187 protein-coding genes, 5 tRNA genes and 1 pseudogene are annotated in these 198,978 nt (G+C 64.6%); 126 read left to right on the top strand and 67 right to left on the bottom strand.

The annotated features are described in order from the left end of the window. Positions 1–172 precede the first annotated feature (172 nt). From GPL20_RS15180 to GPL20_RS15190, 3 genes are read left to right on the top strand one after another with little or no spacing between them, the layout of a single operon-like run. Positions 173–931, top strand: coding sequence for a M15 family metallopeptidase (locus tag GPL20_RS15180; RefSeq protein WP_157330277.1), 759 nt, complete (start codon positions 173–175; stop codon positions 929–931). A 23-nt stretch (positions 932–954) separates the two neighbouring features. Further along, positions 955–2,598, top strand: a complete 1,644-nt coding sequence (locus GPL20_RS15185; RefSeq protein ID WP_157330278.1) for an acyl-CoA dehydrogenase family protein — start codon at positions 955–957, stop codon at positions 2,596–2,598. A gap of 23 nt (positions 2,599–2,621) precedes the next feature. Continuing rightward, entirely contained in the window at positions 2,622–3,386 is a 765-nt protein-coding gene (locus GPL20_RS15190) for a CPBP family intramembrane glutamic endopeptidase (protein ID WP_157330279.1), read from the top strand. 113 nt (positions 3,387–3,499) lie between these two features. Here GPL20_RS15190 and GPL20_RS15200 read toward each other — a convergent pair whose 3' ends face one another. Continuing rightward, positions 3,500–4,423 (bottom strand): AEC family transporter, encoded by a 924-nt coding sequence (locus GPL20_RS15200; protein WP_157330281.1) that lies wholly within the window; start codon positions 4,421–4,423, stop codon positions 3,500–3,502. Between the two features lie 3 nt (positions 4,424–4,426). Beyond that, entirely contained in the window at positions 4,427–4,918 is a 492-nt protein-coding gene (gene ruvX, locus GPL20_RS15205) for a Holliday junction resolvase RuvX (protein ID WP_167533044.1), read from the bottom strand. 47 nt (positions 4,919–4,965) lie between these two features. Here ruvX and GPL20_RS15210 point away from each other — a divergent pair, with 47 nt between their 5' ends. Together GPL20_RS15210 and GPL20_RS15215 are read left to right on the top strand one after the other, a co-directional pair. Next, positions 4,966–5,178, top strand: a complete 213-nt coding sequence (locus tag GPL20_RS15210; RefSeq protein WP_157330283.1) for a hypothetical protein — start codon at positions 4,966–4,968, stop codon at positions 5,176–5,178. Between the two features lie 318 nt (positions 5,179–5,496). Beyond that, positions 5,497–7,710, top strand: coding sequence for a DNA/RNA non-specific endonuclease (locus GPL20_RS15215; RefSeq protein ID WP_157330285.1), 2,214 nt, complete (start codon positions 5,497–5,499; stop codon positions 7,708–7,710). A gap of 112 nt (positions 7,711–7,822) precedes the next feature. Here the strand turns inward: GPL20_RS15215 and GPL20_RS15220 are convergent, their stop codons facing one another. Further along, on the bottom strand, positions 7,823–8,758 hold the full coding sequence (locus GPL20_RS15220; protein WP_157330286.1) for a cyclase family protein: 936 nt from the start codon (positions 8,756–8,758) through the stop codon (positions 7,823–7,825). 207 nt (positions 8,759–8,965) lie between these two features. Then, entirely contained in the window at positions 8,966–9,856 is an 891-nt protein-coding gene (locus GPL20_RS15225; protein ID WP_157330288.1) for a LysR family transcriptional regulator, read from the bottom strand. A 95-nt stretch (positions 9,857–9,951) separates the two neighbouring features. Here GPL20_RS15225 and GPL20_RS15230 point away from each other — a divergent pair, with 95 nt between their 5' ends. The 8 genes from GPL20_RS15230 (at position 9,952) to GPL20_RS15270 (ending at position 17,617) form a co-directional block, all read left to right on the top strand. Next, the gene (locus GPL20_RS15230; RefSeq protein WP_157330289.1) at positions 9,952–10,995 is read left to right on the top strand and encodes an NAD(P)H-dependent flavin oxidoreductase; all 1,044 of its coding nucleotides are present in this window, start codon (positions 9,952–9,954) and stop codon (positions 10,993–10,995) included. Further along, positions 10,985–12,061 (top strand): NAD(P)H-dependent flavin oxidoreductase, encoded by a 1,077-nt coding sequence (locus tag GPL20_RS15235; protein WP_157330290.1) that lies wholly within the window; start codon positions 10,985–10,987, stop codon positions 12,059–12,061. The genes GPL20_RS15230 and GPL20_RS15235 overlap by 11 nt, the downstream gene beginning before the upstream one ends. A 77-nt stretch (positions 12,062–12,138) precedes the next feature. Then, a complete protein-coding gene (gene gatC / locus GPL20_RS15240; RefSeq protein WP_157330292.1) occupies positions 12,139–12,426 on the top strand; it encodes an Asp-tRNA(Asn)/Glu-tRNA(Gln) amidotransferase subunit GatC in 288 nt (95 codons plus the stop codon). A gap of 18 nt (positions 12,427–12,444) precedes the next feature. Further along, the gene (locus GPL20_RS15245) at positions 12,445–12,657 is read left to right on the top strand and encodes a hypothetical protein (protein ID WP_027547180.1); all 213 of its coding nucleotides are present in this window, start codon (positions 12,445–12,447) and stop codon (positions 12,655–12,657) included. Continuing rightward, entirely contained in the window at positions 12,654–14,129 is a 1,476-nt protein-coding gene (gatA, locus tag GPL20_RS15250) for an Asp-tRNA(Asn)/Glu-tRNA(Gln) amidotransferase subunit GatA (protein ID WP_157330293.1), read from the top strand. Before GPL20_RS15245 ends, gatA begins: the two co-directional genes overlap by 4 nt. Further along, entirely contained in the window at positions 14,120–14,422 is a 303-nt protein-coding gene (locus GPL20_RS15255) for a hypothetical protein (protein WP_254125963.1), read from the top strand. The genes gatA and GPL20_RS15255 overlap by 10 nt, the downstream gene beginning before the upstream one ends. After that, positions 14,419–15,897 (top strand): Asp-tRNA(Asn)/Glu-tRNA(Gln) amidotransferase subunit GatB, encoded by a 1,479-nt coding sequence (gene gatB, locus GPL20_RS15260; RefSeq protein ID WP_157330294.1) that lies wholly within the window; start codon positions 14,419–14,421, stop codon positions 15,895–15,897. Before GPL20_RS15255 ends, gatB begins: the two co-directional genes overlap by 4 nt. Before the next feature lie 1,453 nt (positions 15,898–17,350). Further along, positions 17,351–17,617 (top strand): hypothetical protein, encoded by a 267-nt coding sequence (locus tag GPL20_RS15270; protein ID WP_157330295.1) that lies wholly within the window; start codon positions 17,351–17,353, stop codon positions 17,615–17,617. Between the two features lie 64 nt (positions 17,618–17,681). Here the strand turns inward: GPL20_RS15270 and GPL20_RS15275 are convergent, their stop codons facing one another. Both GPL20_RS15275 and GPL20_RS15280 read right to left on the bottom strand, forming a co-directional pair. Beyond that, positions 17,682–19,703: an O-linked N-acetylglucosamine transferase, SPINDLY family protein gene (locus GPL20_RS15275; RefSeq protein WP_157330296.1), complete on the bottom strand. Its 2,022-nt coding sequence runs from the start codon at positions 19,701–19,703 to the stop codon at positions 17,682–17,684. Positions 19,704–19,853: 150 nt separating this feature from the next. Beyond that, positions 19,854–21,863 (bottom strand): O-linked N-acetylglucosamine transferase, SPINDLY family protein, encoded by a 2,010-nt coding sequence (locus GPL20_RS15280; protein ID WP_157330298.1) that lies wholly within the window; start codon positions 21,861–21,863, stop codon positions 19,854–19,856. Between the two features lie 300 nt (positions 21,864–22,163). Between GPL20_RS15280 and GPL20_RS15285 the strand changes: the two genes are divergently transcribed. From GPL20_RS15285 to GPL20_RS15300, 4 genes are all read left to right on the top strand, one after another. Then, positions 22,164–22,257: transfer RNA gene (locus GPL20_RS15285), tRNA-Ser, on the top strand. A 376-nt stretch (positions 22,258–22,633) separates the two neighbouring features. Beyond that, positions 22,634–25,246 carry an O-linked N-acetylglucosamine transferase family protein gene (locus GPL20_RS15290; RefSeq protein WP_157330299.1) on the top strand — a complete coding sequence of 871 codons (2,613 nt, stop codon included), beginning with the start codon at positions 22,634–22,636 and terminating at the stop codon, positions 25,244–25,246. 526 nt (positions 25,247–25,772) lie between these two features. Continuing rightward, on the top strand, positions 25,773–27,278 hold the full coding sequence (locus GPL20_RS15295; RefSeq protein ID WP_157330300.1) for a porin: 1,506 nt from the start codon (positions 25,773–25,775) through the stop codon (positions 27,276–27,278). A gap of 158 nt (positions 27,279–27,436) precedes the next feature. Further along, the gene (locus GPL20_RS15300; RefSeq protein ID WP_256557450.1) at positions 27,437–27,709 is read left to right on the top strand and encodes a DUF3551 domain-containing protein; all 273 of its coding nucleotides are present in this window, start codon (positions 27,437–27,439) and stop codon (positions 27,707–27,709) included. A 76-nt stretch (positions 27,710–27,785) separates the two neighbouring features. Here GPL20_RS15300 and GPL20_RS15305 read toward each other — a convergent pair whose 3' ends face one another. Both GPL20_RS15305 and GPL20_RS15310 read right to left on the bottom strand, forming a co-directional pair. Beyond that, complete coding sequence (locus GPL20_RS15305) at positions 27,786–28,064, bottom strand: DUF3551 domain-containing protein (RefSeq protein ID WP_157330302.1); 279 nt, start codon at positions 28,062–28,064, stop codon at positions 27,786–27,788. Positions 28,065–28,214: 150 nt separating this feature from the next. Further along, positions 28,215–30,623 (bottom strand): lytic transglycosylase domain-containing protein, encoded by a 2,409-nt coding sequence (locus GPL20_RS15310; protein ID WP_157330303.1) that lies wholly within the window; start codon positions 30,621–30,623, stop codon positions 28,215–28,217. A 296-nt stretch (positions 30,624–30,919) separates the two neighbouring features. On the opposite strand from GPL20_RS15310, the gene dapA reads away from it, so the two are divergent. Genes dapA through GPL20_RS15330 form a run of 4 tightly spaced genes read left to right on the top strand, consistent with a single transcriptional unit; the run spans position 30,920 to position 33,391 of the window. Further along, positions 30,920–31,810, top strand: a complete 891-nt coding sequence (gene dapA / locus GPL20_RS15315; protein ID WP_157330304.1) for a 4-hydroxy-tetrahydrodipicolinate synthase — start codon at positions 30,920–30,922, stop codon at positions 31,808–31,810. Between the two features lie 46 nt (positions 31,811–31,856). After that, entirely contained in the window at positions 31,857–32,273 is a 417-nt protein-coding gene (gene mscL / locus GPL20_RS15320) for a large conductance mechanosensitive channel protein MscL (protein ID WP_157330463.1), read from the top strand. A gap of 59 nt (positions 32,274–32,332) precedes the next feature. Continuing rightward, the gene (gene smpB, locus GPL20_RS15325; RefSeq protein WP_024341117.1) at positions 32,333–32,806 is read left to right on the top strand and encodes an SsrA-binding protein SmpB; all 474 of its coding nucleotides are present in this window, start codon (positions 32,333–32,335) and stop codon (positions 32,804–32,806) included. 3 nt (positions 32,807–32,809) lie between these two features. Next, on the top strand, positions 32,810–33,391 hold the full coding sequence (locus GPL20_RS15330; RefSeq protein WP_157330305.1) for a peroxiredoxin: 582 nt from the start codon (positions 32,810–32,812) through the stop codon (positions 33,389–33,391). 22 nt (positions 33,392–33,413) lie between these two features. On the opposite strand, the gene GPL20_RS15335 is transcribed toward GPL20_RS15330, so the two are convergent. Next, positions 33,414–34,088 (bottom strand): uracil-DNA glycosylase, encoded by a 675-nt coding sequence (locus GPL20_RS15335; protein ID WP_157330306.1) that lies wholly within the window; start codon positions 34,086–34,088, stop codon positions 33,414–33,416. Then, entirely contained in the window at positions 34,069–34,713 is a 645-nt protein-coding gene (locus tag GPL20_RS15340; RefSeq protein ID WP_092193220.1) for a LabA-like NYN domain-containing protein, read from the bottom strand. Before GPL20_RS15340 ends, GPL20_RS15335 begins: the two co-directional genes overlap by 20 nt. A 333-nt stretch (positions 34,714–35,046) precedes the next feature. Here GPL20_RS15340 and rpoZ point away from each other — a divergent pair, with 333 nt between their 5' ends. The 12 genes from rpoZ (at position 35,047) to GPL20_RS15400 (ending at position 48,045) form a co-directional block, all read left to right on the top strand. Further along, complete coding sequence (rpoZ, locus tag GPL20_RS15345; protein ID WP_027522935.1) at positions 35,047–35,439, top strand: DNA-directed RNA polymerase subunit omega; 393 nt, start codon at positions 35,047–35,049, stop codon at positions 35,437–35,439. A gap of 208 nt (positions 35,440–35,647) precedes the next feature. Further along, complete coding sequence (locus GPL20_RS15350) at positions 35,648–37,933, top strand: RelA/SpoT family protein (protein ID WP_157330307.1); 2,286 nt, start codon at positions 35,648–35,650, stop codon at positions 37,931–37,933. 45 nt (positions 37,934–37,978) lie between these two features. Next, complete coding sequence (locus GPL20_RS15355) at positions 37,979–38,731, top strand: pyridoxine 5'-phosphate synthase (RefSeq protein WP_157330308.1); 753 nt, start codon at positions 37,979–37,981, stop codon at positions 38,729–38,731. Beyond that, entirely contained in the window at positions 38,728–39,147 is a 420-nt protein-coding gene (acpS, locus tag GPL20_RS15360; protein WP_157330309.1) for a holo-ACP synthase, read from the top strand. The genes GPL20_RS15355 and acpS overlap by 4 nt, the downstream gene beginning before the upstream one ends. A gap of 249 nt (positions 39,148–39,396) precedes the next feature. Continuing rightward, positions 39,397–40,161, top strand: a complete 765-nt coding sequence (gene lepB / locus GPL20_RS15365) for a signal peptidase I (RefSeq protein WP_157330310.1) — start codon at positions 39,397–39,399, stop codon at positions 40,159–40,161. Further along, the gene (gene rnc / locus GPL20_RS15370; RefSeq protein ID WP_157330311.1) at positions 40,158–40,994 is read left to right on the top strand and encodes a ribonuclease III; all 837 of its coding nucleotides are present in this window, start codon (positions 40,158–40,160) and stop codon (positions 40,992–40,994) included. The genes lepB and rnc overlap by 4 nt, the downstream gene beginning before the upstream one ends. Then, positions 40,984–41,910 (top strand): GTPase Era, encoded by a 927-nt coding sequence (era, locus tag GPL20_RS15375; protein ID WP_157330312.1) that lies wholly within the window; start codon positions 40,984–40,986, stop codon positions 41,908–41,910. The genes rnc and era overlap by 11 nt, the downstream gene beginning before the upstream one ends. 21 nt (positions 41,911–41,931) lie before the next feature. Next, positions 41,932–42,312, top strand: coding sequence for a hypothetical protein (locus GPL20_RS15380; RefSeq protein WP_157330313.1), 381 nt, complete (start codon positions 41,932–41,934; stop codon positions 42,310–42,312). 391 nt (positions 42,313–42,703) lie between these two features. Continuing rightward, positions 42,704–43,456, top strand: coding sequence for a DNA repair protein RecO (gene recO, locus GPL20_RS15385; RefSeq protein ID WP_157330314.1), 753 nt, complete (start codon positions 42,704–42,706; stop codon positions 43,454–43,456). Between the two features lie 100 nt (positions 43,457–43,556). Then, positions 43,557–43,844, top strand: a complete 288-nt coding sequence (locus tag GPL20_RS15390; RefSeq protein WP_157330315.1) for a hypothetical protein — start codon at positions 43,557–43,559, stop codon at positions 43,842–43,844. Between the two features lie 61 nt (positions 43,845–43,905). Next, on the top strand, positions 43,906–46,164 hold the full coding sequence (gene parC, locus GPL20_RS15395; protein ID WP_157330316.1) for a DNA topoisomerase IV subunit A: 2,259 nt from the start codon (positions 43,906–43,908) through the stop codon (positions 46,162–46,164). A 336-nt stretch (positions 46,165–46,500) separates the two neighbouring features. Then, complete coding sequence (locus GPL20_RS15400; protein WP_157330317.1) at positions 46,501–48,045, top strand: GMC family oxidoreductase; 1,545 nt, start codon at positions 46,501–46,503, stop codon at positions 48,043–48,045. A gap of 551 nt (positions 48,046–48,596) precedes the next feature. Here GPL20_RS15400 and GPL20_RS39565 read toward each other — a convergent pair. The 3 genes from GPL20_RS39565 to GPL20_RS15415 all read right to left on the bottom strand — a co-directional run bounded on the left by GPL20_RS39565 (position 48,597) and on the right by GPL20_RS15415 (position 51,287). Next, a complete protein-coding gene (locus GPL20_RS39565; RefSeq protein WP_246250553.1) occupies positions 48,597–48,905 on the bottom strand; it encodes a hypothetical protein in 309 nt (102 codons plus the stop codon). Between the two features lie 178 nt (positions 48,906–49,083). Continuing rightward, positions 49,084–50,469, bottom strand: a complete 1,386-nt coding sequence (gene chrA / locus GPL20_RS15410; RefSeq protein WP_157330318.1) for a chromate efflux transporter — start codon at positions 50,467–50,469, stop codon at positions 49,084–49,086. Continuing rightward, the gene (locus GPL20_RS15415; protein WP_157330319.1) at positions 50,469–51,287 is read right to left on the bottom strand and encodes a chromate resistance protein ChrB domain-containing protein; all 819 of its coding nucleotides are present in this window, start codon (positions 51,285–51,287) and stop codon (positions 50,469–50,471) included. The genes chrA and GPL20_RS15415 overlap by 1 nt, the downstream gene beginning before the upstream one ends. Positions 51,288–51,484: 197 nt before the next feature. Here GPL20_RS15415 and dmeF point away from each other — a divergent pair, with 197 nt between their 5' ends. Further along, complete coding sequence (gene dmeF / locus GPL20_RS15420; RefSeq protein WP_157330320.1) at positions 51,485–52,462, top strand: CDF family Co(II)/Ni(II) efflux transporter DmeF; 978 nt, start codon at positions 51,485–51,487, stop codon at positions 52,460–52,462. Between the two features lie 106 nt (positions 52,463–52,568). Beyond that, positions 52,569–53,444 carry a DMT family transporter gene (locus tag GPL20_RS15425; protein ID WP_254125965.1) on the top strand — a complete coding sequence of 292 codons (876 nt, stop codon included), beginning with the start codon at positions 52,569–52,571 and terminating at the stop codon, positions 53,442–53,444. Positions 53,445–53,484: 40 nt separating this feature from the next. Here GPL20_RS15425 and GPL20_RS15430 read toward each other — a convergent pair whose 3' ends face one another. Then, positions 53,485–54,642 carry an MFS transporter gene (locus GPL20_RS15430; protein ID WP_157330321.1) on the bottom strand — a complete coding sequence of 386 codons (1,158 nt, stop codon included), beginning with the start codon at positions 54,640–54,642 and terminating at the stop codon, positions 53,485–53,487. Positions 54,643–54,799: 157 nt separating this feature from the next. Here GPL20_RS15430 and GPL20_RS15435 point away from each other — a divergent pair, with 157 nt between their 5' ends. Then, positions 54,800–56,059: an adenylate/guanylate cyclase domain-containing protein gene (locus GPL20_RS15435; protein ID WP_157330322.1), complete on the top strand. Its 1,260-nt coding sequence runs from the start codon at positions 54,800–54,802 to the stop codon at positions 56,057–56,059. Positions 56,060–56,172: 113 nt separating this feature from the next. Here the strand turns inward: GPL20_RS15435 and GPL20_RS15440 are convergent, their stop codons facing one another. Next, positions 56,173–57,417 carry an MFS transporter gene (locus GPL20_RS15440; protein ID WP_157330323.1) on the bottom strand — a complete coding sequence of 415 codons (1,245 nt, stop codon included), beginning with the start codon at positions 57,415–57,417 and terminating at the stop codon, positions 56,173–56,175. Positions 57,418–57,586: 169 nt separating this feature from the next. On the opposite strand from GPL20_RS15440, the gene GPL20_RS15445 reads away from it, so the two are divergent. Then, entirely contained in the window at positions 57,587–58,939 is a 1,353-nt protein-coding gene (locus GPL20_RS15445; protein WP_157330324.1) for an Nramp family divalent metal transporter, read from the top strand. 6 nt (positions 58,940–58,945) lie between these two features. Here the strand turns inward: GPL20_RS15445 and GPL20_RS15450 are convergent, their stop codons facing one another. The 4 genes from GPL20_RS15450 to hemB all read right to left on the bottom strand — a co-directional run bounded on the left by GPL20_RS15450 (position 58,946) and on the right by hemB (position 62,173). Beyond that, positions 58,946–59,293 carry a hypothetical protein gene (locus GPL20_RS15450; protein ID WP_157330325.1) on the bottom strand — a complete coding sequence of 116 codons (348 nt, stop codon included), beginning with the start codon at positions 59,291–59,293 and terminating at the stop codon, positions 58,946–58,948. Positions 59,294–59,364: 71 nt separating this feature from the next. After that, complete coding sequence (locus GPL20_RS15455; RefSeq protein ID WP_157330326.1) at positions 59,365–60,141, bottom strand: arginyltransferase; 777 nt, start codon at positions 60,139–60,141, stop codon at positions 59,365–59,367. Positions 60,142–60,260: 119 nt separating this feature from the next. Next, entirely contained in the window at positions 60,261–60,803 is a 543-nt protein-coding gene (locus GPL20_RS15460; RefSeq protein WP_157330327.1) for an RDD family protein, read from the bottom strand. A 308-nt stretch (positions 60,804–61,111) separates the two neighbouring features. Then, complete coding sequence (hemB, locus tag GPL20_RS15465) at positions 61,112–62,173, bottom strand: porphobilinogen synthase (RefSeq protein ID WP_157330328.1); 1,062 nt, start codon at positions 62,171–62,173, stop codon at positions 61,112–61,114. Positions 62,174–62,296: 123 nt separating this feature from the next. Between hemB and GPL20_RS15470 the strand changes: the two genes are divergently transcribed. The 13 genes from GPL20_RS15470 to GPL20_RS15530 all read left to right on the top strand — a co-directional run bounded on the left by GPL20_RS15470 (position 62,297) and on the right by GPL20_RS15530 (position 73,791). Continuing rightward, the gene (locus GPL20_RS15470; RefSeq protein ID WP_157330329.1) at positions 62,297–62,788 is read left to right on the top strand and encodes a DUF6163 family protein; all 492 of its coding nucleotides are present in this window, start codon (positions 62,297–62,299) and stop codon (positions 62,786–62,788) included. Positions 62,789–63,331: 543 nt separating this feature from the next. Continuing rightward, the gene (ldtR, locus tag GPL20_RS15475) at positions 63,332–63,850 is read left to right on the top strand and encodes a transcriptional regulator LdtR (RefSeq protein WP_018320040.1); all 519 of its coding nucleotides are present in this window, start codon (positions 63,332–63,334) and stop codon (positions 63,848–63,850) included. 201 nt (positions 63,851–64,051) lie between these two features. Next, complete coding sequence (locus tag GPL20_RS15480) at positions 64,052–64,288, top strand: hypothetical protein (protein WP_157330330.1); 237 nt, start codon at positions 64,052–64,054, stop codon at positions 64,286–64,288. Between the two features lie 37 nt (positions 64,289–64,325). Continuing rightward, on the top strand, positions 64,326–64,547 hold the full coding sequence (locus tag GPL20_RS15485) for a hypothetical protein (protein ID WP_128933363.1): 222 nt from the start codon (positions 64,326–64,328) through the stop codon (positions 64,545–64,547). Positions 64,548–64,811: 264 nt separating this feature from the next. Beyond that, positions 64,812–66,110, top strand: coding sequence for a serine hydroxymethyltransferase (gene glyA, locus GPL20_RS15490; RefSeq protein ID WP_157330331.1), 1,299 nt, complete (start codon positions 64,812–64,814; stop codon positions 66,108–66,110). Between the two features lie 28 nt (positions 66,111–66,138). Then, positions 66,139–66,621: a transcriptional regulator NrdR gene (gene nrdR, locus GPL20_RS15495; RefSeq protein ID WP_011087793.1), complete on the top strand. Its 483-nt coding sequence runs from the start codon at positions 66,139–66,141 to the stop codon at positions 66,619–66,621. After that, positions 66,618–67,766, top strand: a complete 1,149-nt coding sequence (gene ribD, locus GPL20_RS15500) for a bifunctional diaminohydroxyphosphoribosylaminopyrimidine deaminase/5-amino-6-(5-phosphoribosylamino)uracil reductase RibD (RefSeq protein WP_157330332.1) — start codon at positions 66,618–66,620, stop codon at positions 67,764–67,766. The genes nrdR and ribD overlap by 4 nt, the downstream gene beginning before the upstream one ends. A gap of 1 nt (position 67,767) precedes the next feature. After that, positions 67,768–68,376, top strand: a complete 609-nt coding sequence (locus GPL20_RS15505; protein ID WP_157330333.1) for a riboflavin synthase — start codon at positions 67,768–67,770, stop codon at positions 68,374–68,376. Positions 68,377–68,533: 157 nt separating this feature from the next. After that, a complete protein-coding gene (gene ribH, locus GPL20_RS15510; protein ID WP_157330334.1) occupies positions 68,534–69,025 on the top strand; it encodes a 6,7-dimethyl-8-ribityllumazine synthase in 492 nt (163 codons plus the stop codon). 3 nt (positions 69,026–69,028) lie between these two features. Further along, complete coding sequence (gene nusB, locus GPL20_RS15515) at positions 69,029–69,526, top strand: transcription antitermination factor NusB (RefSeq protein ID WP_157330335.1); 498 nt, start codon at positions 69,029–69,031, stop codon at positions 69,524–69,526. Positions 69,527–69,665: 139 nt separating this feature from the next. Continuing rightward, positions 69,666–70,664, top strand: coding sequence for a thiamine-phosphate kinase (gene thiL, locus GPL20_RS15520; protein ID WP_157330336.1), 999 nt, complete (start codon positions 69,666–69,668; stop codon positions 70,662–70,664). 216 nt (positions 70,665–70,880) lie between these two features. After that, complete coding sequence (locus tag GPL20_RS15525) at positions 70,881–71,399, top strand: hypothetical protein (RefSeq protein WP_254125971.1); 519 nt, start codon at positions 70,881–70,883, stop codon at positions 71,397–71,399. Positions 71,400–71,670: 271 nt separating this feature from the next. Next, positions 71,671–73,791, top strand: a complete 2,121-nt coding sequence (locus GPL20_RS15530; RefSeq protein ID WP_157330338.1) for a sodium-translocating pyrophosphatase — start codon at positions 71,671–71,673, stop codon at positions 73,789–73,791. A gap of 217 nt (positions 73,792–74,008) precedes the next feature. On the opposite strand, the gene GPL20_RS15535 is transcribed toward GPL20_RS15530, so the two are convergent. Both GPL20_RS15535 and GPL20_RS15540 read right to left on the bottom strand, forming a co-directional pair. After that, positions 74,009–75,010, bottom strand: coding sequence for a Bug family tripartite tricarboxylate transporter substrate binding protein (locus GPL20_RS15535; protein ID WP_254125973.1), 1,002 nt, complete (start codon positions 75,008–75,010; stop codon positions 74,009–74,011). 121 nt (positions 75,011–75,131) lie between these two features. Further along, complete coding sequence (locus GPL20_RS15540) at positions 75,132–75,614, bottom strand: outer membrane protein assembly factor BamE (RefSeq protein WP_167533045.1); 483 nt, start codon at positions 75,612–75,614, stop codon at positions 75,132–75,134. Between the two features lie 98 nt (positions 75,615–75,712). Here GPL20_RS15540 and GPL20_RS15545 point away from each other — a divergent pair, with 98 nt between their 5' ends. From GPL20_RS15545 to GPL20_RS15580, 8 genes are all read left to right on the top strand, one after another. Continuing rightward, complete coding sequence (locus GPL20_RS15545; protein ID WP_157330340.1) at positions 75,713–76,264, top strand: ubiquinol-cytochrome C chaperone family protein; 552 nt, start codon at positions 75,713–75,715, stop codon at positions 76,262–76,264. After that, positions 76,261–76,830, top strand: a complete 570-nt coding sequence (locus GPL20_RS15550) for a YceD family protein (RefSeq protein WP_157330341.1) — start codon at positions 76,261–76,263, stop codon at positions 76,828–76,830. The genes GPL20_RS15545 and GPL20_RS15550 overlap by 4 nt, the downstream gene beginning before the upstream one ends. 295 nt (positions 76,831–77,125) lie before the next feature. Continuing rightward, positions 77,126–78,187: a phosphate acyltransferase PlsX gene (plsX, locus tag GPL20_RS15555; protein ID WP_157330342.1), complete on the top strand. Its 1,062-nt coding sequence runs from the start codon at positions 77,126–77,128 to the stop codon at positions 78,185–78,187. After that, positions 78,184–79,164, top strand: coding sequence for a beta-ketoacyl-ACP synthase III (locus GPL20_RS15560; RefSeq protein ID WP_254125977.1), 981 nt, complete (start codon positions 78,184–78,186; stop codon positions 79,162–79,164). The genes plsX and GPL20_RS15560 overlap by 4 nt, the downstream gene beginning before the upstream one ends. A gap of 132 nt (positions 79,165–79,296) precedes the next feature. Beyond that, positions 79,297–79,638 (top strand): integration host factor subunit alpha, encoded by a 342-nt coding sequence (locus tag GPL20_RS15565; RefSeq protein ID WP_205751171.1) that lies wholly within the window; start codon positions 79,297–79,299, stop codon positions 79,636–79,638. A gap of 24 nt (positions 79,639–79,662) precedes the next feature. Continuing rightward, on the top strand, positions 79,663–80,238 hold the full coding sequence (locus GPL20_RS15570) for a MerR family transcriptional regulator (RefSeq protein WP_157330343.1): 576 nt from the start codon (positions 79,663–79,665) through the stop codon (positions 80,236–80,238). Between the two features lie 127 nt (positions 80,239–80,365). Beyond that, positions 80,366–80,443 (top strand) — tRNA-Pro (locus tag GPL20_RS15575). Positions 80,444–81,130: 687 nt separating this feature from the next. Further along, positions 81,131–81,541, top strand: a complete 411-nt coding sequence (locus GPL20_RS15580) for a hypothetical protein (protein WP_157330344.1) — start codon at positions 81,131–81,133, stop codon at positions 81,539–81,541. A 700-nt stretch (positions 81,542–82,241) separates the two neighbouring features. On the opposite strand, the gene GPL20_RS15585 is transcribed toward GPL20_RS15580, so the two are convergent. Continuing rightward, positions 82,242–82,469 (bottom strand): hypothetical protein, encoded by a 228-nt coding sequence (locus GPL20_RS15585; RefSeq protein ID WP_157330345.1) that lies wholly within the window; start codon positions 82,467–82,469, stop codon positions 82,242–82,244. Between the two features lie 198 nt (positions 82,470–82,667). On the opposite strand from GPL20_RS15585, the gene GPL20_RS15590 reads away from it, so the two are divergent. Both GPL20_RS15590 and GPL20_RS15595 read left to right on the top strand, forming a co-directional pair. Next, complete coding sequence (locus tag GPL20_RS15590) at positions 82,668–83,360, top strand: hypothetical protein (RefSeq protein ID WP_157330346.1); 693 nt, start codon at positions 82,668–82,670, stop codon at positions 83,358–83,360. Between the two features lie 327 nt (positions 83,361–83,687). Continuing rightward, a complete protein-coding gene (locus GPL20_RS15595) occupies positions 83,688–83,885 on the top strand; it encodes a hypothetical protein (protein WP_157330347.1) in 198 nt (65 codons plus the stop codon). A 341-nt stretch (positions 83,886–84,226) separates the two neighbouring features. Here the strand turns inward: GPL20_RS15595 and GPL20_RS15605 are convergent, their stop codons facing one another. Both GPL20_RS15605 and GPL20_RS15610 read right to left on the bottom strand, forming a co-directional pair. Beyond that, the gene (locus GPL20_RS15605; protein WP_157330348.1) at positions 84,227–85,108 is read right to left on the bottom strand and encodes a hypothetical protein; all 882 of its coding nucleotides are present in this window, start codon (positions 85,106–85,108) and stop codon (positions 84,227–84,229) included. Positions 85,109–85,526: 418 nt separating this feature from the next. Next, on the bottom strand, positions 85,527–86,150 hold the full coding sequence (locus GPL20_RS15610) for a TetR/AcrR family transcriptional regulator (RefSeq protein WP_157330349.1): 624 nt from the start codon (positions 86,148–86,150) through the stop codon (positions 85,527–85,529). A 124-nt stretch (positions 86,151–86,274) separates the two neighbouring features. Between GPL20_RS15610 and GPL20_RS15615 the strand changes: the two genes are divergently transcribed. After that, on the top strand, positions 86,275–87,240 hold the full coding sequence (locus GPL20_RS15615) for an alpha/beta fold hydrolase (RefSeq protein ID WP_167533046.1): 966 nt from the start codon (positions 86,275–86,277) through the stop codon (positions 87,238–87,240). 139 nt (positions 87,241–87,379) lie between these two features. Here GPL20_RS15615 and GPL20_RS38870 read toward each other — a convergent pair whose 3' ends face one another. After that, positions 87,380–87,619, bottom strand: a complete 240-nt coding sequence (locus tag GPL20_RS38870) for a hypothetical protein (protein ID WP_167533047.1) — start codon at positions 87,617–87,619, stop codon at positions 87,380–87,382. Positions 87,620–88,129: 510 nt separating this feature from the next. On the opposite strand from GPL20_RS38870, the gene GPL20_RS15625 reads away from it, so the two are divergent. Together GPL20_RS15625 and GPL20_RS15630 are read left to right on the top strand one after the other, a co-directional pair. After that, positions 88,130–89,101: an SDR family NAD(P)-dependent oxidoreductase gene (locus GPL20_RS15625; protein WP_157330352.1), complete on the top strand. Its 972-nt coding sequence runs from the start codon at positions 88,130–88,132 to the stop codon at positions 89,099–89,101. 260 nt (positions 89,102–89,361) lie between these two features. After that, positions 89,362–90,474, top strand: coding sequence for an alpha/beta hydrolase family protein (locus GPL20_RS15630; protein WP_157330353.1), 1,113 nt, complete (start codon positions 89,362–89,364; stop codon positions 90,472–90,474). A 113-nt stretch (positions 90,475–90,587) separates the two neighbouring features. Here GPL20_RS15630 and GPL20_RS15635 read toward each other — a convergent pair whose 3' ends face one another. Then, positions 90,588–91,094, bottom strand: coding sequence for a MarR family winged helix-turn-helix transcriptional regulator (locus GPL20_RS15635; RefSeq protein WP_167533048.1), 507 nt, complete (start codon positions 91,092–91,094; stop codon positions 90,588–90,590). 409 nt (positions 91,095–91,503) lie between these two features. On the opposite strand from GPL20_RS15635, the gene GPL20_RS15640 reads away from it, so the two are divergent. Then, on the top strand, positions 91,504–92,979 hold the full coding sequence (locus tag GPL20_RS15640) for a porin (protein WP_157330355.1): 1,476 nt from the start codon (positions 91,504–91,506) through the stop codon (positions 92,977–92,979). A gap of 276 nt (positions 92,980–93,255) precedes the next feature. Here GPL20_RS15640 and GPL20_RS15645 read toward each other — a convergent pair whose 3' ends face one another. From GPL20_RS15645 to GPL20_RS15655, 3 genes are all read right to left on the bottom strand, one after another. Further along, positions 93,256–93,753: a GcrA family cell cycle regulator gene (locus GPL20_RS15645; protein ID WP_167533049.1), complete on the bottom strand. Its 498-nt coding sequence runs from the start codon at positions 93,751–93,753 to the stop codon at positions 93,256–93,258. 73 nt (positions 93,754–93,826) lie between these two features. Next, entirely contained in the window at positions 93,827–94,024 is a 198-nt protein-coding gene (locus GPL20_RS15650) for a hypothetical protein (protein WP_007603456.1), read from the bottom strand. Between the two features lie 200 nt (positions 94,025–94,224). After that, on the bottom strand, positions 94,225–95,166 hold the full coding sequence (locus GPL20_RS15655; protein WP_157330357.1) for an acetamidase/formamidase family protein: 942 nt from the start codon (positions 95,164–95,166) through the stop codon (positions 94,225–94,227). Positions 95,167–95,328: 162 nt separating this feature from the next. Here GPL20_RS15655 and GPL20_RS15660 point away from each other — a divergent pair, with 162 nt between their 5' ends. Further along, complete coding sequence (locus GPL20_RS15660; RefSeq protein WP_157330358.1) at positions 95,329–96,108, top strand: DUF169 domain-containing protein; 780 nt, start codon at positions 95,329–95,331, stop codon at positions 96,106–96,108. Between the two features lie 9 nt (positions 96,109–96,117). Next, positions 96,118–97,296 carry a saccharopine dehydrogenase family protein gene (locus GPL20_RS15665; protein ID WP_157330359.1) on the top strand — a complete coding sequence of 393 codons (1,179 nt, stop codon included), beginning with the start codon at positions 96,118–96,120 and terminating at the stop codon, positions 97,294–97,296. A gap of 156 nt (positions 97,297–97,452) precedes the next feature. Here the strand turns inward: GPL20_RS15665 and GPL20_RS15670 are convergent, their stop codons facing one another. Further along, entirely contained in the window at positions 97,453–98,649 is a 1,197-nt protein-coding gene (locus GPL20_RS15670; RefSeq protein WP_157330360.1) for an FAD-dependent monooxygenase, read from the bottom strand. Between the two features lie 147 nt (positions 98,650–98,796). Between GPL20_RS15670 and GPL20_RS15675 the strand changes: the two genes are divergently transcribed. Further along, complete coding sequence (locus tag GPL20_RS15675; RefSeq protein ID WP_049803079.1) at positions 98,797–99,267, top strand: MarR family transcriptional regulator; 471 nt, start codon at positions 98,797–98,799, stop codon at positions 99,265–99,267. On the opposite strand, the gene GPL20_RS15680 is transcribed toward GPL20_RS15675, so the two are convergent. From GPL20_RS15680 to GPL20_RS15690, 3 genes are all read right to left on the bottom strand, one after another. Continuing rightward, entirely contained in the window at positions 99,242–100,495 is a 1,254-nt protein-coding gene (locus tag GPL20_RS15680; RefSeq protein ID WP_157330362.1) for an O-antigen ligase family protein, read from the bottom strand. The two genes, GPL20_RS15675 and GPL20_RS15680, sit on opposite strands and share 26 nt — an antisense overlap. 162 nt (positions 100,496–100,657) lie before the next feature. Next, the gene (locus tag GPL20_RS15685) at positions 100,658–102,205 is read right to left on the bottom strand and encodes an undecaprenyl-phosphate glucose phosphotransferase (RefSeq protein ID WP_254126301.1); all 1,548 of its coding nucleotides are present in this window, start codon (positions 102,203–102,205) and stop codon (positions 100,658–100,660) included. A gap of 117 nt (positions 102,206–102,322) precedes the next feature. After that, on the bottom strand, positions 102,323–103,456 hold the full coding sequence (locus GPL20_RS15690; RefSeq protein WP_157330364.1) for a glycosyltransferase family 4 protein: 1,134 nt from the start codon (positions 103,454–103,456) through the stop codon (positions 102,323–102,325). Between the two features lie 179 nt (positions 103,457–103,635). Between GPL20_RS15690 and GPL20_RS15695 the strand changes: the two genes are divergently transcribed. Next, positions 103,636–105,906, top strand: a complete 2,271-nt coding sequence (locus GPL20_RS15695) for a GumC family protein (RefSeq protein ID WP_157330365.1) — start codon at positions 103,636–103,638, stop codon at positions 105,904–105,906. A gap of 172 nt (positions 105,907–106,078) precedes the next feature. Here the strand turns inward: GPL20_RS15695 and GPL20_RS15700 are convergent, their stop codons facing one another. Continuing rightward, positions 106,079–107,260 (bottom strand): GNAT family N-acetyltransferase, encoded by a 1,182-nt coding sequence (locus GPL20_RS15700; protein WP_157330366.1) that lies wholly within the window; start codon positions 107,258–107,260, stop codon positions 106,079–106,081. A gap of 129 nt (positions 107,261–107,389) precedes the next feature. Here GPL20_RS15700 and GPL20_RS15705 point away from each other — a divergent pair, with 129 nt between their 5' ends. Then, positions 107,390–108,433, top strand: coding sequence for a polysaccharide deacetylase family protein (locus GPL20_RS15705; RefSeq protein ID WP_157330472.1), 1,044 nt, complete (start codon positions 107,390–107,392; stop codon positions 108,431–108,433). A 97-nt stretch (positions 108,434–108,530) separates the two neighbouring features. Here GPL20_RS15705 and GPL20_RS15710 read toward each other — a convergent pair whose 3' ends face one another. After that, positions 108,531–108,746, bottom strand: a complete 216-nt coding sequence (locus tag GPL20_RS15710) for a DUF2842 domain-containing protein (protein ID WP_157330367.1) — start codon at positions 108,744–108,746, stop codon at positions 108,531–108,533. Positions 108,747–108,856: 110 nt separating this feature from the next. On the opposite strand from GPL20_RS15710, the gene GPL20_RS15715 reads away from it, so the two are divergent. After that, complete coding sequence (locus GPL20_RS15715) at positions 108,857–109,939, top strand: COX15/CtaA family protein (RefSeq protein ID WP_157330368.1); 1,083 nt, start codon at positions 108,857–108,859, stop codon at positions 109,937–109,939. Positions 109,940–109,958: 19 nt separating this feature from the next. Here the strand turns inward: GPL20_RS15715 and GPL20_RS15720 are convergent, their stop codons facing one another. The 4 genes from GPL20_RS15720 to GPL20_RS15740 form a co-directional block, all read right to left on the bottom strand. Continuing rightward, entirely contained in the window at positions 109,959–110,294 is a 336-nt protein-coding gene (locus GPL20_RS15720; protein WP_157330369.1) for a hypothetical protein, read from the bottom strand. A 187-nt stretch (positions 110,295–110,481) separates the two neighbouring features. Then, entirely contained in the window at positions 110,482–111,762 is a 1,281-nt protein-coding gene (locus GPL20_RS15730) for an O-acetylhomoserine aminocarboxypropyltransferase (protein ID WP_157330370.1), read from the bottom strand. A gap of 138 nt (positions 111,763–111,900) precedes the next feature. Next, positions 111,901–112,485, bottom strand: coding sequence for a CoA-binding protein (locus GPL20_RS15735; RefSeq protein WP_157330371.1), 585 nt, complete (start codon positions 112,483–112,485; stop codon positions 111,901–111,903). A gap of 102 nt (positions 112,486–112,587) precedes the next feature. Beyond that, positions 112,588–113,412: an enoyl-CoA hydratase gene (locus tag GPL20_RS15740; protein WP_167533050.1), complete on the bottom strand. Its 825-nt coding sequence runs from the start codon at positions 113,410–113,412 to the stop codon at positions 112,588–112,590. An 85-nt stretch (positions 113,413–113,497) separates the two neighbouring features. Here GPL20_RS15740 and GPL20_RS15745 point away from each other — a divergent pair, with 85 nt between their 5' ends. The 6 genes from GPL20_RS15745 (at position 113,498) to GPL20_RS15770 (ending at position 117,173) form a co-directional block, all read left to right on the top strand. Further along, positions 113,498–113,926: a PaaI family thioesterase gene (locus GPL20_RS15745; protein WP_148753589.1), complete on the top strand. Its 429-nt coding sequence runs from the start codon at positions 113,498–113,500 to the stop codon at positions 113,924–113,926. A 156-nt stretch (positions 113,927–114,082) separates the two neighbouring features. Beyond that, positions 114,083–114,547 carry a 50S ribosomal protein L13 gene (gene rplM, locus GPL20_RS15750; RefSeq protein WP_011087726.1) on the top strand — a complete coding sequence of 155 codons (465 nt, stop codon included), beginning with the start codon at positions 114,083–114,085 and terminating at the stop codon, positions 114,545–114,547. Position 114,548: 1 nt separating this feature from the next. Beyond that, entirely contained in the window at positions 114,549–115,028 is a 480-nt protein-coding gene (rpsI, locus tag GPL20_RS15755) for a 30S ribosomal protein S9 (RefSeq protein WP_157330373.1), read from the top strand. Positions 115,029–115,257: 229 nt separating this feature from the next. After that, entirely contained in the window at positions 115,258–116,478 is a 1,221-nt protein-coding gene (locus tag GPL20_RS15760) for a GGDEF domain-containing protein (protein WP_157330374.1), read from the top strand. Positions 116,479–116,538: 60 nt separating this feature from the next. Beyond that, complete coding sequence (locus GPL20_RS15765; protein ID WP_157330375.1) at positions 116,539–116,775, top strand: hypothetical protein; 237 nt, start codon at positions 116,539–116,541, stop codon at positions 116,773–116,775. 101 nt (positions 116,776–116,876) lie between these two features. Beyond that, positions 116,877–117,173 (top strand): antibiotic biosynthesis monooxygenase family protein, encoded by a 297-nt coding sequence (locus GPL20_RS15770; protein WP_080136963.1) that lies wholly within the window; start codon positions 116,877–116,879, stop codon positions 117,171–117,173. A 407-nt stretch (positions 117,174–117,580) separates the two neighbouring features. On the opposite strand, the gene GPL20_RS15775 is transcribed toward GPL20_RS15770, so the two are convergent. After that, entirely contained in the window at positions 117,581–118,726 is a 1,146-nt protein-coding gene (locus GPL20_RS15775; RefSeq protein WP_254126303.1) for an AI-2E family transporter, read from the bottom strand. 258 nt (positions 118,727–118,984) lie between these two features. Here GPL20_RS15775 and GPL20_RS15780 point away from each other — a divergent pair, with 258 nt between their 5' ends. After that, positions 118,985–119,758, top strand: coding sequence for a gamma-glutamyl-gamma-aminobutyrate hydrolase family protein (locus GPL20_RS15780; RefSeq protein WP_157330376.1), 774 nt, complete (start codon positions 118,985–118,987; stop codon positions 119,756–119,758). 140 nt (positions 119,759–119,898) lie between these two features. On the opposite strand, the gene GPL20_RS15790 is transcribed toward GPL20_RS15780, so the two are convergent. Together GPL20_RS15790 and GPL20_RS15795 are read right to left on the bottom strand one after the other, a co-directional pair. Further along, complete coding sequence (locus GPL20_RS15790; RefSeq protein ID WP_157330378.1) at positions 119,899–120,360, bottom strand: GNAT family N-acetyltransferase; 462 nt, start codon at positions 120,358–120,360, stop codon at positions 119,899–119,901. 35 nt (positions 120,361–120,395) lie between these two features. After that, positions 120,396–121,373 carry a GlxA family transcriptional regulator gene (locus GPL20_RS15795; protein ID WP_157330379.1) on the bottom strand — a complete coding sequence of 326 codons (978 nt, stop codon included), beginning with the start codon at positions 121,371–121,373 and terminating at the stop codon, positions 120,396–120,398. 152 nt (positions 121,374–121,525) lie between these two features. Between GPL20_RS15795 and GPL20_RS15800 the strand changes: the two genes are divergently transcribed. The 4 genes from GPL20_RS15800 (at position 121,526) to GPL20_RS15815 (ending at position 125,312) form a co-directional block, all read left to right on the top strand. Beyond that, positions 121,526–121,780 carry a tautomerase family protein gene (locus GPL20_RS15800; RefSeq protein WP_157330380.1) on the top strand — a complete coding sequence of 85 codons (255 nt, stop codon included), beginning with the start codon at positions 121,526–121,528 and terminating at the stop codon, positions 121,778–121,780. Between the two features lie 174 nt (positions 121,781–121,954). Next, the gene (locus GPL20_RS15805) at positions 121,955–123,334 is read left to right on the top strand and encodes an NfeD family protein (protein ID WP_254126312.1); all 1,380 of its coding nucleotides are present in this window, start codon (positions 121,955–121,957) and stop codon (positions 123,332–123,334) included. Continuing rightward, the gene (locus GPL20_RS15810) at positions 123,331–124,092 is read left to right on the top strand and encodes a slipin family protein (protein ID WP_157330382.1); all 762 of its coding nucleotides are present in this window, start codon (positions 123,331–123,333) and stop codon (positions 124,090–124,092) included. The genes GPL20_RS15805 and GPL20_RS15810 overlap by 4 nt, the downstream gene beginning before the upstream one ends. An 80-nt stretch (positions 124,093–124,172) precedes the next feature. Further along, positions 124,173–125,312 (top strand): asparaginase, encoded by a 1,140-nt coding sequence (locus GPL20_RS15815; RefSeq protein ID WP_157330383.1) that lies wholly within the window; start codon positions 124,173–124,175, stop codon positions 125,310–125,312. Positions 125,313–125,402: 90 nt separating this feature from the next. Here GPL20_RS15815 and glnA read toward each other — a convergent pair whose 3' ends face one another. Together glnA and GPL20_RS15825 are read right to left on the bottom strand one after the other, a co-directional pair. Continuing rightward, positions 125,403–126,812 carry a type I glutamate--ammonia ligase gene (glnA, locus tag GPL20_RS15820; protein ID WP_157330384.1) on the bottom strand — a complete coding sequence of 470 codons (1,410 nt, stop codon included), beginning with the start codon at positions 126,810–126,812 and terminating at the stop codon, positions 125,403–125,405. 153 nt (positions 126,813–126,965) lie between these two features. Beyond that, on the bottom strand, positions 126,966–127,304 hold the full coding sequence (locus GPL20_RS15825; RefSeq protein WP_007603495.1) for a P-II family nitrogen regulator: 339 nt from the start codon (positions 127,302–127,304) through the stop codon (positions 126,966–126,968). Between the two features lie 381 nt (positions 127,305–127,685). Here GPL20_RS15825 and GPL20_RS15830 point away from each other — a divergent pair, with 381 nt between their 5' ends. Both GPL20_RS15830 and GPL20_RS15835 read left to right on the top strand, forming a co-directional pair. Then, positions 127,686–129,185: an NAD(P)H-hydrate dehydratase gene (locus GPL20_RS15830; protein ID WP_157330386.1), complete on the top strand. Its 1,500-nt coding sequence runs from the start codon at positions 127,686–127,688 to the stop codon at positions 129,183–129,185. Then, positions 129,185–129,622 carry a GNAT family N-acetyltransferase gene (locus GPL20_RS15835; RefSeq protein WP_254126307.1) on the top strand — a complete coding sequence of 146 codons (438 nt, stop codon included), beginning with the start codon at positions 129,185–129,187 and terminating at the stop codon, positions 129,620–129,622. Before GPL20_RS15830 ends, GPL20_RS15835 begins: the two co-directional genes overlap by 1 nt. A 5-nt stretch (positions 129,623–129,627) precedes the next feature. Here the strand turns inward: GPL20_RS15835 and GPL20_RS15840 are convergent, their stop codons facing one another. Then, entirely contained in the window at positions 129,628–130,956 is a 1,329-nt protein-coding gene (locus GPL20_RS15840; RefSeq protein WP_157330387.1) for a multicopper oxidase family protein, read from the bottom strand. Positions 130,957–131,110: 154 nt separating this feature from the next. Between GPL20_RS15840 and GPL20_RS15845 the strand changes: the two genes are divergently transcribed. The 3 genes from GPL20_RS15845 (at position 131,111) to GPL20_RS15855 (ending at position 133,655) form a co-directional block, all read left to right on the top strand. Continuing rightward, positions 131,111–131,195: transfer RNA gene (locus tag GPL20_RS15845), tRNA-Leu, on the top strand. A 173-nt stretch (positions 131,196–131,368) separates the two neighbouring features. Continuing rightward, positions 131,369–132,730 carry a trigger factor gene (tig, locus tag GPL20_RS15850; protein WP_157330388.1) on the top strand — a complete coding sequence of 454 codons (1,362 nt, stop codon included), beginning with the start codon at positions 131,369–131,371 and terminating at the stop codon, positions 132,728–132,730. A gap of 289 nt (positions 132,731–133,019) precedes the next feature. Then, positions 133,020–133,655: an ATP-dependent Clp protease proteolytic subunit gene (locus tag GPL20_RS15855; RefSeq protein WP_157330389.1), complete on the top strand. Its 636-nt coding sequence runs from the start codon at positions 133,020–133,022 to the stop codon at positions 133,653–133,655. A gap of 63 nt (positions 133,656–133,718) precedes the next feature. Here the strand turns inward: GPL20_RS15855 and GPL20_RS15860 are convergent, their stop codons facing one another. Further along, complete coding sequence (locus GPL20_RS15860) at positions 133,719–133,925, bottom strand: hypothetical protein (protein WP_157330390.1); 207 nt, start codon at positions 133,923–133,925, stop codon at positions 133,719–133,721. Between the two features lie 179 nt (positions 133,926–134,104). Here GPL20_RS15860 and clpX point away from each other — a divergent pair, with 179 nt between their 5' ends. The 4 genes from clpX (at position 134,105) to GPL20_RS15880 (ending at position 138,723) form a co-directional block, all read left to right on the top strand. Beyond that, positions 134,105–135,376 carry an ATP-dependent Clp protease ATP-binding subunit ClpX gene (clpX, locus tag GPL20_RS15865; protein ID WP_157330391.1) on the top strand — a complete coding sequence of 424 codons (1,272 nt, stop codon included), beginning with the start codon at positions 134,105–134,107 and terminating at the stop codon, positions 135,374–135,376. A 322-nt stretch (positions 135,377–135,698) separates the two neighbouring features. Next, positions 135,699–138,122 (top strand): endopeptidase La, encoded by a 2,424-nt coding sequence (lon, locus tag GPL20_RS15870; RefSeq protein ID WP_157330392.1) that lies wholly within the window; start codon positions 135,699–135,701, stop codon positions 138,120–138,122. Positions 138,123–138,182: 60 nt separating this feature from the next. Then, entirely contained in the window at positions 138,183–138,587 is a 405-nt protein-coding gene (locus GPL20_RS15875) for a GFA family protein (protein WP_157330393.1), read from the top strand. A 59-nt stretch (positions 138,588–138,646) separates the two neighbouring features. After that, positions 138,647–138,723, top strand: a tRNA-Val gene (locus GPL20_RS15880). A gap of 149 nt (positions 138,724–138,872) precedes the next feature. Here the strand turns inward: GPL20_RS15880 and GPL20_RS15885 are convergent. Beyond that, the gene (locus tag GPL20_RS15885; RefSeq protein WP_157330394.1) at positions 138,873–139,235 is read right to left on the bottom strand and encodes a hypothetical protein; all 363 of its coding nucleotides are present in this window, start codon (positions 139,233–139,235) and stop codon (positions 138,873–138,875) included. A gap of 154 nt (positions 139,236–139,389) precedes the next feature. On the opposite strand from GPL20_RS15885, the gene GPL20_RS15890 reads away from it, so the two are divergent. Continuing rightward, a complete protein-coding gene (locus GPL20_RS15890; protein WP_157330395.1) occupies positions 139,390–140,247 on the top strand; it encodes a class I SAM-dependent methyltransferase in 858 nt (285 codons plus the stop codon). Between the two features lie 128 nt (positions 140,248–140,375). Here the strand turns inward: GPL20_RS15890 and GPL20_RS15895 are convergent, their stop codons facing one another. The 10 genes from GPL20_RS15895 to GPL20_RS15940 all read right to left on the bottom strand — a co-directional run bounded on the left by GPL20_RS15895 (position 140,376) and on the right by GPL20_RS15940 (position 153,219). Further along, positions 140,376–141,344 carry a cation diffusion facilitator family transporter gene (locus GPL20_RS15895; protein WP_347340036.1) on the bottom strand — a complete coding sequence of 323 codons (969 nt, stop codon included), beginning with the start codon at positions 141,342–141,344 and terminating at the stop codon, positions 140,376–140,378. Positions 141,345–141,346: 2 nt separating this feature from the next. Beyond that, positions 141,347–144,565 (bottom strand): efflux RND transporter permease subunit, encoded by a 3,219-nt coding sequence (locus tag GPL20_RS15900; protein ID WP_157330396.1) that lies wholly within the window; start codon positions 144,563–144,565, stop codon positions 141,347–141,349. Next, positions 144,558–145,535: a divalent metal ion exporter adaptor subunit IhpB gene (gene ihpB, locus GPL20_RS15905; protein WP_157330397.1), complete on the bottom strand. Its 978-nt coding sequence runs from the start codon at positions 145,533–145,535 to the stop codon at positions 144,558–144,560. The genes GPL20_RS15900 and ihpB overlap by 8 nt, the downstream gene beginning before the upstream one ends. Next, a complete protein-coding gene (ihpA, locus tag GPL20_RS15910) occupies positions 145,532–146,806 on the bottom strand; it encodes a divalent metal ion exporter subunit IhpA (RefSeq protein WP_157330398.1) in 1,275 nt (424 codons plus the stop codon). Before ihpA ends, ihpB begins: the two co-directional genes overlap by 4 nt. A 55-nt stretch (positions 146,807–146,861) precedes the next feature. Then, on the bottom strand, positions 146,862–147,227 hold the full coding sequence (locus tag GPL20_RS15915) for a hypothetical protein (RefSeq protein WP_254126178.1): 366 nt from the start codon (positions 147,225–147,227) through the stop codon (positions 146,862–146,864). A 151-nt stretch (positions 147,228–147,378) separates the two neighbouring features. After that, entirely contained in the window at positions 147,379–150,537 is a 3,159-nt protein-coding gene (locus GPL20_RS15920) for an efflux RND transporter permease subunit (protein ID WP_157330399.1), read from the bottom strand. Next, positions 150,534–151,988, bottom strand: a complete 1,455-nt coding sequence (locus GPL20_RS15925; RefSeq protein WP_157330400.1) for an efflux RND transporter periplasmic adaptor subunit — start codon at positions 151,986–151,988, stop codon at positions 150,534–150,536. Before GPL20_RS15925 ends, GPL20_RS15920 begins: the two co-directional genes overlap by 4 nt. Further along, positions 151,985–152,383 (bottom strand): FixH family protein, encoded by a 399-nt coding sequence (locus GPL20_RS15930; protein WP_157330401.1) that lies wholly within the window; start codon positions 152,381–152,383, stop codon positions 151,985–151,987. Before GPL20_RS15930 ends, GPL20_RS15925 begins: the two co-directional genes overlap by 4 nt. A 120-nt stretch (positions 152,384–152,503) precedes the next feature. Further along, positions 152,504–152,878, bottom strand: a complete 375-nt coding sequence (locus GPL20_RS15935; protein ID WP_157330402.1) for a hypothetical protein — start codon at positions 152,876–152,878, stop codon at positions 152,504–152,506. A 131-nt stretch (positions 152,879–153,009) separates the two neighbouring features. Beyond that, positions 153,010–153,219: a hypothetical protein gene (locus tag GPL20_RS15940; RefSeq protein WP_254126176.1), complete on the bottom strand. Its 210-nt coding sequence runs from the start codon at positions 153,217–153,219 to the stop codon at positions 153,010–153,012. Between the two features lie 365 nt (positions 153,220–153,584). On the opposite strand from GPL20_RS15940, the gene GPL20_RS15945 reads away from it, so the two are divergent. Next, a complete protein-coding gene (locus GPL20_RS15945) occupies positions 153,585–154,478 on the top strand; it encodes a hypothetical protein (protein WP_157330403.1) in 894 nt (297 codons plus the stop codon). Positions 154,479–154,612: 134 nt separating this feature from the next. Here the strand turns inward: GPL20_RS15945 and pepT are convergent, their stop codons facing one another. The 4 genes from pepT to GPL20_RS15965 form a co-directional block, all read right to left on the bottom strand. Next, positions 154,613–155,863 (bottom strand): peptidase T, encoded by a 1,251-nt coding sequence (pepT, locus tag GPL20_RS15950; protein ID WP_157330404.1) that lies wholly within the window; start codon positions 155,861–155,863, stop codon positions 154,613–154,615. Positions 155,864–155,949: 86 nt separating this feature from the next. Next, positions 155,950–156,249: an HU family DNA-binding protein gene (locus GPL20_RS15955; protein ID WP_157330405.1), complete on the bottom strand. Its 300-nt coding sequence runs from the start codon at positions 156,247–156,249 to the stop codon at positions 155,950–155,952. Between the two features lie 262 nt (positions 156,250–156,511). Continuing rightward, the gene (locus GPL20_RS15960) at positions 156,512–157,621 is read right to left on the bottom strand and encodes a hypothetical protein (protein ID WP_157330406.1); all 1,110 of its coding nucleotides are present in this window, start codon (positions 157,619–157,621) and stop codon (positions 156,512–156,514) included. Positions 157,622–157,781: 160 nt separating this feature from the next. Beyond that, on the bottom strand, positions 157,782–158,039 hold the full coding sequence (locus GPL20_RS15965; RefSeq protein ID WP_157330407.1) for a hypothetical protein: 258 nt from the start codon (positions 158,037–158,039) through the stop codon (positions 157,782–157,784). Between the two features lie 400 nt (positions 158,040–158,439). Between GPL20_RS15965 and GPL20_RS15970 the strand changes: the two genes are divergently transcribed. Continuing rightward, complete coding sequence (locus GPL20_RS15970) at positions 158,440–160,524, top strand: caspase family protein (protein ID WP_167533051.1); 2,085 nt, start codon at positions 158,440–158,442, stop codon at positions 160,522–160,524. 16 nt (positions 160,525–160,540) lie between these two features. Beyond that, complete coding sequence (locus GPL20_RS15975; protein WP_157330409.1) at positions 160,541–162,049, top strand: caspase family protein; 1,509 nt, start codon at positions 160,541–160,543, stop codon at positions 162,047–162,049. Between the two features lie 252 nt (positions 162,050–162,301). Here GPL20_RS15975 and GPL20_RS15980 read toward each other — a convergent pair. From GPL20_RS15980 to GPL20_RS15995, 4 genes are all read right to left on the bottom strand, one after another. Continuing rightward, positions 162,302–162,378 (bottom strand) — tRNA-Asp (locus GPL20_RS15980). A gap of 161 nt (positions 162,379–162,539) precedes the next feature. After that, positions 162,540–162,743, bottom strand: a complete 204-nt coding sequence (locus tag GPL20_RS15985; protein WP_157330410.1) for a hypothetical protein — start codon at positions 162,741–162,743, stop codon at positions 162,540–162,542. Positions 162,744–162,885: 142 nt separating this feature from the next. Next, a complete protein-coding gene (locus GPL20_RS15990; RefSeq protein WP_157330411.1) occupies positions 162,886–164,181 on the bottom strand; it encodes a spinster family MFS transporter in 1,296 nt (431 codons plus the stop codon). A gap of 119 nt (positions 164,182–164,300) precedes the next feature. Then, positions 164,301–165,491, bottom strand: a complete 1,191-nt coding sequence (locus GPL20_RS15995) for an aromatic ring-hydroxylating dioxygenase subunit alpha (RefSeq protein ID WP_157330412.1) — start codon at positions 165,489–165,491, stop codon at positions 164,301–164,303. 181 nt (positions 165,492–165,672) lie between these two features. Here GPL20_RS15995 and GPL20_RS16000 point away from each other — a divergent pair, with 181 nt between their 5' ends. The 27 genes from GPL20_RS16000 to mtnK all read left to right on the top strand — a co-directional run bounded on the left by GPL20_RS16000 (position 165,673) and on the right by mtnK (position 191,516). Beyond that, positions 165,673–166,182 carry a MarR family winged helix-turn-helix transcriptional regulator gene (locus tag GPL20_RS16000; RefSeq protein ID WP_157330483.1) on the top strand — a complete coding sequence of 170 codons (510 nt, stop codon included), beginning with the start codon at positions 165,673–165,675 and terminating at the stop codon, positions 166,180–166,182. 175 nt (positions 166,183–166,357) lie between these two features. Next, positions 166,358–168,613, top strand: coding sequence for a TonB-dependent siderophore receptor (locus tag GPL20_RS16005; protein ID WP_167533052.1), 2,256 nt, complete (start codon positions 166,358–166,360; stop codon positions 168,611–168,613). 22 nt (positions 168,614–168,635) lie between these two features. Continuing rightward, the gene (locus tag GPL20_RS16010) at positions 168,636–169,772 is read left to right on the top strand and encodes a PepSY-associated TM helix domain-containing protein (protein WP_254126174.1); all 1,137 of its coding nucleotides are present in this window, start codon (positions 168,636–168,638) and stop codon (positions 169,770–169,772) included. Then, complete coding sequence (locus GPL20_RS16015; protein ID WP_157330414.1) at positions 169,769–170,002, top strand: hypothetical protein; 234 nt, start codon at positions 169,769–169,771, stop codon at positions 170,000–170,002. The genes GPL20_RS16010 and GPL20_RS16015 overlap by 4 nt, the downstream gene beginning before the upstream one ends. A gap of 248 nt (positions 170,003–170,250) precedes the next feature. After that, the gene (locus GPL20_RS16020) at positions 170,251–170,616 is read left to right on the top strand and encodes an NADH-quinone oxidoreductase subunit A (protein ID WP_027550614.1); all 366 of its coding nucleotides are present in this window, start codon (positions 170,251–170,253) and stop codon (positions 170,614–170,616) included. Continuing rightward, a complete protein-coding gene (locus tag GPL20_RS16025) occupies positions 170,607–171,194 on the top strand; it encodes a NuoB/complex I 20 kDa subunit family protein (RefSeq protein WP_167533053.1) in 588 nt (195 codons plus the stop codon). Before GPL20_RS16020 ends, GPL20_RS16025 begins: the two co-directional genes overlap by 10 nt. An 11-nt stretch (positions 171,195–171,205) precedes the next feature. After that, positions 171,206–171,814 (top strand): NADH-quinone oxidoreductase subunit C, encoded by a 609-nt coding sequence (locus GPL20_RS16030; protein ID WP_157330418.1) that lies wholly within the window; start codon positions 171,206–171,208, stop codon positions 171,812–171,814. A gap of 34 nt (positions 171,815–171,848) precedes the next feature. Next, positions 171,849–172,229, top strand: coding sequence for a four helix bundle protein (locus GPL20_RS16035; RefSeq protein WP_157330420.1), 381 nt, complete (start codon positions 171,849–171,851; stop codon positions 172,227–172,229). Between the two features lie 49 nt (positions 172,230–172,278). Next, positions 172,279–173,475: an NADH-quinone oxidoreductase subunit D gene (locus GPL20_RS16040; protein ID WP_157330421.1), complete on the top strand. Its 1,197-nt coding sequence runs from the start codon at positions 172,279–172,281 to the stop codon at positions 173,473–173,475. Then, a complete protein-coding gene (locus GPL20_RS16045) occupies positions 173,475–174,437 on the top strand; it encodes an FkbM family methyltransferase (RefSeq protein ID WP_157330423.1) in 963 nt (320 codons plus the stop codon). Before GPL20_RS16040 ends, GPL20_RS16045 begins: the two co-directional genes overlap by 1 nt. A gap of 10 nt (positions 174,438–174,447) precedes the next feature. After that, a complete protein-coding gene (nuoE, locus tag GPL20_RS16050) occupies positions 174,448–175,059 on the top strand; it encodes an NADH-quinone oxidoreductase subunit NuoE (protein ID WP_157330425.1) in 612 nt (203 codons plus the stop codon). Continuing rightward, entirely contained in the window at positions 175,059–175,265 is a 207-nt protein-coding gene (locus tag GPL20_RS16055) for a hypothetical protein (RefSeq protein WP_157330426.1), read from the top strand. The genes nuoE and GPL20_RS16055 overlap by 1 nt, the downstream gene beginning before the upstream one ends. 15 nt (positions 175,266–175,280) lie before the next feature. Continuing rightward, the gene (nuoF, locus tag GPL20_RS16060; RefSeq protein WP_157330428.1) at positions 175,281–176,606 is read left to right on the top strand and encodes an NADH-quinone oxidoreductase subunit NuoF; all 1,326 of its coding nucleotides are present in this window, start codon (positions 175,281–175,283) and stop codon (positions 176,604–176,606) included. A 5-nt stretch (positions 176,607–176,611) separates the two neighbouring features. Then, on the top strand, positions 176,612–178,687 hold the full coding sequence (gene nuoG, locus GPL20_RS16065; RefSeq protein ID WP_157330430.1) for an NADH-quinone oxidoreductase subunit NuoG: 2,076 nt from the start codon (positions 176,612–176,614) through the stop codon (positions 178,685–178,687). 10 nt (positions 178,688–178,697) lie between these two features. Then, positions 178,698–179,765, top strand: a complete 1,068-nt coding sequence (gene nuoH / locus GPL20_RS16070) for an NADH-quinone oxidoreductase subunit NuoH (RefSeq protein ID WP_157330432.1) — start codon at positions 178,698–178,700, stop codon at positions 179,763–179,765. A 14-nt stretch (positions 179,766–179,779) separates the two neighbouring features. Beyond that, a complete protein-coding gene (nuoI, locus tag GPL20_RS16075; protein WP_027529879.1) occupies positions 179,780–180,268 on the top strand; it encodes an NADH-quinone oxidoreductase subunit NuoI in 489 nt (162 codons plus the stop codon). Positions 180,269–180,426: 158 nt separating this feature from the next. Beyond that, complete coding sequence (locus GPL20_RS16080; protein ID WP_157330434.1) at positions 180,427–181,065, top strand: NADH-quinone oxidoreductase subunit J; 639 nt, start codon at positions 180,427–180,429, stop codon at positions 181,063–181,065. Further along, complete coding sequence (nuoK, locus tag GPL20_RS16085) at positions 181,062–181,370, top strand: NADH-quinone oxidoreductase subunit NuoK (RefSeq protein ID WP_157330436.1); 309 nt, start codon at positions 181,062–181,064, stop codon at positions 181,368–181,370. The genes GPL20_RS16080 and nuoK overlap by 4 nt, the downstream gene beginning before the upstream one ends. Before the next feature lie 7 nt (positions 181,371–181,377). After that, positions 181,378–183,453: an NADH-quinone oxidoreductase subunit L gene (gene nuoL / locus GPL20_RS16090; protein WP_157330437.1), complete on the top strand. Its 2,076-nt coding sequence runs from the start codon at positions 181,378–181,380 to the stop codon at positions 183,451–183,453. After that, positions 183,454–184,962 carry an NADH-quinone oxidoreductase subunit M gene (locus tag GPL20_RS16095; RefSeq protein ID WP_157330439.1) on the top strand — a complete coding sequence of 503 codons (1,509 nt, stop codon included), beginning with the start codon at positions 183,454–183,456 and terminating at the stop codon, positions 184,960–184,962. A gap of 22 nt (positions 184,963–184,984) precedes the next feature. Further along, on the top strand, positions 184,985–186,421 hold the full coding sequence (gene nuoN, locus GPL20_RS16100) for an NADH-quinone oxidoreductase subunit NuoN (protein ID WP_157330440.1): 1,437 nt from the start codon (positions 184,985–184,987) through the stop codon (positions 186,419–186,421). 1 nt (position 186,422) lies between these two features. Further along, positions 186,423–187,229 (top strand): biotin--[acetyl-CoA-carboxylase] ligase, encoded by an 807-nt coding sequence (locus tag GPL20_RS16105; RefSeq protein WP_157330442.1) that lies wholly within the window; start codon positions 186,423–186,425, stop codon positions 187,227–187,229. Further along, entirely contained in the window at positions 187,229–188,899 is a 1,671-nt protein-coding gene (locus tag GPL20_RS16110) for a ribonuclease J (RefSeq protein ID WP_157330444.1), read from the top strand. Before GPL20_RS16105 ends, GPL20_RS16110 begins: the two co-directional genes overlap by 1 nt. A gap of 12 nt (positions 188,900–188,911) precedes the next feature. Beyond that, the gene (gene mce / locus GPL20_RS16115) at positions 188,912–189,316 is read left to right on the top strand and encodes a methylmalonyl-CoA epimerase (protein ID WP_157330446.1); all 405 of its coding nucleotides are present in this window, start codon (positions 188,912–188,914) and stop codon (positions 189,314–189,316) included. 9 nt (positions 189,317–189,325) lie between these two features. Next, a complete protein-coding gene (locus GPL20_RS16120) occupies positions 189,326–189,601 on the top strand; it encodes a DUF1467 family protein (RefSeq protein ID WP_157330448.1) in 276 nt (91 codons plus the stop codon). Positions 189,602–190,038: 437 nt separating this feature from the next. After that, positions 190,039–190,203, top strand: coding sequence for a hypothetical protein (locus tag GPL20_RS39570; protein ID WP_246250557.1), 165 nt, complete (start codon positions 190,039–190,041; stop codon positions 190,201–190,203). Between the two features lie 32 nt (positions 190,204–190,235). Continuing rightward, positions 190,236–191,516, top strand: coding sequence for an S-methyl-5-thioribose kinase (gene mtnK / locus GPL20_RS16130; RefSeq protein ID WP_157330450.1), 1,281 nt, complete (start codon positions 190,236–190,238; stop codon positions 191,514–191,516). A 171-nt stretch (positions 191,517–191,687) separates the two neighbouring features. Here the strand turns inward: mtnK and GPL20_RS16135 are convergent, their stop codons facing one another. Continuing rightward, on the bottom strand, positions 191,688–192,512 hold the full coding sequence (locus GPL20_RS16135; protein ID WP_246250566.1) for a hypothetical protein: 825 nt from the start codon (positions 192,510–192,512) through the stop codon (positions 191,688–191,690). A gap of 313 nt (positions 192,513–192,825) precedes the next feature. On the opposite strand from GPL20_RS16135, the gene GPL20_RS16140 reads away from it, so the two are divergent. From GPL20_RS16140 to GPL20_RS16160, 5 genes are read left to right on the top strand one after another with little or no spacing between them, the layout of a single operon-like run. Continuing rightward, the gene (locus GPL20_RS16140; protein ID WP_157330453.1) at positions 192,826–194,415 is read left to right on the top strand and encodes an ABC transporter substrate-binding protein; all 1,590 of its coding nucleotides are present in this window, start codon (positions 192,826–192,828) and stop codon (positions 194,413–194,415) included. A 60-nt stretch (positions 194,416–194,475) separates the two neighbouring features. Further along, a complete protein-coding gene (locus GPL20_RS16145) occupies positions 194,476–195,399 on the top strand; it encodes an ABC transporter permease (protein ID WP_157330486.1) in 924 nt (307 codons plus the stop codon). Further along, positions 195,396–196,217 (top strand): ABC transporter permease, encoded by an 822-nt coding sequence (locus GPL20_RS16150; protein WP_157330455.1) that lies wholly within the window; start codon positions 195,396–195,398, stop codon positions 196,215–196,217. Before GPL20_RS16145 ends, GPL20_RS16150 begins: the two co-directional genes overlap by 4 nt. Then, positions 196,214–197,194 (top strand): ABC transporter ATP-binding protein, encoded by a 981-nt coding sequence (locus GPL20_RS16155; RefSeq protein ID WP_157330457.1) that lies wholly within the window; start codon positions 196,214–196,216, stop codon positions 197,192–197,194. Before GPL20_RS16150 ends, GPL20_RS16155 begins: the two co-directional genes overlap by 4 nt. Beyond that, positions 197,187–198,224 (top strand): ABC transporter ATP-binding protein, encoded by a 1,038-nt coding sequence (locus tag GPL20_RS16160; protein WP_157330459.1) that lies wholly within the window; start codon positions 197,187–197,189, stop codon positions 198,222–198,224. Before GPL20_RS16155 ends, GPL20_RS16160 begins: the two co-directional genes overlap by 8 nt. 630 nt (positions 198,225–198,854) lie before the next feature. Here GPL20_RS16160 and GPL20_RS16165 read toward each other — a convergent pair. Next, positions 198,855–198,978 (bottom strand): annotated as a pseudogene (locus GPL20_RS16165) (IS481-like element ISRm20 family transposase); the annotation flags it as partial.

Genomic DNA, 198,978 nt, shown 5'->3' on the forward strand with positions numbered 1-198,978 from the left:
GAGCTATAGGCGTGGATGGGTGGGTGGGCAAGGGGCAAAGACGAGGAAGTGAGTTATCCCCTGATCTGTCTCCCACTCAGTCATTCGGGGATGGCGCGAACGCGCCAGACCCGGAATCTCGAGATTTCCGGGTTCGGCTCTTCGAGCCGCCCCGGAATGACAGGGGAAATGAATGCGCTTCGCTAGACCAGTTTTGATTCCATTTCTCGCAATCACCTCAATCTCCGCAGCCCACGCCCAATCGCTCCCCGGCGGCTTCGTCTATCTGCGCGACATCGACCCGACCATCGTGCAGGACATCCGCTACGCCACGTCGAACAATTTCGTCGGCCGTCCGCTCGCCGGCTACGGCGCCGGCGAATGCGTGGTGAAGCGCGAGGTCGGGCTGCGGCTGAAGGCCGTTCAACAGGAGCTGGCGGCGCAAAGCCTGTCGCTGAAGATGTTCGACTGCTATCGTCCGGCGCGGGCCTCGCTCGACATGGTGAAGTGGTCGCAAAATGGCCACGAGACCGCGGCCGAGCGGCGCTACAACCCGAAGATATCCAAGACCGAGCTGTTCCGCCTCGGCTACATCGCGAGCCGTTCGCAGCATTCCACGGGCGCCGCGCTCGACCTCACTTTGGTCGACCTCAAGGCCGACAACTCTGCCACGTTCGATCCAGCGAAGGTCTATGCCGATTGCACGGCGCCGGTCGAGGCGCGATCGCCGGAGGGCAGTGTCGACATGGGCACCGGCTACGACTGCACCGACGCGAGGGGGCATACCGCGGCACCGTCGCTCACGCCGGAGCAGCGCGCCTGGCGCAAGCGGCTGGTCGCTGCCATGGCCAGGCAAGGCTTTGTGAACTATTCGAAGGAGTGGTGGCATTTTTCCCTGCCGGGGGCGGGCGGGGCGGCCTATGATTTCCCGATCCAGCCGCGGCGGAACTAAAGGTCCGACCCGAGGAAGCGCAGATGACCCAGCCGAGTTTCGCGACCCACGAGGTCTTCAACCAGTCACCGCCGTTCGAGGATGTCGACCTCTTTGCGGTGGATCGGCCGCTGGTCGATGCGGTCAGGGCCAATGGCGGCGCGGCGGCGGAGCGGCAGCTGTCGGAATTCGGCAAGCATTGGGGCTCTGCCGCGATGGCCGATCGCGGGCGCCTGGCGAACGAGAACACGCCGAAGCTGCGCACCTTCGATTCGAAAGGCAACCGGCGTGACCAGGTCGAGTTTCATCCCGCCTATCACGAATTGATGGCGCACAGCGCGCATGCCGGCGTGCACAATTCGACGTGGACGGCGGACGGAAAGCCTGCGGGCGATGCCGCCGAAGTCATTCGCGCGGCGAGATTCTACATGGCTTCGCAGGTCGAGACCGGCCATCTCTGTCCGATCACGATGACGCGCGCCTCCGTCGCGGCGCTGGCGCTGCAACCGGATCTGCTCGCGCGCGTGATGCCGGTGCTGTCGACGAAGAGCTATGATCCCGCCTTCGCGCCGTGGTGGGAGAAGCGCGGCATGACGCTCGGCATGGGCATGACCGAGAAGCAGGGCGGCACCGACGTGCGCGCCAACATGACGCGCGCGGTGCGCGACGGCGATGCCTATCGCATCACCGGCCACAAATGGTTCATGTCGGCGCCGATGTGCGACGCGTTCCTGGTGCTGGCGCAGGCCGAAGCGGGCCTGACCTGCTTCTTCATGCCGCGCTTTGCTCCGGATGGCTCGGTCAACGCGATCCAGTTCCAGCGGCTGAAGGACAAGCTCGGCAACCGCTCCAACGCCTCCTCGGAGGTCGAGTTCGTCGGCGCCTATGCGGAAGCGGTGGGCGAGGAGGGCAAGGGCATCCGCACCATCATCCAGATGGTGCAGCTGACGCGGCAGGATTGCGCGATCGCGTCCGTCGGCCTGATGCGCTCGGGGCTCGCGCATGCGCTGCATCATGCCCGCCACCGCAGCGTGTTCCAGAAGCATCTCGCCGACCAGCCCTTGATGCTGGCGGTGCTGTCGGACATGGCGCTGCATGTCGAGGCGAGCACAGCCCTGGTGATGCGGCTCTGTCGCGCCTTCGACCGCACGCCGCACGATGCGGCGGAAGCCGCGTATATGCGGCTGCTGACGCCTGCGATCAAATACTGGACCTGCAAGAGCGCGCCGCCGTTCCTCTACGAGGCGATGGAGTGCCTCGGCGGCAACGGCTATGTCGAGGACGGCATTCTGGCGCGCCACTACCGGGAGTCGCCGGTGAACGCGATCTGGGAAGGCTCGGGCAACGTCATGTGCCTCGACGTGCTCCGGGCGCTCTCGCGCGAGGCGGAGGCTGCGATGGCGGTGCTGCAGGCGCTGGCGGCCGAGACCAAGGGCTTGCCAGGGGCAGGCGAGGCGGTCGCGTTCATCGGCAAGACCTTCCGCCGCGCCGACGGCGAGCGCGTCGCGCGCCTTGCAGTCGAGAAGCTGGCGCTGCTTGCGGCCGCCGCCGCGCTGAACGGCGTCTCTCCGCGTCACGCCGACCTGTTCGCCGCCACGCGTCTCGCCACCAATCATGCCAGCATGTACGGCGCGGTGGATCTGGACAGCGGCGACGAGCGTGCTCTGCTGAAGCGGGCGCTGCCGTGAGCCTCCCTAACGAAAGCCTTCTGATGGACACCCTCAATCCCGACCATCCGCCGCTGATCGAGACTCCTGCGACCCCGCGCGTCTGGAAGTTCTGGGGCACGGCGCTGTGGGGCCTCGTCATCTTCGTCGCGATGTTCGTCGGGCAGATCGGTGCCATCGTGCTGCTGGTGGCGCAGCGTGATCTTCCCATGGATATCGCTTCGCTCCAACTCGTCGGCCATGAGCCCCAGGCGCTCGCGCTGTCGGTGATCATGGGTCTGCCGGCGACGCTGGCCGTGGTCTGGCTTGCCATCCGTATCAAGAAGGCGTCCTTCGCCGACTATCTCGCGCTGCATTGGCCGTCCTGGAAGCAGCTGCTGTTCGGCGCCGTCGGCCTGATCCTGGTCGTTCTGGTCTGGGAGACGATGTCGCGCGCGCTCGGCCGCGAGGCGACGCCGGGCTTCATGACCGATCTGTTGAAGTCGGGCCGCGACAAGGGCGCAGCGCTGATGCTGCTGGTGGCCTTCGCCGTGGCGGCGCCGATGTCGGAAGAAGTCCTGGCGCGGGGCTTCCTCTATCGCGGCTGGTCGGCAAGCTTCCTGCGCGTGCCCGGCGCGATCATCCTGTCGTCGCTGGTGTGGACCGTCGTGCACCTGCAATACGACCTGTACTTCCTCGCCGAGGTCTTCACCATCGGCGCCTGGTTCGGCTACATGCGCTATCGCGCCAATTCGCTCTGGCTCACGGTCGTGCTGCACGCGCTCAACAATCTGACCGCCGTGGTGCTGACGATGTGGCTTGGGGGCTAGCCGCGCAGCCCGCTCCACGCTCCGTCATTGCGAGCGAAGCGAAGCAATCCAGACTGTTTCCGCGGAAGCAGTCTGGATTGCTTCGTCGCAAGGGCTCCTCGCAATGACGAACTCTAAGCCGCCAGCGCGATCGCGACCGGCATCGTGATGGCCGCAAAGATCGTCTGCAGCGTGATGATCTGCGCCAGCAACGGCGCATCACCGCCCATCTGGCGCGCCAGCACATAGGCGCTGGGCGAGGTCGGCACCGCCGCGCAGATCGCCACGATCGCGAGGCTGCTGCCGGAAAGCCCGAACCAGGCACCGAGCGCCAGTGCGAGCGCCGGCATCAGCACGAGCTTGAAGACGACGCCGATGGCCGCGCCCAGGCTCGGGCGCAACAGGCCTTCGAGATGCAGGCCGGCGCCGGTGACGAGCAGGCCGATCGCGAGCGAGGAGCGGCTCAGCGCGTCCGCCACCTCGTGCCAGAGTTTCGGCAGCGGCAGGTGCATCAGATTGACGGCGAGCCCGATCGCGCAGCCCCAGATCAGGGGATTGCGGATCACCGTCATCACGATCGCACGCACGGACCGCTTTTCGGGCGATGCATAGTGGGCGAGCACCGCGACGCTGAACACGTTGACCAGCGGAATGATCGCGACCATCGCCACCGAGGCGAGCGCCAGCCCGACATCGCCGAACATGTTGGCGGCGACCGACAACCCGACGAAGGTCTGCCAGCGCGTTGCGCCCTGGAAGATCGAGGTGAAGGCGGGGCCGTCGATGCCGAGCCGCGACAGGACGGGGCGCAGCGCAAGGCACAGCAATGACATCGCGAACGCCGACAGCAGCAGTGCGCCGCCGACGCCGGCGACCGGTACCTTGGAGAGGTCGGCCTTCACCAGCGTCTGGATCAGCAGCATCGGAAACAGCACGAAATAGGTCAGCTGCTCCAGCCCGTGCCATTGCGTGTCGAGCCGCATCAGGCTGCGCTTCAGCACGATGCCGAGCACAATGAGGATGAAGACCGGCAGCAGCGCCGCAATCACGACGGCCATGGATCAGTCGGTCCCCGAGGCCGAGCGGAGATTGGCGAGGCGGTCGAGCGCGCCTTGCAGGATGAAGATCGCGGCGTGCTCGTCGATCACCTCGGCGCGCTTGGCGCGGCTGACGTCCATGCCGATCAATTCGCGCTCGACCGCCGCCGTCGAAAGCCGCTCGTCCCACAGTCCGATCGGAAGAGTGGTGAGCCCGGCAAGGTTGCGCGCGAACGCGCGGGTCGATTGCGCGCGCGGGCCCTCGCTGCCGTCCATATTGATGGGAAGTCCGAGCACGAAACCGGTCGCCTTGCGCTCGGCCGCGATTGTGAGCAGCCGGGCTGCGTCCTGCTTGAACGCCTTGCGCTGGATGGTCTCGACGCCGGTGGCGAGCCGCCGGTCGGGATCGGACGCGGCGACGCCGATGGTCTTGGTGCCGAGGTCGAGCCCGATCAGGGCGCCGCGCGCGGGCCAGTGGGTTGCAGCATCGACCAGGGAGAGGATAAGAGCCGGCATGGCATCAGCGCATAGCATGCGTCGTGCCGTGGAGTGAACCCGGGACGATGGATGCACTGACACTATTCGGCCTGTTTGCCGTGACGGCGATGCTGGTCTGCTATGCTCTGGAGGATCGCAGCCACTGGTTCGTGCTGCTGTTCGCCGCGTCCTGCGCGCTCGGCTCGGCCTATGGCTTTCTCCAGGGCGCCTGGCCGTTCGGCCTCGTCGAGGCGATCTGGGCGCTCGTGGCGCTGCGGCGGTGGTCTCTGAAGGGATAGTGACGGAACCTCAGCTTAGGGCCCTTGTCCCAAGCCCTTGCGAACTCGTGATGTGCGGAGGCGAGAACATGGGCCATTTGTTGCGCACTTCACAAAAGCGACGTCGCATCCCATGACATGATGTCGCGCGCAGGGCAGCCGGCATCGATTGACGCTTTGGTTGTGACGCGATAGGTTTATCTGGCTAAAGTAGTAGGGGTCACCGACCCCGATTTTCAAGAATCATTGGCAGTGAACGGCAGACAGGCCGCACTGCAGCCTTGGCGCAATTTTCAGCGTCCACACGTCGATATTCATCCGAATTTTCGAGAGGTCATCATGTTCATCAAGCCAAGCCTGATCGCGGGCTCAGAACGGCGATTCAAGCAAGCCGAGTTTTCACCAGAAGCCTTGAACCGGAAATTGGGCGACGGCCCGATCGAGATGAGCGTCGAGAAGAAGCGCCTGCGCCAGCGCCAGCTCTTCGCCGAGACACGCGACGTGCAGGCGGCCGAGATCGGCCTCGAGCGGATCATCAAGGGCAACGATCTCGACAGCATCAACTATCTCGCCAAGGGCACGACCGCCTCACGCTCGGTCTGTCGCATCCAGCTCAGGGATCTCAAGTCAAATCTGATCGGCTATGGCTCGGGCTTTCTGATCGGGCCCGACCTGCTGCTCACGAACCATCACGTCTTCGGCAAGCCGACAGACGCAGCCAATTCGATCGCCGATTTCAACTACGAACTGGACATGTCGGGACAGGAGCGCGTGCCGGTCAGATTCGGATTTGAGCCGGGCAAGTTCTTCTACACCAACGACAGGCTGGATTTCTCGATCGTCGCGGTGGCGCCGACCTCGCTGTCCGGCGGCGAACACCTCGAGGACTGGGGATGGTTGCCGCTCAGCGGTGCGCCCGGCAAGGCGGACCTGGGCGAGTACCTCACCATCATCCAGCATCCCAGCGGGCAGATGAAGCAGGTCTGCGTCCGCGAGAACAAGCTGCTCAAATATGTCGGTGACTTCCTCTGGTACAACACCGATACCACCGCCGGCTCGTCGGGCTCGCCGGCGTTCAACCGCTTCTGGCAGGTGGTCGCATTGCACCACAGCGGTGTGCCGAGGAAGGATGCGCGGGGCCGCACGCTGACCAAGGACGGCAAGGTGTGGAATGCCGCGATGGACGAAACCTCGATCGACTGGATCGCCAACGAGGGCATCCGGATCAGCGCGATCGTCGCCGATCTCAGGATTTCCGTGGGCTCGCATCCCCTCATCAAGCCGGTGCTCGACGAGGAAGAGCCGCCGACCCGGCACGAGGCCGAGAGAGTGCCGCAGCAAGCCGCGGCAACTCCCTTCGGAGCCAATCTGTGGGTCGAGCAAACTGTCGACGGGACCTCGCTGGTGGTCCCGGTCCGCGTGCCACTGCCGATGCTCAGGAAGGAAATCCCGATGGTCCCGCCCGTTCCGGGCCCGGGAGGAGGCAATGGTAGAGCGCCGAACGGCGGCAAGCAGAACGGCGGCAAGCCCTTGCTCGTTCCGCCGGTCCGCCTGTTGCCCCACATCAGCGCGAAGAACGGCCTGCCCATGGAGGCCGTGCATATCGATCAGAGCACGCTGAAATCGCGGCCCGGCTACAGGGCGAATTTTCTCGGCAGCGGCAAATTTTCCGTCCCCCTGCCGAAGATACCCGCCGCCCTCAAATCCAGGGTCGCAATGCTGAAGGGGAGCTCCAAGCAGTCCGAGCTGAAATATTTCAACTACAGCGTCGTCATGAACAAGGAGCGCGGGCTCGCCTTCTTCAGCTGCGCCAATATCGACGGCGGGAAGCAGCAGGACGTCGGCAAGCGGGAGGGCGATTCCTGGCTGCGCGACCCGCGCATCGATGACGACGCCCAGATCGGCGACGAGTTCTACCGCAAGCAGGCCACGTTCGAGGTCGACCGCAACAAGAATCCGTTCGACCGCGGTCACCTCGTGCGCCGCCTGGATGCGACCTGGGGCGACACCGTCGCCGCGGCCAAGCAACATGGCGACGATTCCTTCCATTTCACCAATTGCTCGCCGCAATTCTTCTCGTTCAACCAGGGCAAGCAGCTCTGGGCAGGACTCGAGGACTACACGCGCGATGTTCTGCTCGAAGGCGAGGAGAAGGGTATCGTGATGAACGGTCCGGTGTTCGACGGACCGGATGCCAGCGGATCCGACTTGCCCAATCCGGCCGGCAAGTCGCACAAGGATCCGAGCTTCGGCGGCATTCAAATTCCAAAATACTTCTGGAAGATCCTGGTCCGACGGGACGACGACGGTCTCAAGGCAGCGGCATTCCTGATGAGCCAGCGCAAGCTGGTCATGGGGATCGACCGAATCCAGGAGGCGGATCTGCTCGAGCGGATGTCCAAAGAGGACGTCAGCGTCTTCCAGGTCTCGATCGCGGACCTGACGAGACTGACCAAGCTCGACTTCGGCAATCTCGTCGACGCGGATTCGCACGAGGAGACCTCGGTCGGCCCGCGTCGGATCGAGTCCTATGAGGACATTCGGCTCAAATAGCGCTTCGGTTCGCGAGCCGTGAAACCGAGGCGGCGTTCGGGTGAGGGCAGCGGTGGTCTCTATCGAGACACTGCAAGACCCTCACCCGGCTTTCCTCCGGGCCGTGTGGGCGTCAGCGGATCGCGATCGGATTGATCATGGCCTGCACGCCGCCGGTCCAGCGCGGCTGCCCGAGCACGAACAGGAATTCGTAGCCCTTGTCGCGGGCGAGCGCGGCGGTGTCCATGTTCTCGAGGATGTAGGTCCCGTTCATCGCGAGCAGGATCTGGTGCACCTCGAACACGTTCTTGGATTCGAACGGCAGCACCTCGAGGCCCCAGGTGTCGGCGCCGACCGCGACCACGCCCTTGCCGGTCAGGTACTTCGCGCCTTCGACGCCGAGGCCGGGCTCGCCCGCCGAGTAGCGCTTGTCGTCCTTGCCGATCAGGCTGAGCCAGCCGGTGTGGAAGATGACGACGTCGCCCTGGCGGATCTCGACGTTCTGCTGCTTGGCGGCTTCCTCGATCTCCTTGACGTTGAAGGCGGTGCCTTCCTTCACCACGTCGGTTTTGAAATAGGCGGCCATGTCGAGCAGCACGCCGCGCGTGACCATCGGCGGCACCTTCTCGATGCCGAGCTTCTTCAATCCGTTGGGATCGGCGAAATCGGCGAGCTTGTTGCCGTTGTAATAGACGTGCTCGATGCCGAGATGGCCGAGCCCGTCGAGCTGGCTGCCGATGCCGACCCAGCTGTCGAGGATGTCGTCGTTGTAGGTCGCCTTGTTGGGACCGAGGCCCGGGCTGCCGGCCTGTCCCGGCTGCACGATGGTGAGCTTGAAGGTGCGCGGCGGATAGGCCGGCGTGTTCGGCGTGACGGGAATGCCGAGCGCATAGGTCTTGCCGGTCTTCACCAGCGAGGCGGCCTTCACCACGAGCTCGGGCGTCATGTAGTTGGCGGCGCCGATCTCGTCGTTCGGCCCCCATTTCGACTTGGTCCAGTCCTGTGCGCTTGCTGTTTCGATCGTCGCCGACAACGCGGCGACACAGCACAACACGAGCGTATTGCGCATCGATAGTCCTCCCGATGTTTTTGCCGATGTTTGGCTTCGTTATGGTTTCGCGCTGGCCAGTGGCGCATCCTAACGTAGAAGGAGCGGGGGCTTCAAAGCTTTTCGAACTGCTGCGCTGCGATGTTCGAACGCAACGCGTGGCGCCGTTTGATTCAATCTCGACAGATTTGTGTCGGGGAATTTCGTGCCGTGGAACACGACGTCGTCTCAGGCAGCGATGATGTCGTCGTCCTTCTTCAGGCAGGAGACGAACCCGCTGAGCGCGCTGGTTTGATGCCCGGCGCCGCGCTGGATGAAGAGTGTTTCGGCGCGTGCGTGCGCCTGGCTCAGCGTATGCATCGACACGCCAGCGTTCAGCGCGTTGCGTTCGACCACGGCGCGCGGCAGCAGCGTCACGCCCATATTGGCGGCGACGCAGCCGATCATGCCGTCGAGGGTGCCGAGCTCGAAGCGCGCCGCCGAAGGCCAGCCGAACTCGACGAAGATCTGTTCGAGGCGCTGGCGATAGGTGCAGCCGGTGCGGAACACCAGCGCGGTCGGGCCGGACTCGGGCGTGCCGGCGCGCAGCTCGGCCAGCGAGGTCCAGCGCTTCGCGCTGACCAGCACCAGCTCCTCGCGGAAGGCGCTCGTCGCGGTGAGATCGGCATGCGCAATGGGACCCGCGACGAAGGCGCCGTCGAGCGAGCCCTCGAGCACGCTTGCAACGAGATCGGCGGTGGTCGCGGTGCGCAGCGAGAGTCGCACCGCCGGAAAGCGGCGGTGAAAATCGGCGAGCAGCGGTGGCAGTCGCACGGCTGCGGTGGTCTCCATCGAGCCGATCGCGAGCGGTCCCTTCGGCTCGCCATCGTCACGCGCAGCCAGTATGGCTTCACGCGACAGCGCCGCCATTTTTTGCGCGTAGGGGAGGAGACGCTTGCCGGCGCCGGTCAGCGTCATGCCGCGCGAATGCCGCTCGAACAGCGCGGTGCCGATCTCCGCCTCCAGCGCCTTCACGCGCTGGGTGACGTTCGACTGCACGGTGTTGAGCTCCTCGGCGGCGCGGGTGATACCGCCGGCGCGGGCGACGGCGGCGAAGGTCTGGAGGTCGCTGAGTTCCATGGCCCGTTTCTCTTTTGAGATGGCAGCGTTCTGTAGAATTCAATTTTGAAGAATGCTATTCGCGCCTAATCTTCCTGTCCAGAGTGGGAGGACTCATGCCGATCGCCACGCCGCTGACGGAGCTTCTCGGGATCACGCATCCGATCCTGTCGGCGCCCATGGATACGATCGCGGGCAGCCGGCTGACACGCGCCGTCAGCGAGGCCGGCGGATTCGGCATCCTGGGTGGTGGATACGGCGACCGTGCCCGACTTCAGACAGAGGCCGCAGAGCTGAAGGGCTTTGCGCCGTTCGGCATAGGCTTCATCACCTGGAGCCTGGCTCAACAGCCCGAACTGCTCGACATCGCGCTCGACGCTCGCCCGCAGGCCATCATGCTGTCATTCGGCGATCCCGCGCCGTTCGCGCCCAGGATCAAGGCGCGCGGTGCACGACTGATCTGCCAGGTGCAGAGCGAGGACATGGCGAGACAGGCGCTCGCTGCCGGGGCGGACATCCTGATCGCACAGGGTACCGAGGCCGGCGGCCATGGCGCATCGCGCACCACGGTCGACATCGTGCCTGCGATCGTCGATCTCGCGGCAGGGCGCGTACCGGTTGTCGCGGCCGGCGGGATCGCCGATGGCCGCGGCCTCGCCGCAATGATGATGCTCGGCGCATCCGGCGTGCTGATCGGCACGCGCTTCTATGCCAGCGTGGAGGCCAATGGCGCCGAGGAGGCGAAGCAGCGCATTTGCGCGGCTGATAGCAACGACACGGTGCGCGGCGTCGTCTTCGACTGGTCGCGCAATCTATTCTGGCCGGCCCCGTTCACGGCGCGCTCGCTGGTCAATGATCACGTCAGGCGCTGGACCGGCCGCGAGATCGAGCTCATGCAACGCGCGAGCGAGGTCGCCGTGGAGTATGCCGCGGCGAAGGCCGCGGGCAATTTTGAGGTTGCCGCGGTCTTTGCCGGCGAAGCCGTCGGGCTGATCCATGATATTCCACCGGCGGCCGAGATCGTCGAGCGGATTGCAACGGAGGCCGAGCAGTTGTTGGCCGGACGACGCAATTCGATGACAGCAGCGAAGAATTCTTCACCGTCCCCTGGAGGGGGAGGTAAGGACGAACAACCAGAGAGACCGAGCCATGTGGCCTGACCGTCGACTGATCGACCTCTTCAAGACCGAATTCCCGATCGTGCTGGCGCCGATGGCCGGCATCATGGATGCGGAGCTGGTGATTGCGGCCGCGCAAGGCGGGGCGCTGGGCTCGCTGCCCTGCGCGATGATCTCCGCGGAGAAGGCGCGCGAGCAGGTCGGTCTGATCCGCCAGCGCGTGAAGGCGCCGGTCAACATGAACTTCTTCTGCCACACGCCGGTCGAGCTCACGGCTGAGGCCGAGACGCGCTGGAAGCAGCGGCTCACGGGCTATTACACCGAGCATGGTCTCGATCCCGCCGCGCCGATCGCCGCGGCGAACCGCGCGCCGTTCGATGCCGCCTTTTGCGAGGTGGTCGAGGAGCTGAAGCCGGAGATCGTCAGCTTCCATTTCGGCCTGCCGGAGGAAGCTTTGCTCAAGCGCGTCAAGGCGGCCGGCTGCCTCGTCATCTCGTCGGCCACGACGGTGAAGGAAGCGGTCTGGCTCGCGCAGCGCGGCGTCGATGCCGTGATTGCGCAAGGCGCCGAGGCGGGCGGCCATCGCGGCATGTTCCTGACCGACAAAGTCGCCGAGCAGCCCGGCACCTTCGCGCTGGTGCCGCAGGTCGCCGATGCCGTGAAGGTGCCGGTGATCGCGGCCGGCGGCATCGCCGATGGGCGCGGCATCGCCGCAGCCTTTGCGCTCGGTGCCTCCGGCGTGCAGATCGGCAGCGCCTATCTGCGCTGCCCGGAATCCAAGGTCAGCGCCGGCGGCCGCAGGGCGCTCGCTGAAGCGCGGGACGATTCCACCGTCATCACCAATGTCATGACCGGCCGGCCGGCACGCGGTGTCCAGAACCGCCTGATGCGTGAGGCCGGCCCGATCTCGCCGGACGCGCCCCCATTTCCCCATGCGGCGACCGCGCTGGGGCCGCTGAAGGCGGCTGCCGAAAAGCAGGGCAGGGTGGATTTCACCAATCTCTGGGCCGGACAGGCCGTTGCCCTGGGCCGCGAACTGCCGGCGGCCGAATTGACCCGGGATCTGGCCAGATCAGCCATGGCCCGCATGAAAGCGCTGGCTGGGTAAGGGGAAAGCCCCGGTTGCGGCGCAAAACCGGCCTCTGCTATACGGCGGTTAGGTTTTGCCGTGAGAGGCCTTATATAATGTCCGTCGACGCCACCACCGTCCGCCGCATCGCGCATCTGGCGCGCATTGCGGTCTCCGAGGACGAGGTTCCGCACTTGCAGGGCGAGCTCAACGCGATGCTCGCCTTCGTCGAGCAGCTCTCGGAGGTCAATGTCGAGGGCGTGGAGCCAATGACCTCGGTCACCCCGATGCAGATGAAGAAGCGGCAGGACGTGGTCAATGACGGCGAGATCGCCGACGATATCGTTGCGAACGCGCCGGCGACCGAGGGGCATTTCTTCCTGGTGCCCAAAGTCGTTGAGTAACTTTTAGGACGTGGTCCGATGTGTCTGCTTTGCGACGATGAGAAGGCCTATCAGGCCTACATGAATTATCTCGACAAGATGGAGCGGCAGGGCAAGGCTGCCGACCCCAACGTCGCCGTCAATGCCGTGCTCGACGAGATCGAGGCCGCCGCGAAAGCAGCCGCCAAAAAAGACGACCCGGCCAACGACAAGACCCTGTCTCCTTTCTTCTGCAGCCCGATCAATAAATGACTGATTTGACATCGTTGACGCTCGCCGAGGCCCGCAAGGGCCTCGCGGCCAAGACTTTCACGTCGCTGGAGCTGACCGACGCGCATCTGTCCGCGATCGAAGCTGCGCGCGTGCTCAACGCCTTCGTGATGGAGACGCCGGAGCAGGCGCGTGCCATGGCGCGCGAGGCGGATGGCAAGATCGCCAAGGGCGACGCCGGCCCGCTTGCCGGTATTCCGCTCGGCATCAAGGACCTGTTCGCGACCAAGGGCGTGCGCACCACGGCGTGCTCGAAGATCCTCGACAATTTCGTGCCGACCTACGAGTCCACCGTCACCTCGCAGCTCTGGCGCGACGGCGCGGTGATGCTCGGCAAGCTCAACAATGACGAGTTCGCGATGGGCTCGGCGAACGAGACCTCGTGCTTTGGTCCCGTCGGCAATCCCTGGCGGCGTGAGGGCAGCAACACGACGCTGGTGCCGGGCGGCTCGTCCGGCGGCTCGGCCTCGGCCGTGGCGGCGCTGCTCTGCATGGGCGCCACCGCGACCGACACCGGCGGCTCGATCCGCCAGCCGGCGGCGTTCACCGCCACCGTCGGCATCAAGCCGACCTACGGCCGCTGCTCGCGCTGGGGCATCGTCGCCTTTGCCTCCTCGCTCGACCAGGCAGGTCCGATCGCGCGCAGCGTCCGCGATGCCGCGATGCTGCTGCGCTCGATGGCCGGTCACGATCCGAAGGACACCACCTCGGTCGACATTCCCGTGCCGGATTACGAGGCCGCGATCGGCAAGTCCGTGAAGGGCATGAAGATCGGCATCCCCAGGGAGTATCGCCTCGACGGCATGCCGGCCGAGATCGAAAAGCTTTGGGAAGCGGGCGCGGCCTGGCTCAAGGCGGCCGGAGCCGAGCTGGTCGAAGTGTCGCTGCCGCACACCAAGTACGCGCTGCCGGCCTATTACATCGTGGCGCCGGCGGAGGCTTCGTCGAACCTCGCGCGCTACGACGGCGTCCGCTACGGCCTGCGCGAGCAGGCTAAGAACATCATCGAGCTCTACGAGAACACCCGCGCCGAAGGCTTTGGCGCGGAGGTGCGCCGCCGCGTCATGATCGGCACCTATGTGCTGTCGGCCGGCTATTACGACGCTTACTATTTGCGCGCCCAGAAAGTGCGCACGCTGATCAAGAAGGATTTCGAGGACTGCTTCGCGAGGGGCGTCGATGCGATCCTGACGCCGGCGACGCCGTCGGCGGCCTTCGGCATCGGCGAGAAGGGCGGCGCTGACCCCGTCGAGATGTATCTCAACGACATCTTCACGGTCACCGTGAACATGGCGGGCCTGCCGGGCATCGCCGTGCCCGCCGGCAAGGACTCGCAGGGTCTGCCGCTCGGCCTGCAGCTGATCGGCCGTGCGTTCGAGGAGGAGACGCTGTTCTCGCTCGGCGAGGTGATCGAGCAGGCCGCAGGCCGCTTCACGCCCGCGAGGTGGTGGTGAATGTCGCTGACTTCATCGCAAGCCTCGACGGCGCGGCCCCTGCGCCGGACCTGAACGCGCCGCTCGCCGGTCTCTGGTGGGCGGCCAAGGGCGACTGGGACCGCGCGCACAAGATCGTTCGGGACGACAGCAGCCGCGACGCGGCCTGGGTGCATGCGTACCTTCACCGCGTCGAAGGCGATCTCGGCAATGCCGGCTATTGGTACCGCCAGGCGGGCCAGCTCGCGGCAAAGGATTCATTGGAGGCGGAGTGGGAGCGGATCGCTGCCACGCTGCTCGGGAGCAAGACATGAGCACGGCCACGCACAAGCTTCTCAAGGGCGCCACGGGCGATTGGGAGATGGTCATCGGCATGGAGATCCATGCCCAGGTGACTTCGAACTCGAAACTGTTTTCGGGCGCGTCCACTGCGTTCGGCGGCGAGCCGAACACGCATGTGTCGCTGGTGGACGCGGCGATGCCGGGCATGCTGCCCGTCATCAACGAAGAATGCGTCAGGCAGGCTGTCCGGACCGGACTGGGCCTCAACGCCAAGATCAATCTGCGTTCGGTGTTCGACCGCAAGAACTATTTCTATCCGGACTCGCCGCAGGGCTACCAGATCAGCCAGTACAAGTCGCCGGTGGTGGGCGAGGGCGAGGTGCTGGTCGAGCTCGACGGCGGCCGCAGCGTCACCATCGGTATCGAGCGGCTGCATCTGGAGCAGGACGCCGGCAAGTTGCTGCACGACCGGTCGCCGAACATGTCTCATGTCGATCTCAACCGCTGCGGCGTAGCGCTGATGGAGATCGTGTCCAAGCCCGACATCCGCGATGCCGAGCAGGCCAAGGCCTATGTGACCAAGCTGCGCTCGATCCTGCGCTATCTCGGCACCTGCGACGGCGACATGGAGAAGGGATCCTTGCGCGCCGACGTCAACGTCTCCGTGCGCAAGCCGGGCGCGCCGCTCGGCACCCGCTGCGAGATCAAGAACATGAACTCGATCAACTTCATCGGCCAGGCGATCGAGTACGAGGCGCGGCGCCAGATCGAAATCCTCGAGGACGGCGGCGAGATTGACCAGGAGACCCGGCTCTACGACCCCAACAAGGGCGAGACGCGCTCGATGCGGTCGAAGGAAGAGGCGCATGACTACCGCTACTTCCCCGATCCTGACCTTTTGCCGCTGGAGTTCTCGCAAGGCTTCGTCGACGAGCTGAAGGCGGAGCTGCCCGAGCTGCCGGACCAGAAGAAGATGCGCTTCGTCGCCGACTTCGGCCTGTCGGCCTATGACGCGAGCGTGCTGGTCGCCGAACGCGAGAGCGCGGTGTTCTACGAGACCGTGCTGGACAGGCTCGGCAACCGCGCGCGCGACGGCAAGATGGCGGCGAACTGGGTGATCAACGAGCTGTTCGGCCGTCTCAACAAGGAAGGCCGGGATATTACGGGCTCTCCCGTCAACGCCGAGCAGCTCGCCGCGATCATCGACCTGATCGGCGAGGGTACGATCTCGGGCAAGATCGCCAAGGATCTGTTCGAGATCGTCTGGCAGGAGGGCGGCGATCCTCGCGCGCTGGTCGAAAGCCGCGGCATGAAGCAGGTCACCGACCTCTCGGCGATCGAGAAGGTGGTCGACGACATCATTGCGGCCAATCCCGACAAGGCGGCGCAGGTGAAGGACAAGCCGCAGTCGCTCGGCTGGTTCGTCGGCCAGGTGATGAAGGCATCCGGCGGCAAGGCCAACCCGCAAAGCGTCAACGACCTGCTCAAGTCCAAGCTCGGCGTCTGACGTCACACGTTCGAACGAGGTGACGGACACGTGCCGTCACCTCGCCTTCGGCTCGCGATGCGACCATCGCGCACGTCCCCGGCGGCAAACTTCATCCCGATCGACGGCGATGCGACGACCGAATCGCCGTCACGCGATTCGCGCAAAACGGCGGCTTGCACGCGCTCCGACGGGCGCTTGCGCCGTTAAGCATGAAAATATTTTCGTTGCCAAAATTCGCGACTCAGAGTCCGCGGAACGCGTCCGCGAGGTGATCGCGGGATCGGCGATGCGCGTCGCCGCATCGATCACGCGCGATGCATGCGTGCAGAAAAATACTTGCTGCATAGTGTTTTCCTGCAATCGCATCGCTTGCAAACATCGACGATGCGCTCGCTCTCCGCGATCGCAAGCACGGGGCATGCAGTGTGCCTGCGTCGCGCTGGCCAAGCGCACGCGCGTTGCGCCGTCAACACTTCTTTAAGCGAGACGCTGTTTTTTTCGTCGTGTTGGTGTATTCGGGATGAAGTGCATTCGATCCCCGAGTGCACGCAGCGATTAAAGCCATCTCACACATCGGAGGGCAACATGGCCAAGAAAGCGAAGAAGGCGAAGAAGGCGAAGAGCGCAGTGAAGAAGACTGCGAAGAAGACCCGCAAGGTCGCGAAGAAGAAGAAGTAACTTCGCTTCTGAAGTTGCCGGCTCTTAAAGCAGCCGGCACGTCATCAGCGCCTCCCAGAGGTTCTGGTCGACGATAGAGGGTGTCGGCGAGACATCAGGTCAACGGTCGGATCGTTCTCTTTCGCGGGTTTGCCCGCCAAGGTCGATCCGGCAGAAGAAACGAGTTTTCTTCGATCGGTGCGGTTCTCTTTCCAAGGGCTCCGCAATTTCACAAGCGGCCTTCGGGCCAAGGTGAAATCTGGTCCTGACGTGTTCGCCGACGCCCTCGTTCCCTTGAAGCCGGGGCATTGCCGGCATTTCCTTTCCCGACATCGCTGACCTGATCACGACGTGGCTGCGCTGCCCTGGAGCAGGCGGGGGCTGCGGCCGGACGCATGCCGTTCGCGCGTCGCTTCTCCATTCACCGTGTCTTCGCCCCGCCTCCGACCGGGCGATCCAGCACGGTCACCCGTCTTCGCGGGTGATGACAGCCGGCGGGGGACGCCACAGGACACCAGCCACTGCAGGCGATGGTTATCGTTCTCCCAAAATTCCAGGGTAAACCGAATCTGACGAATCGCAGAAGTGTCTGCAAGACAGTCGCTTTTTGAATTTTGCGCGCCGGTGGCCTGTGCTCGCGTTTACGTCTGCTTCATCGCGATACTTAAACTGCCATTCAAATTTGCCCGCCATCATCGCCTTCAACAAGCCGGCAAACGGCATGGGCAAAAGACTCGGGGATGAGTTGAACGGTTATCTGGACGGGAGCCGCGCTCGGGGGAACGAGGCGGCATAAGAAAAAAGGGGATGCGACATGTTTCAGGGTACTTTCGATCTGGAGGCAGCAACGCCGATCGATGCCAGCGCGCTGTCGGACGTGCTGTTCGAGCGCGGGATCTACTGGGCGAGCGGCCGCTCCGGCCTCGTCGACCTCGTCGCCGCGCACAAATGGTTCAATCTCGCAGCCCTGAAAGGCCGCAAGGACGCCGTGGCGCTGCGCCAGGAAGTCGCCGGGCAAATGTCGGACGCCGAGATTTCGGCCGCCCAGCGCGAGGCGAGGGCCTGGGTCTCAGCGCACTGAGCGGTTCACGTCGCCGCGAGGGAACCGAGCTTTGACCGGTCGGTGCGATCGCGCCAAGGCGGCCTCATGGTGAGGTTTGGACGGCAAACGAGGCCGGCGCTTCGCCGGCGCAATGCCGGCGCCACATTTCATCGAAGGCCTTTTCGATCTGTCGCGTCATGCCGACAGTATCGAAGTGGGGCCAAGTGGACCGGTGCGCCGCCAGCTTGCTCTTGAGGGCGGCTCGGAGTTCGGGATCTTGCGCGATCCGAAGCGCCAAACCCTCATATTCGTCCAGCGATCGCGTCACCAGCTCAGGAAGGCCGCCGGCATTCAGGAGACTGGCTGCAACACGTCCCGCAAAGGCGGTGCCAAGGCAGGTCAGGACCGGCAAGCCGGCCCAGAGGGCGTCGCTGGCCGCGGTATGGGCGTTGTAGGGCAACGTGTCCAGGAATAGATCGGCGAGCTGGTGGCGCGCCAGGTGTTCGTCGGGAGGCATGAATGGGGCGAACACGATCCTCTCGGCGGCGACGCCGCGCGCGACGGCTTCGCGCCTCAGATTCTCCGTGGCAATCGGGTCTCCATCAAGCAACCAAAGGACGCTTCCGGGGGTCCTTGTCAGCAGTCTCATCCAGACATCGAACAGCAGGGGCGTGATCTTGATCGTCCTGTTGAACGCGCAGTACACAAATGCATCGTCCGGCAATCCGACCGCGCTGCGGGCCGGTACATTTGGTAGGAGCGGTCGCCTCGCATCGGTCGGCAGATAGCTATCCGGGAGATAAATGACCTTCTCGGCATAATACTTCTGCTCTCTTTCCGGGATGACGATCCGGTCGGCCAAGACGTAGTCGATATATGACGCTCCCATCGTGCCGGGAAAACCGAGATAGCTGACCTGGATCGGAGCAGCCCGGCGCACAAGGATGTTCGTTCGCGCACCTGGAGTTAAGCCGCCCAAATCGACGAGGACCTCAATGTCGAGCCGGCGTACCAGCCTGACCACGTCCTCGTCGGCAAGATGGCTGACATCCTCAAAGCGTTCGAATGCCGCCTTCAGGCGGTTGCGCATCGTGCTGCGGTCATCCGGTCCGGAAGAGATGGCGCTGACCGCGAAGCGCTTGCGGTCGTGCTCCTCGAAAACTCCGGCCATCAATTGCGCCATGGCGTGATTGCGAAAATCGGCAGACAGGTAGGCGACGCGAAGTCTGGAATCCGGTGGCGGCGTTCTGGGGACCGGGGCACCTCGTTCTGGGACGACGTTTGCCACAAATATCTTCGCACAGTTCAACTGATGTGAAGGAGACGAGGAGGCATAAAGGAAGCTGAGAGGGTCGACTGGCACGCCGGATTCGACGGCCTCGTCCAGTGCGGCCTGTTCACGTTCGAAATTGCGCCAATCGGCACGATGCCGCTTGGACGCAACCAGCTTGCTCAGCGCGAAAGGGAAGGCCTTGTCCAGCGCGACCGTTCTTTCGAGCGCTGCAATCGCTTCGTCGTCCCGACCCATTTGGGAAAGGACCCCAGACAAGGCAAAATGATACTGTGGATCCGACGGTGCAAGCTCGATGGCACGTCGATAGCTATCATGCGCTTCGTCGAGCTGGCCGAGCTGCTGGAACGCGCTGCCTCGGTTTGCGAACGCCGCGCCCGATGGCGCGATCGCAATGGCGCGATCGAATTCCGCGATGGCGCCGTGAAGCTCCTGCCGTGCGATCAGGATCGCTCCGCGATTGAGATGCGCATCGGCGAAGTTCGGAGACAGGGCAATCACTTTCGCAAACCAAGCGAGCGCATCGTCCGTCTTGCCCAATGCACGCAGCACGTTGGCATAGTTGAAAAGAACGTTGGGATTGCCTGGGTCGACGCGAGCAGCCTTCTTGAGCAATGGCTCGGCGTCCGCAAAATTGCCGCGCTGGGCGTGCAGCAGCCCCAGCATATGGAGCGCGACGGGATGCGTTCTGCTTCCCTTCAGGATGGCCGCGTACGCCCGTTCCGCATCCGACAGATTGCCCGAACGGTGCGCCGCAATTGCCTGGTCCAGCACAGTGGACGGATGGAGTGAGGAGGGGACCGAAGCTCCCTTGTTGCGGCCTTGCTGCGACATGTGATTGGGCTTCTGGACCCCGATGTCGGGATCTGTGCTTTGGCGAACTGCCGCAAAAACTCTAGTCGCCTTTGCTGGAGAGAGCAACCGCCGCGTGTGTGCCGGGATTTCGCGCGCGCCAACGCGCCAAGGCGGGCCTCATGATGAGATTTAGACGGCAAACGAGGCCGGCGCTTCGCCGGCGCAATGCCGGCGCCACATTTCATTGAAGGCCTTTTCGATCTGTCGCGTCATGCCGACAGTATCGAAGTGGGGCCAAGTGGACCGATGCGCCGCCAGCTTGCTCTTGAGGGCGGCTCGAAGCTCGGGATCGTGCGCGATCCGAAGCGCCAAACTCTCATATTCGTCCAGCGATCGCGTCACCAGCTCAGGAAGGCCGACGGCATTCAGGAGACTGGCTGCAACACGTCCCGCAAAGGCGGTGCCAAGGCATGTCAGGACCGGTAAGCCAGCCCAGAGGGCGTCACTGGCCCCGGTATGGGCGTTGTAGGGCAACGTGTCCAGGAACAGATCGGCGAGTTGGTGGCGCGCCAAATGTTCGTCGGCAGGGACGAATGGGGCGAACACGATCCTCTCGGCGGCGACGCCGCGCGCAACGGCTTCGCGCCTCAGATTCTCCGTGGCGATCGGGTCTCCATCAAGCAGCCAAAGGACGCTTCCGGGGGTCTTGGCAAGCAGCCTCATCCAGACATCGAACAGCAGGGGCGTGATCTTGAGGGGTCTGTTGAACGCGCAGTAGACGAACGCTTCATCCGCCAGTCCGACCTCGCGCCGGCCGGGTGGATTTGACGGGAGCGGTCGCTTCGCGTCGGTCGCCTGATAGCTGTCGGGAAGATAGATCACCTTCTCGGCGTAATGCTGCTGCTCTGCTTCGGGGATGACGATCCGGTCGGCCATGAGGTAGTCGACATATGAAGCGCCCATCGTGCCGGGAAAGCCGAGATAGTTGACCTGGATGGGAGCCGGCCGGCGCGCAAGGATTTTCGGCCGCGCACCGGCGGTGAAGCCCCCCAGATCGACGAGAACCTCAATGTCGAGCCGGCGTATCAGCTTGACCACGTCCTCGTCGGTAAGATGTCTGACGTCTTCAAAGCGTTCGAATGCCGTCTTCAGGCGGTTGCGCATCTTGCTGTGGTCATCCGGTCCGTAGGAGATGGCGCTGATGTCGAAGCGCTCGCGGTCGTGCTCCTCGAAAACTCCGGCCATCAAATGCGCGGTGGCGTGATTGCGAAAGTCGGCAGACATGTACGCGACGCGCAGCCGGGAGGCCGGTGACGGCGTTCTGGGTATCGCGGCACCTCGATCCGGGGCCACGTTGGCGACATATGTCTTTGCACAGGTCAATTGGTGTGCAGGAGATGACGAGGCGTGAAAGAAGGTGAAGGGGTCGATCAGAACGCCGGATTCGACGGCCTCGTCCAGGGCGGCCTGTTCACGCTCGAAACTGCGCCAGTCGGCGCGCTTCCGCCTGGAAGCAACGAGGTTGCTCAGCGCGAACGGAAAGGCCTTGTCCAGTGCGACCGTTCTTTCGAGCGCTCCGATCGCTTCGTCGTCTCGACCCATTTGGGTAAGGACCTCAGACAACGCGAAATGATTCTGTGGGTCCGACGGTGCAAGCTCGACGGCGCTTTGGTAGCTGTCATGCGCTTCGTCCAGCCGACCGAGCTGCTGGAACGCACTGCCTCGGTTTGCGAACGCTGCGCCCGATGGCGCGATCGCAATGGCGCGATCAAATTCCGCGATGGCGCGGTGAAGCTCCTGCCGTGCGATCAGGATCGCTCCGCGATTGAGATGCGCATCGGCAAAGTTCGGCGAAAGAGCAATCACCTTCGCAAACCAGGCGAGTGCATCGTCCGTCTTGCCCAATGCACGCAGCACGTTGGCATAGTTGAAAAGAACGTGCGGATTGCCGGGATCGACGCGGGCAGCCTTCTTGAGCAATGGCTCGGCGTCCGCGAAATTGCCGCGCTGGGCGTGCAACAGCCCCAGCATATGGAGCGCGACGGGATGCGTTCTGCTTCCCTTCAGGATGGTCGTGTAGGCACGTTCCGCATCCGACAGATTGCCCGAACGGTGCGCCGCAATTGCCTGGTCCAGAATCATGGACGGATGGAGTGAGGAGGGGGCCGAAGCTCCCTGGTTGCGGCCTTGCTGCGACATGTGATTGGGCTTCTGGACCCCGATGTCGGGGTCTGTGCTTTGGCGAACTGGCGCAAAACCCTAATCGCCTTTGCTGGTGAGAACAACGGCCGCGCCGCTCGCCCTTCAAGGCACGAAACTGCCGCGCTTATGTCGAGATTTCGCGGGCGACAATGCCGGTCGGCCGGCGTTCGAACGTTCACCAGTCCCGATCCGTTCTTGGCATCCATCGCCCTCAAAGCTTTTCATATGCAAAGAAATCCGCCAGCCCCAATTCTGCCGCTTGCGGCCCGCCTCCGTGTCGGGCATACCCGCCGTATTGGAGACGTGGCCGAGTGGCTGAAGGCGGCGGTTTGCTAAACCGTTATAGGCTTGTAAAGGCCTATCGAGGGTTCGAATCCCTCCGTCTCCGCCAGACGTATCACATTGAAACTGTAGATATTTTTCAAGAGTGGCCGCAGGCCTCGGCGTCGAAGACCCGCCGGAAGCAGGCTGAACGGCGTCACCATCCTGAATGGTCCATGGCGGCCGGTTGCAGCCCGGCGAATCGCCGCAGGAAGCTTGCTAGGACCTCAAATCCGCTATCTGCGATTGTCGGAGCCCCGGGGGGCGCGTTCTGTCCGAACCCCGTCGGCTGACAACATGCCGCCGGGCATATATTCAACCGGGCCGGCGTGGAGTACTTCACACCGCTCTTCCGCTGAATTTGGCGAATGTGTGCATGGTTTGGGTGCTGAACGTGGCGTCGGTCCAGCCATGTGAGGGCCGCCGTGAAAGGGTCTGTTCCGTCGATGAAGAACATCGCAGCAATCTTCAATGAGGCGCTCGCGGCCCTGAATGCGCGCGATTTCAGGAAGGCCGAAGAGGGCTTCAGGCGCGTGATCAAGTCTGAGCCGTCCCATGTTCCGACGCTGAACCTGCTGACGATCGTTCTCATGAACTCGAACCGGTTTGCCGAGGCCGAGCCGTTCATCGCGCGCGCCGTCAAGCTCAATCAGGGATCCGATGTATCCTTCTATAATTACGGGCTGATCGCGAAGCAGCTTGGCAAGCCCGCACTGGCGCACGAGCAATTCACCAAGGCCCTGCGGCTCAATCCCAATGTGCGCGAGAGCTGGAACAACCGCGGCGCGGTCTGCAACGATCTCGGGCAATACGAGGCGGCGATATCCGACTTCGACAGGTCGATTGCCCTCGATCCGAACTACGCCGATGCTCATGCAAACAAGGGCAAGTCGCTGCTCGAACTCGGGCGCCATGCCGAGGCGTTAGCCGCCTATGACCGGACGCTTTCCGTCAGGCCCGAACTGGCGGAAGCCTGGCTCGGCCGCGGCACGGCGCTGGCTCGTGGCAGGCGCCGCGATGAGGCTCTTGCCGCCTTTGACAGGGCACTCTCCATCAAGACCGATCTGGCGGAGGCCTGGATCGGCAGGGGCAACGTCCTGTACGAACTCAGGCGTCACGCCGATGCCCTCGCATCCTACGACCGCGCGCTCGGCATTGCGCCGCAAGCGGCGGCCGCGTGGCTTGGCCGGGGCAACGCCTACACGGATATCAAGCGCCATGACGAAGCGCTTGCGGCCTACGACAGGGCACTCGCAATCAAGCCGGATTCGATTGAGGCCATGGTTGGTCGCGGCAACGTCTTCGTGGGCCTCAAGCGCCATGACGATGCTCTCGCGCTTTATGACGCAGTGCTCTCGAGCAAAGCGAATTCGGCCGAAGCTTCGCTCGGGCGCGGCAATGTCTTCCTTGATCTACGGCGCCATGATGAGGCGCTTGCCGCCTACGACAAGGCGCTCTCCATTGCGCCGGACCTGGCGGAAGCCTGGCTCGGTCGGGGGAATGTCTTCGCGGACGTCAAGCGCCACGGGGAGGCGCTCGAGGGCTACGACAAGGCGCTGTCCCTCAGGCCCGATTTGGCGGAAGCGTGGTTCGGGCGAGGGAATATCTTCGCCGAACTTCGTCGCCACGACGATGCGTTCGCAGCCTTCGACAGGGCGTTGTCGCTGAATCGCGACCTGCCCGGTGTGGAGGGGGCGCGGCTCTATTCGAAGCTGAATTGCTGCGACTGGACCGATATAGAGGCCGAAAAGACACGCCTGATCGAATCCATTCGCGCGGGCGAGGGAGCATGTCAGCCTTTCGCGCTTCTCTCGATTGCCGCCTCGGCCGAGGTCCAACGACGAAGCGCCGATTTCTGGATCGAAAGAATGCTTGGTCTTGCCGTGCGCAAATGGGCTGACGCTGTCCCCACCGAGGCTGACAAGATCCGCATCGGTTACTTGTCGGCGGATTTTCGCACCCACCCGGTGAGCTATCTGGCCGCAGGTCTTTTCGAAGCCCATGATCGCGGCAGATTTGAAACGCATGGATTCTCGATCGGTCCGACCGAGGACAGCGATTTGCGTGCACGGCTGGAGAAAAGCTTCGTCCGGTTTACCGATCTCTGCGGGCGGAGCGATGACGAAATCGTCGGCTGCATCAAGGCGGCCAAGATCGACATCCTCGTGGACCTGATGGGACATACGCTTGGAGCACGGCTCGGTGTCCTCGCGCAGCGGCCGGCGCCCATTCTCGTCAACTATCTCGGCTTTGCAGGCACCGTCGGCGGGAGCTTGCTGGATTATGTGATCGCCGACGAGAGGGTTATTCCTGCCGAAGATCGCAAGCACTTTTCGGAGAAGGTCGTGTGGCTGCCGCATTGCTTCATGCCCCACGATGCCAAGGGACGTGCGCTATCGCATGTCGGGCTCGACAGGCGGGAGCAGGGACTGCCGGCCGAGGGCTTTGTCTTCTGCGGCTTCAACAACGCCTACAAACTCAATCCGGCGACGTTTCAGAGCTGGATGCGCATTCTGAAGGAAGTCGAGGATTCCGTTGTCTGGCTTTCCGATCTCCCGGATGTCGCAAAATCCAATTTGCGGAGAGCGGCAGAGGCAAGCGGCGTTGATCCCCAGCGCCTGGTCTTTGCGACGCGCGTTGCCTCGACGGCGGATCATCTGGCGAGGCACCGCCTGGCGGACCTGTTCCTGGACGCGCTGCCATATAATGCTCACACCACTGCAGGCGACGCCCTCTGGGCCGGCCTGCCGCTGTTGACGCTGGCCGGAGAAGCCTTCGCGGGACGGGTCGCGGCCAGCCTGCTGCATACTCTCGGACTTGCCGAGCTGATCACGCATTCTCGTGATGAATATGAAGAACGCGCGATTGCGTTGGCTCTCGATCGTGAGAAGCTTCGCGGCATCCGGGAAACGCTGGAACAGCGGCGTCTCACGACACCACTGTTCGATACGCCCCTGCTTGCCCGGAACCTGGAAGACGCGTTCGAAGGCATGGTTCGGCGGAATCGGGCCGGATTGCCGCCGGATCATATCGAGATTTCCCCTGCACGGTCCGCTTGATGCGGGTGCGCCGCGTCAGGGTGTGTGGGCCCCGGCGCGCCACGGCCTGCTCCGCCCTGATCTGACGAAGCGCAGTCCGGATTCGACGCGGATTCGCGCGCCCGATTCGTGGGATGAAGGGGACAGGGCGTCGATCGACCTTACGTGCCCAAACCGAGGATTTTTGAAGGCGAATGGAACCGTCAAAAATTTCCAATAGTTATTAAGTGGTTACAAGGGCGCTTCGATCACATCCGCGTGTTATTTGTGCAACACCCATGGGAAAACAGGAGTCATGGGCCCGCTTCGAAGCGTTCTTTTGTTGTGTGTGCAAGGACGTTCAGTAATTGTGATCGAGCGACGGAGGGGGGCATCCCGAGGTCGTCCCGTTCTAGGTGGTTCGCTTAAGTCCCTCGCGTTTCAGCGGGTGTGTCCGAAGGCGCGAAGCGGCTAAGCGGTGGTTACAAGGGACAAGGGAACCAACCTTAGGGTGTCGTCACCCAGCGGATCCGGAACCTTCCCTATAGAGCAAACTTGGAGGTTTAACATGAAGTTTAAGAGCCTTTTGCTCGGTTCGGCGGCGGGTCTGATCGCCGTTGGCGGAGCTCAGGCAGCCGATCTTCCCGTGAAGGCCAAGGCGGTCGAATACGTGAAGATCTGCTCCCTGTACGGTGCCGGATTCTACTACATGCCGGGCACTGACACCTGCATCAAGTTCGGCGGCTACGTCCGTGCCGACTTGCTGGGCAACACGAACAGCGACTACGGCATCGGCCAGGGCGCTCCCGGCGGTGCAAACAACCGTCTGGACAACTACTACCAGACCCGCGCTCGTATGGACTTCAACGTCGATACGCGCACGGCGACCGAGTACGGCGTGGTCCGCACTTACGCCGACATGGTGTTCTCCTGGGATTCCCAGTCGGTCACCGGCAGCAGCCCGTCGGCGTTCTCGACCGGTTCGGCTACGCTCGGCCTCTACCATGCGTTCATCCAGTTCGCTGGTTTCACCTTCGGCCGCACGGTCTCGATCTTCGACGCGCCGTGGCAGAGCTATCCGGCTGGCGGTCCCGACTTCCTTCCGGGCGGCAGCAACAACGTCACCGGTGTGAACCAGGTTGCCTACACGGCTGATTTCGGCCAGGGCATCACCGGTTCGGTCGCACTGCAGGATCTGACGACCGCCGCAGGTGGCCAGTCGAACCTCTGGAACGTCACTGGCTTCACCTCGGCTTCGGCCGCTGGCGCTGCTCTGATCCAGGGCAACTACGGTGTGTCGGATTGGGGTGGCACGCGCGTGCCCGACATCGTCGGTGCGATTCGTGTCGATCAGGCTTGGGGTCTGGCCCAGGTCTCGGTTGCCGCGCACAACATTCACCCGGCCTACTATGGCACGACGGAAATCACCGGCCACCCCGACGACAAGTGGGGCTGGGCGGTGCAGGGCGCTTTGTCGATCAAGAACATCCCGACTGGTGCGGGTGACTCGATCAACTTGCAGGCGGTCTATACCGACGGCGCATCGCGCTACAACTTCCAGAGCCTGTTCCCGCAGAACATCTTCATCTACGGCGGCAGCGGCATTGCGTTCCAGAGCATCGGCTTCGCCGGTATTTCTGATGGTGTCTTCGGTCTTGGTACCGGGGTCGACACGGTCAAGACCTGGGGCTTCCGCGGTGGTTACACCCACAACTGGTCTCCGAACTGGGCTTCGTCGATCTACGGCGCTTATGCCCAGCTGAAGTACGGCAACACGGGCAAGGCTCTGATCTGCGCCAACTTCGTCGCTGCTCTGGCTCCGTCGAATGGTCTTGCCGGATGTAACCCCGACTTCAACCTCGCGGTTATCGGCGGCAACGTGGTCTGGACCCCGGTCAAGAACCTGGCCTTCACGGCCGACGTGAGCTACGTCTGGCTCGACCAGAAGTTCTCGGGCACGATCGGGCCCACTGCGGGCACGGCGAACCTCGCGGTTGCGAAGCCCGCAGCCACCTACGAGCTGAAGGATCAGGGCAACCTCCAGTTGCTCCTCCGCGCTCAGCGCAACTTCTGATCAATTTTACGATTGATCGGCGAACCCCGGCAGGAAACTGCCGGGGTTTTTCTTTGCGAGCCTTTTTCTTTGCGAGCCCTGAAGAGGTGGTCTAGAAGGCGGCGTCGATGGGCTGCACAGTACTGGAGTTTCTGCGCGTGAAGGTTCTGACGAGACGGATGCTGCCCGTGATCGCGGCATCGGTGGTCGCCGCGATTATGGCGCTTGTTGCGCCGGCAGCTGCTGAACCCCTGGATCCCCGTTACCCGGTCTGCCTTCAGAAATGGGAGTGGGGCGGCAGCAGCAGGACTTACTGTAGCTACCTGTCATGGGAAGACTGCAGAGCGTCCGCGATGGGATTGTCGGCGATGTGCCTGGCCAATCCATATTGGTCCGGGCCGAATCCCGCCGGCACCCCGCACGGCCGGTCCGCCCCGACCAGGACGTGGTGAGAATCACCCCCCGCGCGTGGCCAGAGCCGGCCTTGCAGCTTCCGTAAGCGGAGATGCCGGGGGGAAGGCGGTCAGACTACCATCTTGGACCCTTCCATTCCTGGAAGGCATAGGTTGGGTTCAGACCGCAGGAATCGATCGTGCCCGACGCGGTCGCCATGCACTGGCTGTAAGTGGAGAACTGGCAGTTGCCAGGATACCCCCAACGCCGTCCCTGCAGGCAATAGCGATCCTGAATGCCGGCTGCCTGCGGCTGGGAAGGATGGCGATTCTTGCCGTAGGCCGGCGAACCACCGCCCGGGAGGCCCGCCAAGATCACCGCTGCGAATACCAACGCACCGACCACGCGCAGCATGACACGTCTCCAGGTGTGTGAGGCGCAAACGCCGAGTGGGACGCTTGGTCCAGCTCTATCACCACGCCGTTGATGCAGTAACGGAATCTTGCCGACGCCTGCCGCACCAGCGCCCCGGCTCTGGGTTCGATCGGGTTCATCGACGCGCTGCTACTCCACGCTGCCGGTGCCGCGGCGCAGGTCGGCCTCGATCTGCAATCGCGTGCCGCCGCCGAAACGGGCGCGGTAGACTTGGAGGTTCTCCATGATCCGCTGCACATAGTTGCGCGTCTCGGAGAACGGAATCAGCTCGACCCAATCGACCGCATCGACCTTCGGGTCGCGCGGATCGCCGTAGCGATCGACCCACTTCTTCACGCTGCCGCGGCCGGCATTGTAGGCGGCGAACGTCATGATGTAGGAGCCGCGATAATCCTCGAGCAGCCCGCCAAGCTCGGCCGAGCCGAGCGTGGCGTTGTAGACCGAATCGTTCTTCAGCCGCCCCAAATCGTAGGTCGCGCCGTGCCGCTTGCAGACATAGCGCGCGGCATCCGGCGTCACCTGCATCAGCCCGTAGGCCTGCGCCGGCGAGACCACCGAAGGGTTGAACGCGCTCTCCTGCCGAGCGATGGCGTAGACGATGCTGCGCTCGACCTCGGGACCGATCGGCGTGAACTGCGGAATGCCGTTGACCGGGTAGGCATAGAAGTCGAAGGGCAGGCCGCGGTTGAGCGCGGCCTTGCCGAGCAGCAGCATGCCGCGCGCGTCGCTGTAGCGCTGGGTCAGCTCGCCAAGGCCGGCAAGCGCTTCGGGATCGCCGTTCTCACCCATGTCGGCGAGCATGGGCACGGCGAGCTCGCGCTCGTCGAGCTCGTAGAGCAGATGCGCGGCGCGCACGATCTCGAGCCGCTCGGCGCCGCGGCCGCGCGGCTGGTTGTTGAGCTCGATCTGCGGCAGGCCGAGTTTTGCGCGCGCGAGCTGGCCGTAATAGCTGGTCGACTGCTCGGCTGCGCGGGCATAGGCGTTGCGCGCCTCCTGCTGGCGGCCCGCGGCTTCCGCGGCGCGGCCCTGCCAATAGCCGGCGCGCGCCAGCGTGGTCGGATTGACGCTGCCGACCCCGATGCGGGCGAAATGCTGGGTGGCGGTCGCCGGATCGTTGAGGAAGCGGAGCGCGATCCACCCGGCGGTGAACTCCTGCTCGGTCTTGTAGATATCGCGCGAGGGCAAGGCCGCATCGCGCGCGATCAGATAGGCGCTGCGGAATTCCTCGGTGTCGATCATCTTGCGCGCCAGAAGGCGGCGCTCGATCCACCATTCATCCAGATTGTAGAGCCGGTTCGGATCCTTCGGCGCCGACAGCATGAGCTGCGCGGCTTCCGCGAATTTCTCCTCGCGGCGCAGGAGCTGGATCTTGCTGAAGGTGAAGCCGGGATCGCTGTGCAGCTCGCGCGGCACGGCGTCGAGCAGTGCGCGCGCGTTCGGCGCCTTCTTGACGGCGGCGATGCGAGCCTTGGCGAGCGCGACATAGCCGGCGCCGAGGCGCTTTGCGGCGCGCAGCGCCGCCTCGTTCTCGCTGCCGTACAGCAGCGTGTCCATCCGCGCCTTCTGGTCGCCCGGCGTGAGCAGGGCGCCGAACTGGTCGAGCGCGTTGTTCTCGGTGTCTTCAGACATCGGATCGCTGCGCCAGGCCTCGCGCACCAGCCGCTCGGCATTGGCGCGGTCGCCGCGCGCCAGCATCGCCTTGGCAAGCGTGAAGCGGCCCTTGGCGGAAACAGGGGATTCGTTCTCGAACCACGACCACGCGACCGAATCGTCGCGCCTGTCGTCCCACATCGCGGCCTCGAGGCGACGGCGCAGGAAGGTCTGCGACGGCCAGCTCGGATTGGCGGAGAGGAAGGCGCGGTAGCGTTCGACAGTTGCGCCATTGTCCTCGCTGCGCAGGATGATCCACTCCGCGAGCTTTCGCGCGACGGGATCCGAGATCGAGGCTGCGTAGTTGGTGGCGTCGGCGGGCTTGCGCTTGCGCACCAGCTCGATGACGTTCTCGAGCGTGTCCTTGTCGGCTTGCGAGGTCGACGAGGTTGCGGCGACCGCGGCCGGCGTGATCGGCTTGCGCGGGGTGGCATGCTGGCGGGTCGCCGGAGCAAGCACAGGAGCCGCGACGGGTTTGGCGACCGCCGGGGCGGTCGGTCGGACGGTGGCCGTCACGGCCGGCGCGGGTGCGGTTTTGGGGGCCGGACTGTTGGCGGCCGGATGCGGTTTTGGCGCGGAGGCGGCCGCCGCCGCAGGCTTGGACGCTGCCGCGGGCTTGGGCTTGTCCTTCGCGGGTTCCTTGTCGGCGCTCTTGCCGGCGTCCTTGGCAGGTTTCTTCGCGGCATCCTTGGGCGGGGCGCTGCCCGCACCCTTGCTCGCACCCTTGGCTGCGTCCTTTGATGTTTCCTTGGACGTTTCCTTGCCGGTTCCCTTGGACGAGCCTTTTGCGGCGTCCTTGGCGGCTGGCTTTGCAGTCTCCTTCGACCCTTCCGCGGGCGTCTCATTGGACTTTGCCAATGCGGCGCAGCCGACTGACAGTCCTGCCATCAGACACACGACCAGACCGGTGGATCGCCATGCGGCACGAGGAAGGGAGGTCACGGCGTTTCGTCGCCCCGAATCAGTGAAGTGGCCCAAGACCTAGCTGTACAAGGATCTGACTGTATTTGATTGAATATGCGGACAAAATACCAACAGCCGCTTACCTTGGGCGGGTTTGCACCATCACCGCGGCAAAATCGCGGCCTAAACGGTGCGTCACGCTGCGGCGGCCCTTTTACCGGCGGGATAGACCCGATATGAATGGGGCTTGCTCAAGAGATAGCCGCGTACGGAGGAAGTCCATGGCAGCCAAGACGAAATTCCGGGGGTCGTTCACCGCCTTGGTCACGCCGTTCAAGAACGGCTCGCTGGACGAGGCGGCGTTCCGCTCCCTGGTCAACTGGCAGATCTCGGAGGGCACCAACGGCCTCGTCCCGGTCGGCACCACCGGCGAGAGCCCGACGCTCAGCCACGACGAGCACAAGAAGGTCGTCGAATGGTGCATCGCTGAAGCCAAGGGCCGCGTGCCGGTGGTCGCGGGAGCCGGCTCCAACTCGACCAAGGAGGCGATCGAGCTCTCCCAGCATGCCGAGAAGGCGGGCGCGGACGCCGTGCTGATCGTCACGCCTTACTACAACAAGCCCACCCAGGAAGGGATGTATCAGCACTTCAAGGCGATCAACGATGCGATCGGAATTCCGATCATCATCTACAACATCCCGCCGCGCTCGGTGATCGACATGTCGGTCGACACCATGAAGCGGCTGTGGGAGCTGAAGAACATCGCCGGCGTCAAGGACGCCACCGCCAGCATGGTCCGCGTCTCGCAGCAGCGCGCGGCGATGGGCGAGGACTTCAACCAGCTCTCGGGCGAGGACGCGACCATCCTCGGCTACATGGCCCATGGCGGCCACGGCTGCATCTCGGTGACCTCGAACGTCGCGCCGCGCCTGTGCTCGGAGTTCCACGTGGCCTGGCAGAAGGGCGACCATGCCACCGCGCTGAAGCTGCACGACAAGCTGATGCCGCTGCACAACAACCTCTTCATCGAGAGCAATCCGGCGCCGATCAAGTACGCGATGTCGCTGCTCGGCAAGCTGGATGAGACGCTGCGGCTGCCGATGGTCCCGGTCTCCGAGCCGACGCGCGTCGCCGTGCGCAGCGCGATGGTTCATGCTGGCCTGATCAACTGAGGCCTCCCGGGAGCCTTGCATGAGCGTCGAGGAAAGGGGCACACGGATGCTCAAGGAGTTCCGCGAGTTCGCCATGAAGGGCAATGTCGTCGATCTCGCGGTCGGCGTCATCATCGGTGCGGCGTTCGGTGCCATCGTCAACTCGCTGGTCGGCGACGTGATCATGCCGATTATCGGCGCCGTCACCGGCGGGCTCGACTTCTCGAACTACTTCACCCCCTTGTCGAAGGCGGTCACCGCCACCAACTTAGCCGATGCGAAAAAGCAAGGCGCCGTACTTGCTTGGGGCAGCTTCCTCACGCTGACGATCAACTTCCTCATCATCGCCTTCGTGTTGTTCCTGGCGATCCGCGCCATCAACACCTTGAAGCGCAAGGAGGAGGCGGCACCTGCCGCTCCGCCGAAGCCGTCCGCCGAGGTCGAGCTGCTGACCGAGATCCGCGATCTCCTCAAGAAGTCTTGACGCGCGCGCTTCATCCGAACTGTTAGAATCCGTGCGCATCTTGATCAGGTTTGTTTGCGATGGCCGATAAGAACGAACGTCCGATCAAGGTCATGGCGGAAAATCGCAAGGCCCGCTTCAACTACGCGATCGAGGATACGATCGAGGCGGGCATTGCGCTGACCGGGACCGAGGTCAAGTCGATCCGCAACGGCAAGAGCACCATCGCGGAATCCTACGCCGACTCCAAGAACGGCGAGATCTGGCTGATCAACGCCACCATTCCCGAATATCTCCAGGGCAATCGCTTCAATCACGAGCCCAAGCGGCCGCGAAAGCTGCTGCTCCACCGTCGGCAGATCAACAAGCTGATGGGCGCGGTCGACCGCGAGGGCATGACGCTGATCCCGCTCAAGCTTTACTTCAACGAGCGTGGCCGGGCCAAATTGCAGCTCGCGGTTGCGAAGGGCAAGAAGCTGCACGACAAGCGCGAGTCCGAGAAGAAGCGCGACTGGAGCCGGGAGAAGGGTCGCCTGATGCGGGCGAGGGGATAGGGAATGACTCAGAGAAATCTGCTCGAGGTCGATTGGAGCCAGATTCCCGTGCCCACCGACGACGGCGATGCCGCGCATCTCAAGGGCAGGACACTGCCTCCAATCGGCCTGCGCGCGACCGACGACACGTCAGTCACGCTGTCGGCGCTGCCCGGTCGCACCGTCGTTTTCGCCTATCCGCGCACCGGCGAGCCCGGCAAGATCGCGCTGGTCGATGACTGGGACATGATCCCGGGCGCGCGCGGCTGCACGCCGCAGACTTGCGCGTTCCGCGATCTGTTCGCCGAGCTGAAGGCTGCCGGCGCCGCCCATGTGTTCGGCCTCTCGACCCAGAGCAACGAATACCAGACCGAGATGGCCTCGCGCCTGCATCTGCCGTTTCCGGTGCTCTCGGACGAGAAGCTGGCGCTCACCCGCGCCCTCGATTTGCCGACCATGGAGGTCGCGGGCCTGACCCTGATCAAACGGCTTGCGCTGATCATCGATGACGCCAGAGTCACACATGTGTTCTATCCGGTGTTTCCGCCGGACCGGAACGCCGGCGACGTCCTGGACTGGCTGAAGGCCAATCCAGCCAAGAGCTAAGTCCGAGGCCTAAGTCCGCGGGCTAATCAAGGTCGGCCTTCACCTTCGCGAACACGGACCGGAACATGTCCGGCGTCAGTACGCCCGTGTTCGTGTTGTAGCGCGAGCAGTGATAGCTGTCGTAGAGCTTGAGCCGGCCGGCCTGATGCACCGCGCCATGGCCGAACGGGGCTTGTGAGCCCTTCAGATTGAGCGGCTTGAGCACGCTATCGTGCGCAATCCGCCCGAGCGCGACGATCGCGCGCAGGTTCGGCATCGTCGCAAGGTTCGCCGCGAGAAACTGGCGACAGGTGGTGATCTCGACCGGCAGCGGCTTGTTCTGCGGCGGCACGCAATGCACCGCATTGGCGATCCGGCAGCCGACCAGCTTCAGCCCATCGTCGGGGCGCGCCTGATAGCTGCCCTTGGCAAAGCCGTATTCGAGCAGCGTGGCGTAGAGCAGGTCGCCGGCATAGTCGCCGGTGAACGGCCGCCCGGTGCGGTTGGCGCCCTGCATCCCCGGCGCGAGACCGACGATCAGGAGGCGCGCCTTGAGGTCGCCGAAGGGCGCAACCGGCGCATTGTGCCACAATGGCTCGCGCACGCGGTTGGCCTCGCGAAAGGCAACCAGGCGCGGGCAGAGCGGGCAGTCACGGTCGGGAACGAGGGGGGAAGGCTGGCGACTTGACCGGACCGCCTCACTCCTCGAAGTCGTCATCGCCCCTCGGCGCCATCGTGGTCGCGCGCTGGAGGAATTGCGGGGCGTGGTGGCGCGCCTCGCGATCACCGCGGTCGCGCGGGGCAGGGCGTTCGGACGGGTCGCGGCCGAGCTTGGATTGCAGCTCGACGAGGTCGGTGAAGACGTCGGCCTGGCGGCGCAGCTCGTCGGCGATCATCGGCGGCTGGCTGGCGATGGTGGAGACCACGGTGACCCGCACGCCGCGGCGCTGGACGGCCTCGACCAGGGAGCGGAAGTCGCCGTCACCCGAGAACAGCACCATCTGGTCGATATGCTCGGCGAGCTCCATGGCGTCCACCGCGAGCTCGATGTCCATGTTGCCCTTGACCTTGCGGCGGCCGGAGGCGTCGATGAATTCCTTGGTCGCCTTGGTGACGACGGTGTAGCCGTTGTAGTCCAGCCAGTCGATCAGCGGGCGGATCGAGGAATATTCCTGATCCTCGATGATGGCAGTGTAGTAGAACGCCCGAAGCAGCGTCCCGCGGCTCTGAAACTCCTTCAGCAGGCGCTTGTAGTCGATGTCGAAGCCCAGAGTTTTCGCCGTCGCGTAGAGATTGGCCCCGTCGATGAAGAGCGCGATCTTGTTGGTAGGAGAAGGTGACATTCAGTTTGCTCGCGTAGTGCTCGTGATTGATCGTTTATTGTTGGCGCGGCGGCTGCAAGCCGCGCAGTCGTCCTAAGGTGGCCGCCGAAGCCCGTCGAAACCGCAAATCCGGAGAAGTCGGGGCAATCAAGGTATAGTTATGGCGGACTTGCAAAGACCCGGCGCCACCCCCGATGGCAGCCCGGGAAACCGCCCATCCCAGCCCCAATGTGGGGGTAGCAGAGCCGTTTGGCGAGGCCAAATCACAAATTGGTCTTGCGAAACCGCCCCGGCCCCTATAACTAGCCCCGATCATCCACATATTTCGTCCCACCCACAACGGAGCGACAGTCCATGGCTCGCGTCACCGTAGAAGATTGTATCGACAAGGTCGACAACCGGTTTGACCTGGTCCTGCTGGCCGCCCACCGCGCCCGCATGATTTCGTCCGGCTCACAACTAACGGTTGACCGAGATAACGACAAGAACCCTGTTGTGTCTTTGCGCGAAATTGCTGACCAGACCATTTCGCCGGAGGACCTCCGCGAGGAGCTGGTGCACTCGCTCCAGAAGTTCGTCGAGGTCGACGAGCCCGAGCCCGACACGGTGCCGCTGATCGGTTCCGCTGGCGCGAGCGTCGATGCCGACGATACCGAAGTCGCCGTCGAGCGCATGACCGAAGAGGAGCTCCTGAAGGGTCTCGAAGGCCTCGCGCCACCCGAGGAGCAGCCCGAGGAAGACGAGTAGATCGTCCCGTCGCAATCGTCGACTTCTTGTGATCTTATCAAAGGCCCGAACCCGTGTTCGGGCCTTTGCTTTTGTTGGCGTTTTCGTGGTTACCATAGCGTTGTCGGTTCGCGTGCGCCCTGTCACTGAATTGATCGGACGCGCCCGGGATCGGAGTTAAGATGTATGCAACGGGCCGCCTCTGGGTCCGTTTTGAAGGCAGGACGGCATGGTGTATCGGCGCCGGAGATCATTGCAGATGCAGGCCGCAACCGAATCGGTTGCCGTGGCCCCGACTGCGCCGCTGGCTCGCCCGACGAAGCCGCGCGCGCGCATGATGCGTCAATATGACCTCGTCGAGCGCGTCAGATCCTACAATCCGAACACCAACGAAGACCTGCTGAACCGCGCCTATGTCTATGCCATGAAGGCGCATGGCTCGCAGACCCGCGCCTCGGGCGATCCGTATTTCTCGCACCCGCTCGAAGTGGCGGCGATTCTCACCGATCTGAAGCTCGACGACGCGACCATCGTGGCCGCGCTGCTCCACGACACGATCGAGGACACTGAGGCGACGCGGGCCGAGATCGACCAGATCTTCGGGCCCGAGATCGGCGCGCTGGTCGAGGGCCTGACCAAGCTGAAGCGGCTGGAGCTGGTGTCGCGCGAGGCCAAGCAGGCCGAGAACCTGCGCAAATTGTTGCTGGCTATTGCCGACGACGTCCGCGTGCTTCTGGTCAAGCTCGCCGACCGCCTGCACAACATGCGCACGCTGGAATTCGTGCCGACGGAATCGCGACGGCGCATTGCCGAGGAGACGCTCGACATCTATGCGCCGCTGGCGGGGCGCATGGGCATGCAGGAAATGCGCGAGGAGCTGGAGGACCTGTCCTTCCGCACGCTCGATCCCGAGGCCTATTCGGTGGTGATGCAGCGGCTCGATGCGCTCGCCGAACGCAACCGCAATCTGATCGGCGAGATCGAGGCCCAGCTGTCCAACAATCTGCGCCACCGGGGCCTGGGGGCGCGGGTCTATGGCCGCCGCAAGAAGCCGTTCTCGATCTGGACCAAGATGGAGCGCAAGTCGATCGGCTTCGAGCAACTGTCCGACATCTTCGGCTTTCGCCTCGTCGTCAACGACATCGAGGCCTGCTATCGCGCGCTCGGCATCGTCCACACCACCTGGCCGGTCGTGCCGGGGCGCTTCAAGGACTACATCTCGACGCCGAAACAGAACGACTACCGCTCGATCCACACCACGGTGATCGGTCCGGGCAACCAGCGCGTCGAGCTCCAGATCCGCACCGAGGCGATGGACCAGATCGCCGAGCGCGGTATCGCCGCGCACGTCTTCTACAAGGAAGGCGTGGGCTCGCCGACCGAATATCTCAAGCGCGAGTCCAACGCGTTCGCCTGGCTGCGCCACACCATCGGCATCCTCTCGGAGAGCGCCAATCCCGAGGAATTCCTCGAGCACACCAAGCTCGAGCTGTTCCACGACCAGGTGTTCTGCTTCACCCCGAAGGGCAAGCTGATCGCGCTGCCGCGCCATGCCAACGTGATCGACTTCGCCTATGCCGTGCACACCGACGTCGGCAATAGCGCGGTCGGCTGCAAGATCAACGGCAAGTTCGCGCCGCTGTCATCGGAGCTCCAGAACGGCGACGAGGTCGAGGTGCTGACCTCGGAAGCCCAATCGGCGCCGCCGTCGGCCTGGGAAACGCTCGCGATCACCGGCAAGGCGCGCGCCGCGATCCGCCGCGCCACGCGCACCGCCGTGCGCGATCAATATGTCGGCCTCGGCCGGCGCATCGTCGAGCGACTGTTCGAGCGCGCCAAGATCGAATATGCCGACGACAAGCTCAAGGGCGCGCTGCCGCGGCTGGCGCGGACCTCGATCGAGGATGTCATGGCGGCGGTCGGGCGCGGCGAGATCAAGGCGTCCCACGTCGCGCGCGCGATGTATCCCGACTACAAGGAGGAGCGCATCGCGCGTTACGGCGTCAAGAAGGGGCTTGCCGCCAAGCTGAAGGAGAAATCGTCGGAGCCGCCGCGCAGCCCGGTCGCGATCCCGATCCGCGGCATCAATTCCGACCTGCCGGTGAAGTTCGCGCCGAACGGCGGCGCGGTGCCCGGCGACCGCATCGTCGGCATCGTCACGCCGGGCGAGGGCATCACGATCTACCCGATCCAGGCGCCGGCGCTGAAGGATTTCGAGGAGGAGCCGGAGCGCTGGCTCGACGTGCGCTGGGACATCGAGGACTCCGCGCCGCAGCGCTTCCCGGCCCGCATCAAGGTCGAGAACGTCAACGAACCTGGCGCGCTGGCGCAGATCGCGACGGTGATCGCCGAGCACGACGGCAACATCGACAACATCAGTATGCAGCGCCGCTCGCCGGACTTCACGGAGACGACGATCGATCTCGAAGTCTACGATCTGAAACATTTGAGCGCGATCCTCGCCCAGTTGCGCGCCAAGGCAGTCGTCGCCCGCGTCGAACGTGTTAATGGATAGACGCATCTCGCATGCGTCTGTTCCTCTGATCCCGTGAGTCCTGAAATGCCCGCAACTCCGCTCCGCCTTGGCGTCAATGTCGACCATGTCGCGACCCTGCGTAACGCGCGCGGCGGCCGCAATCCGGATCCGGTGCGCGCCGCGCTGATGGCGATCGAGGCGGGCGCCGACGGCATCACCGCTCACTTGCGCGAGGACCGCCGGCACATCCGCGACGAGGACATGGCGCGGCTGAAGGCGGAGATCTCCAGGCCGCTCAATTTCGAGATGGCGGCGACCGACGACATGATGCGGATCTCGCTCGCCACCAGGCCGCACGCGGTGTGCCTGGTGCCGGAGCGGCGCCAGGAAGTGACGACCGAAGGCGGTCTCGACGTTGTCGGCCAGCACAATGCGCTTGCGCCCTACATCGCGCGGCTGAACGATGCCGGCATCCGCGTCTCGCTGTTCATCGCCGCCGATCCCGCCCAGATCGAGATGGCGGCACAGCTGCGTGCCCCCGTGATCGAGATCCACACCGGCGCCTGGTGCGACGCCGTCGTCGACGGTCATGCTGACAAGGCTGAGGCCGAATGGCAGCGGATCGTGGCAGGGGCAAAGCTCGCGAAGGACGCGGGGCTGGAGGTTCATGCCGGACACGGGCTGGACTACGCGACGGCGGAGAAGATCGCAGGCCTGCCGGAGATCATGGAGCTCAACATCGGCTACTACATGATCGGCGAGGCGCTGTTCGTGGGGCTGGCCGAGACCGTGCGCAGCATGCGCGCGGCGATGGACCGCGGCCGGAGCCGGGCATGATCATCGGCATCGGCTCCGACCTGATCGACATCACCCGCGTCGGCAAGGTGATCGAGCGCCATGGCGAGCGCTTTCTCGACCGCATCTTTACCGCGGCCGAGCGGGCCAAGGCGGAGCGGCGCGCCAAGAGCGAGAGGATGGTGGTGGCGACCTACGCCAAGCGCTTTGCCGCCAAGGAGGCCTGCTCCAAGGCGCTCGGCACCGGCATAAGGCACGGCGTCTGGTGGCGTGACATGGGCGTGGTCAACCTGCCGGGGGGGCGGCCGACCATGCACCTGACCGGTGGCGCCCTGGCCCGGCTTCAGGCCCTGACGCCGGAAGGGTTCGAGGCGCGGATTGATGTTTCGATCACCGACGACTGGCCGCTCGCGCAGGCCTTCGTCATCATTTCCGCCGTCCCGCTGGCGAAGCCCTGACGAGATCCGGTCGATTTTATAATTCACATTGAAATTCAATGGCTTATTCAGTTTTGATGCGATCCTTGATTGCGTGGCCTCCGACAACCGTCTAAAAGTCCGCCGACGCAAATCAGCTTGGGTGAATTCGGCTTTACGCCGGAATTGGCCCTCACTATCAGAATCAGGACAATCTCCTTGGGCCGCGAACCGGTGGGCTGTTCGCGGGAGGAGGGCGCTCTGTGACCGCCGGCCGGAATTGAGAGAGCAATGAGCGTGACTTCGGGAACGAAAACTGAGAGCGGCGTCGGCGAAACGATCCGGGTCGTGATCCACGCTCTCCTGATCGCGCTGGTGATCCGCACGTTCCTGTTCCAGCCCTTCAATATCCCGTCCGGCTCGATGAAGGCGACGCTGCTGGTCGGCGACTATCTGTTCGTCTCGAAATATTCCTACGGCTACAGCCACTACTCGATCCCGTTCTCGCCGCCGCTGTTCTCGGGCCGGATCTGGGGCTCGGACCCGAACCGCGGCGACATCGTCGTGTTTCGCCTGCCCAAGGACGACTCCACCGACTACATCAAGCGCGTGATCGGCCTTCCCGGCGACCGCATCCAGATGCGGGACGGGCTGCTCTACATCAACGACACGCCGGTCGAGCGGCAGCGCATGAGCGAATATGTCGGCGAGGATCCCTGCGGCTCCGAGGGCGGCGGCATCTCCCGGGTGAAGCGCTGGAAGGAGACGCTGCCGAACGGCGTGTCCTATGAGACGCTGGACTGCGCCGACAACGGCTACATGGACAACACCAACGTCTACAACGTGCCGCCCGGCCACTTCTTCATGATGGGCGACAACCGCGACAACTCCACCGACAGCCGCTTCCTCGGCCAGGTCGGCTATGTGCCGAAGGAGAATCTAATCGGCCGCGCCCAGATGATCTTCTTCTCCATCGCCGAAGGCGAGCATGCCTGGATGTTCTGGCGCTGGCCGTGGGCGGTGCGCTGGAATCGTTTCTTTAAAATCGTCCGATGAAAGACGAAGCCAAGGACATCCCGATCCAACCGACCGAGGCGCAAGCGGGCCCCGACGGCGAAGCTGCGACCAAGACAGTTGCGACCAAGACGCCTGCAAAGAAGAAGCGGGCGCGGAGCAGCAAGGCCAAGGGCTCGGATGCCAATGCGGCGCTCGAGGCGCGCATCGGCCACAGCTTCACTGACCCGAACCTCCTGATGCAGGCGATCACCCATGTCTCGGCGCTGAAGTCCGGGCGCAAGCGCGGCGACAGCTATCAGCGGCTGGAGTTCCTCGGCGACCACGTGCTGGGCCTCGTCGTCTCCGACATGCTCTATCATGCCTTCCCGAATGCCGATGAGGGCGAGCTGTCCAAGCGCCTTGCCGAGCTCGTCCGCAAGGAGAGCTGCGCCGACGTCGCCAAATCGCTTGGTCTGCTCGAGGACATCAAGCTCGGCTCGGTCGGCCCCAGCGCCGATGCCCGCCTGCGCAAGAGCGTGTTAGGGGACATCTGCGAGGCCGTGATCGGCGCCATCTTCCTCGACGGCGGCCACGCGGCGGCGGCCGAGTTCGTCAAGCGCAACTGGACCGAGCGCATGCACAAGCCGCGGCGTCCGCTGCGCGATCCCAAGACCGTGCTCCAGGAATGGGCGCAGGGGAAGGGACTGCCGACGCCGGTCTATCGCGAGGTCGAGCGCACCGGCCCGCATCACGATCCCCAGTTCCGTGTCGCGGTGGACCTGCCTGGGCTCGCCCCGGCCGAAGGCATCGGCGGCAGTAAGCGCGCGGCCGAGAAGGTGGCGGCCTCAGTCATGATCGAACGCGAAGGCGTTGGCGGCGGCAATGACGGCTGAAACAAGCGGCGAGGCGCCTGCCGCAACGCGCTGCGGCTTCGTTGCGCTGATCGGCGCGCCGAACGTCGGCAAGTCCACACTGGTCAACGCGCTGGTCGGCGCCAAGGTCACGATCGTCTCGCGCAAGGTGCAGACCACGCGCGCGCTGATCCGCGGCATCGTGATCCAGAACAACGCGCAAGTGATCCTGGTCGACACGCCCGGCATCTTCCTGCCCAAGCGCCGGCTCGACCGCGCCATGGTCTCGACCGCCTGGAGCGGGGCGCATGATGCCGATCTCGTCTGCGTGTTGCTCGACGCCAAGACGGGGATCGACGAGGAGGCCGAGGCGATCCTCGCCAAGGCCGCCAGCGTCAATCACGACAAGATCTTGGTCATCAACAAGGTCGATCTGGTCCAGCGCGAGAAGCTGCTGGCGCTGGCGCAGGCCGCCAACGAGCGCATGACGTTCGCGAAGACCTTCATGATCGCGGCGATCTCGGGCGACGGCGTGGACGACATCCGCACGACGCTGGCCGAGATGGTGCCGCCGGGGCCGTTCCTCTATCCCGAGGACCAGATGTCGGACGCGCCGATGCGGCAGCTCGCCGCCGAGATCACGCGCGAGAAGATCTATCAGAAGCTGCACCAGGAATTGCCCTACCAGTCCACGGTCGAGACCGACAAGTGGGAGGAGCGCAAGGACAAGTCGGTGCGGATCGAGCAGACGATCTTTGTCGAGCGCGAAAGCCAGCGCAAGATCGTCCTCGGCAAGGGCGGCGCCACCATCAAGTCGATCGGCGCGGACTCGCGCAAGGAGCTGATGCAGATCCTGGATGTGCCGGTGCATCTGTTCCTGTTCGTCAAGGTGCGCGAGAACTGGGGTGACGATCCCGATCGCTATCGCGAGATGGGCCTGGACTTCCCCAAGGAATAACCAAGAAAAGATCGGTATCCGATGAGCGTGCCCAGCAACGTCCGGCGCTTCGAAGCGCTGCTCTATGCATCGTTGATGCTGGATGCCCTGTCGGTCGCGGTGCAGGATCGCACGCCCAATGCCGAGATGACCGAGCAGATGATCATGACGGCGACGCTGCTCGCCGGCGGCATGATCCTGCTGCTGGTCTATTTCGTCTGGCTCGCCGCGCGCTGGCGCAAGAACTGGCCGCGCTGGGTGCTGGCGGCGGCGCTGGTATTGTCGGTGATCTCGCTCGGCCAGATCATCGGCGAGAAGGGCATGGAGCTCGACAGCGCCATCGAGATCGTTTCCTGCGTGCTGACGACGATGGGGCTGTATTTCTCCTTCACCGGCGACGCCCAGGGCTGGTTCAACGCCTAACGTCATTCCGGGGCGCCTCGCAGAGGCGAACTCTGGTGCGCAATTGCGCACCCGAGAATCTCGAGATTCCCAGGTGCGCAAGGGCGCACCATAGTTCGATGCTTCGCATCGCCCCGGAATGACGGTAGGGCTATCGCATATGGCATTTTGCGTGATTTGAGCGCGCGCCTCGTCCTTCGAGACGACCGCTTCGCGGTCTCCTCAGGATGAGGCTAAGCGGCATCGGCGCTCGTCGAAACTGCTGCCACGCACTCGGTCCTCATCCTGAGGGCCCGCCAACGGCGGGCGTCTCGAAGGATGGCCACAAAGAAATTGGCAGCATATGCGATAGCCCTGGGAATGACGGGGAGAGGCACTGCGCTACTCACTGGAATCCTGTAAGCTTCACCCCATGGAATGGACCGACGAAGGCATCGTGCTGGGCGTGCGGCGGCATGGCGAGAGCAGCGCCATCGTCGAGCTCTTGACCCGCGCGCACGGCCGGCATCTCGGTCTGGTCCGTGGCGGCGCCAGCTCGCGGATGCGGCCGCTTTTGCAGCCGGGGAACAGCGTCAGCGCGGTGTGGCGGGCGCGGCTCGACGAGCATCTCGGCACCTATGCCATCGAAGGCTTGAGGCTGCGCGCGGCGACGCTGCTGGGATCGTCCCACGGCGTCTACGGCGTCACCCATCTGGCCTCGATTGCGCGGCTGCTGCCTGAGCGCGATCCGCATGAGGAGATCTTTGCGCTGCTCGAACATTCGCTCGACGACTTCGACGACATCGGCAGCGCCGCCGTGCACCTGATCCACTTCGAGCTGGCGATGCTCGCCGAGCTCGGCTTTGGGCTGGCGCTGGAAAATTGCGCGGTGACCGGCGAGACCACGGACCTGGTCTACGTCTCGCCGAAATCCGGCGGCGCGGTGTCGCGCGGCGCGGGCGAGCCGTGGCGCGACCGGCTGTTGCGGCTGCCCCCGTTCCTGCGTCATGGCGAAGCCGCGAGCGAGCTGACCGAGCAGGATCTCCAGGATGGCTTTCGTCTGACCGGCCTGTTCCTGCTGCGCCACGTGCTGGAGCCGCGCGGACAGGGCCATTCCGACGCGCGCGCCGGCTTCATCAACGCCTTGATCCGGCAGCAGGCCAAAGCGGCGCTCCCAGCGCCATGAGCCGATCGCGCCTCTGCCTTGCCCTTCAACATGGAGTTCCCCCGGAACGAAATCGGGCCAGTCGAGTTCGCTCTCAGGTTCCACAATGGGGACAGCCTAAATGTTGATCAGGGGATTTGCGCTGTCGGCGGCGCTGCTTGCGTTTGCGCCGGACGCGATGGCTGGCGACCCGCAACCGGGCGTGTTTCGGCGCGCCTCCTGCACGGTCGTCCGGTACTATGTGGCGAAATATTCCGCTGTCGCCGCAGAGGCATGGGCGAGGTCCCATGGTGCGACCGAGGCCGAAATCGAGGCCGCGCGCCGCTGTGTGACCAACGTGCCGGCGCCTGCCCAAACGCCCGGTCAGGCCAAAAACCAGCCTGTCACCGCCGGCTGGGCTGGGCAGTAGGCCGCCCACAGGGAACCAATCGATCCTTGCCCGATTCGCTTCCACGGTTTAACCGGGCGGCATGGGAAAACGAATCGTTCCGCCGGAAGAACCGGCCGAAATTCACGAGGTGCCGCTGCGTGAAGCGCTGGAAGAGCGCTATCTCGCCTATGCGCTCTCCACCATCATGCACCGTGCGTTGCCGGACGCTCGCGACGGCCTGAAGCCGGTGCACCGGCGCATCCTCTACGGCATGCGCCTGCTCAGGCTCGATCCGGGCACGGCCTTCAAGAAGTCCGCAAAGATCGTCGGCGACGTGATGGGCTCGTTCCATCCGCACGGCGACCAGGCGATCTACGACGCCATGGTCCGCCTCGCGCAGGACTTCTCCTCGCGCTACCCGCTGGTCGACGGCCAGGGCAATTTCGGCAATATCGACGGCGATAACCCGGCCGCCTACCGCTACACCGAAGCGCGCATGACCGACGTCGCGCGGCTTCTGCTTGAGGGTATCGACGAGGATGGCGTCGAGTTCCGCGCCAATTACGACGGCCAGTCGAAGGAACCGGTCGTGCTGCCCGGCGGCTTCCCGAACCTGCTCGCCAACGGCGCGCAGGGCATCGCGGTCGGCATGGCGACCTCGATTCCGCCGCACAATGCCGCCGAGCTCTGCGATGCCGCGCTGCATCTGATCGAGAAGCCCGACGCGAAGTCGAAGGCGCTCTTGAAGTGGGTCAAGGGCCCGGATTTCCCGACCGGCGGCATCATCGTCGATTCCAAGCAGGCCATTGCTGAAGCCTACACCACCGGCCGCGGCTCGTTCCGCGTCCGCGCCAGGTGGTCGCACGAAGAGGGCGCACGTGGCACCTGGGTCGTTGTCGTCACCGAGATTCCCTTTCTGGTGCAGAAGTCGCGCCTGATCGAGAAGGTCGCCGAGCTGCTGGACCAGAAGAAGCTGCCGCTGGTCGGCGACATCAGGGACGAGTCGGCCGAGGACGTCCGCATCGTCATCGAGCCGAAATCGAAGAACGTCGATCCGGCGCTGATGATGGAATCGCTGTTCCGGCTCACTGAGCTCGAAAACAAGATTCCGCTGAATCTGAACGTCCTGATCAAGGGCCGCATCCCCAAGGTGGTGGGGCTCGCGGAGTGCCTGCGCGAATGGCTCGACCATCTGCGCGACGTCCTGATCCGCCGCAGCAATTATCGCAAGGCGCAGATCGAGCACCGGCTGGAAGTCCTCGGCGGCTTCCTGATCGCCTATCTGAACATCGACAAGGTGATCAAGATCATCCGCACCGAGGATGAGCCGAAGCCGGCGTTGATGAAGGCGTTCAAGCTCACCGAGGTACAGGCAGAAGCCATCCTCAACATGCGGCTACGCTCGTTGCGCAAGCTTGAGGAAATGGAGATCCGCACCGAGGACAAGAATCTCCGCGCCGAGCTCAAGGGCATCAATGCGGTGCTCGCTTCCGAAGCCGAGCAATGGAAGAAGGTCGGCGAGCAGGTCGGCAAGGTCCGCGACATGTTCGGACCGAAGACGCCGCTCGGCAAGCGCCGCACCACCTTTGCGGATGCGCCCGAGCATGATCTCGCCGCGATGGAGGAAGCCCTCGTCGAGCGCGAGCCGGTCACGGTCGTCGTCTCCGACAAGGGCTGGATCCGCACCATGAAGGGCCATGTCGAGGATCTCTCGGGCCTTGCCTTCAAGCAGGACGACAAGCTCGGCTTCGCGTTCTTCGCCGAGACCACCTCGAAGCTGTTGCTGTTCGCCACCAACGGCAAGTTCTATTCGCTCGATGTCGCCAAGCTTCCCGGCGGGCGCGGGCACGGCGAGCCGATCCGCCTGTTCATCGACCTCGAGCAGGAGGCTGCGCCCGTCGCGCTGTTCGTCAACAAGGGCGGACGCAAATTCCTGGTCGCAAGCCACGAGGGCCAGGGCTTCGTCGTCAACGAGGACGACTGCGTCGGCACCACCAAGAAGGGCAAGCAGGTCCTCAACGTCGACATGCCGAACGAGGCGCGCGCGATCACCGAGGTGCTCGGCGACACCGTCGCCGTCATCGGCAACAACCGCAAGATGCTGGTGTTCCCGCTCGATCAGGTGCCGGAGATGGCCCGTGGCCGCGGCGTGCGCCTCCAGAAGTACAAGGACGGCGGCCTCTCCGACGTCGCGGTGTTCGACGCCAAGGCGGGCCTGACCTGGAAGGACTCCGCCGGCCGTGAATTCTCGGCGACCATGAAGGAGCTCGCCGAATGGCAGGGCACCCGCGCCGACGCCGGCCGCCTGCCGCCGAAGGGTTTCCCGAAGTCGAACAAGTTCGGCAGGGTGATCGGGTAGGGCCGCTCTCGCCCCAGCACCGCTGTCATGCCCCGCCTTGTGCGCAATTGCGCACTGGGCCGGGGCATCCAGTACGCCGCGGCTCCTCGGTTCGATCTCCGGCGTCACGGAGTACTGGATCGCCCGGTCAAGCCGGGCGATGACAGCGAGGGATGCGTCGCCGTCTCCCCACGGTCATTGCGAGCGCAGCGAAGCAATCCAGAATCTTTTCCGCAGCGGCAGTCTGGATTGCTTCGCTGCGCTCGCAATGACGAGCGGCGAAAGCGCTACTGTGCAAATGACATCCCGCTGATATCATCCGGCCATCCCGGTTCTCGAACGTTGAGAAGTAGCGCGATGTACGATGTCATTGTTGTCGGCGGCGGCTCCGCCGGCGCTGCTGTTGCGGCACGGCTCTCCGAAGATCCAGCACGGCGTGTTCTGCTGCTCGAAGCGGGTCTCGATTGGCGCGCCGATGAGGCGCCCTGGGAGGTGATGACACCGAACCCGATCCCGATCATCCACAAGCGCGAGTATCAGGAGAAGTGGCAGTGGCCGGACCTGCTGACGCGCCGGGTGGCGGGACAGGAGCCGCGCTTCTACTGGCGCGGCAAGGGGCTCGGCGGCTCATCGATGATGAACGGCCAGATCGCCATCCGCGGCGTGGCGGACGCGTTCGACGAATGGGCCGCCAATGGCTGCACCGGCTGGTCGGCCAAAGAGGTGATGCCGCTGTTCTCGGTGATCGAGGACGACTTGGAATTCGGCGACGCCGACGGCCACGGACGCGGCGGACCGCTGCCGGTCTATCGCGCGCCGCCGGAGAAATGGGGGCCGATCGATCGCGGCCTGCGCGATGCGGCGCTGGCGAGCGGCTATCCCTGGTGCGCCGACCTCAACGGCCCCGATGGCGAGGGCGTCGCCTGCTATCCCATCAACAGCCGCAACGGTCGCCGCATCACCACCAACGAGGGTTATCTGGAGCCCGCGCGCGGGCGCGCCAATCTGGAGATCCGCGGCAAGGCGCTGGTCGATCGCGTGCTGATCAGCGACGGCCGGGCGACCGGCCTCCGCGTTCACATCGAGGGCCAGGGCACCCACGAGATCAGCGCACGCCAGATCGTGCTGTGCGCGGGCGCGATCCACAGTCCGGCGATCCTGCTGCGCTCTGGCATTGGGCCTGCCGGTGAGCTGAAGGCGATGGGGATTGCGGTCGAGCGTGACCTGCCGGTCGGCCGGCACTTCTTCGACCACCCGCTGTTTCGCGCCACGATCCAACTCCGCGAAGATCTGCGGCCCATCGATCCCGATACCCGTCACACCAATTGCTGCGTGACCTATTCCTCGGGCCTCGGCGATGGCGGCAAGCGCGACATGATCCTGATCGCCTTCAACCACCGCGGCATCGGCATGCCCGGGGCGATCGGCGCCGGACTGTTCAACGCCTATTCGCGCGGCACGCTGAAGCTGGCCTCGACCGATCCCGCGATCGATCCTGTCGTCGAGGAGAACATGCTGGCTGATCCCCGCGACATGCTGCGCATGATGGATGCGGTGAAGCGGCTCGCAGTGATCACCTCGCAGCCGGCGCTGGCCGGCATCGCCGACTGGATCAGGCTCACCGACACCGATCTGACGCTGCCGCAGGCTGCGGCCTTGCCCGATCACGAGCTCGACGCGTTGCTGCGGCGAGAGACCGGCGACATCCAGCATGCCGCCGGCAGCTGCCGCATGAGTGGCGTCGGCGACGCCGATGGCGTGGTCAATCCCGACGGCACGGTGAAGGGCATCGCGGGCCTGCGCGTCGCCGACGCCTCGATCATGCCGTCGGACTGCCGCGCCAACACCCACTTCACGACGGTGGTGATCGGCGAGGCGATCGCGCGGATGATAATGCGATAGCTTTACGCGTCAAATTCCACGATGACGGTGATGGAGCGCGCTCGCCGTCTCCCCACCGTCATTGCGAGCGCAGCGAAGCAATCCAGAATCTTTCCGCCGGAGGCAGTCTGGATTGCTTCGCTGCGCTCGCAATGACGGAGCAAGCGGCGAGGCCATTGCTCTCCACTTCACATTTCAAATAGCGGACAAGGAAGCGCCTTCTCGCGGCGGATTTCGCCCGAGTTTTGCTCCATCGCGTCGCCCTCACTTATCTACGGCAGCTTCTGAGGGCAAAGCGGAAGTCGGCCCGCATGCCACTATCGATGGCTCATGACTCTAAGCCGACGATTGCGAGCATCCAAATTAGACCGGCGGCTCGAATAGCCAGCGGTTCACCGCTTGATGAAAGTTCAGCGGACCGGGGACAGTCATATGTGTCTTTACGTACTTGAAGCCAGCTCGTTGTAAGGTTCGATTTGGGCCGACATTAAACGCGTTCGGCTCACAGAAGAGCTGTTTGATCTTCAACTTCTGAAAATAGATCTCAACACTGAGGCGAACGCACTGCGTCCCTATCCGCGTTTCCGTTCTGCGGGTTTGGTAACGTGCAGGTGCATGTTTGCTTGCGCGCCAAATACGATCTTGTCGCAGCTTGAGAATCCTATCGGATCACCATCCATCAGCCAGATGAGGAAGAACCCCCTTCGTTCTTCTATTTCAGCGCCGTATAGAGTGTTGAAGATCGTTGCCCAGGCCTCCCTCGAAGGAAGGCGGGTCGGATCGACGCCCAACATCTCAAGATGCTCAGGCGTCGAAGAATGAAAATAGTCGATAACGAGTGGTGTCTCGTCCAGGCGCATTTCTCGGACATCCAGTCCCATTCGTCATCCCCATCGCGCTCGGCGGAGGCCTAAGCCTTGCAATCGAACAATCGGTAAAGACCGTAGCGCAAGGCCGTGGGCGTTGTCGCCAGTCGGCCCAGAGCCGCCATGCCGCCCTGACGGCTTCAACGTGCCTTCCGACCGCAAACCGGACGCGACGACCCTTTGAGGATACGCGCTAGATCACCCCCGCCAGCCGTAGCGCCACGCCCGCCGTGCAGCTGCCCGCCAGCACCGTCAGCATCCCCAGCTTGAAGCGGAAGATCGCGGTCGCCGCTGCGATCGACAGCAGCAGCGCGGGGATGTCGACGCTGGTCGGCACCGGCATGTCGAACGATAGCGGGAAGGCGTGCACCGGAACGGTCTCGCGGAACAGCGTATGCAGCGCGAACCAGATCGAGAGGTTGAGGATCACGCCGACGACGGCGGCCGTGATCGCACTGAGTGCGCCGGCCAGTCCCGTGTTGCCGCGCAGGCGTTCGATGTAGGGGGCGCCGACGAAGATCCAGAGGAAGCAGGGCGTGAAGGTGACCCAGGTCGCGAGCAGTCCGCCGAGCGTCGCCGCGAGCATCGGCGACAGGCCGCTTGGGTCGCGGTAGGCGGCCATGAAGCCCACGAACTGGAGCACCATGATCAGTGGGCCCGGCGTGGTCTCGGCCATGCCGAGGCCATCGAGCATCTCGTGGGGCTTGAGCCAGTGATAGTGCTCGACCGCCTGCTGCGCGACATAGGCCAGCACGGCGTAGGCGCCGCCGAAGGTGACCAGCGCCATCTTCGAGAAGAACAGCGCGATCTGGCTGAACACATTGGCCTGCCCGAACGCCAGAAGCAGCGCGGCCACCGGCACGAGCCAGAGCGCCAGCCACAACGCACCGACGCGGATCGCGCGGGAGGTATCGGGCCGGACGTGATCGGGCACGGCCTCGCCGAGCATGCTGTCGATCGCGGCGCTGCTGTCGCCATGGCCATGCGCGGCCGGCGCGAACTCCGGGCGGCCCTGCCTGGCGCCGACATAGCCGATCAGGCCGGCAGCGATGATGATGATCGGGAAGGGGACGGCAAAGAAGAAGATCGCGACGAAGGCGATCGCCGCGAGCGCTATCATGACGCGGTTCTTCAGCGCGCGCTTGCCGACGCGCACCACGGCCTCGACGACGATGGCGAGCACGGCGGCCTTCAGGCCGAAGAACAGCGCCTCGACGAAGCTGACATTGCCGAAGGCTGCATAGATGTAGCTGAGGCCCATGATGGCGATGATGCCGGGCAGGATGAACAGCCCGCCCGCCATCAGCCCGCCGGCGGTGCGGTGCATCAGCCAGCCGACATAGGTGGCGAGCTGCTGCGCCTCCGGCCCCGGCAGCAGCATGCAATAGTTCAGCGCATGCAGGAAACGGCCTTCAGAGATCCACTTCTTCTCCTCGACCAGGATGCGGTGCATCACCGCGATTTGGCCCGCGGGCCCGCCAAAGCTCAAGGACGCGACACGAGCCCAGACCCGAAACGCCTCGTTGAAGCTGACGCCGTGGCCGGCGTCAGCTCCTGCTTGAACGTTACGGGTATCCATTACGCCTTCACCTTGTTGGTCGGCCAGTTGTGGGTCTCGGCCGTAGCATCGCGGCACCAGCGGTAGAAGGCGTCGTAGAGCAGCATGCCGGCCTCGAGCTGTTCGAGGTCGTCGTCATACATCCGCGACAACCCGAGCGAGGCCGCGAGCAGGCCGGATGCTTCCGGCGCGAGGTCGGGCCGCGCGGTGTCGGCGCCGCGCACCAGCGTCGCGAGGCGGAGCAGGGGCGTCGTCGCGATCCCGAACTCCTCGATCATGACGTCGAAGGTGCAGAGCTCGCCGCGGTGGCTCCAGAACACGTTCTCGATGTCGAAGGGCGCTGCATTGAACCGCTCGCCAACGCCGACCACCTCGGACGGCGCGACGTACAGGAACACCGCGTTCGGGTCGACGAAGCGCCGGATCAGCCAGGGGCAGGCGATGCGGTCGATCTTCGGCCGGGCCCGCGTCACCCAGACGGTGCAGCCCTTGGCGTCGCGCGGCGGCAGCTTGCGCGTATCCAGCAGCGGCAGGTTTGCGGCCTTCCAGCCCTCGAAGCCGCCCTCGAGCGTCTCGGCCTGAACACCAAGCTGGCGGAGCCAGGCCGCCGTGCCCTGCGCGAGCTTTTCGCCGCGAAGGCAGGAGACGACCGCCCGGCGGCCGGCGAAGTCGCGGCCCCAGTCCGTCACCTTGTCGTGGCCGAGCTTGATCGAGCCGGGAATCAGCCGCCGGTCGGCGGCAAAATCCTCCTCGGTGCGCACATCGATCAGGGCAGGCGCGTTCGCGGTGCCGATCAGGCGGGTCAGTTTGTCAGATGATATGGTCGTGAATGTAGACATGATGCGTCCTCGCAAGAACCGAACGGGACGCGATACTTGGGCATGTCGCCTCGTGGGGAGATCGCTCAAATCCCCATGGGGCAGATTACAGCGAAACTAAGAAGCACTGTCAATCCGCGGAACGATTGGACCTTAGAAAAGTGCCGCCTGCCGGTCTATATTGAGGCCCAGTACACCTGAATCTCCTGGAGAATTCGATGCATTCCCACTCCATCGAACAATGGACCCATGACCACGCGTTCCTGGGCGAGAAGCACGACGAGAACGAGCGGCGGACCTGGCTCGTGGTCGTCCTGACGCTGGTGATGATGGTCGGCGAGATCGTGGCCGGCTCGCTGTTCGGCTCGATGGCGCTCTTGGCCGACGGCTGGCACATGGGCACCCATGCGGCCGCGCTCGGCATCGCGGCCTTCGCCTATCGCTTCGCGCGCCGGCACCTGGGGAACGCGCATTTCACCTTCGGCACCGGCAAGTTCGGCGATCTCGCCGCCTTCTCCAGCGCGATCATCCTGGGGCTGATCGCGGTCGAGATCGCCTATGAGAGCGTGCTGCGGCTGATCACGCCGGTGCCGATCGTCTACGGCGAGGCGATCGCGGTCGCGGCCCTCGGCCTCTGCGTCAATCTCGCCAGCGCGTGGCTCTTGCGCGGCAGCCACGACCATCACCATCACGGCCACAGCCATGCGCATGATGATCATCATGATCACGACCATCACCATGACTACGATCATCACGGCCATCACCACCACCATCACGACAACAACCTTCGCGCGGCCTATGTGCACGTGATGGCGGATGCTGCGACTTCCGTGCTGGCGATCGGCGCGCTGCTGGTGGCGATGTATTCGGGATGGGTGTGGGCCGATCCGGCCGTCGGCCTGATCGGCAGTGCGATGATCGCGAGCTGGGCGTTCGGCTTGATCAAGACGTCCGGCGCGGTGCTGCTCGACGTTCGCGCCGACGAGCGGCTGGAGCGCACCATTCGCGCGCGGATGGAGGTCGGCGAGGATCGTGTCACCGACCTGCATCTGTGGCAGGTCGGCCCGGGCCATTGCGCCGTGCTGCTCTCGGTGGTGACGCACCAGCCGAAGCAGCCGGCGGTCTACAAGAAGCGGCTCTCCGGGCTGAAGGGTCTCAGCCACGTCACCGTCGAGGTCGAGACCTGTCCGCATTGACGCGACCTGCCGGAATTCCGCCGGCGCGGGTCGATGCTGCTGCCACCATGCTGGCAGCAATGATGTGCTAGCGCTCCCGCAAAGTGCTCCGGGACAGGAGACGATTGTGGGAGAGTGGCTCGGGGTCGCGATCGCGCTGGCATCAAGCAGCATCGGCGGGACCGCGGCGGCGATCACCCGCTATCTTGTTGGCGGCGCGGATCCTGTTCTGCTTGCGATCCTGCGCTGGGGTATCGGCTTTCTATGCCTCTTGCCCTGCGCCCTTGTGCTCGGCGTACGCTGGCCACAGCGAGCGGATTGGCCGGCCGTGGCACTGCTCGGCATCTGCTTCTTCGGCCTGTTCTTCATCCTCTACAACATCGCGGTGTCCTACACGACCGCGGCCCGCGCCAGTCTTGCACTTGCGACGCTGCCGCTCCACACCATGGTGGTTGGCGCGATCCTGGGCGCGGAACGCCTGACGGCGCGCAAGATCGCGGGCGTCGGCATTGCGGTGCTCGGCGTGACCGCCGCGCTGGCTGCGGGTCTGGCGCAAAGCCCGCCCGGCGCCTGGCGGGGCGAACTGATCATGACGGGCGCCGTGTTCTGCATGGCGTTCTACAACGTGCTGTCGCGTCCCTTCATGCAGCGCTCCAGTCCACTCGGCTTTCTCACGGTCGGCATGGGCGCGGGCGCTCTCGTGCTGGTGATTGCGGGCATCTTGAAGGGCAGCCTTGCGGCACTTGGCGATTTCTCGGCAGCGCAGTGGGTCGCCGGCGTCTATCTCGGCATTGGCGGCGGCGCGCTCGCCTTCATCCTCTGGGTGTTGGCGCTGGCGCGGGCGACGCCGACCCGTGTCGCCAATACGATGACGGTGAACCCGATCGCCGCCGCGGTGCTGGCGGCGCTGCTGATCGGCGAGCCGATCACGCCAAATCTGATCGTCGGGCTGATTGCGGTGTTTGCCGGGATCGGGATCGCAACCAGCGAGGCGAAGACCTGAAGTGCGATGAGTTAGGATGGATCGTCGTCGCGCGGCACGATCATTCTGGCCGTGATCCGGGCTTGATCAGGAACAGTGCAGCCAGCGCCGACAGGCTGAGCGCGGAGGAGACGATCAGCACCTTCGCGCCCATGACGTCGATCAGCAGGCCGAAGGCCAGCGGCGCCACCGCCTGCGCCATGCGTGCCGGTGCGCCGATGATGCCGAGGCGGTAGCCAAAATCCTTCGGGCCGAAGATCGACAGCGGCAGCGTGCCGCGCGCGATCGTCAGGATGCCGTTGCCGGAGCCGTGGAACAGCGCGAATGCGCTCGCGGCGGCGCCGCCGAAGATCGCAACGACCACCGCGCCGATCGGGTGGGTGAGGCAGGCAAGCCGCGTCGACCACAGCGGATGGAAGCGGCTGAGGAAACCCGCTTCGAGCATGCGCGCGCCGACCTGCGCCGGGCCGATCAAGGCGCCAGCCGCGATCGCCTCGACCGGCGTTGCGCCCGTCGTCTCCAGGATGCGCGGGAAATGCGCGGCCATCGCGCCGGTGACGGTCCAGACCGCGGCGAAGATGAAGGCGAGCAGGATCATGGTGCGGTCGAGCGGCAAATGCGGCTTCTCGGCCGTCGCCGCGGCCTGCTTCGCGCCCTTGATCGCCGGCAGCATGAAGAAGTTGAGCGGCAGGCCGATCAGGAGGTTGGCGGCGGCCCAGGCAAAGCAGGTGTCACGCCAGCCGATATGGGCGAGCCCCCAGGCGGTAAGCGGCCAGCCGACCGTGGAGGCAAAGCCTGCCATCAGCGTGATGCCGGTGATGGGCCTGCGCGCTTCGGTGCCGTAGATGCGACCGAGCGCGGCGAAAGCAGCGTCGTAGAGGCCCATCGCCATGCCGATTCCGAGCACGAGCCAGGCGAACGCCATCACCGCGACCGATTGCGAGAGGCCGAGCAGCACGAGGCCGGCGGCGATCGTCAGGTTCGAGGCCGACAGCACCTGGCGGCCGCCGACGAGGTCGATCTGCCGTCCGATGCGCGGGCCGAGCATCGCCGAGATCACCAGCGAGGCCGAGAAGGCGCCGAAGATCCAGTTGGAGGAGATGCCGAGGTCATGCGCCATGGGATCGGCGAGCAGGGCCGGCAGATAGTAGCTCGAAGCCCAGGCCAGGGTCTGGGTGGTGCCGAGCGCCAGGATGATCGGAAGCTGGCGCTGGCTCATGTCCTCGCATTTCTGGTCGGCGGCAGGGTCATTGGTTGCATTTGCAGCCTGCGCGCAGAATGCGTCAACCGCATCTGCGGCATATTCGACCTGCCGCGGGCGGGAGCCTTGGCCGGGCCTGCCTTTCGCTCGTCAAGAATGCACGCCATAATGGCGCATGCAATTGACCGCGCGCCTTGCGTTGATGAACTGGTTGGCCGGCCAGGGGCTCACCGGCCTGCCCGAACCCGATCTGCTGCGCGGCTTCTGCGAGCGCTGCCGCGCCGAGGGGCTGGAACTCTCGCGCGGGCTCGTCATCATCGATACGCTGCATCCGATCTACGAGGGCCGCGCTTTCCGCTGGAGCGATACGCCGACCAATGAGAGCGACGTCATCGAATACGGCTCGACCGCCGAAGGCGATGCGAACAAGAACTGGCGCCGCTCCGTGTTCTTCCACATGCTCGAGCACGGCCACGACGAGATGGTGATCGATCTTGCCGACGCGCCGTCGCTGGATTTCTCGCAGATCGGCGAGCTCGCCGAGAAGGGGCACAAGCACTATCTCGCCTTCGTGCACCGCTTCGGCGAGAACGGTGCGCTCGGGCAGATGGACTGCCTCTACTCCTGCTGGACGACGCGACGCGACAGCGGCTTCTCCGAGCCGGAGCTTGTGGCGCTGCGCGACCTCGTGCCGGTGCTGGGGCTCGCGATCAAGTCGGCGCAGCAGGTCGACATCGCGCGCACGCTCGGCCGCGTCTATCTCGGCCGCGACGCCTCCGAGCAGGTCCTGCGCGGACGCATCTCCCGCGGCGTCACCGAGCGCATCAACGCCGTGCTCTGGTATTCGGACCTGCGCGGCTCGACCGGGATCAGCGAGAGCATCGGTCCCGACGAGATCATCCCGTTCCTCAACGACTACGCGCAGGCCGTGATCGACCCGATCCACGATGCCGGCGGCGACGTGCTGAAGCTGATCGGCGACGGCGTGCTGGCGATGTTCACCGGCGAGGACATGGCGGCGGCGCGCCGCGCAGCGCTACGGGCGGAGCACCTGTTCCGCAAGAACGTCGCGGCACTCAACGCGCGGCGGGCGGCCGACGGCCGTCCCACCACGTCGGCCTATATCGGCCTGCATGTCGGAGAGGTCTTCTACGGCAATATCGGCAGCGAGGATCGGCTCGATTTCACCGTGGTCGGCCCGACCGTCAACGAAGTCAGCCGCATCGCCTCGATGAGCCGCTCGGTCGACCGCGAGCTGCTGGCCTCGTCGGAGTTCTACAAGGGCCTCGACGCCGCCGGCCGCCGCTATCTCGTATCCACCGGCCGCTACGCGTTGCGCGGCATCGGCCGCGCGCAGGACCTCTACACGCTCGATCCAGACGTCGACGCCAGCGAGCCGGTGACGGGCAGCTACGAGCGGTATCTGGCGAATTAGCCAGGCTGCTGTAGCACGCTCCGTCATTGCGAGCGCAGCGAAGCAATCCAGGGTCTTTCCGCGGAGGGATTCTGGATTGCTTCGTCGCTTCGCTCCTCGCAATGACGATGCGGCTAGCACCGCGCCGCCACTTCATCGCCCACCATGTCCGGCTGCCGGTCCAGCGCCACGGCCGGTGATAGCAGGATCACCAGCGCCTGCGCGCCGAACACGGCGGCGGCGAGATAGAGGCAGGCTTCCGCGCTCCAGAGGCCGCCGACGATCGCGCCCAGCGCCGAGCCGAGCGGGCGGGCGCCGTAGCTCATGATGTTGATGGCGGAGACGCGGCCCAGCAGACGTGGCGGCGTCACCGACTGGCGCAGCGTCGTGGTCGAGATCACCCACAGGATCGGCCCGACGCCGAGCAGGAAGAAGCTCAGGGCCGCAAGCCAGGGCGAGGGGACCAGCACCGTCAGCGCCATCACCAGTGCGGCGACGAAGCCGGTGACCGGGCCGAGGCCGACGACGGTGCCGAAGGCAACGCGCTGCATTACGCGCGTGGCGACCAGCGCGCCGATCACCATGCCGACGCCGTACATCGTCAGCACGGTGCCGACGCCGGCGGCGGTGAGGCCGAGATGGCGCACGGCGTAGGGCACGAACACGGCGATCTGCAGGAACCAGCCGGTGTTGAAGATGAATTGCGTGATGAACACCGGCCGCAGCAGCGGATGGTGAAACACGAAGGCCGCACCCTCGCGGATGTCCTGGAACGGATGGCGCCGCGGCGTCGGCGCGCGCGTCGGCTCGTAGATGCCGGAGAGAAGCACCACCGCGACGGCCGAGAGCGCGGCGGCAAAGCCGAAGGCGGGACTCGCTCCCCACCAGCCCACCAGCGCGCCGCCGAGCGCAGGTCCGCTCGCAAAGGCAATGGTGCGCGCGAGTTCGATGCGGGCGTTGGCCGCCGACAACAGGTCCGAGCTCACCAACGACGGCACCAGCGCCGGCGCGGCCACGCTGTAGACGACGGTGCCGCATACCGCCGCGAAGCCGAGCAGCGCCAGCAGCGGCAGGTTGAGGGCGCCCAGCGCCAGCAGGAGCACGATGGCTGCGAGTGCGGCGGCCCGCAACGCCTCGGCTCCCGCCATCAGCCAGCGGCGGGAGATGCGGTCGGCGAGCACGCCGGCGGGAATGGCGAACAGGACGAAGGGCAGGGTGAGGGCGGTCTGAAGCAGGCCGGTCTGGCCTTCGGCGACGCCGAGCGTCAGCACCGCGACGATGGGGGCTGCGGCCAGCGCGATCTGTTCGGCCGATTGCGCCGCGAGGTTCGACCAGGCGAGGCGGTTGAAGGTGTCGGGGAGGCGGGGCGTGGTTGACATGGCTCATATCCTGCAAGAGCGAATTCGCGCCAATGTTCGCCGCCGAGGACCACCAAGCCCACCCGCTTCCCGACAAGAGGCGGGGCCGTTCGCGTCCGCGGCGGGAACTGGCGGCTAGATGCAGTTGCAAATGAGTTGCAATAAGGGTGAACTTGGGTATTGTGCCAGCATGGATGCCCGATCACCCCACCTGACCCCCGACGCTGCCGGCTGGCGTGCCGACGCGCCCACCACCAAGAGCCTCGCCGAGGTTAATTCCACAGTCGCCATTCCGGCCGCCGGCCGCTGGTGGCGAACGTTGCTGGCCTTCGTCGGTCCGGGCTATCTCGTCTCGGTCGGCTATATGGACCCCGGCAACTGGGCGACCGACCTCGCCGGCGGATCGAAGTTCGGCTACACGCTGCTCTCGGTTATCCTGCTCTCGAACTTGATGGCGATCCTGCTCCAGTCGCTGGCGGCTCGGCTCGGCATCGTCACCGACCGCGACCTCGCGCAGGCCTGCCGCGCGACCTATTCGCCGGGGGTGAACTTCCTGCTCTGGCTTGCCTGCGAAGCGGCGATCATCGCCTGCGATCTGGCCGAGGTGATCGGCACCGCGATCGCGCTCAAGCTGCTGTTCGGCATTCCCCTGATCGGCGGCGCGCTGCTCGCCGCGCTCGATGCCTTCCTGCTCCTCATCCTGATGAACCGCGGCTTCCGCTTCCTGGAAGCCTTCGTCATCGCGCTGCTCGTGGTGATTGCGGTCTGCTTCGCGGTGCAGATCGTGGCCGCGGCTCCTCCGGTCGCCGAAGTCCTGCACGGCTTCGTGCCGAAGAGCGAGATTTTCACCAACCCCGAAATGCTCTACATCGCGATCGGCATCATCGGCGCGACCGTGATGCCGCATAATCTCTACCTGCACTCCTCGATCGTGCAGACGCGTGCCTATGAGCGCAACGATGCCGGCCGGCGCGAGGCGATCAAATGGGCGACGACGGACTCGACGATCGCGCTGATGCTGGCGCTGTTCATCAACGCCGCGATCCTCGTGGTCGCCGCAGCAACCTTCCACAAGACCGGCCATGCCGACGTCGCGGAGATCGGCCAGGCCTTCGAGCTGCTGTCGCCGCTGCTCGGCCTCGGCATCGCCTCGACACTGTTCGCAGTGGCGCTGCTTGCCTCGGGCCTCAACTCGACGGTGACGGCGACGCTCGCCGGCCAGATCGTGATGGAGGGCTTCCTCGATCTGCGCCTGCCGAGCTGGGCGCGGCGCCTGCTCACGCGCGGCATCGCAATCGTTCCGGTGATCGTCGTCACCGCGATCTATGGCGAGCGTGGCACGGCGGATCTGCTGGTGTTCAGCCAGGTCGTGCTGTCGATGCAGCTTCCCTTCGCGGTGATCCCGCTGGTGCGCTTCGTCTCCGACCGCCGCAAGATGGGCAAGTTCGCAATTCCGGTGTCGGTCGCCGCCGTCGCGTGGATCGTCGCGGGCGTGATCGTGATTTTGAACCTGAAGCTGCTGGCCGATACGCTGTTCGGGTGAGGGCGATCAGGGCCGCCAGCGACGTCGCGGCTGGTAGGGGCTCAGCGGATTGACGTCGAGATCGACGTCTTTCACACATTGCTGACGTTCACGATGGCTCGAGCCGGCGTGCCACTCTCCGGCGCGAAGCTCGACGTTGCTCATCCCGGCGACCTTGAGACATTTCCACTCGCCTGTGCGAGGAAGGCCCTTGCTGGAGCCGCCAGCGAACTGGAAGGCGAGCGTGTATTCCTCGCCGTTTGTATGCCCCAGCAACGCTGGGCATAGTGCGCGCGGGTAACCCTGATAGGAGCAATGGACCTGGAGTCGTTCGATGATCGCGCGGGCGATCAAATCGTAGGTTTGGCTCGACAAGGATACCTCCGCATCCACTCGTACCTACGGACTTGGCGATGGAGACGACGCAAGCGAGACTACTGTGCCCGTCAATCCTGCGGCTCAGAGGCTGTATCGCCCTGCGCGTCGATGCGCAGCCAGCCTGAGGGCGCGAGGCGCTGCTGCGGCAGGAAGCGGGCCTTGTAGTCCATCTTCTTCGAGCCCTCGATCCAGTAGCCGAGATAGACGTAAGGCAGGCCTTGCCGGCGGGCGCGCGCGATGTGGTCGAGGATCATGAAGGTGCCCATCGAGCGGCTGACCTGGCTCGGCTCGAAGAAGGAATAGACCATCGACAGGCCGTCGCTGAGCACGTCGGTGAGCGCCACCGCGATCAGCTCCTCACCGCGGCCGGTGATGCTGCTGTCGGGGCCACGCCTGCGGTACTCGATGATGCGGGTCTCGACATGGCTGTCCTCGACCATCATGGCGTAGTCGAGCACCGTCATGTCGGCCATGCCGCCATGACGGTGACGGGCGTCGAGATACGCGCGGAACACCGAATACTGCTCGGAGGTCGGCACGGCGCTGCGCTGCTCGCCGATGATGTCGGCGTTGCGCGCCATCACTTTGCGGAAGTTGCGGGAGGGCCGGAACTCGTTGGCGATGACCCGGACCGAGACGCAGGCACGGCACTGGTCGCAGGCCGGCCGGTAGGCGATCGACTGGCTACGCCGGAACCCGCCATGGGTCAGCAGATCGTTGAGATCGCCCGCGCGCTCCCCGACGAGGTGCGTAAACACCTTGCGCTCATGCCGGCCCGGCAAATAAGGGCAGGGCGAGGGCGCCGTGAGGTAAAACTGAGGGGTGTCGCGCGAGTGTTGGGTCAAGGGACGTCGTGGGCCTCCGAAGTGAATATCAGCATCGCGCTACGGAAGCCCCCGGTCAATCGGTCTGCTCGGCAGGTCAGATCAGTCAGCTTAGGTGATCCTGGTTGACAGGTCCTTGATCACCAGGTTCTGGCCGCCTGGGGCACGTGCGCGCGGACGGAATTGTTGATCACCACCGTTCCAAGGACAAAATCGTGCAGCAGGCGACGGCGGCCGTTGAAAAGGCCGACCAGCACCACGAAGGGCGACAGGAACGAGACCGTCACCCAGAACAGCACGGCATGGGTGGCGCCGAGCACGAAATAGCCGGGGGCGCCGTACCAGGTGCGCAGCTCGAGATCCATCAGGCGCATCCCCACCGTGGCAGAGGAAGGTCCGCCAATGCTGGCGCCGTAATAGACGATGGCCCAGACCACGGAGGCCGGCCAGGCGATCCAGAACAGCGCCCAGCCGATGCCGAGCGTCACCACGCCGAACACGGCGATGAAGATGTAGCCGAGGATCACCGGCACCGAGATCACGACCATGTCGATCAGGAAGGCGAATACCCGCCGCGTCGCAACGCCGCGGAACAATTCCGGGTGCAGATAGGGGTCGTAGGCGTGCGGCTGCACCCCGCCGTCGTTGCGCCAGGCGCCTGAACTACCCGAGTCATACGACATGGTCCATCTCCCAAGGGGGAAACACCCCCGCTGCACGACATGGGAACACCTCATCCCCGTGCCAAGGGTATGCGGACATCAGGAAGCGGAAATATTCCGGCGATTCGGGGGCGGCAGCGCTAGCGCCGCAAACACCGATGTCGTCCCGGACAAGCGAAGCGCAAAGCCGGGACCCATAATCACAGGGAGGCGATTGGCGAAGATCAGCAGTTGATCCCTTCGCCGGTACAAATACCGCGCATCACAGTTAGATCACGCGGTATGGGTCCCGGCGTTCGCCGGGACGACAGCGAGGATGCCGCGCGAGCCTACCCCTGCGCCTTCAGCTTCTCCGCCGCCTTCGGCGCAAAATAGCTGAGCACACCATCCGCGCCGGCACGCTTGAAGGCGAGCAGGCTTTCCATCATGGCGCGGTCGCCATCGAGCCAGCCGTTGTTCGCAGCGGCCGCGATCATCGCGTATTCGCCGGAGACCTGGTAGGCGAAGGTCGGCATCGCAAACGTGTCCTTCACGCGGCGGACGACATCGAGATAGGGCATGCCGGGCTTCACCATCACCATGTCGGCGCCTTCGGCGATGTCGAGCTCGACCTCGCGCAATGCTTCATCGGTGTTGGCGCTGTCCATCTGGTAGGTCCGCTTGTCGCCGGTCAGCGTCTTGGCCGAGCCGATGGCGTCGCGGAATGGGCCGTAGAAAGCGGACGCGTATTTGGCTGCATAGGCCATGATCTGCACGTCGAGCAGGCCTGCGCGGTCCAGCCCTTCGCGGATCGCGGCGACGCGACCATCCATCATGTCGGATGGCGCGATGATGTCGCAGCCGGCTTCGGCCTGCACCAAGGCCTGACGCACCAGCACCGCGACCGTCTCGTCGTTCAGGATCTTGCCGTCGGAGATCAGGCCGTCATGGCCGTGGCTGGTAAAGGGATCGAGCGCGACGTCGCAGAGAATGCCGATCTCCGGAAACTCCTTCTTGATCGCGCGCACCGCCTGGCAGACCAGGTTGTTCGGGTTGGTGGCTTCCGAGCCTTCCTCGTCGCGCAGGGACGGATCGGTGTAGGGAAACAGCGCGATGCAGGGAATGGTCAGCTTCATGGCGCGCTCGGCCTCGCGTACCGCCTGGTCGACGCTGAGGCGGTCGACGCCCGGCATCGAGGCGACCTGTTCGCGCTTGTTGTCGCCGTCGATCAGGAACAGCGGCCAGATCAGGTCGTCGGTGGTGAGCACGTTCTCGCGCACCATGCGCCGCGCCCATTCGGCCTTGCGGTTGCGGCGCGGACGGACGGTCAGATCGAGGGCAGGGGAGGCGCTGGCGCCATCCCGGCGCGAAACCTCGCGCAATTCGATCGGACGTCCGTATTTGATCGCCATCACTCTTCCTCCGGCTGGAATTATTCTTATACCAGCTCGCACGGTTCCCGCCACCGCGGCTTGACCTGTCGCAAGGGATGGGCAGCCGATTGATTTTACGGGGCGAAGCAGCGACAAGGGGCCATGTCCGAGATATCCACCCGCGATAGCGCCAATGCCAGGGACGCTGCCCGAGACAATGCCAGAGACAGTGCAATGTCGGTGGCGGCGATCTCGTCGGAACGGGCCGAGTCCGACGACAATGTCTGGACGCGCCGGCTCGTGCTGTTTCTGCGGGTGATGGCGCTGCTCTCGATCCTGAAGGGTCTCTATCACTGGGCGCAAGTGACGGGTTTCGTCGGCGGCGAGGACGAGGCGTTCGAGAACCAGTCGATGGCCTGGCAGGCCGCGACCGTCTACTTCGCCGTGATCGAGCTCGTCGCCGCCGTCGGTCTCTGGCTCGCCACGCCCTGGGGCGCGGTGGTGTGGCTGACGACCGTGGTGTCGATGGCGGTGATCGAATTGATGTTCCCCGGCATCTATGGCGGCAGCCTGGTCGTGGTCGGTGTCGAAGCCTTCATGCTCGCTGCGTATCTCGCGCTGGCCTGGATGGCGGCGCGGGAACGGCCGCCGTAGGGCAAAGACGATTCAACGCACGTGCTCTCGTGCCCCGTACGCAATGCAGCGCGCCCCTGGCGATGCGAAGCATGGTCCAGTGCGGCGTGATGCGTTGCAGAGCCGGTGCCCACTTCTCCACGATCTCGTTTTGGCTTGCTGGGTCCCGGACCTGCGCCTCGCTTGTCCGGGACACGATAGTGACGTTAGCGGAGTTGTGCGCGATTGGTTGACCGCTGGTTGCCTAAAATTTGCGGTAAGTTTTCATTGACCAGCCTGTTCCGCCACAGCTGTTACGCGCCCGTTTCGAAACGGGGCGGGGCTGTATTGGAATGCGACAACCCCGGCGGACGGAGGGTGAACAGGACCTTGCGAAGGTCAACAGACGGTTGCGAAAAGTCCTTGTGGCACAGGCTTAATCCGCAATTCACTGTCTTAAATTCATGATCTCTTTATTCTCTTATTTAAGCCGATCTTCAAACGAGCCCCTTAAGTTGCACCTATCAGACGGGACACAAGTTTCGTCGAATAAGTGTCGATAAAAACGACAACAGGGGAAGTGTCATGATGAAAGCCGTCGCAACTGCGGCAGATACCGCAGAGCGCGTCTCCGGCCAGCAGGGTTCGGTGCAGTCGCTCTATCTGGAAGCTTTGACTCTGGTGGAGCGGCTGCATCGCCGGCTCCTCGACGTCATCAAGGACGAATTCGATCGCCGCGGCCGCGCGGACATCAATTCGGTGCAGGCCCTCTTGCTCTACAATATCGGCGACAAGGAGCTGACCGCTGGCGAGCTGCGCACGCGCGGCTACTATCTCGGCTCCAACGTCTCCTACAATCTGAAGAAGCTCGTCGAGCTCGGCTTCCTCGATCATCAGCGCTCGCGCGTTGATCGCCGCTCGGTGCGCATCCGCCTGACCCCGCAGGGCCAGGAAGTCCGCCGCATCGTCGACGCGCTCTACCAGAAGCACGTCAAGACGGTCGAGCAGGTCGGTGGCATCTCCGGCGAGGAATTCTCCACGCTGAACAAGTCGCTGCACCGTCTCGAGCGGTTCTGGACCGACCAGATCCTGTACCGGCTCTGATATTTCAAGCGACCAAGGCCAAGCCGGCCCCCAACAAGACCGGCAAGCCTCCCGAACGTGCCTGACTTCCCCAAGCGCGCCGGCCCGGATTCTGTCCGGACCGGTGCGTTTTGCCGTTTTTGCAGGTGCGAAAAAAATCTTCGGCCGGCGGGAACCAGATGGGAGCTCGCGTGCTTATCTCCTCCGGATCGGAGGATTTCGATGCTGGTCGAGCGCGGGCTTCAGGCAATGAACGTGGAACTCGTGAGCGAGGCCTACGCCATCGCCGCGAATTACCTTCGCCGTTCCGGCGCGATCCCCGACTCCCTCGTCACGGACGAGCGCCTGCTCGGGATCATCGTCAAGCTGCTCCAGCACGGCGAATTCAACAAGATCAGGCTCGCCAACAAGGCGATCACGTGGTTCGAGACGCAGTCCGAGGCCCGCGCGGTTGCCTGATCAAAGTTCCAGCAATTCAAGTGAACCAGGGGGTGCCATGGAAGCCGCCATCGACCGCATCATGCAGACCTATGACCTGCTCGCCAACCGTACGGCGGCGGCCAGCGAGGAGGCACGGGCCAAGGTGACGAACTACCTCAACACGTTGATGGAAGCCGGCGAAAGGGACACCCACAGGTTGACAGTCTGCGGCCTGACCTATCTGCGCCAGCTCGACGGCAGTGTGGACCCGGTGAAGGCGGGGTATACGGGGTTGTAGCGGCAGGTCGGCTCAGCTGGACTGGGGCAGCGTTCAAGGTCCGAACCGGACCCTTCAGGGCTATTCGGCGCGCGGGCGGTTGATGGAGCCGCCGGCCGCCCAGACCCTCCAATCCCCACCATATCTTGCATAAATATCAGGCCCGACCCGCAAATGCTTGGCCGGGGGCGGGCGATGTGGTAGATCGCGCTCGCCGCTTCCGATCGCCACACCAGACCCGCCCGTAGCCCGCCAAAAGGCTGCGGCGGTGGAGATATTCGCAAGATGACGTCAGCCAAGACCGCCTCCGCGCCCGATTCGTTTTTCACCGCCTCGCTCGAGCAGGCCGACCCGGAAATCGCCGCCGCCATCAAGGGCGAGCTCGGCCGGCAGCGCCATGAGGTCGAGCTGATCGCTTCGGAGAACATCGTCAGCCGGGCCGTGCTGGAAGCGCAGGGTTCGGTGATGACCAACAAATACGCGGAAGGCTATCCGGGCGCGCGCTACTATGGCGGTTGTGAGTGGGTCGACGTCGCCGAGAACCTCGCGATCGATCGCGCCAAGAAACTATTCGGCGCCAACTTCGCCAACGTGCAGCCGAACTCCGGCAGCCAGATGAACCAGGCGGTGTTCCTGGCGCTGCTCCAGCCCGGCGATACCTTCATGGGTCTCCACCTTGCGGCCGGCGGTCATCTCACCCATGGCTCGCCCGTCAACATGAGCGGCAAGTGGTTCAAGGCCGCGCACTACACCGTGCGTCGCGAGGACCAGATCATCGACATGGACGCGGTCGCCAAGCAGGCCGAAGAGGTCAAGCCGAAGCTGATCGTCGCCGGCGGCTCGGCCTATTCGCGCGCCTGGGACTTCAAGCGCTTCCGCGAGATCGCGGACAGCGTCGGCGCCTACCTCCTGGTCGACATGGCGCATTTCGCGGGCCTCGTCGCCGGCGGCGTGCATGCCTCGCCCGTGCCGCATGCCCACGTCACCACCACCACGACGCACAAGTCGCTGCGTGGTCCGCGTGGCGGCCTGATCCTCAGCAACGACGAGACGCTCGCCAAGAAGCTCAATTCGGCGATCTTCCCGGGTCTCCAGGGCGGCCCCCTGATGCACGTGATCGCGGCGAAGGCAGTCGCCTTCGGCGAGGCGCTGCGTCCGGACTTCAAGGTCTATGCCAGGAACGTCGTCGAGAACGCCAAGGCGCTGGCCGAGGCGATGAAGAGCCACGGCTTCGACATTGTCTCCGGCGGCACCGATAACCACCTGATGCTGGTCGACCTCCGGCCGAAGGGCCTGAAGGGCAACGTCTCGGAGAAGGCGCTGGTTCGCGCCGCCATCACCTGCAACAAGAACGGCATTCCGTTCGACCCCGAAAAGCCCTTCGTCACCTCGGGCCTGCGTCTCGGCACCCCCGCGGCGACGACCCGCGGCTTCGGCGTCGCCGAATTCCAGCAGGTCGGCGGCATGATCGCCGAGGTCCTCAACGCGATCGCGCAGTCCGACGACGGCAAGGCGCCGCTGGTGGAAGCCGCGATCAAGGAACGGGTCAAGGCGCTCACCGATCGCTTCCCGATCTATCAGTAAGGCCAAGAAAACCGGTCAAGGCAAACGGATGCGCTGCCCGAACTGCAACAGTCTCGATACGCAGGTAAAGGACTCGCGTCCGACCGAGGACTCTTCCGTGATCCGCAGGCGGCGCGTGTGCGTCGCCTGCAACTTCCGCTTCACCACCTTCGAGCGCGTGCAGCTGCGCGAGCTCACGGTGATCAAGCGCAACGGCCGCCGCGTGCCGTTCGACCGCGACAAGCTGATGCGCTCGGTGCAGATCTCACTTCGCAAGCGCCAGGTCGAGCCGGAGCGGGTGGAGAAGATGGTCTCCACCATCGTGCGCGAGCTCGAGACCGGCGGTGAGGCCGAGATCTCCTCCGAGGTGATCGGCGAGACCGTGATGGAGCATCTGCGCACGCTCGACGACGTCGCCTATGTGCGCTTTGCTTCCGTCTACCGCAATTTCCGCGAGGCCAAGGATTTCGCCGACGTGCTCGGCGAGCTCTCCGGCGAGGAGGAAGCGCGGCTCGCCGCGATCCGCAAATGATCTTCCGCATCCTGGAGGATCAGTTCGCGCAGAAGGCGCGCGAGGCCAGGGACGCCGACCTTCGCTTCATGCAGCTTGCGCTGGCGCTGGGTAAGCGCGGGCAGGGACGCACCTCGCCCAATCCGGCTGTGGGCGCCGTCATCGTCAAGGACGGTGTCATCGTCGGCCGCGGCTGGACGCAAGCAGGCGGGCGGCCGCATGCCGAGCCCGAGGCGCTGCGGCGCGCAGGCGAGGCAGCGCGCGGCGCCACGCTCTATGTCACGCTGGAGCCGTGCTCGCATTTCGGCAAGTCGCCGCCCTGCGCCGACGCGGTGATCGCGGCCGGCATCAAGCGCGTGGTGGCGGCGGTCGAGGATCCCAATCCGGAAGTGGCCGGCCAGGGCCATGCGCGCCTGCGCGCCGCGGGCATTACCGTTGACGTGGGTCTGTGCGCGGCAGAAGCCGCATTCGACCACGCCGGCCATTTCCGCCGCATCCGCGGCAAGCGCCCCCATGTGATCCTGAAGCTCGCGGTCTCGCCCGACGGCAAGATCGGCGCGGCCGGCGGCAAGCCGGTCGCGATCACGGGCGAAGCCGTGCGCGATCGCGTGCATCTCTTGCGCGCGCAGAGTGATGCGATCCTGGTCGGCATCGGCACGGTGCTGGCGGACGATCCGCTTCTCAACTGCCGCCTGCCGGGCATGGCGGCGCGCTCGCCGGTCCGGGTGGTGCTCGACCAGAGCCTGCGGATTCCGGCCTCGAGCCAGCTGGTGCGCTCGGCGCGCGAGACTCCGCTCTGGGTGATCCGCTCGGAGCTTGCGGAAGCTGCGGCCGCCACGCGGCTGGGCGCTGCCGGCGCACAGCTCATCCGTGTACCGCCCGCAAGTGCTTCCGGGCTCGATCTTGCGGCCGTACTGCATGCGCTGGCCGAGAAAGGCATCACGCGGCTGATGGTCGAGGGCGGCAGCCGCGTCGCCGCTTCGTTCGTCGCGGCCGATCTCGTCGACGAGATCTGGCTGTTCCGCGGCGCGGAAGAGGTCGGCTCCGGCGGCGTCGATGCGCTCGATGCATTGCCCCTGTCGAAAATCACGCAGTCGCCGGCCTATAAGGTTCATGCTAGCGAGACCTTCGACAAGGATACTCTCACCATCTACGAGCGCGCCTAACATGTTCACCGGCATTGTCACCGATATCGGCGAGATCGTCGGCTTCACGCCGACCGCGCAGGGCCAGTTGCACCGGCTGCGCATCGCCTGCCGCTATGATCAGACCACCATTGCCGACGGCGCCTCGATCGCCTGCAACGGCGTCTGCCTGACGGTGGTCGCCTCCGGCGCTGAGAGCGGCAGAACCTGGTTTGACGTCGATGCCGCCGCCGAGACGCTGGCGCTGACGACGGCAAAGCACTGGAAGGTCGGCACAAAGCTCAACCTCGAGCGCGCGCTGAAGATCGGCGACGAGCTCGGCGGCCACATCGTCGCGGGCCATGCCGACGGCATCGCGACGCTTCTCAGCCGCGAGGATCTGCCCGACATGGCGCGGTTCGAGCTCTCGACCACGCGGGAGCTGGCGCGGTTCGTCGCCACCAAGGGCTCGATCACGCTCGACGGCGTCTCGCTGACGATCAATACGGTGAAGGACGCGACCTTTTCGGTGCTGATCATTCCGCACACGCTGACAGTGACCACGATCGGTGCCTGGAAGGCGGGCGCCGAGGTCAATATCGAGGTCGACCTGATGGCCCGCTACGCAGCGCGGCTGACGGAAATGAAGTGACCGGCGAAGCCGGTCATTCCGGGCGATGCGCAGCGTCGAACCCGGAATCTCGAGATTCCGGGTCGCTTCGCGCCCCGGAATGACAATGTCTTTGAACTTGGCTTACCAGCCTGCGGCGACTACATAACGCGCCGACCACTGTAGAACGGATTTGACGATGGCAGACGCGCGGCGCGCACCCCTGAAGGACCAGACCGACATCGCCGGCGCGCGTGCGCTGATTGTCGAGGCCCGGTTCTATGACGATCTCCAGGACGCGCTTCTGGACGGCGCGGTCGCCGAGCTGAAGGCGGCTGGCCTCACGCACGACGTCATCACGGTTCCCGGTGCGCTGGAGATCCCCGCGGCGGTGGCGATCGCGGTCGATGCCGCGGCGGCGAGCGGCAAGCCCTATGACGCGGTGATCGCGCTCGGCTGCGTGATCCGCGGCGACACCATCCATTTCGAGATCGTCTCGCAGGAATCCTCGCGCGCGCTGATGGACCTTGCGGTGGTGCGAAAGCTGCCGCTCGGCAACGGCATCCTCACCGTCAACACCGAGGCGCAGGCTTGGGCGCGGGCGCGCGCCAGCGAGCTCAACAAGGGCGGCGATGCCGCACGCGCCGCGCTTGCGATGCTGCGTATCAAGCGCCGTTTGGCGCAGGCCTGAGCCATGGCTGACAACAGCAAAAAGCCGGCGGGCACCCAGGAAAAGAAGGCGAACCGCCGCGGTGCGGCACGGCTCGCCGCCGTTCAGGCGCTGTATCAGATGGACATCGCGGGTGCCGGCATCAACGACATCTTCGCCGAGTTCGAGAGCCACTGGCTCGGCAACGAAGTCGAGGGCGACACCTACCTGCCGGCGGAAGCCGCGTTCTTCCGCGACGTCGTCTCCGGCGTCGTGCGCGACCAGAAGAAGCTCGATCCCCTGATTGACGAGGCGCTGTCGAAGGGCTGGCCCTTGAAGCGGATCGAGGCGATTCTGCGCGCGGTGCTGCGGGCGGGGGCCTATGAGCTCCAGCACCGCAAGGATGTGCCGGGCCGCGTCGTGGTCTCCGAATATGTCGACGTCGCGAATGCCTTCGTCGATCGCGAGGAGACCGGCATGGTGAATGCGGTGCTCGACCAGATCGGCCGCCAGTTCCGCGGTGACGAGTTCGGGCGGGGGTAAGTCACACATTCCGCTGTCATCACCCGCGAAAGCGGGTGATCCAGTACGCCGCGGCAGCGGTAATTGGTATCAGGCGTCTCGGCGTACTGGATCGCCCGGTCAGGCCGGGCGATGACAGTGGAGTGCAGGGCTGACATCGATGACCACTCCGCAAAACCCCTCCGGCGAAGACTCCCTCATCGCGCGCTATTTCAAGCCGCTCGCGACAGATCCTGGCGCGTTCGGGCTGGTCGATGATGCCGCCATCCTGTCCGCATCGGGCGACGACATCGTCGTCACCACCGACGCCGTGATCGAGGGCGTGCACTATCTTGCCAGCGATCCCCCCGATACCATTGCGCGCAAGGCGCTGCGGGTGAACCTGTCCGATCTCGCTGCCAAGGGCGCGGTGCCGGCCGGCTTCGTGCTGACGCTGGCGCTGCGCAGCAAGGAGGACGCCTGGCTCCAGCCGTTTGCGGACGCCTTGGGCGAGGACGCAAGAACCTTCGCGTGCCCGCTGCTCGGCGGCGACACGGTGTCGACACCGGGGCCGCAGATGATCTCGATCACCGCTTTCGGCCGCGTGCCGCAGGGGCGGATGGTTGGCCGCACCGGCGCGCGGCCGGGCGACCGCATCCTGGTGACGGGGACGATCGGCGATGCCGCGCTCGGCCTCGACGTGCTCACAGGCGGAGAGGTGGCGAAGGCGCTCGCATCCGATCCCGTTGCACGGGACTATCTGGTCTCGCGCTATCGCGTCCCGCAGCCGCGCAATTTGCTGGCGCAGGCCGTGCGGGACCTTGCGTCAGCGGCGATGGACGTGTCCGACGGGCTCGCCGGCGATCTGACAAAACTATGTGCGGCGTCCGGCGTATCGGCTACGGTCAACGTGGCGGGCGTCCCCCTCTCAGCCGCGGCGGCCGGACTGGTTGCGCGAAACGCTGTTTGCGTTGAGACGCTGTTGGCCGGGGGCGACGATTACGAGGTGCTGTGCACGGTGCCGCCAGCACTGAGCGACGCGCTGATTGCCGCGGGGCAGGCGGCAGGCCTTGCCGTCACGGCGATTGGCACGATCCTCGCAGGCCGTGAGCGGCCGCGCTTTTTGGACGGGCAGGGCCAGGAACTGGCCCTGAAGCAGCTGTCCTACAGCCACTTCTGAATTCAAGTCCGCCCCGACCCCGATTCATCCTCCGGCTCTTCCCGGCTGCCGCGTGTCGCAACCCCGGCGACAGCAAGCCGATGTATCACCGCCATAGATGCGACAGCAGCCAATGGATGTGATTCGATGACAGCGGCCGTTTCGAACTCGAGCGAGGCGCGGACTGTTCCCGGAAGGGAGTGCGGAAGCTGCACGCTCTGTTGCAAGGTCTACAACGTGGTCGAGCTCGGCAAGGCCGCCGGCAAGTGGTGCTCGCATTGCAAGCCCGGCAGGGGCTGCACAATCCACGACAATCTGCCGAGCGAGTGCGCAGCGTTCAATTGTCTCTGGAAAACCATGCCGGCGATATCCATGCAATGGAAGCCCGAGCAGTCGAAGATGGTGCTCACCCTGCATCCCGAGACCAACAACATCCAGGTCGTGGTTGATCCTGGCTTGCCATCGGCCTGGACCCGGCAGCCTTATCACAGCCAGTTGCGTCTGATGTCGAAGAACAACATGCCGAAAGGTCATCTCGTGGTGGTGTTCGTCAACGAGCTGGCGACGCTCATCCTGCCTGACCAGGATGTGCAACTCGGCGTCCTCACACGCGAGCAGGTCGTTTCGGTGACGCAGGAGTCCGGTCCCGGTGGCAGCGTCTATGAGGTCAAGATCTTCAACCGACGCACGACAGCCGACGGGCAGACCTTGGAAATGGCGTCAACATCCCGTCATCCCGTAAGGTCCGCCGCCTGAGGCGGAGGCAGGAGGGGTGGCCCTCGCCGATGTCGGCGAGCCGCTTGCAGGCATTTCCCAAAGCGGGCGTCTGCGACCTAAATACTTGCCGAGATCGGCTTTTTCGGCCTTATCCGGCGTTGCACCCTCAATTTGATTTTGGCAAGCTCGCAACCGACTAAGGCCGCCCCTTCGGGCAAGGGGCGGCTTTGTTCAAAATCAAGGCGCCGCACCGCACGACGGACAACAAAAGGCGCCGGGGGTACATCAAGGATCTGAGGCAAAAAATCACATGACAGCATTATGGTTGATAGTGCTCTGCGGAGTGCTTTCCGTCGTCTACGCGATTTGGGCGACGTCTTCGGTTCTGGGCGCGGATGCGGGGTCGCCGCGCATGCAGGAGATTGCAGGAGCGGTGCGCGAGGGCGCACAGGCCTACTTGCGTCGCCAGTACACCACGATCGGTCTCGTCGGCATCGTCATCTTCGTGCTGCTTGCCTATTTCCTCGGGCTCTATGTCGCGATCGGTTTTGCCATCGGCGCCATCCTGTCGGGGGCGGCCGGCTTCATCGGCATGAACGTCTCGGTCCGTGCCAATGTGCGCACCGCCCAGGCCGCGACCACGTCGCTTGCCGGCGGCCTCGAACTCGCCTTCAAGGCGGGTGCGATCACCGGCCTTCTGGTGGCCGGCCTCGCGCTGCTCGGCGTCACGCTCTATTTCGGCTTCCTGGTCCACTCGCTGAAGCTCGCGCCCGATAGCCGCACCGTGGTCGACGCCATGGTGGCACTCGGCTTCGGCGCCTCGCTGATCTCGATCTTCGCCCGTCTCGGCGGCGGCATCTTCACCAAGGGCGCGGACGTCGGCGGCGACCTCGTCGGCAAGGTCGAAGCCGGCATCCCCGAGGACGATCCGCGCAACCCGGCCACCATCGCCGACAACGTCGGCGACAATGTCGGCGACTGCGCCGGCATGGCCGCCGACCTGTTCGAGACCTATGCGGTGACCGCGGTCGCCACCATGGTGCTCGCGGCGATCTTCTTCGCCAAGACACCGATCCTCGCCAACATGATGACGCTGCCGCTCGCGATCGGCGGCATCTGCATCATCACCTCGATCATCGGCACCTTCTTCGTCAAGCTCGGGCCGAGCCAGTCGATCATGGGCGCGCTCTACAAGGGCCTGATCGCTACCGGCATCCTGTCGCTGATCGGTATCGCGGTGGTGATCTACTACCTGATCGGCTTCGGCAAGCTCGATGGCGTCGACTATACCGGCATGGCGCTGTTCGAATGCGGCGTCGTCGGCCTCGTCGTCACCGCGCTGATCATCTGGATCACCGAATACTACACCGGCACCGATTATCGTCCGGTGAAGTCGATCGCCCAGGCCTCGGTGACCGGCCATGGCACCAACGTGATCCAGGGCCTCGCCGTCTCGATGGAAGCGACCGCGCTGCCCGCGCTCGTCATCATCGCCGGCATCCTGGTCACCTACAGCCTGGCCGGCCTGTTCGGCATTGCCATCGCGACCGCGACCATGCTGGCGCTCGCCGGCATGATCGTCGCGCTCGACGCTTTTGGCCCCGTCACCGACAACGCCGGCGGCATTGCCGAGATGGCGGGCCTGCCGAAGGAGGTGCGCAAGTCGACCGACGCGCTCGACGCGGTCGGCAACACCACCAAGGCGGTGACCAAGGGCTACGCGATCGGCTCCGCCGGTCTCGGTGCTCTCGTGCTGTTCGCGGCCTACAACCAGGACCTCAAGTTCTTCGTTGCGGACTCCGCGAAGCATACCTACTTCGCCGGCGTCAATCCGGACTTCTCGCTGAACAATCCCTACGTCGTGGTGGGCCTCCTGTTCGGCGGCCTCTTGCCGTATCTGTTCGGCGCGATGGGCATGACCGCGGTGGGGCGCGCGGCGGGCGCTATCGTCGAGGAGGTTCGCCGGCAGTTCCGCGAGAAGCCGGGCATCATGCAGGGCACCGACAAGCCGGACTACGGCAAGGCGGTCGACCTGCTCACCCGTGCGGCGATCAAGGAGATGATCATCCCCTCGCTGCTGCCCGTGCTGTCGCCGATCGTCGTCTACTTCGTGATCTATGCGATCGCGGGCGGCGGCGTGGCCGGCAAGTCGGCGGCGTTCTCCGCGGTGGGCGCGATGCTGCTCGGCGTGATCGTGACGGGCCTGTTCGTCGCGATCTCGATGACCTCGGGCGGCGGCGCCTGGGACAACGCCAAGAAGTACATCGAGGACGGTCATTTCGGCGGAAAGGGCAGTGACGCTCACAAGTCGGCGGTGACCGGCGATACCGTGGGCGATCCCTACAAGGACACGGCCGGCCCCGCGGTGAATCCGATGATCAAGATCACCAACATCGTGGCGCTGCTGCTGCTGGCGATCCTCGCGCACTGAGCAGAACTGGTGAAGACAAGACAAAACCCCGCGGCGCGAGCCGCGGGGTTTTTGATTGGCCGGCTGAGACCTCGCACCGCGTCATTGCGAGCCATCGGGTCCGCGCGGAGCGCGGCCCGATGACAGGCTGCGCGAAGCAATCCAGACTGGCTCAGCGGAAGACTCTGGATTGCGTCGCTGGGCTCGCAATGACGGTAGTTAGCGTTTGCGCGAACGCCTACTGCACGTCCATCTGCAGCCCTTCCTTCTGGATGATGCCGGCGAACTTCTTCGTCTCGGCGTCCACGAAGGCGGCGAACTGCTGCGGCGTACCGTAATCGGCGCGGGCGCCCATGGCGGCGATCTGCTTCTTGATGTCGTCGCGCTCAAGCATCGCCTTGACCTGGAGATTGAGCGCGTTGAGCACCTCGGGTGAGACCCCCTTCGGCAGGAAGATGGCGAACCACGAGGACACGTCGAAGTTCGCCAGCTCCGGCGCGCTCTCGCGCATGGTCGGCAGGTTCGGCGCAAGATCGCTGCGCTCAGTGGTGGTGACGCAGAGGCCATTGAGCGTGCCGTTCTGGACCTGCGGCAGGCTCGGATAGAGATTGTCGAACAGGATCTGGATGTCGCCGGCGAGTGCGGCCTGAAGTGCGGGGCCGGCGCCGCGGAACGGGATGTGCGTCATCTTCAGCCCGGTGAGCTGGAGGAACCAGGCGCCGGTGAGGTGAGGGCTCTGGCCGACGCCGGAGGAGGCATAGCTGAGCTTGTCCGGATTGGCCTTCAGGTACGCGATCAGCTCGGCAACCGACTTGATGCCGGTCTTCGGATGCGCCGAGACGATGTTCGGAATCCGGATCATGTTGGAGACCGGCTGGAGCTGGTCTGGCTTGTAGGTGAGGTTCTTGAAGATGCTGTAGGCGATCGCGTTCGGGCCGGGATTGCCGACCAGGATGGTGTGGCCGTCCGGCTTGGCGCGGATCACCTCGGCCGCGCCGATCGTGCCGCCGCCGCCGGAGCGGTTTTCCACGACGGCCGACTGGCCCCAGGCGGTTTGCAGATGCGCAGCCAGCAGCCGGCCCATCACGTCGGTCGAACCACCGGCCGCAGCCGGCACGACCAGGCGGACGTTTTCCGTCGGCTTCCAATCCGCCAGGCTCGATCGCGGCAGAATCGCTGCGGCCGAGAGGCCGGCAGCACCGGCGATCACGTGGCGGCGGGACAACAAAGTTTTAGGCACGAATCCTCTCCCTGCTTTTTGCTTTGCAGGAAGGGTAGGGAACCCGACGCGGAACGGCAAGCCGCGCGCGACGGCAAGCGCCATGCGGGCAGTGGCAGGACGCCGCAGGCTCGAGGCTCAGTTAAAAGGCGAGCAGCTTGAACAGCGGCGTGAGGTAGCTCATTTCCTGACCCGAGGTCGGCGTGGTCCGGCTGATGAAGTCGAAGATCTTGCCGTCCTGGAGCCCGTAATTCGCAAGACGGCGCACGCGCCGGTTCTTGTCGAAATAGATCGCGATCACGCGCTGATCGACCACCTTCTGGTTCATGAAGGCGACCGCGCGCTCCGAGCGCTGCGAAATGTAGTAGAACACCTCGCCGTCGAGGGTCGCGACGGTGGAGGGCGTGCCCATCACGATCAGCACCTGGTCCTGGCTCGCGCCGATCGGAATCTGCTCCAGCGCGCCGGGCGGCAGGATGTAGCCCTTCTGGAATTGCTCACCTGTGCAGCCGGCAAGCGCGGCGCCGACCAGGGTCGCGGCCGCGAGCATGCGTAAGCCGCGCCAGCGTGCATGAAGGCCGCGCCGCTTGTCAGCGCGCAGGCTGGTCTGATTGGTTGTCGTCATTGCGGAACTGATTCCGTCCCCTTGCGTCGCGCGAGGCGCTGAAGTACCGGGCGGAGGCTCTGAATGCAACACGCGCGCGCCCGCCTGCGGAAACCACAATGCTTTGGCCGTTCAATCACTTCAGGAAACCCCGGCTAACCCCGCCGGGCACCATCGAGGCCATCTATGGCATGATCGTGACGCAGGCGCGAGAACCCATATTTTACCGCGACTTGGGCGTGCCGGATACGGTTAACGGACGTTTCGACCTGTTGCTGCTGCATCTCTGGCTGCTGCTGCGCCGCCTGCGCACCGTCCAGGGCGCCACGGAGCTGTCGCAGGCACTGTTCGACCGCTTCTGCGAGGACATGGACGACAATCTGCGCGAGATGGGGGTGGGCGACCAGACCGTGCCGAAGCGGATGCGGGCCTTTGGCGAGGCCTTTTACGGCCGCGTCCAGGCCTATGACCAGGCCATGGAGGGCGGCAGCGAGGCGCTGGCATCGGCCATCTGCAAGAATATCTTGAATGGCGCCGGCATGGATCAGGCGCGGCGGCTCGCGGCCTATGCCCGGGCCACCGAGGCCGATCTCGGCGGCACCAGCGAGGCCGCGCTGCTCGGCGCGTCCTTCAAATTTCCCCCGGCCTTCGCTGAGGATGTCACGCCATGACCAGACCAAATGCCGGATCCGAGCCAGATCCCTGGCGGGCGCCCGTGATTGTCGCCCAGATTCCCGATGCCGGCCTGCGTCGCGAGATCGAGGCCTCCGCCGCCGAACGCAAGGCGATGGCCGAAGTCGCGGGCCTGCGCGAGATCCTGTCCGCGAAGGCCGACTTCGACGTCGTGCCGAAGAGCGGCGGCCGGTTTCAGGTCACGGGCACCGTGCGGGCCCGGGTCGGTCAGACCTGTGTCGTCACGCTCGATCCGATCGAGAGCGAGATCGACGAGGAGGTTGACCTGATGTTCGCCCCCGAGGCCGAGGCCCGGCGGTTGGCCGACCTGATCGAGGAGGGCCAGGACGACGAGGAGCCGCCGGAGGTCGCTGATCCGCCGGAGGCGATCGTCAACGGCATCATCGATCTCGGCAGGCTCGCCACCGACGCGCTGTTCCTGGCGATCGACCCTTATCCCCGGAAGGATGGGGCCGTGTTCGAGGCGGAGGTCACCGCCCCCGATCCGGAAGACCATCCCTTCGCGGCGCTGAAGGCACTCCAGGACAAGAAGAAGGGCCCATAGTCCGCTCGGTCCCCGTAAGAACGCTTTACGCCCCGAGGCGGGTTTGCCAGGATGGTTTGAGAGGCTTGATTATCCGTTTGATTTCAATGTGCTTCTTGCGAAATGGCGAATCCGTTGCCGGATCGTGCGGAATCCAAAAGGCTGGGGGCAAGAGGTTGTTTCGCGATGACAAAACGCTATTGTCGCGCCCCGGTCCGGGTGCGGCGTGGCGCTTGACCGGTCGCCATGTCCATGGCGAACCCATTTTGCGGCCCCGCTAGCACAGACCGCACCAGACCAGGTTTCCAGGACTTTTATGCCAAGCAAGGTTCGCATCGCGCTGGACGCCATGGGAGGCGATGTCGGCTCCGCCGTGGTCATTCCAGGCGCTGCCATCTCGCTTCAGCGGCATCGCGATAGCGAATTCCTCCTGGTCGGCGACCGCGCCAGGATCGAGCCCGAGCTCGACCGCCACCCCGCGCTGAAGGCCGCCTCGAAGATCATCCACACCGACGTTGCCGTCAGCGGCTCGGACAAGCCGCGCCAGGCGCTGCGGCGCGGCCGCAAGACCTCCTCGATGTGGCTCGCGATCGATGCCGTGAAGAAGGGCGAGGCGGATGTCGCGATCTCCGCCGGCAATACCGGCGCGCTGATGGCGATGGCGCGCTTCCACTTGCGCACGCTGCCGGGCATCGACCGTCCGGCCATCTCGGCGATATGGCCGACCATGCGCGGCGAGTCCGTCGTGCTCGACCTCGGCGCGACCCTCGGCGGCGATGCGCACCACCTGGTGTCGATGGCGGTGATGGGCGCGGCCAAGGCCAGTGTGCTATTCAACAAGAAGCGGCCCACGGTCGGGCTGCTCAACATCGGCGCCGAGGAGATCAAGGGCCACGAGGAGATCCGCGAGGCCAGCGAGATCCTGCGGGCGCGGAACCTGCCCGAACTCGACTATATCGGCTTCGTCGAGGGGGACGGTATCGGCAAGGGCTTGGCCGACGTCATCGTCACCGAGGGTTTCAGCGGCAATATCGCGCTGAAGGCCGCCGAGGGAACCGCGCGGCAGATGGCGGAATTACTCCGCAACGAGATGCGGCGGAGCTGGCTGTCCAAGCTCGGCTACGTCTTCGCCCGCAGCGCCTTCCAGGCCCTGCGCGACAAGATGGACCCCAACAAGTCCAATGGCGGCGTGCTGCTGGGACTGAACGGGGTCGTGGTCAAGAGCCACGGTGGAACCAACGCCGAAGGCTTTGCCTATGCGATCGATGTTGGCTATGAGATGGCTCACTACGATCTCCTGAACAAGATCAATCAGATGCTCAACCGCGAGGGTGGTGCACTTAGTTCCGTGCAGGCCGCGCAGGAGGCTGTTTCGTGACGAAAATTCGTTCGGTCGTGCTTGGCTGCGGCTCTTACCTGCCGGAGCAGGTGGTGACCAACGCCCAACTGGCGGCGCGCATCGACACCTCCGACGAGTGGATCGTGCAGCGCACCGGCATTCGCGAGCGGCACGTCGCGGCCGAGGGCGAGTTCACCTCGCATCTGGCGATCAAGGCGGCGCAGGCCGCGCTCACCGATGCCGGTGTCGACGCACAGTCGATCGAGCTGATCGTGCTGGCGACCTCGACGCCCGATAACACCTTTCCCGCGAGCGCCGTCGCCGTGCAGCACGGGCTCGGCATCAACCATGGCGCCGCTTTCGACCTGCAAGCGGTGTGCTCGGGCTTCGTGTTCGCGCTCGCGACCGCCGACAATTTCCTGCGCACCGGCGCCTACAAGCGCGCGCTGGTGATCGGCGCCGAGACCTTCTCGCGCATCCTCGACTGGAACGACCGCGGCACCTGCGTGCTGTTCGGCGACGGCGCCGGCGCGGTCGTGCTCGAGGCGCAGGAGCAGCCGGGCAACGCCGCGACCGACCGCGGCATCGTGACCACCCATCTGCGTTCCGATGGCCGCCACAAGGCAAAACTGTTCGTCGACGGCGGGCCGTCCTCGACCCAGACCGTCGGCCATCTGCGCATGGAGGGCCGCGAGGTCTTCAAGCATGCGGTCGGCATGATCACCGACGTGATCGTCGACGCCTTCGAGGCGACCGGGCTCAATGCCGACAGCATCGACTGGTTCGTGCCGCACCAGGCCAACAAGCGAATCATCGACGCGTCCGCGCACAAGCTCCATATCGCGCCGGAGAAGGTGGTGCTGACGGTGGACCGTCACGGCAACACCTCGGCCGCCTCGATCCCGCTGGCGCTGGCGGTGGCGCGCAAGGACGGCCGCATCAAGAAGGGCGACCTGGTCCTGCTCGAGGCCATGGGCGGCGGCTTCACCTGGGGCTCTGCGCTGGTGCGCTGGTAGCCACAGTCGATAAAATTTTGCCCGAATCAGCGCCGATTATCGATGCGTCTGCATTGATGAGCGCTGTTGACCGCCGTATTGTAACCTCCTAATTTCAGACAACAATTGTTCGCCGTGATGTGGGGCAGGGCGATGACCGATCAAAGTAAAACCGTAACGCGTGTTGACCTGTGCGAAGCCGTCTACCAGAAGGTGGGCCTGTCGCGCACGGAATCGTCCGCCTTTGTGGAACTCGTGCTGAAGGAGATCACCGATTGCCTTGAAAAGGGCGAGACGGTGAAACTGTCGTCGTTCGGTTCCTTCATGGTCCGCAAGAAGGGTCAGCGCATCGGCCGCAACCCGAAGACCGGCACCGAGGTGCCGATCTCGCCGCGCCGGGTGATGGTGTTCAAGCCGTCGGCGATCCTGAAGCAGCGGATCAATTCCCAGCACCGCACCAATGGCGATGCCACCAAGGCTCAACCCGAGGCGTAACCGCCTTTCGGAAAGGATTGGCATTTGGACAAGGCGCCGGATGCGTTCCGAACCATCAGCGAAGTAGCGCAGGAACTCGACATTCCGCAGCACGTGCTGCGTTTCTGGGAGACCCGTTTCTCCCAGATCAAGCCGATGAAGCGCAGCGGCGGCCGCCGCTATTACCGCCCCGACGACGTCGACCTGCTCAAGGGCATCCGCCGCCTGCTCTACGGGGAGGGCTACACCATCCGCGGGGTGCAGCGGATCCTCAAAGAGCACGGCATCAAATCGGTGCAGGGCCTCGCCGACGGCGCCGCCGCCGTCTCCTTCGGGGCGATCGAGGACGCCATCGGCGCGAGCCTGATGGAGCCCGACGACGAGGCGCCGATCAAGGGCATCACCGACACCGACGATGACGACTACCAGGGCGAGGAGGAGGAAGGCATCGACTTCCGCTTCGCCGAGATCGACGACGAGGAAATCCTCACCACCTTCCGCAAGGGCGGCGCCGCCGCACCCGCCGGCCCCAGCGCGATCGACCGGGAGCGCCTGGGACGGGCGCTCGCCGACCTCGTCGCCTGCCGGGAGATGCTGGACCAGGCGCTGAAGGACGGGTAGGGCCGGTCCGTCGGCTTTGCGGCCAGTTCCGGGGGCTTTGGACATCAGCCCAATCGGGGAGAGAGGCACCAAAATGGTGCGGCCTCGCCTTGCGCAAAGCAGCGATCCTAGCTAATGGAACGACGTTCGGAGCGTGGCGCAGCCCGGTTAGCGCACTAGTCTGGGAGACTAGGGGTCGGAGGTTCAAATCCTCTCGCTCCGACCATTTTTTCAAACTCATCTGTCGGGTGGACTGACCGTCGGTGTGGGATTTGCTCCCGAGCGGCGGCGGATGTGCGACGATTCGGGGCGGGTGACCGCCCCGGTGGCCGGCGCACGAAAATGTCGAAAACAACCCCATGCACAGTAGCGACGTCATTGGAAGATAACGTTTTTCCGAAGCGATTTGACGCGTCGGGCAAAACAGGGGCATGATGTCATCGTGCCGGGCTTGCGGGATGACTTCGGAGCGCGACCTCCTGAAGCGTGGCGCAGCACGACTGCGATCTCCGGCGCCCCCTTCCTCGGCAGCTGAATCACGATGGCGCGGCCGAGACGACCGGCCGCCGCTGTTTCGGCATCGAACTCAGCCCCGACTATTGCGGGCTGGCGATCGCGCTGGGAGCAGCTGACAGGCCGCAAGGCCAAACTGCTTTCGAGAGCCTCGTGAAGCGGAGGAGGGCGGCGCACTGCCGAAGTGGGCGCCTCGGCCCGGCGGATGTACCCAGGAACGGACTAGGAGCTCTCTCGGAAAGCAAGTTCGGCTTTGGCCCACGATTCGGACATCAACTTTGGCAATCGGAATGCCAGCTAAGGGCCAGAAGGCGACCTAGGAGCTCGCGTTTACGTTTAGCTTGGTATTCCGTTAACGTCCCTCGATCAATGTCTCAAAAGAGAGCTGGAGGTGGGAGCTATGATCCGTGGAGCAGGTCTAGCAAGTATCCTTCTTGCGCTGCTAGTTACCAACGCTCCGGCCTTGGCCTGCCGCGGCTGGATATATGAAAGGACGATCCTACTCGATGCGATCCCGCCAGTAGCGAAAGAGAGCGAGGTCGTCGCTCGGGTCGAAATTCTCGAGGTGCACATCCGCGAATTGCCGGGACTGCGCCCCTTTCATGTGGCTCGAGCACGCGTCCTGCAATCAGTCCGAGGTACTTCGGATGGACAGACCGTCGATATCTATGCCGAGCCAAGCTCATGCGGTGGTGGTCTCAATCAGAACGATGTTGGACGCAAGGGTTTCATCGCCGGACGTTTTCAGCCGATTGCTGATCAAACCTTCTTTTCTGGCAGTTGGGCCTACGGCCAGATCGGTCAAGACTGAGGAACGGATCGCATTGACGCTGTGCGGCACCCGAAGTCCGCAACGGACATTCTGACCTCATACAATTTTCTCAATCGAGTATAGATCGCCGCTAGGTTGTCCGTGGTAATGAGGCTACTGCGTGCGACATCATGGGTAGGATCAGATAATGCTGGATTGGTTCGTCGCAACTATTTCGCTCGTCCTGCTGGTCGGCTTTATTGGCTTCGCATTCATGCAAGGATTTAGGGTGAGGCCGGACAAAGACAATTCAGATAATCAGTATCCTGGCGGACCAAGTGGGGACGCTCACGGATTGTAACGTCCACTGTCGGGGCAATGCCGAAGACGCGCATTATGTATATCGAGAACAAATCCGCATCGCTGAATGGGCCGGCGCGGATTGGCCGCGTCACATTCTCAAAAACAGGCAAATCTATTAGCTACGGGGGGGCGCACTTTTCAAAGCCTGAAAGGTAGTGGGTTCAAGGCCAACTACTTCGATCTTGAAACTGGCGAAAGATTTTGGATTTCGGGTCCGCGGAAGGATGGCAAAGATCGGCTCTACGCAGAAAGTTCCGCGCCGATCGAAGTCGACCCTGACGTCGCTGACGAATACTGGCGTGACATCAGGGGAGAGCCCTCTGAATGAGTTTCAACGAATGTCGTCCGACTTCGGCTTTTGGGTCACATGCAGACGTCGCAGACGGGAGCTTTCTCGCTAATCATCGTCCTCGGCAAGAAATGGCATTTTGTGGAGGCGAGCACGCACCGTGGTGTCACCACTGCGGTCAAAGTCGATTTCGGGATGCTCTGCAAAGATTTCTTCCGCTCGGGAGATGGCCCCAGCCTCGTCTGCCGCGTGAAGGACTGCCTCGTGGAGCTTTTCGCCGTCGCGCTCCCAGACGACTTCGTACATTTTCATACCGGGCTGAAATTTGAAGACCATCGAGGAGTCCTTTCGCGGGCGAACTGTGTCATGGCGACAGCAAATTGCACTAACATCACGGCGTCCGCTTCGGGCCAACCAGCTCTGCGTCGTGCAGACCACAAGTTTACCGAACCTTAGACCGTTTCCCTGCACAACTAAAGGATGTTGGCGTGTCAAAAGACTCCCAACGGCTTTGAGACGGGGAGCGGTGAAGCGATGGCTCTATTGCGCGCAAGATGGCTGGCCGCGCTCTGGATTTTTGCGAGCATTCTAACAGGTTGTGGCTCCCTGAGCGAAATCATCACGTACCGATTGACGGTTAACGTAGAGGTTGACGGTAGGCTCGTCAGTGGTTCTGGCGTCATCCAAGTCAAGCAGTCTGACATGAGACCCATCTTTGGGTCTATGGGCGGCGCCGGCAATGAGGTCAGCGGCGAAGCTGTGGTCGTTGACCTCGGCTCTCGCGGTACTCTCTTCGCGCTTCTGCGAGGACCGAAGGCTGGATTTGGAGATCTAGGTGGTCCTGCTTGGATGCTGTTTCATGTTTTTGCCGACCTGCTCAAGGGCGAGATCGATCCTCTTCCGAAAGTGCGGCTGTTGAGAGAGCGACGCCCTCATCGCGTATTGCAGCTCGATGTGATTCCAATGCTGGTTCACTTCAGCGACCTCAATGATCCGAAGTCGGTGGTGCAGGTTGATCCAACGGATCTCGGAGCGTCGTTTGGAACGGGAGTCGTGCTTCGCGACGTCATCATCGAAGTGACAGAAGAACCGATTACGACCGGAATCGTAGCAAGGCTTCCGTGGTTGAAGACAATCGAGGGACAGCTCGATGGTAGTCGTCTCCACACTGGCGCGACGTTCGCCAATGAACTGAACAAATATGACTTCTATCGAGGAGGCAAATAGAAATTGATCATTGGTTTCGACGCGAGCGGAGTCTGCTTCGGGTCACAAGCGGTAGTCGAGGCGAAACCAACCCCGCGCCCGGTTTACCGCCGACAGCCGACGTGACGATGGGCACCTCGTTGTTCGGCTAGGAGCAGAACGGTGAATACGCTTCTGAGACGAGCATTTATATACCCCAATAAGCTTCTTTGCGCTTGTATCGTCCAAGTCATGGCTTTTTGTGCCTTGATGCAAGCGCGTGACGCCCCGGTCTACATGGTTCGCAGAAGGCGTAGGGATTGAAGACGACGTATGGCTGAGCGATCATCACCTCAGGGATCAAGGCCCGTGAATACGAAGTCTTTTGCTAAGCTTGTTGGAATGGTAGCTATATCGGTGGTGGTGGCCACATTGCTTCTCGGTGGGAGCAAGGATGCAAACACCTTTGGTTTTGTTGGTCTCTTAGTAGCAATCTTCTGGGGGATACCAGCAATCGTTGTGATCACGCTGTACCGGTATGTTGAAAAGCGCGGTCATGATCGGTGACTGCTAAAGGTCTGCAGTGGGTCATGTGCAGGCCATTCCGTGATCGGGCGCTGGTGTCCGATACGCGCCCTTAGCGGACTCCAGAGCACCCAACGCGAGGGGCGGGCCGCCAGTGGCAATCCGCGCAGCACCAAGCTTCAGTCTCCGACGGTATTATCGCGGCCGCGCGCCAGCGCGCGCGAGTCGCTTCCAAGCCCCAATCTTCGCGCGCCTACCTCAAATACCCCACCACCATCCTTGTCGTCTCGTTCACCAGCGTTCGCACCGTCTTCTCCGAGAGCATCTCGGCGTGGTTCAGCACCGTTTTCCGGCACCGGAATCTCGACCGCGGACGCGGCCCCCTAGCGATTCTTGCGCCAAAGCTCGTTGGCCTGCATACGACCTTTAGGACGTTCCCGAGCAGGCTTCGATTTGGAGGAAGACTTGCTCTTAGATGGTTTGGAGACGCTGCGACGTGTTGAACCGTCTACTATGAATTTCATTCCTTTTAAGTCCTGCAGCGTCCGACTCAGGATGGTGTCTGCCGATGGCGTTGCGCCGCGGGCGATCTCATTTGCTTCTCTAGCAAGCTGAACCTGTTCCTGTGCGGCTTCAAAAGATTTCTTGCTGTAATAGAGACTCGCAATGCCGGCGACACCAGAGAGGAATGCTACGGCGCTGAGACCGATGTTGAGAGCCTTTCGTAGAAGGTCGCCGAGATGTAGACTTTTTGCCTCAACTCTAGCGATCGCATCTGCAGGCGTTGAGCGTCCGCGCAAGATCTCGTTAGCTGCATCACGCAGACACTCGACCATTGCATGGGTGATATCGGGTGCGCTTATGATTTCGACGGTGGCCTTGGTGAGGTCGAACAGACCCTCACTCAACCTAGCGTGCTCGAAGCGGCAGTTCGGGCAAACCTCCTCGTTGTCCCATGCGTTGAAGTAGGCCCCGGCGAACACATAATTCCGCGAAGGGAAGATGGCTTTGCAGTTCGGGCAGAATGATGGGAGTGGCGGGCCAACTGGTCTGCGCCATCCCGTGGTCGATTGAAGTTTGGGGTCGTTCTTGATCCGCGACCCCCTCATGTCGACTCTTGAGCCGCCCGTTAGGTCGAAGGGTATCTCAACGCCATCGAAACTATTGTTTTCTAACTTCACATGGACGTCCGATCCAGCATTGACGCGAAGGCCATTGCGCCCCCTAAATCGGTTACCCGTGATCTCAATGGTCTTTTTGGCCAACATAATCCTCCAGTTGGAAGATAGAGATTGGGAACTGCGGTGACCCAGCACTGTCACCATAATTTCATGTATACTGTTCGCGGGTCTCTTCGAACAGAGAGTCCCCCGTACAGCTCCACTTTCAAAATCTCCAGGATATGAGCCGCCGTCTCGATGGATCAGCCATCGGACGCAACGGCGAAGAGCGGTCGGTTGTGAGCTTGTACTTATCCAATCGCAGCCTTAGGGCGAACGCAAGGGGGCTATCTCTACGGATCGAGTGGCGGCGCAGATCAATAAGGGACCGGATCGTTGCGCCGTTGGCCGCAGCACACTCCTTACGCATTCTTAGGAGGGGGAGCGGCCGCGCCCCCGCGTTGTGAAGGATAACCTCGTCTCGCAGCCAGCGGGTAGCGTCCAAATCCGGCGATCGTTCCACTCACCTCAAATACCCCACCACCATCCGCGTCGTCTCGTCCACCAGCGTCCGCACCGTCTTCTCCGACAGCATCTCGGCGTGGTTCAGCACCGTGTTGTGCGCGACCGCTTCGATCGTGCTGACGCAGATGAAGGTGGCCAGGCCCGGATCGATCTTGCGCATCTCCTTGCGGCGGCTTTCGAGGTATGCGCGCACGAGGGTGTGGACCTCGCGGTTGAAGGCTTCGACGTCCTTGAGCTGGCCGGTGCGCGGAATCTGCTCGGCGAGGACGCGGTGCAGCTTGGGGTCGATGCGGTGGGCTTCGATCGCGACGGTGACGAGCTTGCGCACCGCCGTCTCGATCGGCAGGTCGGCGACCTCGGTGAGCGCGGCGCGGACCAGCGCCATGATCTCCTCGTTGTGACGGTCGATCACGGCGGCGACGAGGGCCTCCTTGCTCGGAAAATACTGGTAGAGCGAGCCGACGCTGACCCCGGCCACTTCGGCGATGCGGTTGGTGCTGGCCTTCTCGAAACCTTCTTGGACTAAAATGCGAGCGGTCGCCTCGACCAGCGCGTCGACGGTGGCGCGCGAGCGCGCCTGCAAGGCATTTTTCCGGGGTTTTGTCGGCGGCGTGCGCGTCATGGCCAGTGCGATCCGAATGCGAGTAGGAAAAGCGAGCGAATGCTCGCATTATATCCGCCCGTGGCGGCCTGTCGGCAAGCCTCTTCGTCGCCATATGGATGCCCAGCCAGGCGGAGAACTGACCATGAGCGTTGCACGACTTGTGTCGGCCTTGCAGTTTTGTCCTGATATCTGCGCGCCGCGGAGCCGCGATCCCGGGCCGAGCTTGCAGAGCCGCGGCTTCAATGCGCTGCTCGGACTGCTCCCCTACAAGCAGCAGCTCGCATCCGCCGAGGCCGTGCAGGCGCATGTGCAGAAGCTCGCATTGGCGCCGGCATCGTTCGAGCCGACGGGACTTGGCCGCGGCGTCGAGGCAACGCTGACCAAGATGGGCGGATGGCCGGTCTATTACACCGCGCCGTCGTCGGGCCATGAAGGCTGCAACCACGTCATGTTCCTGCATGGCGGCGGCTTCATCAACGAGATCGTGCCGGCACATTGGCGCTTTATCGGCCAGATGACGCGCAAGGCGCGCGTCGTCTGCGTCGTGCCGATCTACCCGCTCGCGCCACGCGCCACCGCGAAGGACGTCGTCCCGAAGACGGCCGAGCTGCTGCGGATGCTGCTCGAAGATGCCGGGTCCGCGAAGGTCACGGTGGTCGGCAATTCGGCCGGCGCGGGCCTCGCGCTCGCCGCATGCCAGTGGCTGCGCGATCGCGGCCATCGGCAGCCGAGCCGGCTGGTGCTGATCTCGCCCGCGGCGGACGCGTCGGTCAGCCGTCCGGAGCAGGTGGCGATCGCGGCGCGCGATCCGATCCAGGACATTCCCGGCATAATCGAGGCGGGGCGGCTCTATGCCGGCGAGCTCGATGTCGGCCATCCCTTCGTCAGCCCGCTCAAGGGCGCCTTCCGCGCGCTCGCGCCGATGACGGTCTTCTCGGGCACGCGCGATCTTCTGTATCCCGACAGCGTCGATCTTGCGGAGCGGGCGAGGGCGGTCGGTGTTGCAGTCGAGCTGCATCTGCTGCGTGATCAGCCGCACAATTACGCGCTGATGCCGACGCCGGAGGGGCGACGGGCGCGTGCGATGATTTTACGCGCGGTAGCTTAAAGCGAAGGCGTGATCGTTGTCACAGAGCGCATGGTCACAGAGCGCATGGCGCATTCGGATTGACGCTATCGAGCCCATGCGGAGGAAGAACAGGGCGCGCCTCCGGGGCGTTTCCTCGAAGTTTCGGATTCTTACGGGCCTACGCGTGGCCCTTGATCTCGTAGTGGCCCGGCACGCATTTGTAGCGCTCGAGACGCCAGTTGGCGTGATAGATCGGATGCTCGCCCATCCATTTCGCCAGGGGGGCCTGTGCGCCGACCGCGCACTGCATCATCGAGATCTCGGGCGTCATATTGCTGTCGGTCACGATTTCTTCGACGCAACTGCCGGTAGCAGATGCGCCAAGCCGGCAGAGTACGGCCACGACGGTCACAAACATTCCTGTCACCTCATCGGTAGTTACTGACCACGAGGAAGATGCAAGCGGAGTGCCAGAGCCTGTGACACGGACAACACGCTGGCCTGGCCGACTCGACCCAGCGTCCGGATTCCATTTGACGATTCGGATTGAAAAAAATGCCATTAACCCGAAGCCGGACAAATACGGGGAACCGGATGAGCGATTGTAAGGGCTGCGCCGCTTTTCGCTTGTGAGGCCCTTCACAGGGTCGCGCAGCCGATAGGCTCGGTTTGGTACGGATACGCGCCACGAGAGCGGGGCCGCCACACGTCCGCGCCATGGCGGACGAGAATGGCCTGCCCATTATCGCTACGACGTCCTGCCGTGCTCGGACCCTTCGAATAGCCCGCCGCCCGAAATAACGGATGCCAGCCACGGCAGCGCCGATCCGCTTTTACCTGCCGATGCGGCGCTGCTACATTTCGCGCGCGCCGATGCTGCGCACAGCTACGAAAAAACATACCGACAAAGGGAGGGGCCGAAAGTCCCATGAAGGATTTTGCAGGAAAGATCGCCGTCATCACCGGTGGAGGCACGGGAATGGGGCGCGAGCTCGCGCGGCAGCTCGTGGCCGAGGGCTGCAACGTGGCGATGTGCGACGTTTCGGAAGCCGCGATGGCCGAGACCAGGCGGCTCTGCGAGGTCGAGAAGCTGCCGCAGGGCCTGCGCGTGACGACGCATGTGGCCGACGTCGCAATCGAGGATCATCTGAAGCGCTTTCGCGACGAGCTTGCCGAGCAGCAGAAGACGGACCGGATCCATCTCCTGTTCAACAATGCCGGCATCGGCGGCGGCGGCAGCCTGTTCACCAACACGCGCGAGCAGTGGGAGCGCACCTTCAACATCTGCTGGGGCGGCGTCTATCTCGGCGTGCGGACCTTCCTGCCGATGCTGGTGGCCGCGGACGAGGCCCACATCGTCAACACCGCGAGCGTCAACGGCTTCTGGGCCTCGATCGGCCTGAACCAGGCCCACACCGCCTACAGCTCGGCGAAGTTCGCGGTGAAGGGATTTACCGAAGCGCTGATCAGCGACCTGCGCCTGCATGCGCCGCACGTCAAATGCTCGGTGGTGATGCCCGGCCATATCGGCACCTCCATCGTCTCCAATTCGCGCAAGGTGCAGAGCGGAGATGGATCGGAGCGGCTCAACGCCGACGAGGTCGCGCTGACCCGCAAGCGTATGGTCGCGGCCGGCGTGCCGGATGCTGACAAAATGTCGGACGAGGACGTCCAGGCCGCATTCGCCGAGCGCGTCCGCAGCTTCCTCGAGGATGCGCCGACCACCGCCGCGCAGGCTGCGAAGATCATCCTCGACGGCGTCAAGGCGGAGCGCTGGCGCATTCTCGTGGGCGAGGACGCAAAGCGCCTCGACGAGCGGGTGCGCGCCACGCCCGAGCAGGCCTACGACCGCGCCTTCTTCGAGAGTCTCACGCAGGAGGTCGGCTGGCGGCTCGGCTGATCGCCCAAGGCGATCGCCCAAGGCGCGCGCGCATGCAGGTATGACCATCGTCATGGCAAGAGGTGCGCCGCCGACAATGCGTGCCACCTCCTGCCAATGTCCGGCGCCTCATGCCGAATTGGCATGTCACGCATGCGACGCGATCGGCGTTCAAGCGATGGTGATCTCGAACGGCTCTCGTCCGGCGCGCGGCGGCTTGGTTGGGGAACTAAAATAGTTTAGTCAATCAGGGGTAACGCGATGATAGAGCGTAGCTCCCGATGATTCCCGCATGCCTCTCCGACGACTGGACCCTTTGCCCGGAGCGAGAGGACATCTCCGCTGAATTCACGCGGCTCCTCACCGCGGCCCAGGAGGGCGGCGCCACCATCGCCGAATGCCTGATGATCGCGGGGCAGCTGAAGCGGGGCGACGATCAGTCCTGGCATCGCGAGTGGAAGAAGCTGGCGCAGGCCAACCGGCAGCGCGCCGAGGCGGCGTTTGCGGAAGGCCACATGGCGACCGCGCAGCGCAACTGGCTGCGGGCGATGAACTATTACAGTGCAGCGGCGATGCCGCTCGACCAGACCGACGAGCGCCGCTGGGTCGCGGTGCTTGCGATGCAGGAATGCGCCCGCCGTTATCTTGCGGCGCGCGGCCCCGCCGGCGAAGTCGTGACGATACCCTGGCTCGACGGACATGCGCTGCAGGGCTATTTCCTGCCCGCGCCGACGGGAAGGGAGCGGGCTCCGACCGTGATCTGCATCGGCGAGCCCGGCCACCGCAAGGAGGAATTCCTGTTCAAGCTCGCGCCGCATGCACGCGAGCGCGGATTCTCGATGCTGGCGCTGGACCTGCTGGGTGACCAGCGCGACGATTACCTCGACGCGCTGCGGCGTCGCCGGGATATCGAGAGCGCGATTCCCTGCGTCATGGATTACCTGGAGACGCGCAGCGACGTCGATTTCGAGCGCGTGGCGATCGTCGCCGATGGCTGGGGCTCGTCCTTCGTGGCGCGCGCGGTGTTGCAGGAGCCGCGGCTCGCCGCCGCCGTCTGCGACGGTGGCCTGTGGGACCTGCATGAGCGGGACTTCTTTGCCAGCCGATTCGCGGTGAGCGACGTCAGCATCATCCCGGTGCCGCATGCGCCGCTCATGGCCACCAGCACCGGCTGTCCGATGCTGATCACGCTCGGTGAGGATGGCTGGCTCAAGGCCGACCGGGCGCGTCAGATCGTGCAGAAATCCTGGCTCGGCAGCTCGGACGTGGTGCTGAAGGTGTTCACGGCGGCGGAAACCGGCGCGGCGCAGGCCCATGCGGACAATCCGAGCCTTGCCAACGAATATATCTTCGACTGGCTCGAATCGCGGCTTGGCGCCGCCGGGCGGATCTAAAGCGCGATGAGATTGGGATGAATCGTCATCGCGCTTTAGGTTGTTGTTTGAGCATGATCTTTTCGGAAAACCGCTGCGCACTTTTCCGGATCATGCTTTAGGCGCCGCCGGCGTCAGAGGTCGAGCGTGACGCGGACGCAGGCCTTCTCGAGGCGCGTCTTCAGCGTCGCGAGCTTGGCGGTGAACTCCGTCAGCTCGTGCTCGTCGAATTCCTGAAAGACAAATTCCTTGATGGTCTTGTACTGCTCGTTGAGGCTTGCGAGGTGCTTCTGCGTCTTCTCGGTCAGGGATAGCCGGACCACCCTGGCGTCGGTCGGCGAGGGGCGACGACGCAACAAGCCGTTCTTCTCGAGCAGCTTGGACTGGGTGGTGACGAACGACGGATCGACGTGGAGGAGCTTCGACACAGCATTGACGGGAATGCCATCATCCTTGTCGAGGTCCGAGATCGCCATCAGGATCATCCATTGCGGGCCGCTGATGCCGAGCGTGCGTGCCCAGACCTGGCGCAACTCCTCCAGGTAGATGTTGATGGAGGAGATTTCCCAGGTGAAGCGCCTGATGATGTCCAGATTGCCGGTGGGACGGGATCGTGTTCCCTCCTTCCTCGACATGGACATCCTTTCGCTCCCAATTCGACCTTCGCCACTGACGCTTCGATGATCCATTGTTCACGCAAGTCTGCTCTGACGCAAGTGCAGGGCAGGGTAATTATGTCAGCCATTCTACAAATATGAGCTGATCAACAATTTCGTTGCCTCGACTGCGGTGTTGCCCGTGCGACACAGCCCGGCCGGAATGCGATAGCTGATCTAATAAACTATTTTAATTAGGAAAGGCACGTATGCATATTGGACTCGGCGGTGGGGGGAGTCTCGATCGTCCCGTTGCAGGTGGTTCGCTCAAGTCCCTCGCGTCAATGCGGGTGTGCCGAGGCCGCGAAACCCCAGAGCGGTTTTGAAAGCGAAGGAAGCGTAGGGCTGCGACTGGCCCGAGCTCCTTCGCAAATGAGCAACTTGGAGATTGAATATGAAATTGGTGAAGAGCCTCTTGCTCGGCTCCGCGGCGGGTCTGATCGTCGTGGGTGGGGCGCAGGCGGCCGATCTTCCCGTGAAGGCCAAGGCGGTCGAATACGTGAAGATCTGTTCGCTCTATGGTGCCGGCTTCTACTACATGCCGGGCACCGACACCTGCATCAAGTTCGGCGGCTATCTGCGCGCCGACGCGATCCTCGGCGGCGCAGGCGACTATAACTTCCAGCAGGGCGCGAACGCGGGTTCGAACAACCGTCTGACCAACTACTATACCGGTCGCGCTCGTTTCGACTTCAACGTCGACACGCGCACGGCGACCGAGTACGGCGTGGTGCGCACCTACGCCGATATGGTCTTCTCCTGGGATTCCCAGACGGTCACCGGCAGCAGCCCGTCGACGTTCTCGACCGGTTCCGCAACGCTCGGCCTCTACCATGCGTTCATCCAGTTCGCCGGCTTCACCTTCGGCCGCACGGTCTCGATCTTCGACGCGCCGTGGCAGAGCTATCCGGCCGGCGGTCCCGACACCCTCCCGGGCGGCAGCAACCACACCAACGGCGTGAACCAGGTCGCCTACACGGCTGACTTCGGCCAGGGCATCACCGCTTCGCTCGCGTTGCAGGATGAGACCACGGCGACAAACGGCCAGTCGAACCTCTGGAACGTGTCAGCGGGTACGGCCTCTCAGTTCGTGACCGGCGTCTACGGTGCCAACTCCTGGGGTGGTACGCGTTCTCCCGACATCCTCGGTTCGGTGCGCGTCGACCAGGCCTGGGGTCTGGCCCAGTTCTCGGTTGCCGCTCATGACCTCCATGCCGGCTACTACGGCGCGACGGAAGTCACCGGCCACCCCGAGGACAAGTGGGGCTGGGCTGTGCAGGGCGCGTTGTCGATCAAAAACATCCCGACCGGTGCGGGCGACATCATCAACCTGCAGGCCGTCTACACGGACGGTGCAACCCGTTACAACTTCCAGAGCCTGTTCCCGCAGAGCTTCTTCATGTTCAGCGGTAGCGGCACCGCGTATCAGAGCACCGGTTTCGCCGGTCTTTCTGACGGCGTCTTTGGCGCTGGTACCGGCATCGATACCGTCAAGACCTGGGGTGTGCGCGGTGGCTATACCCACAACTGGAGCCCGAACTGGGCGAGCGCCATCTATGGTGCGTATGCCCAGCTGAGGTACGGCACCACGGGCAAGGGCCTGATCTGCACCAACTTCGCTGCGATCGCCGTGGCCGGTTCGACTTGTAATCCGGACTTCAACTTCGCGGTCATCGGTGTCAACACCGTGTGGACTCCGGTCAAGAACCTGGCCTTCACTGCCGACCTGAGCTGGTCGCGCCTGGACCAGAAGTATTCCGGCGCAATCAACAGCCCGGGCATTGCCACCGCTGCGAAGCCGGCGGCCGTGTACGAGCTGAAGGACCAGAACTCGATCACCATGCTGCTGCGCGCTCAGCGCAACTTCTAATCATCGATCGCGCAGATTGATGAGAGAGCCCCGGCGGGAAATCGCCGGGGCTTTTTTGCAGCTCGATACAAGTTTCGAAATCCCGAAGGCGCGCTGCACAGCTCGAAGACGAGCTATGCGAATCCTCCGTCGCCAAACTTATTTACTTACCTGAGTTACTCAGCTATATAGCCGTTAGCGGAATATCAAAGTTCCGGCTCTTAGCTTCATGCTAAGCCTCTCGAAACCTCCGGCAATGCCCTGCCGGAGGTTTTTCGTTTGTGATGAGGTGGCGGACTAGAGGCGCGCGACACGCAAGCGCGAGTTCGGCCGGTAGGCAAGGCGGCTGTGGCCGGCGCAATAAGGCTGCCCATCCGGTGCGGTGTTGCCGCAGAAGCAGAAATCGTCCGCCCCCGGCGTCGAGATCGGCCAGCGGCAGCGGTTCTCGGAAAGCTCCAGCAGCGAGCAGCGATTGGCCTCGTCGATCGGGCCGGTGACCACGGGCGCATCGGTCTCGCCGTAGATCGTTGCGAGCATCTCATATTGCAGCCGCGGCACCGTCTTCGGCGCGCGCGCCGGTGCGAAACCCGCATCCTGACGCTTCCGCTCGCTGGCCGGGCGGCCACGAGTAAGATTGAGTCGCGACAGCTTGCCGATCACGGCGTTGCGGCTGACGCCGATATCGGCGGCGATCTCACTGCAGGACAGGCCGGCCTCGAAGTGCCGCTTCAGAAGTTCGATTCGTTCGTCGGTCCAAGTCGGTGAATAAGTCTGTGAAGGTGAGAGAACAGGCATTTGTAGCGGTCCCAGGTTGCAGATGTCGGCCATCCGCCTCTCGAGATCCGTCCGCCTCACGTTCGGCGCGCGCTCACGTCCTGCCATTGTCGCGAATCGACAAAAGCCCGTCCTTGATGGCGAGACGGATGCCTTCCTCGATCAATGTCCGCGCGACGCCGGGAACGCTGGTGCCGTGGGTGCCCTGTCTCACCAGTTTCTCCAGATAGGTGATGGTCGAGAGCGCCAAGGTTACGGGAATGCGGTCAGTCTCGGCTTTTTCGGTGGCCATGGCCCGAACGCTAGCCTCTTACTCGGGTACATAAAAGTAACGATTAAGATTCTATTTAGGTTCGAGGCCGGAAGTCAAATCCAGATCTCGACGGTGCTTCAGCATATTGGAATCGCTGGAGAAATTCGCCACGACGCGTCGCGCCGCGCGGGACTGCCAGGCGGCGGGAGCGTCGACAGGTCGGGGAAGGCGGCGGCGGCTCAGCCGTGCACGATCGCCTTTTCGATCATGCAATGGATGCCCTTGGAGCCGTTGACGGTCTGGGTCACCCGCAGATCGGCGGCCAGGCTGCACAGCGTGTAGGCGTCCTCGCGCGAGAGATTTCGGGTCTCACCGAGCAGCGCGATCATGTCGCGCAGCGCACGCACCACGCACTGGTCGAGGTCGGGGTCCATGGCCATGGTGATGTAGTGCGTCGGCGTCTCGGCGCGGGGATATGCAAAGTTGAGGTCCTTGCGCAGCGTCAGGCGGAAGCGGCCCTGGAGCGCGGTCTCGATCGCGGTGACGCAGACCTCGCCGTCGCCCTGCACGCCATGGCCGTCGCCGCACGAGAACAGCGCGCCCGGAACGAACACCGGCAGGTACAGCGTCGCGCCAGCGCCGAGTTCCTTGTTGTCGAGATTGCCGCCCATGGCGCGCGGAATCAGCGAGGAGATGCGGCCCCAAGCCGGCGGCGGCGAAACGCCCATCACGCCGAAGAACGGCTTGAGCGGCAGGTCTAACCCCCAGGGCATGCGGCCAACCATTCGCGTCCGATCCAGGGGGATGTTGAGGAGGCGCGTCTCGTGGAAATCGTCGGGCAGGGTGCCGGACAGCGGCTTGATCAGATTCCAGCCCCAGTCCTGCCGCAGCTGGACGTCGAGGATATCGACCTGAAGCACGTCGCCGGGCGCGGCGCCTTCGACCGCGATCGGGCCGGTGAGGATGTGGCCGGGCAGCATGCGTTCGTTCCTGGCGTGAACCTCGAACATTTCCGGCGGAATGTGAAATTGGCTGCGGTCGGGGAGCACGTCCGGGCCGCCGCTGATGGTGTCAACCGTCACCTCGTCGCCGCTCGCGATGGCAAGGACAGGCTTGAGCGCGGCTTCGAAGAAGCCCCAGTGACAGGTCTCGGGGCCGGAATGCAGATGGTGATGCGTCATTTGCCGCGTCCGATCGGTTTCATGAGAACTCGCCGTGAGAACCTATCATGCCCGCGCCTGGAACGGACCGGCGAGTTGCTTCCGGGACCGGGCAGGGACTAGAACGAGAGCTGCAAAACAAGAAAACAGCACCGGCGCGCGATCGCCGGCCCGGAGGACGCCATGCAGCTGAGCACTGACAGGATCGATCTTGCCGGCGTCGTCGCCGATCTCAACAGCCTGTTGCGGCTGAAGACGACGGTGATCGGCATGAAGCTGTTCGCGCAAGTCGCGGAGATGGAGGCGATCCCGAAGATCCGGCGGCCGAATGCGATTCATACCACCGACCAGATCGTCAGCATGGCCGCGCGTCTGGGCTGGACCGTGGGCATCACCGCCGACGATCTCGTAGGCAGCCAGTGCCGCGCGGTGATCGGTCTTGCGCCGCAGGATGAAAAATGGATCGCCGGCGAGAACTATGTCGGCGTCTGGCACGGCACGGCGGAAGACGCGCGCAAGCGGCAAGAGGCGCTGGACGTGGTGCCGTTCGGGCAGTATCAGGCGCTCGCGGTCAGTCCGCTGGCGAGCGGCCGGCTCGATCCGCCCGACATCTGCCTCGTCTATGCCACGCCGGGGCAGATGATCATCCTGATCAACGGGCTGCAATATACCGGCTACAGGAAGTTCGAATGGGGCGTGGTCGGCGAGACGGCGTGTGCGGATTCCTGGGGGCGGGCGCTCAAGACCGGTGAGCCCAGCCTGTCCTTGCCATGCTATGCCGAACGGCGCTATGGCGGCGTGCCGGACGAGGAGATGCTGATGGCCTTGAAGCCCTCGCATCTCGCCAAGGCGATCGAGGGCATGAAGGCGCTGGCCAGGAACGGCCTGCGCTATCCGATCCCGCCCTATGGTATTCAAAGCGACGTCCGTGCCGGCATGGGCGTGAGTTACGCGAAGAAGTAAAGGCCGACCATGAGCTCTGCGAAATTCGACATCGTCGTCTACGGCGCGACCGGTTTCACCGGCCAGCTCGTCGCCGAATATCTGGCGGCGCATTACAAGGGCGACCAGACGCTGAAATGGGCGATGGCGGGCCGCAGCCTCGACAAGCTCAAATCCGTGCGCGACGCCATCGGCGCGCCCGCGGACCTGCCGCTGATCGTGGCCGATGCGTCGGACGCCGCGTCGCTGAAGGCGATGGTGGCGCAGACCAAGTCGGTGATCACGACGGTCGGTCCGTACCAGTTCTACGGCGAGGACCTGCTCGCAGCCTGCGTCGCCGGCGGCACGGATTATTTCGATCTCTGCGGCGAGCCGGTCTGGATGCGGCAGATGATCGACAAATACGACGCGGCGGCCAAAGCCAGCGGCGCCCGCATCGTGTTTTCGTGCGGCTATGATTCCGTGCCGTTCGAGCTTGGCACGTTCTTCGTGCAGGAAGAGGCCAGGCGCGTGTTCGGCGCGCCGACCGCGCGCGTGAAGGGCCGCGTGCGCGACATGCGCGGAACGCTGTCAGGCGGCACCGCGGCGAGTGCGAAAGCGACCTTCGACGCGGTTGCCAAGGATCTCAGCCTCGTCGCCATTCTCAACGATCATTTTGCGCTGACGCCGGGCTTCACCGGCCCGAAGCAGCCGAAGGGCAACAGGTCCGTCCTCGAGGAAGATCTGCAATCCTGGGCCGCGCCGTTCATGATGGCACTGATCAACACGCGCAACGTCCATCGCTCCAACATGCTGATGGGCTTTCCTTACGGGAAGGAATTCGTCTACGACGAGATGGTCCTGACCGGCCCCGGCGAGAAGGGCGAGGCCAACGCCAAGCGCGTGATGGCGGCCAATGCCGAGAAGACCGGTCCGAACGCGCCGAAGCCGGGCGAGGGGCCCTCGAAGGAAGAGCGTGAGAAGGGTCTCTTCAATCTGCTTTATGTCGCGATCGCGCCGGATGGCCGCCAGGTCCGCGCCGGCGTCACCGGCGACCGCGATCCCGGCTACGGCTCGACCTCGAAGATGATCTCCGAATGCGCGATCTGCCTGCTGCGTGACGCAACGGACGTTCCGGGCGGCTTCTGGACCCCGGGAGCTGCGATGCAGCACAAGCTGATCAAGCGGCTGGTCGATCACGCCGGGCTGACGTTCGCGGTGGAGACGTAGGATCTTCGCCTCTCCCCGCGTGCGGGGAGAGGCCGGAATTTGCGCAGCAAATTCCGGGTGAGGGGGACTCTCCGCGAGTCCGGCTCTTACCGTTTTTGCGGAAGCAGCCCCTCACCCCGACCCTCTCCCCGTAAGAACGGGGAGAGGGAGAAGAGGCTACACCGCCCGCGCGTCATACGCGTACATGAAGTCCATGCCCTTGGCGCCGAGCGGCAGCAGCCATTTCAGCATCTGGTTGCGCATCCAGGCGCCGGTGGCGCTGAATTCGCGCTTGCTGTTGCCGTTGCGGCGCGCCATGGCGACGATCTTCTCGGTGCGCGGGCGCCGCTCGGCCTCGAAAGCCTGGAAGGTGGCGCCGAGCTCCTGGCCCTCCTGCATCAGGCGCGCGAGCCGCATCGCATCCTCGAGCGCGAGCGAGGCGCCTTGGCCGGCATGGGGACTGGTCGCGTGTGCGGCATCGCCGATCAGCAGCGAGCGCTTGCGCGACCAGGTCGGCAATGTCGCGACGTCGAGCGTGTCGGTGACGACGATGTTTTCCGCGGCTTCGATGATGTCTGGGATCGGGTCGTGCCAGGCGCGGTGGAAGCCGCGCAAATGCTGCTTCAGCGTGGCGTGGTCGAGCGCGCGGAACATCGCCGCGTCCATGCCGTGCGCTGGCTGCGTGCTCCACCACATCACGCCGTCGTTCGGATCCGGGCTGCAATAACCGTAGCCGAAGAAGCCGCTCTGGCCGAACGTGGTCTCGACGTGCCGGCCGATCGATCTACCGTCGAGCAGGGCGTGCGGCACGAAGCCGCCGAAGCCGATCAGTCCGGTGTCGAACGGCTGCGGCCCGTCCGGCACGACCTGGCGGCGCACGACCGAGTGCACGCCGTCGGCGCCGATCAGGAAGTCGCCTTCGGCCGTGGTGCCGTCGGCGAAATAGGCGATGATCGGCTGGTCGCCGCGGTCCTCGACCTTGATCAGGCGCTTCTCGAAATACAGCGAGACACAGGCGCACCAGGCCTTGTCGATCAGCATCTCGTTCAGCGTGGCGCGGCAGACATTGACCGCCGGCTGGCCGAAGCGCCGCTCCATGTCGCGGTTGATCGAGCCCAGCCTCTCGCCGCTCTGCGAATAGAAGTCGAAGGCCTCCGCGATCGAGCCGCGGCTGATCAGCTCGTTCGCAAGCCCGATCTCGTCCATCACATGCATGCCGTTCGGCGCGATCTGGAGGCCGCCGCCGATGCCTTTCGAATAGGGCCAGGCTTCGTAGATCGCGGACTCGATGCCGGCGCGGCGCAGCAGGATCGCGGCGACAGGCCCGGCGATGCCGGCGCCGATGATCAGGGCCTTGCGGGGACGGCTGGACATGGCTTGCTCCCGACGTTTCCGTGGTGCTAGGAGAAATTACGGTCGCTAAATCTCTTAGTGACTAAGATATATATCGGGTAAGAGAAGAGGTCGGCCTTGTCAAGGACGAAGGCGCGCGCGGCGCTGTTGCGGGAGCTGGAGGAGGCGATGCGCAGGTCGTCCGCGCAAGGCGTGCTCTATGGCCAGACCGTTGCGAACGTTGCGGGAATTGCCAATTCCGACCTCGAATGCATGGACATCCTGTATCTCGAGGGACGCGTCACAGCAGGCCGGCTCGCGGAGGTCACGGGGCTGACGACCGGCGCCATCACGGGCGTCGTCGATCGGCTCGAGAAGGCCGGCCTCGTGCGCCGCGAGCGCGACGAGAAAGACCGCCGCAAGGTGTTCATTTCCGTCGTGCCGGAGACCGCGATGAAAATCGGCCAGCTCTACGTGCCGATGCAGCAGGCGATGGAGAAGGTCTTTGGCGCCTATTCCGACGAGGAACTGCGCCTGCTGCTGCGCTTCGCGACCGAGGGCTACAAGGGCGTGCTCGCCGCAACGGAGGCGCTGAAGGGTCTGCTCGATACGCCGCCGGAGAAGCGGCCCGATCTCAAGCTGAAGAAGCTTCGTCGCTAGTTGTCTTATAGATCTGCGCGGCCGCGATCATGCCCCACATCGCGCCCAGCATCATCCAGAAATGACGCCAGTGGTCGGTGTCGATCACAAAGCTTTCGCCGACCGTGCCGATGAAGGCGGAGAAGATCGCGAGATAGGCGCGCTGCCAGGGCACGCGGACGAAGACGTGCCGAAAGCCCATGATGACGGTGGTGAAGACCAGCGCGGGGTAGCACACGCCGGAGAGCCAGCCGCCGGACATGAAGGCGTTCAGGTAGGAGTTGTGGGTATCTTCGGGGAAGTAGCGGTGGAATTGCAAGGGACCGATGCCGAACGGCAGGTCGAGCGCCATCTCCGCACCCAGGATGTGCCGGCCGAACCGGCCGAAGCGGCCCTCGTCGTAGCTCTGGTCGAAGCTCGCGCGCTGCTTGAACATCTCGGCGGTGGAATCGAATGACAGCAGCACTGCGATCAGCGCCAGGCCCAGCACCGCGGCGACGATCGCCATGACGACGATGCGCGAGCGCTGCGCGTTGGTGCGGCTGGTCAGCACCATCAGCGCCAGCATGAAGGCGGAGGTCAGCACCAGGCCGCCCCAGGCGGCGCGGGAGAAGGCGAGCAGGATCGCCAGCGACATGATGCCGAAGGCGATGACGTTGCGGAAGGCCTTGGCCAGCTTGTCCGACACAACGCTCTGGAGCGCGAACAGCGCCGGCAGGATCAGGAAGGCGCCGAGCACGTTCGGGTCCTTGAACGTGCCACGCGCGCGCCCGTAGAGCGTGAGGAGGTCGTTTCCGCCGGGAACCAGATGGAAATAGCCGGCGACCGCCGACAGCGAGGCGACCATCGCGCCGACCACGAGCCCCCGGCGCAGCATGTCGAGCCGGGCCGCGGTGTCCTCGGACGTGACCATCGCGAAGAACACCACGGTCACCGCCATGTACCAGGAGGTCGCGATCCAGCTCACGACCTCGGGCTGCTCGAACAGCGGGATCGCGCTGATCGTGTAGCCGACATTGAGCAGCACGAGCATCAGGATCAGCGGCATCAGAACGAGCCGCAGGCGCAGGCCGGTGGCGAAGAAAGTGATGGTCGCGAGCAGCGTCGCGATCTCATACGGGCTCGGCTCGATGAAGACGATCGCGCCGGAGGCGCCGACCAGCCACACCAGCGCGCGCTGAAGCGCCAGCACGCCGGGCGCAGCCGGTGCGGCTACGTTCACTCCACCGGCTGTCGCCGCATACGTCATCACACGCTCACACGCTCACGCTACTCGTACGCCACAAACACTGCTGTCATCGCCCGGCTTGACCGGGCGATCCAGTACTCCGCGGCGCGCGTTACAGGAAACGGCTGGCGCTGCGGCGTACTGGATGCCCCGGTCAAGCCGGGGCATGACGGAGAATTCAACTCAATACGCGTTCTCGTTCTTGGTCAGCAGCGAGATCGGCGTCTTCAGGAGAATGACGAGATCGAACAGCACCGACCAGTTTTCGATGTAAAAGAGATCGAACTCGACGCGCTTCTGGATCTTCTCTTCGTTGTCGATCTCGCCGCGCCAGCCATTGACCTGGGCCCAGCCGGTGATGCCGGGCTTGACGCGGTGGCGGGCGAAATAGCCGTCCACGGCCTCGTCGAACAGGCGGCTCTGGAGCTTGCCCTGCACCGCATGCGGGCGCGGGCCGACCAGGGAGAGGTTGCCGGAGACGACCACGTTGAAGAGCTGCGGCAGCTCGTCGAGGCTGGTCTTGCGGATGAAGCGGCCGACGCGGGTGACACGCGGATCGTTCCTGGTCACGACCTTGGAGGCGGTCGGATCGGCCTGATGGTGGTACATCGAGCGGAACTTGTAGACGTCGATGCGCTCGTTGTTGAAGCCGAAACGCTTCTGGCGGAACAGCACCGGGCCGGGGCTGTCGAGCTTCACCGCGATCGCCACCAAGGCCATCACCGGCAGGGCTGCGAGCAGGGCGAGGCCGCCGACGATGCGGTCGAACAGCCATTTCATCACCAGATCCCAGTCGGTGATCGGCGCCTCGAACATGTCGAGCGTCGGCACCTCGCCGAGATAGGAGTAGGAGCGGGGCCGGAAGCGCAGCTTGTTGGTGTGCGCGGAGAGGCGGATGTCGACCGGCAGCACCCAGAGCTTCTTCAGCATCTCCAGGATGCGCGTCTCCGCCGAGATCGGCAGAGCGAAGAGGACGAGATCGACGCGGGTCCGGCGAGCGAACTCGACGATGTCGTCGACCTTGCCGAGCTTGCGCGCGCCCGCGCAGGTGTCGAGCGCGCGGCTGTCGTTGCGGTCGTCGAACACGCCGAGCACGTGGATGTCGGAATCCTCCTGCGCATTCAGCGCCTCGACCAGCTGCTCGCCGTTGCTGTCGGAGCCGACGATGATGGTGCGGCGGTCGAGCCGGCCCTGGCGCGCCCAGGCGCGGACCAGCGAGCGCAGCACCAGACGTTCGCAGACGAGCGCGGCGAGCCCAAGGAAATAGAAGGCAGCAAGCCACAGCCGCGACATTTCGCTGCCGAACTTGGCGAAGAAGGAGACGCCGATGAACAGCAAAAAGACGAACGACCAGGACGAGATCATTCGCGTCATCTGCCGCAGCTGCCCACGGAACAGTTGCACCTGATAGAGGTCGGCGGCCTGGAAGCAGACCACGGCGGCGACCGCGACGGCGACGATCTCCGCAGGGTAAACCCAGCTGAAGCCGGCGAGCGGCATGACATAGCCGACATAGACGGCGATGCCGACGAGGCTCAGCAGCGCGAAATCGACCGCGCGGACGATGCCGGCAATCACGATTGGCGAATAGGCGCGGGCGACCTTCTGGTTGACGACCTCGAGCGCAGCGGGCGAGAGCCGGCGGCGGCGCTCCACGAACGGTTGGTCAGCGGGCTTCGCAGCGGCGCTGGTCGCGGCATCGAGCATCGAGCGTGCGTTGAGCGGTTCCACGGGCGTCCACGTCCATTCCAAAGACCCGCGGGCACGGCCTTGCGCCCCGGGCAGCATCCCCTGGGACTTCGATTACCGAACAAATCGGAAGATTTTCTAAAGCGCTCTTAAGGTTGGTTAGTGATTGGTAAAGGCGTCCCGATAGCCCGCGAGCACGCCATCGACCATCGCCTGCTGGGAGAAATGCGCGGAGATGCGTTCGCGCAAGGAGACTGCACGCTGCGTGGTTCCTTGCGGGTTGTCGAGTGCGGCGGCAATCGCCTCAGCCATGGCCTCCGCGTTGCTTGCGGCGAACAGGGCGGGGCTCTCGGGTCCGAAGATTTCGGGGATGCCGCCGACGCGCGCGGCGATCATGGGAATACCGGCTGCGCCCGCCTCGATCACGACATAAGGCATGGAATCGCCGCGCGACGGCACGACCAGGAGACGGCCCTTCGAGAAGCCGTAGCGCGCCTTGACGTGGCCGATGAAGCGGATCGCGTTCGTGAGGCCGAGTTTCTCGACCTGCGCCTTCAACGCCGCGGTTTCCTCGCCGTCGCCGCCCAGCGTCAGCGTGACCTTCCTGCCGCCCTCGTGCAGGCGGGCCACCGCATCAACCAGCAGATCCGCGCCCTTGATGTGCCTGAACTCACCGACATAGGCGAGATCGGTGGCATCGTCGGCGGTGACGACCGGCTCGAATTCCTCCGGCGTCACGCCGTTGAACACGCAATGCACGACGCCCTTGGGCTTGCCGACGATGCGCTGATAGGTGTCGCGGGCAAAGGCGCTCTCGAACAGGAACAGGTCCGTCGCATCCATCAGCGTGCGTTCGAGCCGCGCGTAGAACTCGCCCTTGAAGGTGTTGAGCGGATAATGCAGCGAGCCGCCATGCGGCGTGTAGATGCGGATAGTGTCGTCCGAGCGCCGCCGCATGCGGACGAAGGCGCCGGCCTTGGCGCCGTGGCCGTGCATCACGTCGGGCTTGAGCTCGCCGATCAGGCGTCGCATGCGCAGCCACACCATGACGTCGTCGGGGGACGGTTCGCGCCGGATCGCCAGCCGGTGCACGCCGAGCTTCAGCCGTGGCGCGAGCTCGGCAAGGGCCTTTTCCGCGCGCTCGCCGCCGGTAAGGCTGTCGGCGAGGATGCCGACGTGGTGACCGCGATCGACCTGGCCGTTGGCGAGATCGAGGATATGGCGAAAGATGCCCCCGACGGGCGCGCGCACGGCGTGCAGGATGCGAAGCGGCTGATCGGGAGAGGGGGGCATGGACGCCGGACAATTTTGCGAAATATCGAGACGGATTAAGAGCCCTCGTGGTTAACAAACGATGACGGCGATGCGGGCTGCGCGTCACAGCGGAGCGCGATTAACCCAGCGGCAACCTTAATGGAGTGTAATCGTCCCGGTTGAGGTAGAGTCGCAGCGTTGCCCTGCGGGAGTGTTCGATGCGTTTAGCGTTCTGGCGTGCCGGCAAGGACAAGGCGGTGGTCGAGCGGGCTGTTTCGAAGTCCAAAGCCGAAGCCAAGACCAAGGTTGAGTCCAAGGTTGAGGCCAAGCTCGAAGCAAGGCCTGCGCCCGTTGCCGCGAAGCAGGCGCCAGCCGAGTCCGGTGACATCGATCTGCATGCGCTGGGGTCCGCATTGGCCCGCAAGCGCGGCTGGATCATCGTGCCGACGGTGCTGGCGCTCGTCGCCTCCGTCGCCGCCGTCAATCTCGTTACGCCGCGCTACAAGTCTGAAACCCGTATCCTGATCGACGGCCGCGAGAACGTGTTCCTGCGGCCGAACAGCGACCGCACCGAGGAGCGCCAGGCACTCGACGCCGAGGCCGTGACCAGCCAGGTGCAGCTGGTGCTGTCGCGCGATCTGGCGCGCGAGATCATCAGGAAGAACAAGCTTGCGGAGCGGCCGGAATTCGATCCGGTGCTGCAAGGCATCTCGCCGCTGAAGTCGCTGGCGGCGATGATCGGCATCGTCCGCGATCCGTTCTCGATGACGCCGGAAGAGCGCGTGCTGGACTCCTACTACGAACGTCTCCAGGCCTACGCCGTCGACAAGTCGCGCGTGATCGTGGTCGAATTCCAGTCCGCCGATCCGGAGCTTGCCGCCCGCGTCGCCAATTCGATCGCCGACGGCTATCTCGTGCTCCAGCAAGGGGCGCGCCAGGAGCAGGCCAAGAACGCCAGCCAATGGCTCGCGGGCGAGATCGAGAGTTTGCGCAAGAAGGTCTCCGACGCCGAAGCCCGGGTCGAAGACTTTCGTTCCAAGTCGAGCCTGTTTATCGGCACCAACAACACCACGCTGTCGAACCAGCAGATGGGCGAGGTCAACACCCAGCTCAACAATGCGCGCGCGTTGAAGGCCGATGCCGAAGCCAAGGCGCGCCTGATCCGCGAAATGCTCCAGAGCGGTAAACCGATCGAGGCCTCCGAGGTGCTGAACTCCGAGCTGGTGCGACGGTTGTCGGAGCAGCGCGTGACGCTGCGCGCCCAGCTTGCCGAACAATCCTCGACGCTGCTCGGCAACCATCCGCGCATCAAGGAGTTGAAGGCCCAGCTCGGCGATCTCGACACCCAGATCCGCGACGAAGCCAGCAAGATTTCGCGCTCGCTGGAGAATGACGCGCGGATCGCCAGCGGCCGGGTCGATAGCCTGACCGCGAGCCTCGAACAGCTCAAGAAGCAGGCGACCTCGACAAATGGCCAGGACGTCCAGCTTCGCGCGCTCGAGCGCGAGGCCAAGGCCCAGCGCGACCTGCTCGAGACGTATCTCGCCAAATACCGCGAGGCCAACACCCGCGAGACCATCGACACCGCGCCGACGGACGGCCGGATCATCTCGCGCGCCATCGTCTCGAACACGCCGGCCTATCCGAAGAAGCTGCCGATCGTGCTGATCGCGACGATCGCGACGCTGCTGCTCTCGTCCGGCGTCGTCGTCACCGGCGAGTTGTTGCGCCAGACCGCGCCGCGCGCGGTTGCCGCGCTCGCCCCGGCGCAAGCTCAGCCGCAGGCGACAATTCGCCACGAACCGGTGGTCGAGCCGGTCGTCGCCCCCGTGATGGAAGAGCCCGCGCCGCTTCAGCCGGAGATGGCGAGCGATGCCGATGTCAGCGAATTCGCCGAGATCGAACGCCTGGCCGACAGCCTGCGCGCCGCGGGAGCGGCCGCGAAGAAGGTGACGGTGCTCGGCACCGCATCGGGCGAAACCGTCACGTTGTCGACGCTGACGCTCGCCCGGCATCTGGCGCGCGATGCGCGCGTCGTCGTGGTGGATCTCGCGGCGTCCTCGCCGACGATTGCCGCAGTGTCGGTCGATGCTTCCGCGCCCGGCCTTGCCGAGCTGATGCAGGGCGAAGCCTCGTTTGCGCAAGTCATCACCCGGGACAAGCTGTCGCGGCTGCATCTGGTCATGGCCGGCCGCCCCGGCTTCGACCGCAGCCTGCTGCAATCGCCGCGGGTGACGCTCGCGATCGACGCGCTGCTGCGCGCCTACGACCACGTGCTGCTCGATGCCGGCAGCGCTTCGGACCTCCCGGCGGAACTGCTGACGGCGCATGCCCGCGCCGTCGTGGTGCCCGACGCGTCGATGACGGCGGACGCGCGCACGCTGATGTGCGAGCAGCTCAAGGCGGTCGGCTTCAGCGAGGTGACGATGCTGAGCAGGCCGGTGCAGCCGTCGAATGCGGTGGAGACGCCGCGCGTGGTGGCGGCGTAGCTTTCTTACCCTCTCCCCTTGTGGGAGAGGGTGGCTTCGCGAAGCGAAGGCGGGTGAGGGGTCTCTATCCTCACGAATAGTCTGGCGAGTGGAGAGAACCCCTCATCCGGCGCTTCGCGCCACCTTCTCCCACAAGGGGAGAAGGGAAGGGCAGCTCGCGAGCGGAGAATTGTTACCCGAACGCCTGCCGCAGCCTGCGCGCCAGCTCGAACAGCATCTGGTTCTGCTTCACCAGCCGCTTGCCATGGCTCAGCGAGGACATCGCCATCGCCGCGAGCTTTCCGCGCGAAGTCAGGGGCACGAAGCTGTCGAAGATCTCTTCGTCGTCCTTGCAGAACATCCGCTTGTAGTCGTCCGAGCCGATGCCGAGGTCGAGCCCGCAATAGCCGCGTTCGGCGTAGCGATCGATGATGTTGCGCAGCAGGATCAGGCCGGGGCTGTAGCGGGCATGCTCCGACATCGTGTAGGTGTTGAACATCATCGAGAAGCGCTGGCCGTCCGCGACGCCGGCGAAGATCGCGATCACCTCGTCGTCGCATTCGAGCGCGTGGATGTCGATGACGCGGCCTTCGCCGCGGGGCGCCAGGCACGCGCTGCGGACGAACGCTTCGACCCCCGGTTCGGCGAAGACGTTCGGCAGCTTCTGCTCCGCCATCCGCGCCGGCTTGACGCGGAAGAACCAGTCGAGCAGGCGAAGGATGTCCGCATCCGTGGTGGCAAGGTGGTAGCGGTAGCCGCTCAGCGTCTGAAGCTTCTTTTCCTTGCTCTTCAGGCGGCGGCGGAAGGAATTGCTGATCCGCGACGCGGGCGGGCCGCCAGGCTCCACCGCCAGGAGGGGGCAGCCGTTGATCGCGCTCTGGCGCGGCAGCAGCGCGAGCGGGTTCTGCTGGCCGTGCCAGCGCAGCGGCTGCTGCGTCAGCGAGAGCACGTCGGCATGCTCGCGCAGCGGCGCGAGCAGCGCGTCGAGATCGGCGATAGCGGCGTTCGCCGCGAACTCGGCGTGCCACAGGCCCATGTTGAAGGTCGTATGCTTGCCGCCCATGAAGCCGGCGGTGCGCACGCCGTGGCCCTGGCGCAGCGAGAGCGGCAGCAGCGCGAGCGGATGATGCTCGGCATCGCGGGCGATCACGATGAAGGGGCGGGCGCCTTCGCCGCCGCCGACCAGCCGCTGCCACGGGCCGAGCAGGTCGAAGCGCTGGTAGGGCGTGAAGAGGTGGCCGCTTTCCTCGAAGGCGCGCCAGATCGGCTCGGCCGCGTCGAGATCGGTGACGACATCGACATGCGCGATACGGCTCGCTTTCGACCGCGCTGGCGCTTCTGCCGTCCGGCTTTGCATCGCCGCAGCCATGGTCATTCGCGAAACCTGTCGAGAAATCAAAAATACGCGGAATTCGGCCTGTGGCCGACCTTTGCAAAGAAATGTCAACAAAGGGTAATGACAATAGGAGACGGAACGGGCCGTCGCGAGCACGAAGGCGGGATATTGGCGTCCGACGACAGATGGCTGGAACGGCTGCGGCTCGAGCTGGCCTGGTTCTCGGGCCGGGCTGCGCTGCGCGGTCGTGGTGCCGGCGCCATCCTGCGCTTCGCGCATGTGCGGCCGCGGCGGCGCGGGGCGTTTCAGCCGCTGCGCGAAAGCGAGATCACGCCGCGGTTCCTCGATCGCGCCATCCGCGCGCTGAAGCGCTGGGGTTATGATTTTGTCGGCATGGACGAGGTCTGCCGGCGTGCGGTGACGCTGCCGGAGAGGCGGCGCTTCGTGGCGCTCACCTTCGATGGCGCGCCTAAGGATCTGATCGACTTCGCCTACCCGGTGCTGGCGCATCACGCAGTGCCCTTCACGATCTATGTGCCAACCGCGTTTCCCGATGGCGTCGGAGAGGCCTGGTGGCTCGGGCTCGAACGGATGATCGCGCGCGAGAGCCGCATCAGCCTGATGATGGGCGAGAGGGAGCAGCGCTTCACCGTCACCGGCAATGCCGAGAAGCGGGCGCTGTTTTCGTATCTCGAGAGCTGGCTGCGTTCGCTGCCGCCGGCGGATCTGTCGGCCGCGATCAGCGATCTCTGCACGCGCTACCGGATCGATCTTGCCGCACTCTCGCGCGAAGCGTCGATGGATTGGGAGGATCTGGCCAGACTCGCGGCCGATCCGCTGGTGACGATCGGCAGCGCGACGGTGAACTATCCCGTTCTCGCCAACATGAAGGACACAGCCGCGCTGCGCGAGATGACGATGGGCAGGGCGGTGGCGGAGGCGGCGTTCGGCCGCGATGTCAGGCATTTCGCGTTTCCGTTCGGCGATCGCACCTCGTTCCGGCGCAGCCATGTCGTGATGGCGAAGGAGGCTGGCTTTGCCAGCGCCGTGTCGACGATCCCGGGCATCGTGGAGGCGGAGGGGCGCACCAACCTGCGCGCGCTGCCGCGGATTTCCTGGGACGGCCGGGTGGGCTCCCTGCGCATGATGCGCGTGCTGGTGTCCGGCGTCGCCTTCGCGCCGGTAAGGCCGACGCGCAGCGCAACGAACTAAAGCGCGATGAGATTGAGATGAATCGTCATCGCGCTTTAGGTCATTGTTTGAGCATGATCTTTTCGGAAAACCGCTTCACACTTTTCCGGATCATGCTCTAGGATTTCGCGCGGTCGGGCCGCTGCATCCAGCTCACGATCGGCATCGCCGGCAGCACCCAGCCCATGCCGACCACCACGTAATAGATCGCCTGCCGCCAGCCGGACTCGGCGATCCATGGCATCTGCGCCAGCGCCATGCCGAGCAGTGCCCACACGGTGGCCAGCACCAGCAGCAGGATGGCGCCGAGGAACTTGCGGGTGCGGATCGTCATGACGGGAGCTTGCGGCTTTCGCGTAACTTGCGCTGCGGGAGTGGGGGACTATAAGGGGCATGCAGTCCGGTTCAAGCCTCATTGGTTTAAAGCCCTGGTTTCAGCCTGAAATGACGACGATTTCCGCCCCGTCCGAACCGCATCGCGCCGTGCGCTGGTGGCTGATTTCCGTGGCCGCGCTGATTGCGCTGATGGTGCTGGTCGGCGGCGCGACCCGGCTGACGGAATCCGGCCTCTCGATCGTCGAATGGAAGCCGGTCACGGGCAGCGTGCCGCCGCTCACCGAGACGCAGTGGACCGAAGCGTTCGAGGCCTACAAGAAGATCCCGCAATACCGCGAGCTGAATGCAGGCATGAGCCTGTCCGAGTTCAAGGAGATCTTCTGGTGGGAATGGAGCCACCGGCTACTCGGCCGTTTCATCGGCGTCGCCTATCTGCTGCCGTTCCTGTTCTTCCTGTGGCGCGGTGGGCTGTCGGGTGAGCTGAAGCGCAGGCTGTGGCTGCTGTTCGGGCTCGGCGGGCTCCAGGGCGCGGTCGGCTGGTGGATGGTGGCCTCAGGCCTGACCGAACGTGTCGAGGTGTCGCAATATCGGCTGGCGACGCATCTGCTGCTCGCGCTGCTGATCTTCGCGGGCATCGTCTGGACGGTGCGGCGGCTTGCCGATCGGCCACAGATCGTTGCGCCCGCGCGGCTGCGCCTTACAAGCGCGCTGCTCCTCGTTGTGACCTTGGTGCAGATCTATTTCGGCGCACTAGTCGCCGGCCTGCGCGCCGGGCGCGCCTACAACACCTGGCCGCAGATCGACGGGGCGTTCATTCCCTCAGGCGAGCGGCTGTTGTTCGAGACGCCATGGTGGCGCAATATGTTCGACAACGTGCTGACGGTGCAGTTCGAGCACCGCATGACGGCCTATGCGCTGTTCGTGCTGGCGGCGCTGCATGCGTTCGACGCGGTGCGGTCGCGCGCTGGTTCAGCGGCAAGCGGTGCGCTCTGGCTGTTCGCGGCGGTGAGCGTGCAGGCGCTGCTCGGCATCCTCACGCTGCTCAATCAGGTGCCGATTGGACTGGCCCTCGCACACCAGGCGGTCGCGATCGTGGTGCTCACGCTTGCGGTGATGCAGGTGGAGCGGCTCGCGTCGCGGCAATCTGTCGAAGCGCAGCCGCGCGCGGTTCCGGTCGGTCAGACCGGCTGATCACCATCAGCCCGGCTGATCAGCAATAGCCGTAGACGCCGCAGGCATAGGGCAGCCGCCAGAAATAATCGACCTGCTTCCCGCCGTAATATGCGCCCTGATAGTCGTAGGACCAGGGACGGCCGTAATAGCCCGGCAATGTATGCGAGCCCGGCAGCAGCGGCGTGCCCGGCAGATTGCTGATGTAGCTGCCGATGCCATAGGCCGGCGAGATCAGCGCATCCGGATCGGTCTCGACGTAGACCTCCGGCGGCGGAGCGACGGCCCGGCGCTTCGGCGTGGCAGGCAGATCGGCAGCAACCGCAGCCGAGACCGTCAGCATCGCCGCAAGGGCAGGCACCATCCAGCGCAGCATCGTCGGCTCCGAATCAAAGGGGTGATCCAAAGGTGATCTATGCGGCAGATATGGTTAAGGACTGTTAACTGCGGTCCAGTCATTCCGGGGCGGCTCGTAGAGCCGAACCCGGAATCTCGAGGTTCTCAGATGCGCAATTGCGCACCATAGTTCGGTGCTTCGCACCGCCCCGGAACGACGTGGGAGACTAGGCGCCCAGCGCCTGCTCCAGGTCGGCGATCAGATCTTCCTTGTCCTCGATCCCGATCGAGAGCCGCACCACGTCCGGGCCGGCGCCGGACTTCACCTTCGCCGCGTCGTCGAGCTGGCTGTGCGTGGTCGAGGCGGGATGGATGACCAGCGAGCGGGTGTCGCCGACATTGGCGAGGTGCGAGAACAGCTGCAATTTCGACACCAGGCTGACGCCGGCGTCATAACCGCCCTTCAGGCTGAAGGTGAACACGGCGCCCGCGCCCTTCGGTGCATATTTGCGCGCGAGCTGGTTGTACTTGTCGTTCGCAAGGCCGGCATAGCTGACCGAGGCCACCGCGGGATGTCCGGCGAGGAATTCGGCGACCGCCTTGGCGTTGTCGCAGTGCTTCTGCATGCGTAGCGGCAGCGTCTCGATGCCGGTGAGGATCATGAAGGCGTTGAACGGCGACAGCGCCGGCCCGAGGTCGCGCAGGCCGAGCACGCGGCAGGCGATCGCGAAGGCGAAATTGCCAAAGGTCTCCTGGAGGCGGATGCCGTGATATTCGGGCCGCGGCTCCGACAGCATCGGATATTTGCCATCCGTGGACCAGTCGAAGGTGCCGGCATCGACGATGATGCCGCCGAGCGAATTGCCGTGGCCACCCAGGAATTTCGTCAGCGAGTGCACGACGATGTCGGCGCCGTGGTCGATCGGACGGATCAGATAGGGCGAGGCCAGCGTGTTGTCGACGATCAGCGGCACGCCGGCCTTGCGCGCCACCGTCGAGATCGCCTCGATGTCGGTGATGCTGCCGGCGGGGTTGGCGATGGACTCGATGAAGATCGCCTTCGTGCGCGGCGTCACCGCGCGCTCGAAGCTTGCGATGTCGTCGGGATCGGCCCACACCACGTTCCAGCCGAAGCTCTTGAACGCATGGGTGAACTGGTTGATCGAGCCGCCATAGAGTTTTCGCGCGGCGATGAACTCGTCGCCGGGCTGGAGCAACTGCTGCAAAATCACGACCTGCGCGGCATGGCCCGAGGCGACCGCAAGCGCGGCGGTACCGCCTTCGAGCGCCGCGACGCGCTCTTCCAGCACCGCGTTGGTCGGGTTGCCGATGCGGGTGTAGATGTTGCCGAACGCCTGTAATCCGAACAGCGAAGCGGCGTGGTCGGCGTCATTGAAGACGAAAGAGGTCGTTTGATAAATCGGAGTTGCGCGCGCACCGGTGGTGGGATCGGGCTGTGCACCGGCATGCACGGCAAGCGTTGAAAATCCCGGAAGGCGATCGCTCATTGATGGCGTCCTGTTCTTGTGGTCTGAAATCGCGCGGCATGCTGATGGGCGCCGCGTCCGCCGTCAAGCCGCCGCTTCATATCGGAATGATCGTGCTACGCATTGTCGCGTTCGCGACATGAATGCTTCGCGATTGCGTCAGCCTTGCTCGGTCTTGTTCTTGGCGGCGCGATCAGAGGCCGCGGTGTCGCCACCGCCCATACTCATCCGATTGAGGGATAGCCGCATGCCTTGCGTCGGTACCGGCGCCCGCTTGGAGCTGAGCGTGCGTGAATTGACGCCCATCCAGGAGATCTCGGACGACAAGCGCCCGTATTCGATCTTGGGGCAGCGGTTCATCACCACCTTGATACCAACTGATTCCGCTTTCGCAGCCGCCGCATCGTCGCGCGCGCCCAGCTGCATCCAGATCACCTTTGGGAGTGGATCCAGTGTCAAGGCTTCCTCGACCACGGGCATGATGTGGCTGGAATTGCGAAAGATGTCGATCATGTCGACGGGGCGGCCGATGTCGGACAGCGAGGCGACGAAGGGTTTTCCGAGCAGCTCCTTGCCGACATGGCCCGGGTTGACCGGGATCATGTCGTAGCCGCGCTGCGCCAGATATTTGAACGCAAAGTAGCTCGGCCGCACGTTGACCGGCGAGGCGCCGACCATTGCGATCGACTTCACGCTGTTGAGGATGCCGCGGATGTAATTGTCGGGATAGGCGTCGTGGTTCATCTTTTCTTTCCGTCATTCTGGGGCGCGCGAGAGCGCGAACCCGGAATCTCGAGATTCCGGGTTCGGCTCTGCGAGCCGCCCCGGAATGACGATGCTAGAGTGTCACTCATCCCGCCATGTCGGCGTGCGCTTCTCGATGAACGCGCCGATGCCTTCCTCGGCGTCGCGCGCCATCATGTTCTCGGTCATCACCTCTGCCGCATAGCGATAGGCCTCCGCAAGGTTCATCTCGACCTGGCGGTAGAATGCCTCCTTGCCGAGCTTGACGGTGTAGGCGGACTTCAGCGCGACCTTCTCCGCCAGCGCGATCGCGGCATCGCGCTCGGTGCCGGCTGCAACGACGCGATTGACGAGCCCGATCTCGCGGGCGCGCGCGGCCGGGATCGGCTCGCCCGTGAGCAGCATCTCCATCGCCTGCTTGCGCGGCACGTTGCGCGACAGCGCCACCATCGGCGTCGAGCAGAACAGGCCGATATCGACGCCGGGTGTTGCGAAGCTGGCCGCTTCGGAGGCGATCGCGAGATCGCAGCTCGCCACCAGCTGGCAGCCGGCCGCGGTCGCGATGCCCTGGACGGATGCGACCACTGGCTTGGGCAGGTGCACGACCGCCTGCATCATCGCGCTACAGGCGTTCATCATCTCGGCGAAGAAGGCGCGGCCGCGATCGGGGTCAGTGCGGCGCGCGGTCAGTTCCTTGATGTCGTGGCCGGCGGAAAAGGCGGGGCCGTTGGCGGCGATCACCACGCCGCGGACCGCCTTCTCGTCGCCGATCTCATTGAGCGCGGCATGCAGGCTTGCGATCATCGCTTGCGACAGGCTGTTGCGGGCGGCCGGGCGATTCAGGGTCAGCACCGCGATGCTGCCGACGGTGTCGCGCAGCAGGATCGGGGCTTGCGGGGAGGGGGCGCGGGCGGCCTGGGCGGACATCGGAGCGTTTCCGGTTGGATTATTGCAGTTGGATGACGCAGATAACTTAATGTAACAGGGCAGGTGAAGCGAGGGTGGGAACAGCATGGCGTTAGCGAAAATGAGCGTGGCGGAGCTCGAGCAATTTCTCCGCGATGAATTTCCCCAGGCCTTCAGTGGCGACGACATCATGATCGAAAGCGCGGACGGCCAGACCTGCCTTCTGCGTCAGCGCTACAGCGAAAGGATGCTGCGACCAGGTGGAACCGTATCCGGCCCGACGCTGATGGCGCTCGCCGATTTCGCCATGTATGTGGTGCTGCTGTCCGCGATCGGCCCGATCGGGCTCGCGGTCACAACCAATCTCAACATCAACTTCCTGCGCAAGGGGCAGCCCGGGCAGGACGTGCTGGCGGAGGCCCGGCTGCTCAAGCTCGGCAAGCGGCTGGCGGTCGGGGAGGTGAACCTGTTGTCCGGAACCTCGCCGGATCCGATCGCCCATGTCACATCGACCTATTCCATTCCAAATGTTTGAGCTTTTCGCAGGTACTTTGATACCGTATTTTTAAGCCATTGATATTCAACATACAATTTCGGTTCGTGGGCATTGACCGTTGCGCCGCTCTTCTCTAGAAAGCGCCGCAGTCCGGTGCGGTGTTCGCGCCGATGTCTCCCTCACGGAAATTCTGACATGAAAACCTTTTCGGCAAAGCCGGCCGAGGTGACGAAGAAGTGGGTGCTGATCGACGCCAAGGGTCTGGTCGTCGGCCGTCTCGCCACCATCGTCGCCATGCGCCTGCGCGGCAAGCACCTCCCGACCTACACCCCGCACGTTGATTGCGGCGACAACGTCATCATCATCAACGCGCAGCATGCGGTCCTCACCGGTCGCAAGCGCGAGCAGAAGACCTACTACAAGCACACCGGCTATGTCGGCCACGTCAAGGAGCGCACCGCGCGCCAGATCCTCGAGGGCAAGCATCCCGAGCGCGTGCTCGAGAAGGCCGTCGAGCGCATGATCCCGCGTGGTCCGCTCGGCCGCGTGCAGATGGGCAACCTCCGCGTCTACGGCGGGGCCGATCATCCGCACGAGGCGCAGCAGCCCGAGAAGATCGACATCGCCAAGTTGAACCGCAAGAACACGAGGGCCGCATAACATGGCCGAATCCATCCAGTCGCTCGACCAGCTCTCGCAGCTCAAGACGGCGGCCGCGCCCGACGCGCCCAAGCACGAGAAGAAGGTCGACAAGTTCAACCGCGCCTATGCCACCGGCAAGCGCAAGGACGCGGTCGCCCGTGTCTGGATCAAGCCGGGTGCCGGCAAGGTCACCGTCAACGCGCGCGAGGTCGAGGTCTATTTCGCCCGTCCCGTGCTGCGCATGATGATCGAGCAGCCGTTCTCCGTGGCCCAGCGGTCCGGCCAGTACGACGTGATCTGCACCGTCGCCGGCGGCGGCCTCTCCGGCCAGGCCGGCGCGGTCCGTCACGGCATCTCCAAGGCGCTCACCTATTTCGAGCCGGAGCTGCGCGGCGTGCTCAAGAAGGGCGGCTTCCTCACCCGCGACTCCCGCGTGGTCGAGCGCAAGAAGTACGGCAAGGCCAAGGCCCGCCGGTCCTTCCAGTTCTCGAAGCGTTAATCGCTTCTGTCGCATTCGCCGCGAAAGCGGCTTCAATGAGATGCAAAAGGGCGCTGTTTTCAGCGCCCTTTTTGTTGTTCGTTTGCATGCAAATTGATGGCGTGTTTCCCGAAAACTTGGGCCCGCGCAAAAACCTGAATGGAACCCGCGGGACATAGCGTCGCATTCGGAAGGGCGCGCAAATCGGCTGGGCCGATCGCGTAACTGCTATGTCTAAGAGGGGGCCGACATGATGTCGCTCGATAGCATCACGCTCTATTTGGTCGCCACCATGGTTGCCGCACTGCTCGGCGCCATGATGGTGTTTTTCGGCAGGCAGGAGAACAGTCCTGCGCTGAAATGGTGGGGCACCGCCTATCTCCTCGGTGCCGCCTCCGTCGCGCTATGGACTGCGGCCGGTGACAGGCTCGGGCCGCATCTCTATCTGGCGTTAAATGCCGTCGGCTTCGTCGCCTGCGGCATGGTGTGGAATGCGGCGCGGGTCTTCCACGGCCGCAAGCCGAACTGGCCCGGCCTCGTGCTCGGCGCGCTCGCCTGGGTCGCCGCCGTCACGCTGCTCGATCCCGCGGCGTCCATGCTGCGCATGATCGTCGGCGCCGGCATCGTCTCGGTCTATGCGGCGCTGACCGCGAGCGAACTCTGGGTCGAGCGGCGCAAGAGCCTGCAACGGCGCTGGCCGGCCTTCGTGGTGCCGGTGATGCACGGCTGCGTGCTGATGCTGCCGATCCTGATCGGCAGCTTCCTGCGCCCGAACGATGCCGGATTCTCCGGCAGCATCTGGGTCACCGTGTTCGCGGTCGAGCTGGTGCTCTACGCCGTCGGCACCGTGTTCGTGATCTTCATGCTGGTGTCGGAGCGTACGGTCACCGCGCACCGGACCGCCGCCTCCACCGATCCCCTGACCGGCATGCTCAACCGCCGTGGCTTCTCCGAAGCCTGCGGCCGCGTGATCGAGCGCGAGGCCAAGGCCGGGCGTCCCGTGACCGTGATGATCTTCGACATCGACCACTTCAAGTCGATCAACGATCGCTTCGGTCATCCCGCCGGCGACGAGATGCTGAAACTGTTCTCGACGGTCGTGGTCAGCAACCTGCGTATCTCCGATCTCTCGGGCCGCATCGGCGGCGAGGAGTTCGCGGCGCTGTTGCCGTGTTCACTGGAGGAGGGCGTGCTGGTTGCCGAGCGCGTGCGCGAAGCCTTCGAGACCTCCGGCGTCGTGGTCGACGAAGGCCCGGTCGACACCACCGTCAGCATCGGCGTCGCCGGCGGCCCCGCCGGCACCGAGCTCGAAGTGCTGCTGGCCTCCGCCGACACTGCGCTCTACCAGGCCAAGCGCGGCGGCCGAAACCGCGTCGAGGCGGCGGAGGAGCTGCCGCTGTCGCTGGAGAACTGGCGCCGCCAGAGCGCCGCGCGGACGGGTGCGCCGCAGGCGCGTCCGGTCACGGCCTGACACGCAAGGGAGACCCTGCGGTAATTCCCTGTTTACCATTCGATCCCTACCATTGCGGTCATGGAATCGATCCGTCGACAGAATCCGCAGGCCGCCCTGATGTCGCTCGAAGCCCAAGCCGCCTCGGCACGCGGCGGCTTCGCCTGCCTGTTCTCGACCGCGGACGAGTACGAGACGGCCCTGATCACCGCGCGCCGCGCCCAGGGGCGCTATACGCAAGGCCGGAGCTACTGGCCGCTCACTCTGTTCATCGGCTGCGCGCTGATCGTTGTCGGCACCGTGCTGCTGTTCGCCTGAGAGCACCCGCATTTTTGGCCGAGCAGGGCGCCGATCCGGCGCCTTTTTCTTTCGTCCCGGCTGCGGTAGACACGCCCATCGAACAAAAAGGGTGGAAACCGATGATCACCGAGATCGCGCAAATCGACGTCAAGCCGGGCAGCGAGAAGGACTTCGAGGCGGCCGTTGCCAAGGCCAAGGCTGCTTTCGGCCGCGCCAAGGGCTTTCACGGCTTCGAACTGCACAAGTCGATCGAGAAGCCGCAGCGCTACCGGCTGATGGTGAAATGGGCGACGCTGGAGAACCACACGGTCGATTTCCGCGGCTCGGAGAATTTCACCGAGTGGCGCGGCCTCGTCGGCCAGTATTTTGCTGCGCCCCCTGAAGTCGAGCACACCGAGACCGTGCTGACGACCTGAAGCGGAATGAGCTTAGGTTGAATCAAGCGGCCGCGGGTCAGTGCACCTCTCCCGCTTGCGGGAGAGGTCGGCGCGACGCGCCGGGTGAGGGCTCCCTCCTCTTGGGGGGTCTCGATTGCGGAGATACCCTCTGCCCAACCCTCCCCCGCAAGCCAGGGCAATCGCATATGGCATTTTGCGCGACCTGAGCGCGCGCCTCGTCCTTCGAGACGACCGCTTCGCGGTCTCCTCAGGATGAGGCTAAGCAGCATCGGTGCTCGTTGAAACTAAAGCCGCGCACTCAATCCTCATCCTGAGGGCCCGCCAACTGCGGGCGTCTCGAAGGATGGCCACAGGCGAAATCGCTCCCATATGCGATTGCCCTGCCCCGCAAGCGGGGGAGGGAGCACACCTGCTCCAAGGCCGCCTCAGGCCGCCTCCGCCAAAGGCGGCGCCTCATACGTCTTGAAATGGTCGATCATGACCTTGGCGATGGCGACCAGCGGCAGTGCCAGCGCCAGGCCCCAGATGCCGAACACGACGCCGAGCAGGATCTGGAACGCGAACAGCGTCGCCGGCGGAATGTCCAGCGCCTGGCGCTGGAGGATCGGCGTCAGCACGTAGCTCTCCATGGCGTGCACGCCCATGAAGAGGAGGAAGGCCGACAGCGCCGGAATCCAGCCCGAGGCAAGGCTCGCCAGCACCACGACGACGCCAGCGATGATGGCGCCGACGGTCGGGATGAAGGCGAGCAGGCCGGCCTGGATCCCGAGGATGAACGAGCCGGGGATGCCGATGATGGCAAGCCCGATCCAGGTCACGACGCCGACCGCAATCATCACGACGATCTGTGCGATCAGCCAGCGCTCCAGCGTGTCGCTGATGCGGTCGATGATCAGGGCCGCGCGGCTACGATGCCTCGCCGGCGCCAGGAACAGCAGCCCGTCGTGATAGAGGCTCGGCTGGGCGGCGAAAGCGAGCCCGAGAAACAGCACGATGAAGATGTTGCCGACGGCGCTGATCGCACCGAACAGCAGCTTGAAGGTCTGGCTCACGATCGCCCCGCCGCTGGAGGCGAGTGCGCCCGCGCCGGGCAAGCCGCCGTGCGAGGCCGGGGGCGGGGCGGGCGTCGACGCCGCGTCGGTCGTGGCCGCAGGCGCGCCGTTGCCGAGATCGAAGAAGCTGGTGTCGATGCCATGGTTCTCGAGGAAGGACCGGACGTTGCTGATCTGCGACTTGATGGTCTTGCTCAGCAGCGAAGCCTGCTCGGCGATGGTGGCGCCGCCGAGATAGGCGACGCCCGCGAGCATCACGGCCAGCGCGATGCAGACGATCGCGAGCCGGACCGGGTGCGGCAGGTGCACGCGGCGGCCGAGCGCGCCCGTCAGCGCGTTGAGGCCGACGCCGAGCAGCATGCCGGTGAAGATCAGGAGCAGGGTGGCGGCAAAATACCAGGTGAAGACCAGCATCGCCGTGAACAGCACGATACTGACGCCCCCGACCGAGATCGCCCAAGCCAGATCCCGAGCCTGGTCGTTGCGGCTCCGGGGCCGTTCGTCTCTGGGAATCGTCACGTCATGTCCTTTTCGAGGGCCACTGCGGAAGCACTCTTTCGCGAAATCACCGCTCGGATCAAGCCGGGCTCTGGCGCGATCTTGACGTGTCCACGGCCTCGCAGGCCAGCGCTGCCGGCGCGAAAGGGTGCCTCGGTCCCCCTCCTGCCGGCCATTTGCGCGAAAATAGCATTGCCGTCCCGCGATCCCTTCTGTTGAATTTGTTCCATCCCAAGGGCATCTTTGGAGAATCTTCTTGCGAGGAGGTCGGAACGGGAGATGAGAAAGCCGGTCGTCGGCGTAATCGGGAATGCCCATCGCGTCGAAAATCGATTTCAGGTCCAGATGGTCGGCGAGCGAAACTTGCGCGCGGTGGCCGAGGTCTCGGGCGGCTTGCCGGTGATGTTTGCGGGCTCGCCCGACATCACCGATATCGCGGCGCTGCTCGATACCGTCGATGGCGTCATCCTGACCGGCGCCCGGGCCAACGTGCACCCGACCCGTTTCAACGTCGATCCCTGCGAAAAGCACGAGCCCTACGACATCCATCGCGACGAGGTGGCACTGGCGCTTTCGGTGGCCTGCGTCGCCCGCGGCATCCCGCTGTTCGGCATCTGCCGGGGCCTGCAGGAGATGAACGTCGCCTTCGGCGGCTCGCTGCATCCCGAAATCCGCGAAATCCCCGGCCGCATGAACCATCGCATGCCGAGGCTTGAGAACGGCGACATCCATCCCGATCCGACCGTCGTGTTCGCCGACCGCCACGACGTCGACCTGACGCCGGGCGGCGCGTTCGCAACGCTGCTCGGCTGCGAGAAGATCAGGGTCAATTCATTGCATGGCCAGGGCATTCTCGACCCCGGCAAGCGCGTGCTGGTCGAAGGCGTCGCCGAGGACGGCACCATCGAGGCGATCCGCATCGCGGAAGCCCCGACCTTCGCGCTCGGCGTGCAATGGCACGCCGAATACGACCCGCAGCACAATCCCATCAACCGCAAGCTGTTCGAGGCCTTCGGCGAAGCGCTCGTGGCGCGGCAGAAGGCAGCGGCGTAGGCGGCCGGCGCGATAGAGGTTTCGGGCAGGAGGCCCGCCACACCGTCATTGCGAGCGCAGCGAAGCAATCCAGAATCCCTCCGCGGAAAGACTCTGGATTGCTTCGCTGCGCTCGCAATGACGAGGCTTGGGCCACCGGACTACAAACGGTCATTGAGTGATCGTTCCATGATGATCGTGCGTTCATCGCCATAATAGCTGTCGCGCACGGCCGCGAACCCAAGCCGCGCGTAAAAGGCTTCGGCGGTGACTGAAGAAGGGACGGTCAACGAAGGGATGCTTCGCTCACGTGCTGTGCGCTCAATCTCGGCCATCAGCAGCTTGCCGATGCCCCGGGCTTGAACATCGGGAGCCACAAAAACCGTTCGGACGACGCTTCCGTCGAGGCTTGCCGTTCCAACGACGCGACCGCCAAAGGTGGCAACAAAGACGGTGCGCTTGCCGATCAGTTGCCGCACCGCGTCAGGACTGAAGCTGCGCTCGACCCTTTCGATGATCTCGGCCGTATAATCCTTCGCATTCGTTTCGCGCAGCGCCCGCAGGATGACCGCGCTGATTTGGTCGGCATCATCTTCACGCGCCGGGCGGATTGTGCATTCCATCGATAACTCCACTCACCCGGTCGAGGCGGGCTCGGTTACGCCGCTTGCTCCATGCGCCGCGCGCGATAGGCCTGCGGCGACATCAGTGTCAGCTTGCGGAACGCCTTGCGAAAGCTGCTTTCATCCTCGTAGCCGGCCGTGCGTGCGATGGTCTTGATCGGCTGCGTGGTCGTCTCCAGCAGCGTGCGCGCGTGCTCGACGCGGCGGCGCATGATGAAGGCCTGCGGCGGCTCGCGCGTGAGCTCCTGAAACTTCCGGTTCAGCGTGCGCTCGCTGAGGCCGAGCGCGTCGGCGAGGCGCTTGACCGTCATCGGACGCTTGCCGGTGCGGCGAACGAGCAGGTCGGCCCTGGTCAGCAGCGGGTCCTGCGAGAGCAAATAGCCGACGGGCATGAAGATCGACTGGGTGCGCTGGGCGGTGTCGATGACGACGTAGTCCGCGCATAATTTTGCTGTCTGCTTGCCTTCGATCATCTCGATCAGCCTGAGCAGGAGGTCGACCCACGACATCGGTCCGGCCGCGCAGACGATACGATCCGCGACCGTGATGACGGCGTCGGCGGCAAGATCGATCGCGGGATGGCGCTGCCGCAGCTCGCTTTGCAGCCACCAGGTGATGGTGGCGCGGCGGTTGTCGAGCAGGCCGGCCCCTGCCAGTAGGAAGACGCCGCTGCAAAACGCGCCGATCAGGCGGCCGTTCGCGTGCTGCTGCCGCAGCCATGCGCTGGCACGCTCATATTGCGGTTGCAGGCGCTCGGCCGTGACGTGATCGACCAGGCTGCCGGGAACGATGATCGCGTCAAAGCCGCCGCGCTTGCCGATCGCGCCGTCGACCGCGACCGTCTGGCCGCCGCCGGCGCGCACGGCCTTGCCGTCGAGCGAAAGCGTCTGCCAGCTGAAGCGGGATTTCATGCCGCTCTGCTGCATCACATGGTTGGCGAGCGACAGGACGTCGGCGATGCCCACGATCGCCGAATGCATGCAACCTTCCAGCGCGAGAATTGCGAGCTTCATGAAGCCTCCGGGGCAGGTGCGGCGATCCTATCCGATCGGTGCGGGAGCCGCATGGCGGAAATTGCCCGATCTCTGTCTTATCCGCCACTGCCTCGCCGGTGCTGCCCAGTCCAGTCTGCCGCCGTCGTCACACGACATGATTGGAGAAAGACATGCCTTACGTCACCATTTCCACCGTCCGCGGCATCCTGGACGCCGCGCAGAAGAAGACGTTGCTCGAACGCGTCACCGACCTCCTGGTCGAGGTCGAAGGGCAGGGCAACCCCGATTTCCGCCGCAACGTCTGGGTCAGGATCGAGGAGCAGGAGCCCTCGCACTGGTCGCTCGGCGGCATGCAGCCGACGCCGGAGATGATCGCCGGCATGTTCGGACCGATCGGCACGGACGGCGTGCGCGCGGCCCGGTAGCCGCGCAGGGCGGATCAGTCGCAGGCATGGTCCGCCCCGTTCTTTGCCCAACCGATCGCATCGCCATCCTGCATGGCCATTTCCATTGCGTTGCACAATCGCAACGTCGGTCTCCACGCATAGCATTGAGGTTCGCGAGCGGAACACCATATGCTCTGCAAGGGAGCCCGTGCCGTGCAGACCATGAAGGCGGCCCTCGTTGCGGCGATCAGTGCCGTGGCTTTGATCTGCTGCCTCCTTCCCAGCTCAGCGGAGGAGAAAGGCCGTCTTGCACTGATCGTTTCGATCGACGGGGCCATTGGCCCTGCGTCGGCCAGCTACGTGAAGGAGGCCCTGGCCAAGGCAAGCGAACGGCATGCCGAGGTGGTGCTTCTGAGGATGAACACGCCCGGCGGTCTCAATTCCAGCATGCGCGAGATCATCGCGGATGTGCTGGCCTCGCCCATCCCTGTCATCGGCTACGTCGCTCCCTCCGGCGCCCATGCGGCGAGCGCCGGGACCTATATCCTTTATGCGACCCACATCGCGGCGATGGCGCCCGGCACCAATATCGGTGCCGCGACGCCGGTGCAGATTGGCGGGCCGCTGCCGGGGCTGCCGAGCGGCACGCCGGACAAGGATGGCAAGGACAAGAAGGACGAGCCGAAGGACGCGATGACGGCGAAGGCGACGAACGATGCCGTCGCCTTTATCCGCAGCCTCGCCGAGTTGCGCAACCGCAATGCGGACTGGGCGGAGAAGGCGGTCCGTGAGGCTGCCACGCTCTCTGCCAACGGCGCGCTGGAGGCACATGCCATCGAGCTCGTCGCGCGCGATCAGGCTGAATTGCTGCGGCAGCTCGATGGTCGCGTGGTGGAGGTTGCAGGCGGCAGGACGCAACGCCTCGCGACGAAGGATGCCGTCGTCGAAGCCGTCGACCCCGGACGGATATCCCGCTTCCTGGCGGTCATCACCGACCCGAACGTGGCGTTCATTCTCCTGATGATCGGCATCTACGGCCTGATCTTCGAGTTCATGTCTCCCGGTGCCGTCGCGCCGGGGGTCGTCGGTGCGATCTGCCTGCTGATCGGCCTCTATGCGCTCAATCTGCTGCCGATCAATTATGCCGGGCTCGCGCTGATGCTGGTCGGACTCGTGCTTCTCACCATCGAAGCCTTCAACCCGACCGTGGTGATCGGTCTCGGAGGGGTCATCGCTTTCGTGCTGGGAGCGCTGATGCTGTTCAGGGCCGAGGCGCCCGGCTACCAGCTGTCGTGGTGGGTGATCGGCATCACCGCGGCCGTGTTCGCCGGCTTTGCTCTCGTCGTGCTCGGGTCGCTCCGGCGCATCGGCAAGGCTCCTGAACGGGTCGGCGCGCAGGCCATGCGGGGCTTGTCCGCCGAGGTTCTCGACTGGAACGGAAACGAAGGCCATGTCTTCGCCCATGGCGAGCGCTGGCAGGCGCGCGGCGCCGAGACGTTCAAGCCCGGCGAGACCGTCGAAGTCGCTGACGTCATCGACCTGACGCTGCTGATACGCACACCCGCCCGAACGGGCGAGGGAGGTACATCATGATGCTGGAATATCTGACTTATGCGGCGCTTGCGCTGCTTGTCATCATGTTTCTATCCCAGGCTATTCGCATCCTGCGCGAATACGAGCGTGGCGTCATCTTCACGCTCGGCCGCTTTACCGGTGTGAAGGGTCCGGGCCTCATCATCCTCGTTCCGATCGTGCAGCAGCTCGTCAAGGTCGATCTGCGGGTGATGGTGCAGGTCGTGCCGCCGCAGGACGTGATTTCGCGGGACAACGTGTCCGTCAAGGTCAACGCGGTTCTGTACTTCCGCATCGTCGACCCCGAGCGGGCCATCATCAAGGTCGGCGACTACATGGCGGCCACGAGCCAGCTCGCCCAGACCACGTTGCGTTCGGTGCTCGGCAAGCACGAGCTCGATGAGATGCTTGCCGAGCGCGACAGGTTGAACGCCGACATCCAGGAGATCCTCGACAAGCAGACTGACGTCTGGGGCATCAAGGTCACCGGGATAGAGATCAAGGACGTCGATATCAACGAAACCATGGTTCGCGCGATTGCCAAACAGGCCGAGGCGGAGCGCTTGCGGCGGGCCAAGGTGATCAATGCGATGGGCGAGCAGCAGGCCGCCGAGAAGCTCGTCGAAGCCGGCCGGATTCTCGCGCAGGAGCCTCAGGCGATGCAGCTGCGTTATTTCGCGGCTCTGCACGACATTGCGGGCGAACGGTCGTCGACCGTCGTCTTTCCGCTGCCGACGGGCTTGCTCGACCATTTCATGCCACGGCGTGACAACCCGTAACCAAAAGCAGCAGGCTGACCATCTTCGGCCTCAATGGGCGTATCGAATGCCGATCCCTACTTGAACGGGAGGACCATTCGATGACGAAGCCTACCGCCAGCCCAGCCAGCTGCCGCCAACGTCGAACATCCGTGCTCGCCATTCCGCTGCTGTCCTTTGCGCTCTGGTCGGGCAGTATCGGCGTCGCCGCGCAGGCCGCAGAGCCGGGGAAGGACGGGGCGACTGGCAATCTGCCCCGCATCCTCGTGCTTGCGACGGGAGGCACCATCGCTGGCCAGGCCGACCCGCGCGCGACGGGCGCGTACAAATCCGGCCAGATCACCGGCGAACAGCTGATGCAGTCGGTGCCGGGCCTGGACAAGCTCGCGAAGCTGAACGCGGAGCAGATTTCGTCGATCGGATCCCAGGACATGAACGACAAGGTCTGGTTTGCGCTGGCCCGCCGCATCCAGGAGGCCTTCGACAAGAACGAAGCCGATGGCGTCGTCATCACCCACGGCACCGATACGCTCGAGGAGACCGCGTTCTTTCTCGACAATGTCGTGCGCGGGGACAAGCCGGTAGTGATCGTCGGCTCGATGCGGCCGGCGACGGCCGTGAGCGCGGACGGCCCCGGCAATCTCTACCAGGCGGTGCAGGTAGCCGCCGATCCGCGCGCGCGCGGGCGCGGCGTCATGGCCGTGCTGAACGACAAGATCCAGGGCGCGCGCTCGGTGACCAAGACCAACACCACGAGCATCGAGACGTTCAGTTCGCCCAATGACGGGCCGGTCGGCTATGTCGACACCGCCGGTGGCATCCGCTTCATGACCCAGGCTGCCGGCTTCAAGCGCGCGACCTATAAGCTGCCGGCAGGCGAGCAATTGCCGCGCGTCGCGATCGTCTACTCGCACGCCAACATGGACGCCATTCCGATCGAGGACGCCATCTCCCACGGCGCAAAGGGCATCGTGCTGGCCGGCGTCGGCGACGGCAACACGTCGAAGCCGGCGCTCGATGCGCTCGAGGCGGCGGCGAAGAAGGGGATCATCGTCGTCCGCTCCACGCGGGTTCGATCCGGCTTCGTCACAAGGAACGTCGAGGTCGACGACGACAAGAACGGCTTCGTCGTGTCGGAGGACCTCAATCCGCAAAAGGCGCGCGTTCTGACCCAGTTGCTGATCGTGGGCGGGGTGACGGCGCCGGCCGAGCTGCAGAAGGCGTTCACCGCGACGTGGTGATGAGCTGCGCGTAACCCACCCCACGATTCCTCAAACGAAAAGGCGCTCCTTTCGGAGCGCCTTTTGCTTGTCGCATGGAGTTCCGGCCGCTCAGCCCGAATAGTACATGTCGAACTCGATCGGGTGCGGGGTCATCTCGAAACGCTCGACCTCGGTCATCTTCAGCTCGATGTAGCTGTCGATGAAGTCGTCGTCGAACACGCCGCCGGCCTTGAGGAAGGCGCGGTCCTTGTCGAGGTTTTCGAGCGCCTCGCGGAGCGAACCGCACACCGTCGGGATCTGCTTCAGCTCTTCCTTCGGCAAGTCGTAGAGGTCCTTGTCCATCGCCGGACCCGGATCGATCTTGTTCTTGATGCCGTCGAGGCCGGCCATCAGCATCGCAGCGAAGCCGAGATAGGGATTGGCGAGCGGATCGGGGAAGCGCACCTCGACACGCTTGGCCTTCGGCGAAGCGGTGTAGGGGATGCGGCAGGAGGCCGAGCGGTTGCGCGCGGAGTAGGCGAGCAGCACGGGGGCCTCATAGCCCGGGACCAGACGCTTGTAGGAGTTGGTCGAGGGGTTGGTGAAGGCGTTGATCGCCTTGGCATGCTTGATGATGCCGCCGATGTAGTGCAGGCAGGTCTCCGACAGGTCGGCGTATTTGTTGCCGGCGAACACCGGCTTGCCGTCCTTCCAGATCGACTGGTGCACGTGCATGCCCGAGCCGTTGTCGCCGTAGACCGGCTTCGGCATGAAGGTGGCGGTCTTGCCGTAGATATGGGCGACCTGGTGGATGCAGTATTTGTAGATCTGCAGGTGGTCGGCCATCAGCGTCAGCGTGTCGAACTTCATGCCGAGCTCGTGCTGGGCGGAGGCGACCTCGTGGTGATGCTTCTCGACCTTGACGCCCATCTTGGCCATGGCGCCGAGCATCTCCGAGCGCATGTCCTGCACGGAGTCCTGCGGCGGAACCGGGAAGTAGCCGCCCTTGGTGCGGACGCGGTGGCCGAGATTGCCGCCTTCATATTCGGTGTCGGAGTTGGTCGGCAGCTCCGACGAGTCGAGGCGGAAACCGGTGTTGTACGGGCTGGAGGAGAAGCGCACGTCGTCGAACACGAAGAACTCGGCCTCGGGGCCGACGAAGACGGTGTCACCCACGCCCATCGACTTCACCATCGCCTCGGCCTTCTTGGCGATGCCGCGGGGGTCGCGGTTGTAGGGCTCGCCGGTGGTCGGCTCGAGCACGTCGCAGGTGATGACCATCGTGGTCTCGGCGAAGAACGGATCGATCGTCGCGGTCACCGGATCGGGCATCAGGCACATGTCGGACTCGTTGATCGCCTTCCAGCCGGCGATCGAGGAGCCGTCGAACATCGTCCCTTCGGCGAAAATGTCCTCATCGATCATGCTGACGTCGAACGTGACGTGCTGCCACTTGCCGCGCGGATCGGTGAAGCGCAGGTCGACGTATTTGACGTCGTTGTCCTTGATCGATTTCAGGACGTCTTTGGCGGTCTTCATGCATACCCCTTTTGGCTCTGCGGGTCGGTTTCCAGATGAGCAAGATTGTTCTCGCTTTGGGCGAGTTCGCGCGCGATCGCACAAACGAAATCAGGCCGCCGAAGCAGCCTTATTTCTTGTCAGAGTGTCGCAAAATGCGGGATAGCACCCGGCTCAGATAGCGTCCAGCCCGGATTCGCCGGTCCGGATGCGGATCGCCTCTTCGATATTGGAGACGAAGATCTTGCCGTCGCCGATGCGCCCGGTCTGCGCGGCGCGGCGGATCGCGTCGATGGCGCGCTCGACCAGATCGTCGCCGATCACGATCTCGATCTTCACCTTGGGCAGGAAGTCGACGATGTATTCTGCGCCGCGGTAGAGTTCGGCGTGACCCTTCTGGCGGCCGAAGCCCTTGGCTTCGGTGACGGTGATGCCCTGAAGGCCGACTTCCTGAAGCGCTTCCTTCACCTCGTCGAGCTTGAACGGCTTGATGATGGCTTCGATTTTCTTCACTGCGCGTCTCCCGGCCTTTCGATCAAATAGCAACGTCTTCGTCAGGATGCGCTTTTCTCAACGCACGGACTTTGTCTTCGTTGTCCCGGGATGCCTGACCAGCCCGGCGTCGGCCGGCCACACCCAGATTGAATGCCAGTGAGCACGACGAACCGAAGCGGCTTCCTCGAAAGCAGGGTCTATGCCAAGTTGCACATGCCCTGATTATTGGAGCGTTATCAGCCTTTTAACGAGCATCTCTGATAGGTGGAGCCGACCTGCCCAAAATACCGAAGACTGCGAAATAGGCAAACGGTTCAATATATGTGCAGATCGGTGTTCCGTCGGCCGGATCGGCACGAAAGATGCCTGTTGAAGAGGCGAATGTACCAGGGAAGTGGCATGGAAGTACTGACCAACGCGGAAATGCAGCGGGCCGACCAGCTCAGCATTGCGGCAGGCACGCCCGGCTTCAAGCTGATGCTGAGCGCGGGCCAGGCGGTCGCCGAGGCCGCCAATGCGCTGGTGGAGGAAGGGCCGATCCTGATCGTGGCCGGCCCCGGCAACAATGGCGGCGACGGTTTTGTCGCTGCCGCCGAGCTCGCCGCCCAGGGGCGCGAGGTGTCGGTGATCCTGATGTGCGAGCGCGACCAGCTCCAGGGCGATGCGGCGTCCGCCGCGCGCGGCTGGAAGTATCCGGTGCTGCCGTTCAATCCGCAGGCGATCGGGAAGCCCGCGCTGATCATCGATGCGCTGTTCGGTGCCGGCCTCAGCCGCACGGTCGACGGCGAGGCGGGCGCCATGATCGAAGCGATCAATGCCAACGGGGCCCCGGTGCTGGCGGTCGCCCTGCCGAGCGGCATCAACGGCACCAGCGCGGCCGTGATGGGCGCGGCGGTGAATGCCACCGAGACCGTCACCTTCTTCCGCAAGAAGCCGGCGCATCTCTTGCTGCCGGGCCGCATGCATTGCGGCCGCGTGCGTGTCGCCGACATCGGCATCGACGCGCAAGTGCTGGACGAGATCGCGCCGCAGATCTTCGAGAACGACCCGGATTTCTGGGGCGCCGCCTTTCCGGTGCCGCGGATCGACGGTCACAAATTTGCGCGAGGCCATGTTCTCGCGGTCTCCGGCGATGCCGCGGCGACCGGTGCGGCGCGGCTCGCCGCGCGCGGCGCACTGCGCGCCGGCGCGGGCCTCGTGACGCTGGCGACCCCGCGCGATGCGCTCGCGATCAATGCGGGGGCGCTCACGGCGGTGATGGTTCGCCCCGTCGACACGGTGGTCGAGTTCGGCGAGCTGCTCGGCGACAGGCGCTACAATACCTGCGTGATCGGCCCCGGCGCGGGCGTCGGGGAACGCAGCTGCGATCTCGTCCACACCGCGCTGACGGCGCAGCGGCATCTGGTGCTGGACGCGGATGCGCTGACGAGCTTTGCCGCAACGCCCGAGCGCCTGTTCGAGTCGATAAAATCCTCGCAGGACAATGCGGTGGTGCTGACCCCGCACGAGGGCGAGTTTCCGCGCCTGTTCTCGGACCTCAGCAACAAGCACCCGGGACGCTCGAAGCTCGAGCGCGTCCGCACCGCCGCCGAGCGCTCCGGCGCCGTCGTGCTGCTGAAGGGCCCGGATACCACCGTCGCCGCCCCCGACGGCCGCGCCACCATCGCCGCCAACGCGCCGCCCTGGCTCGCCACCGCCGGTGCCGGCGACGTGCTCTCCGGCATTATCGCCGGACTCTTGGCGCAGGGCGTGCCGGCCTTCGAAGCCGCCAGCATCGGCGTGTGGATGCATGGCGAGGCGGCAAGCGAGGCGGGGCCCGGCCTGATCGCGGAAGACCTCACCGAGACGCTGCCGGCCGTGCACCGGCGGATCTATGACGCGCTTGGGGTCGAGTACTAGTGCTCAGGCAGCTCGCGCTCACCGACATTGGCGCGGCGGCGCAGGTTCATCGGGTTGTGTTTGACCAGGCAATGCCGTGGCTCGTCGGGCTGCATACGCCGGAGGAGGACTGCTGGTTCTACCGCGAGCGCGTCTATCCGACATGCTGGGTGTGGGGACGGTTCGATGATGACGCCCTGCGCGGGATCATCGCTTTCCGTGACGGCTGGATCGAGCAGCTCTACGTGCTTCCCGCAGCGCAAGGGCGCGGCGTCGGCACCGAACTCCTCCGCGTCGCCAAAGAGGCCTGCGACCGGCTCGAGCTCTGGACCTTCCAGCGCAATGCGCCGGCGCTGCGCTTCTATGAAGCGCGGGACTTCGCACTGGTCGAGCAGACCGACGGCGCGCGGAACGAGGAGAAAGAGCCCGACGTCCGCTACCTCTGGACGCGCCGATAGGTGCTTCACTCCACCGCGTACCAGCGCACCAGCCGCGGCGCGGCCCAGTCGGTCACGACGGATTCGAGCAGCCAACGGCCGGGCGCGGTCGCGGCGAAGGCGATGCGCTGGGTCTGGCCGGGCTCGATCGCCAGCGTGTCGAGCCAATAGGGCTTCCAGCCATCGTCGAGCTTGTCGAGCAGGCGGAAGTGGTGGCCGTGCAGGTGGAACACATTGGTGACCGGGCCGGAGTTCTTCAGCGCCAGCACGATCGTCCGGCCCGTCTTGGCGCGGAAGGCCGGGGCAGAGGCGGTGGAGAAATTCGCCGGCCGTGTCCAAACAGGGTCGGGTGCGCCGAGCGCGACATCGAACCGCAGGGCGCCTCTCAGATCGAGCTGCTCGGGCAGGTCATTCGGTGGGAGCGGCTGGGGCGGCAACAGCGGTGCGCGCCGCTCCAGCTGGCCTGTCACCTTGAGGCTGCCGACCGGGCGTGCCTCCTTGCCGTCATGCAGCAGGAATGGGGCCGATGTCGTCGCATCCACAAAGGCGTCGGCGCGCCCGCCGGGGGCCAGTACGAGGGCGCCGTTGCGCGCCGGGAACGGCTCGGCCGGCTGACCATCCAGGGCCATTACCCGGACCTCGTGGTTTTCCAATTTGATTGCTAGAACAGTGCGTTGGGAGCCGTTGATAAAGCGCAGCCGCAACCGCTCATTGGCCGCGGCTGAGAGTTCGAATGAAGTCCGCCCGTTGAGCGTATAGAGCGGTGTCGTGTCCTTCGGGTCCCGGCCCGGCGGAAGCGCGGTCCCGTCCGGCCGCAGGCGCCATTCCTCGATCAACAGGACCTCGTCGCGGTCGACGGCGATGCGGTTCGTCTCCCCGGCGACGATCGGAAGCGGCCGTGCGGGCTGGTTCAGGCCGGCCTCGAAGAGGCGGAAGTCCGCAAGCAAGGTTCCGGCGTTTGGTATTGAAATAATTGATGTTTCAGTTGCATCCGGTGCGGTCGGCGCGCGTCCGCGCAGCGGGTCGGCCGTGGCGGGGGCATTCCGGCCGTACCAGACTGGCGCAAGTGGCACAGGCAGGTCGTTGCGAAAGACCACTTCGCAGCGGTCGCCGCGCTTGAGACGGACGGTCCCGAGGTGGCTTACGGCGGCCAGCTCCCAGACTGGTGTCGCTGGCTGATCCGGCCTCAGAGCCAACGTTGCCGGCCTGGCCTGGAGGGCGAGCTGGGCGGTGATGGACGGAGCCGCGCCGCCGGCAATCAACCCGGCGGCGGGAGCTCCAAGGGCAGCTCCAAGGGAAGCTCCAAGGCCGGCCAAAACCTCACGTCGGGTCGGGTCAAAGATCGGCGTTCTCATGGCTCGATCCGGACCACGGCGCGCTGGATAAGTCCAGCCATCGTGCCTATCTCAGGAGGGCGTAGACACGGCCATTTTTTTGCTGCGAACCGGCGGGCTCATGTTATAAGCCCGGCCGCCCGCGGCATCGCGGCCGGTCTTGATGCAAATTCACGCGGGCGTGGCGGAACTGGTAGACGCGCTGGATTTAGGTTCCAGTGACGAAAGTTGTGGGGGTTCGAGTCCCTCCGCCCGCACCAAGCGCTTTCAGCGTTTGCACGGATTACGAGGCCTGCTTCCTCTCGGACGTTTGTCCGCTTGGAGCTGGTCCGATGAACCACCGGCGTTGAGGCGTTTGCCTCGCGCCGGATCGATTAATGACAGCGTCCCGACGCATGCGCGCCGGGACCGAACGAGAAGAAGATTGAACGCCATGCAGGTCACAGAGACCCTCTCGGAAGGATTGAAGCACGAGTTCAAGATCAGCGTTTCTGCGTCTGATCTCGACGCCAAGGCCGGTGCCAAGCTCGTCGACCTCAAGGACAAGGTCCGCATCAACGGCTTCCGTCCCGGCAAGGTGCCGGTCGCGCATCTGAAGAAGGTCTATGGCCGTTCGGTGATGGCCGAGACCATCGACCAGACCATCCGCGATACCAACACGCAGCTTTTCTCCGAGCGCGGCTTTCGCCTTGCGACCGAGCCGAAGATCACCATGCCGAGCGAGCAGGCCGAGGTCGAGGAACTGCTGAGCGGCAAGACCGATCTGACCTACACGGTCGCGATCGAGGTGGTGCCGTCGATCGCGCTCGCCGACTTCAAGACCTTCCAGGTTGAGAAGCCTGTCGCCGAAGTCTCCGACACCGACGTCGATGAGGCGATCAAGCGCATCGCCGATTCGAACCGCGGCTATGCCGCGAAGGGCGAGGGCGCCAAGGCCGAGTCCGGTGATCGCGTCACCATCAGCTTCAAGGGCACCATCAACGGCGAAGCCTTCGAGGGCGGCACCGGCGAGGGCATCCAGGTCGTGATCGGGTCGAACACCTTCATCCCCGGCTTCGAGGAGCAGCTCACCGGCATCGGCGCCAATGAGACCCGTACGCTGAAGGTGGCGTTCCCCAAGAACTACATGAACGACAAGCTCGCCGGCCAGCCGGCCGAGTTCGAGACCACGGCGACGCTGATCGAGGCGCCGCAGGATCTCGCCATCGACGACGAGTTCGCCAAGACGCTTGGCCTGGAATCGCTGGACAAGCTGAAGGAAGCCGCGCGCGAGCGGCTCGCCGCCGAGTTCGCGACCGCCACGCGCCAGCGCGTCAAGCGCGCACTGCTCGACCGCCTCGACGAAGCGCATCGCTTCGAGGCGCCGCCCTCGCTCGTCGACGAGGAGTTCAATCTGATGTGGAATTCGGTCAAGGCCGAGATGGATTCCGCCGGCAAGACCTTTGCCGACGAGAGCACCACTGAAGACGCCGCCAGGGAAGAGTATCGCAAGATCGCCGACCGTCGCGTGCGCCTCGGCCTCGTGCTCTCCGAAATCGGCGAGAAGAACAAGATCACCGTGACCGACGACGAGGTCGGCCGCGCGGTGATCGAGCGGGCGCGCCAGATGCCCGGCCGCGAGAAGGAGGTCTGGGACTTTTATCGCAACAACGCCCAGGCGCTGGCCCAGCTTCGTGCACCGATCTATGAGGACAAGGTCGTCGACTTCATCCTCGAGCTCGCCAACGTGACCGAAAAGAAGGTCTCGCGCGAGGACCTCTACAAGGATGATGAGGAAGCAAAGTCCGCGGCCTGAGGGCTTTGAAAAAGCCTTCCATTAAGGATGATTGGCAAACGGGCCCGGCTAGCCATGTGGCTGGCTGGGCCTCTTTGCGAGAATCAGCTTCAACTGCCCCGTGGATTAAGCCTTAATGCGCTCCGCACTTGTCTGACGCGAATTGGGCTATATCTGTCGGTACGCCCTGTACCTAAAGTTCTCTACCAAAGTTCCTGCATCACGGGACGTCCATCCGCCTACCGGCAAACCCAGCTGAAACTGGCAGCCAGAAGTGGCGATGTCCGCGTCCGAAAACCCTAGGTGACTCATGCGCGATCCGGTTGAAACCTACATGAACCTCGTGCCCATGGTGGTCGAGCAGACCAACCGTGGCGAGCGCGCCTACGACATCTTCTCGCGCCTTCTGAAGGAGCGCATCATCTTCGTGACCGGCCCGGTCGAGGATGGCATGTCGACGCTGATCGTCGCGCAGCTGTTGTTCCTCGAGGCGGACAATCCGAAGAAGGAAATCTCGATGTACATCAACTCGCCGGGCGGCGTGGTGACATCGGGGCTTGCGATCTACGACACCATGCAGTTCATCCGCCCGGCGGTCTCGACGCTGTGCACGGGGCAGGCGGCCTCGATGGGCTCGCTGCTGCTCGCCGCCGGCGAAAAGGACATGCGCTTCTCGCTGCCGAACTCCCGCATCATGGTGCATCAGCCGTCCGGCGGCTTCCAGGGCCAGGCCACCGACATCATGCTGCACGCGCAGGAAATCCTGAACCTGAAGAAGCGGCTCAACGAGATCTACGTGAAGCACACCGGGCAGACCTACAAGACGATCGAGGACGCGCTGGAGCGCGACAAGTTCCTGACCGCGAACGACGCCAAGGAGTTTGGTCTGGTCGACAAAGTCATCGACAAGCGCGCCGAGGAACCGGCGCCGGTGAAGGTCCCGTAGCACTACTGATCCGTAACGGCGATCCCTCGGGATCGCCGTGGGATCGTCAGGGTGGCGTTCACCTTAGGTGCGCGTGTGCGCATCGCAAAACGGTGTTTTGCGCCCTGCGGCAAGCAGAAAGTTCCGCTTTCGTGCTTGTTTTTCGTGGCAATCCAGCAACGCCGGGGTGATTTCGATCACTTCGTCCGTGCCAAGACCGGAAATCACGGTATTGTCACGGGTAGCCGGCGAGCCCCGATTAGCGAATTCTTGATAGTCGGGTGACAGCATGGTTGGCTACGACTGATCGGCTATGATCGCGGGAGAATCGAGTGACCGTGATTCGCACGGGATGTAACGCGTAGGGTCTTTTTTGGTACGGAATTTGCTCTATTTGAACTTCATACCGGCCATCGTGTCGGAATGGAGTGATCGAGCGGAACGGGATCGAACCGCGGACGGAGACATGAATGAGTAAGGTCGGCACGAGCGACTCCAAGAACACGCTATATTGCTCGTTCTGCGGCAAGAGCCAGCACGAAGTCCGCAAACTGATCGCGGGTCCCACGGTCTTCATCTGCGACGAGTGCGTCGAGCTCTGCATGGACATCATCCGCGAGGAGAACAAGTCCTCGCTGGTCAAGTCGCGCGACGGCATTCCGACGCCGAAGGAAATCTGCAAGGTCCTGGACGACTACGTGATCGGCCAGAACCATGCGAAGAAGGTCCTGTCGGTCGCGGTGCACAATCACTACAAGCGCCTCAACCACCAGACCAAGCACAACGACGTCGAGCTCGCGAAGTCGAACATCCTGCTGATCGGTCCGACCGGCTCGGGCAAGACGCTGCTCGCGCAGACGCTCGCCCGCATCCTCGACGTGCCGTTCACGATGGCTGATGCGACGACGCTGACCGAGGCCGGCTATGTCGGCGAGGACGTCGAGAACATCATCCTGAAGCTGCTCCAGGCCGCCGACTACAATGTCGAACGCGCCCAGCGCGGCATCGTCTACATCGACGAAATCGACAAGATCAGCCGCAAGTCCGACAACCCCTCGATCACGCGCGACGTGTCGGGTGAGGGCGTTCAGCAGGCGCTGCTCAAGATCATGGAAGGCACGGTGGCCTCGGTCCCGCCGCAGGGCGGCCGCAAGCATCCGCAGCAGGAATTCCTGCAGGTGGATACCACCAACATCCTGTTCATCTGCGGCGGCGCCTTCGCCGGCCTGGAGAAGATCATCTCGGCGCGGGGACGGTCGACCTCGATCGGCTTCGGTGCCCAGGTGCTCGCGCCGGAGGATCGCCGTACCGGCGAGATCTTCCGTCACGTCGAACCTGAGGACCTCCTGAAGTACGGCCTCATCCCCGAGTTCGTCGGCCGTCTGCCGGTCGTGGCGACGCTTGAGGACCTCGATGAGACCTCGCTGAAGAAGATCCTCACCGAGCCGAAGAACGCGCTGGTGAAACAGTACCAGCGGCTGTTCGAGATGGAGAACATCGAGCTGACCTTCGCCGACGAGGCGCTTGGCGCGGTCGCCCGCAAGGCGATCGAGCGCAAGACCGGCGCGCGTGGGTTGCGTTCGATCCTCGAAGCGATCCTGCTCGAGACCATGTTCGACCTGCCGGGTCTGGAAGGTGTGGAAGAAGTCGTGATTTCGCGCGAAGTCGTGGAAGGAACGGCCCGTCCGCTCTACATCTATGCCGATCGGTCCGATCGCGCCGTCGAGAACGCCAGCGCCTGATTTTCGGCGCTGGAACGCTCCAACCGTCTCATCTAGTAAGGCTGCGGAAATGTATCTCCGCAGCCGGTGTTGCGTCGCTTACCTGCGTGCGTAAGCGCCTGATGGCGCGCGTTTTTCAATGACTTGACACCCCCGGGGTCGATAGCCACCTAATGTCGGCGGCGAGCAAGAATTCCCTTCAAGATTCGCCTCAGTTCCGATCCGGCAAGCCGGTCCACCTCGTAAAAGGACCGATCGGTTCTGCGGATCACCTCGGCACCTTGTGGCGGTTGCGCATGATCAGCGGGCTGCGTGCAAGGGGGCAAAGCAAAAGGAAAAGGCCATGACTAATCCCAAACCCCGGCCAACCATCGTCCATGGCGAAACGCACGCTTATCCCGTGTTGCCGCTGCGCGATATCGTCGTCTTCCCGCACATGATCGTGCCGCTCTTCGTCGGTCGCGAGAAGTCGATCCGCGCGCTCGAAGAGGTGATGAAGAACGATGCGCTGATCATGCTCGCGACGCAGAAGAACGCGTCCGACGATGATCCGGCGCCCGATGCGATTTACGAGACCGGTACGCTTGCCAGCGTGCTCCAGCTCTTGAAGCTTCCCGACGGTACCGTGAAGGTGCTGGTCGAGGGGCTCGAGCGTGCGCGCGTCCAGAAGTACACCGATCGCGCCGACTATTATGAAGCCACCGCCGTTGCGCTCGCCGATACCGATGCGAAGTCGGTCGAGGCCGAGGCCCTGGCGCGCTCGGTCGTGTCCGACTTCGAGAGCTATGTGAAGCTCAACAAGAAGATCTCGGCCGAGGTCGTCGGCGTCGTGCAGGCGATCACCGATTTCGCCAAGCTCGCCGACACGGTTGCTTCCCATCTCGCCGTCAAGATCGCGGACCGCCAGGGCATCCTGGAGACGCTGTCGGTCACCACGCGCCTCGAGAAGGTGCTGGGCCTGATGGAGAGCGAGATCTCGGTGCTCCAGGTCGAGAAGCGCATCCGCTCGCGCGTCAAGCGCCAGATGGAGAAGACCCAGCGCGAGTATTATCTCAACGAGCAGATGAAGGCGATCCAGAAGGAACTCGGCGACGACGACGGTCGCGACGAGCTCGCCGATCTCGAAGAGAAGATCGCCAAGACCAAGCTCTCCAAGGAAGCGCGCGAGAAGGCGCAGCATGAATTGAAGAAGCTGCGCCAGATGTCGCCGATGTCCGCGGAAGCGACCGTCGTGCGCAACTATCTGGATTGGCTGCTGTCGATCCCGTGGAACAAGAAGTCCAAGGTGAAGAAGGATCTGGAAGCGGCGCAGGCCATCCTGGATTCCGATCACTACGGGCTCGAGAAGGTCAAGGAACGCATCGTCGAGTATCTCGCGGTGCAGTCGCGCGCCAACAAGCTGACGGGCCCGATCCTGTGCCTCGTCGGGCCTCCGGGCGTCGGCAAGACCTCGCTCGGCAAGTCGATCGCGAAGGCGACGGGGCGCGAATTCGTGCGCGTTTCGCTCGGCGGCGTGCGCGACGAGGCCGAGATCCGCGGTCATCGCCGCACCTATATCGGCTCGATGCCCGGCAAGATCATCCAGTCGATGCGGAAGGCGAAGTCGTCCAATCCGCTGTTCCTGCTGGACGAGATCGACAAGATGGGCGCCGACTTCCGCGGCGATCCGTCCTCGGCTTTGCTCGAGGTCCTCGACCCCGAGCAGAACGCGACCTTCAACGACCACTATCTCGAGGTCGACTACGATCTGTCCAACGTGATGTTCATCACGACCGCGAATACGCTCAATATTCCCGGGCCGCTGATGGACCGCATGGAGATCATCCGGATCGCGGGCTACACCGAGAACGAGAAGGTCGAGATCGCGCGCAAGCATCTGATCCCGAACGCGGTGTCCAAGCACGGCCTGGACTCCAAGGAGTTCTCGATCGACGACGACGCGCTGCTGCTTCTGATCCGCCGCTACACCCGCGAAGCGGGCGTGCGCAACCTGGAGCGTGAGCTCTCGACACTCGCCCGCAAGGCGGTGAAGGAGCTGATGATCTCCAAGAAGAAGTCGGTCAAGGTCACCGAGAAGACTCTGGAAGAGCTGCTCGGCGTGCCGAAGTACCGCTTCGGCGAGATCGAGAGCGAGCCGCAGGTCGGTATCGTCACCGGACTTGCCTGGACCGATGTCGGCGGCGAGCTGCTGACGATCGAAGGCGTCATGATGCCCGGCAAGGGCAAGATGACGGTCACGGGCAATCTGCGTGACGTGATGAAGGAGTCGATCTCGGCGGCGGCGTCCTATGTCCGCTCGCGCGCGATCAACTATGGCGTCGAGCCGCCGCTGTTCGACAAGCGCGACATCCACGTGCACGTGCCGGAGGGCGCGACGCCGAAGGACGGTCCGTCCGCGGGCGTCGCCATGGCCACCGCGATCATCTCGGTCATGACCGGAATCCCGGTCCGCCACGATGTCGCGATGACCGGCGAGATCACGCTGCGCGGCCGCGTGCTGCCGATCGGCGGTCTCAAGGAGAAGCTGCTCGCCGCGGCCCGCGGCGGCATCAAGACGGTGCTGATCCCCGAGGACAACGCCAAGGATCTCACGGAGATTTCCGATGCGATCAAGGGCGGCATGGAGATCATCCCGGTCTCGCGTCTCGACGACGTCGTCGCCAAGGCGCTGGTCAAGAAGCCGGTGCCGATCGTCTGGGAAGAGGACACCAAGGTGACGGTGAAGCCGGACGGCGATGAAGCCGCCGGCGGCCTGACCGCTCACTGAGGTTCAGCGAAAGATGATAGAACGGCGCCTTCGGGCGCCGTTTTGTTTTGGAAGCTGGCCATGCACATCGATGGGCAATGCCATTGCGGGCAGATCACCTATGAGGCCGACATCGACCCCGAGGCGGTCTCGGTGTGCCACTGCACCGATTGTCAGACGCTGACCGGCTCGCCGTTCCGGGTGACGGCGATCTGTTCCGCGACCGATGTCCGCCTGACCGGCGGCACGCCGAAAGTCTACGGCAAGCGCGGCGACAACGGCCGGATGCGCCTCCAGCACTTCTGCGCCGACTGCGGTTCCCCGCTGTTCACCAGCGGCGAGGGCGACCAGGCCGACGATTGGGGTATCCGCTGGGGCAGCATCCGCCAGCGGGACAAGTTGCGGCCCGTCAGGCAGATCTGGTGCCAGTCGGCCGCGGTGTGGATCGATGCGGTGCCGCTGCTGCCAGGGAGGCCAGGGGATTGAGGCGGAAATGACGTTCCGCGCTTGCCCGTGCGGGGCCAGTGAGGCTAAAGAGGCGGCGAGGGCGGTTAGCTCAGCTGGTTAGAGCATCTCGTTTACACCGAGAGGGTCCGCGGTTCGAATCCGTGACCGCCCACCAGCCTTCGCTCGCTTCGCGAGCTTCGGCTTGGCAGGCCGGCCTCTTGCTCAGCAAAACGCGACGCGCACCGGGTTCGCACGACCATCGTGGGACTGCCAAATGTCCCACAATGGCGCTCGGTCATTCCTGATGTCAGGCAGCCCGCGGTGTCAGGCAGTCTTGGTGAACATCGTCAGCACACCGTCCACGATGTTGATGGCAACGACTTGCGACGAGGTCAGACCCTTGGCCTTGAGCGCAGATGCCGCCGCCGGAGTTGCATCGATCGTTTTCCGAAGCGATTGGATATCTTCATCGGTCGTCTGTGCGACGATTTCATCGACCTTCGAGCGAACCGCCGGCTGCAGCTCCTTGACGTCGACAACCTGGATCTGGCGGATGACCGTGCTGGACTTGGCAGCCGGTGATTCCGCACCGGCTTGCGACGATGTGCCTTGCGCCAGCACGTGGGCTGGCGTTCCGAGGGAGAGGACTGTGATGATGATGGATGCCGTGAAGGTGCGCATGGTCATGCCTTTTCAAGGTGGGCAACCCAAGAATCCTATTCACGAAATCTGGTTGACGTCTGATTCCTATGGGGCCATTCGGTGAAACCAATGCGGCCGCAATGCGAGCGCGTCCCGCCGGAAGCACGGCCAAGTTTACGAACTCGAACGAGGGGTCCTCATGGAACAGCCTAGCGGACACGCAGAGAATGCCGACCAGATCGCCTATTGGAACGGCCCCAGCGGGCAGCGCTGGGCCGATCGCCACGCGGCGCAGGAGAATTTGCTTGGACCCATTGCCGATGTTCTGATCGACCGCGCCAGGCCGAGACCTGGCGAGCGCGTCCTCGATGTCGGCTGCGGCTCCGGTGCGACGACGTTCGCGTTCGCGAAGGCGGTCGCGCCTGATGGCTTCGCGCTCGGCCTCGACGTCTCCGACCCGATGCTGTCGCAGGCGCGTGCGCTGGCGCCGAAGGGGCTGCCGCTCGATTTCGTGCTGGCAGATGCGACGGTGCATCCGTTCGAGCCGGCCAGCTTCGACTTGCTGGCGTCGCGCTTCGGCGTGATGTTCTTCGCCGATCCGATCGCGTCCTTCACCAACCTCCGCCGGGCGCTGAAGCGGACCGGGCGGCTCGCTTTCGTCTGCTGGCGCGAGCCGAAGGAAAATCCGTGGATGATGGCGCCGCTGATGGCGGTCTACAAACACGTGCCGAAGATGCCGCCGGTCGGGCCGGAAGAGCCGGGCCCGTTCGCCTTCGCCTCGGAGGAGCGCGTCACGCGCATCCTGAAAGGTGCAGGCTTCGTCGACGTGGCGATGGAGCCGCATAATCTTCCGATGGACGTCGCGATCGGCGGCGGGCTCGATGCCGCCGTCGACGGCGCGCTCCAGATCGGCCCAGCCAGCCGTGCGCTGCAGGGCCATCCGCCGGAGACATACGAGGCCGCCAAGGCTTCGATCCGCGAGATGCTCGCGCCGTTCCTGAAGGGGCAGTCGGTGGCGCTGCAGGGCGCGATCTGGATCGTGACGGCGAAGGTGTAGGCCGCGCTCTCTCCGCGCCGTCATTGCGAGGAGCCCTTGCGACGAAGCAATCCAGACTGTTCCCGCGGACAGATTCTGGATTGCTTCGCTGCGCTCGCAATGACGACGTGGAGGCAGAGTGCCCCCTTTCACACCACATCATCCGGCGCCAGCGCGCAGCCATTGTCGGGATGGGTCTCGACCTGAAGCGTGGTGTGGCCGATGCGGAAGGACGCCTTCAGCAGCTGCGCCGTCTCCATCAGGAATGCATCGTCGCTCCCTGTGGGCATGACGAGGTGGCAGGTCAGCGCGGTCTCGGTGGTCGAGATCGGCCAGACATGGAGATCGTGGATCCCTGACACGCCGGGGCGCGCCAGCAAAAACGCCCTGATCGCGGCGAGGTCGGTGCCCTTGGGCGCCGCCGCCATCGACATGTCGATGGAGCCGCGCAGCAGGCTGGTCGTGCTCCACAGGATCGTGGCGCAGATGACGAGGCTGGTGACGGGGGCGAGCCAGAGCCAGCCGGTCCAGATGATCAGCGCCGCCGAGACCACGACGCCGAGGGAGACCGCGGCGTCGGCCGCCATGTGCAAATAGGCGCCTTCAATGTTGATGTCGTCCTTGCGGCCGCCCGCGAACAGCATGGCGGTAAAGCCGTTGATGAGGATGCCGATGCCGGCGACCACCATCACCGTGACGCCTGCGATCGGCTGCGGTTCGCGCAGCCGCAGGATCGCCTCCCAGCCGATCGCACCGGTGGCGACCAGCAGGAACACCGCATTCGCCAGCGCCGCGAGGATGGTGGAGGCGCGCAGGCCGTAGGTGAAGCGGCCGCTCGGCGCGCGCCGCGCCGCGATCGAGGCGCCCCAGGCCACGACCAGGCCAAGCACGTCGGAAAGGTTATGGCCGGCGTCCGCGAGCAGGGCGGTGGAGTTGCCGATATAGCCGTAGACCGCTTCGGCCACGACCAGCGCGACGTTGAGCGAAATGCCGATCGCGAACGCCTTGCCGAAGTTCGCGGGCGCATGGACATGCGCGTGCCCGTGGCTGTGGTTATGACCATGGTCGTGGCCATCGTGATCATGGTGATGATGGCCGTGATGGTCGTGGCTGCCCACCTCTAGCGCTCCCCGGAAGCTGCCAAATCAGGCGCCATTGTAGGCGTTTCGGTGCCTGCGTCACGGCGGAACAGCACGTAGAGCGCCGGCAGCACCAGGAGCGTCAACATGGTCGAGGAGATGATGCCGCCGATCACCACGGTCGCAAGCGGCCGCTGCACCTCGGCGCCCGCGCCGGTTGCGAGCGCCATCGGCACGAAGCCGAGCGAGGCGACCAGCGCCGTCATCAGCACCGGCCGCAGCCGCGTCAGCGCGCCCTCGCGGACCGCATCCACGACGGATCGCCCCTCGCTGCGCAGCCGTTCGATGAAGGCGATGATGACGAGGCCGTTGAGCACGGCGACGCCCGACAGCGCAATGAAGCCGACGCCGGCGCTGATCGAGAGCGGGATATCGCGCAGCAGCAGCGCCGCGACGCCGCCGGTCAATGCCAGCGGCACGCCGGAGAACACCAAAGCCGCATCCGCCGCCGATCCCATGCCCATGAACAGCAGCAGGAACACCAGCAGCAGCGCCACCGGCACCACGATCATCAGCCGCTTGGTCGCGGAGACCAGTTGCTCGAACTGTCCGCCCCAGCCGATCCAGTAGCCCGGCGGCAGCTTGACCTTCTCGGCCACCACCGCCTCGGCCTCGCTGACGAAGGAGCCGAGATCGCGCGCGCGGACATTGGCGGTGACGACGATGCGCCGCTTGCCGTTCTCGCGGCTGATCTGGTTGGGGCCGGGCGTCGCATCGACGGTGGCGACCGACGACAGCGGCACATAGCGCATCTGGGTGAGGGGGGAGGCGGACAGCGCCGTTCGAACGGCCGTGCCGGATGTGGCCTCCTCACCGGGCGGCAGCGGGATCGGGATGGCCCGGATCGCCTCGAGATTGCCGCGCAGGTGCTCGGGCAGGCGCACGACGATGTCGAAGCGGCGGTCGCCCTCGAACAACTTGCCGGCCGACTTGCCGCCCACCGCGATCTCGACGATGCCCTGCACCTCGCTGATGCTGAGGCCGTAACGGGCGAGCGCCTGGCGGTCGAGGCGGACGGTGAGGATCGGCAGGCCTGCGACCTGCTCGATCTTGACGTCGCTGGCGCCGCGGATGCCGCGGATCGCGGCCTCCACCTGTTTTGCCGCGCCTTGCAGAATGTCGAGATCATCGCCGAAGATCTTGACGCCGACGTCGCTGCGCACGCCGGAGATCAGCTCGTTGACGCGGAACTGGATCGGCTGGGAGATTTCGTAGGCGCTGCCTGGAATGTCGTCGGCGGCATGGTCGATGGCCTCGATCACCTCCGATTTCGGCTTGTCCGGGTCGGGCCATTCGGCGCGCGGCTTCAGCATGATGTAGCCGTCGGTCTGCGCCGGCGACATCGGGTCGGTGGCGATCTCCGCGGTGCCGATGCGGGTGAAGAACTCCTTCACTTCGGGTATCTGCATGATGCGCTTTTCCAGCGCCTTTTGGAGGTCCAGCGATTGCGTGAGGCTGGTCCCGGGAATCCGGATGGAGGCCAGCGCGACGTCGCCTTCGTCCAGGCTCGGAATGAACTCGCCGCCCATGCGCGCGGCGGCGATGCCGCTCGCGATCACGATGACGACAGCCATGATGGCGACTGCGGCGCGATTGTCGATGGCAAAGCGGAGCAGGGGGAGGTAGGCGCGCTTCGCCAGCCGCATGAACAGGTTTTCGTGTTCGGACACCTTACCGGTGACGAAGATGGCAACCGCCGCCGGCACGAAGGTGATGGAGAACAGCACCGCGGCGCCCAGTGCCATCAGCACGGTCAACGCCATCGGCGTGAACATCTTGCCTTCGACGCCGGTCAGCGTCAGGACCGGCAGATAGACCACCGCGATGATCAGCGTTCCGAACAGGCTCGGCTTGATGACCTCGCTCGACCCGCGCAGGATCGCATGCAGCCGTTCGGAGGTCGTGAGCAGGCGGCCTCTCTCGCGCTGGGCCAGGGCCAGCATGCGCAGGCAATTCTCGACGATGATCACGGCGCCGTCGACGATGATGCCGAAGTCGATCGCGCCCAGGCTCATCAGGTTGGCGCTGACCTTGGTCTCGACCATGCCGGTGATCGTCATGGCCATGGACAGCGGAATGACGCAGGCCACCACGAGCGCGGCGCGGATGTTTCCGAGGATCAGGAACAGCACGGCCACGACCAGCGCCGCGCCTTCCAGCAGGTTGTTCTTGACCGTGCGGATGGTGGCTTCGACCAGATCGGTGCGGTCGTAGACGGTTCGCGTCACGACGCCCTCGGGCAGCGATTTGGCGATGTCCTCGAGACGGGCTGCGACGCGGCGCGCGACGCTGCGGCTGTTTTCGCCGATCAGCAGCATCGCGGTGCCGAGCACGGTCTCCTCGCCATTGCGCGTCGCCGCGCCCGTGCGCAGATCGCGGCCTTCCGTGACCGTCGCGACATCCCTGATCCTGACGGGATTGCCGCCGCGCGAGCCGATGACGATGTCCTGGATTTCGCTGATGTTGCCGACCTGGCCCGGCGAGCGAACCAGATATTGCTCGCCGTTGCGCTCAATATAGCCGGCGCCGACATTGGCGTTGTTGGCGGCGAGCGCCGTCATGACGTCGCGAAAGCCGAGCCGGTAGGCCATCAGCTTGCCCGGATCCGGCAGCACGTGGAACTGGCGCTCGAAGCCGCCGATCGTGTTGATCTCGACCACGCCCGGCACGTTGCGAAGCTGCGGCCGGATGATCCAGTCCTGCACGGTGCGCAAATCGGTCAGCGAATAGTCGTGGCCGCCTTGCGTCTTGGCGCCCGCCTTCGCCTCGACGGTGTACATGAAGATCTCGCCGAGCCCGGTCGAGACCGGACCCATCGCCACCTCGACGCCGGCCGGGAGCTGGTCCTTCACCTGCTGGATGCGTTCGCCGACGAGCTGGCGGGCGAAATAGATGTCGGTGCCGTCCTTGAACACGACCGTCACCTGGCTGAGGCCGTAGCGCGACAGCGAGCGGGTGTAGTCGAGCTTGGGCAGGCCGCCCATCGCGGTCTCGACCGGGAAGGTGATACGCTGCTCGGTCTCGAGCGGCGAATAGCCCGGCGCGCGCGTGTTGATCTGGACCTGGATGTTGGTGATGTCGGGGACGGCGTCGATCGGAAGGCGCTGGAAATTCCAGGCGCCGAACGCGACAGCTCCGAGCGCGAGCAGCAGGACCAGCCAGCGCTGATGCAGCGAGACGGCGAGGAGACGCTCAATCATGTTCGGCCTCGCCCTTGCCCATCTCCGCCTTCACGACGAAGCTGTTCTCCGCGACGTATTGCTCGCCGGCGGAAAGGCCGGCCCTGATCTCGACATGGCGCGGATCGGAATCCCCGAGCTCGACCGGGCGCGCCTCGATCTTGTCGCCATCCTCGCGCACGAACACGATGGTCCTGTTCTCCAGCGTCTGGATCGCGCTCTTGCGCACGGCCACCGCGACGTTGCGCGCGGCGAGGATCAGCCGCGCCGTGACGAACAGACCGGGGCGAAGCCGGCCGTCCGGATTCGGCAGCACCACGCGCGCCAGCGCGGTCTGGGTCTCGCTGGAGCCGATCGGCGCCATGTACGAGATCGTGCCCTTGATCTCGCCGCGTCCGTCGTCGGGATCGATCAGCACCTCGTCGTTGAGGCGAACGCGCCTTAAGTCTTGCCGGTAGATCGACAGGTCGACCCAGATGGTGGAGAGGTCGGCGACGACGAAGGCCGGCTTCTGCTCGGAGGCGTATTCGCCGAGCGAGATCTGCCGTTCGATGATGGTGCCGGCGATCGGCGCCTTCAGCTCATAGACGGTGAGGCTCTGGTTGCTCTCGATCGCGGCCAGCAGATCGTCCTTGGCGACCCTGTCGCCGATGCGCTTCTGGATCGATTTGGCGAGCCCGGGAAAGCGCGGCGTCACCTGAACGACCGCCTCCTGGTTGGCGCGCAAGATGCCGTTGAAGGACAACGTATCGGTCAGCGTCGCGCTCGTGGCCTCCGCCAGCACCACGCCGGCGGCGGCGAGCTTGACGTCGGAGATGCGGATGCGGTCGGCACCGTGCTCGTCCTGCTCGACATGGTCGTTCGGCTTCTTCTGTTCGGAATGCTCGGCATGCTCGGTTGGCGCGACCTTGCCCGGAGCGAGCAGGGCATAGCCGTAAGCGCCGAGCGCGGCGGCAACGACGGCAACGAGAATGGTGGAGGACGTCTTCATCGTGCGCTCTCCCGCGCCAGCGTGAATGGATTGCCGACGAGGCCTTCGATGGTCGCGACGCCTGTGTGGAAGTTCTGGAGTGCCTCCTGCTCGCGCAGGCGGGCCTGGGTGACGCTCGCCTGGGCGTCGAGCACTTCGAGCAGGGTGAAGCGGCCCTGGCCGTAGCCTTGCGAGATCGCCTCGGAGGCTTCAACGGCCTTGGGGATGGCGGTCTCACGCAGCACCGCAAGCTCGCGCAGCGAGCCCTGGAGCGAGTCATAGGCGCGGCCGGCGATCACGATCAGCGTGTTGCGGTTGGCCTCGCGCTCGGCCCTGGTCTTGGCGAGGCTCTCTTGCGCCGAGAGGATGTTGCCCTGGTTCTGGTCGAACACGGGGATCGGCACCGAGACGGTCAGGCGCGCGGCGTCGTCATTGGTCTCGTTGAAGTGACGCCAGCCGGCGGCGATCCGCACGTCCGGGTAGGGCCTGAGCCGAGCCATCAACAGTTCGGCGTTGCGCTGGGCATAGACGGCGGTCCAGCGCACCAGTTGCGGATTGGCATCGATGGCCGTGACGACCGACTGGAAGGTCGGTGGCCGTCCCATGGTGTCGAGCCGTCCGGAGACCTCGCCGAACTTTGCCGCGGGATCGCCCATCAGCACCGCCAGCTCGCGCCGGGCGCTCGCCAGCGTCGCCTTGAAGCGCTCGCGGTCGGCCTTCACCAGGGCCGAGGCGACCTCGGCGCGGCCGGTCTCGGCCGGGGAGGAGGCGCCCGCCTCGACACGGCGGCGCAGGAGCGGCGTCAGGCGGTCGATCGCGGCGATCTGCTCGTCGAGAATCTGGATGCGCCGCTGCGCGCCGAGTACGCTGAGAAAGACGATTGCGGTCTCCGACAGCACCTCCAGCCTCACGGCCTTGCGCTGGATCGCGGCGACTTCGACGCCGGCTGCGCCTGCGGCGATCCGCGCGTCCCGCTTGCCGAACAGCTCGAAGGCCTGGCTGATCTGGAGCGTGGTTTCGGCCGATCGCGTGCCGCGATAGATGCCGGAGCCGAACGAATTGTCCTGCTCATAGGACAGTTCCGGATTGAGCAACGCGCCCGCCTGGATGCGCTGGCCCGTGGCGATGCCGACGTCGCGCTCCGCCGCCGTCAGGCGCGGGCTCGCGGCCAGCGCGCGCGACAGCGCACTCCGCATCGTCAAAGTCTGGGCGTGCGATGGCGCAAGTGCCAGTCCGGCAACCAGACACGCTGCCGCGCACGCGAGGCGCGCGGCCATTCCCCTGCAAAGCATGAAATCGACCTGTGAAGGATGAACCTAATGGGCGCGGGGCGCCCGACCAATCCGTTCAGGCAATGGGCTTGGGAGGTGGCGACGTCGTGTCGGGTGCGATGCCGACCAGCATCGCCTGCTGCTGCGCGACCGGTGCGGCAATGATGCCGGCTGCGGTTGCTGAGTGCAGTGGCTGCGCGACCGCGATCGAGAAGCAGCCGTGGCAGTGATGACCGGCGAGGGCCTTGTGATCGCCATGACCGGCTGCGCCGTCGTCGAGGATCGAAGCGATCTCCGAGCCGCCGGACGGGCTGGTCACATCGATGTCATGGGCGCCGTGAAGTGCGCCCGACAGCAGGTACATGACCGCAACGAGCACAGCCACGAGCCCACGCCAATTGTGCGTGCGGCTGAGTCTGAAGGGCCGGCGATTCAAGACCACGAATTCACTCTCGCTGTCGGTTCAGGCTGACCTAGCATGGCGACGGGAACAGTGTCGACCCGCAACAATGTTACGTGTGGGGAACTCAACGTCGCAGCCGCACGTTTTCGCGCGACTGCGACCAGCTCGCACCATGGAGAAAGCCACAAATTCATTCGGCGGCCTCCGCCACGTGGGCGGGTATGACTGCATCTCCGGCCGTGCCCAGCCCAATCCCTTTCACCAGGGCGAAAATCGCGGGGATCACGATCAGCGTCAGCAAAGTCGAGGAGATCATGCCGCCGATCATGGGCACGGCGATGCGCTGCATGATCTCCGAGCCGGTGCCAGTGCTCCACATGATCGGCAACAGGCCGGCCATGATCGCGACCACGGTCATCATCTTGGGGCGGACGCGCTCGACGGCGCCTTCCATGATGGCCGCGTAGAGGTCCGCTCGTGTGAGCGCGCGGCCCGCGAGCTCACAGCGCGCCTTGGTCTCCGCCAGGGCATGATTGAGATAGATCAGCATCACCACGCCGGTTTCGGCCGCCACGCCCGCCAGCGCGATGAAGCCGACGGCGACCGCGACCGACAGGTTGAATCCGAGCCACCACATCAGCCAGAGGCCGCCGACGAGGGCGAAGGGCAGCGAGAGCATGACGATCATGGTCTCGGTGACCGAGCGGAAGTTGACATAGAGCAGCAGGAAGATGATCAGCAGCGTCACCGGCACCACGATCTTGAGCCGCGCGGTGGCACGTTCGAGATATTCGTACTGCCCGCTCCAGACCACGTAATAGCCGGGCGGGAACTGGATGCTCGCCTGCACGGCGTGCTGGGCGTCAGCGACGTAGCCGCCGAGGTCGCGGTCGCGGATGTCGACATAGATGTAGGTGGCGAGCTGGCCGTTCTCGGTTCGGATCGAGGTCGGCCCGCGCGCCGGCGTCACGGTTGCGACCTCGCCGAGCGGAACGGCGCCGCCGCCCGGCATCGGCACCAGGATGTCGCTGCTGATGGCCTTCGGATTGTCGCGCAGGTCGCGCGGGTAGCGCATGTTGACCGTGAAGCGCTGACGTCCCTCTACCGTCGTGGTCACGGTCTGGCCGCCGAGCGCGGTCGCGATCGTGTCCTGCACATCCTGCATCACGATGCCGTAGCGGGCCAGCGCCTCGCGGTTCGGCGTGATCTCGAGATAGTAGCCGCCGAGGCCGCGCTCGGCATAGGCCGAGGAGGTGCCGGGCACGGCCTTGAGCACCTGCTCGACCTGCCGCGCAAGCTTGTCGATGCCGGCGAGATCGGTGCCGATCACCTTGACGCCGACGGGCGTGCGGATGCCGGTCGAGAGCATGTCGATGCGCGCCTTGATCGGCATGGTCCAGGCGTTGGAGACGCCGGGAAACTGCAACGCCTTGTCCATCTCGGCGATCAGGCTGTCGACCGTCACGCCCGCGCGCCACTCCGCCTTCGGCTTCAGGTTGACGATGGTCTCGAACATCTCCGACGGCGCGGGGTCGGTCGCGGTCGCGGCGCGGCCGGCCTTGCCGTAGACCGAGGCGACCTCGGGAAACGAACGGATGATGCGGTCCTGGGTCTGCATCAGCTCGGCCGCCTTGGTCACGGAGATGCCGGGCAGCGTCGTCGGCATGTAGAGGAGGGTGCCTTCGTTGAGGTTCGGCATGAACTCGGTGCCGAGTTGTCGCGCCGGCCAGATCGAGGCGGCGAGTATGCCGAGCGCGAGCAGGATCACCGGAATCTTGGCGCGCAGCACGCCTGAGATCACCGGGCGATAGATCCAGATCAGGAAGCGGTTGATCGGATTCTTGTGCTCCGGGATGATCCTGCCGCGAACGAAGATCACCATCAGCGCCGGCACCAGGGTCACCGACAGCAGCGCCGCCGCCGCCATCGCGAAGGTCTTGGTGAAGGCGAGCGGACTGAACAGTCGCCCCTCCTGCGACTCCAGCGTGAAGATCGGCATGAATGAGACGGTGATAATCAACAGGCTGAAAAACAGCGCGGGTCCCACCTCAGAAGCCGCCTCGATTAGGATCGCAACGCGTGGCTTGCCGGGCTCGGCGCGCTCGAGATGCTTGTGGGCGTTCTCGATCATGACGATCGCGGCGTCGATCATGGCGCCGATGGCGATCGCGATGCCGCCGAGACTCATGATGTTGGAGCCGATCCCGAGCAGCTTCATGGCGCCAAAGGCCATCAGGACCCCGACGGGAAGCATCAGGATCGCGACCAGCGCGCTGCGCACATGCAGCAGGAACACGATGCAGACGAGGGCGACGACGATGCTCTCCTCCACCAGCGTGTGTCTCAGCGTGTCGATCGCGGCGTAGATCAGGTTCGACCGGTCGTAGACCGGAACGATCTCGACCGATTTAGGCAGGCTGGTCGCAATCTCCCTGAAGCGCTTCTTGACGTTCTCGATCACGTCGAGCGCGTTCATGCCGAAACGCTGGAGCACGATGCCGCTTGCGACCTCGCCCTCGCCGTTGAGCTCGGCGATGCCGCGCCGCTCGTCGGGGCCGAGCTCGACGCGGGCGACGTCGCGCAGCTTGACCGGTGTGCCGTTGTCGGTCTTCAGCACGATGTTGCCGAGATCGTCGACGCTCTTCAGATAGCCCTTGCCGCGGATGACATATTCGAATTCGGAGAGTTCGACGGTGCGACCGCCGACATCGGCATTGCTGGCGCGGATGGCTTCGCGCATCTTCTGCATGGTGATGCCGAGGTCGCGCATGCGCTGCGGATCGAGGATGACATTGTACTGCTTGACGAAGCCGCCGACGCTCGCGACCTCCGCGACGCCTTCCGCCTTGGCCAGCGCGAATTTCAGGTTCCAGTCCTGGATCGTCCTGGTCTCCGCGAGATTCAGCTCTTTCGACATCACGGCGTATTGGTAGACCCAGCCGACGCCGGTGGCGTCCGGGCCGATCGTCGGCGTCACGCCGGCCGGCAGCCGCGATGCCGCGCCGTTGAGGAATTCGAGCACGCGCGAGCGCGCCCAGTAGATGTCGGTGCCATCCTCGAAGATGACGTAGACGAAGGAGACGCCGAAGAACGAGAACCCGCGCACCACCTTCGATTTCGGCACGGTCAGCATCGCCGTGGTGAGGGGATAGGTGACCTGGTCCTCGATCACCTGCGGCGCCTGTCCCTGATATTCGGTGTAGATGATGACCTGGGTGTCGGAGAGATCGGGGATGGCGTCCAGCGGCAGATGCACGAGGGCATAGAGGCCTGCGGCGGCGGCAAAGCCGGTGCCGAACAGCACCAGGAGCAGGTTGCGCGCCGACCATGCGATGATGCGCGCGATCATGGTTTTGCTCCCATCGCCTTGTCGCCGTCTTGCGGTTCGCCGGCTTCGGCAAAGCCTTTCAGCGCCGCCTTCAGATTGCTCTCGGCGTCGATCAGGAAGTTGGCGGAGGTGACGACGGCGTCGCCCTCGGCGAGGCCGTCGCGGATTTCGACATAGCCGTCGCCGCGCCGTCCGGGCTTGACCTCGCGCGGCTCGAAACGGCCCTGGCCCTTGTCGAGCAGCACGGCCTGCCGGCTGCCGGTGTCGAGCAGCGCGCTCTCGGCGACGCTCAGCACCGGAGTCGGCGTGCCGGTGTCGATCTCGGCATCGACATACATGTCCGGAAGCAAAGCGAGGTCGGCATTCGCCAGCTCAATTCGCACCCGAGCCGTGCGCGTTTCCTTGTTCACCTGCGGATAGATCACGCTGATCCGGCCCTTGAAGTCGCGACCGGGATAGCTGCGGGCCCGCACCGTCACGGGCTGGCCGACAGCGACGTTGCCAAGATCGCGCTCGGCCACATCGATCGTCGCCCAGACCAGTGAGACATCGGCGATACGGAACAGCACGTCGCCCGGCTGGGCGCGCATGCCCTCGATCGCGTTGCGCTGGAGCACGATGCCGTCGCGTGGCGAGGACCACTGCACCGTGATCGGCAGCGCATGGCTCTTCTCCATTTCGGCGATGACGGGTTCGGGGACGTCGAGATTGACGAGGCGCTGCCGGGAGCCGCGGCCATAGGGCTCGATGCCTGCCGTCGTCTTCGAGGTGATCGTCGCGAGGTATTCGGCGGCTGCGGAAGCGACCGCAGGGCTGTAGATCTCCATCAGCGGCTGGCCCTTCGTCACGCGACTGCCGGTGGTGACGTCAGCGACCTTCTGCACAAAACTGTCGGCGCGCATCGCGACCACCGAGACTCGGCGTTCGTCGAGCTGGATCGTGCCGGGCGCGCGCACCAGCGTTCTGATCCGGCGCAATTCGACCGGCTCGGATTTGACGCCGCTGCGCTGAATCTTGCCAGGAGAGAGCTTTATCGAACCGTCGTCGCTGTCCTCGCCGTCATAGACGGGGATGTAGTCCATCCCCATGGAGTCCTTCTTCGGCACCGGCGAGGTGTCCGGCAGGCCCATTGGGTTGCGGTAATACTTGATCTTGCGATCGCCCTTGTGATCGCCCTTGGCGTCCGCCGTCATGGCGCCGGGCGCTTCGCCGGGCTCGTCGAAGCTGATGTCCTCGCCCGCGCGCACGGCGCGATAGTCGCGGCCGTCGGCGGTCTTCTTCGGGGTGAGCGAATAGAACGGCTTGCCGTCCGGATCCCGGAAATAGATTGGTGGGCCCGTGTCCGCTGCATGCGCGGCGAGGGCGAGCAAACCTGGACTTGGCTGAGGCTGCATCGCGCGGCCGGCAACCAGCGCGACACCAGCCGCCGCGAGGATCGCAGCGGCAGTGCCGATGGTGGCAAGGCGGGTCATTTCTCGGCCGTGACGACGAGCTTGTTTTCGACCGTGCCGGTCTCGCCCTGCACCTTGGCGCCGAGCGAGAGCTGCCAGCGTCCGGCCATGCTGAAATTCGCCTTGAAGCGGTAGGTGCCGGGCTCGGTGCCCGGCATCGGCGTGACCTTGGTCACCATCTCCTGCATGCCGTCCGGCGCCATATCGAGCCGGCTGGCGAAGATCACCGCGTCTGGTATCGCCTTGCCGCTGGTCTTGTCGACCAGCCGCACGGTCACGATGCGATCGGCGCCGGTCTTGATGGTCGGCTGAACCAGCTGGAACTCGTAGTTCTTGATCTCGGCATGGGCCGTGCCCGCGATGGCGGAACCGATCAGCGCGGCCATGACGGCGCGCGCGAGGTAGGACGTTCTCATGATTTCTAATTCCTCGATTGGTCTGACGGGGATCGCCGTGTCGACTTGCAGCACGGCGGCAAGCGTCGGTACGCACAGCCCGACAGGCCGCGCGTCATCGCTAGGGCGCCTCGGCGCCGATCAGACGTTGGTTCGAGGAGGGTGGTCCGGTGGCTTCGCGGCGAGACCGTCGCGGAGGAGATCATCTCGCAACACGAGCGCATCCCGGCGCGGGTGGCGCACGATCAGGGAGCTCGCTCCGGACGGAGCGGAGAGCGAGAGGCTCAGCATGCACAAGGCGACGAACGGACAGGAGTCGCAGGTCTTGCTCTTGGTCTCATCCGGGCAGCAGGGCATGTCTTCGGACATGCTCTGCATGTCGTCGGACATTGCGGGCATGCCGCCTCCTGCACCCGATACCGCCATGGCGGACGCCGGCGTCGCCAGCGGCGCGAGCAGAAGCCCGACCGCTACGAGCAGCATCACCACAGTGTTGGCGAACCGATACAGGTGCATGCCCCACTGTCGCACGGCGCGGCGGAACCTGTAAACCGGCCCGACATCACGACTTGGCCATTGGTTGGCGCGCCATGTGCGACGGAGGGCGCTGGCAATCCCATGTTAACCAGCGCGGGAGGAGCGTCCCGTTACCGCGACGACGTTCGTTCGGTTGCCGGCGGGGAGATCGCGCAGAGCTCGCTCGGTTCGACCGTGACGACGGCATGGCAGCCCGCTTCCATCGCGCGCTCCAGCCATCTGATGGCTTCATCGATCCATTCGTCGTGGTGCTCGGGATCGGCGATGGCCTTCTCCCGGAATGCATTTGCCTGATGCAGGCAGGCTGTTCTGCGATCCACGCGGCGCTCCCGATCCGGAGGTTCCGCCCCGATCGCATCTTTGATGATCCCGCCCGCGGCGTCGTTAACATAGGACAGGCAAGGGGTGAGCAAGGCGGCCGCAAACGCGGAAAGGCCCGGCCGGTGCTGACCGGCTGGGGCCTCTTGTGCTCACAATTTTCATCCTTGGGACTTGAGCAGACAACCCGCATCTCGCCGGTTCGTTTCCGGCGGATGCCGAATAGGAACGTTCGTCATTCCTCCCGATTAGCGAGCAGAACTGTTTGAGGAGGATGGGACTATGGACGGACTGATCTATCTCATCGGCTTGATCGTCGTGATCATGGCGATCCTGTCGTTTTTCGGCCTGCGCTGAGAGAACGGCAATGGCTATCCAAACTCTCGTGCAGGACGACGTCATGGAGGGCAGCATCGCGGCCGTCGAAGATCGCCAGACGATCCAATGGAGTTCGGTGCTCGCGGGGGCGTTCGCCGCCGGGGCGATGTCGTTCATCTTGGTCAGCTTCAGCGTTGCCATCGGCCTTGGTGTCAGTTCGGCCTCGCCGAGCTGGCGCGATGCCTCGGCGGCACTGGCGCTGCTTTCCGGGCTCTTTCTGATCATCCAGGCGATCATCAGCTTCGGCTTCGGCGGTTATATCGCCGGCCGCACCGCGCATCCGGCGCCCGCGCTCGCAACGATCGAGGACGATGCCGAGCGGCGGGACGGGCTTCACGGACTGACGTCCTGGGCTCTGGCCGTGCTGATCGGCGCGGCATTGCTGGCGATCATCGGCGCGGCTGCGATCGACCGTTCGCCGATGCGCAGCTCGGCCAGCAATACCTCCGTGGCCGAACCCCTGTTGAGCTATGAGCTCGACAAGCTGTTCCGCGCGCCGCGGCGCCCGCCGAACACCGATATGCGGGAAGCCCGTGCCGAAGCGGGTCGCATCCTGATGACGTCATCGAGCCACAGCGGTGTCAGCACTGATGACCGGACCTACCTCGTGCAGCAGGTGGCCGCGCTCACGGGGCTCGCGGCACCCGACGCGGAACGACGGGTCGACGCGCTGATCGCAGACTCCAAGACGGCCATCAACCGCGCGCGGCGCAACGCGATCATCGTCGCGTTCTCGGTCGCGGCCGCGACGCTGATCGGGGCGGCAGTGGCCTGGGCTGCGGCCGTCGCCGGCGGGCGGCACCGTGACGGAGAACCGCTGCCGAACTGGATGGCGAGCTCCAACCGCTTCCATCGCAGCCCGCGCGCGATGCCGGTGCCGTAATTGGCCGGGCGCTAGCCCGGCCATTTCGGCATGTTCAATTATTAGACGCGCCAAAACATGATCCGGAAAAGTGCGCAGCGGTCTTCCGAAAAGATCATGCTCAAACAATAACCTGAAGCGCGATGAAGCGCGCTTTAGGCCCGTTCCTCCCAGATCATGGCGAGGTGAACGATGGTCTGCACCGCCTTCTCCATGTCCTGCCGGCTGACCCATTCCAGCCGCGAATGAAAGGCGTGCTCGCCGGCAAAGATGTTGGGGCAGGGCAGGCCCATGAAGGACAGGCGCGAGCCGTCGGTGCCACCGCGGATCGCGGTGCGCATCGGGCGCAGGCCGGCACGGCGGATCGCCTCGATGGCGTATTCGAGGATGTGCGGGTGACGGTCGATCACCTGCTTCATGTTGCGGTACTGCTCCTTCACCTCGAAGGTGTAGGTCGAGCGCGGATAGTCCTTCATCACGTCCTTGACGATGTTCTCGAGCAGGACTTCCTTCTCCTTCAGCCCTTCCTCGGTGAAGTCGCGGACGATGAAGGACAGCGTCGCCTGCTCCAGCGCGCCGTCGATGCCGATCGGATGCAGAAAGCCCTGCTTGCCTGACGTCGTCTCTGGCGAGCAGCCTTCCTTCGGCAGACGCTCGACGATGGCGGCCGCGATCTTGATCGCATGCTCCATCTTGCCCTTGGCATAGCCGGGATGGGCGCTGACGCCGTTGATGGTGATGGTGGCGCCGTCGGCCGAGAAGGTCTCGTCCTCGACGGAGCCTGCGCTCTCGCCGTCCATGGTGTAGCCGAAATCGGCGCCGAGCTTCTTCAGATCGACATTGTCGACGCCGCGGCCGATCTCTTCGTCCGGCGTGAACAGGATCTTGATGGTGCCGTGCTTCACCTCGGGATTGGTGATGAAGAAATGCGCGGCATCCATGATCTCGGCGACGCCGGCCTTGTTGTCGGCCCCCAGCAGCGTGGTGCCGTCGGTGGTGATGATGTCGTTGCCGATCTGATTCTTCAGCGCGGGGTGCTCGGCGAAGCGGATCACTTGGCTGGTGTCGCCCGGCAGCGTGATGTCACCGCCGCGATAGTTCTTCACGACCTGCGGCTTGACGTCCTTGCCCGAGCAATCGGGCGAGGTGTCCATGTGCGAGCAGAAGCAGATCACCGGCACCTTCTTGTCGGTGTTGGCCGGGATCGTTGCGTAGACATAGCCGTAGTCGTCGAGATGGGCATCGGCGACGCCCATGGCCTTCAGCTCGGCGGCGAGCACGCGGCCGAGATCCTTCTGCTTCTCGGTTGAAGGTGAAGCCGGAGATTCCGGATCGGACTGGGTGTCGATGGTGACATAGCGCAGGAAGCGCTCGGTCACGGTATGCGAAAAAATGAGGGAGGACATTTCTGGTCAAACCGCCGGGTCAGGGGAGGCAAGCGATATACCAGAAAAGCGTCATTCCGGGGGCCGCATTGGCATGATGCGCAGCTTCAGATCGCTTCCTTGAGCTCCTTGACCGGGCGGAAGGCGACTTTCTTGCTGGCCTTGATGTGGATCGGCTCTCCGGTCGCGGGGTTGCGGCCGGTGCGCGCGGCGCGCTTGCGGACCTGGAGAATGCCGAGCCCCACGATCCGGACGCGGTCGCCTTTCTTGAGGTGCCTGGTGATCAGTTCGACCATGTCGGTGAGAACGGCTTCGGCGTGCTTCTTCGACAGGTCCTGGCTCTCCGCGATGTCGGCGGCGAGATGCTTGAGGGTGATGGTCGCTGGAGCGGCTGCCTTCTTGGCCATGTCTGGCCTCCTCGATTGTCTCGGGAATGCCTCAAAGGGCTCCCCAACCTGCAGGTTCCCGCAGGCCTAGACGATTCGGTGTCCGACTGACTACGCCATGGTTCCAGTAGGGAGGATGCGCGACGTCTGACGAAGCCCGTCGACTTTCGGGCCAAACAAGAGGCGCTGGACGATCCGTCCCACGGAATGCGCGTCAGTACGCATAAAAAAATGCCCGCTTGAGCGGCGGGCATCGGGTCTCCTGATGTCTCCCGGGGGGGCCTTACCAGGTGTAGCGAAGCCCCGCCTGCGTACCCACGACTTGGGTCCCACTGGTGCCGAGCGCAAGCCCTGTTTTCGGGAGCGTCGTCCCGCTGGCATGGATTTCGATAAAGGACGAGAACTGCGGCGTCCACAGCACCGTGATCTTGCCTGAACCGCGGCCGCCATAGGCACCATCGACGCTACCCGCGCCGAACCCGCTCATGTCGACGATCTTGAAGACCTGCCCCGCCACCGTCGGCTGGATCGTGAAGCCGATCCACTTCGTCTCGAAACCAGCGCGAGCGCCGCCGTGAACTTCGGTCGTTTCGCCGGTCTTGGTGCCGAAATTGGCCGTGTAGGCTTCCGTGTAGGTCACGCCGGCAGTCGGCTCGATCCAGACCGTGTAGGGGAAGTCGAAGCGGTACTGACCGTTGAGCGTGTAGGCCGCGCTGCTGGCGTCGGGGATCCCGCCCACGATGGCCAAATTGGTCGTGCTGCGGGTCCAGCTTGCGAGTGCGGTGAAGTCGGCCGAGAAGCCGCCATTGATGTAGGACAGGGTACCGGAGGTCGATGGAATCGAGCCATCAAACACGAAGGGCCCCCCAAAGGCAGTGCCGCCAGTGAAGGCATGCGACCACGTCTGGGAGCCCGTACCGATGAAGGTCAACGCGTCGGTTGCAGTGAAGATGCCGATCTTGGTCACGTCGAACGCGCCGGTCACCGTTGCGACGCTGGTTTCAGTTCCGAGCGTCGTGCCCTTGTCGCCGCTCCCGACCAGGTTGGCGCCATACAGCCAGGTCGCCACGGGCGGCGCCGCCAGCGCCGGAGCCTTGGTGTAGGGAGCTTTGGCGTAGGCCAGCGCGCTGAAGGGATCACTGATGCCGTTCGAAGCGAAGGGATCGCGGCCGTTAAAGTCCGAGGTCTCGCCGCTGAAGCGCATCACGCCAGTTCGAGAGACGATCTTGCGTTGCTGAATCTGATCACGAACGTTCTGGATGATGTTCTGGACGACGTTGTTGACGACTTCCCGCGGGATGTTGGAATTCGTCTGCGCGACTGCTGGTTGCACCATGACGACCGCGAGAGCCGCAGCAGCCAACAGGCCCTTGAACAGCTTGGAGAACTGCATCCTCGCCCCCGAGAAAGAAATGAAATAAACGGCAGGACTATTAACCCATCATCGGGGCGCTGGTAGTGCAAAAAGAACACACCCACTTGGTTAGATCGCCCTATCCAAACTGGACGAACCGCCTTTCGTAATTTGGCACCGTGCAGCATCGCTGCGCGCATCACTCTCTCGATCGGTTGGCTTGCCGCGATTTGTCGGCCTTCGAGAGGTGACGAGCGCGAACGCTTGATTTGGTCTTCGAGGCGCGTTGCTCGGCCTCTCTTTGCTTGATCTGCCGTCGCACGTCGTCGCGCACGCCCTGAATGATCGATTCCCGCGACGCTTCGGCCGGATCATCGCAGCGGGCCGCGCCGGACAACGCCATCAGCAGTCCGAAGGCTGCGAGGGGCAGGCGGAAAGCCCGGGGCATGTGCATCATCTGTAAATCTCCAAGGTATTTCGTCTGGGCTCGTGCCGGCTGCACCATCAACCCGGGTCCTGCACGAACGGTTTCACCGTGCGCGAGGCGCCGGCGGATTCGTCGGTGCGAAGCCGGTATCGGTTCACAGGTCGGTGGGAGACCGCCGTTTGATGTCGTCATCCCCCTGATTTCAATGTAAAACAGGCGCTCGACCTTGGCTCGGCGCCGCAATCGATATTTTCCGATTTCCGAGATTTTCTGGATGTTTGAGCTCTATTGCCCTGGAATCAATGCTTGTGGAAAACGGCGTGAGGTCTCCAAATCCCTGGCTCTTGTGCGGCGTCTGATCTTTCTGGGCCTGGTTGCGCTGTCATTCCTCGTTGCGGCGCCAGCCTCGGCTGGGGAGAGGATTGCGCTGGTGGTGGGCAACAGCGACTATCGCATGGTGCCGAAGCTGGCCAATCCCGCCAACGACGCAGCCGACATGGCCAACGCGCTGGAACGTCTCGGGTACAGCGTCAAGCACCTCGTCGACCTCGACTACAATCGCTTCCGGCAGGCCCTGATCGACTTTGGCAACGCTGCGAAGTCGGCCGAAAAGGCGGTGATCTTCTTCGCCGGCCACGGCGTCGAGATCGATGGAAAGAATTGGCTGATTCCCGTCGACGCCGCGATCAAATCCGAGATCGATGTCTATGCCGAGGCGATCAATCTGGAGACACTGATCGACATCTCGGTGATGCCGAAGGTCATCGGCCTCGTGGTCCTTGACGCCTGCCGCAACGACCCGTTCAAGGCGACCAACGTCGCTGCTGCGGGGCGGTCGCTCGTCTCGCGATCCACTCCGGCGAAGGGATCGGCCGAGCGGCCGTCCCGTGCATCGGGCCCGCCGGCACCGATCGCCACGGACATGCGTGGGCTGGCGCCCGTCGAGGTCAGCGACAATGTGCTGGTTGCCTTCGCTGCCGCCGCCGGCACCACCGCCAGCGACGGTGCCGGACGCAACAGCCCTTACTCCGGCTCGCTGCTGCGCCACGTCGAGACGCCGCAGCTGGAGATCAACTATCTGTTCCGGATCGTTCATGACGATGTCTGGAAGGAGACAGGGACGCAGGAGCCCGCGATCTACGGTACGCTTCCGAAGGCAGACATCTATCTCAACGGCGATGCCGCCGTTGCAATGAGCGATGGCGGAGCGGATGCAGAGCGGGTCGCCTGGGAGTTCGTCCGCTCGACCAACGAGATCGCGACACTGCGTCGGTTCGCCGTGCAGTTTCCGGCCGGTCTGTACACCGCCGAGATCAACGACCGCATCGCGCAATTGAAAACGGCGGAAGAGAACGCCTGGACGATCGTCGAACGGCAGAAGTCTCTCGCAGCCTACCGCGCCTATCTCGATCTCTATCCCTATGGCGAGCACGTCGAGAGCGCGCGCGTCACACTGGCCTCGCTCGAGAAATCGGCGAGGTCCGGCCCGTCCGGGGGGCAGGTGGACATGCCCGGCCCGCCGCCGGCGAGCTACCAGCTCGCTTCGGCCGACACGACGGCCGGCAATTCGGAATCGGTCGAGAAGGCCTGGGACGTGCTGAAGGAATCGCGCGATCAGGGCGTGGTCGGCCGGTTTGCCGAACGTTATCCGAGCCTGCGCCACAACCGCTTGCCGCCCGGAAGCGACCTTGCGCTGCGGCCGGTCAATTCCACCGACTGGATGTTGCGCACAAGCCAGGACAGCGACGTGAACTCCTGCTTCGATGGCGATGCCGGAGCCTGCGCCAGGTCCGTCAAGACATACCCCGACTACGTGCAGCTTCAGTTCCAGCTCTGCCGGTCCAAGGGCAATCCCAAGGGATGCATGATCAATGCCGTGACCGAGGCGCGCAAGCGCGGCCTGTTGGTCTCGGCCTACACCCGCTCTGAAGAAGAGAAGGTTCGCAATCGCGAGTATCGGCGCGTCGTCGCGCGCGTGCATCAGAATGTCGGCAACGTGGTGAGCGGTGTCGTCAGCAACGTGGTTGGCAACGTGGTCAGCAATGCCGTCAGCGCCAGCGTTTCGGCCGCGGCCAGCAATGCCGCGGCCAACGCGGCGTCGAGAGCTGCAAGCGCGTCTGCGTCGCACGCAGCCAGCAGAGCGGCCTCGTGGGCCGCTTCAAGCGCTGCGAGCAGGTCGGCATCGGGCGCAGCGTCAAGCGCGGCCAGCAAGGCGGCGTCCTCGGCCGCCTCGAATGCCGCAAGCCGCGTCCCAATTCCCTCCGATGTTCGCCTCAAGGAGGACATCACCGCGCTCGCCGACACCGGCAACGGCCTTCGTCTCTACCGCTATCGCTACAGGGGCGATGGCACGTTCTATGTCGGCGTGATGGCGCAAGAGGTCGCGCAGCTTGTGCCTGCCGCGGTCTCGCGGGGAATGGATGGATATCTCCAGGTCGATTATGTCCTGCTCGGCCTGGAATTCCTCACCTATCGGGACTGGATAGCGCGTCATTCCCATTCAGCACTCCATTAAGGGACGCGACCTCGCCTTGCGATCGCTGGTCCTGTTCGCTGTCGTCGCCATCGGGCTGATCCTTGGTGCGGACGCCGAAGCCGCCGACGGCCGCGTCGCCCTCGTCATTGGCAATTCCAGCTACAGGCATGCGCCGCAGCTCGCTGCGCCCGTCAACGACGCCGAGGACATCGCGGCCGCTCTTGCCGGCCTCGGTTTCGATGTCGACCTGCGGAAGGACGTGACCATCGCGGAGCTGCGGACGGGGCTTCGCTCTTTCAGCGAAAGGGCGGCCAGGGCCGACATCGCGGTCTTCTATTTTGCCGGATACAGCGCAGCCGCCGGCATCGGCGGCTATTTGATCCCGGTCGATGCGCAGCTCGCCGCGCCGCCGTCGTTCCGTGCGGAGACGATTCCTCTGCCGGCAGCGATCGCCGAAGCCGCCCGCGCGCGCACGCTCGGGCTGGTGATACTGGACGCCATGCGGGACAATCCGTTCCCGAGCAAGCCCGACGGCCGCAGCAGTGGCGGCGATCTCGGCGCCTCGGCAGGAGGCGCTCCGCTCCGCAATACGCTGGTGTTCTTTCCGACCGAGCCGGGCCGGATCGCGGAGGAGGGCGAGGGCCGCAACAGCCCGTTCGCTGCGGCGCTGCTGAAATATCTCCCGCAGGCCGACCTCGAGATCAATTTCGTGTTTCGTCACGTCCGCGACGACGTGCGGGAGACGACACGGCAGAAGCAGACGCCGTACATGTACGGCCAGCTCTCGAAGGACAGGATCTACCTCAATCCCGTCAAGCAGGCCGCCATCGTGCCGGCCGATCCCGCCGTGGCGCGGCGCTGCGACGACCTCGCCGCCGCGCTGGAGGATGCAAGGAAGGGCACCGTTGACCAGGGCGGCGCGCGCGACGACGCGAAGGACGCGGTTGCGGCCTGCACGGACGCGGTCAAGCAGTCGCCGGGTGCCGATCGATTGCAGTATCAGCTCGGGCGCTCGCTGTTTGCCGCGCGCGACTACGCCGGGGCCATGGCGAGCTACAAGACGGCATCCGAACTCGGCAATGCGCGCGCGATCTATGAGATCGGCCGGATGTACGACAGCGGCACCGGCGTGGAAAAGGATGCCGCGCGGGCGCGCTTCTACTACGAGATGGCAGCCGAGAAGAAGGTTGCGCCGGCGATCGTCGGTCTCGGCGTGCAGCAGGAACGTGGGATAGGGGCGGACAGCGATCCCGCGAAAGCCTATGCCCTCTACCAGCGCGCCGCCGATCTCGGCGATGCGATCGCCATCAACAGGATGGGGGAGCTCGCCGAGAAGGGACTGGGCATCAAGCAGAACCTGAAACAGGCGCGCGCCTTCTACGAAAAGAGCGCCGCCATGGGAGCGCCGGAGGCGATGGTCAATCTTGCCCGATGCAATGCCAACGGCATCGGCGGCCGCAAGGACATCCCCGGGGCAAGGCGGCTCCTGGCGAAGGCCGCGCAGGCCGGCAGCGCCGACGCAAAGCGCATCCTCGCCCACATCGAGGATGCCAAGCCGAGATAGGCAATTGGCGGCTTTTGACAGCCGTCTGTGCCCCGCGGAACCAGCAGCGGCTCTGGCTGGAACCGGAGCCCTCGGGCGCGCCCCGGCCTCGTGCACCCGATTTCACGCGAATCGGCAGTCGGGAAAGCAAGATCGGCCGACTGGGCGCGTTCCCAGGGCAGAGGGGGAGAGAAGGATGAGGGCGCAGCAGTCGAATTGCGACATGCGCGGGGTCGAAATAGGGTCTGGGAGGGGTGCTAAGCCATTGATAAATGGCGCGAGAGACGGGGCTCGAACCCGCGACCTCCGGCGTGACAGGCCGGCGCTCTAACCAACTGAGCTACTCCCGCGTGGCTCGCTGAACGCGCGCGGAACGAGGGGGGACTTAAAGGCGGGGCTTGGTGAAGTCAAGGATGTTGCGCTTCGCCGGGGCGCCTCAGTTAAGTATTGCTCTGGAAAACGAAAAGGCCGCCCGGAGGCGGCCACTGGGTTTGCCCGGATGGGGCCGGAGTCAGCGAATCTCGGACGTTCCGGCGCTCGTGACCGCCACCGGCTTGCCGGCCTTGATCACGTGGGTGGCCTGGGCTGTCTGGCCGTAATCGGCATTGGTGCGGGCCGCGATTCCGAAGCCGGCCACCGCAATGCCGGCCACCAGCGCCACCACCACGATCTTGAGGTGGGTCGCACGATCAGCAGAGTGAATTGAGTGGTTCATCTGAGCCTCCCGACGGGCTTTGCCGCCGTCTATGGCTCTGTCTTAAGGACCATCTGTTTCCGGATGGTTTCGCGGGTTCCGTAAAATGGTTTCATCTGGTCGCCCGGCTGGTTTCGCCGGGCGGCGGATGTGCGGGCCGGCCTCAGGCGGCGGCCCGGCCGATGTCGTTGCGGATCGAGCGGGCGGCCCAGACGAACAGCAGAGCGCCCAGCGTGGTGGTGACCGCCGCCGAGAGCAGGGAATAGCGCACGGCGTCCGTGCCATAGCTGCCCTTCAGCGCGTCGTTAACCATGCCGACCGCGAGCGGGCCGACGCCTTGGCCGAAACAGGTCGCAGTCAGCGCGATGAGTGCGGAGGCCAGCGCCCGCATGCTCGGCTTGGCCACGGTCTGCGCGATCGCGAAGATCGGTCCGAGATGGAAGCCGACCAGGAACGAGGTCAGCGCCAGCATGGCCACCATCATCGCGAAATCCTGCGTCAGCATGCACAGCGCGAACACGGGGCCGGCAAGGCCGGAGGTGATCGCGGGCGCCCACAGCTTCCAGCGGTCGTCGCGGCGGCTCACCTGCGCCACCACGAAGCCGCCGAGCAGGGTGCCGGCCATGCCGGCGAGCCCCTTGAAGGTGCCGGCATAGGTGCCGATCTCGGCGCTCGACAGATGATGTACGCGCGCGAGGAACGGCGGGATCCAGGCCGCGGTCGCATAGTTGGTGTAGGTGGTCAGGCAGAAGCCGATCAGCACGATGATGAAGCTCTGCTGCGAGGCCAGGAAGCGCAGCGTCGGCCCGAGCGGCTCGGGCACAAAGCTCTCCTGCATCGCGCCGCGCTTCGGCTCGGAGATCGTGAGCCACAGCACCAGTGCGAGCAGGATGCCGGGAAGGCCGGCGACATAGAACGCCATCCGCCAGCCATAGTGCTGGTTGACGTAGCCGCCGACGAAATAGCCGAGGAAGACGCCGAGATAGGTGCCGATGGCGTAGATGCCGAGCGCGCGCGGGCGCTCGTTCTTGGCAAAGAGATCGGCGACGATGGATTGCGAGGCGGGAGAGCCTGCGGACTCGCCGATGCCGACGCCGATGCGTGCCAGCGCCAGCGAGGTCACGCTGGTGGCCGCGCCGCACAGCGCCGTCATCGCGCTCCAGAACGCGAATGCGACGGCAACGATGTTGCGCCGGTTGAGCCGGTCGGCGACGCGCGCGATGGGGATGCCGAGCAGGGAATAGAACAGCGCGAAGCCGAAGCCTGCGAGCAGGCCCATCATGGTGTCGCTGAGCTGGAACTCCTTCTTGATCGGCTCGATCAGCACGTTGAAGATCGTGCGGTCGAGGAAGTTCAGCGCGTAGATGATGGTGAGCAGCCCGAGCACGTAATAGCGCCGCGCCGAGGGCTTTGCCGCGGCGGCCGTTTGCACCGACACTTGTGACGTCACATCGACCATCGCTTCCCCCAATCTGTCTTTGTTGTCGTTGTCGGTCCAGCCCTGATCGGAGCTGGCTGCTTTGGAGCGTTTTCGAGCGAAGTGGACACCGGTTCGCGTAAGGAAAACGCATCAAAACTCTAGGCGTCGCGGATGTAATTCCCCGCTTCGAATTCGACCGGCGGCGCGCTTGCATCGAAGGACACGCCGATCGGGTCGCGGCCTGCGGCGAGTGCGTCGAGCTGGTCGCTCAGCATGCGCCGGATCAACAGGATGCCGCGGTCGCTCTGGCCGAAATGCTCCTCGGAGTGGACGGTCACCTCGCCCTGACCGACCTGGGCTTCGTAGTCGCCCGGGAATTGCTGGTGCTCTTGCTCGGTCATGTCCCACCAGAACTTGCCGTTGAATTTCGAGCGCATGCGGCCGATGTCGCCGGGAGTCTTGACGCGGCCGGCGACATAGATGCGGAAGGACGTATCGTCGATCGGAAGCACCCAGCCGAGCGACTCGACGCGGGCAAATTGCGCAACGCGCGGGTTCGGCACCACGCGCAGCGTCGGCAGTGCGGCCTCGCTGACGCGATAGAACACCTTGCCGTCGTCCTGCCTGCGCTCCGAACGCACGAGGACGCCGCGCGGCGATTTCTCGAACTTCACCTCCGGGATCGAGGCCATCATGTTGGTGAATTGCGGGCCCGAGAACGAGCCGTGCAGCACCGGCACGTGATAGGGATCGACCACGTTCTCGAAATGCTGGAGCCAGTTGCAGGGGATGATGGCGGGGCCGCCGCCGCCGATCGAGGAATCGTCGGCCTCGACCAGCTCGCCATCGTCCATGTTTTCCAGGCATTCGTAAGCCGGCAGCACCGGGCGTTTCTCGGCCGGGCCCATATAGGCAAAGATCAATCCGTAGCGCTCCTCGACCGGGTACCAGGGCTGGCGCACCTTGTCCTTGAACTGGCCGCCCTCGGGCTCGCAGGGCTGCTCCAGGCAGTGCCCCTCGGTGTCGAACTTCCAGCCGTGATAGCAGCAGCGGATGCCGTCCTCCTCGACCTTGCCATAGTAGAGCGTGGTGCCGCGGTGGCAGCAGCGGGCGTGCAGCAGGCCGGCGCGCCCGTGCTTGTCACGGAAGAGGACAAGATCTTCCCCGAGCGCGCGCACCTTTTTCGGCGTGTCTGTGGCATCGCCGGTGAGCCCGACTGGGTGCCAGTAGCGACGGAGCAGCTCGCCCATCGGCGTGCCGCGCACGACCGAGGTGAGCTCGGTGCGGGTATGCGCCGGTTTCATCGCATAGGCCGTGCCGAGATCGCGATCCCGCTGGGTGATCGTCATGCTGGTCCTCCCGCTGTGGGCCGTGCCGGCCGGGCCTTTTTGATGCCTTGTCTCAGTGAAAAATAATTCGATGACAATGTCAACGATCTTCCAAATGCCTCTTAGACGCATTTGGGTGAGGCGGGCAGGCCGCCATGGCCCGGGCTTGGCAGGCTCCGGCTTTCTTGGCAGAGGTGGAATGATGAGCCAGACTGAGAGCAGGGGCGGATCGTCCGAAACGGACGACAGCGAGTCGGCGGCGCCGATCACCGCGATGCTGTCGTCGCGGCTGATGGTGCTCGCCAACCTGCTCAAGCGCGGCGCCATCCTGCGCTACAAGCGCCTCACCGGACTGAACTCGGTCGAGTTCGGTCTCGTCGCCTCGCTCGGCCGGCGGCCGCCGATGAGCGTGGCGCGGCTTGCCGAGGCGGTCGGTCAGGACAAGGGACAGATCAGCCGTGCGCTGGCAAATCTTCTCTCGCGCAAGCTGATCGCAAAATCGGCAAATCCGAAGGATAGCCGCGAGGTCCTGATCTCGCTCACCGCGGCGGGCCTCGCCGCGCATGATGCGATCGTCGATGGTGCGCAGGAGCGCAACCGGCGCCTGCTGGAACATCTGAGCGAAGCCGAATTCCAGACATTGCTGCGACAGGTTGACCAGCTCACCGCGATCGCCGCCGACATGCTCGAGATCGAGAAGAATTTGCGCTGACGTCTCAGCAACCTCCGGAAATATTGGAGCGTCTCTAAGAATCTTTCTAAGAAGCATTCAATTAGGGAATTCGCGCGCCCTCCAATAAGCGTCACCGTAGCGCATGCCGCCCCGGGACTGGCGGCATGACGCATTGAATAAGCAGCTTTGGGGTGGCGCGTTGAACAGTCTTGGAATGCTGCGGTCGGCCGTGTTGGCGACCGCGTCCGCTTGGGTCTTGGTGCCGCAGGCATCGCTCGCACAATCATCGGCGCAGAGTGGCGCACAGAACATTCCGTCGGTGACCGTCGCTGCGCCGGAAGCGCGGCGGCGCGCGCCCGCCGCTGTGGTGCGTAGCGCGCCGCGGCGATCGGTGCAGACCGCCAATCGCAACAGACCGCAGCCGCAGCGCGATGTCGGCTTCGTCGAGACGCCGCGCGGTCCGGTGAACGGCTACGTCGCCGGCCGCAGCTCGTCGGGCACCAAGACCAACACGCCGATCATGGAGACGCCGCAGTCGGTGTCGGTGATCGGCGCCGAGCAGATCCGCGACCAGAAGCCGAACAAGCTCGACGAGGTCCTGCGCTACACTGCCGGCGTGCGCGCCGGAACGTTTGGCACGGACACCCGCAACGACTGGTGGCTGATCCGCGGCTTCAAGTCCGAAGACATCGGACTGTTCCTCGATGGCTTGCAACTGTTCTACACCTCCTACGCGAGTTGGAAGCTGCAACCTTTCAACATGGAGCGCGTCGAGGTGCTGCGCGGTCCCTCTGCGGTGCTTTATGGCGGATCGAGCCCGAGCGGCATCGTCAACGTCATCAGCAAGATGCCGCCGGCCGAGCCGATCCGTTACATCGAGACCGGCGTCAACAATTTCGGCAACGCCTATGTCGGCTTCGATTTCGGCGGACCGGTCGCGACGAGCCCCGAGAACGGCAAGCTGTTCGCTCGCGTGGTCGGCCAGGTCCAGAACGGCGGCACGCAGGTCAACTTCACGCCCGACAACAACTATTTCATCGCGCCCTCGGTCACCTGGAAGCCGGATGCCGACACGACCTTGACGGTGCTGGCCTCGGCCTCGAAGCAGGACACCCGTGGCATCAACTTCCTGCCCTACAGGGGCACGGTGACCAACGCGCCGTTCGGCAAGATTCCCACCAGCTTCTTCGTCGGCGATCCCAGCGTCGACAAGTTCACGCGCGAGCAGGAGATGCTCGGCTATCAGTTCGAGCGCCATCTCACCGACGACCTGACATTCCGTCAGAACGCCCGCTTTGCGCATGTCGACATTACCTACCGCGGCTACGTCGGCAACGATTGGGCCGACATCAATACGGCCACCCTCAATCGCTACAATTGGTACGCGAAGAACACTGCCAACCAAGCCAATCTCGACAACCAGCTCGAGTATCGTTTCAACACCGGCCCGGTCGGGCACACGATGCTGTTCGGGGTCGATCTGAAGGGCTACCAGATCGACGATTATCAGGCCTTCGGGTTTGGCGTGCCTGCGATCAATGTCTTCAATCCCGCCTATGGGGCGGCCGAGGTTCCGCTACCGAGCGCTCCGTTCCGAAACTTCCTGATCACGCAGAAGCAAGCCGGCACCTATCTTCAGGACCAGATGAAGCTCGGCAATTTCACGCTGGTGCTGAGCGGCCGCAATGACTGGGTCGAGACGACGCAGGCCGCCCGCGACACGGGCGCTACGGTCGCCAGCCGCGACGACAGCAGGTTCAGCGGCCGCGCCGGGCTGATCTATAATTTCGACAACGGCATCGCGCCCTACGTGTCCTATGCGACGAGCTACAATCCGATCATCGGCCTCAACGCCCAGAACCAGCTGTTTCTGCCAGAGACCGGCAAGCAGGCCGAAATCGGCGTGAAGGTCGCGCCAAGGGGCTTCGATGGCTACTTCACGGTCTCGGCTTTCGATCTGGTCCGTCAAAATGTCGCGACGACATTGCCGGGCAGTGTTCCCGTGTTGCAAAACCAGACTGGCGAGGTGACCTCGCGCGGCATCGAGCTCGAAGCAGTGGCCAATGCCACCAAGGAGCTGAAGCTGATCGGCTCCTTCACGGCCTATCATCTCTTCAACAGCAAGGATCTCGATCCGACGCTGGTCGGCAAGACGCCGACCAACACGCCCGAGATGCTGGTGTCGGGCTGGGCCGACTACACCTTCAAGGACGGACCGCTGGAAGGATTTGGTTTCGGCGGCGGCGTCCGCTACATCGGCTCGTCCTGGGCCGATGCCACCAACACGCTCGAGGTTCCCGCGGTCGTGCTCGGCGATCTCGCGCTTCATTACGAATGGCAGAACTGGCGCACGGCCCTCAACGTCATCAACCTGACCGACAAGATCTATGTCGCGAGCTGCGCGTCGGCCACGTCCTGCTTCTACGGCGACCGCCGGCGCGTGACCGCCAGCGTTTCCTACAAATGGTGAGAAACGGCGAGGGGAGGGCCCCGTGAAGGCGCGCACGGTCAGACTCTGGTCCGTGGTCCACACCTGGACCAGCCTGATCTCGACCGTGTTCCTGCTGCTGCTCTGCCTCACCGGCCTGCCGCTGGTGTTCCACCACGAGATCGATGAGCTCCTGGGCTATGCCCCCCAGCCCGAAGCTCACGCGAGCGCGGCGCGCGCGACGCCGCAAGCCGTCGCCGACGCCGCGCTCGCCGCCGATCCCGGCCGGGTCATGCAATATATCTCCTGGGACAAGGACGAGCCCGGGATCGTGATGGCCTTCACCAACAGCGCGCCTGACGGGCTTCCCGACAACGCGACGGTGCGAGCCTTCGACGCCGTCTCGGCCAAGCTGCTCGGGCCGGTCGGCGTCGGGCCGATGCTGATCGTGCTCAAGCTGCACACCGACATGTTCGCCGGCCAGGCCGGGAAACTGTTCCTCGGTGCCATGGGGCTGTTGTTCGCCGTAGCAATCGTCTCCGGCGTGGTGCTGTACTGGCCATTCACCCGCCGCCTGCGCTTTGCCACCATCCGCGGTCATGCGTCCCATCGCGTGCGCTGGCTCGACTGGCACAATCTGATCGGGGTGGTGACGGTGGCCTGGGCGCTGGTGGTCGGGCTGACCGGCGTCGTCAACACCTGGGCCGAGCTGATGCTGAACCAGTGGAAGGCGACCGAACTCGCCAGCATGGTCGCGCCCTATGCCGGCAAGCCGCCGCCCGCGCATCTCGCCTCGCTCGACGACATCGTCGGGAGGGCGAGGGGGGCGGCTCCCGGCATGGAGGTCGCCTTCATCGCCTATCCGGGCACGCCGTTCACGTCCTCGCACCACTTCGCGGCCTTCATGAGGGGCGACACGGCGCTGACGGCGCGGCTGCTGAAACCGGTCCTGCTGGACGGCGAAAGCGGCGAGGTCGCCGACAGCCGGGCACTGCCGCTCTATCTCCAGGCCCTGCTGATCTCGCAGCCGCTGCATTTCGGTGACTACGGCGGCATGCCGCTCAAGATGATCTGGGCCGCGCTCGACCTGTTCACGATCGTCGTGATCGGCAGCGGCCTCTATCTCTGGCTGGCGCGGCGACGGAAGCGGACGTCCGCCCGCGCCGACGCATTCGCCAGACGAGCCCCGGTCCCGTCGTGATGCATGGCTCCTCTGATCGCTCGCGCCTGTGGATACGTGTCTTTGCAGCACCCATCCTGCTGGCGGCTGCGACCGTCACCGGTCTCCTGGCCGCGCTGCTGTGGGGCGCGATCGGCCAATATGTCGCCTGGGTGACGGTGGGGGCACCGGTGCTGGTCGTCGCCTGGGTTTGGGTGCGCTGCCGTACTCAAAAAACCGGGCAATTTTCGCGGACGATACGCGGCAAATAGCCGGCGCGGCGTGGGCGTCGCAAGCTCGGACCGGCCACCCTGCAAGACCGCGGGCACTCTTGCTGGCTCTGGCGATCTGCTCCATACCAGCCGCGGGGTGATTCCGGGATTTTCACTGCCATTGGGGCGGCAAAGGGCCTAAAAAGAGCGTGTCTTGCGCCCATTGGTGCACTGCGCTAAGGCTCAGAATAATTCCAAATCGGACGAATCCGTGGCTGTCCCGAGGCCACGGCAAAAAGGGCTCGTCAATGAGCGGCATTCTGCAGAACTATCTTCCACTCGTCGTCTTTATAGGGGTAGCGGGCCTCATCGGCCTCGTGCTGCTGATCGCGCCCTTCATCGTGGCGTTCCAGCAGCCGGACCCGGAAAAGCTGTCGGCGTATGAGTGCGGTTTCAACGCCTTCGACGACGCCCGAATGAAGTTCGACGTCCGCTTCTATCTGGTCGCCATCCTCTTCATCATCTTCGACCTCGAGGTGGCGTTCCTGTTTCCCTGGGCGGTGGCGTTCGGCAAGCTTGGCGCGACCGGCTTCTGGTCCATGTTGGTGTTCCTCGCCGTGCTGACGGTCGGGTTCGCCTATGAATGGAAGAAGGGAGCACTCGAATGGGATTGAACCCTGCATCGTCCACAGGTCCGGTTCTCGCGCCGGCCCCCAAGGGCATTCTGGATCCGTCGACCGGCAAGCCGGTCGGGGCCAATGATCCGTTCTTCCTCGAGGTCAATTCGGAGCTGTCCGACAAGGGCTTCTTCGTCGCCGCGACCGACGACCTCATCACTTGGGCGCGCACCGGCTCCTTGATGTGGATGACCTTCGGTCTCGCCTGCTGCGCGGTCGAGATGATGCAGGTGTCGATGCCGCGCTACGACGTCGAGCGCTTCGGTTTCGCGCCGCGTGCCTCGCCGCGCCAGTCCGACGTGATGATCGTCGCCGGCACGCTGACCAACAAGATGGCCCCGGCTTTGCGCAAGGTCTACGACCAGATGCCCGAGCCGCGCTACGTCATCTCGATGGGCTCCTGCGCCAATGGCGGCGGCTACTATCACTATTCCTACTCGGTCGTGCGCGGCTGCGACCGCATCGTGCCGATCGACATCTACGTGCCGGGCTGTCCGCCCACGGCGGAAGCTCTGCTCTACGGCGTGCTGCTGCTGCAGAAGAAGATCCGCCGCACCGGCACCATCGAACGCTAAGGTTTTACGTCATGGACGACGCCAAGCTCGACGCACTGGGGCAGACGATCGTTAGCGCGCTTCCGGGCGCCGCCACCGGTCACTCGGTGGCCTTCAACCAGCTCACGGTGGACGTCGAGGCCGCCAAGATCGTCGAGGTGGTCAAGTACCTTCGCGACGACCCGGGCTGCCGCTTCGTCAACATCACCGACGTGACCGCGGTCGATTACCCCTCGCGCGAAAAGCGCTTCGACGTGATCTACCACTTCCTGTCACCGACGCTGAACACGCGGATCCGGCTGCGGGTCGCCGCCGACGAGACCACGCAGGTGCCGTCGCTGATCGACGAATTCCCCGGCGCCGACTGGTTCGAGCGCGAGGCCTACGACCTCTATGGCGTGTTCTTCGTCGGCCATCCCGACATGCGCCGCCTCCTCACCGATTACGGTTTCGAGGGCCATCCGCTGCGCAAGGATTTCCCGACCACCGGCTTCGTCGAGGTCCGCTACGACGACCAGGAGAAGCGGGTGGTGTACGAGCCCGTCCGGCTCAACCAGGAATTCCGCAAGTTCGACTTTTTGTCTCCGTGGGAGGGGGCGGATTATCCGGTCCTTCCGGGCGATGAAAAGGCGAAGCAGTGACTAGCGAATAGCGAGTGGCGAATAGGGATGTTAGTTGAGCGACCAATCGATCAATTCGTATCGGGACCTGAGAGTATGGCAGGATGCCATGTCTCTGGCGGAGTCCTGCTATCGATTGACGGCTCAATTCCCTCGCGACGAACTGTTCGGACTGACTTCGCAGATCAGACATGCAGCAGCGTCTATTCCGGCGAACGTCGCGGAAGGACATGGGCGCGAAAACACGGGCAGTTTCGTGCAATCGCTGCGAATTTCGCAGGGATCGCTCAAGGAGCTGGAAACTCATCTGCTCTTGGCCGAGCGCGTTGGCATTTTAGCCGCGTCCGATCTGGAGCCAGTCTTGGGTCGAAGCGAGAGCTTGGGCAAAATGCTTCGCGCGTTGATACGTTCTCTGCAGGACAAGTCCACGAAATGACTATTCGCCATTCGCCATTCCCCATTCGCCTCGCAGCAGGAGCTGCGTCATGAACGAGCAACCCGAACAGCTTCGCAATTTCACCATCAACTTCGGGCCGCAGCATCCGGCGGCACACGGCGTGCTGCGCCTCGTGCTGGAGCTTGACGGCGAAATCGTCGCGCGCGTCGATCCCCATATCGGCCTGCTTCACCGCGGCACCGAAAAGCTGATCGAGCAGAAGACCTATCTCCAGGCGATCCCGTATTTCGACCGCCTCGACTACGTCGCGCCGATGAACCAGGAGCACGCCTTCTGCCTAGCTGCCGAAAAGCTGCTCGGCATCGAGGTGCCGCGCCGCGGCCAGCTGATCCGCGTGCTCTATTGCGAGATCGGCCGCATCCTGTCGCATCTGCTCAACGTCACCACGCAGGCGATGGACGTCGGCGCGCTGACCCCGCCGCTGTGGGGCTTCGAGGAGCGCGAGAAGCTGATGGTGTTCTACGAGCGCGCCTCCGGCAGCCGTATGCACGCGGCCTTCTTCCGCGTCGGCGGCGTGCATCAGGACCTGCCGCAGAAGCTGGTCGACGACATCGAGGCCTGGTGCGATCCGTTCCTCAAAGTCGTGGACGACCTCGACCGGCTGCTCACCGCCAACCGCATCTTCAAGCAGCGCAACGTCGACATCGGCGTGGTGCCGCTGAAGGAAGCCTGGGAGTGGGGCTTCTCGGGCGTGATGGTGCGCGGCTCGGGCGCGGCCTGGGACCTGCGCAAGTCGCAGCCCTATGAGTGCTACGCCGAGATGGATTTCGACATTCCGATCGGCAAGAACGGCGACTGCTACGACCGCTATCTGATCCGCATGGAAGAGATGCGCCAGTCCGTGCGCATCATGAGGCAGTGTATCCAGAAGCTGAACGCGCCGGAGGGGAAGGGACCCGTCGTCGTCGCCGACAACAAGGTCTCGCCGCCGCGCCGTGGCGAGATGAAGCGCTCGATGGAAGCGCTGATCCACCACTTCAAGCTCTACACCGAAGGCGTCCGCGTGCCGGCCGGCGAGGTCTACGCCGCGGTCGAGGCGCCGAAGGGCGAGTTCGGCGTCTATCTCGTCTCGGACGGCACCAACAAGCCCTACAAATGCAAGATCCGCGCGCCGGGCTTTGCCCATCTGCAGGCGATGGACCACATCTGTCGCGGCCATCTGCTCGCCGACGTCTCGGCCATTCTCGGCTCGCTCGACATCGTGTTCGGAGAGGTCGATCGGTGATGGCGCAGGCGCCAATCCAGTTTGACCGTGCCTCGGGGGCCCTTGAAGGGGCCAACCTGTGGGAGCGGACGGCTGCCTTGGCGCTGGTGACGGGATCGAAGATCTCCTCGCACTTCTCGCATATGGGCTACATCGCCTGCGCGAACCTGCTGCGGAAGACGCTGCCCGAGCGCAACATCGCGATCAGGCTCAATCCCGACGCCGTGTTCGAATTCCCTTACGGCGACGGCTACTGGAGCAAGCTGCTCAACCGCTCCTATAATTACGAGGATGAGCTGGAGCTGCTGTTTTCCGACTCCGTCGACGTCGACTACACGCTGCTCGATTGCGGCGCCAATTACGGCTACTGGTCGGTGCTGGTGTCGAGCAGGCCGTTCGGTTCGCACAAGGCGATCGCGATCGAGCCGTCGGGGCAGAACTATCCGAAGCTCGCCAACAACGCGCGCGTCAACGATGGCCGCTTCGAGACCATGAAGTGCGCGATCGGTGCCGCCCGCGGCACCGCGCACCTGTCCGGCACCAAGCACGAGGCCTTCAGCATCGCCGGCGATGCGTCGGCCGGTGGCGAGGAGGTGCCGGTCATCGCGCTCGACAATCTGATCGACGACGGCAAGGTCGCACCCAGCGGCAAGTACCTGATCAAGCTCGACGTCGAGGGCGTCGAGATCGAGGCGATCAAGGGTGGCGCCCGGCTGCTTGAGGCCGACAGCGTCATCATGTGCGAGGAGCACGGCAGCGACCGTTCGCATGCGGTGTCGCGCTACATCCTCGAACAGACCCCGCTGAAGCTGATCGTGTTCGATCCGCGCAGCAACCGGATGGAGACCGTGACCGAGCTGTCGATCCTCGACCGGATCAAGGTCTCGACCCACGTCGGCTACAACGTTTTCGGCACCGCAAGCGCATTCTGGCAGGACAGGATCGATGCCCTGAATGCGAAAACCGCGCGCCGCATGCAGTGAGAGATAAGAGATGTCCGTTCGCCGATTAGCACCGAAGGAAGTCCAGCCCGCGAGCTTTGCGTTCACGGAGGAGAACCTTGCATTCGCCCGGCAGCAGATCGCGAAATATCCGGCCGGCCGCCAGGCCTCCGCGGTCATCGCCATCCTCTGGCGGGCGCAGGAGCAGCACGACGGTTGGGTGTCGGAAGCCGCGATCCGCGTCATCGCCGACATGCTCGACATGCCCTATATCCGCGTGCTGGAAGTCGCGACCTTCTACACGATGTTCCAGCTAGCCCCCGTCGGCAAGAAGGCCCACGTCCAGGTCTGCGGCACCACGCCGTGCCGCCTGCGCGGCGCCGAGGATCTCATCCACGTCTGCGAGCACCGCATCCATCACGAGCCCTTCCATCTCTCCAAGGACGGCAATTTCAGCTGGGAAGAGGTGGAGTGCCTGGGCGCCTGCGTGAACGCGCCGATGGTGCTGATCGGCAAGGACACCTATGAGGACCTGACCAAGGAAAGCTTCGGCAAGGTGCTCGACGGCTTCGCTTCGGGCAATCCGCCCAAGCCCGGTCCGCAGAACGGCCGCCAGTTCTCGGCGCCGACCGGCGGGCCGACCACGCTGAAGGAGATCACCTGATGCGTGATATCTCGTCGCCTTCGGTGGAGGGGAGCGGTGCCATGAAGAAGTGGGGCTTCATCGCGTTGCATGCCGCCGTGGCGGCCATCTTCATTTTCCTGCTTCAGCGTTTCAGCCTGAACGCGTCGCTGGAATCCAGTCTGCTCTGGGCGCTGACGTTTGGCGTCTGCGCCGCCGGGCTTGCCTACAAGCAAGCCAACCGTTGATCGGAAAGCACTGAAATGCTCGAGGACAAGGACCGCATCTTCAAGAACCTCTACGGCCTCCACGACTGGGGGCTCGCGGGCGCGCGGCGCCGTGGCGCCTGGGATGGCACCAAGGCCATCATCGACAAGGGCCGCGACTGGATCATCAACGAGATGAAGGCGTCGGGCCTGCGCGGGCGCGGCGGCGCCGGCTTCCCGACCGGCCTGAAATGGTCGTTCATGCCGAAGGAATCGACCGACGGCCGCCCGAGCTATCTCGTCGTCAACGCCGACGAGTCCGAGCCCGGCACCTGCAAGGACCGCGAGATCATGCGGCATGATCCGCATCTGTTGGTCGAAGGCTGCCTGATCGCGAGCTTCGCGATGAACGCGCATGCCTGCTACATCTATGTCCGCGGCGAGTTCATCCGCGAGCGCGAGCACCTCCAGGCCGCGATCGATCAGGCCTATGAGGCGAAGCTCGTCGGCAAGGACAACGTCAACGGCTGGCCGTTCGATATCTACGTCGCGCACGGCGCCGGCGCCTATATCTGCGGCGAGGAGACCGCGCTGCTCGAAAGCCTCGAAGGCAAGAAGGGCCAGCCGCGCTTGAAGCCGCCGTTCCCGGCCAACGTCGGCCTGTTCGGCTGCCCGACCACCGTCAACAACGTCGAGTCCATCGCGGTTGCGCCGGACATCCTGCGCCGTGGCGCAGCCTGGTTCGCCAGCATTGGCCGTCCGAACAATGTCGGCACCAAGCTGTTCTGCATCTCCGGCCACGTCGAGCGGCCCTGCAACGTCGAAGAGGCCATGGGCATCCCGTTCCGTGAGCTGATCGACAAGCATTGCGGCGGCATCCGTGGCGGCTGGGACAACCTCAAGGCCGTGATCCCCGGCGGCTCGTCGGTGCGCATGGTGCCGGCCGAGCAGATCATCGACACGCCGATGGATTTCGACAGCCTGAGCAAGCTGCGCTCGGGCCTCGGCACCGCGGCTGTGATCGTGATGGACAAGTCGACCGATCTGATCCGCGCCATCGCCCGCATCTCCTATTTCTACAAGCATGAGAGCTGCGGCCAGTGCACGCCGTGCCGCGAAGGCACCGGCTGGATGTGGCGCGTCTTGACCCGCATGGCCGAAGGCCGCGCCCACAAGCGCGAGATCGACATGCTGCTCGAGGTGACAAAACAGGTCGAAGGCCACACCATCTGCGCGCTCGGCGACGCAGCCGCATGGCCGATCCAGGGCCTGATCGCGCATTTCCGTCACGAGATCGAAGCGCGCATCGACCAGTATTCGCACAAGGCCGACATCGACGATGCCGGCGTCCGCGATCCCGTGAACATGGTCGCGGCGGAGTAGGAAGAATGACCAAGCTCATCATCGACGGCAAAGAGATCGATGTTCCGCCGGAGTACACGCTGCTCCAGGCGTGCGAGGCCGCCGGCGCCGAGATTCCGCGTTTCTGCTATCACGAGCGGCTGTCGATCGCCGGCAATTGCCGGATGTGCCTCGTTGAAGTGAAGGGCGGCCCGAAGCCGGTCGCGAGCTGCGCCTGGGGCGTGCGCGATTGCCGTCCGGGCCCCAAGGGCGAGCCGCCGGAAATCTCCACGCGTTCGCCGATGGTCAAGAAGGCACGCGAAGGCGTGATGGAGTTCCTTCTGATCAACCATCCGCTGGACTGCCCGATCTGCGACCAGGGCGGCGAGTGCGACCTGCAGGACCAGGCGATGGGCTATGGTGTCGACACCAGCCGCTTCGCCGAGAACAAGCGCGCGGTCGAGGACAAATATCTCGGCGCGCTGGTCAAGACCTCGATGAACCGCTGCATCCAGTGCACGCGCTGCGTCCGCTTCTCGGCGGAGGTCGCCGGCGCCCCCGAAATGGGCGCCACCGGCCGCGGCGAGGACATGGAGATCACGACCTATCTCGAGCACGCGCTGACGTCGGAATTGCAGGGCAATCTCGTCGACATCTGCCCGGTCGGCGCGCTGACCTCGAAGCCCTATGCCTTCGCGGCGCGCCCGTGGGAGCTCGGCAAGACCCAGTCGATCGACGTCATGGATGGCCTCGGCTCGGCGATCCGCGTCGACACCCGCGGCCGTGAAGTCATGCGCGTGCTGCCGCGCATCAACGAGGCCGTGAACGAGGAGTGGATCTCCGACAAGACCCGTCACATCATCGACGGCCTACGCACCCAGCGGCTCGACCGGCCCTATATCCGCGAGGCCGGCAAGCTGCGCGCGGCGAGCTGGCCCGAGGCCTTTGCCGCGATCGCCGCGAAAGCGGCGCGCACCGACGGCAAGCGCATCGGCGCGATCGCCGGCGACCTCGCCGGCGTCGAGGAGATGTTCGCGCTGAAGGATCTGCTGGCCAAGTATGGCTCGGCCAATCTGGCGGTGCAGGGCGGCGACGCCTTCGATCCGGCGCTCGGCCGCGGCTCGTACATCTTCAACCCGACCCTTGCAGGTGTCGAGCAGGCGGACGCGCTGCTGATCATCGGCGCCAATCCGCGGAAAGAGGCGGCCGTGTTCAACGCCCGCATCCGCAAGCGCTGGCGTGCCGGCGGCTTCAAGATCGGCGTGATCGGCGCCAAGGCTGATCTGACCTATGACTACGACCATCTGGGCGCAGGCACCGAGACGCTCGGCGAACTCGCGGCCGGCAAGCACTCCTTCATGGACGTGCTGAAGAAAGCCAAGCACCCGATCATCCTGGTCGGTGCGGGCGCGGCCTCGCGTCACGACGGCGCCGCCATTCTGGCCGCTAGCGCCAAGCTCGCGCTCGATGTCGGCGCGGTGAAGGACGGCTGGAACGGCTTTGGCGTGCTGCACGAGACCGCCTCGCGCGTCGGCGCGCTCGACATCGGCTTCACCGCCGGTCAGGGTGGGCTGAACGCCGCGCAGATGACGACGTTCGGCACGCTGGACCTCCTGTTCCTGCTTGGCGCCGACGAGATCAAGGCGCCGGACGGCACCTTCGTCGTCTATATCGGCACCCATGGCGACCGCGGCGCGCATCGCGCCGACGTGATCCTGCCGGCGGCGGCCTACACCGAGAAGTCGGCGATCTACGTCAACACCGAAGGCCGCGTGCAGATGACCGGCCGCGCCGCGTTCCCGCCGGGTGAAGCCCGCGAGGATTGGGCGATCGTCCGCGCGCTGTCGGAAGCGCTCGGCAAGAAGCTCGGCTATGACTCGCTCTCCTCGCTGCGCCAGGCGATCTTCAAGGCCGTGCCGCACCTGATCCGTCTCGACCAGATCGAGGCCGGCTCAGCCGACCAGATCAAGAAGCTGGCGGGGAAGGGCGGCTCGCCCGAGAAGGCGCCGTTCAAGCCGCTGGTCGAGGACTTCTACCTGACCAACCCAATCGCGCGTGCGTCCGCCGTGATGGCGGAATGTTCGCGCCTCGCCTCCGGGCACATGCTGACCGCAGCGGAGTGAGCGTGATCTGATGGAATTCTTCGAAAGCGCATTCTGGACCGGATTTCTCTGGCCGCTGATCATCATGGTCGCGCAGAGCGTCCTCGTGCTCGTCGTCCTCCTGGTCGCGATCGCCTACATCCTGCTCGCCGACCGCAAGATCTGGGCGGCGGTGCAGATCCGCCGTGGCCCGAACGTGGTCGGCCCGTGGGGCCTGCTGCAATCCTTCGCGGACTTGCTCAAGTTCGTGCTGAAGGAGCCGATCATCCCCGCCGGCGCCAACAAGGGCGTGTTCCTGCTGGCGCCGCTGGTGTCGTGCGTGCTCGCACTCGCCGCCTGGGCGGTGATCCCGACCAATCTCGGCTGGGTGATCTCCGACATCAATGTCGGCATCCTCTTCATCTTCGCGATCTCGTCGCTGTCGATCTACGGCATCATCATGGCCGGCTGGTCGTCGAACTCGAAATATCCGTTCCTGGCCGCGCTGCGCTCGGCGGCGCAGATGGTGTCCTACGAAGTCTCGATCGGCTTCGTCATCATCACCGTCCTGCTCTGCGCCGGCACGCTGAACCTGTCGGCCGTGGTCGAGGCCCAGCATGCGCGCGGCCTTGCCAGCCTGATCGGGCTGCCGCAGCTCACCATCCTGAACTGGTACGTCTGGCCGCTGTTCCCGATGTTCGTGGTGTTCTACGTCTCGGCGCTGGCGGAAACCAACCGTCCGCCCTTCGACCTCGTCGAAGCGGAGTCCGAGCTCGTCGCCGGCTTCATGGTCGAGTACGGCTCGACGCCGTACCTGCTGTTCATGCTCGGCGAATACGTCGCGATCGTCACGATGTGCGCGATGGCGACGATCCTGTTCCTCGGAGGCTGGCTGCCGCCGGTCGACCTGCCGCCCTTCAACTGGGTGCCGGGGATCATCTGGTTTTCGCTGAAGCTGTTCTTCATGTTCTTCCTGTTCGCGATGGCGAAGGCGATCGTGCCGCGCTACCGCTACGATCAACTGATGCGTCTCGGCTGGAAGGTGTTCCTGCCGATCTCGCTCGCGATGGTGGTCGTGGTGGCCGGTGTGCTGCATTTCGCCGGCATCGCGCCGAAGTGAGGGCCGTCATGGGTATCAACATCAACGCCACTGCACGCTCGCTTCTGCTGTCGGAATTCGTCTCGGCGTTCTTCCTCGCCATGCGCTATTTCTTTCAGCCGAAGCCGACGCTGAACTATCCGTTCGAGAAGGGCCCGATCTCGCCGCGCTTCCGTGGCGAGCACGCGCTGCGCCGCTATCCGAACGGCGAAGAGCGCTGCATCGCCTGCAAGCTGTGCGAAGCGATCTGCCCGGCGCAGGCTATCACCATCGAGGCTGGCCCGCGCCGCAACGACGGCACCCGCCGCACCGTGCGCTACGACATCGACATGGTGAAGTGCATCTATTGCGGCCTCTGCCAGGAGGCCTGTCCAGTCGACGCCATCGTCGAAGGTCCGAACTTCGAGTTCGCGACCGAGACCCGCGAGGAACTGTTCTATGACAAGGCCAAGCTGCTCGCCAACGGCGACCGCTGGGAACGCGAGATCGCGAAAGCGATCGAGCTCGACGCGCCGTACCGGTGAGGTGAGGGCATGATCCTTCCCGCCATCCTCTCGTCATTCCGGGGCGCGCGAAGCGCGAACCCGGAATCTCGCGCCACAATCTCTGGATTCTCCGATGCGCAATTGCGCATCGTAGTTCGCGGACTTCGTCCGCGCCCCGGAATGACGGGAGTTTCTCGATGATCCTTCCCGCGCTCTTCTTCTATCTCTTCGCCGGCGTCTGCGTCGCTTCGGCGGTGATGGTGATTGTCTCGCGCAATCCCGTGCACTCCGTGCTGTACCTGATCCTGGCCTTCGTCAACGCCTCCGGCCTGTTCGTGCTGATGGGTGCCGAATTCCTGGCGATGATCCTGATCGTCGTCTATGTCGGCGCGGTCGCGGTGTTGTTCCTGTTCGTGATCATGATGCTCGACGTCGATTTCCTCGAGCTGCGCGAGGGCTTCATCGAGTACCTGCCGGTCGGGCTGGTGATCGGCGGCATCTTCCTGTTCGAGCTGCTGCTCACCGTCGGCTTCTGGGTGATCAACCCCGGCGTCTCCAAGACCATCACGGCGGCGATCCCGGCCAATGTCAGCAACACCGAGGCGCTCGGCCTCGTGCTCTATACGAAGTACATCCACTACTTCCAGCTCTCGGGCATGGTGCTTCTGGTCGCCATGATCGGCGCGATCGTGCTGACGCTGCGCCACAAGGCCAGCGTGAAGCGGCAGGACATCAACGTTCAGAACGCGCGCACGCCGGAAATGGCGATGGCGATGCGCAAGGTGGCGCCGGGGCAGGGGCTCTCGGATGCCGATGCGGCGGAGTGGGTGAAATGACGATCGGGCTCGGACACTATCTGGCGGTCGGCGCGATCCTGTTCACGCTCGGCATTCTCGGCATCTTCCTGAACCGCAAGAACATCATCGTCATCCTGATGTCGGTCGAGCTGATCCTGCTCTCGGTCAACATCAACTTCGTGGCGTTCTCGACCTTCCTCGGCGACATCGTCGGCCAGGTCTTCGCGCTCTTGGTGCTGACGGTCGCGGCTGCGGAAGCCGCGATCGGTCTTGCCATCCTGGTGGTCTATTTCCGCAACCGCGGCTCGATCGCGGTTGAGGACGTCAATCTGATGAAGGGTTAACCCGGCTATGGTTCAGGCAATTGTCTTTCTGCCTTTGCTGGGCGCCATTCTGGCCGGCCTGATCGCGCTGGTCGGCGCGCATGGCCGCAACCCCTCAGGCGACGAGGTCGAGCATCACGGCGACCACGGTCATGGCCACGACGCTCACGCGTCGACGGCCCATGACGACCATGGTGACGACGCTCACGACGACCACGGTCACGGTCCGGTCGAGCCGGCCGCGGCCGGCTCGCGCGGCGCCGAGCTGATCACGACCGCGCTGCTGTTCGTGTCGGCGGCTCTGTCCTGGATGACGCTGGTCGATGTCGGCTTCATGCACCACGACGCCCGCGTCCAGCTGCTGCCCTGGATCTTCTCCGGTGACCTCCAGGTCTGGTGGACGCTGCGGGTCGACACGCTCACGGCCGTGATGCTGGTGGTGGTGACGACCGTGTCCTCGCTCGTGCACCTCTATTCGATCGGCTACATGGACGAGGATCCGTACCGGCCGCGCTTCTTCGGCTATCTCTCGCTGTTCACCTTCGCCATGCTGATGCTGGTGACCGCGGACAACCTCGTGCAGCTGTTCTTCGGCTGGGAAGGCGTGGGTCTGGCCAGCTACCTCCTGATCGGCTTCTGGTACCAGAAGCCCTCGGCGAACGCCGCCGCCATCAAGGCCTTCGTGGTCAATCGTGTCGGCGATTTCGGCTTCGCGCTCGGCATCTTCGCGATCTTCATGCTGGTCGGCTCGACCGATTTCGAGACCATCTTCCATGCCGCGCCTGGTCTCACCGGCAAGACCATCAACTTCCTCGGCTGGCACGCCGACGCGCTGACCCTGACCTGCCTGCTGCTGTTCATGGGCGCGATGGGCAAGTCGGCGCAGTTCCTGCTGCACACCTGGTTGCCGGACGCGATGGAAGGCCCGACCCCGGTCTCCGCGCTGATCCACGCCGCGACCATGGTCACCGCCGGCGTGTTCATGGTGGCGCGCCTGTCGCCGCTGTTCGAACTCGCACCTAATGCGCAGGCCGTCGTGATGTTCTTCGGCGCTACCACGGCGTTCTTCGCGGCGACCATCGGCCTCGTCCAGAACGACATCAAGCGCATCGTCGCCTATTCGACCTGTTCGCAGCTCGGCTACATGTTCGTGGCGATGGGGGCGGGGGCCTATTCGGTCGGCATGTTCCACCTGTTCACGCACGCCTTCTTCAAGGCGCTGCTGTTCTTAGGCTCCGGCTCGGTGATCTACGCGATGCACCACGAGCAGGACATCCGCAACATGGGCGGCCTCTGGAAGAAGATCCCCTACACCTATGCGGTGATGGTGGTCGGCACCCTGGCCCTGACCGGCTTCCCGCTCACTGCCGGCTACTTCTCCAAGGACGCGATCATCGAGTCCGCCTACGCCGCGCACAATCCGTTCGCGATGTACGGCTTCCTGATGACGGTCGTCGCAGCCGGCCTGACCTCGTTCTATTCCTGGCGCCTGATCTTCAAGACCTTCCACGGCGAGCCGCATGACGAGCACCACTACGAGGCCGCGCATGAGAGCCCGATCTGGATGCTGATCCCGATCGGCGTGCTGGCGGTCGGCTCGATCCTGGCGGGTTTCCCGTTCAAGGAGCTGTTCGCCGGTCACGGCATCGAGGAGTTCTTCCGCGAGTCCGTGAAGATGAACCCGCACATCATCGAGGAGATGCACCACATCCCCGCGACCATCGCCTTCCTGCCGACGGTGATGATGGTGGTGGGCTTCCTGATCTCGTACCTGTTCTATATCCAGCGGCCCTACATCCCGGTCCAACTCGCCAAAGAGCAGCCGGGGCTGTACCAGTTCCTGCTCAACAAATGGTACTTCGACGAGCTCTACGACGTCATCTTCGTCCGTCCGGCGAAGTGGATCGGCTACCAGCTCTGGAAGAAGGGCGACGGCTTCATCATCGACGGCTTCGGTCCCGACGGCGTCTCCGCCCGCGTGCTGGACGTCACCCGCAACGTCGTGAAGATCCAGACCGGTTATCTCTATCACTACGCATTCGCCATGCTGATCGGCGCCGCCGGCCTGATCACCTGGTTCATGTTCGGCTTTGGAGGCCAGTAAATGACAACCTGGCCCATTCTTTCGGTCACGACGTTCCTGCCGGTGGTCGGCGCGCTGATCGTCTATCTCAGCCGCGGCGATGACGAGGCCGCGCAGCGCAACTCGCGCTGGATCGCGCTGTGGACCACGCTGATCACCTTCGCGGTGTCGGTGATCCTGGTCATGCGCTTCGACCCGTCCAACGCCGACTTCCAGTTCGTAGAAAAGGCGAACTGGCTCGCCACCGGCATCACCTACCACATGGGCGTCGACGGCATTTCGCTGCCGCTGGTGATCCTGACCACCGCGATCATGCCGTTCTGCATCATCGCGAGCTGGAAGGCGATCACGAGCCGCGTCCGTGAATACATGATGGCGTTCCTGATCCTGGAAACGCTGATGGTCGGCACCTTCTCGGCGCTCGATCTCGTGCTGTTCTACCTGTTCTTCGAGGGCGGCCTGATCCCGATGTTCCTGATCATCGGCGTCTGGGGCGGCCCGCGCCGGGTCTATGCGTCGTTCAAGTTCTTCCTCTACACGCTGCTCGGCTCGGTCCTGATGCTGCTCGCCATCATGGCGCTGTACTGGAACGGCGGCACCACCGACATCCCGACCCTGATGCACACCGCCGTGCCGCGCGGCTTGCAGACCTGGGCGTGGCTGGCGTTCTTTGCCTCTTTCGCAGTGAAGATGCCGATGTGGCCGGTGCACACCTGGCTCCCCGACGCGCACGTCGAGGCCCCGACCGCCGGCTCCGTGGTCCTCGCCGCGATCCTGCTGAAGATGGGCGGCTACGGCTTCCTGCGCTTCTCGCTGCCGATGTTCCCGCTGGCCTCGCACGACTTCGCGCCGCTGATCTTCACGCTCTCGGCCATCGCCATCATCTACACCTCGCTGGTGGCCTTGATGCAGGAGGACATGAAGAAGCTGATCGCGTACTCCTCGGTCGCGCATATGGGCTTCGTCACCATGGGCATCTTCGCCGGCACCATGCAGGGCGTTGCCGGCGGCATGTTCCAGATGATCTCGCACGGCATCGTCTCCGGTGCGCTGTTCCTTTGCGTCGGCATCGTCTACGACCGCCTGCACACCCGCGAGATCGCCGCCTATGGCGGCCTCGTCAACCGGATGCCGCTCTACGCGCTGACCTTCATGGTCTTCACAATGGCCAATGTCGGCCTGCCCGGGACCTCCGGCTTCGTCGGCGAGTTCATGACGCTGATCGGTACCTTCAAGGTCTCGATCACGACCGCGTTCTTCGCCAGCTTTGGCGTGATCCTCTCGGCAGCCTACGCGCTGTGGCTCTACCGCAAGGTCGTGTTCGGGGCGCTGGTCAAGCCGTCGCTGATGAGCATGAAGGATCTCACCTTGCGCGAGTGCGTGACGCTGTTCCCGCTGATCGCGCTGACGATCCTGTTCGGCGTCTATCCGAAGCCGGTGCTCGACATGTCGGCCGCCTCGGTCCAGCAACTCGTCAACAACTACAACACCGCTGTGACGGCCGTGAAGGCCGCCGCACTGCTCCAGTGATCGGGCAGGTCAGGATATCGCCATGAGCTTTGAGACTGCAGGTTATCAACTGGCGCCGGTGCTGCCCGAGATCGTGCTCGCGGTCGGCGCGATGGCGCTTCTGATGCTGGGGGCCTATCGCGGGCAGGAGACGACCAGGACGGTCACCTCGCTGGCGGTGGTGCTCCTGATCGTGGTCGGTGCGCTCGTCTACATGCAGCCTGCGGGCAAGCAGGTGACCTTCGGCGGCAGCTTCATCGTCGATGACTTTGCCCGCTTCATGAAGATCCTGGCCCTGATCGGCTCGGCGGTGACGCTGGTGCTGTCGACCGAGTTCCTGTCCGACCCCTCGCGCCGCATCTTCGAATATTCGATCCTGGTGCTGCTCTCGTCGCTCGGCATGATGGTGCTGATCTCGGCGGGCGATCTGATCTCGCTTTATCTCGGCCTCGAATTGATGTCGCTGGCGCTCTACGTCGTGGCGACCTCGAACCGCGACAACGCCAAGTCGACCGAAGCCGGCCTGAAGTATTTCGTACTCGGCGCGCTGTCCTCGGGCATGCTGCTCTACGGCGCCTCGCTGGTCTATGGTTTCACCGGCACGGTCAGCTTCGCCGGCATCGCCTCGACCGCGACGGTCTCGAATGTCGGTCTCGTCTTTGGCCTCGTGTTCCTGCTCGCCGGCCTCTGTTTCAAGGTCTCGGCCGTGCCGTTCCACATGTGGACGCCGGACGTCTATGAGGGCGCCCCGACGCCGGTCACCGCCTTCTTCGCCTCGGCGCCGAAGGTGGCCGCGCTCGCCGTCTTCACCCGCGTCACGCTGACCGCATTCCCGGGCATCGTCTCGCAGTGGCAGCAGATCCTGGTGTTCGTGGCGATCGCCTCGATGGCGCTGGGCTCCTTCGCCGCGATCGGCCAGAGCAACATCAAGCGCCTGATGGCCTATTCCTCGATCGGCCACATGGGCTTCGCGCTCGTCGGCCTTGCCTCCGGCACAGTCGAGGGCGCGCAGGGCGTGCTGATGTACATCGTGATCTATGTAGCGATGACGCTCGGCTCCTTCTCGATCATCCTCGCGATGAAGCGCAACGGCCAGGCCGTGGAGCAGATCAGCGATTTCGCCGGCCTGTCGCGCACCAATCCGCTGCTCGCCTTCATGTTCGCCATGCTGCTGTTCTCGCTCGCCGGCATCCCGCCGCTCGCCGGCTTCTTCGCCAAATGGTACGTGTTCGTCGCCGCCATCAAGGCGAACCTGTTCACACTCGCCGTGATCGGCGTGCTGACCAGTGTCGTCGGCGCCTACTACTATCTCGCCATCGTCAAGACGATGTACTTCGACGAGCCGGCCGGCCAGGTCGATCCCGTCAGGATCGAGGTGCGGACCGTGCTGGCGGTTGCGGGCCTGTTCAACATCCTCTTCGCGCTGTTTGCGGGCCCGGTGGTGACCGTCGCCTCCGCCGCGGCAAAGTCGCTGTTCTAGGATGGGGTTCGCGCTCGGTCCTCGCGCATTGTCCGCGGGCTATAAGCTCGCGGCCTTCGAACGGACCGGCTCGACCAATACCGATGCGATCGAGTACGCTCGCGCCGGCGAACGCGGCCCGATGTGGTTCGTGACGTCCGAGCAGACCGCCGGCCGCGGCCGGCGCCAGCGCGCCTGGATCGCGCCAAAGGGCAATCTTGCCGCCAGCATCCTCGAAGTCATGGACATCGCCCCGGCCGTCGCGGCCACACTCGGATTTGCCGCCGGCCTGGCGGAGGAGGCGGCGTTGGAGAAGATCAGCCTGGAGGCCGCGCTGCGCCTCGGCGAGGGCCGCCCCCGCTACGCCCTGAAATGGCCGAACGACGTGCTCGCCGGCGGCAAGAAGCTGGTCGGCATCGCGCTCGAGGCCGAGGCCATCGGGGACCGCCTCGCGGTGGTCGCCGGCATGGGTACCAATGTGATTGCTGCGCCCGAGGGCACGCCGACGCCGGCGGTGTCACTGGCCGACCTCGGCGTCCAGATCAGCGCGGAGGAGCTGTTTGCGGCGCTCTCCGACGCCTGGGTCGAGTTCCGCGGCATCTGGGACAATGGCCGCGGCTTTGCCGAGATCCGCAAGCTCTGGCTGGAACGCGCCGCGGGGCTCGGCGAGAAGGTCGCGATCCACACGGGAACGATGACGGTGGACGGCATTTTCGACACCATCGACGACACCGGCTGCCTGATCGTCCGCACCGCGGAGGGCCGCCGCGTGCCGGTCGCCGCGGGCGAGGTGTTCTTCGGCTCCGCCGCCTCCGTGGGAGCTGCCTGATGGCGCGGCCTGATGAACTGGTGTTTGCGCCGCTCGGCGGCGTCGGCGAGATCGGCATGAACCTGTCGATCTACGGCCTCGGCAACCGCCACCAGCGCGCCTGGCTCGCGGTCGATCTCGGCGTCTCCTTCGGCGACGAGGAGCATCTGCCGGGCATCGACCTGATCATGCCGGACATCTCTTTCCTGGAGAAGGAACGCAAGAACCTGATGGGCCTGGTGCTGACCCACGCCCATGAGGATCATTTCGGCGCGATCATCGATCTCTGGCCGAAGCTGCAATGCCCGATCTACGCGACCAAATTCAGCGCGGCGCTGTTCGAGGCCAAATGCGCCGCGGAGCGCAATGCGCCCAACATTCCCGTCACGGTGATCCCGTCCGGCGGCCGCGTCGATGTCGGCCCGTTCAACGTCGAGTTCATTCCTGTCGCGCACTCCATTCCCGAAGCGCATGCGCTGGCGATCCACACCGAGGCCGGCACGGTGCTGCACACCGGCGACTGGAAGATCGACCCGACCCCGACCCTGGGCGCTCCGACCGACGAGAAGCGGCTGCGCGAACTGGGCGAGGAGGGCGTGCTCGCCCTGATCGGCGATTCCACCAACGCCGTGCGCGACGGCCGCTCGCCGTCGGAAGCCGAGGTCGCGAGGACTATCATCGACCTCGTCAAATCAGCCAAGGGCCGCGTCGCGGTGACGACGTTCGCCTCCAACGTGGCGCGCATCAAGGCTGTCGCCGAGGCTGCGAAAGCCGCCGACCGCGAGGTCGTCGTGGTCGGCCGGGCCATGGAGCGCGTGGTGCAGGTCGCGCGCGAGACCGGCTATCTCGATGGCGTGCAGAACTTCCGCTCGCCCGAGGTCTATGGCCACCTGCCGCAGGACAAGGTGCTGGCGCTGTGCACCGGCAGCCAGGGCGAGCCGCGGGCGGCGCTGGCGCGCATCGCCAATGACGATCATCCCGAGATCACGCTCAATCGCGGCGACAGCGTGATCTTCTCCTCGCGCACCATCCCGGGAAACGAGAAGGCGGTCGGCTCGATCATCAACAATCTCGTCCTTCAGGGCGTCGAGATCATCACCGACCGCGACCACCTGGTTCACGTCTCCGGCCATCCGCGCCGCGACGAATTGCGTGACCTGATCTCCTGGGTGAAGCCGCAGCTCCTGATCCCCGTTCACGGCGAGGCGTTGCATCTGCACGAGCACGCCAAGCTCGCGCGCGCCGCCGGCGTGCCGCGCGTGCTGGTCTGCCGCAACGGCGATCTCGTCAAGCTCGGTCCCGGCGATCCCGGCATCGTCGGCGAGGTGCCCTCGGGCCGTCTCTACAAGGACGGCACGATTCTCGAGGATTCCAAGTCCCGTGCCGTGGTGGAGCGGCGCCGCATGGCGTTCTCCGGCTGCGCCTTCGTCGCCATCGCGATGACCGGGCAGGGCGAGCTTGCCGACGATCCCGAGGTCGATCTGGTCGGCATCCCCGAGAAGAACCGGGCGGGCGAGACCTTCGACGACATCGTCTTCGACGCGGTAATGTCGACGATCGAGGGCCTGCCGAAGGCGCGCCGCCGTGATTCCGACGCACTGGCAGAATCGGTGCGACGCGCGGTCCGTGCCGTAATCAACGAACATTGGGGTAAAAAGCCCCCCTGTCTGGTACATGTGCTGACAGTATAACGGGAGAGAAACATGCTGGGCCGGCTCAACCACGTCGCGATCGCGACCAAGGACGCCGTCAAGGCCGCGAAGATCTACGGCGCGGCGTTCGGGGCGCAGATTTCGGAAGCCGTTCCGCTGCCCGAGCATGGCGTCACAACCGTGTTCGCGACCCTGCCCAACACCAAGATCGAGTTCATCGAGCCGCTCGGCGAAGCCTCGCCGATCGCAAAGTTCCTCGAGCGCAATGCCGACGGCGGCATCCACCACGTCTGCTACGAGGTCGTCGACATCATCGCCTCGCGCGACACGCTGGTGAAAGAGGGCGCGCGGGTGCTAGGCGACGGCGTGCCGAAGATCGGCGCCCACGGCAAGCCGGTGCTGTTCCTGCATCCGAAGGATTTTTCCGGCGCGCTGGTCGAAATCGAGCAGGCGTAAGGCCGCCCCATGGCCATCCAGATCTCAACCGCGATTGCGATCTACTTCGTCATCTGGTGGGTCGCGCTGTTCCTGACGCTGCCGTTCGGCGTGCGCAGCCAGCACGAGGACGGCGTCGGTGCGCCCGGCACCGATCCCGGCGCACCGATCCTGACGCGGATGGGACGCAAGCTGATCTGGACCACGATCATCTCGGCGATCATCTACGGCCTCGGCATGGTCGCCTATCACGCCGGCTATCTGTCGATCGAGCGCCTGTCGAAGATGATGGGAATGCCGTTCTAAGTTCATCTCTCACCGGAGCGGGCTATCGTATTTGGGGGCGGTTTCCGTGCGGCACATCCTTCGAGACGCCCGCAATTGGCGGGCTCCTCAGGATGAGGACAGAGCGCGCGGCAGCAGTTTCAACGGGCACCGCTGTCCGTTAGCCTCATCCTGAGGAGACCGCGAAGCGGTCGTCTCGAAGGACGAGGCGTGCGCTCGCTTCGTTTCATCGCTCGCTTGGATTTTGCGTCTGTTTCGTTGTTTCGGGGGGAATAAATGACTTTTCAGAGGATAGTCATCGCGCTTCTGGTGCTGATCGTCGCCGGCCTTGGTGCCATCGGCTATTTCGAGTGGAAGATGGCGGTGCAGGTGCGCACCCTGAAGGCGTTCGTCGAGGGTTATGTCTTCAACGAGGCGGTGATGGCCTGCGAGCAGGCCAAGAGCTCGACGCCGTTCAAATGGAACGGGGCAAGAGCACCTCGGTCATCGGGCTCAACTCGGTCAAAACAGACAAATACAGCGTCTACGCCAGCTACACGCTGGTGGCGGACAGCGTTTATTGCGATTACGATCCGATCAAAAGAAAGGCCGAGATCGGCTCGAGCTTCCTGGAGCGGGAGTAGCGATCCGGCCCATACATGTGGGAGGGATCGTCATGGGGCAGGGGGATTACCGGATTCTGCATGAGGCGGCCTTGCGGGATTATCTCGCGGGCCTGCCGGAGCTTAGGGCACTGCTCGGCGGCGAGCCGGCCGCCTGGGCGATCACCGAGGTCGGCGACGGCAATCTCAACCTCGTCTTCATCGTCAAGGGCACGCGGGGCGGCATCGCCGTGAAGCAGGCGTTGCCCTACGTCCGTCTTGTCGGCGAGAGCTGGCCGCTGCCGCTGTCGCGCGCCCACTATGAATACCTCGCGCTGTCCCGGCAGGCGCAGCTCGCGCCCGGCCTGGTGCCGGCCCTGCTGCATCACAACGAGACGCTGGCGCTGACGGTGATGGAGCTGCTCGAACCCCACATCATCATGCGCAAGGGGCTGGTCGCGGCAACGCCATATCCGCGCTTCGCGGACGACATCACCACCTTCATGGCGCGGACGCTGTTCTTCACCTCGGACCTCGCGCTTACCGCCGCCGAGAAGAAGGAGGCCATCGCGGCCTTTGCCGGCAACCATGCGCTCTGCAAGATCACCGAGGATCTGATCTTCACCGATCCCTACCGCATCGCCGAGCAGAACCGCTGGACCGCGCCGTACCTCGACGCGCTCGCAGCGGCCTTGCGCGATGACATGGAGCTGCATGTCGCGATCTCCCGGCTGAAGCTGAAGTTCATGGCAAGCCCGGAGGCGCTGATCCATGGCGATCTCCACACCGGCTCGATCATGGTCACGGAGAGCCAGACCCGCGTGATCGATCCCGAATTCGCGTTCTACGGCCCGATGGGGTTCGACGTCGGCGCCGTGCTGGCCAATCTGCTGATGGCGTATTTTGCCTCCGCCGGCCATGAGCGCTCGCCAGGGGAACGCCATGCGTTCGAGGGCTGGGTGCTGGAGACCGTCGAGCAGGTCTGGGCCGGGTTCGCCGGCAAATTCCTCGACCTGTGGCGGGCTGGCGCCAGCGGCGATGCCTATCCGGTCTCGCTCTTCGCCGGCGAGAAGGGGGCCGCGCGTCTCGAGGCCGAGCGGCAGGCCTACATGCAGCGCCTGTTCACAGACACGGTCGGCTTCGCCGCCGCCAAAACCATCCGCCGCATCTTCGGTCTCGCGCACAACATCGATTTCGAGCTGATCGAGGAGCCGAAGAAGCGGGCCGTGAGTGAGGCCCGCGCCGTGCGGCTCGCGCGCGGGATGATGGTCGAGGCGGTCGCGTTTCGGACGATCGCTGACGTCACGGGCGCTGCGCGGAAGCTGAGGGACTGGCAGCCGGAATTATCCGGCTGACGGAGCCTCATGGTGAGGAACCCGCCTTTGCACTCCGTCATTGCGAGCGTAGCGAAGCAATCCAGGCCGTCTCCGCGGAACCAGTCTGGATTGCTTCGTCGCAAGGGCTCCTCGCAATGACGGTGGAGAGAGCTGCGCTCGCAATGACGCGGGAGAGACGGTCGCAGAACGCTAATAGAGATGCACCGGCAGCAAGACGCCATTCGTCTCGACCAGCAGGCCCCAGGTCTCGTTGGCCGCGACCTCGAACTCCCGGCTGCGTGCCATGCTGCCGTCCACCGTCAGGGTGACCTTGTACTTGCCCGGGGGCAGATCGATCTTTTGGCTGTCGGGCAGTTCGCCGGCTGCGTTGTCCGAATTCGCCAGGTTCTCTCCGGCGTGCGCCGCCAGCTTGATGGTCCGCTCGTTGACGGTGACGACTGCCGCGTCGTCCGTCTTGTTGCCGAGCATCAGCCGCCCTTGCTCCGGTTTTGGCAAGAACTCTGCCGTTGCGACACGGCGCTTGCGCAGCGACAGGTCGGCGATTGTCTTGCCGTCCTGACGGGTGAGGCGAAGCGACGCCGGCCCATCTGAAGTCGTGAAGGCGATCACGGCCCGATCCGCCTCGACCACCGCGCCGTCGGTCTCGGTCCAGCCGCTGTTGGCGAGTGCGGCGCGATAGAAGCCGAGCACGGTCTTGAGATCGAGCGGTGTCTCGACGTGAGCCGACCGGATGAAGGGCGAGTTGTTCGCGGTCATCAGGCTCCAGCCGCCGGGGAGTGGCAGGCCCACGTCTGCGGACATTTTGCTCTCAAAGGTCCGGCTTGCGGCGCGCGCCAGCATCCTGAGGGCATCGCAGAGCAGGCGCTCACCGAGATAGTCGGGGGAGCAACGGTCCCTGACCGCCCACCAGATATCGGCAACATCCCCGTTTGACCGCGAGGTGTGGGACCAGCCGGCCTGGATGGTGTCGGTCGAACTGTCCCGGGCAGGGTCCGACGTGACGGGGATCGCCATCGCAGCCGTCGCGGCGACCAGACTGCCGGCGAGCAAAACACCCAGCGTTCGGCGATGCATTTTTCGCAATCCTCGGGGCTCAGATAACGATCCTGAGCTTGGTCGCGTTGGTTGCGAAAAATGTTCACTGGTCCGTCCGCTCTATGACGCACCGCGTCAATCGGCGACTTGCATCGCGGGAGCATGCAACCTCACCCACGAGGCCGTCGCTGCCTCAGGAACCAGCATCGATTGCCACTAAAACGAAGCTTGCATTCGACAGGCGACGAATGATCAAATCTCTGATCGGAATACCTGCGTTGTTGAGGGACACATGATGTTCAGGATGTTTGCGATCGTCGCTGGTTTGGGGCTGGCACTCGCGGCCACGGCGGAAGCCCAGACACCACGGAAGGGCGGAACCATCCGCATGACCGCGCCTTATGGCTCGAGCTTCACGAGCCTCGACATTCACACCACCCAGCGCGCCCAGGACGAGATCTACGCCAAGGCTCTGCACCGGTCGCTCTACATCTGGAATTCCGCGGAAGGCAAGCCGGTTCTGGAACTTGCCAAGGAGGTCACCGTCTCAGGTGGAGGCCTCGTTCACACCTTCAAGCTGCGCGACGACGCCTATTTCCACAATGGCCGCAAGATGACGGCCGACGACATCATCTGGTCCTACAACCGCATCATGGACGGCACCAAGGCCTATCCCGGCGCGCGGTTCGTCCGCGTGATCGAGGGCGCGGCCGCGGTCGAGAAGGGCCAGGCCAAGGAGATCTCCGGCCTGAAGAAGATCGACGACTTCACCCTCGAAATGAAGCTGACCGAGAAAGTCGATCCGGGCTTCTACTTCTTCACCGCGCTGACCTCGATCTATCCCGCCGACGAGGGCGCCAAGGAGAGCTTCATCCAGAAGCCGATCGGCCTCGGACCGTTCAAATTCGTCGAGCATGTGCCGGGATCGCGCATCGTCCTGGAGCGGTGGGACCGGTTCTACAAGCCGGGCAAGCCCTATGCCGACAAGATCATCGTCTCGATCATGGGCGAGGCCGCGGCCCGCGATGTCGCCTTCCGCAACAAGGAGATCGACACCTCCGTGCTCGGGCCCGCGCAATATGTCGCCTATCAGGCCGACGCCGACCTCAAGGGCACCATCGTCGAAGTCGCCGAGGTCTTCACGCGTTACATGGGGATGAATCCCGCATTCAAGCCGTTTGCCGACAAGCGCGTCCGGCAGGCGATCAACTATGCGATCGATACCGACCTGATCATCAGCAAGCTGGTGAAGGGCAAGGCCTATCGCGCCACCAGCTGGCTGCCGCTGACCGCTCCGGCCTACGACAAGGCCATGAAGCCCTACGCCTACGATCCCGCCAAGGCCAAGCAGTTGCTCACCGAGGCCGGCTATCCCTCCGGCTTCGAATTCGAATGGACCACCAGTCAGAATGAAAGCTGGGGCTTGCCGATCGTCTCGGCCGTCATCCCGATGCTGGACAAGGTCGGTATCAAGGCCAAGGTCAAGCAGGTCGAGACCGCGGTGCTGGCGGAGGTGGTGCGCAGCGGCGACTACCAGGCCTTCATCTATTCCCAGGCGAGCGGCCCGGATCCCCAGGCCGCGCTCAAATGTTTCCACTCGTCGACGCCGCAGCCGGCCTGCAACTACACGAACTTCAAGAATGCCGACTTCGACAAGCTCGTCGATGAGGCAGGGCAGGCCGACGATCCCGCAAAGCGCGTCCAGCTGCTGCAAAAGGCCAATGCTCTGCTCTACGAGGAGGCGCCGGTCTGGTTCTTCAACTACAACAAGGCGGTCATGGCGGTTCAGCCGTGGCTCAAGGGAATTCAGCTGAATGCGACGGAGCTGACCCATCAGAACGTCGAGGACCTCTGGGTCGACGAGACCTCGCCCGCGAAGTGACACGCGCGCTCGCGCTCCCTCCATCGCGATGAACGGTGGAGGGAGAGAGGAAAGGTGCCGATGCTCTCCTTCCTGATCCGCCGTCTGCTGCAGACCATTCCGACCGTGCTCGCTGTCGTGCTGCTGGTCTTCGTGCTGTTCAGCGTCGTTCCGGGCAGCATCGTCTCCTCCATGAGCGACGATAGCGATCCGCAGGTCGAGCTGCGCCTGAAGAAGCAGCGCGGCCTCGACGATCCCGTCTATGTGCGCTTCGGCTCCTATGTCGCCAAGCTCGCGACCGGTGATTTCGGGACGTCGTTCCGGACGCGCGAGCCGGTCACTGCGATGATCGCCAAACGGGCCTGGCCGACGCTGCAACTGATATTCGCAGCCATGGCGTTTGCCATCGTGATCGGCGTGCCGCTTGGCTTCATCGCCGCGCTGCAACCCGGCAGCATCGTCGATACCCTCGCAATGGTCGTCGCGGTGTCGGGCCTTTCGATCGCCAAATTCTGGCTCGGACTGGTGCTGATGTATCTGTTCGCGTTGAAGCTCGGCTGGCTGCCGAGTTTCGGCTATGGCGATGGGGGGCTGAAATATCTGCTGCTGCCGGCCGTGACGCTGGGCGTCTCGCCGATGGCGCTGCTGGCCCGGACGACACGCGCCGCAGTGCTCGAGATCATGACCGCTGATTTCGTCCGCACGGCGCGATCCAAGGGCATGAGCGAGACCCGCGTCGTGAAGTGGCACGTGATGCGCAACGCGCTGGTCCTGATCCTTACGACGATGGGGCTGCAATTCGGCGCGTTGATGGGACAAGCCGTCGTCGTCGAGAAATTGTTCTCCTGGCCGGGCATCGGCTCGCTGCTGGTTGACAGCGTCTTGCAACGTGACATTCCGGCCGTCCAGGGCTCCATTCTTGTCGTGGTGCTGGCCTTTCTCGCGATCAATTTGCTGATCGACGTGCTCTACGGCGTGATCGATCCCAGGATCAGATACGCATGAAGCTCCGCGCCAATCTCATCATCGGTGGGGCGCTGTTCGCGCTTGCGATCCTGGTCGGGCTGCTCGCGCCCTGGCTGGCGCACACCGATCCCGTCATGGACGCCAATCTGTTGAACGCGGAAGAGCCTCCGAGCTGGACCTGGTGGTTCGGGACCGACGACCAGGGCCGCGACATCTATTCCCGCGTCGTCTACGGCGCGCGCGTCTCGCTGACGGTCGGCATCATCTCCCAGCTCATCAACAGCATCATCGGCGTCGCCCTGGGCCTGAGCGCCGGCTATTGGGGCGGCTGGTGGGACGATGTCGTCAACGCCCTGACCAACCTCATGCTCGCGATCCCCTCCCTGATCTTCGCGCTTGCCATCATGGCGGTGCTTGGGCCAGGCCTGACGAGCCTGCTCATCGCGCTCGGCCTGACCAACTGGTCCTTCACGTGCCGGATCGCACGGGCCTCGGCCCTGTCGCTGAGGAGCCAGGGCTATGTGCAGGCCGCAACCGTGCTCGGCTACGGCGATCTGCGCATCATGATGACGCAGCTGCTGCCGAACATGCTCGGACCGATCGTCGTGATCGGGACGCTGGGCATGGGCAGCGCGGTCCTGTCCGAAGCCGCACTGTCGTTCCTTGGCCTCGGCGTCCGCCCACCATTTCCAAGCTGGGGCAGCATGTTGTCGGAAGCCCGCGAGCAGATCACCACGGCGCCGTGGCTCTCGGTTTTTCCCGGCCTTGCCATCTTCCTGACGGTGCTCGGGCTCAATCTGCTGGGCGACGGCCTGCGCGACATTCTCGATCCCCAGTCGCGGAGCCGGCGAGCATGACGGGGGCGCCGCTGATCGAAGTCGAGGATCTGCGCATCGATCTCGACGACGGATCAAGGCGCGTTGCGGCGGCCGAGGGCATTTCGTTCCGCATCTCACGTGGCGAGACGTTCGGCCTGGTCGGCGAATCCGGCTGCGGCAAGAGCATCACGGCGCTCGCTTTGATCGGCCTCCTGCGGCCGCCATTGTCGATCGGCGGCGGTGTCATCCGGTTTGAGGGACGGGAGATCCAACACCTTTCGGCGGCCAAACAGCGGGACCTGCGCGGCAACCGCATCGCCATGATCTTCCAGGAGCCGATGACGGCACTGAACCCGGTCTCGCCCGTGGGCCGGCAGATCGCCGAGATGTTCGTGCTGCACAAGGGCAAGAGCTGGCGGGAGGCCAACCAATTGGCGGTCGAGGCGCTGGCGAGTGTCCGCGTCCCCGCGCCCGAGCGACGCGTCAACGACTACCCGCACCAGCTTTCGGGCGGCATGCGCCAGCGCGTCATGATCGCCATCGCGCTCGCATGCGGCCCGGACCTCCTGATCGCCGACGAGCCGACCACCGCGCTCGACGTGACGGTGCAGGCCGAGATCATCGAGCTGATGCGGAATCTGTGCGCCGAGCGAGGCACGGCCATCCTGATGATCAGCCACGATCTCGGCCTGGTCGCCAATGTCTGCCGCCGCGTCGCCGTCATGTATGCCGGCCGCATCGTCGAGGAGCGCGGCTCGGCCGACATCTTCCGGACGCCCTCGCACCCCTATACGCAAGGCCTGGTCGCCTCGCTGCCGCGGCTGGGCAGCCGCGCCGCGCTTGGCCGCACCAGGCTCAAGGAGATCGCGGGCGTCGTTCCCGCGATCACGAGTTTCCCGGATGGCTGCCGGTTCAATCCGCGTTGCGCGCATGCGACCGATATTTGTCGGACAGTCGTCCCCGAGACGGATTTGCTGGAGGCGGGCGGTCTGGTGAGGTGTCACCATCATGCATGAGCCGCGGGGGAGGCCGGACGACGATGTCATCCTCAGCGTCGAGGATCTCGCGGTGCATTTTCCGCTGGGCGGCGGCTTGCTGGGCCGCGAGCGGCGGCTTCTCCGTGCCGTCGACGGCGTCGATCTCATACTGAAGAAAGGCGAATGCCTCGGCCTCGTCGGCGAGTCCGGCTCGGGCAAGTCGACGGTCGCGCTTTCGATCCTCGGTCTCCTGACGCCGACGCGCGGCCGCATCGTGGTGGACGGGCAGGTCGTGACAAGCCGGCAATCCGGCGATCGAAAGACTCTGGCCCGCACCGTGCAAATGGTCTTTCAGGATCCCTACGCCTCGCTCAATCCGCGCCAGACCGTTCGCCGCACGCTCGAAGATCCCCTGCGTGTCCATGGCGTGACCGCCGCCAGCGAGATCAGGGATCGCGTTGCGACGATGCTGCGGCACGTTGGACTGCGGCCGGAGCAGGCCGATCGTTACCCGCATGAATTCTCGGGCGGCCAGCGCCAGCGCATCGGCATTGCGCGCGCGCTGATCCTCAACCCCAAGATCGTCATCTGCGACGAGCCGGTGTCGGCGCTCGACGTCTCGATCCGCGCCCAGATCATCAACCTGCTGCTGGAACTGAAGGACACGCTCGGTCTCTCCTACATCATGATCAGCCACGACCTCGGCGTCGTCGAGCACATGAGCGACCGGGTCGCCGTGATGTATCTCGGCCGCATCGTCGAGAACGGCGGCTGGCGCGAAATCTTCGAACGGCCGGCGCACCCCTATACGCAAGCCCTGATCGCCGCCATCCCCGATCCCTTGCGCCATGCACCTCTGGCGACGACAGGCGGCGATCTGCCCAACCCGCTCAACCCGCCGAACGGCTGCGCCTTCAGCCCGCGCTGCCGCTATGCCGAGGCGGTGTGTCGGGGCGAGCCGGGGCCGGCGCTGGAGACGCGGCCGGATGGACACGCGGTGAGGTGCTGGCGGAGTGAGGAGATTGCGGGGCAGGCGGTGATGGCAACGACAGAGGGCGGGCAGCTTTAGGAGGGCCGTCCACCCCCGTGGCCTTGGATTGCTCCGCTGCCTCCACATCGTCATTGCGAGCGCAGCGAAGCAATCCAGACTGCCACCCAGCAAAGACTCTGGATTGCTTCGCTTCGCTTCGCTCGCAATGACGAGATCGGTGCAGCGAGCGCCGCTCTATCACCGTCACCCCCGCGCAACGGCAAAGCCGTTGTCGCGGAGGCGGCCGCTTCTTCAGCGGCCCTCGAAGGGCGACGGCCCGGCTAGCACCTTGGCCGTTCATCCTTCGAGGCTCCGCATGCGACGCGTTCGCATCGCACGCTACGCACTTCCAGCGACAACGGCTTCACCGTTGCGCGGGGATGACGAGTCATGGTTTAGCGGTGTCTTGGGAGAGCTGCGCGGACGCGCCGGCCGCCACGATGACATCATGCTCCTGTTTTGCCCGACGTGTCAAATTGACTTCGTGAAAACCGCAATCGCGCGGCGTAACTGGCAAGCATTTGATTTCGCTAACCCCGGCTACTGTGCATGGGGTTGTTTTCGCGGTTTTTGTTTTGACGCCTGCAAAGGATCGTTATGCCCGGGCTTGTCCCGGGCATCCACGTTCTATGTTTCGCTCGGCAAGGCGTGGATGGCCGGGACGAGTGTTTAGCCCGGAGACATAGCTGACACCTGTTCGGACACATCACTGACAGGTTGGCGATTGGTCAAGTCGATCGATGCGACCTGCCAGCTCGCGAAGAAGACACCGTAGTGGCCGTCGCGATCCAGC

This window comes from Bradyrhizobium cajani (assembly GCF_009759665.1).
Classification (GTDB): Bacteria; Pseudomonadota; Alphaproteobacteria; order Rhizobiales; family Xanthobacteraceae; genus Bradyrhizobium; species Bradyrhizobium cajani.

What these genes read in the sequence shown, in the direction of transcription:
- GPL20_RS15965 (WP_157330407.1), bottom strand. Translation starts at nt 158,039, where the DNA reads ATGATGCACATGCCCCGGGCTTTCCGCCTGCCCCTCGCAGCCTTCGGA.
- GPL20_RS15925 (WP_157330400.1), bottom strand. Translation starts at nt 151,988, where the DNA reads ATGACCCGCCTTGCCACCATCGGCACTGCCGCTGCGATCCTCGCGGCG.
- dmeF (WP_157330320.1), top strand. Translation starts at nt 51,485, where the DNA reads ATGCATTCCCACTCCATCGAACAATGGACCCATGACCACGCGTTCCTG.
- rplM (WP_011087726.1), top strand. Translation starts at nt 114,083, where the DNA reads ATGAAAACCTTTTCGGCAAAGCCGGCCGAGGTGACGAAGAAGTGGGTG.
- lepB (WP_157330310.1), top strand. Translation starts at nt 39,397, where the DNA reads ATGAGCGTGACTTCGGGAACGAAAACTGAGAGCGGCGTCGGCGAAACG.
- GPL20_RS15290 (WP_157330299.1), top strand. Translation starts at nt 22,634, where the DNA reads ATGAAGAACATCGCAGCAATCTTCAATGAGGCGCTCGCGGCCCTGAAT.
- GPL20_RS15655 (WP_157330357.1), bottom strand. Translation starts at nt 95,166, where the DNA reads ATGACGCATCACCATCTGCATTCCGGCCCCGAGACCTGTCACTGGGGC.
- gatB (WP_157330294.1), top strand. Translation starts at nt 14,419, where the DNA reads ATGAGCACGGCCACGCACAAGCTTCTCAAGGGCGCCACGGGCGATTGG.
- GPL20_RS15720 (WP_157330369.1), bottom strand. Translation starts at nt 110,294, where the DNA reads ATGCTGCGCTGGATGGTGCCTGCCCTTGCGGCGATGCTGACGGTCTCG.
- GPL20_RS15680 (WP_157330362.1), bottom strand. Translation starts at nt 100,495, where the DNA reads ATGACGTATGCGGCGACAGCCGGTGGAGTGAACGTAGCCGCACCGGCT.
- GPL20_RS39565 (WP_246250553.1), bottom strand. Translation starts at nt 48,905, where the DNA reads ATGGGACTGGATGTCCGAGAAATGCGCCTGGACGAGACACCACTCGTT.
- GPL20_RS15380 (WP_157330313.1), top strand. Translation starts at nt 41,932, where the DNA reads ATGAGCGTGCCCAGCAACGTCCGGCGCTTCGAAGCGCTGCTCTATGCA.
- ruvX (WP_167533044.1), bottom strand. Translation starts at nt 4,918, where the DNA reads ATGCCGGCTCTTATCCTCTCCCTGGTCGATGCTGCAACCCACTGGCCC.
- GPL20_RS15335 (WP_157330306.1), bottom strand. Translation starts at nt 34,088, where the DNA reads ATGACGACTTCGAGGAGTGAGGCGGTCCGGTCAAGTCGCCAGCCTTCC.
- GPL20_RS15215 (WP_157330285.1), top strand. Translation starts at nt 5,497, where the DNA reads ATGTTCATCAAGCCAAGCCTGATCGCGGGCTCAGAACGGCGATTCAAG.
- dapA (WP_157330304.1), top strand. Translation starts at nt 30,920, where the DNA reads ATGGCAGCCAAGACGAAATTCCGGGGGTCGTTCACCGCCTTGGTCACG.
- GPL20_RS15225 (WP_157330288.1), bottom strand. Translation starts at nt 9,856, where the DNA reads ATGGAACTCAGCGACCTCCAGACCTTCGCCGCCGTCGCCCGCGCCGGC.
- pepT (WP_157330404.1), bottom strand. Translation starts at nt 155,863, where the DNA reads ATGTCCTCCCTCATTTTTTCGCATACCGTGACCGAGCGCTTCCTGCGC.
- GPL20_RS15180 (WP_157330277.1), top strand. Translation starts at nt 173, where the DNA reads ATGCGCTTCGCTAGACCAGTTTTGATTCCATTTCTCGCAATCACCTCA.
- GPL20_RS15480 (WP_157330330.1), top strand. Translation starts at nt 64,052, where the DNA reads ATGCTGGTCGAGCGCGGGCTTCAGGCAATGAACGTGGAACTCGTGAGC.
- GPL20_RS15550 (WP_157330341.1), top strand. Translation starts at nt 76,261, where the DNA reads ATGACCAGACCAAATGCCGGATCCGAGCCAGATCCCTGGCGGGCGCCC.
- acpS (WP_157330309.1), top strand. Translation starts at nt 38,728, where the DNA reads ATGATCATCGGCATCGGCTCCGACCTGATCGACATCACCCGCGTCGGC.
- GPL20_RS15485 (WP_128933363.1), top strand. Translation starts at nt 64,326, where the DNA reads ATGGAAGCCGCCATCGACCGCATCATGCAGACCTATGACCTGCTCGCC.
- GPL20_RS15230 (WP_157330289.1), top strand. Translation starts at nt 9,952, where the DNA reads ATGCCGATCGCCACGCCGCTGACGGAGCTTCTCGGGATCACGCATCCG.
- GPL20_RS16040 (WP_157330421.1), top strand. Translation starts at nt 172,279, where the DNA reads ATGAACGAGCAACCCGAACAGCTTCGCAATTTCACCATCAACTTCGGG.
- nuoG (WP_157330430.1), top strand. Translation starts at nt 176,612, where the DNA reads ATGACCAAGCTCATCATCGACGGCAAAGAGATCGATGTTCCGCCGGAG.
- GPL20_RS15745 (WP_148753589.1), top strand. Translation starts at nt 113,498, where the DNA reads ATGGCGTTAGCGAAAATGAGCGTGGCGGAGCTCGAGCAATTTCTCCGC.
- GPL20_RS15300 (WP_256557450.1), top strand. Translation starts at nt 27,437, where the DNA reads ATGCTGCCCGTGATCGCGGCATCGGTGGTCGCCGCGATTATGGCGCTT.
- GPL20_RS15235 (WP_157330290.1), top strand. Translation starts at nt 10,985, where the DNA reads ATGTGGCCTGACCGTCGACTGATCGACCTCTTCAAGACCGAATTCCCG.
- GPL20_RS15460 (WP_157330327.1), bottom strand. Translation starts at nt 60,803, where the DNA reads ATGTCGTATGACTCGGGTAGTTCAGGCGCCTGGCGCAACGACGGCGGG.
- GPL20_RS15185 (WP_157330278.1), top strand. Translation starts at nt 955, where the DNA reads ATGACCCAGCCGAGTTTCGCGACCCACGAGGTCTTCAACCAGTCACCG.
- GPL20_RS16155 (WP_157330457.1), top strand. Translation starts at nt 196,214, where the DNA reads ATGACGGGGGCGCCGCTGATCGAAGTCGAGGATCTGCGCATCGATCTC.
- ribH (WP_157330334.1), top strand. Translation starts at nt 68,534, where the DNA reads ATGGCAGACGCGCGGCGCGCACCCCTGAAGGACCAGACCGACATCGCC.
- GPL20_RS15675 (WP_049803079.1), top strand. Translation starts at nt 98,797, where the DNA reads ATGCGCAGGTCGTCCGCGCAAGGCGTGCTCTATGGCCAGACCGTTGCG.
- GPL20_RS16160 (WP_157330459.1), top strand. Translation starts at nt 197,187, where the DNA reads ATGCATGAGCCGCGGGGGAGGCCGGACGACGATGTCATCCTCAGCGTC.
- GPL20_RS16135 (WP_246250566.1), bottom strand. Translation starts at nt 192,512, where the DNA reads ATGGCGATCCCCGTCACGTCGGACCCTGCCCGGGACAGTTCGACCGAC.
- GPL20_RS15695 (WP_157330365.1), top strand. Translation starts at nt 103,636, where the DNA reads ATGCGTTTAGCGTTCTGGCGTGCCGGCAAGGACAAGGCGGTGGTCGAG.
- GPL20_RS15930 (WP_157330401.1), bottom strand. Translation starts at nt 152,383, where the DNA reads ATGAGAACGTCCTACCTCGCGCGCGCCGTCATGGCCGCGCTGATCGGT.
- GPL20_RS15855 (WP_157330389.1), top strand. Translation starts at nt 133,020, where the DNA reads ATGCGCGATCCGGTTGAAACCTACATGAACCTCGTGCCCATGGTGGTC.
- GPL20_RS15920 (WP_157330399.1), bottom strand. Translation starts at nt 150,537, where the DNA reads ATGATCGCGCGCATCATCGCATGGTCGGCGCGCAACCTGCTCCTGGTG.
- lon (WP_157330392.1), top strand. Translation starts at nt 135,699, where the DNA reads ATGACTAATCCCAAACCCCGGCCAACCATCGTCCATGGCGAAACGCAC.
- GPL20_RS15580 (WP_157330344.1), top strand. Translation starts at nt 81,131, where the DNA reads ATGATCCGTGGAGCAGGTCTAGCAAGTATCCTTCTTGCGCTGCTAGTT.
- GPL20_RS15545 (WP_157330340.1), top strand. Translation starts at nt 75,713, where the DNA reads ATGCTTTGGCCGTTCAATCACTTCAGGAAACCCCGGCTAACCCCGCCG.
- GPL20_RS16080 (WP_157330434.1), top strand. Translation starts at nt 180,427, where the DNA reads ATGATCCTTCCCGCGCTCTTCTTCTATCTCTTCGCCGGCGTCTGCGTC.
- GPL20_RS15990 (WP_157330411.1), bottom strand. Translation starts at nt 164,181, where the DNA reads ATGGTCGATGTGACGTCACAAGTGTCGGTGCAAACGGCCGCCGCGGCA.
- GPL20_RS15635 (WP_167533048.1), bottom strand. Translation starts at nt 91,094, where the DNA reads ATGTCCATGTCGAGGAAGGAGGGAACACGATCCCGTCCCACCGGCAAT.
- GPL20_RS15275 (WP_157330296.1), bottom strand. Translation starts at nt 19,703, where the DNA reads ATGTCGCAGCAAGGCCGCAACAAGGGAGCTTCGGTCCCCTCCTCACTC.
- GPL20_RS15415 (WP_157330319.1), bottom strand. Translation starts at nt 51,287, where the DNA reads ATGTCTACATTCACGACCATATCATCTGACAAACTGACCCGCCTGATC.
- ihpA (WP_157330398.1), bottom strand. Translation starts at nt 146,806, where the DNA reads ATGCTTTGCAGGGGAATGGCCGCGCGCCTCGCGTGCGCGGCAGCGTGT.
- recO (WP_157330314.1), top strand. Translation starts at nt 42,704, where the DNA reads ATGGAATGGACCGACGAAGGCATCGTGCTGGGCGTGCGGCGGCATGGC.
- GPL20_RS15280 (WP_157330298.1), bottom strand. Translation starts at nt 21,863, where the DNA reads ATGTCGCAGCAAGGCCGCAACCAGGGAGCTTCGGCCCCCTCCTCACTC.
- GPL20_RS15995 (WP_157330412.1), bottom strand. Translation starts at nt 165,491, where the DNA reads ATGACGATCACCCAGCGGGATCGCGATCTCGGCACGGCCTATGCGATG.
- GPL20_RS15540 (WP_167533045.1), bottom strand. Translation starts at nt 75,614, where the DNA reads ATGACGACAACCAATCAGACCAGCCTGCGCGCTGACAAGCGGCGCGGC.
- GPL20_RS15340 (WP_092193220.1), bottom strand. Translation starts at nt 34,713, where the DNA reads ATGTCACCTTCTCCTACCAACAAGATCGCGCTCTTCATCGACGGGGCC.
- ldtR (WP_018320040.1), top strand. Translation starts at nt 63,332, where the DNA reads ATGATGAAAGCCGTCGCAACTGCGGCAGATACCGCAGAGCGCGTCTCC.
- GPL20_RS15445 (WP_157330324.1), top strand. Translation starts at nt 57,587, where the DNA reads ATGGATGCCCGATCACCCCACCTGACCCCCGACGCTGCCGGCTGGCGT.
- plsX (WP_157330342.1), top strand. Translation starts at nt 77,126, where the DNA reads ATGCCAAGCAAGGTTCGCATCGCGCTGGACGCCATGGGAGGCGATGTC.
- chrA (WP_157330318.1), bottom strand. Translation starts at nt 50,469, where the DNA reads ATGGATACCCGTAACGTTCAAGCAGGAGCTGACGCCGGCCACGGCGTC.
- clpX (WP_157330391.1), top strand. Translation starts at nt 134,105, where the DNA reads ATGAGTAAGGTCGGCACGAGCGACTCCAAGAACACGCTATATTGCTCG.
- GPL20_RS15200 (WP_157330281.1), bottom strand. Translation starts at nt 4,423, where the DNA reads ATGGCCGTCGTGATTGCGGCGCTGCTGCCGGTCTTCATCCTCATTGTG.
- GPL20_RS15440 (WP_157330323.1), bottom strand. Translation starts at nt 57,417, where the DNA reads ATGTCAACCACGCCCCGCCTCCCCGACACCTTCAACCGCCTCGCCTGG.
- GPL20_RS15295 (WP_157330300.1), top strand. Translation starts at nt 25,773, where the DNA reads ATGAAGTTTAAGAGCCTTTTGCTCGGTTCGGCGGCGGGTCTGATCGCC.
- rpoZ (WP_027522935.1), top strand. Translation starts at nt 35,047, where the DNA reads ATGGCTCGCGTCACCGTAGAAGATTGTATCGACAAGGTCGACAACCGG.
- GPL20_RS15585 (WP_157330345.1), bottom strand. Translation starts at nt 82,469, where the DNA reads ATGGTCTTCAAATTTCAGCCCGGTATGAAAATGTACGAAGTCGTCTGG.
- GPL20_RS15885 (WP_157330394.1), bottom strand. Translation starts at nt 139,235, where the DNA reads ATGACCATGCGCACCTTCACGGCATCCATCATCATCACAGTCCTCTCC.
- GPL20_RS15650 (WP_007603456.1), bottom strand. Translation starts at nt 94,024, where the DNA reads ATGGCCACCGAAAAAGCCGAGACTGACCGCATTCCCGTAACCTTGGCG.
- GPL20_RS15900 (WP_157330396.1), bottom strand. Translation starts at nt 144,565, where the DNA reads ATGATTGAGCGTCTCCTCGCCGTCTCGCTGCATCAGCGCTGGCTGGTC.
- GPL20_RS15210 (WP_157330283.1), top strand. Translation starts at nt 4,966, where the DNA reads ATGGATGCACTGACACTATTCGGCCTGTTTGCCGTGACGGCGATGCTG.
- GPL20_RS15665 (WP_157330359.1), top strand. Translation starts at nt 96,118, where the DNA reads ATGAGCTCTGCGAAATTCGACATCGTCGTCTACGGCGCGACCGGTTTC.
- GPL20_RS15660 (WP_157330358.1), top strand. Translation starts at nt 95,329, where the DNA reads ATGCAGCTGAGCACTGACAGGATCGATCTTGCCGGCGTCGTCGCCGAT.
- GPL20_RS15590 (WP_157330346.1), top strand. Translation starts at nt 82,668, where the DNA reads ATGGCTCTATTGCGCGCAAGATGGCTGGCCGCGCTCTGGATTTTTGCG.
- parC (WP_157330316.1), top strand. Translation starts at nt 43,906, where the DNA reads ATGGGAAAACGAATCGTTCCGCCGGAAGAACCGGCCGAAATTCACGAG.
- GPL20_RS15710 (WP_157330367.1), bottom strand. Translation starts at nt 108,746, where the DNA reads ATGACGATCCGCACCCGCAAGTTCCTCGGCGCCATCCTGCTGCTGGTG.
- GPL20_RS15565 (WP_205751171.1), top strand. Translation starts at nt 79,297, where the DNA reads ATGACCGATCAAAGTAAAACCGTAACGCGTGTTGACCTGTGCGAAGCC.
- GPL20_RS16120 (WP_157330448.1), top strand. Translation starts at nt 189,326, where the DNA reads ATGGCCATCCAGATCTCAACCGCGATTGCGATCTACTTCGTCATCTGG.
- GPL20_RS15795 (WP_157330379.1), bottom strand. Translation starts at nt 121,373, where the DNA reads ATGAAGCTCGCAATTCTCGCGCTGGAAGGTTGCATGCATTCGGCGATC.
- GPL20_RS15610 (WP_157330349.1), bottom strand. Translation starts at nt 86,150, where the DNA reads ATGACGCGCACGCCGCCGACAAAACCCCGGAAAAATGCCTTGCAGGCG.
- hemB (WP_157330328.1), bottom strand. Translation starts at nt 62,173, where the DNA reads ATGGCGATCAAATACGGACGTCCGATCGAATTGCGCGAGGTTTCGCGC.
- GPL20_RS15220 (WP_157330286.1), bottom strand. Translation starts at nt 8,758, where the DNA reads ATGCGCAATACGCTCGTGTTGTGCTGTGTCGCCGCGTTGTCGGCGACG.
- GPL20_RS15840 (WP_157330387.1), bottom strand. Translation starts at nt 130,956, where the DNA reads ATGAGAACGCCGATCTTTGACCCGACCCGACGTGAGGTTTTGGCCGGC.
- GPL20_RS16140 (WP_157330453.1), top strand. Translation starts at nt 192,826, where the DNA reads ATGATGTTCAGGATGTTTGCGATCGTCGCTGGTTTGGGGCTGGCACTC.
- GPL20_RS16025 (WP_167533053.1), top strand. Translation starts at nt 170,607, where the DNA reads ATGGGATTGAACCCTGCATCGTCCACAGGTCCGGTTCTCGCGCCGGCC.
- GPL20_RS15310 (WP_157330303.1), bottom strand. Translation starts at nt 30,623, where the DNA reads ATGGCAGGACTGTCAGTCGGCTGCGCCGCATTGGCAAAGTCCAATGAG.
- GPL20_RS15330 (WP_157330305.1), top strand. Translation starts at nt 32,810, where the DNA reads ATGACTCAGAGAAATCTGCTCGAGGTCGATTGGAGCCAGATTCCCGTG.
- GPL20_RS15960 (WP_157330406.1), bottom strand. Translation starts at nt 157,621, where the DNA reads ATGCAGTTCTCCAAGCTGTTCAAGGGCCTGTTGGCTGCTGCGGCTCTC.
- tig (WP_157330388.1), top strand. Translation starts at nt 131,369, where the DNA reads ATGCAGGTCACAGAGACCCTCTCGGAAGGATTGAAGCACGAGTTCAAG.
- GPL20_RS15955 (WP_157330405.1), bottom strand. Translation starts at nt 156,249, where the DNA reads ATGGCCAAGAAGGCAGCCGCTCCAGCGACCATCACCCTCAAGCATCTC.
- GPL20_RS15790 (WP_157330378.1), bottom strand. Translation starts at nt 120,360, where the DNA reads ATGGAATGCACAATCCGCCCGGCGCGTGAAGATGATGCCGACCAAATC.
- GPL20_RS15645 (WP_167533049.1), bottom strand. Translation starts at nt 93,753, where the DNA reads ATGCCTGTTCTCTCACCTTCACAGACTTATTCACCGACTTGGACCGAC.
- GPL20_RS15530 (WP_157330338.1), top strand. Translation starts at nt 71,671, where the DNA reads ATGACAGCATTATGGTTGATAGTGCTCTGCGGAGTGCTTTCCGTCGTC.
- nuoF (WP_157330428.1), top strand. Translation starts at nt 175,281, where the DNA reads ATGCTCGAGGACAAGGACCGCATCTTCAAGAACCTCTACGGCCTCCAC.
- GPL20_RS15615 (WP_167533046.1), top strand. Translation starts at nt 86,275, where the DNA reads ATGAGCGTTGCACGACTTGTGTCGGCCTTGCAGTTTTGTCCTGATATC.
- GPL20_RS15770 (WP_080136963.1), top strand. Translation starts at nt 116,877, where the DNA reads ATGATCACCGAGATCGCGCAAATCGACGTCAAGCCGGGCAGCGAGAAG.
- GPL20_RS38870 (WP_167533047.1), bottom strand. Translation starts at nt 87,619, where the DNA reads ATGTTTGTGACCGTCGTGGCCGTACTCTGCCGGCTTGGCGCATCTGCT.
- rpsI (WP_157330373.1), top strand. Translation starts at nt 114,549, where the DNA reads ATGGCCGAATCCATCCAGTCGCTCGACCAGCTCTCGCAGCTCAAGACG.
- GPL20_RS15690 (WP_157330364.1), bottom strand. Translation starts at nt 103,456, where the DNA reads ATGCCCCCCTCTCCCGATCAGCCGCTTCGCATCCTGCACGCCGTGCGC.
- GPL20_RS16020 (WP_027550614.1), top strand. Translation starts at nt 170,251, where the DNA reads ATGAGCGGCATTCTGCAGAACTATCTTCCACTCGTCGTCTTTATAGGG.
- ihpB (WP_157330397.1), bottom strand. Translation starts at nt 145,535, where the DNA reads ATGAAGACGTCCTCCACCATTCTCGTTGCCGTCGTTGCCGCCGCGCTC.
- GPL20_RS39570 (WP_246250557.1), top strand. Translation starts at nt 190,039, where the DNA reads ATGGAACGGGGCAAGAGCACCTCGGTCATCGGGCTCAACTCGGTCAAA.
- GPL20_RS15400 (WP_157330317.1), top strand. Translation starts at nt 46,501, where the DNA reads ATGTACGATGTCATTGTTGTCGGCGGCGGCTCCGCCGGCGCTGCTGTT.
- GPL20_RS15730 (WP_157330370.1), bottom strand. Translation starts at nt 111,762, where the DNA reads ATGAGCGATCGCCTTCCGGGATTTTCAACGCTTGCCGTGCATGCCGGT.
- nuoE (WP_157330425.1), top strand. Translation starts at nt 174,448, where the DNA reads ATGTCCGTTCGCCGATTAGCACCGAAGGAAGTCCAGCCCGCGAGCTTT.
- gatC (WP_157330292.1), top strand. Translation starts at nt 12,139, where the DNA reads ATGTCCGTCGACGCCACCACCGTCCGCCGCATCGCGCATCTGGCGCGC.
- GPL20_RS16095 (WP_157330439.1), top strand. Translation starts at nt 183,454, where the DNA reads ATGACAACCTGGCCCATTCTTTCGGTCACGACGTTCCTGCCGGTGGTC.
- GPL20_RS16145 (WP_157330486.1), top strand. Translation starts at nt 194,476, where the DNA reads ATGCTCTCCTTCCTGATCCGCCGTCTGCTGCAGACCATTCCGACCGTG.
- GPL20_RS16030 (WP_157330418.1), top strand. Translation starts at nt 171,206, where the DNA reads ATGGACGACGCCAAGCTCGACGCACTGGGGCAGACGATCGTTAGCGCG.
- GPL20_RS15815 (WP_157330383.1), top strand. Translation starts at nt 124,173, where the DNA reads ATGACGAAGCCTACCGCCAGCCCAGCCAGCTGCCGCCAACGTCGAACA.
- GPL20_RS16045 (WP_157330423.1), top strand. Translation starts at nt 173,475, where the DNA reads ATGGCGCAGGCGCCAATCCAGTTTGACCGTGCCTCGGGGGCCCTTGAA.
- GPL20_RS15630 (WP_157330353.1), top strand. Translation starts at nt 89,362, where the DNA reads ATGATTCCCGCATGCCTCTCCGACGACTGGACCCTTTGCCCGGAGCGA.
- nuoN (WP_157330440.1), top strand. Translation starts at nt 184,985, where the DNA reads ATGAGCTTTGAGACTGCAGGTTATCAACTGGCGCCGGTGCTGCCCGAG.
- GPL20_RS15700 (WP_157330366.1), bottom strand. Translation starts at nt 107,260, where the DNA reads ATGACCATGGCTGCGGCGATGCAAAGCCGGACGGCAGAAGCGCCAGCG.
- glnA (WP_157330384.1), bottom strand. Translation starts at nt 126,812, where the DNA reads ATGAAGACCGCCAAAGACGTCCTGAAATCGATCAAGGACAACGACGTC.
- mce (WP_157330446.1), top strand. Translation starts at nt 188,912, where the DNA reads ATGCTGGGCCGGCTCAACCACGTCGCGATCGCGACCAAGGACGCCGTC.
- GPL20_RS16055 (WP_157330426.1), top strand. Translation starts at nt 175,059, where the DNA reads ATGCGTGATATCTCGTCGCCTTCGGTGGAGGGGAGCGGTGCCATGAAG.
- nusB (WP_157330335.1), top strand. Translation starts at nt 69,029, where the DNA reads ATGGCTGACAACAGCAAAAAGCCGGCGGGCACCCAGGAAAAGAAGGCG.
- mscL (WP_157330463.1), top strand. Translation starts at nt 31,857, where the DNA reads ATGCTCAAGGAGTTCCGCGAGTTCGCCATGAAGGGCAATGTCGTCGAT.
- glyA (WP_157330331.1), top strand. Translation starts at nt 64,812, where the DNA reads ATGACGTCAGCCAAGACCGCCTCCGCGCCCGATTCGTTTTTCACCGCC.
- nuoL (WP_157330437.1), top strand. Translation starts at nt 181,378, where the DNA reads ATGGTTCAGGCAATTGTCTTTCTGCCTTTGCTGGGCGCCATTCTGGCC.
- GPL20_RS16150 (WP_157330455.1), top strand. Translation starts at nt 195,396, where the DNA reads ATGAAGCTCCGCGCCAATCTCATCATCGGTGGGGCGCTGTTCGCGCTT.
- GPL20_RS15860 (WP_157330390.1), bottom strand. Translation starts at nt 133,925, where the DNA reads ATGCTGTCACCCGACTATCAAGAATTCGCTAATCGGGGCTCGCCGGCT.
- GPL20_RS15305 (WP_157330302.1), bottom strand. Translation starts at nt 28,064, where the DNA reads ATGCTGCGCGTGGTCGGTGCGTTGGTATTCGCAGCGGTGATCTTGGCG.
- GPL20_RS15985 (WP_157330410.1), bottom strand. Translation starts at nt 162,743, where the DNA reads ATGAACCACTCAATTCACTCTGCTGATCGTGCGACCCACCTCAAGATC.
- GPL20_RS15760 (WP_157330374.1), top strand. Translation starts at nt 115,258, where the DNA reads ATGATGTCGCTCGATAGCATCACGCTCTATTTGGTCGCCACCATGGTT.
- GPL20_RS15505 (WP_157330333.1), top strand. Translation starts at nt 67,768, where the DNA reads ATGTTCACCGGCATTGTCACCGATATCGGCGAGATCGTCGGCTTCACG.
- GPL20_RS15430 (WP_157330321.1), bottom strand. Translation starts at nt 54,642, where the DNA reads ATGAGCCAGCGCCAGCTTCCGATCATCCTGGCGCTCGGCACCACCCAG.
- GPL20_RS15830 (WP_157330386.1), top strand. Translation starts at nt 127,686, where the DNA reads ATGGAAGTACTGACCAACGCGGAAATGCAGCGGGCCGACCAGCTCAGC.
- GPL20_RS15245 (WP_027547180.1), top strand. Translation starts at nt 12,445, where the DNA reads ATGTGTCTGCTTTGCGACGATGAGAAGGCCTATCAGGCCTACATGAAT.
- rnc (WP_157330311.1), top strand. Translation starts at nt 40,158, where the DNA reads ATGAAAGACGAAGCCAAGGACATCCCGATCCAACCGACCGAGGCGCAA.
- nuoH (WP_157330432.1), top strand. Translation starts at nt 178,698, where the DNA reads ATGGAATTCTTCGAAAGCGCATTCTGGACCGGATTTCTCTGGCCGCTG.
- smpB (WP_024341117.1), top strand. Translation starts at nt 32,333, where the DNA reads ATGGCCGATAAGAACGAACGTCCGATCAAGGTCATGGCGGAAAATCGC.
- GPL20_RS16110 (WP_157330444.1), top strand. Translation starts at nt 187,229, where the DNA reads ATGGCGCGGCCTGATGAACTGGTGTTTGCGCCGCTCGGCGGCGTCGGC.
- GPL20_RS15470 (WP_157330329.1), top strand. Translation starts at nt 62,297, where the DNA reads ATGTCCGAGATATCCACCCGCGATAGCGCCAATGCCAGGGACGCTGCC.
- GPL20_RS15270 (WP_157330295.1), top strand. Translation starts at nt 17,351, where the DNA reads ATGTTTCAGGGTACTTTCGATCTGGAGGCAGCAACGCCGATCGATGCC.
- GPL20_RS15780 (WP_157330376.1), top strand. Translation starts at nt 118,985, where the DNA reads ATGAGAAAGCCGGTCGTCGGCGTAATCGGGAATGCCCATCGCGTCGAA.
- GPL20_RS16000 (WP_157330483.1), top strand. Translation starts at nt 165,673, where the DNA reads ATGAGCCAGACTGAGAGCAGGGGCGGATCGTCCGAAACGGACGACAGC.
- GPL20_RS16105 (WP_157330442.1), top strand. Translation starts at nt 186,423, where the DNA reads ATGGGGTTCGCGCTCGGTCCTCGCGCATTGTCCGCGGGCTATAAGCTC.
- GPL20_RS15355 (WP_157330308.1), top strand. Translation starts at nt 37,979, where the DNA reads ATGCCCGCAACTCCGCTCCGCCTTGGCGTCAATGTCGACCATGTCGCG.
- nuoK (WP_157330436.1), top strand. Translation starts at nt 181,062, where the DNA reads ATGACGATCGGGCTCGGACACTATCTGGCGGTCGGCGCGATCCTGTTC.
- GPL20_RS15875 (WP_157330393.1), top strand. Translation starts at nt 138,183, where the DNA reads ATGCACATCGATGGGCAATGCCATTGCGGGCAGATCACCTATGAGGCC.
- GPL20_RS15765 (WP_157330375.1), top strand. Translation starts at nt 116,539, where the DNA reads ATGGAATCGATCCGTCGACAGAATCCGCAGGCCGCCCTGATGTCGCTC.
- GPL20_RS15190 (WP_157330279.1), top strand. Translation starts at nt 2,622, where the DNA reads ATGGACACCCTCAATCCCGACCATCCGCCGCTGATCGAGACTCCTGCG.
- era (WP_157330312.1), top strand. Translation starts at nt 40,984, where the DNA reads ATGACGGCTGAAACAAGCGGCGAGGCGCCTGCCGCAACGCGCTGCGGC.
- ribD (WP_157330332.1), top strand. Translation starts at nt 66,618, where the DNA reads ATGATCTTCCGCATCCTGGAGGATCAGTTCGCGCAGAAGGCGCGCGAG.
- GPL20_RS15350 (WP_157330307.1), top strand. Translation starts at nt 35,648, where the DNA reads ATGGTGTATCGGCGCCGGAGATCATTGCAGATGCAGGCCGCAACCGAA.
- GPL20_RS16005 (WP_167533052.1), top strand. Translation starts at nt 166,358, where the DNA reads ATGCTGCGGTCGGCCGTGTTGGCGACCGCGTCCGCTTGGGTCTTGGTG.
- GPL20_RS15390 (WP_157330315.1), top strand. Translation starts at nt 43,557, where the DNA reads ATGTTGATCAGGGGATTTGCGCTGTCGGCGGCGCTGCTTGCGTTTGCG.
- GPL20_RS15435 (WP_157330322.1), top strand. Translation starts at nt 54,800, where the DNA reads ATGCAATTGACCGCGCGCCTTGCGTTGATGAACTGGTTGGCCGGCCAG.
- GPL20_RS15945 (WP_157330403.1), top strand. Translation starts at nt 153,585, where the DNA reads ATGGCTATCCAAACTCTCGTGCAGGACGACGTCATGGAGGGCAGCATC.
- GPL20_RS15670 (WP_157330360.1), bottom strand. Translation starts at nt 98,649, where the DNA reads ATGTCCAGCCGTCCCCGCAAGGCCCTGATCATCGGCGCCGGCATCGCC.
- GPL20_RS15810 (WP_157330382.1), top strand. Translation starts at nt 123,331, where the DNA reads ATGATGCTGGAATATCTGACTTATGCGGCGCTTGCGCTGCTTGTCATC.
- GPL20_RS15890 (WP_157330395.1), top strand. Translation starts at nt 139,390, where the DNA reads ATGGAACAGCCTAGCGGACACGCAGAGAATGCCGACCAGATCGCCTAT.
- gatA (WP_157330293.1), top strand. Translation starts at nt 12,654, where the DNA reads ATGACTGATTTGACATCGTTGACGCTCGCCGAGGCCCGCAAGGGCCTC.
- GPL20_RS15735 (WP_157330371.1), bottom strand. Translation starts at nt 112,485, where the DNA reads ATGAACCACGACGCCTATCCCGACAATTACATCCGCGGCATCCTCAAC.
- mtnK (WP_157330450.1), top strand. Translation starts at nt 190,236, where the DNA reads ATGGGGCAGGGGGATTACCGGATTCTGCATGAGGCGGCCTTGCGGGAT.
- GPL20_RS15935 (WP_157330402.1), bottom strand. Translation starts at nt 152,878, where the DNA reads ATGCACCTGTATCGGTTCGCCAACACTGTGGTGATGCTGCTCGTAGCG.
- GPL20_RS15800 (WP_157330380.1), top strand. Translation starts at nt 121,526, where the DNA reads ATGCCTTACGTCACCATTTCCACCGTCCGCGGCATCCTGGACGCCGCG.
- GPL20_RS15740 (WP_167533050.1), bottom strand. Translation starts at nt 113,412, where the DNA reads ATGTCCGCCCAGGCCGCCCGCGCCCCCTCCCCGCAAGCCCCGATCCTG.
- GPL20_RS15625 (WP_157330352.1), top strand. Translation starts at nt 88,130, where the DNA reads ATGAAGGATTTTGCAGGAAAGATCGCCGTCATCACCGGTGGAGGCACG.
- GPL20_RS15640 (WP_157330355.1), top strand. Translation starts at nt 91,504, where the DNA reads ATGAAATTGGTGAAGAGCCTCTTGCTCGGCTCCGCGGCGGGTCTGATC.
- GPL20_RS15715 (WP_157330368.1), top strand. Translation starts at nt 108,857, where the DNA reads ATGACGACGATTTCCGCCCCGTCCGAACCGCATCGCGCCGTGCGCTGG.
- nrdR (WP_011087793.1), top strand. Translation starts at nt 66,139, where the DNA reads ATGCGCTGCCCGAACTGCAACAGTCTCGATACGCAGGTAAAGGACTCG.
- thiL (WP_157330336.1), top strand. Translation starts at nt 69,666, where the DNA reads ATGACCACTCCGCAAAACCCCTCCGGCGAAGACTCCCTCATCGCGCGC.